The organism is Leptonema illini DSM 21528, from assembly GCF_000243335.1.
Taxonomy (GTDB): Bacteria; Spirochaetota; Leptospiria; order Leptospirales; family Leptonemataceae; genus Leptonema; species Leptonema illini.
In genome coordinates, this window is sequence record NZ_JH597773.1 from 249,708 (window position 1) to 412,167 (window position 162,460).

General features: G+C 54.4%; 149 protein-coding genes and 2 pseudogenes (1 of these 151 running past the window's edge). 74 read left to right on the forward strand and 77 right to left on the reverse strand.

Annotated features, from left to right (window positions below; all coding sequences use genetic code 11):
- On the reverse strand, nt 1–395 hold the beginning of the coding sequence (locus LEPIL_RS01120) for a flagellar basal body P-ring protein FlgI (RefSeq protein ID WP_002769108.1). 760 nt of this gene lie to the left of the window's left edge; the window shows 395 of its 1,155 coding nt (coding positions 1–395); it begins with the start codon at nt 393–395; its stop codon lies beyond the left edge, outside the window.
- On the reverse strand, nt 392–1,090 hold the full coding sequence (locus LEPIL_RS01125; RefSeq protein WP_002769110.1) for a flagellar basal body L-ring protein FlgH: 699 nt from the start codon (nt 1,088–1,090) through the stop codon (nt 392–394). Before LEPIL_RS01125 ends, LEPIL_RS01120 begins: the two co-directional genes overlap by 4 nt.
- Before the next feature lie 117 nt (nt 1,091–1,207).
- Between LEPIL_RS01125 and LEPIL_RS01130 the strand changes: the two genes are divergently transcribed.
- Nucleotides 1,208–1,654 (forward strand): DUF1564 family protein, encoded by a 447-nt coding sequence (locus LEPIL_RS01130; RefSeq protein ID WP_002769112.1) that lies wholly within the window; start codon nt 1,208–1,210, stop codon nt 1,652–1,654.
- Here LEPIL_RS01130 and LEPIL_RS22760 read toward each other — a convergent pair.
- The 3 genes and pseudogenes from LEPIL_RS22760 to LEPIL_RS01145 form a co-directional block, all read right to left on the reverse strand.
- Nucleotides 1,637–2,410: pseudogene (locus LEPIL_RS22760) on the reverse strand (IS5 family transposase). The gene LEPIL_RS01130 and the pseudogene LEPIL_RS22760 sit on opposite strands and share 18 nt — an antisense overlap.
- Nucleotides 2,411–2,573: 163 nt before the next feature.
- Nucleotides 2,574–3,371, reverse strand: coding sequence for a flagellar basal-body rod protein FlgG (flgG, locus tag LEPIL_RS01140; protein WP_002769113.1), 798 nt, complete (start codon nt 3,369–3,371; stop codon nt 2,574–2,576).
- 85 nt (nt 3,372–3,456) lie between these two features.
- A complete protein-coding gene (locus tag LEPIL_RS01145; protein ID WP_002769114.1) occupies nt 3,457–4,707 on the reverse strand; it encodes a class I SAM-dependent methyltransferase in 1,251 nt (416 codons plus the stop codon).
- 95 nt (nt 4,708–4,802) lie between these two features.
- Between LEPIL_RS01145 and LEPIL_RS01150 the strand changes: the two genes are divergently transcribed.
- Nucleotides 4,803–5,027, forward strand: a complete 225-nt coding sequence (locus tag LEPIL_RS01150) for a ferredoxin (protein WP_002769115.1) — start codon at nt 4,803–4,805, stop codon at nt 5,025–5,027.
- Nucleotides 5,028–5,079: 52 nt separating this feature from the next.
- Nucleotides 5,080–5,583 carry a hypothetical protein gene (locus LEPIL_RS01155; RefSeq protein WP_002769116.1) on the forward strand — a complete coding sequence of 168 codons (504 nt, stop codon included), beginning with the start codon at nt 5,080–5,082 and terminating at the stop codon, nt 5,581–5,583.
- Here LEPIL_RS01155 and LEPIL_RS01160 read toward each other — a convergent pair.
- Nucleotides 5,534–6,304: an MBL fold metallo-hydrolase gene (locus LEPIL_RS01160; RefSeq protein WP_002769117.1), complete on the reverse strand. Its 771-nt coding sequence runs from the start codon at nt 6,302–6,304 to the stop codon at nt 5,534–5,536. The two genes, LEPIL_RS01155 and LEPIL_RS01160, sit on opposite strands and share 50 nt — an antisense overlap.
- 141 nt (nt 6,305–6,445) lie before the next feature.
- On the opposite strand from LEPIL_RS01160, the gene LEPIL_RS01165 reads away from it, so the two are divergent.
- Genes LEPIL_RS01165 through LEPIL_RS01175 form a run of 3 tightly spaced genes read left to right on the forward strand, consistent with a single transcriptional unit; the run spans nt 6,446 to nt 9,375 of the window.
- On the forward strand, nt 6,446–7,474 hold the full coding sequence (locus LEPIL_RS01165) for a DUF2804 domain-containing protein (protein ID WP_002769119.1): 1,029 nt from the start codon (nt 6,446–6,448) through the stop codon (nt 7,472–7,474).
- Between the two features lie 6 nt (nt 7,475–7,480).
- Nucleotides 7,481–7,810: an antibiotic biosynthesis monooxygenase family protein gene (locus LEPIL_RS01170; protein WP_002769121.1), complete on the forward strand. Its 330-nt coding sequence runs from the start codon at nt 7,481–7,483 to the stop codon at nt 7,808–7,810.
- Nucleotides 7,807–9,375: a cobyric acid synthase gene (locus LEPIL_RS01175; RefSeq protein WP_002769123.1), complete on the forward strand. Its 1,569-nt coding sequence runs from the start codon at nt 7,807–7,809 to the stop codon at nt 9,373–9,375. Before LEPIL_RS01170 ends, LEPIL_RS01175 begins: the two co-directional genes overlap by 4 nt.
- Before the next feature lie 349 nt (nt 9,376–9,724).
- Here the strand turns inward: LEPIL_RS01175 and LEPIL_RS01180 are convergent, their stop codons facing one another.
- The 3 genes from LEPIL_RS01180 to LEPIL_RS01190 all read right to left on the reverse strand — a co-directional run bounded on the left by LEPIL_RS01180 (nt 9,725) and on the right by LEPIL_RS01190 (nt 12,939).
- Nucleotides 9,725–9,967 (reverse strand): hypothetical protein, encoded by a 243-nt coding sequence (locus LEPIL_RS01180; RefSeq protein WP_002769127.1) that lies wholly within the window; start codon nt 9,965–9,967, stop codon nt 9,725–9,727.
- Nucleotides 9,964–10,488, reverse strand: coding sequence for a hypothetical protein (locus LEPIL_RS01185; protein ID WP_143464630.1), 525 nt, complete (start codon nt 10,486–10,488; stop codon nt 9,964–9,966). Before LEPIL_RS01185 ends, LEPIL_RS01180 begins: the two co-directional genes overlap by 4 nt.
- 174 nt (nt 10,489–10,662) lie before the next feature.
- Nucleotides 10,663–12,939: a transglycosylase domain-containing protein gene (locus LEPIL_RS01190; protein ID WP_040918088.1), complete on the reverse strand. Its 2,277-nt coding sequence runs from the start codon at nt 12,937–12,939 to the stop codon at nt 10,663–10,665.
- On the opposite strand from LEPIL_RS01190, the gene LEPIL_RS01195 reads away from it, so the two are divergent.
- From LEPIL_RS01195 to LEPIL_RS01225, 7 genes are all read left to right on the forward strand, one after another.
- Nucleotides 12,938–18,181, forward strand: coding sequence for a trifunctional serine/threonine-protein kinase/ATP-binding protein/SpoIIE family protein phosphatase (locus tag LEPIL_RS01195; RefSeq protein WP_002769133.1), 5,244 nt, complete (start codon nt 12,938–12,940; stop codon nt 18,179–18,181). The two genes, LEPIL_RS01190 and LEPIL_RS01195, sit on opposite strands and share 2 nt — an antisense overlap.
- 19 nt (nt 18,182–18,200) lie before the next feature.
- Nucleotides 18,201–18,491, forward strand: coding sequence for a GIY-YIG nuclease family protein (locus LEPIL_RS01200; RefSeq protein ID WP_211208605.1), 291 nt, complete (start codon nt 18,201–18,203; stop codon nt 18,489–18,491).
- 30 nt (nt 18,492–18,521) lie between these two features.
- Nucleotides 18,522–20,111: a peptide chain release factor 3 gene (locus tag LEPIL_RS01205; protein ID WP_002769138.1), complete on the forward strand. Its 1,590-nt coding sequence runs from the start codon at nt 18,522–18,524 to the stop codon at nt 20,109–20,111.
- A 95-nt stretch (nt 20,112–20,206) separates the two neighbouring features.
- Complete coding sequence (locus LEPIL_RS01210; protein WP_157135006.1) at nt 20,207–20,809, forward strand: YqgE/AlgH family protein; 603 nt, start codon at nt 20,207–20,209, stop codon at nt 20,807–20,809.
- 299 nt (nt 20,810–21,108) lie between these two features.
- Nucleotides 21,109–22,917: a translation elongation factor 4 gene (lepA, locus tag LEPIL_RS01215; RefSeq protein WP_040919277.1), complete on the forward strand. Its 1,809-nt coding sequence runs from the start codon at nt 21,109–21,111 to the stop codon at nt 22,915–22,917.
- A 113-nt stretch (nt 22,918–23,030) separates the two neighbouring features.
- Complete coding sequence (locus LEPIL_RS01220) at nt 23,031–24,143, forward strand: sigma factor-like helix-turn-helix DNA-binding protein (RefSeq protein WP_002769144.1); 1,113 nt, start codon at nt 23,031–23,033, stop codon at nt 24,141–24,143.
- 86 nt (nt 24,144–24,229) lie between these two features.
- Nucleotides 24,230–25,018: a hypothetical protein gene (locus LEPIL_RS01225; RefSeq protein ID WP_143464629.1), complete on the forward strand. Its 789-nt coding sequence runs from the start codon at nt 24,230–24,232 to the stop codon at nt 25,016–25,018.
- A 36-nt stretch (nt 25,019–25,054) separates the two neighbouring features.
- On the opposite strand, the gene LEPIL_RS01230 is transcribed toward LEPIL_RS01225, so the two are convergent.
- Entirely contained in the window at nt 25,055–26,527 is a 1,473-nt protein-coding gene (locus tag LEPIL_RS01230; protein ID WP_157135007.1) for an APC family permease, read from the reverse strand.
- 347 nt (nt 26,528–26,874) lie between these two features.
- On the opposite strand from LEPIL_RS01230, the gene LEPIL_RS01235 reads away from it, so the two are divergent.
- Both LEPIL_RS01235 and LEPIL_RS01245 read left to right on the forward strand, forming a co-directional pair.
- Nucleotides 26,875–27,969 carry a hypothetical protein gene (locus LEPIL_RS01235; protein WP_143464627.1) on the forward strand — a complete coding sequence of 365 codons (1,095 nt, stop codon included), beginning with the start codon at nt 26,875–26,877 and terminating at the stop codon, nt 27,967–27,969.
- A 198-nt stretch (nt 27,970–28,167) separates the two neighbouring features.
- On the forward strand, nt 28,168–29,490 hold the full coding sequence (locus LEPIL_RS01245; RefSeq protein WP_002769156.1) for a delta-60 repeat domain-containing protein: 1,323 nt from the start codon (nt 28,168–28,170) through the stop codon (nt 29,488–29,490).
- A gap of 23 nt (nt 29,491–29,513) precedes the next feature.
- On the opposite strand, the gene lepB is transcribed toward LEPIL_RS01245, so the two are convergent.
- Together lepB and ilvN are read right to left on the reverse strand one after the other, a co-directional pair.
- Nucleotides 29,514–30,551: a signal peptidase I gene (gene lepB / locus LEPIL_RS01250; RefSeq protein WP_002769157.1), complete on the reverse strand. Its 1,038-nt coding sequence runs from the start codon at nt 30,549–30,551 to the stop codon at nt 29,514–29,516.
- Nucleotides 30,548–31,027 carry an acetolactate synthase small subunit gene (gene ilvN, locus LEPIL_RS01255; RefSeq protein WP_002769159.1) on the reverse strand — a complete coding sequence of 160 codons (480 nt, stop codon included), beginning with the start codon at nt 31,025–31,027 and terminating at the stop codon, nt 30,548–30,550. The genes lepB and ilvN overlap by 4 nt, the downstream gene beginning before the upstream one ends.
- A gap of 92 nt (nt 31,028–31,119) precedes the next feature.
- Between ilvN and LEPIL_RS01260 the strand changes: the two genes are divergently transcribed.
- Nucleotides 31,120–33,099 (forward strand): S49 family peptidase, encoded by a 1,980-nt coding sequence (locus LEPIL_RS01260; protein ID WP_002769161.1) that lies wholly within the window; start codon nt 31,120–31,122, stop codon nt 33,097–33,099.
- A complete protein-coding gene (locus tag LEPIL_RS01265; RefSeq protein WP_002769163.1) occupies nt 33,099–34,202 on the forward strand; it encodes an FAD:protein FMN transferase in 1,104 nt (367 codons plus the stop codon). Before LEPIL_RS01260 ends, LEPIL_RS01265 begins: the two co-directional genes overlap by 1 nt.
- Here the strand turns inward: LEPIL_RS01265 and LEPIL_RS01270 are convergent.
- Complete coding sequence (locus LEPIL_RS01270; protein WP_169314786.1) at nt 34,199–37,147, reverse strand: BamA/TamA family outer membrane protein; 2,949 nt, start codon at nt 37,145–37,147, stop codon at nt 34,199–34,201. The two genes, LEPIL_RS01265 and LEPIL_RS01270, sit on opposite strands and share 4 nt — an antisense overlap.
- A 55-nt stretch (nt 37,148–37,202) precedes the next feature.
- Here LEPIL_RS01270 and LEPIL_RS01275 point away from each other — a divergent pair, with 55 nt between their 5' ends.
- The 6 genes from LEPIL_RS01275 to LEPIL_RS01300 all read left to right on the forward strand — a co-directional run bounded on the left by LEPIL_RS01275 (nt 37,203) and on the right by LEPIL_RS01300 (nt 42,544).
- Nucleotides 37,203–39,359 carry an AsmA family protein gene (locus LEPIL_RS01275; protein WP_002769167.1) on the forward strand — a complete coding sequence of 719 codons (2,157 nt, stop codon included), beginning with the start codon at nt 37,203–37,205 and terminating at the stop codon, nt 39,357–39,359.
- On the forward strand, nt 39,356–39,718 hold the full coding sequence (locus tag LEPIL_RS01280; RefSeq protein WP_002769169.1) for a hypothetical protein: 363 nt from the start codon (nt 39,356–39,358) through the stop codon (nt 39,716–39,718). The genes LEPIL_RS01275 and LEPIL_RS01280 overlap by 4 nt, the downstream gene beginning before the upstream one ends.
- 148 nt (nt 39,719–39,866) lie before the next feature.
- Entirely contained in the window at nt 39,867–40,304 is a 438-nt protein-coding gene (locus tag LEPIL_RS01285; protein WP_002769170.1) for a helix-turn-helix domain-containing protein, read from the forward strand.
- 71 nt (nt 40,305–40,375) lie between these two features.
- Complete coding sequence (locus LEPIL_RS01290; protein ID WP_002769172.1) at nt 40,376–40,999, forward strand: NUDIX hydrolase; 624 nt, start codon at nt 40,376–40,378, stop codon at nt 40,997–40,999.
- A 34-nt stretch (nt 41,000–41,033) separates the two neighbouring features.
- A complete protein-coding gene (locus LEPIL_RS01295; RefSeq protein WP_143464625.1) occupies nt 41,034–41,516 on the forward strand; it encodes a hypothetical protein in 483 nt (160 codons plus the stop codon).
- Nucleotides 41,517–41,590: 74 nt separating this feature from the next.
- The gene (locus tag LEPIL_RS01300; protein WP_002769176.1) at nt 41,591–42,544 is read left to right on the forward strand and encodes a hypothetical protein; all 954 of its coding nucleotides are present in this window, start codon (nt 41,591–41,593) and stop codon (nt 42,542–42,544) included.
- A 263-nt stretch (nt 42,545–42,807) separates the two neighbouring features.
- On the opposite strand, the gene LEPIL_RS01305 is transcribed toward LEPIL_RS01300, so the two are convergent.
- The 8 genes from LEPIL_RS01305 to LEPIL_RS01340 form a co-directional block, all read right to left on the reverse strand.
- The gene (locus LEPIL_RS01305) at nt 42,808–43,206 is read right to left on the reverse strand and encodes a type II toxin-antitoxin system death-on-curing family toxin (protein ID WP_002769178.1); all 399 of its coding nucleotides are present in this window, start codon (nt 43,204–43,206) and stop codon (nt 42,808–42,810) included.
- A complete protein-coding gene (locus tag LEPIL_RS01310; protein ID WP_143464631.1) occupies nt 43,203–43,427 on the reverse strand; it encodes an AbrB/MazE/SpoVT family DNA-binding domain-containing protein in 225 nt (74 codons plus the stop codon). The genes LEPIL_RS01305 and LEPIL_RS01310 overlap by 4 nt, the downstream gene beginning before the upstream one ends.
- 387 nt (nt 43,428–43,814) lie before the next feature.
- Entirely contained in the window at nt 43,815–44,681 is an 867-nt protein-coding gene (locus tag LEPIL_RS01315) for a hypothetical protein (RefSeq protein ID WP_002769182.1), read from the reverse strand.
- Nucleotides 44,682–44,801: 120 nt separating this feature from the next.
- Nucleotides 44,802–45,146: a hypothetical protein gene (locus LEPIL_RS01320; RefSeq protein WP_002769184.1), complete on the reverse strand. Its 345-nt coding sequence runs from the start codon at nt 45,144–45,146 to the stop codon at nt 44,802–44,804.
- A gap of 120 nt (nt 45,147–45,266) precedes the next feature.
- A complete protein-coding gene (locus tag LEPIL_RS01325) occupies nt 45,267–46,004 on the reverse strand; it encodes a DUF7003 family protein (RefSeq protein WP_002769186.1) in 738 nt (245 codons plus the stop codon).
- Nucleotides 46,005–46,299: 295 nt separating this feature from the next.
- Nucleotides 46,300–47,421: an SH3 domain-containing protein gene (locus LEPIL_RS01330; RefSeq protein ID WP_002769188.1), complete on the reverse strand. Its 1,122-nt coding sequence runs from the start codon at nt 47,419–47,421 to the stop codon at nt 46,300–46,302.
- 93 nt (nt 47,422–47,514) lie between these two features.
- Nucleotides 47,515–48,750 (reverse strand): DUF1015 domain-containing protein, encoded by a 1,236-nt coding sequence (locus LEPIL_RS01335; RefSeq protein ID WP_002769190.1) that lies wholly within the window; start codon nt 48,748–48,750, stop codon nt 47,515–47,517.
- Nucleotides 48,751–48,762: 12 nt separating this feature from the next.
- Entirely contained in the window at nt 48,763–49,227 is a 465-nt protein-coding gene (locus LEPIL_RS01340) for a VOC family protein (RefSeq protein ID WP_002769192.1), read from the reverse strand.
- Between the two features lie 104 nt (nt 49,228–49,331).
- Here LEPIL_RS01340 and speE point away from each other — a divergent pair, with 104 nt between their 5' ends.
- From speE to LEPIL_RS01375, 8 genes are all read left to right on the forward strand, one after another.
- Complete coding sequence (speE, locus tag LEPIL_RS01345; RefSeq protein ID WP_002769194.1) at nt 49,332–50,189, forward strand: polyamine aminopropyltransferase; 858 nt, start codon at nt 49,332–49,334, stop codon at nt 50,187–50,189.
- 162 nt (nt 50,190–50,351) lie between these two features.
- Nucleotides 50,352–50,882: a hypothetical protein gene (locus LEPIL_RS01350; RefSeq protein WP_002769196.1), complete on the forward strand. Its 531-nt coding sequence runs from the start codon at nt 50,352–50,354 to the stop codon at nt 50,880–50,882.
- 60 nt (nt 50,883–50,942) lie between these two features.
- Nucleotides 50,943–51,644: a hypothetical protein gene (locus tag LEPIL_RS23265; protein WP_002769198.1), complete on the forward strand. Its 702-nt coding sequence runs from the start codon at nt 50,943–50,945 to the stop codon at nt 51,642–51,644.
- Nucleotides 51,581–51,727: a DUF6980 family protein gene (locus tag LEPIL_RS24155; protein ID WP_425435246.1), complete on the forward strand. Its 147-nt coding sequence runs from the start codon at nt 51,581–51,583 to the stop codon at nt 51,725–51,727. The genes LEPIL_RS23265 and LEPIL_RS24155 overlap by 64 nt, the downstream gene beginning before the upstream one ends.
- 168 nt (nt 51,728–51,895) lie before the next feature.
- Complete coding sequence (locus tag LEPIL_RS01360) at nt 51,896–52,555, forward strand: DUF4332 domain-containing protein (RefSeq protein ID WP_002769200.1); 660 nt, start codon at nt 51,896–51,898, stop codon at nt 52,553–52,555.
- Between the two features lie 69 nt (nt 52,556–52,624).
- Nucleotides 52,625–53,485 carry an ion transporter gene (locus LEPIL_RS01365; RefSeq protein WP_002769202.1) on the forward strand — a complete coding sequence of 287 codons (861 nt, stop codon included), beginning with the start codon at nt 52,625–52,627 and terminating at the stop codon, nt 53,483–53,485.
- A 349-nt stretch (nt 53,486–53,834) separates the two neighbouring features.
- Nucleotides 53,835–55,661: a glycoside hydrolase family 15 protein gene (locus tag LEPIL_RS01370; protein ID WP_002769204.1), complete on the forward strand. Its 1,827-nt coding sequence runs from the start codon at nt 53,835–53,837 to the stop codon at nt 55,659–55,661.
- Nucleotides 55,658–57,847, forward strand: a complete 2,190-nt coding sequence (locus tag LEPIL_RS01375; protein ID WP_002769205.1) for a bifunctional alpha,alpha-trehalose-phosphate synthase (UDP-forming)/trehalose-phosphatase — start codon at nt 55,658–55,660, stop codon at nt 57,845–57,847. Before LEPIL_RS01370 ends, LEPIL_RS01375 begins: the two co-directional genes overlap by 4 nt.
- Before the next feature lie 59 nt (nt 57,848–57,906).
- On the opposite strand, the gene pap is transcribed toward LEPIL_RS01375, so the two are convergent.
- Both pap and LEPIL_RS21425 read right to left on the reverse strand, forming a co-directional pair.
- Entirely contained in the window at nt 57,907–59,382 is a 1,476-nt protein-coding gene (gene pap / locus LEPIL_RS01380; protein ID WP_002769207.1) for a polyphosphate:AMP phosphotransferase, read from the reverse strand.
- A 68-nt stretch (nt 59,383–59,450) separates the two neighbouring features.
- Nucleotides 59,451–59,948 (reverse strand): hypothetical protein, encoded by a 498-nt coding sequence (locus tag LEPIL_RS21425; RefSeq protein WP_002769210.1) that lies wholly within the window; start codon nt 59,946–59,948, stop codon nt 59,451–59,453.
- A 504-nt stretch (nt 59,949–60,452) separates the two neighbouring features.
- Here LEPIL_RS21425 and LEPIL_RS01390 point away from each other — a divergent pair.
- A complete protein-coding gene (locus LEPIL_RS01390; protein WP_040918098.1) occupies nt 60,453–60,941 on the forward strand; it encodes a hypothetical protein in 489 nt (162 codons plus the stop codon).
- Here the strand turns inward: LEPIL_RS01390 and LEPIL_RS01395 are convergent, their stop codons facing one another.
- The 3 genes from LEPIL_RS01395 to LEPIL_RS01405 all read right to left on the reverse strand — a co-directional run bounded on the left by LEPIL_RS01395 (nt 60,942) and on the right by LEPIL_RS01405 (nt 65,685).
- Nucleotides 60,942–61,919 carry a hypothetical protein gene (locus tag LEPIL_RS01395; protein WP_002769216.1) on the reverse strand — a complete coding sequence of 326 codons (978 nt, stop codon included), beginning with the start codon at nt 61,917–61,919 and terminating at the stop codon, nt 60,942–60,944. It abuts the gene before it with no gap.
- A gap of 131 nt (nt 61,920–62,050) precedes the next feature.
- Nucleotides 62,051–63,937, reverse strand: coding sequence for a glutamine-hydrolyzing GMP synthase (guaA, locus tag LEPIL_RS01400; RefSeq protein ID WP_002769218.1), 1,887 nt, complete (start codon nt 63,935–63,937; stop codon nt 62,051–62,053).
- Nucleotides 63,938–63,984: 47 nt separating this feature from the next.
- Nucleotides 63,985–65,685 (reverse strand): sensor histidine kinase, encoded by a 1,701-nt coding sequence (locus tag LEPIL_RS01405; protein ID WP_002769220.1) that lies wholly within the window; start codon nt 65,683–65,685, stop codon nt 63,985–63,987.
- Nucleotides 65,686–65,726: 41 nt separating this feature from the next.
- Here LEPIL_RS01405 and rsgA point away from each other — a divergent pair, with 41 nt between their 5' ends.
- From rsgA to LEPIL_RS01425, 4 genes are read left to right on the forward strand one after another with little or no spacing between them, the layout of a single operon-like run.
- On the forward strand, nt 65,727–66,737 hold the full coding sequence (gene rsgA, locus LEPIL_RS01410) for a ribosome small subunit-dependent GTPase A (protein ID WP_002769222.1): 1,011 nt from the start codon (nt 65,727–65,729) through the stop codon (nt 66,735–66,737).
- The gene (locus tag LEPIL_RS01415) at nt 66,734–68,590 is read left to right on the forward strand and encodes a HAMP domain-containing sensor histidine kinase (protein WP_002769224.1); all 1,857 of its coding nucleotides are present in this window, start codon (nt 66,734–66,736) and stop codon (nt 68,588–68,590) included. Before rsgA ends, LEPIL_RS01415 begins: the two co-directional genes overlap by 4 nt.
- On the forward strand, nt 68,587–70,518 hold the full coding sequence (locus tag LEPIL_RS01420) for a hypothetical protein (RefSeq protein ID WP_002769226.1): 1,932 nt from the start codon (nt 68,587–68,589) through the stop codon (nt 70,516–70,518). The genes LEPIL_RS01415 and LEPIL_RS01420 overlap by 4 nt, the downstream gene beginning before the upstream one ends.
- Before the next feature lie 27 nt (nt 70,519–70,545).
- The gene (locus LEPIL_RS01425) at nt 70,546–71,838 is read left to right on the forward strand and encodes a citrate/2-methylcitrate synthase (RefSeq protein WP_002769228.1); all 1,293 of its coding nucleotides are present in this window, start codon (nt 70,546–70,548) and stop codon (nt 71,836–71,838) included.
- 71 nt (nt 71,839–71,909) lie between these two features.
- On the opposite strand, the gene LEPIL_RS01430 is transcribed toward LEPIL_RS01425, so the two are convergent.
- Nucleotides 71,910–72,215 carry a hypothetical protein gene (locus LEPIL_RS01430; protein WP_002769230.1) on the reverse strand — a complete coding sequence of 102 codons (306 nt, stop codon included), beginning with the start codon at nt 72,213–72,215 and terminating at the stop codon, nt 71,910–71,912.
- Nucleotides 72,212–72,811 carry a regulatory protein RecX gene (locus LEPIL_RS01435; protein WP_002769232.1) on the reverse strand — a complete coding sequence of 200 codons (600 nt, stop codon included), beginning with the start codon at nt 72,809–72,811 and terminating at the stop codon, nt 72,212–72,214. The genes LEPIL_RS01430 and LEPIL_RS01435 overlap by 4 nt, the downstream gene beginning before the upstream one ends.
- 245 nt (nt 72,812–73,056) lie before the next feature.
- On the opposite strand from LEPIL_RS01435, the gene LEPIL_RS01440 reads away from it, so the two are divergent.
- Together LEPIL_RS01440 and LEPIL_RS01445 are read left to right on the forward strand one after the other, a co-directional pair.
- Entirely contained in the window at nt 73,057–75,804 is a 2,748-nt protein-coding gene (locus LEPIL_RS01440; RefSeq protein ID WP_002769234.1) for an LA_3659 family protein, read from the forward strand.
- 42 nt (nt 75,805–75,846) lie between these two features.
- On the forward strand, nt 75,847–76,350 hold the full coding sequence (locus LEPIL_RS01445) for a hypothetical protein (protein ID WP_002769235.1): 504 nt from the start codon (nt 75,847–75,849) through the stop codon (nt 76,348–76,350).
- Here the strand turns inward: LEPIL_RS01445 and LEPIL_RS01450 are convergent.
- The 3 genes from LEPIL_RS01450 to LEPIL_RS01460 are packed head-to-tail and all read right to left on the reverse strand — an operon-like array spanning nt 76,321 to nt 77,801.
- Nucleotides 76,321–76,758, reverse strand: a complete 438-nt coding sequence (locus tag LEPIL_RS01450) for an RrF2 family transcriptional regulator (RefSeq protein ID WP_002769236.1) — start codon at nt 76,756–76,758, stop codon at nt 76,321–76,323. The genes LEPIL_RS01445 and LEPIL_RS01450 overlap by 30 nt on opposite strands.
- A 5-nt stretch (nt 76,759–76,763) precedes the next feature.
- Nucleotides 76,764–77,441 carry an SRPBCC family protein gene (locus LEPIL_RS01455; RefSeq protein WP_002769238.1) on the reverse strand — a complete coding sequence of 226 codons (678 nt, stop codon included), beginning with the start codon at nt 77,439–77,441 and terminating at the stop codon, nt 76,764–76,766.
- Between the two features lie 6 nt (nt 77,442–77,447).
- Nucleotides 77,448–77,801, reverse strand: coding sequence for a hypothetical protein (locus LEPIL_RS01460; RefSeq protein WP_002769240.1), 354 nt, complete (start codon nt 77,799–77,801; stop codon nt 77,448–77,450).
- Nucleotides 77,802–77,994: 193 nt separating this feature from the next.
- Here LEPIL_RS01460 and LEPIL_RS01465 point away from each other — a divergent pair, with 193 nt between their 5' ends.
- Nucleotides 77,995–78,207 (forward strand): DUF1858 domain-containing protein, encoded by a 213-nt coding sequence (locus LEPIL_RS01465; RefSeq protein WP_425435245.1) that lies wholly within the window; start codon nt 77,995–77,997, stop codon nt 78,205–78,207.
- A 71-nt stretch (nt 78,208–78,278) separates the two neighbouring features.
- Here the strand turns inward: LEPIL_RS01465 and LEPIL_RS21430 are convergent, their stop codons facing one another.
- Nucleotides 78,279–79,913 (reverse strand): leucyl aminopeptidase family protein, encoded by a 1,635-nt coding sequence (locus LEPIL_RS21430; RefSeq protein WP_002769244.1) that lies wholly within the window; start codon nt 79,911–79,913, stop codon nt 78,279–78,281.
- Nucleotides 79,914–79,946: 33 nt separating this feature from the next.
- Nucleotides 79,947–80,657 (reverse strand): peroxiredoxin, encoded by a 711-nt coding sequence (locus tag LEPIL_RS23865; protein WP_002769246.1) that lies wholly within the window; start codon nt 80,655–80,657, stop codon nt 79,947–79,949.
- Between the two features lie 158 nt (nt 80,658–80,815).
- Here LEPIL_RS23865 and trxB point away from each other — a divergent pair, with 158 nt between their 5' ends.
- Nucleotides 80,816–81,781 carry a thioredoxin-disulfide reductase gene (gene trxB, locus LEPIL_RS01480; RefSeq protein WP_002769248.1) on the forward strand — a complete coding sequence of 322 codons (966 nt, stop codon included), beginning with the start codon at nt 80,816–80,818 and terminating at the stop codon, nt 81,779–81,781.
- A gap of 113 nt (nt 81,782–81,894) precedes the next feature.
- On the opposite strand, the gene LEPIL_RS01485 is transcribed toward trxB, so the two are convergent.
- Both LEPIL_RS01485 and LEPIL_RS01490 read right to left on the reverse strand, forming a co-directional pair.
- A complete protein-coding gene (locus LEPIL_RS01485; protein WP_002769249.1) occupies nt 81,895–82,236 on the reverse strand; it encodes a type II toxin-antitoxin system PemK/MazF family toxin in 342 nt (113 codons plus the stop codon).
- Entirely contained in the window at nt 82,226–82,444 is a 219-nt protein-coding gene (locus LEPIL_RS01490; RefSeq protein WP_002769251.1) for a DUF2281 domain-containing protein, read from the reverse strand. Before LEPIL_RS01490 ends, LEPIL_RS01485 begins: the two co-directional genes overlap by 11 nt.
- 133 nt (nt 82,445–82,577) lie before the next feature.
- Between LEPIL_RS01490 and LEPIL_RS01495 the strand changes: the two genes are divergently transcribed.
- From LEPIL_RS01495 to rpsD, 4 genes are all read left to right on the forward strand, one after another.
- A complete protein-coding gene (locus tag LEPIL_RS01495) occupies nt 82,578–83,096 on the forward strand; it encodes a hypothetical protein (RefSeq protein WP_002769253.1) in 519 nt (172 codons plus the stop codon).
- Nucleotides 83,093–84,415, forward strand: a complete 1,323-nt coding sequence (locus LEPIL_RS01500; RefSeq protein ID WP_002769255.1) for a hypothetical protein — start codon at nt 83,093–83,095, stop codon at nt 84,413–84,415. Before LEPIL_RS01495 ends, LEPIL_RS01500 begins: the two co-directional genes overlap by 4 nt.
- 93 nt (nt 84,416–84,508) lie before the next feature.
- Entirely contained in the window at nt 84,509–85,000 is a 492-nt protein-coding gene (locus tag LEPIL_RS01505; RefSeq protein ID WP_002769257.1) for a hypothetical protein, read from the forward strand.
- A gap of 223 nt (nt 85,001–85,223) precedes the next feature.
- Nucleotides 85,224–85,844 carry a 30S ribosomal protein S4 gene (gene rpsD, locus LEPIL_RS01510; protein ID WP_002769259.1) on the forward strand — a complete coding sequence of 207 codons (621 nt, stop codon included), beginning with the start codon at nt 85,224–85,226 and terminating at the stop codon, nt 85,842–85,844.
- Between the two features lie 85 nt (nt 85,845–85,929).
- Here the strand turns inward: rpsD and LEPIL_RS01515 are convergent, their stop codons facing one another.
- From LEPIL_RS01515 to LEPIL_RS01535, 5 genes are all read right to left on the reverse strand, one after another.
- The gene (locus LEPIL_RS01515) at nt 85,930–86,286 is read right to left on the reverse strand and encodes a flagellar protein FlaG (RefSeq protein WP_002769261.1); all 357 of its coding nucleotides are present in this window, start codon (nt 86,284–86,286) and stop codon (nt 85,930–85,932) included.
- A gap of 170 nt (nt 86,287–86,456) precedes the next feature.
- A complete protein-coding gene (gene whiG / locus LEPIL_RS01520) occupies nt 86,457–87,254 on the reverse strand; it encodes an RNA polymerase sigma factor WhiG (protein WP_002769263.1) in 798 nt (265 codons plus the stop codon).
- A 44-nt stretch (nt 87,255–87,298) separates the two neighbouring features.
- Nucleotides 87,299–87,751, reverse strand: coding sequence for a hypothetical protein (locus LEPIL_RS01525; protein WP_002769265.1), 453 nt, complete (start codon nt 87,749–87,751; stop codon nt 87,299–87,301).
- Complete coding sequence (locus LEPIL_RS01530; RefSeq protein WP_040919290.1) at nt 87,751–88,653, reverse strand: MinD/ParA family protein; 903 nt, start codon at nt 88,651–88,653, stop codon at nt 87,751–87,753. Before LEPIL_RS01530 ends, LEPIL_RS01525 begins: the two co-directional genes overlap by 1 nt.
- Before the next feature lie 98 nt (nt 88,654–88,751).
- Nucleotides 88,752–90,275, reverse strand: a complete 1,524-nt coding sequence (locus LEPIL_RS01535) for a GTP-binding signal recognition particle SRP54 G- domain-containing protein (RefSeq protein WP_002769269.1) — start codon at nt 90,273–90,275, stop codon at nt 88,752–88,754.
- A 180-nt stretch (nt 90,276–90,455) separates the two neighbouring features.
- Between LEPIL_RS01535 and LEPIL_RS01540 the strand changes: the two genes are divergently transcribed.
- A complete protein-coding gene (locus LEPIL_RS01540) occupies nt 90,456–91,082 on the forward strand; it encodes a hypothetical protein (RefSeq protein WP_002769271.1) in 627 nt (208 codons plus the stop codon).
- Between the two features lie 167 nt (nt 91,083–91,249).
- Entirely contained in the window at nt 91,250–92,302 is a 1,053-nt protein-coding gene (locus LEPIL_RS01545; protein ID WP_002769273.1) for a class I fructose-bisphosphate aldolase, read from the forward strand.
- A 63-nt stretch (nt 92,303–92,365) separates the two neighbouring features.
- Here the strand turns inward: LEPIL_RS01545 and LEPIL_RS01550 are convergent, their stop codons facing one another.
- Complete coding sequence (locus tag LEPIL_RS01550) at nt 92,366–92,974, reverse strand: HAD family hydrolase (RefSeq protein ID WP_002769275.1); 609 nt, start codon at nt 92,972–92,974, stop codon at nt 92,366–92,368.
- A gap of 76 nt (nt 92,975–93,050) precedes the next feature.
- On the opposite strand from LEPIL_RS01550, the gene LEPIL_RS01555 reads away from it, so the two are divergent.
- On the forward strand, nt 93,051–94,286 hold the full coding sequence (locus LEPIL_RS01555; protein ID WP_002769277.1) for a 3-deoxy-D-manno-octulosonic acid transferase: 1,236 nt from the start codon (nt 93,051–93,053) through the stop codon (nt 94,284–94,286).
- Between the two features lie 45 nt (nt 94,287–94,331).
- Here the strand turns inward: LEPIL_RS01555 and LEPIL_RS01560 are convergent, their stop codons facing one another.
- The 4 genes from LEPIL_RS01560 to LEPIL_RS01575 all read right to left on the reverse strand — a co-directional run bounded on the left by LEPIL_RS01560 (nt 94,332) and on the right by LEPIL_RS01575 (nt 96,785).
- On the reverse strand, nt 94,332–94,868 hold the full coding sequence (locus LEPIL_RS01560) for a flagellar basal body-associated FliL family protein (RefSeq protein WP_002769279.1): 537 nt from the start codon (nt 94,866–94,868) through the stop codon (nt 94,332–94,334).
- Nucleotides 94,869–94,941: 73 nt separating this feature from the next.
- Complete coding sequence (locus LEPIL_RS01565; RefSeq protein WP_002769281.1) at nt 94,942–95,766, reverse strand: flagellar motor protein MotB; 825 nt, start codon at nt 95,764–95,766, stop codon at nt 94,942–94,944.
- A gap of 2 nt (nt 95,767–95,768) precedes the next feature.
- Nucleotides 95,769–96,557: a motility protein A gene (locus LEPIL_RS01570; RefSeq protein ID WP_002769283.1), complete on the reverse strand. Its 789-nt coding sequence runs from the start codon at nt 96,555–96,557 to the stop codon at nt 95,769–95,771.
- 6 nt (nt 96,558–96,563) lie between these two features.
- The gene (locus LEPIL_RS01575; protein ID WP_002769288.1) at nt 96,564–96,785 is read right to left on the reverse strand and encodes a flagellar FlbD family protein; all 222 of its coding nucleotides are present in this window, start codon (nt 96,783–96,785) and stop codon (nt 96,564–96,566) included.
- Between the two features lie 203 nt (nt 96,786–96,988).
- Between LEPIL_RS01575 and LEPIL_RS01580 the strand changes: the two genes are divergently transcribed.
- On the forward strand, nt 96,989–97,789 hold the full coding sequence (locus LEPIL_RS01580) for a type II CAAX endopeptidase family protein (RefSeq protein ID WP_002769290.1): 801 nt from the start codon (nt 96,989–96,991) through the stop codon (nt 97,787–97,789).
- 36 nt (nt 97,790–97,825) lie between these two features.
- Here the strand turns inward: LEPIL_RS01580 and LEPIL_RS01585 are convergent, their stop codons facing one another.
- The gene (locus LEPIL_RS01585) at nt 97,826–98,836 is read right to left on the reverse strand and encodes a zinc-dependent alcohol dehydrogenase family protein (RefSeq protein WP_002769292.1); all 1,011 of its coding nucleotides are present in this window, start codon (nt 98,834–98,836) and stop codon (nt 97,826–97,828) included.
- A 125-nt stretch (nt 98,837–98,961) separates the two neighbouring features.
- On the opposite strand from LEPIL_RS01585, the gene LEPIL_RS01590 reads away from it, so the two are divergent.
- Both LEPIL_RS01590 and LEPIL_RS01595 read left to right on the forward strand, forming a co-directional pair.
- Nucleotides 98,962–99,393: a ribonuclease HI family protein gene (locus LEPIL_RS01590; protein ID WP_002769294.1), complete on the forward strand. Its 432-nt coding sequence runs from the start codon at nt 98,962–98,964 to the stop codon at nt 99,391–99,393.
- Nucleotides 99,394–99,614: 221 nt separating this feature from the next.
- Complete coding sequence (locus tag LEPIL_RS01595) at nt 99,615–100,493, forward strand: porin OmpL1 (RefSeq protein WP_002769296.1); 879 nt, start codon at nt 99,615–99,617, stop codon at nt 100,491–100,493.
- A 54-nt stretch (nt 100,494–100,547) separates the two neighbouring features.
- Here the strand turns inward: LEPIL_RS01595 and LEPIL_RS01600 are convergent, their stop codons facing one another.
- On the reverse strand, nt 100,548–100,979 hold the full coding sequence (locus tag LEPIL_RS01600; protein ID WP_002769298.1) for an LIC_13246 family protein: 432 nt from the start codon (nt 100,977–100,979) through the stop codon (nt 100,548–100,550).
- On the opposite strand from LEPIL_RS01600, the gene LEPIL_RS01605 reads away from it, so the two are divergent.
- A complete protein-coding gene (locus LEPIL_RS01605) occupies nt 100,978–102,129 on the forward strand; it encodes a pseudouridine synthase (RefSeq protein WP_040918115.1) in 1,152 nt (383 codons plus the stop codon). The two genes, LEPIL_RS01600 and LEPIL_RS01605, sit on opposite strands and share 2 nt — an antisense overlap.
- A gap of 40 nt (nt 102,130–102,169) precedes the next feature.
- Here LEPIL_RS01605 and LEPIL_RS01610 read toward each other — a convergent pair whose 3' ends face one another.
- The 3 genes from LEPIL_RS01610 to LEPIL_RS01620 all read right to left on the reverse strand — a co-directional run bounded on the left by LEPIL_RS01610 (nt 102,170) and on the right by LEPIL_RS01620 (nt 105,548).
- A complete protein-coding gene (locus tag LEPIL_RS01610) occupies nt 102,170–102,925 on the reverse strand; it encodes a lysophospholipid acyltransferase family protein (protein WP_002769300.1) in 756 nt (251 codons plus the stop codon).
- A gap of 108 nt (nt 102,926–103,033) precedes the next feature.
- Nucleotides 103,034–103,705 carry a potassium channel family protein gene (locus tag LEPIL_RS01615; protein ID WP_002769301.1) on the reverse strand — a complete coding sequence of 224 codons (672 nt, stop codon included), beginning with the start codon at nt 103,703–103,705 and terminating at the stop codon, nt 103,034–103,036.
- 1 nt (nt 103,706) lies between these two features.
- A complete protein-coding gene (locus LEPIL_RS01620; RefSeq protein ID WP_002769302.1) occupies nt 103,707–105,548 on the reverse strand; it encodes a TrkH family potassium uptake protein in 1,842 nt (613 codons plus the stop codon).
- A gap of 91 nt (nt 105,549–105,639) precedes the next feature.
- Between LEPIL_RS01620 and LEPIL_RS01625 the strand changes: the two are divergent.
- Nucleotides 105,640–107,714: pseudogene (locus LEPIL_RS01625) on the forward strand (RelA/SpoT family protein).
- 2 nt (nt 107,715–107,716) lie between these two features.
- Here the strand turns inward: LEPIL_RS01625 and LEPIL_RS01630 are convergent.
- Both LEPIL_RS01630 and aroA read right to left on the reverse strand, forming a co-directional pair.
- Nucleotides 107,717–109,411 carry a flagellar assembly protein A gene (locus tag LEPIL_RS01630; protein ID WP_002769304.1) on the reverse strand — a complete coding sequence of 565 codons (1,695 nt, stop codon included), beginning with the start codon at nt 109,409–109,411 and terminating at the stop codon, nt 107,717–107,719.
- Nucleotides 109,390–110,712 carry a 3-phosphoshikimate 1-carboxyvinyltransferase gene (gene aroA, locus LEPIL_RS01635; protein ID WP_002769305.1) on the reverse strand — a complete coding sequence of 441 codons (1,323 nt, stop codon included), beginning with the start codon at nt 110,710–110,712 and terminating at the stop codon, nt 109,390–109,392. The genes LEPIL_RS01630 and aroA overlap by 22 nt, the downstream gene beginning before the upstream one ends.
- Nucleotides 110,713–110,768: 56 nt before the next feature.
- Here aroA and LEPIL_RS01640 point away from each other — a divergent pair, with 56 nt between their 5' ends.
- Complete coding sequence (locus tag LEPIL_RS01640) at nt 110,769–111,236, forward strand: phosphoribosyl-AMP cyclohydrolase (RefSeq protein WP_002769311.1); 468 nt, start codon at nt 110,769–110,771, stop codon at nt 111,234–111,236.
- 10 nt (nt 111,237–111,246) lie between these two features.
- Here the strand turns inward: LEPIL_RS01640 and LEPIL_RS01645 are convergent, their stop codons facing one another.
- The 3 genes from LEPIL_RS01645 to LEPIL_RS01655 all read right to left on the reverse strand — a co-directional run bounded on the left by LEPIL_RS01645 (nt 111,247) and on the right by LEPIL_RS01655 (nt 115,695).
- On the reverse strand, nt 111,247–111,627 hold the full coding sequence (locus LEPIL_RS01645; RefSeq protein WP_002769312.1) for a rhodanese-like domain-containing protein: 381 nt from the start codon (nt 111,625–111,627) through the stop codon (nt 111,247–111,249).
- 291 nt (nt 111,628–111,918) lie between these two features.
- Nucleotides 111,919–112,536 (reverse strand): gamma carbonic anhydrase family protein, encoded by a 618-nt coding sequence (locus tag LEPIL_RS01650; RefSeq protein WP_002769318.1) that lies wholly within the window; start codon nt 112,534–112,536, stop codon nt 111,919–111,921.
- 45 nt (nt 112,537–112,581) lie between these two features.
- On the reverse strand, nt 112,582–115,695 hold the full coding sequence (locus LEPIL_RS01655; protein WP_078123253.1) for an AAA family ATPase: 3,114 nt from the start codon (nt 115,693–115,695) through the stop codon (nt 112,582–112,584).
- Nucleotides 115,696–115,942: 247 nt separating this feature from the next.
- On the opposite strand from LEPIL_RS01655, the gene LEPIL_RS01660 reads away from it, so the two are divergent.
- Complete coding sequence (locus LEPIL_RS01660; protein ID WP_002769322.1) at nt 115,943–116,716, forward strand: SDR family NAD(P)-dependent oxidoreductase; 774 nt, start codon at nt 115,943–115,945, stop codon at nt 116,714–116,716.
- An 85-nt stretch (nt 116,717–116,801) separates the two neighbouring features.
- Here the strand turns inward: LEPIL_RS01660 and rpmF are convergent, their stop codons facing one another.
- Both rpmF and ltrA read right to left on the reverse strand, forming a co-directional pair.
- Nucleotides 116,802–116,996 (reverse strand): 50S ribosomal protein L32, encoded by a 195-nt coding sequence (gene rpmF, locus LEPIL_RS01665; RefSeq protein ID WP_002769324.1) that lies wholly within the window; start codon nt 116,994–116,996, stop codon nt 116,802–116,804.
- Nucleotides 116,997–117,221: 225 nt separating this feature from the next.
- Entirely contained in the window at nt 117,222–118,583 is a 1,362-nt protein-coding gene (gene ltrA, locus LEPIL_RS01670) for a group II intron reverse transcriptase/maturase (protein ID WP_002769328.1), read from the reverse strand.
- Between the two features lie 803 nt (nt 118,584–119,386).
- Here ltrA and pheS point away from each other — a divergent pair.
- Both pheS and pheT read left to right on the forward strand, forming a co-directional pair.
- Nucleotides 119,387–120,412 (forward strand): phenylalanine--tRNA ligase subunit alpha, encoded by a 1,026-nt coding sequence (gene pheS, locus LEPIL_RS01680; protein WP_040919302.1) that lies wholly within the window; start codon nt 119,387–119,389, stop codon nt 120,410–120,412.
- A 69-nt stretch (nt 120,413–120,481) separates the two neighbouring features.
- Nucleotides 120,482–123,052 carry a phenylalanine--tRNA ligase subunit beta gene (pheT, locus tag LEPIL_RS01685; protein ID WP_002769334.1) on the forward strand — a complete coding sequence of 857 codons (2,571 nt, stop codon included), beginning with the start codon at nt 120,482–120,484 and terminating at the stop codon, nt 123,050–123,052.
- 384 nt (nt 123,053–123,436) lie between these two features.
- Here pheT and LEPIL_RS01690 read toward each other — a convergent pair whose 3' ends face one another.
- From LEPIL_RS01690 to LEPIL_RS01710, 5 genes are all read right to left on the reverse strand, one after another.
- Nucleotides 123,437–124,114: a hypothetical protein gene (locus tag LEPIL_RS01690; protein WP_002769339.1), complete on the reverse strand. Its 678-nt coding sequence runs from the start codon at nt 124,112–124,114 to the stop codon at nt 123,437–123,439.
- 511 nt (nt 124,115–124,625) lie between these two features.
- A complete protein-coding gene (locus LEPIL_RS01695) occupies nt 124,626–125,309 on the reverse strand; it encodes a hypothetical protein (protein ID WP_002769341.1) in 684 nt (227 codons plus the stop codon).
- Nucleotides 125,306–125,587 carry a hypothetical protein gene (locus LEPIL_RS01700; protein ID WP_143464761.1) on the reverse strand — a complete coding sequence of 94 codons (282 nt, stop codon included), beginning with the start codon at nt 125,585–125,587 and terminating at the stop codon, nt 125,306–125,308. The genes LEPIL_RS01695 and LEPIL_RS01700 overlap by 4 nt, the downstream gene beginning before the upstream one ends.
- Entirely contained in the window at nt 125,559–126,251 is a 693-nt protein-coding gene (locus LEPIL_RS01705; RefSeq protein ID WP_002769344.1) for a hypothetical protein, read from the reverse strand. Before LEPIL_RS01705 ends, LEPIL_RS01700 begins: the two co-directional genes overlap by 29 nt.
- Nucleotides 126,248–127,729: an RHS repeat-associated core domain-containing protein gene (locus tag LEPIL_RS01710; RefSeq protein WP_002769346.1), complete on the reverse strand. Its 1,482-nt coding sequence runs from the start codon at nt 127,727–127,729 to the stop codon at nt 126,248–126,250. Before LEPIL_RS01710 ends, LEPIL_RS01705 begins: the two co-directional genes overlap by 4 nt.
- Nucleotides 127,730–128,397: 668 nt before the next feature.
- Between LEPIL_RS01710 and LEPIL_RS01720 the strand changes: the two genes are divergently transcribed.
- Nucleotides 128,398–129,633, forward strand: coding sequence for an IS256 family transposase (locus LEPIL_RS01720; RefSeq protein WP_002769350.1), 1,236 nt, complete (start codon nt 128,398–128,400; stop codon nt 129,631–129,633).
- 249 nt (nt 129,634–129,882) lie between these two features.
- Here LEPIL_RS01720 and LEPIL_RS21435 read toward each other — a convergent pair whose 3' ends face one another.
- On the reverse strand, nt 129,883–130,395 hold the full coding sequence (locus LEPIL_RS21435) for a phasin-related domain-containing protein (RefSeq protein ID WP_002769352.1): 513 nt from the start codon (nt 130,393–130,395) through the stop codon (nt 129,883–129,885).
- A gap of 251 nt (nt 130,396–130,646) precedes the next feature.
- Here LEPIL_RS21435 and LEPIL_RS01730 point away from each other — a divergent pair, with 251 nt between their 5' ends.
- The 3 genes from LEPIL_RS01730 (at nt 130,647) to mutS (ending at nt 135,770) form a co-directional block, all read left to right on the forward strand.
- Nucleotides 130,647–131,042 (forward strand): TraR/DksA family transcriptional regulator, encoded by a 396-nt coding sequence (locus LEPIL_RS01730; RefSeq protein ID WP_002769354.1) that lies wholly within the window; start codon nt 130,647–130,649, stop codon nt 131,040–131,042.
- Nucleotides 131,043–131,238: 196 nt separating this feature from the next.
- Nucleotides 131,239–133,173, forward strand: a complete 1,935-nt coding sequence (gyrB, locus tag LEPIL_RS01735; RefSeq protein WP_040918137.1) for a DNA topoisomerase (ATP-hydrolyzing) subunit B — start codon at nt 131,239–131,241, stop codon at nt 133,171–133,173.
- The gene (mutS, locus tag LEPIL_RS01740) at nt 133,170–135,770 is read left to right on the forward strand and encodes a DNA mismatch repair protein MutS (RefSeq protein ID WP_002769358.1); all 2,601 of its coding nucleotides are present in this window, start codon (nt 133,170–133,172) and stop codon (nt 135,768–135,770) included. Before gyrB ends, mutS begins: the two co-directional genes overlap by 4 nt.
- Before the next feature lie 42 nt (nt 135,771–135,812).
- On the opposite strand, the gene LEPIL_RS01745 is transcribed toward mutS, so the two are convergent.
- Genes LEPIL_RS01745 through LEPIL_RS01755 form a run of 3 tightly spaced genes read right to left on the reverse strand, consistent with a single transcriptional unit; the run spans nt 135,813 to nt 137,548 of the window.
- Nucleotides 135,813–136,379, reverse strand: a complete 567-nt coding sequence (locus tag LEPIL_RS01745; RefSeq protein ID WP_002769360.1) for a carboxypeptidase-like regulatory domain-containing protein — start codon at nt 136,377–136,379, stop codon at nt 135,813–135,815.
- Nucleotides 136,369–137,112, reverse strand: a complete 744-nt coding sequence (locus LEPIL_RS01750; protein ID WP_002769362.1) for a M10 family metallopeptidase domain-containing protein — start codon at nt 137,110–137,112, stop codon at nt 136,369–136,371. The genes LEPIL_RS01745 and LEPIL_RS01750 overlap by 11 nt, the downstream gene beginning before the upstream one ends.
- Nucleotides 137,093–137,548, reverse strand: a complete 456-nt coding sequence (locus LEPIL_RS01755; RefSeq protein ID WP_002769364.1) for a hypothetical protein — start codon at nt 137,546–137,548, stop codon at nt 137,093–137,095. Before LEPIL_RS01755 ends, LEPIL_RS01750 begins: the two co-directional genes overlap by 20 nt.
- 84 nt (nt 137,549–137,632) lie before the next feature.
- Between LEPIL_RS01755 and LEPIL_RS21440 the strand changes: the two genes are divergently transcribed.
- Nucleotides 137,633–139,330, forward strand: coding sequence for a DUF389 domain-containing protein (locus LEPIL_RS21440; protein ID WP_002769366.1), 1,698 nt, complete (start codon nt 137,633–137,635; stop codon nt 139,328–139,330).
- Nucleotides 139,331–139,409: 79 nt separating this feature from the next.
- Here LEPIL_RS21440 and LEPIL_RS01765 read toward each other — a convergent pair whose 3' ends face one another.
- Nucleotides 139,410–140,735 carry a thiolase family protein gene (locus tag LEPIL_RS01765; RefSeq protein WP_002769368.1) on the reverse strand — a complete coding sequence of 442 codons (1,326 nt, stop codon included), beginning with the start codon at nt 140,733–140,735 and terminating at the stop codon, nt 139,410–139,412.
- Between the two features lie 157 nt (nt 140,736–140,892).
- On the opposite strand from LEPIL_RS01765, the gene LEPIL_RS01770 reads away from it, so the two are divergent.
- From LEPIL_RS01770 to LEPIL_RS01790, 4 genes are all read left to right on the forward strand, one after another.
- On the forward strand, nt 140,893–141,690 hold the full coding sequence (locus LEPIL_RS01770) for an ATP-binding protein (protein ID WP_143464767.1): 798 nt from the start codon (nt 140,893–140,895) through the stop codon (nt 141,688–141,690).
- 189 nt (nt 141,691–141,879) lie between these two features.
- The gene (locus LEPIL_RS01775; RefSeq protein WP_002769372.1) at nt 141,880–143,049 is read left to right on the forward strand and encodes a trans-sulfuration enzyme family protein; all 1,170 of its coding nucleotides are present in this window, start codon (nt 141,880–141,882) and stop codon (nt 143,047–143,049) included.
- A 427-nt stretch (nt 143,050–143,476) separates the two neighbouring features.
- On the forward strand, nt 143,477–143,794 hold the full coding sequence (locus LEPIL_RS01785; protein WP_002769374.1) for a hypothetical protein: 318 nt from the start codon (nt 143,477–143,479) through the stop codon (nt 143,792–143,794).
- On the forward strand, nt 143,791–144,204 hold the full coding sequence (locus LEPIL_RS01790; protein WP_002769375.1) for a hypothetical protein: 414 nt from the start codon (nt 143,791–143,793) through the stop codon (nt 144,202–144,204). Before LEPIL_RS01785 ends, LEPIL_RS01790 begins: the two co-directional genes overlap by 4 nt.
- Before the next feature lie 138 nt (nt 144,205–144,342).
- Here LEPIL_RS01790 and LEPIL_RS01795 read toward each other — a convergent pair whose 3' ends face one another.
- A complete protein-coding gene (locus tag LEPIL_RS01795; RefSeq protein ID WP_002769376.1) occupies nt 144,343–145,794 on the reverse strand; it encodes an IS4 family transposase in 1,452 nt (483 codons plus the stop codon).
- A 153-nt stretch (nt 145,795–145,947) separates the two neighbouring features.
- On the opposite strand from LEPIL_RS01795, the gene LEPIL_RS01800 reads away from it, so the two are divergent.
- From LEPIL_RS01800 to LEPIL_RS01815, 4 genes are read left to right on the forward strand one after another with little or no spacing between them, the layout of a single operon-like run.
- Nucleotides 145,948–146,670: a C39 family peptidase gene (locus LEPIL_RS01800; protein WP_211208607.1), complete on the forward strand. Its 723-nt coding sequence runs from the start codon at nt 145,948–145,950 to the stop codon at nt 146,668–146,670.
- Nucleotides 146,667–148,118 carry a RimK family alpha-L-glutamate ligase gene (locus LEPIL_RS01805; RefSeq protein ID WP_002769378.1) on the forward strand — a complete coding sequence of 484 codons (1,452 nt, stop codon included), beginning with the start codon at nt 146,667–146,669 and terminating at the stop codon, nt 148,116–148,118. The genes LEPIL_RS01800 and LEPIL_RS01805 overlap by 4 nt, the downstream gene beginning before the upstream one ends.
- Nucleotides 148,118–149,398, forward strand: coding sequence for a carboxylate-amine ligase (locus tag LEPIL_RS01810; RefSeq protein ID WP_002769380.1), 1,281 nt, complete (start codon nt 148,118–148,120; stop codon nt 149,396–149,398). The genes LEPIL_RS01805 and LEPIL_RS01810 overlap by 1 nt, the downstream gene beginning before the upstream one ends.
- Nucleotides 149,395–150,147, forward strand: a complete 753-nt coding sequence (locus LEPIL_RS01815; protein WP_002769382.1) for an N-formylglutamate amidohydrolase — start codon at nt 149,395–149,397, stop codon at nt 150,145–150,147. Before LEPIL_RS01810 ends, LEPIL_RS01815 begins: the two co-directional genes overlap by 4 nt.
- Here LEPIL_RS01815 and LEPIL_RS01820 read toward each other — a convergent pair.
- From LEPIL_RS01820 to LEPIL_RS01830, 3 genes are all read right to left on the reverse strand, one after another.
- A complete protein-coding gene (locus LEPIL_RS01820; protein WP_002769384.1) occupies nt 150,127–150,498 on the reverse strand; it encodes a hypothetical protein in 372 nt (123 codons plus the stop codon). The genes LEPIL_RS01815 and LEPIL_RS01820 overlap by 21 nt on opposite strands.
- 63 nt (nt 150,499–150,561) lie before the next feature.
- On the reverse strand, nt 150,562–151,188 hold the full coding sequence (gene leuD / locus LEPIL_RS01825) for a 3-isopropylmalate dehydratase small subunit (protein ID WP_002769386.1): 627 nt from the start codon (nt 151,186–151,188) through the stop codon (nt 150,562–150,564).
- A 30-nt stretch (nt 151,189–151,218) separates the two neighbouring features.
- Nucleotides 151,219–152,103 carry an SDR family NAD(P)-dependent oxidoreductase gene (locus tag LEPIL_RS01830; protein WP_002769388.1) on the reverse strand — a complete coding sequence of 295 codons (885 nt, stop codon included), beginning with the start codon at nt 152,101–152,103 and terminating at the stop codon, nt 151,219–151,221.
- Nucleotides 152,104–152,183: 80 nt separating this feature from the next.
- On the opposite strand from LEPIL_RS01830, the gene LEPIL_RS21445 reads away from it, so the two are divergent.
- Complete coding sequence (locus tag LEPIL_RS21445) at nt 152,184–155,219, forward strand: bifunctional diguanylate cyclase/phosphodiesterase (protein WP_002769390.1); 3,036 nt, start codon at nt 152,184–152,186, stop codon at nt 155,217–155,219.
- 67 nt (nt 155,220–155,286) lie between these two features.
- On the opposite strand, the gene LEPIL_RS01840 is transcribed toward LEPIL_RS21445, so the two are convergent.
- The 4 genes from LEPIL_RS01840 to LEPIL_RS01855 all read right to left on the reverse strand — a co-directional run bounded on the left by LEPIL_RS01840 (nt 155,287) and on the right by LEPIL_RS01855 (nt 157,885).
- Nucleotides 155,287–155,766, reverse strand: a complete 480-nt coding sequence (locus tag LEPIL_RS01840; RefSeq protein ID WP_002769399.1) for a DUF1564 family protein — start codon at nt 155,764–155,766, stop codon at nt 155,287–155,289.
- Nucleotides 155,767–155,880: 114 nt separating this feature from the next.
- Nucleotides 155,881–156,348, reverse strand: a complete 468-nt coding sequence (locus LEPIL_RS01845) for a DUF2269 family protein (protein WP_002769400.1) — start codon at nt 156,346–156,348, stop codon at nt 155,881–155,883.
- A 14-nt stretch (nt 156,349–156,362) separates the two neighbouring features.
- On the reverse strand, nt 156,363–157,661 hold the full coding sequence (locus LEPIL_RS01850) for an SDR family oxidoreductase (protein WP_002769402.1): 1,299 nt from the start codon (nt 157,659–157,661) through the stop codon (nt 156,363–156,365).
- Nucleotides 157,658–157,885, reverse strand: a complete 228-nt coding sequence (locus LEPIL_RS01855; protein WP_002769404.1) for a DUF167 domain-containing protein — start codon at nt 157,883–157,885, stop codon at nt 157,658–157,660. The genes LEPIL_RS01850 and LEPIL_RS01855 overlap by 4 nt, the downstream gene beginning before the upstream one ends.
- Nucleotides 157,886–158,064: 179 nt before the next feature.
- On the opposite strand from LEPIL_RS01855, the gene LEPIL_RS01860 reads away from it, so the two are divergent.
- Nucleotides 158,065–159,054 carry a hypothetical protein gene (locus LEPIL_RS01860; protein WP_143464659.1) on the forward strand — a complete coding sequence of 330 codons (990 nt, stop codon included), beginning with the start codon at nt 158,065–158,067 and terminating at the stop codon, nt 159,052–159,054.
- Between the two features lie 25 nt (nt 159,055–159,079).
- Here the strand turns inward: LEPIL_RS01860 and LEPIL_RS01865 are convergent, their stop codons facing one another.
- A complete protein-coding gene (locus LEPIL_RS01865; RefSeq protein ID WP_002769406.1) occupies nt 159,080–159,325 on the reverse strand; it encodes an HD domain-containing protein in 246 nt (81 codons plus the stop codon).
- A 130-nt stretch (nt 159,326–159,455) separates the two neighbouring features.
- Here LEPIL_RS01865 and LEPIL_RS01870 point away from each other — a divergent pair, with 130 nt between their 5' ends.
- The 3 genes from LEPIL_RS01870 to LEPIL_RS21455 all read left to right on the forward strand — a co-directional run bounded on the left by LEPIL_RS01870 (nt 159,456) and on the right by LEPIL_RS21455 (nt 161,549).
- A complete protein-coding gene (locus LEPIL_RS01870; protein WP_002769407.1) occupies nt 159,456–160,421 on the forward strand; it encodes an Rpn family recombination-promoting nuclease/putative transposase in 966 nt (321 codons plus the stop codon).
- A 48-nt stretch (nt 160,422–160,469) separates the two neighbouring features.
- Nucleotides 160,470–160,724, forward strand: coding sequence for a hypothetical protein (locus LEPIL_RS21450; protein WP_143464829.1), 255 nt, complete (start codon nt 160,470–160,472; stop codon nt 160,722–160,724).
- 93 nt (nt 160,725–160,817) lie between these two features.
- On the forward strand, nt 160,818–161,549 hold the full coding sequence (locus LEPIL_RS21455; protein WP_052608107.1) for an integrase core domain-containing protein: 732 nt from the start codon (nt 160,818–160,820) through the stop codon (nt 161,547–161,549).
- A 64-nt stretch (nt 161,550–161,613) separates the two neighbouring features.
- On the opposite strand, the gene LEPIL_RS01885 is transcribed toward LEPIL_RS21455, so the two are convergent.
- Nucleotides 161,614–162,192 carry a hypothetical protein gene (locus tag LEPIL_RS01885; RefSeq protein ID WP_002769408.1) on the reverse strand — a complete coding sequence of 193 codons (579 nt, stop codon included), beginning with the start codon at nt 162,190–162,192 and terminating at the stop codon, nt 161,614–161,616.
- Nucleotides 162,193–162,460: the final 268 nt, after the last annotated feature.

Genomic DNA, 162,460 nt, shown 5'->3' on the forward strand with positions numbered 1-162,460 from the left:
CCTTTTTTCGCGAAAGGCGGAATCTCTGCCGTTACAAGGACGGCAGCGACGTTTTTCAGTTCGAGGTTAGACGAGGCATCCTGTCCGAGGTTGGCAAGCAGGTTCTGCATCGAACGCAGGGCGAGTTTCGATCGCTGATCGCCCGTTCCCTGAAGGCCGATGACGATGCCATATCCGAGCAGCTGATTCGAACGCACGCCGTCGATGCGTGCCAGATCCTTGATACGAATGCCTTTCTCTTCAGAGGGGGCCTCGGCCGTCTTATCGTCGACGGCCCGCCTTCCCGTCGGATTCGGTTGCACGGGTCCTGTTTGCGCCGAAAGCGACAGAGCGCTGAGTAGAAGCAGGCTTAAGACGGTTGAGCATTTGAATAAGTAGCGGATCGAGTATCTCATGGCTGCACCGTTCCCGTTTCGCCTAACAGACGATTGAGATAATCAAGAAGAAGACGCTGCTTCTCGGCGTCGGTCATGTCGGCCTTGATAACGGGTGGATCGCCGGGATTTACTCCGGGCTCCTGCTTCAGCGGCAGATTTTCGCGCTGCTCGTTCGGCCGGCCGACGATAACGACCTGCAAATCGGCGACGTTACGACTGAGCACGGTGCGATCGCGACCGATATCGCGCAGCGAAACGAAGCCTGTCGACTGCATCTGCTGTTCGAGGCGGCCCTGTTCATAGCCGAGGCGCCGTGTGCCCTGAAACTGGACGACACCGTTCTCGATGGCCGTTACGCGAACGCCGATATGCATGCGCAACCTGACGCGAGAACGGATTTTCGAACGGTTCTTATCGACGTACGAACGATCGTCATCGGCTCCGGGAAGAAACGAGAATACCTGACGATCGGGAGCGAGCTTGACGGTGCGATGATCGTCGCGGTCGGCTTCATAATCGTATTCGATGATGACGGGCTCATCGACGACAAGCTTGATGACGTCGCCGATGCGAATCTCTTCGACCTGCACGTAGGGATTGGCGCCGTTGTACAGATCCTCAGCGAAGAGCGAACGGGCGACGACGCCGATCAGCCCGAAGCCGAGCGTAATCAGGAAAAACCGAGCCACGGGAGAGAAAAATGCATCGCTCATCCCTTTTATTGTCGGACTTTTTTGCAAAAGCGAAAGTAACTACTCAGGCTCTGACATTTTTTCCGGCTCGCAGAAAAAATTTTCGTTAATTTGCGCGGCTTTGGACCTTCAGCTTTCATGAACGAACAGACTCTGACTGATGGAGAGCCATATTACCGCTCCCGCTCCACCTTGCTGGTGCCGGAATCTTACTTTAAGCGATTCTTCTGGCGAAGTCCTTACATCAAAATAGGCCACTGGGCCGTGGCATCGTATCTGGGGATACTCATGGATGATCCGCTGCTACATTACAAGATCAGCTTTCTTGAGAGGAGCTACAAGTGGAAAAAGCAGTATCAGGAGGAAGGCCAGCGGCTCGTGCGCGTGAATTTTTATCCGGATGATCGGGACTGGGGGCGTCTGTCTGCGATTTCCAATGCCACCGGTTTCTCCCGGTGCTATATTTTCGTCTACCTGTTGCTGATCGCTCTGGGGGTGATATCCCTCGACAATGGAGGAACTCAACCATCACGGGTGAAGGGGCACTGGAATCCAGTACAAGCCATCTCAAAAATGTCTGAGTAGGATAACGATACAGCCTAACCTGACAAATGAAAGATAATTTTCCCAATATCTTTCGAATCGATTGAGTATTCTACGAAAGTTCTGGAGCCAGGCAAAGAGTCTTTCGACCTTCCATCTGCGTTTGTATCGACGCAATTCCCGTCCATCCTGTGTACTCTCCTTTTTCCGGCCCCGTCTATGTGGGGCTATCATCTTGATTCTTCTCTTTCGAAGTTGTTTATCCAATTTATCGGAATCATAAGCTCGATCACCGATAATCCTTCGAGGAGCTTTTTCTTGTGAACTTATGATCAATAGTCTTCTCTACGAGAGTGACTTCATGTGGCGAAGCGCTTTCAATCCAGCAGGCGATAGGAAGACCGGAAGCGTCTGCCATTGCCATGATCTTGGTCCCTTTGCCACGCTTTGTTTTCCCGATTTTGAGCCCCCTTTTTTAGCCGAAACGAAAGTTCCGTCTATAAAGCTTTCTTCAATGTCAATTCCACCACGTTCTTCAAGGTCTCTCGCCAGAGCCAGGAGAATCTTTTCAATTGTGCCGTTACGAGTCCACTCCTGAAAGCGACGATGACAACTCTGATAGGAAGGATACCTATCCGGTAGATCCTGCCAGCGGGCTCCAGTTTTCAAAATCCACAAGATTCCATTTAGAATACTTCGCGGATCAATTCTCTCCCGCCCCCTCCCGTCTTCTCGTGGCTTTGGTTCTTTGATAAGAGGCTTTATGATCTTCCATTGGGCATCTGTGATATCCATGATAGAGCTCCTATAGGAGCTATCGTTGTACGAACCCCTCGGCAGTACAAGCAAAAAGTACTTGTCAGTAGTTTATATTTGAGATGGCTTCTAGTAATCTGCTACATTTCCGTTGACGCAATCACCAGAAAACTCAAAAGAACCTTACAGACATAGCCCAATCGCCTTATCGCTTCATCGAGATGGCCGTACCGAGCATCGAATCCGACGTCGTAATGGACTTCGAATTTGATTCGTAGGCGCGCTGGGCGACGATCATGCTGACCATCTCTTCGACGATTTTCACGTTAGACATCTCGAGAAATCCCTGGAGCAGTCCGCCGAATCCTTCGCGGCCCGGAGTGCCCTGGATCTCGGGGCCGGAGGCCATCGTCTCTTTGAAAAGGTTATTACCGATGGCCTGCAATCCGGCGGGGTTAACGAAGCGAAAGAGATCGATCTGGCCGATCTTTGTCGGGCGGATCTCGTCACCGACGCGAACCGTAACCTCGCCCTCTTCGCTTACCTGAAGCGTGTTATTGATCGCTCCCGGCGGCAGCGTAATCGGAGGCTCGAGCAGATAGCCGTTTGATGTGACGACCTGCTGACGCGCATCGATCTTGAACGAGCCGTCTCTTGTATAGGAGAAAGTTCCATCGGGCATCAGAATCTTGAAGAATCCGACCTCGGATGTAACGGCCAGGTCGAATTTATTGCCCGTAGCCTGAAGTGAGCCCATCTCGAAAAGCTTCTGCGTGGCGGCGACTCGCGTGCCCGCTCCGAAATAGACGCCGGTGGGGATTTCAGAGACGGCCGTTGCCGGAGTGCCCGCCAGAACCTGCTGCTGATAGACAAGGTCCTGAAAGTCGGCGCGGTTCTTTTTGAATCCGGTCGTGTTCACGTTCGATAGATTGTTCGCAATCGTATCCATCTGAAATTGCTGGGCGACCATACCCGTAGCGGCTGTCCAGAGCGAGCGTAGCATATATATCTCCTATCGACGGAATATTACAGATCTAAAGACACTATTTTCGGTGAAAGGCGTTGCCGAACCCTATCTGCATGCTCTCTCACGCCTCTTTGCGGATGACGAGACAGCGGTTCGTATTCGTTCCCTTCTCGTTGTTTTTCACATCCCAGCAGTTGGCCAGCTTCGTGAATTCCTGCGTGTGCAGAAAAAGCTCTTCTACGCGAAGCGTTCCTGTACGCAGACGCAGAGGAAAAAGCGAGGCCAGCAGCTCTTCGAGATAGAGTATGCGGCTGCCGTACTCCACCTCTCCTACTTCGATGACGGCGCGACCGCCGACTCGCAGCACACGTCCCATTTCAAGAATGGCGTCTTTCATAAAGGCCAGCCACTCTTCGGGGTCCGAGAAGACGGCCATGGATAACGAACGTACCTCTTCTTCGACGCCGATAAACCATGCGCGCATCCAGTTGTCTTTCGCGTAATCGACCTTGTCGAGGAAGGGCGGCGAGGTTACGATCAGATCGACGCTATTCGCTCTCACGCCCTTCAGCGTACGGGCGTCTCCGCGAAGATAACGATTGGAGCGACTCGCTGTATGAAAGGCGTCCGGAATCGGACGCGATAGATCCCGTCTCGCTTTTTTCAAGATGCGTTCGGCGACGTTACGATAGCCGGGCATCACGCCACGCTTCTCGTTATTGCGCCTCTGCGCCTCGGGTGGTATCGATATCTGCGGAAAGGAATAGGCCGAAAAGAAACCGTCGGAATGACCGTGCAGTCGCGTCAATGCCGTTAGCATGATGTAGTTCAGTTCGTCATCGTGCCGCTCATCCATCCAGATGTTGCGAAGGCCGATGAGCTCGCGAAAGGTCGTTTCGTGAAAGAAAGGCGAGAAGCGGTCCTTCTCTTCAGGCGTCCACGGTCGGCCGAGACGAGCAAGATCAAGGCATTCGAGTCGAGCCGCGATACGCTCGATCGGCGGAATGCTCTTTCGCGAAGAAGAGATGAAGACCGAGACGGGACTGATGTCGTTATGCACGGCCGCATGTCCGTTCAGATTCGCCTGAAGCGCCGTCGTGCCGCGTCCGCCAAACGGATCAAGCACGACCGACCTTCCGGTTAAATATCGCTGCATGAAAAAATCGGGCAGCTCGGGCTTGAACGACGCCCTGTAACTGACGCTGTAATGCACCGGATGCATCTGACGCTGACGGGCCGTCCAGAATTCACCACGATGCACGGGATATTCTGGATACCGGCGGACGGGCTGCGGACGCAGTAGCTGCGCGTGCGCGGCAAGGTCGATAACGGGAGATGGATCGAGGGTTTTCTTTCTCTGTGCTGCGATCATATTCGGGGTTCCGAATTAATGATCGGTACAACGGGCCGGGCTCCGGGCAATTTTCCTGGTCGCCGCGGCGGGCAGGAATATTTTTCTGGAACTGTATGACCGAACGTATCGTATCTGTAGAGAAAGACGATTGCACGTCGTGCAACGCCTGCGCCTCCAACCTGCCCCGTTATTTTCAGATGGATGAGGACGACCTCTCTGAATCTCACAACAACGGTCAAAATCTGAACAGAGCAATCATTCCCGAAGAGGACTGGGATGCCGTTCAGAACGAGATCGACGAGTGCCCGGGCGAGTGCATTCACTGGACGAAGAAATAGCGGCGCCGGCATGCGTCGGTTGACAGCACATGGCCGGCCGCCAGTCTGCGCCATGTTTCATCGCACTACAGTATTACTCGCTTCCCTGGCCGTTCTTTTTTCGTGCAGCCGCCCCTGGCAGACGACCAAACTTGAATGCGGCGCCTCCGTCGATTTTCCAGGCGAGCCCCGCATAGAGGCGAAACAGCAATCGCTTCTTTTCACCGTGCACTCCGCCACCTACGACATAGCCGACGAGAAAGAAACGTTATCCATGCGCTGCATCGTGCTGCCCGAGATCGCGACGGCTTCGATGCTTCAGAACTCGATTCGCGATTCGTTCGCAAGCATCGGTAAGCTTACGGAATCTAAAGCGACATTTCGCGATCTTGAAGCGCGTCAGTTCGACGTCGTCATGAAGGATGGAACGGGACGTATCACAACCTTTGAAAAAGACGGCATCGTCTATTTCCTTTTTGTTGGAGCGGCCGAACACGAAGACATGGAGCGCCATGAGTTCCGGAAGTTTATCGAATCGTTTCGCTTTCCCGAAAATCAATCAGCGTCCCGTCCGTAACCGGACGGCCGAAGCCCGGATGCTTCGCCTCAAATTCAAGGACCATCGCTGCAAGCTCGTCATAGATATGGCTGAAAAAAAGCCTTCGCGCTTTCAGCGACGATCTTTTTGCGATGACCTCGTCAAGGGCCAGATGCGACGTCCCGCCCTCCGGCTGCCTCTCAAGGCTGAGCTCGATCAGGCCGACGTCGACGCCGTCGTATAACCTTTCCAGATTGTCGCACCATCGCGTATCGCCGCTGAAGGCAAACGTCCGCCCATCCGATCCTGTGATACGATAGCCAAGGCTCTCGGGCTTATGAGAGACGGGAATGGATTCGATCGTGAAGCCGCCCGTTTTCTGTCGCTGATTCTCGCGCATCTCGATATAGCGCACCTCGAATGAGAGCTCGATCCCTGCATACATGGCGTCAAAAAGCCGCTGCACGGCGTCGCGAAGGCCCGGCGGCCCGAGCATCTCAAAGGGTTGCCTGCGCCGCGAAATATATTCATAATGAATGAGAAGAAACGGAATGCCCCCGATATGATCGCCGTGAAAGTGTGTGACGAGCAGCCGATCCAGCGAGTCTACATCGACGGCGAGCCGATGCATCTGCATGAGCGAGGTGGCGCCGCAATCAAGAAGCATCCTATCGGCCCTGCTCTCGAGCAAAAAGCAAGCCTGCGCGCGACCGCTTGAAGAGAAGGCGTTGCCCGAACCGATGACAAGAACGGAGTCCATAGATCTAAGAAAATCTCACCGCTGAATCGGGCAATGCCTTCGCGTCCGCTTTTGAAAGACAGAGTCGGTCGGCCCCGGCAAGATAATCCCTGAAAAAAACGCTGGATTGCCAGAAACGCGACGTCAGCGTGCTCCTGAATTATGAATATCGAGACAGAAATCAAGTTTCCGATTCAGCTCTGCAAGAAAAACGGCGACCTCAACCTCGACTCTATCGGCTGGTCCAGACAACCCATGCACCGCTGCAACCTTTCGCGCAAATGGCTGCGCAAGAAACGCTGGAACTACTGGGCCGTTTATGACGATGAATTCCTTGCATCGTTCACCATCTCAGACATCGACTATGCAGGCGTCATCTTCTGCTACTTCTGGGATCGCAAATCAAATACCTTTGACGAGGCCACTCTGATCACTCCGTTCGGCAGCGGATGCCGCATGGGACAGATGGTCGACAACGATGCCGTCTTTGAAAGCAAAAGCGGCAAGTCAGGACGCCTGCACTTCTCGCGCACCGAAGAAGGGTATCATCTTGAAGTGTTCTTTAACCGAAAGAACTCCGCTCCGATCCAGGCCTCGATTGACGTCGTCGTGCCCATGAACTGGGAAAGCCTGAACGTCGTTATCCCCTTCTCGCGCAGCCGCTTTCAGTTCACCGAAAAGCTTTTCGGCGTCACGGCCCGCGGCACCGTCCAGGCCGGCGACGTCCGCCATACCTTTCGCGAGAATCAATCCTTCGCGGTGCTCGACTTCGGTCGCGGCGCCTGGCCTTACAGCAGTAAATGGAACTGGGCAAACATGTCGGCTCGCGTCGGTAAAAAGAAAGAGATCGTAGGCGTCAATCTCGGCGCCGGATGGACCGACGGCACGGGTTATACAGAGAACGGCATCCTCGTCGACGGGCGGCTCTATAAGATTCCGACCGATATGGTCTTCGAATTCGACATCAAGAATCCGATGAGGCCCTGGAAGATCTTCTCAAAAGACAGCAAGGCCATCGAATTGACGCTTACTCCCGAATACCATCGCCATGCGGTCAGCAACCTCGGCATCATCGCCTCGGGCGTGCATCAGATGCTGGGTCGCTTTGACGGCATCATAAGAGTCGGTCGCAACGAATACGCAATCGAAGGCGCAAGCGGATGGGCCGAAGACCACGTCGCACGCTGGTAGAAGCATATGGCCATCGCTCGCACTCCTGAACCGCCCTACTACGCCGTAGTCTTTACTTCTATCCGTCGCCGGCCCGAGCCCGGCGACGGATACGAGCAGATGGCCGAACGTATGCTGGAACTGGCAAAAGATCAGCCCGGCTTCCTGGGCGTCGAAAGCGCCCGAAATGAGATCGGCATCACGGTTTCGTACTGGAGAAGTCTCGAAGATATCGCTCGCTGGAAAGAGCACGCCGAACACCGCGAGGCACAGCGTATGGGCTACGAGCGCTGGTACAGTGCCTATCATACGCGCATCTGTCTCGTAGAGAGGGATTATACATCTGAGAGCCGATGAAGCATAGACCGATCATGTTTGTCGGCACGGGCTCCGATGTCGGCAAGAGCATTCTGACGACGGCCTTCTGTCGCATTCTCAAACAGGACGGGTTCTCGCCCGCTCCGTTCAAGGCGCAGAACATGTCGCTGAACAGTTATCCGACGGCGGACGGACGCGAGATCGGACGAGCCCAGGCCGTGCAGGCCGAGGCGTCAGGAATCCCCTGCTCTTCTGACATGAATCCCGTTTTATTGAAGCCGTCGGGCGATACGACCGCGCAGGTGATACTGCACGGCCGTCCGATCGGCAATCGCTCGGCGAAAGAGTATTTCAACGGCCAGGACCGGGCATGGCTTTTCGACGAGGCGATGTCGGCCTTTGATCGACTGGCCTCCAGCTATGATCCGATCGTTATCGAAGGGGCGGGCAGCATCAGCGAGCTCAATCTGCGCGACCGCGATATCGTGAATATGAGCGTCGCCTTACGCACGGAGGCGTCGGTATTCTTGATCGCCGATATCGATCGCGGCGGTGTCTTCGGCAGCATCTATGGAACGCTTGAGTTGTTGCCGCCTGAGGAACGCAGGTTGATACGCGGCATCTTTATCAACAGATTTCGCGGCGATATGGATCTCTTTGCGGACGGCCGTCGTATTCTCGAACGCATTACCGGCCTGCCTGTGCTGGGCGTGATCCCGTATCTTCGCGAGATCGGTATCGACCAGGAGGATTCGTTAACCATTGAAAAAACGGCGCAAGACCGGACGGGCGCCCTGCGTATCGCCGTTCTTCTATTACCGCATATGTCGAACTTCACCGATTTCAACGTGCTGGAGCGCCATCCCGATATTCATCTTTACTATGCGGCAAAGCCCGACGATCTCGATGCAGCCGATATACTGATTCTGCCAGGCTCGAAGAACACGATTGCCGACCTGCTCTATCTTCGCCGAAGCGGCATGGCGTCCGCTCTGCTCGGGCGTCATGCCGAGGGGGCGTCGGTGTACGGCATCTGCGGCGGCTATCAGATGATGGGCCTGAGCGTGCATGACCCGCTTCATGTAGAAGGAGATATAAGCTCGATCCCCGGGCTCGCGCTGCTTCCGGTAACGACGGAGCTCACGACCGAGAAGAGAACCGAACAGGTGCAGTTTCGCTTTCGCGAAGGCGACGCTCTCTGCAAGGGCTACGAGATACACATGGGAGTCAGTGTTACGGAGCGTCCTTCGGCCTTATGCAGAATAGGCTATCCCGGGCAGGAAGGCCGGGATGACGGCTACTTTATATCGAGCAGGCTCTGGGGCACGTATATTCACGGTATCTTTGATAACGAGCCCGTCATAGACTGGCTGCTAAAAGAGCACTCGGCAAAACGCAGCGCTCCGGCAGACGATCCTGCTGCGTATCGCGAGAAGCAGTACGATCGCCTGGCCGATCACGTGCGCAAAAACACCGATATGGAGTTGTTTTACGGAAACGTAGATTTCGTCGGTAAGCCACCGGAACTTGGGGTCGGACCTCGAGGCGGCGACTTTCGCACAGGTTCTTCCAGCGGTAATGTCGACGGAAGCACGATCGATTGAGCGATTTCTGCGCGGTTAACAACGGCCGACCTTCCGTCCGGCATGAGGATTCGCATCTCTGCACCCTGTTCTTTTACATTCGCAAGAAAGAAGATTCGCCCATCCTTCATCCTGATGGATTGATACATCGTATAGAATCCCGCATCTGAAGCCTCTGCGTAGTCATGCACGAACTGCGCGGTAACTTTTTGTACGGCTTCTTTCTCTCGCTGCGGATCAGAAATCGTTTTCATCATCGCTATGCATCCAGGATCGATGCCGTAGTAGTCGAAATGATAGGAACGAATCAATCCCTTTCCATCAGTGAGCCTTATATAATACGTGACCGTCATCTCCTGTTCCGGCACCTTCATCGGTAGGATAAAAAGCGAAAGGCCAGAGAAAAACCGGCATCACGCATCGATCTGACGATTTCGACATCGACCTTATTAAAAGACGCGCTGCCCGACCTGGTAATCCTGTATGTCAGGTTCTCCGTTCTCCTTGAGGGTGCGGGAAGCTCTTCAAAAGCAGGATGGTAAAAGGTGGTATTACAGCTGACCTGAAAGACGAGAGCCTGGATAATGACGAGAGCCAGTACGGCGCGATTCATTTTTGAGCCCCCTGCACGTTAGAATTCGATAAAAAAACCAACCCGTTAAACTCCGGATAGCGATACATCAGACGCAGGCCGGCCTTTTCCATATCAAAATAGATGTCAGCCATATGAATATAGTTGTAGTAATAACCTGGCGAGTAGTCAGTACTGGCACTTGCGATAAAAGAGCCTACATAGGTCACGCGGCCTGCCTGCACACGAATCGGTTGATTCAATTGGGGCATTCTACGTCTCAGCTCTAAAGAGAATGGAATCTCCTTTGGAGCCCCCCCTGCGCTCAAAACGATCCCTTCGAGGCGATACTCGCCGGGTTCGACGGCCACGGGATAGACCGCCGCAGGCTCGTTTACAAATTTAAAAACGCAGCCTTCTGAGGAAAAACACTCTCCTCCGGTGACTTTCAAGCCCGCATACATCCGGTTGCCCGAAAAACCCTGAACAATGAATTCCCCGAATATATATCCCATCTCAGGATCAACGTCACGATTGCGTTCGTATGGAGGCATGAAATTCATGCATCCCGTCAATAAAAAGATCATCGCAGCGCATCTGTACATAAGATGACGGAACAGGACTCATACATGAAGTCAAGATATTTCCATAAGTCACGGCCCCAAAAAGCGTCTGAGTTTTCAATAACGAGTCGACGCCGCTTTGAACCAATGTTCTAACGACTTGCTGTCGGGGCTCTAATTCTCCGGTGTTGTCGGTTTAGGCGGAACGTCGGTGAAGTCCCCCGGACTGGCGGGTAACGTATTCTGACCGTTCTCACCGGTACCGGGATTCTCCGTTGAATCTGTGTCCGGCTCACCGTTACCATCTTCATTCGGATTCTCGCGCGGCGGATCAATCACGGGAGCCTCTTCGATAGCGGTATCGGGTTCGCCGTAATAATCCTTGATATCGGGGAAGTGCCCGTCCACCTTTTGATGGGCCTTTGAAACATAGTCGGCCCAGAGCAACCCGGCATTGGCATCGACGGGCACTCCGCGATCGTGACCGATCCAGGCGACCGTGACTTCGCCCGGAATCAGACCGGCGAACCAGCTATCGCGCACGCCTGGCATCTGGCGGTATTTCGCCCGCACCTCGTCAGGCGTCTGCGCCGTGCCCGATTTGCCGGCCACGTCATACGGCATATAAGATGCGTTCTTTTTTCGCAGGCGTCCGATCCAGCCCGCCGTTCCATCCTCTGAAGAATCGACGACGCCCTCTAAAAGCCACATCGTTCCGGCCGCCGCCTTCTCTGAGATGATGCGCGTCGACGAAGGGTTACCCGGCTCTTCCCATAGCGGCGTGCCGTCTTTATCTTCAACCCGCTTAACGAGATACGGTCGCACCGTGCTGCCTTTGTTTAAAATCAGGGCATAAAGGCGGGCGAGCTCAAGCGGCGTCAGATTGCCCGTTCCGAGCGCAAGGGACAGGCCGGCCTCGAACCGCTCATCGGCGTCATGAAGCGAGAGGTCGAGCGTGCGCGCAAGCTGGTTGCGAAAGTAATCCACTCCCATCTCATCAAGGGTTTTCACGGCCACCGTATTCACCGACCACGCCACGGCCCGACGCAGCGGCATCTTGCCGCGATACTCGCGATACCAGTTGCGCGGCGAATACCCGCGAATGTTGATCTTTTCGTCGACGACTTCGTCGTAAGGGTCATAGATGCGCTCTTCAAGTGCCAGGGCATACAGATAACCTTTAATGGCCGATCCCGGCTGACGACGCATGTTGTAGATGCGATGGATCTGCGATCCGCCTTCGGTAACCTGCGTTCCGCCTACAAGCGCCCTGATCTCTCCCTCGGGCACAGTCATCGAAATAATAACGGAGTTCACGCCGCGTTCGAGATTCTCGCCGGCATCATGTTTCGCGGCCAGCTTTGCCGTCTTCTTGCGCACTTCGTCGACGCGAGCCCGTGCCGTCTCAAGGGCGACGGCCTGCTGACGCAGATCGATCGTCGTCGTTACCCGAAGGCCTCCTTTGCGAATCAGCTCTTCGGGAAGGTTCTCGAACAGGAATTCCCGCACGGCTTCGTTAGCCGAAGGCGCTCTGTTAATACGAAAATCCCGACTTGCTCCGTAGGCGCCGACCAGACCCGGATCATCCTCTTCGACGCGATACTGTTTCTTGAAACGTGCGATCTCTGCGTCTATCTGCTCTTCTTTCAGATGTCCGTCGCGGACCATCGCCTGAAGGACGGCACGCTGCTTGAAAAGCGAGGCCTTGAGATTATTGAGCGGACTGTAGCGGGCCGGGCTTGGAAATAAGCCGACGATCATGGCGGATTCGGCGGCCGAGAGCTGGAACGGCGGCTTATTAAAATAAAACCACGACGCCTCTTCGGCGCCGATTCGACCCTCGCCCATATAGATGCGATTCAGATAAAGACAGAGGATCTCGTCTTTATCAAGAGCGGCCTCAAGATCGTAGGCAAGAAAGGTTTCAAGCAACTTTCTATTCAGACTGAAAGATCGATCGGTGAACAGGTTTCGCGCGACCTGTTGCGTGATGCTTCCTCCGCCTTCGCGAGCCGAAAGAGAAAGCACGTTGTTGACGACGGCTCGCATCACCCCCTTCCAGGAAACGCCGCCGTGATCATAGAAATAGCGGTCTTCTCCGCTGACGGCCGCTCGCTTCAGCCACGGCATCTCAGCCTTGCAGCGCGCAATGGGGATGCGGGAACCGCGCTCGGGCAGGTATTCGCCGATCGTTTCTCCGTTGCGGTCGAGTATAATAATAGAAGGAGGAGCGGCCCGATGCCCCGAATTATGCAGCCAGAGTTTCCATTCCTCGATCTTAGCCGCATATTCGTCTTTTTCGAGACGATAATCGATATAGGCATAGAAAAAGACGCCGCCCGCCCAGAGAAAACCCGCCACCATGAAAAAAAGGATTGAAAGAACGATCGGTTTGCGATGTCTTTTTAAAGCTTCCGTCAGATGATGGTAGAACCGTTTTATAAGATCCATGCCTTCCTTCTTTCAATACAATATCACGGACACGATCACGTCCGGGCGATTGACCTTTCAACGCGCCCTTTCAGGCGAGAAGCGAGTCCTTCTCTGCTCGCATCCTCGCGAAGGAGAAAGAGATGCCGGACAGCGAAGAGCTGTCAAGGAATATCGTCTGCTGCAATCTCTGAACGAGCCCGCTCTGTTAAAGCCGATCGAGTTGATTGAGGCCGAAACGACCGATGTGATCGTATTTGAAGATCCCGGCGGCCTGCCCGTCGAAAAACTCAAACTGCATCGATCGTTATCGCTTCTGGCCTGCATGCAGATCGCCGTGAAATTGGCCGAAATCGTTCAAAGGTTGCATGATCGAAAGATATTGCACCTGGGGCTTTCGCCATCCTGCATTTTCTATTCGGATCAGGACATCAGAATCGGCGATCTTTCCCGATCAAGTCGACTTGACCGGCTTGAATCCGAGCAGCAGGCGGTTTTGCCGGGCGACAGCTCCATCGTCTACCTGCCGCCCGAACAAACCGGACTCGTTCACAGGCCTATTGATCTGCGAAGCGATCTGTATTCGCTCGGCGCCGTGCTGTATTTTCTGTTTACCGGACGCCCGCCCTTTACCGAACGAGATCCGTCCATTCTCGTTCATCGCATCATTGCCACGCCGCCCGATCCCATCGACTCCGTCGATGTCAGGCTTCCGGCGATGCTTTCAGCCGTTCTGATCAAAGCGCTTGCAAAAGATCCCGACGACCGCTACCGCAGTGTCCGCGGCCTTATTGCCGATCTTCAGCGTTGCGTTGACGCCATGCGCGCAGGAGAGCCCGTTACCGGCTTTCAGCCCGGACAGGCCGATAAGGCCGAAGAGTTCAGACTTCCCTCGACCATATATGGACGCGAAGAGCAGCTGGCCCTGCTGCACACGCTCTACCAGCAGACCACGCACGGCAATAAGAACGTTCTTATACTTGAAGGCCAGCAGGGCATGGGTCGCACCTCTCTCGTCCTTGAAATGCAGCGTGACCTTTCGCTTCGCGGAGCTTTTTTCGCCCGAGGTCGTCCCTCCGATCAGGGAGCGGCGTCCATGCTCAGGGCTGCGATAGAGCCCTTACTGCGAAAGATTCTTGCCTTACCCGAGAACGAGCTGAGTGTCTGGAAAGACCGAATCCGCTCCGCAATCAACGAGAATCATGCCGCCCTGCTTTCTCTCTTCCCTTCTCTTGAGTGGATCACCGGACGCGCTACGCTGCCCGTAGAACCGGCCGTTATCCGACAGCAATGGATAACCGGATGCCGCGAGCTTCTTAAAGTTCTCTCGACTCCTGAAGCGCCGATGCTTCTTTTTCTCGATGACTGTCATCTTGCAGATCAGACAGGCATGGAAATTTTAAGCGCACTCATAGAAGAACCCGAGCCGCAGAGCATCTTAATCGTACTGTCGTTTCGCGCCGAAAACATACCACCTCTCACGCGATCGCTGATCGACGGTCTCGAAAGGTCCTGTCAGTACGTGCGCAGGATGTCGCTGCCGCCGATTTCGCTCCAGGCGACGGAACGTATGCTTGCCGATCTCTTCTCTGATTCCGTCGATGAAGAGCGTTCGCTTGCCGCGCTGATACACAGAAAAACCGGTGGGAATCCCTTCTATATCAGAGAGCTGCTTTTGCTCAGTCGCGAGCGCGGCTGGATCAGTTACGACCGGAGCAAGGCGACCTGGATCAGAGACCTCGAAAAGATCGAACAGAGCGACGTTTCGGCGAACGTCGTTAACCTGCTCTCACAACGCATCAGCGACCTCGATGAAGAAGAGAGGCAGCTATTACAATTCGCTTCGATAATCGGAGAGGTCTTCGATCTGTTCACCCTTTACTGGGTTTCAGGATGGACGCCCCGCCGCATTCTCTCCGTTCTACGGCACCTCTATGATCTCGAATTCATACGCCCGGAATCGGCCTCTTTCTCGGCTTTCGAGGGTTTAAGCGAAGAAGAAGCCGATGAAACCCTTTTCAGCGAATCACGCCTGAGCTTTCGCTTCGCGCATGAGCGAATCAGAAAAGCGGCCTATCAGAGCATGGAAGCGCCGATTCAGAAACGGTTGCATGCCTACGCCGGCATCCATCTGCTTGAATTCGGCTCTCGCGAACCGGGGTATTTCGAGCGTCATCTATTCAAACTCGTCGGGCATCTGAACTCCGGCCGCGAATACCTTGAAGAGCTTCATCGCAGCAGACTCGCCGCTCTTAATCTTCAGGCCGGCACTCAGGCCCTTGCAGGCGGCGATCCTGAAAGCGCTCTTTCTCTTTTTCGGGCCGGACTTCTGGACTCCCATCTGTGCGATACGCAAACGGAATTCGATCTGAAACTGCAAACGGCTCGAGCCGAAGCTCTGAGCGGAAGCCCCGCCGCTTCAGAGTCTCTGTTTCGCGATCTTTACGCAAGGACGAGCGACTCCGAACTGCGGCTCAGCGTCTATCGCACTCATATCCCGTTGCTGACGCTTTACAATCGATACGAGCAGGCCCTCGAAAGAGGAAGAAAAGCTCTGGAAGAATTCGGTCCGATCGAGGCTGCCGATGTCGCGTCGCTGCCTGAATCATTGATAGAAGGCGATATACTGCCGTTTCTGCGCTCGTGTACGGGTATCACTTCCATTATCGATTTTCGCAGGTATGCCTGTCTTCAGATTCTCGACCTCATGGCGTTTCCGGCCAGCGTCGCCGATGACGACCTGTTCAACGGAATCACGGTACAATCGTTAACCATCATCAGAGAAACGGGATTAACGCCGGGCGCGCCTGCAGTGCTTGCCCGTCTCGTGCGAGTCCTTCTGCCTGATTACGATCTCGCACAGGAGCTGGCTACGATCGCCGCCCGATGGCTGACCGAACATGAGGCACTGCGCACAACGGAAAATCTTTACTGGTTTTCGATTTTTGCCGCGCCGCTGACGGGGTTCGAAGACTGTATTTCCATTCTTGAAGAAGCGGTGCGAAGCGGATACGAGAACGGAGAAATCGACGGAGCGGCGCGCTCCATCGTATCGCTCTGCATGCATCAGTTCTTTACGGGACAGCCGTTGCAGACCATGCAGACGAATATTGCAAGGCATATCTCTATTCTTAAAAGACAGCGCCAGGAAGATCCTCTTCTTCAACTCAGTCTCTGGAACGAGGCCATAGCGACGATCATGGATCGCAGCTCCGATCCCGTTGCGTTAACAGGCGCCGATTTCTCGGAATCTGAGATTATCCCCATGTGGTCCGCGATGCAGAACCATAACGCTCTGATGCAGTTCTACTTTCTTACGTCGCTCACGCGCTACTTGAACGAAGAAATGGACGGCGCCACTTCGCACATCGATTCCGCCCTGAAACATCGGGCGGCCTGTCGTGGAACGATCCTTGAAGCGGCCTGCCTGTTCCTCGATACTCTTATACTGCACCGCAAAGGCGTCGGAGCGAATGAATTCCGTTTACGACGCAACGTCGCCGAGCTGCGTCTTTTCGCATACCATGCTCCGCGGTACTACGGTATCTGGTATGGAGTCGTCGAAGCTCTTGCCGGATTGCATGAAGGGCGTCGCGCCGAAGCCGTTTATGGCCTTGAAGAATCGTTATCTCTTGCCATCGAGCGAAACCGACTGCTTGATCGTGCCCTGATCGAAGATCTGCTATTTGATCTTTATCGCTTTGAGGGAAAGAAAAGCCAGGAGATCCTGTATTTCACCGACGCCCTCACAGCCTATCGACTGTGGGGAGGTCGCATTCGCCTCAAACGTCTCGTTGAAATTTCACGGGAAAACGCCAATATTCTGCTCACAAGGATCGAAGATCTACACGGTATTCTGCGCGATCCGGAATTCGAACCTTCCGTTTCGGCCGATTCGCGCACGCTGATCGAAGCGTCCGCCGCCATCGCATCAGAAATCACTCTGGAAGGAGTTATACGCACGATACTCGGACTCATCGTGCGACTTTCCGGATCGGAGTCGGCGCTGTTTCTGTACCGACGTCACGGACAGCTTCGCGTCGTCGCGAGCGCCGATGCCAGCGGTCAGGTTCGCTATGACGCTGCGGGTACCGATCCTTTCGCACAGGCGACGCCGATTCCATCCGGTATGCTTCTCTTTGCACTGCGTACGGGAAAAACGGTCATAGAACACAATGCCTTCGAATCGGGCGATTACAGAAACGACCCTTACGTACAGTCGCAACGCTTGCGATCGGTCCTCTGCATGCCGCTACAGAGGCAGGGCGAAGCGATCGGTATGCTCTATCTCGAGAATCGACTCACAGGCCACGTCTTTCATCCGGGACGCACGGAGCTTCTGCGGCAGCTGAGCGGTCAGATGGCCGTCAGTCTGGTTAACGCCGATCATTATGAATCTCTTGAAGAGCAGATCAGGAATCGTACGCGAAGCCTCGAAGAGTCACTGTCGCAGGTCGAGCGTCTGAAACAGCAGCAGGACGTGGACTACTATCTGATCTCGATCCTCCTGCGTCCGCTCTTACAGAACGAAACGCAGGCCGAAAGATTTGATATCTCTTTTCTTATTCGACAGAAGAAGCGCTTTCGCTTCAAACGATGGATGGTGGAGATCGGCGGCGACCTCTGCTTTGGCGCCGACCTCACGCTGCGCGGACGGCGCTATTCCATTCTTGTAAACGGCGACGGTATGGGAAAATCGCTCCAGGGTTCGGGCGGCGCCCTCGTTCTCGGATCGGTACTCAAGGCCCTCGTCGAACGCACGCGACTCAATTCCGTTCTGCAAGATGTAACGCCGGCCGACTGGCTGCTTCAGGCGATCCGCGAGATCCATCAGGTTTTCGCGACGTTCAACGGTCTTATGTTCGTCACCGTCATCCTTTCATTGCTCGATGAAGAATCGGGAACGTTGCATTTCGTGAATGGCGGGCATCCGAAGCCCGTGCTCTATCGCCGCGGTAAGGCCTCTTATTTCGGGGAAAAGATCATCGTTCACAAGCCCGGCATGAAATTCTTCCAGGCAAGCCCTGAGAACGTGGAGTTTATACGATTTGACCCGGGCGACGTCGTCTTCTTCGGATCAGACGGCAGGGATGATCTGATCGTCGACTATGACGCAGGACATCCCGTTATCAACGAAGACGAATCGGTATTTTTGCGCGTGGTCGAAGAGGCCGACGGAAAAACAAGCCGCATATACAAGAGGCTGCGCCGTATCGGAGAGTTATCCGACGATATTACGCTCATCCGCATCGCCGCACCCTGATATGTCGTGCTTCGTTTATATGATCGAGCTCGAAAACGGCTCTTATTACACGGGCTTCACGACCGACCTGCGCCGGCGCTTTCTCGCTCACGGCAACGGGAACGGCGCGAAAATCACGCGAAGCTTTCGCCCGGTACGCATGCTGGCCGCATGGAGCACGCCCGACCGATCCACGGCCCTCAGGCTCGAGGCGGCCATCAAGAAGTTAAGCCGGCAGGAGAAGACGGCGATACTCACCGATCGCGCCGTCGGACGACGCTTCGGACTGATCGGCGTACGCCGGATTAAGGTGCCGGCTTCATTGATTTGACGCAGCGCCGTTGAACCGTTTTCTGTCCCCGTGGATCTTTCGACCGAGATACAGAGGCGGCGTTCGTTCGCCATCATTGCCCACCCCGATGCCGGTAAGACGACGCTGACCGAGAAGCTGCTTCTCTACGGCGGCGCCATCCAGCTTGCCGGGCACGTACGTGCGAAGCGAGACCGCAAGAAAACTAAATCCGACTGGATGACGCTTGAACAGGAACGCGGCATCTCGATCTCGACGGCGGCGATGCAGTTCGAGGTGAACGGACACATCCTCAATCTGCTCGATACTCCCGGCCACGAAGACTTCTCTGAAGACACGTATCGCACGCTCATGGCCGTCGACTGTGCCGTGATGCTTCTTGACGCCGGTAAAGGCGTCGAGCCGCAGACGATCAAGCTCTTTCAGATCTGCCGCAGCCGCAACATCCCCATCGTAACTTTTATCAACAAGATGGATATGCCCGCCCGCGATCCCTTCGAGCTTCTCGACGAGGTGGAGCGTATTCTCGGCATCGCGGCCGTACCGATGCTCTGGCCGATCGGATCAGGCCGCGACTTTAAAGGCGTCTATCATATCGCCGACGATAGCGTTTATCTCTTTGAGAGAACGACGGGCGGCGCCTACAGAGCGCCGGTCGATGTGAAGGGCCTTGATGATCCCGAATTGAAAGAGATGATCGGCGACGAGCTCTATGCAAGCTTTCGCGAAGGGATTGATCTGGCTACGGGAGCCCTGCCCTCGTTTGACAAAAAGGAATTTCACGAGGGCAAGATCACGCCCGTTTACTTCGGATCGGCTCTTACCAACTTCGGCATCGAGCTATTCCTGAAAGAGTTCCTGGCGATCAGTCCGGCGCCCGAGGCGATCCGTCTGCGTGACGGCACGCAGCTGCCGACGTCCGAGCAGTTCACCGCCTTCGTTTTCAAGCTGCAGGCGAATATGAACCGGGCGCACCGTGACCGCGTCGCCTTTGTGCGCATCGCATCGGGCGTATTTGAGCGCGGAATGACGGTTTTTGTTAACGATAAAAAGAAGACGGCTAAACTCTCAAGCCCGGTTTCCTTTTTCGGACAGGATCGTTCAACGATCGACCAGGCATACCCCGGCGATATCATCGGCCTGATTAACCCCGGACTGTTTGCGATCGGCGACGTATTGTTTACGGGTAACGCTCCGGAGTTTCATCCGCTGCCGCGATTCGCTCCTGAGATGTTCGCCCGTCTGATTCCCGAAGATACGTCAAAGATGAAAGGCTTTAGAAAAGGCATCGAGGAGCTGGCCGAAGAAGGCGTCGTTCAGGTCTTCACCCGCGAGCACGACGCCTCGCCCGTTATCGGCGCCGTCGGCACTCTGCAGTTCGAGGTCTTTCGCTTTCGCATCCAGGATGAATATGGCGCTCCGTGTCGCCTGGAGGCGCTCGGCTTTGAATGCTCGCGCTGGATTCGTCCCGAAGATAAGAGCAAGTTCAGCAGCTATGATCTCGTGCTGAACGATGATCGCGGTAATCCTGTCGTGCTTTTCAAGAGCGAGTTCCGGATGAAAAGCTTTCAGCGAGAGCATCCCGATGTTCCCCTGTACGAAAGCCCGCATCTCGTAGAAGTGGCCGACGACAAAAAATAAAATCTATTCGCATGCCGGTTCGTCCAATAAAGCGATCCGGCAAGAGGGCCTGCTACAGGTAGGCCAGGACCCGATTTCGCAAAATGGAGGATGAGTTGAGCGAACCGACCAAACCCGAGAGCCTGAAGGGACGATTCCTGATCTCTGAGGCCAACATGGCCGATCCGAACTTTCGCCAGACCGTCGTGCTCATGATCGAGCATAACGAAGAAGGCGCCTTCGGACTCGTCGTCAATCGTCGCTCCTCCCTTACGCTGGCCGACATCTTGCCCGATTTTCAGACCGATCTCGGTCGCCGCACTCCGATCTATGTCGGAGGTCCGGTGCAGCAGGAGTTCCTTTTCGCCATGCACTCCACGCCGCATGATGCCGCTCCGTCGCAGACGGCGCTTTCGGTCGTTGACGACGTCTTCTTCGAGCCAGGCTTTCGCAACATCGATCGTTATTTTAAAGAGGACTACGTGAGCGGGCTTGCTCCCGACGACATGCCGCGCCTGCATCTCTTTCTCGGTTATTCGGGCTGGGGCCCGGGACAGCTGGAACGTGAAATGAAAGATGGCAGCTGGATCATTCACCCGGCTTCGTCACAGATCGTCTTTCATCCCGATCCCGAAGACGGATGGTATGCCGCCCTGCGAGAGAAAGGTGGTATCTACAGAGTCTTTGCAAACACAAATCCGGACCCCTCGCTGAACTGAGCGACACGACGCCTGTCCGTCATCCTGATGCTGCTTTTTCCACTTTCCGGATTCCCTGAATCACCGATTTCCCGATCGGCATTGGCCGCCTTTAATCCGCCCTTAATCCCAACAAAGCGCTTAACAGCTTTTTACAATTCATCTCAGTAAGGGCTCGGCCATCTGACACCGCTGCTTGCTCCCTCGATACGAAACGAGCCGTGGCTACTCCAAGCAGAAGTTTCTTTCAATATAAACTATTGAAAAAGCTTTTCCGCCTGGCCCACTCCAAAAATCTGGTCCTGAGTCGCGGGCTCTACATGAAAGATCTATCACTGATTCGCAATTTCAGCATTATTGCACATATCGACCACGGCAAGTCAACGCTTGCCGACAGGCTTCTCGAGATTGCTCGCGTCACCGACGCCCGCACAAAGAAGGACCAGATCCTCGATTCGATGGATATCGAACGGGAACGCGGCATCACGATTAAATCGAACTCGGCTACCTTCCGTTATACGGCCGCCCATGACGGGCAGAGCTATATTCTGAATCTCATCGACACTCCGGGCCACGTCGACTTCACCTATGAGGTCTCGCGTTCGCTAACGGCCTGCGAGGGCGTGCTGCTTGTCGTCGATGCGACGCAGGGCGTCGAAGCACAGACCCTGGCTAACCTCTATCTGGCGATGGAGCAGAACCTTGAAATCATCCCCATCATCAACAAGATCGACCTGCCCGCCGCCGACATCGATCGCTGCATGCAGCTCATCGATAAAACGCTCGGCCTCGATATCGATCGAGCCGTCGCCGTTTCGGCAAAAACGGGCCTTAACGTCGATCAGGTGCTCGAGGCCATCACTAAGTTTATTCCGGCGCCAAGCGGCGATCCAAATGCTCCTCTGCGAGCGCTGATCCACGACTCCTTCTATGATACGTATGCCGGCGCCATCATGAAGGTGCGCGTCTTTGACGGCGTCGTGCGCAAGCAGGATCGCATCCGTATGATGAGCACGGGAAAGGAGTTCGGCGTTACCGAGGTTGGGATTCAGACCATTCAGATGATTCCTACCGAAGATCTGCAGGCCGGCGAAGTCGGTTATATCATCGCCGGCGTGAAGTCGGTCGAAGATACGCGCGTCGGCGATACGGTTACCCTGGCAAACCGTCCGGCAACAGAGGCCCTTCCGGGATACCGCGACATCAAACCCATGGTTTTCTCGGGATTGTTCCCCATTCTCGGCGACGATTATGAGAACCTGAAAGACGCCATCGCCAAGCTGAAGCTGAACGATGCCGCCCTTTTCTTCGAGCCCGAAAGCTCGACGGCGCTCGGCTTCGGATTCCGTGTCGGCTACCTCGGCCTGTTGCACATGGAGATCGTGCAGGAGCGATTGGAACGCGAGTTCCATCTTGATCTGATCAACACCGCTCCCTCGGTAAAATACCGCGTAACGACGACCGATGGAGTCGTTCATGAGGTATCGAATCCTTCTTCCTGGCCTGATCCGACGCGTATCTTGAAGAAAGAAGAGCCTTATGTGCGCGTGAACATCATCACGCCGCAGGACTATCTCGGTAACATCCTCACGCTCGTTCAGGAAAAACGCGGTGAACAACAGAACCTGATCTATCTCGACGACGGCAAGGTGCAGGTCGTCTATCTCATTCCGCTCGCAGAACTTATCTTTGAATTCTATGATCGCCTTAAATCCATCTCAAGAGGCTATGCCTCGATGGATTATGAGCTTGTCGGCTATCAGGAATCCGATCTCGTAAAGATCGATATTCTCGTCAATGCCGAGCCCGTGGACGCCCTTGCCATGGTAACGCACCGCGCAACGGCAGACGCCCGCGGTCGCACGATGATCGAGCGCTTAAAAGATCTGATTCCTCGTCAGCAATTCCTGATTCCGCTACAGGCCGCCGTCGGATCAAAGGTGATCGCCCGTGAGAATATTTCCGCCCTGCGCAAGAACGTGACGGCGAAATGCTACGGCGGCGATATCTCTCGAAAAAGAAAGCTTCTCGAAAAGCAGAAAGAAGGAAAGAAGCGGATGAAGCAGGTCGGCTCCGTGGAGATACCGCAGGATGCCTTCCTGGCGCTGCTGAAAAGCGATGGCAAATGAGGGAGTCTTTTTTACAGAACAAAATTTCTTTGACATTTTCTCAAAAGAGACGTATATAGAGATATAAAGAAAGAGCGAAAGACGGGAGTGGAATTTCTCAAGTGAGGTCGGACATGAAAACAGTTTCGAAAAAAAGGCTTACGATCGGCGAAGTATTCTCAGAGCGCCGCTTTCTGCTTCTGCGGGAGTTCGCCCACAAGAAAGGACTCGTCTATCTGGACGAGTTGAAGCGTGAGATGCAGACGCTTAAGAATATTCGCGGCATCGGCGAAAAAAAATATGAGACCATCCTTGAAAAGCTGAAGAATCCGGCAGCTCCCTCGCATTACGAGAGCTATGGATCACGCCAGGGTCGCACAATCGATCCGAATATGGCAATCAGCCGCGCCTTCAAGGGGTCCTACAGAGTATTCATCGACTACGCTACGAAAAAAGGGTATAAGACGATTGCCGATCTGAAAGGTATCAGCCTGGACGAGATCCGTTCCGTGAACTGGCCGGGCAATGCGATCTATAAATCCTTCCTGAGAAAGCTGGAGCGCTACGGCGTTCGCCCTGTCGACTATCGCGGTAAACTCGACATCGACAGGCACGGCATGGGCATTCTCACCGACGACGTTAAGTTGAACAAGGCCTATCAGAACGCTAAAGTAGCGAATCTGCGTGAGTTCCTTCAGCTTGGTGAAGAAGGTCGCCTTGCGATCAAGAACTACGGTGAGATCAGCGAGAACCTGCTTCGCGATCTGCTGCTCGATCATGAGATCGATCCCGAGCAGTTCGAGAACACCCGCGGAAGCCGCTTTCCCGAGCGTGATATGAAGCTGAAGCCCGATGATATTCTGGGCCGCATGAAAACGCTGCTTTCTCAGCGAGAGTATATGATCCTCGTGCATCGCGGCATCAAGAAGCAAACGCTCGAAAGCGTCGGCTCTGAATTGAATCTGACTCGCGAACGTATTCGCCAGATCGAAAAAAAGGCCGTCCTGCGCACAAACATCTATCTGGGGCCGATCATCCAGCAGTTCGCCGATCGCATCCATGAGAAGGTGGCGAAGGCCGGCGGTCGCGATACGATCAAGAGCCTGTGCCGTCAGCTCAACGCAAAAGAAGATAGCATCAGCCTGATCGCCTATCTTGCCGGCTACCGAGATCTGCGTATCGACGGTCAGTATATCTACATCGACATGACAAGGTCGCGTAACTGGCGTAACGGCCGGTCCGCCTGATACTGCGCTTTCCGTAAAAGATGAAAGGCCCGCGAAAGCGGGTCTTTTTTTATTGTCAGAGCGCAAGCAGCCGGCAGCCTCTGACCGTGCGCACCCTGATGCTCTCGCTCTTCTTGCTCCTTTTACTCCTGGCCGTGCGCTGTTCGGCCGAACAGGCCTTCTTTCTTCGCAGCGAGTCGATGACCGACGGCCGCGTGCTGGTTCATAGCTTCAAGACCGACAGTATGAGCGGCGCCTATCTGATGGGTCGGTTTGACCGTGATCTTCCCGGTCTTTTTCCCTTAGAGCTGCGCATTCAGGCGCATAGGGATATCGTCATCCGCCCCGAGGCCATTCGCCTGCAAAAGAGCGGCGTCGCTGTGCCCGCCCTTCGTCCGAAGGAGATCTGGGCGTCGTACCGCATGAACTCGCTCGACGACTATCCTTTTGTATTCCGAATGATTCTCGACCGACCGGCCTTTGCGATCGCCCCCTCGCCTGCCTGGATTCACGAACAGAGCATGCTCGACACGGCCTCCCCGCAGCAGCGGCGCATCCGATACGAAAGCATGGCGACACGGGTGGATAACGCCTTCACGGCGACGCCCATCAAACGATTTGAGACGCGCGTGATCACGCTTCTTTTCCCTCTGCCTGTGCCCGATCCAAAAACCCCTTATAGCATTGTCGATGAATCGAAACAACTGCCTTCGGTCACGTTTTATTATGAAAGGCACGATACGGAGCCACTGTATGACGCGGCAAAAGCACAGGCCGTCGATACCTTCTTAAAAGAGCGACGCCGGCTTTACGAACGGGATCTGCGCGATCTATTCGACGAGCATGAGCAGCTGCACGATCACGAGACGCTGCGACCAAAAGAAAAGGGACGGTAATCCGCCCCTTTCTGCATTTCGACCTTGCTCAGATCTTCAGTTCTGCGAGGCGTCCGTTCCGTTTGTGCCGTTCGTACCAAACGGCCGGTTCAGAAGAGAGGCATGAAAATCCTTCTTCGAAAGGCCGCGGTGCACGACGCGCATCCACAAAAAGTAGACCGGCACACCGAGCAGGATCACAAGCAGCGCTACGCCCGCCTCGATGGGGCGACCGATGACGCTGGTGATGATCGTGATGACCGTAAAGAGGATGAAGATCACCGGAAAAAGCGGATACAGCGGCGTACGATACGGGCCTTTAATATCGGGACGTTTATGCCTGAGCAACATTAATCCGGCGATCGCCACAAGAGGAAAGATCGAAAGAGCGATACCCATGTAGGTCTGGATCTGCTCGTAGGTGCCCGAGGCGATATAGAGAATGGAAAGCATGCCCTGAATGACGAACGACATGACAGGCGTGTGAAACTTCGGATGCACCTCGGCGGCGATCTTGAAGAACAGACGGTCGCGAGCCATCGCAAAATAAACTCGCGGCCCGATCATGATCGTCGCCGAAACGGTTGAAAGCAGCATGAAGAAGAAAGCGACATTAAAGAAGGTCGTGATCTTAGAGCCAAAAAGGTGTGAGGCCGAAAGATGAGCGACGGCCTTCTCGCCGGCAAGCTCAGAAGCGGGAACGGCCAGGTAATACAGCACGTTCAATAGAATATAGAGCACCATCGTGATAATCGTTCCACCGATCAGCGCTATGGGTAGGTTGCGCTCGGGATTGCGAATCTCTTCGGCAAGATAGGTCGCACCGTTCCAGCCGCTGTAGGCAAACATCACAAAGAGAAGGCCGAGGCCGACGCCGCCCCATTGAATGCCCTTGCCTTCGAAGTGACCGGGCATCGGCAGTTCCGGAGCCGAAACGGCAACGTAGAAACCGGCCGCCATAAAGACAAGAACAAGGCCGACCTTTACCACGGTGAGGATGTTCTGCACCACTCCGCCTTTCTTCACATGCATGACGTGAATGGCGGTGAAAAGCACGATTAACAGGGAGGCTAAGACCTTGCGTCCTGTAGCCGAATCAAGCGTTGAAGCAAAGATCGTTCCAGGAAGCATGAGATCAACGGCAGGCTTCAGATAGTCGGCAGATAAGAGAGCGGCAGAGGCGGCCGGCGCGGAAAAGGCGACGGCGAAAGAAACCCATCCGGTCAGGAACGAAGGAAGAAGGCCGAAGATGTTTTTTAAATACACATACTCGCCGCCGGCATGCGGCATAAGCGTCGAGAGCTCGGCATAGCAGAGAGCGCCCGAAAGAGCGACGATACCGCCAAGAGCCCACAGTGCGATGACCATATACGGATCACCGACGGCCGACTGAATGATACCGGTGTTTCCAAAGATACCGGAACCGATCATGCTCGCCATCACGACGAACGTTGCCGTCCAGACGCCAAGCTGTCGTGTAAGCGTATGTTTTTCTTGCGAAGCGGATTCGCCGTGCCGGACTGTTTCCAAAGAAATGTTTTCCTGTGAGACGTTTTTCTGAGATGCTGAGCTCATAAGAGAGATAGAGGAACCTGTGAGATAGTATCGGCGCCATCGGTCGATGGCATTCGGCCAGAATCCCTCTGCTTCACGCACGAGCAATTTTTTATTGACCCCGGGGCTCTTTTTTTGATCCTCTTCCTGCCCCGGATCAGAGATCAAACCTACCAGCCGTCGGGCATAAAAGTAAAACCATGATGAATCAAAGATTTCGTAACACTCTTATTCTTACGCTTTTCGCACTCCTTCTGAGTGTGTGCAGCGGCGAGACAACATCCTCTCCGAAAACGCCCGCCTCTCCTGCCGGGAAGCATTTCGTGAACACCACCGAGATCGCATCCGATCCCGATCTCGATGCCATGGCCCGCATTATGGCCGGACTGGAGCCCGCATCGTCCGCTCCTGAGGCCTGGAAGACGATCGCCGCATCGGCCGCTTTTGCCGCTCATAAACAACAGCTGGGCGCCTCTTTTTCACGAGCCGAGAAAAGCCGTCTTTCCATCATGAAGCAGTGGAGCGCCGAAGAGCTGGCCGACGTATGCAAAGAGGCGAATGATCTTTTTTATCCGTTCAGCGGCCCCGATATCATGACGGCGCATGCGATCTTTCCCTGCGCTAAAGACTATATCATGATCGGCCTTGAGCCGGCCGGCATTCCGCCCGCTCTTGGCAATATGAACGAGGCCGTGCGTGCCCGTTATTTTGCCGCCGTGCGCAATTCGCTGGGAAGCATCTTAAACTATTCTTTTTTCAGAACGAACGACATGCGCGATGACTTTCGCGGAGTACTCGACGGACTGACTCCGATTCTTATGGTCTTCCTTGCTCGCGAAGGCAACGAGCTTGTTGCGGCCCGCGTTGCGACGATGCTACCCGATGGAACGATCAGCGAACGCGATCCGAAGAAGGCGCCTTCGGCCGAGGAACGCAAAGCCGAAGCGACGGGCGTTCCGGGCATCCGCTTCTACTTCAAAGATGTGAAAGACGGACGTCTGAAAACCGTTACCTACTTCTCGGTCGATATCTCTGATACGGGCCTTGCAAACAGAGCCTTCTTTCTCGAAACGATCGGCCGCACGGGCACCTATACGACTTACCTGAAATCTGCTTCTTATCTCATGCATCGCGATTCCTTCTCGAAGATCCGCAGCTTCATCCTGGATAACAGCGATCATGTCATCCAGGACGATTCGGGCATGCCGCTTGCTTTTTTTCCCGAGGCAAAATGGAACCGCTCGTTCTATGGCATGTACACGCAGCCCATTCCGCTTTTTGCAAGCCGCTATCAGCCCGATCTGCGCGCCATCTACAAAGATCCGGTAAAAAACGGCGTGAAGAAGCTTCCGTTTGGAACGGGTTATAACTTCAAAGAAGGCGACTCGCATCTGCTTGTGGCCCGCAAGAAGAAGTAACCGCTTCCTGCGCTATGCGAAAAGGCCGGCCCGTTGCCGGCCTTTTTTTATTTCAGGGAACCCGGCCGCCGACCCTACAACGAGTTCGGGCAGAGAAGTAAGGATAATGGCGTTAGCGTCAGAGCAGCCCCATTCCCCAAAAAATACTCCCTGACCGAAATTAATTGAAAATTTTGAACCAACTCCGGTCATAGTAATATGAAAGGCAGAGCCGCCCCTCTCCTGCTCTTTGCTCTTCTGCCGGCTGCCTGCCTGCGGGGCCCTCTTCACGCTCCCGATGACAGTATCTTTTCGCTCTTCAACCTGAATGCCTTTTTCTCCAGCGGATCAACGGGGCAGCTCGATACCAGCTTCGGCGGATCAGGGGCGGCGATTTTCGATAGCGGATTCACAGACAACTGTCTGGACATCGCTCTTTTAAGCGATGACAGCGTCGTCACGACCGGCGTCTCTTTTAACGGAGCAGTGAACGAGCTGATCGCCTCTCGCTACAGCGCCGGCGGCCTGCCCGTTCTTTCGTTTGGAACATCAGGCACCTTTCACTATAACACCGGAAGCAATACAGGCGGAATCAAAATCCGTCGTATCGCCGCAGATCAGCTGATCCTTGCCGGCTACACGACAAATGCCGGTACCGATACGCTGCTCTTAAAAATCGACGCCTCGGGTAACCTTGATCCGGGCTTTGGAACGGCCGGTGTCTCCGTTTTCGATCTACTCACTCCCGACGACTCGACAAGCGACCTTGTCATCGACCATGCCGGTCGTCCGGTACTTTCGCTTTCTACAGGCGATCAGTTCTTCATGGCCGCACGGTTCACGGCAAGCGGCGCCCTTGATACGGCCTTTAACGGAACCGGCATAGTACAAACGCCGCTGCCATCGGGACAGGCCGACGCCTATGCCATTGCCGTCGACGCCTCTAACCGCGTCATTGCAGGCGGATACGATTACGGAGGAGCAGGCACGTATCCGTCTACGGTGATCCGTTATACATCGGTGGGCGCGCTTGATACGGCGTTCGCCGGAACGGGAATCGTCCAGACCGACCTGAGCGCAACGGTGGGCGATGCGTTCTATTCGGTGATCGTTCAGCCTGACGGTAAGATCGTCGCCGCCGGTTACGCCAATGTCGCGGCAGGTAGCGACGCCCTCGCCGTTGTGCGTTATCTGAGCAACGGATCGCTTGATGCGAGCTTTGGAACGGGCGGGATCGTGCTTATTGATGTGACTGCAGGCCCCGACAGTCTACGATCCGTCATCCTGCAACCCGACGGCAAGAACGTCGCAGCGGGAACGGCCGATGCAGGAAGCGCCGGCTCCGATATGGTCGTCGTGCGTCTTCATCCGGGCGGCACCCTTGACACGACGTTCGGCGGAACGGGCGTCGTTCTTATCGATATCTACGGAGCCACGGACTATGGCTCCCGTGTTCTGCTGCAGAGCGACGGAGCGATTCTCGTGGCAGGTACTGCGAGTAACGGGGCGAATAACGACGCGGCTATCGTGAGGCTGAGGTAACGGAGCGCTGCTCGCATCGCCCTTCAATCAACGACGATGCCGATACGATCCCACCGAATCTTCATGCGCTTCCACTTTGCCAGCCCGGTAGTTGTGGCCGATCCCTGTCCTTGAGAATCCTGGAGATGAGCGCTATCGATCTTTCGCTTATGGCGCAGATCGTCCTGCCAATCTATAGAGAAATAATGGAACATGTATTCATGGGTTATCCTGTCCGCCGATACCGGACCGAGATACCGAGAGTCCTTTGAATCATCACGGTTATCTCCCATCAAGAAATACTGATCGGGCCCGAGAACGAAGGTATTCGCTACAAACTGACCAGCATCTTCAGCGCCTTCTTGAATCCAGTATTTCTTTTCACCAGAACCCTCCTGATATAGAGTAAAAGGCTCATCCACTCGTCGCACGACAGCGTGCGACGTTTTCTCATCGAGGATGCTCTGTCCGTTTACGAATACGTTCAAGACCGATCCGTTCTCTGTGTTTTTCTCTCGTAACACCACGGTATCGCCCGGAATGCCAATGATACGCTTAAGCCATTTGCGCTCAGGACCGTTTTCTTCAACATGTTGCCAGACGACGAGCTTTCCGCGCGCTTTCTGGTCCTCGTTCATTATTCGCCTGACGTAAATATAATCCCCCCCAAACAGAGTCGGTTCCATCGAAGAGCTGACAATATTATGGGCAGACGCTACATTCTTTTCGGTGAAGAGATCAAACGGATAACCTCCAGCAGCCTTTAGAATGAAGACAAGAGGAACGACCCATAAGGCATGCGGCAGACGAAAGAATCGATTGTCTGACGCCGGCCGGCCTCCAACAATCATCGTATCAAGCATTATTAAGGCGTATAAAGCGAATACGGTCAGAAAAAAAGTGGCTGCAGCACCTATCCCGCCCAGAAGCAGGTGAGACAGCATCAGTCCCCCTCTCAACAGCGACACCAAGAACAGGCTGACGAGAGCCATCAGGAAAAAGCGACGTGGCTGCTTCAGGTAGTAATATCCAAACGGAAACAGCAGCAGGTTCAGGGCTACCGCTATGATCTTGCGCTTCACTCCGCCGCCAGCGGAAGGGCAATCTGACCTGTGCGGGCGACCTCGATGATGCCGTATTGTTCGAGAATGGTCATGAGGCCGTTGATCTGACGCGGGTTGCCCTGCACGTCGATGAGAAGGCTGTCGGCCGTGATCTCCTGAACGCGACCGTGAAAGATCTCGACGATGCCGAAAAGCTCGGATCGGTTGCCGGCCGTGCATTTGACGCGCACAAGCACGACCTCGCGCACGATGGACTGATTCCAGGCAAGCAGGCGCACGTCGATAACGTCGGCCAGTTTGAGCATCTGCCCCTGAAGCTGTTTCGCGGTCTTCTCGTCGCCTTTGACGACAAGCGTGATGACCGAGACGTCGGGGTCCTGCGTCACACCGACGGCGATAGAATCAATGTTGAATCCCCTTCTCGTAAAAAGGCCCGAGACGTGACTCATGACGCCGGGTCGGTTGCGAACGTTGATGGACAGGATATGCTTCACGGGTGTTTCCTCGAAACCAGGTGACTTCTCAGGGGCGACCGGTCAATGGAATTTCACTTTCCTCTTATCGCCGTCGTCAATTCTCTGCTCACATGCTCCGACTCTTCTTCGCCCTGCTCTTTCTTCCGCTGCGCCTCATCGTTTTCGCCTTCTACAGGCTCACGCTCTTGAAAAGGCGCTCGATCCTGCATCTGCACGTTCCGGATCGCTTCACGCTCTTCGAGTCGTCAGGCTGGATGAGCCGCTTCGTCGGACAGGAGAAACAGGGCATCACCTACTTCCCTTTCCTCTTTCTTTTACGCCGCATTCGTAAATCGAAGGATCTACAGCAGCTGATCCTTGAGATTCCGCCGGGCTTCGAGTCGGCCCTGAACTGGAGCCAGATCTTCGACATCGCCGCCGAGCTCGACCGTATTCGGCAGGCGGGCATTCGTATCGTCGCCCACGCCTCAGGCGGAGGCCTGCAGACCCTGCTGCTTCTTTCGCGCGCCGATCTGCGCCTCATCGCGCCGGGCGTGATGTTTCTGACCGCCCTTCCGCATCGCGAGTCGTTCTATTATGCCGGCCTGCTCGATCAGATCGGATTGCAGATCGAGGTCTATCATGCGGGCAAGTTCAAGAGCGCCGGCGAATCCCTTTCGCGCACGGGCAGCTCGTCAGCGGCGCGGGAGAATATGACGACTCTGCTCGAACGTATGCGCGCTCTCATTCTCGAACGTTTTGAACAGACGCCGGCGCTTGACCCGGCATCCTATACTCGGTTCAAGAGACTGCTTCTTTCACAATCCATCTGCAACGCTGAAGATCTTCTTAACTCGTCTTTCGTTAATGCCGTAGTCGAAAGCCGACGCCTGCTCGCCTATATTGCGACGGGCCGAACGGAGCAGCCTCGTCTTGAGCATAGATTCATCGGCCCGGGAGATGAGAAGCCGGCGCCGTTAGTCGAAGACGATCATACCGCAGATCTGACGCTTTTTGAAAAACGCACGATGGATGCAGGATTGTTTCTGAAAAGAGAGCGTCGACGTCTCTATCGTCCCTTTCGCCTGAAAAGGCCGCCGTCTATCGCCATCACCACGCTGCACGGCACGATCGTGCAGGGACGCACGGGCGATTCCGCGCGGGCCGGCAGCGTCGTCGCACAGGCATGGAAAGAGCTCTTTCGCGAGCTTGAAGAAGGGCCGGATCGCGCCGTCATCCTCTACGTCGACAGTCCGGGCGGTCTGAGCGACGCCAGCGAACAGCTCTATCAACAGATTCGCGATCTTTCGCGTGTGAAGCCCGTCTTCGCCTACTTCGGAGGCGTGGCCGCATCGGGCGGCTACTATCTGGCCTGTGCGGCCAATCGAATCCATGCCTCGCCCGTATCGTTAACAGGCTCGATCGGCGTTATCCGCTTTCGGCCGCAGGCCTCGGCTCTTTTGAAGAAGCTACAGATCCGCTCGGAGCGGCTCCTGTTCGACGATACGACCGATCTACTTTCGCCGACGGCAAAACCCGGCCGAAAGTCGCGCAAGCTGCTTGAGGCGTCGACGGCTTCGGCCTACATGGATTTTATGAAGCGCGTCGCCGAGGGTCGCGGCCTTTCCGCTGAGAAGGTTCTGGCCGCCGCCGGAGGTCGCGTTTACGTCGCCGACGAGCTGAAAGGATCGGGACTGATCGATTCTACGACCGATCTCATCTCTCTGATCGAGTCGTTTCGTAAAGAGAGCGGCATGAAAGAAGAGCAGCCTCTGGACGTTCGGTTGCTTCCCGAGCTTCAGATCGATCTGAGGGCGATGATTCGCTCAGGACTTCCGTTAACCGAATCCCACATCGCCGGGTTAAGCGGTCTCTTGAACCTGGTGCCCGGAGCCGGGACGTTGCTGAAACAGCTCATCGCTTCACCCGGCGAGATCGTGCATGCGATGGTTTCGGGTTTGCCGATGATGCTGGCCCCCTCCGTTTCGACATGCATGCACGAAACGGACGCACCTCAGCTCACACAGCAGAGTGGTCCGCGACGTAGTAACCCGGTAGGCAGGGCCTTACATCTTTTTGCGCGCCTCTTTGAGCGGCGTTATCCGTTTTGATGCGCCGCCTTGCCTTATTACCTCTGCTGGCGGCCTGTATCGCCTGCCATAGCGCCCCCGACGCCGGGCCCGAAGCTACCGATCCTGCCCCGGTGCACGAATCTCCCGGCATTTCGCAGGGCCGCGCATGGGGCACATCATGGTTTCTCGTCATCGACGATACGGTCGAGAAACAGAGAGAGGCCGAAGCGGCGGTAACGAGACGCATTGCACTGTTCACGCAGGTTTTCTCTACCTACGAGACAGAGAGCGAGATCCAGCGCCTGAACCGCCTGGCGATCGGTGAAGCGGCCTCTGTATCAGGGCCCATGCAGGATGCACTACACCTTTCGCGCGATCTCTGCGAGAAAAGCCACGGAGCCTTCTGGCCGTCTCTCGGCGATCTGATGATACGAGAAGGCTTTGAGCCCGATGCTCTGTCTACGACACGGCAAAAGACCGAACTCGATCGGCTTGATAAACCCGGGCCGGCCTCCTCCGCTCACCTGACTCGTCGAGATTGCACGACGATCGACATAAGAGGCTCCACATTCCGGCGTCGCACCACAGGGCGACTGAATCTGAATGCCGTCGCCGAAGGCCTTCTTCTTGATGCCGTGTACGCGGATCTACAGAAGGCCGGAATATCACGCTTCCTCTTTGAATTCGGAGGTGAGATGATCGCCGGCGCAGGCCCGGTTTCCAGAACAAAGGTTAACCAGAAATGGAAGGCCGCCATCGAATTGCTGGAAAGCGAAGAAACGGACCGGACGGAGCAGGAAAACGGTATTGAATCAGGCGGCACAGGCGATTTGTATGTTTTCTATTTTGAAAAGGCCGCCCTCTCTTCGTCGGGCACCTATCGTAACCGAAGAAACGGAAGATCCCACCTCATCAATCGCAACAATCGGGGCATTCCCGAGCTCAAGGCGGCCTCGGTTCTATGCACGGGGGAGCGAGGCGGCGCCCTTGCCGACGGGCTGGCCACGACGGCCTCCCTGCTAACGCTTGCGGAGGCGAAGCAGATCCTCGCAGAGTATGCACAGTGCGCTCTCTATTATCAGGCCGAAACGACAGAGGGCATCATATCCTATCGCTCGCCGCACTGGCCCGAGCGCCATTAAAACTGTACGCCAACAGAGAAACGTCCCTGCCACTGTGAGAACGGCAACGTGCGACGACCATCATAAGGAGAGGCCCATTCGATCTTCATAAGGGCGCCGGGCATGAGAAACCACAAAAAGTTCGCCCAGTGCAGACCGACGCCGACCGAGGCGCGCAGGTCGCGGGTACGTCCGTTCTGCCATCCCTGAAAGGTATCGGGATCATCGAAGGCGGCGCCGGCATCCATAAAGATCGAACTGCGAATGAGGCCCGGCGACCAGCGTGTGGGCACGCCGAAGACGAGCTGCTCGATAAAGGTAAAGCGATACTCCAGGTTAACGACGCCCGCATAACGTCCTTCGAATTCCTGAAAGTCATAGCCGCGCACCGTGTAATAACCGCCGATACGATACGGATAATCCTTTGCGTCGGCTCCGGTGGCGGCCACGGCAAGGGCGCGAAAGGCGAAGATGGAGTCGTTCTCGAATAGATGATACAGGCGATATTCAAGCAGATGCTGATAGAGCTCACGCTCCCTGCCCGACGTTCGCAGCGGCGCCTCGGTCATGATCATAAAGGCCTGGCCGTCCAGAGGGCCATACAGAGAATATACCGTCGAATCATAGAGATAACGCAGTCGCACGCTCTGTCGATTTTTATAGACGTCCTGTCGCTGGTCCTCTTCGGGATACACAGACCTGTAAGTAAACTCATCGCGGCCCGTCTCGACGCTGAGCTGCACCGATCCGAAAGAATGCAGACGCGCTTCAAGCCATCCGATCATGCCCGTCGTCTGTAGCGTGCTCAGGCGATAAAACGGGTTATAGATGATGTTATTCAACGAGAAGTCCATCGGATTGAAGATGGCGAAGACGCCGCTGTAGCTGTAAACGCCGGCACCGGCCTCCACCCTGTAACGTCGGTAGTGATACCGCAGCTCTCCATTCATATACACGGGCTTTTCCTGATACGACAGGAAGGCCTCCAGTTCATGATCTCCCTTCAGATCCTGAAAGGCGGCATACCCGAGAAAGGCAACGGCCGAATTCCCCTCCCCGTCGCTTGCTCCCGTTACGAAAATAAACGGATAGCCCGTCATCTTCAACCACGGCTGGTACGGGCGGTTGTAATCGACGATCGAATACGGTGTGGCAAACGGCGATACGGGTAACGGCGGTGAATCGAGCTCGGTTGATACGAGGCCCGCTGTGCTGACGGCAGGCAGTCGCTTCTCTTCGGGATCGGCTCCGCCATAGCGACGATAGAAGGCCGCATCGACTGCCGGAGCGGCCATACGATAGATCTCGATCGCTCCTTCTTCGCGACGCGAAAAGACGACCGACTCGCCCCGCTGTGAAGAAACATCGATCTGTAAAAGGTCGATATTCGAAGCGGTTAACGCCTCAACGTTCTCGCTGCCCGTCTTACCGTCCCTCGTTGCCGTACCACGCAGTCTGTACAGATTGCGCACGCCCTGATGATCTGATATAAAAAGTACGCTGCCGTCGGTTCCGTGCGAGGGCATCTCCTGACGCCCAGGCATGGCAAGCAATCGTCGAATATTGCCCGATTGCAGATCGACGCGAAAAAGATCCATATCAGGCTCGATGGCATCTCCGTTACCGCATGAGGCGTAGTCGACGAACAGTCCATCGGGCGTGAAGGAGGGCGTGCTTTCGCGACACAGATCGTCTGTGAGCGAGCGTATCGAGCCGGAGTCTACGTCCATCACGAAAAGCTCGGTGCGTCCTCTGATCGAACCTACGAAAGCGATACGGCTGCCGTCGGGCGAATAGACCGGATCTGAGATGACATCGACAGGCGGAGTGTATAACCGCTCCAGAGATCCGTCACTTATGTCGACGACGGCCAGGGCCTGACTGCCGCGGTTTCGCGTACCAAAAAGCAATCTTGTACCGTCGGGATGAAACGAGAGCCGCGTCGTAAACGGCTGCCATTCTTCGTAGTCGGCCGACTTGAGAAAACGCAGCAGCAATCGTTTTTCGGATTGCTCATCCTCCGATATGCCCGGCCCCGGCAGCCTGCGAATCACGATGGCCGGGAAGATACTGCGATAGGTAAGGAAGGCGACGGTGCGCCCGTCCGGAGAAAGAGCCGGCTTATAATGAAATCCGTTTCGATCAAGATAACGAAAGCTCACCTTCTGATAACGCAGGGATGCTTCGTCATAGGCCTTCGCTTTCGCATATGTGCGCTCCAGATGCAGGCGGTATTCGACGCCGAACTCAAAGAAGTTCATGCCGAACGTAGAACGAAAGGCCTTATCGAGATGACGCAGAGCGGCCATCTCGCGTAACAGCATACCGATGCGCTCCGGCCCCCATCGGATCGCGATGAAATGCATGATGGACTGCCCGCCCGGATAATTCATGTAGCCGCCACCTGCAAACTGCAGATCAAACAGATCGGGCATGCGCGAATAAACCATGAGATCCCTTACAACGGAGTCCATGCCCTGCGTGCCGTTGCTCAGATACTCGGCCATGCCTTCCATCAGCCACAATGGATACGCTCCGTAGTTGCCGCCCAGCATATCGAATTGATAGGCGTGAACGATTTCGTGCGCAAGCACATGCCGCAGAGCTTCAAGATCTCCGTTGACGGGAAGAACGACACGTCTCTCAAAAAAATCCGTGAATCCGCCCGTGCCTTCGTCGATGGCATAAGGCAGTATGTTCGTTGCCTGGAAATCCTGAAATGACGGGTAAAGAAAAACGGGAACGCGACGGCTCAGGTTATGACGCAGAACGCCCTGCAGTCGATCGGCCGTCTTTTCAGAGATATCGGCGGCAATACGCGCAACATTTAAATAGCCTTCCGGATAATGGATGAAGAAACGATCGGTACGCAACGTCTTCCATTCGTAATGGCGGGATGGTACCTTGTGCTGAGCCAGAAGCGCGGCTGGAAAACAGAGAGGCAGGATCAGAATCAGCTTTCGCACGAATACGGCAAATGTGTTGACCTTGCAGGGCATGAGAGGACTGTTTTCCCGAACAATGAAAAAGAAATGGATTCCGGTCGTTCTCCTGTCAATCGCAGCAGCAAGTATCGCAGCATTTTTCGCGACGGCGAAGCTGATTGAAAACCGCATCGTCGATGCCGGAGTAATCAACACCGAGACCCGGCTGATAGAAGAGAAAGCCGGCCTCTCTTTGAAATACGGAAATGCCCATTACGATATCTTTCGCGGTCTCGTTCTTACAGGCGTTCATATCGCCGAACGCGCTGAAAAGGGAGAGAACGTCGTCTTCAGTTCAGGCCAGGCCATCTTTCAGTTCCCTCTGCTTGAGCTGCTTCGCGGCAACGTCACGCCCTCACGCCTGATTCTTATCGAAGGGCGTATGAATCTATCGGGCAAATCCGACCCGCGCAATAGAATAGAAAAGCTCATCGCCTTCCTCAAACACACCTCGCTCGATCTGGAATGGCGAGATGTGCAGATCGACGGCTTGAAAGACAGCGCCGATTTCGCGGCAAAAGACGTGCGGCTTGCCGGCACACTCATCGTCCGAGACATGGAAACGCCCGCGCTGCGCCTTGCCGTCGAATTCCGCGACGACGATGTTTTCAAGATTCAAGGAAGCTGGAAGTCCGCTCCCATGGAACGACTTTTTGTAAGAGTGGAAAGCATGCCGGTGCGTCTGCCCCATCTATGGATGGCGAGCTTTCCCTATCTTCCCGCCGACGCCGATCTGCGCTGGAAAGAAGGCGTCATCAACGCCGAAGGCTCCATCGACCTGACCGAAGAAGGCTATGCCTTTCATCTGCGCGGAGCCTTCAAGCATCTGCAGTTCTCGATTCCCGATACGGGATTCGAGGCGAGAGATCTCGACGGAAGCTTTGATCAGATGATCGTCGGTTCTTACGCCACAGGCATGCTCAATTCGCGACTCAACGTTCGCAATCCTCTGATCGAACATTCGGCCGAACTGGACAGAGATGCGAAAACGGGCGTCGACGAAGCTCGCTTTAAAGGCAAGCTCAATCTGCGCGAAAGCGAAAACCTCAAGCTTCCTCCGTTTGTGAAATCGGCCACGATCGAATACGCCGTCGGCCTACAGATCAGGCGACTTCGCGACCGAGAAGCGTTAGCCCCAGACGTGAAGATCACCATTCGCAATCTGAAAATGGATTTCGGCGATCAGTGGAAGTCGCTTGCTCCCATTCATGTGGATGAGGCGACGCTTGTCGGTTCGAGCCGCATCGCCGTAAATGTTCCTGGTCGTATCGGCACGGTGCCCTTTCAGTTCACGGCATCGATTCAGCCCGATCTGTTTAAAACATCTTCGGATGGCATCATCTTCAAGCATCAATCCGAATTCCAGCTCGATATCGACGAGATGTCGATTGAAGATGCAATCCATCGTACAGGCGTATTCGTTGACGACCTGCGCCGTTACGTAAGCGGCCCCGACGCCGTGAAATCCGAAGACTTCGGGCCCGTTTGGGAGAATAAGTTTATCCAGAATCCGCGCTTTCGCAAATACTTCGAACAGGCGATCATCAACGGACAGATACGCGTTCTGAAAATCAGCGACGCATCGCCCGATATGCCTTCCTCTCTACAGTTCCAATTCAGGCATCGCATCCCTTCGACCGAGCTCACGATGGTTCGTCCGGACGGCTTCAACATGAGCGCCCATTATCGCATCTTCTACGATGCGGCGCTGCCGTCGCATGACGCTCGCTTTGAGGTGAACTACAGCGGAGCCGGCTATCGCAGTCGCCTATTCACCGATCCGGGACTTGAAGTCGATCCTCTTGAATCCCTCGAATTCAAATACACCTTCCAGGCCGAAGGGTTATACCTGGCCGACCTTTATTATAAGAGCCTGACGGGGCTTTTTATCAAGGCAAAGCATGTTCCCGTTCAAAAGGACTATCGCCTTGATCTGCTTCTGCGTTTGATGGAGCTTGATCCCGGACGGCTGCGATACGTGGACTTCGACATCCAGCGTCACAGCTCGGGATCGCTTTTCAAACCGCTTATCGTTCGCATCGACGGCGATGAGGCGTCGCTGATCGGCAACGGCGAGTTCAACATCTACGAAGGCGGCCTGTTGCAATTCAACTACTTCATGAAATCAAACGGTCGACAGAATCGCTTCAGTATTCGCATTCGCCCCGACCAGGTATGGATACCCTCGTCATGAAAAAGATCATTTTCTTAACTTTAACGCTCATCCTTGTTAACGCCTGCAGTCGCCCTTCTGACGTCGACGACCGCTCTGAAGAGTTCGCACCGGGCAAGGAGCTGGCAGGAACGTATGCGCTTCAGCCAGCTTACGTTAACGAGAGCATCGACATCACCGCCGAAGGTAAGGTGCGGTACCGCAAGGCCGACGCAGCGACTCGCGAAGGTCTGGCTTATAGAAATCGATTTCGGTTGATTATTTTTCTTGATGACGAGACAGAACCCACCGGTATATTTATGCTGAATGACCGAAATCCCGAACGGTGGCCAGGCTTCTGGAAGGGAGAGGTGCGGTTCATTCAGTTGAAGGCGAACTGATTGCAAAAAGTGCAGTTTTTTTTATAAAGGATGCATAGGATTCAAATTCCGATGTTTTTTGTCTTCCGGGCCTATGTTGATAGGAATGCTCGGTTGCATAATATGCAAGTTCGCTGCCTTTGAAGCCATTCGTCGACGGGAGACCGATATGGAAACAGGCTACGATACAACGCTCGGGCGCATTGGGGAGCGAATCCGCACGTTTCGAAAAAGTCGGGGACTTCGCATGAAGGATCTGGCCGCCGACCTGCTGGAGCGCCAGGGAGTGCAGATCGGCGAAAGCATGATCTCACGCATCGAAAACGGTCAGACGGAGCTGCGACTCGGGAACCTGCATGCGATCGCCGCCGCTCTGAACGTCGACGTCTCTGAGCTGCTGCGGCTGCCCGCTCCTGACCACCATCCGCTGGGAGTACTCGACGATCCACGGCTGCTTTACAGGGTAAGACAGCTAAGGGCCCTGCTCACCGATGAGCAGATCCGCATCTCCCTCATTCAGTTCATCGATCTGCTTCTTTTAATGGAAGATGAGAGCACAAAGAAGAAGCCAAAGAAGGACTCGGACGACGAAGAAGACGAAGGCTGATTGCTTTTCGCCCGGAGTCATGCTATCTTGTTTCTTATCAGAGCTCTTATAGAGCGCTTCTGATTTGAAACATGAACGCCATACGTAACAGCCTCACCGAACGCCTGAAAGAGCCTCTTCCGGGGCCCGAGATCTGGAAGCACTGGACGTCGCGCACAGATCCGCATTTCACACCTCCCACAAACGCGAAACAGGCCGGAGTGCTCATCTGTCTCTATCAACGAAAAGGCGACATCTTTCTACCGGTGATGATGCGTCCGTCACGCAGCGGCCCGCATTCCGGTCAGATCAGCCTGCCCGGCGGCGCCTTCGAAGGGGATCGCGATACCAGCCTCATCGACACCGCCCTGCGCGAGGCCGAAGAAGAGATGGGGATTCGTGACGTCGCCATCATCGGAACGCTCAGCTCTCTATATATACCTGTGAGCGACTTTCTCGTGCAGCCTGTGATCGGAACGGTCGATGCCGCTCCGGAGTTCCGACCGGACCCGACCGAGGTTGAACGCATTATCGAGGTTCCCGTCGATGAGCTGCTCGATCGCCGCAATCACAGCACGCATACGTTTCAGTATAAAGAACGGACGATCCATGCTCCTGCCTTTCGTGTCGCAGGCGAGAATATCTGGGGAGCGACGGCGATGATACTTGCCGAGTTCCTTCACGTCTACGAGCAGAGCAACCTATCAAGAAACTGAAAAATTAATTTCGATGTTCTGTTTTATGATCAACATGAACACGGCAGAACTCGTAAAGATTTTTCGAACGGCCTATGATACGGCGTTGCCCAAACCTCTACATGACTTTATTGCCGACGAACAATTCAAAGGCATGGACGGAAAGTATATCACCATTGAGGGAAAGAAATACAGATTGAGATTTCTCAGTGATATGCTGGATCGAATGGGAGGCCTCGTCGACCAGGCAATCCGAGTCGCCATCAGCGACAGCACAGGCGGCGAACCGATCGGCTTCTTTGAGGCGATAGCAGGCGACGACGACTACTTCCATGAGATTGCCGTTGTTCCACGGCACAGCGAGAATCGACTCGATAAAAACGATCCACTTCCGGTTTACCTCATCTCTTTTAGAGGTTATCCTGTTGAGTTTGACGAAGACGAAGATGAAGATCTGGAAGAGGAAGAAGATACCTTTGAGTTTCATATTCGCAAAATCAGTGCAAGCTTTGAGCAGTTTCTAAAGCTCGTTCCATGACTCCTCAGCGGATGGGAGCTCTATAAAAAGCCATAAAGCTTGCCTTTCTGAGGCGATGAATGAGGCTGTTCTCTATGAGCAGAGCCCTTGCCATTTTCTTCACGCTATTAATTCTGAATTGCGCATCCGGAGCTTCGCTACAGGCTCATCCTCAAGCTATGAACGACGAACCACTGCGCATCTCGGACGGAAACGGCAATCTCTATGAGATCGGTCCGACGCTTCTGTTCTATAAACCTGTTACAGCGAAGCAGAGCTCGTCGGGCCTGTATTCCGGAGGCGAGCCTGCCGCGCTTGCACTGACAGGGGAGATGCACAGCGCACTGAGAGGGACGATTCATAAGGCCCTCGCCCATAAGTCGGATCACATCTCGAACCGCGAAAAAGGCTCCTATCAGATCGCCATAAGCAAGGAACGGATTATACTGAGGCATGGCAGTCCGTCGGCGGAGGCGCTGCGCACCACCCTTGAACGAATCAGAAAAAGCGCGATTCCTGTGCCGCTTCTTTATAACGTAGAGCGAGGCGAGAACCCATGGAGCGGCATGACTGACACGGCCGAACAGGAAGAACGCAACCGCACGATTTACGCACGTTCGAGCGATGTGCTCAAGGGCTATGAGCCGATCGATGCGCCTTATCTGAAGACGAAAGGCCGTCCCCTGCTCTTTCGTTCGATGCAGAAGAAAGAGGTCGTTGTTAGCGAGGCGGATTTCTCTATGCTCACCCGGCCCGATGTGACGCGCATCACATCGGGCGATGAGGTCGTTATCGGAAGGGCCTTAAAGGGCGAGTTACTTGCTCCTTCCTTTTTACTTCCGTTTTTACTGAAAGGCCAGATCCTTATCAGCTACTGGCATACGGACGCCGAGATCCGGTTAACGGGTGAATCGGCATCGAACGGACGCATCTGCTATGAATTCAAGGGCGAGCATCATTATTACACGAACGAGAAGAACACGGACCCGCTGAGCTTTGCCGTATGCGTTGAGGTGAAGAGCGGGCAGATCTCGGTTGTGGGGAGATAGACAGGCTAACCGTAGAGAGCGTGGGGCGCGAAGAAGAGTAAACCGCAGAGGGCGCTGAGGACACGGAGGGGGAAGGAGAGAGTTGTTGGGGGCGTTATACGTTCACTATTCTTCCAGTTGAGTTCCAGTCACCGCTACGGGAGTTTGTGGCTCGATCAAAGAGTTGTTGTCCACGAAAGACGCGAAACTCGAATACAGGGTTTTGCCGCTCCTTATAAAGCCCTGTATCGTGAACAAAAATACAATATCAGGGTAGCTTCTCGTTAGCCGGGGTTTTCTCTCGCATGTTCAGTAAGCCAGTTCGTCAGTTCTGATTCGTTGAGTTTTCCGGCCGCCAGTTGCAGCATCCTGGCTACGACATCCTCTTCTGTGGCGTCAAAATCGTATCCATTCAAACCGAGAAATACATACATCGCCATGAAAGCAATGCGCTTGTTGCCATCTACGAATGGATGGTTTCGGGCTATTCCATAGCCGTAAGCCGCAGCGAGCTGAAGCAAGTGGACTCTGTCGTCGTAATTGAGGAGATTCTGCGGACGGAAAAGAGCTGACTCCAGCAATCCTTGATCTCGTATGCCATGGATGCCGCCCGACTGATTGATTTGATCCTTGTGGATCGCAAGGATCATCCTTTCGGTCAGCCATCTGATCGATCGCTTCATTTCGCAAGTTCTTTAAGAGCGTTACGATATTTTCGCGCTCCTTTTTCGTACACCTGCATCGCCTGGTCGAAATCCGGATCATACGGAGAGAGCAGGATTCCCGAATCCGTCTCGATCAGGTGCACCCGATCTCCAGGCTGAAGGTGCAGGCGTTCGAGCATGGATTTCGGGATGGTCGCTCCTTGCGAGTTACCGATATTTCGGATTACCGTTTCTTTCACTGCCATGTTATAACAATCGTAATACTGCGACACTCGTCCATCATTTTTTGCGGCGACGGAGGCACTGTGGTCGCCGGACATCCCCTGTTGGATTCCCTCGCTGCCAGTTGAGTTCCAGTCACCGTTATGGGAGTGGCGGCAGGAAGAGGTGAACCGCAGAGGGCGCTGAGGACACGGAGGGAGGAAGGAGAGAGTTGTTGGGGGGCGTTATACGGCGTCAGTATTCTGCCAGTTGAGTGGACGTCGCTGCTACGGGAGTTTGCGGCTCCATCGAAGAGTTGTTGTCCACGAAAAGCATGAAAGACGCGAAACTCAAAAGCAGAGTCATTCGGTTTTCCAGAGCCTCATCCTGTGAATGTAGACCCAAAGAATCTGGATGGCTTCTCGTTAGCCGGGGGAATTCTTTCGTGCTCTTCGCGGAGCTGTTTCTGCATCGACATCCCCGCTTTTGCCCAAGGAGTTCCGATATGTCTTCCATTCTTCCAGGGTGAAGGAGCAATTTCCAGATTGAATCTGTATCATCGCCGGCGCAAAGGCCTCCACGCTCTCCATGGCTGCATGCCAGATTCGGTCCGTAAGACCTCTCCTCTCAAGGGAAACAGAGAACCCGGCCGTCGTCGCTCGACATACGTCAAACAGCAGACCCGGCTTCTTATCGCTCAGGTCGCCAGGATCTTGTAGAAACCAACCCTCGTAATTGACGGAGGGAACACTTGCCACGTCAACCGGTTGCCCACCCAGGACATGCCATGCGAGGTGAATTCCTCTTCGAGCGAACTCACCAACCCAGTGAGCCGGAGCTGGCAGTGGCCTCCGGCTCACAACCACAGTAAACTTCGCTTCGTTTGGCTCTGGCTTCACAAGTTCGACGAATTGGGGAAGCTCCACAACGTGCACGACGCTACATTTAAGCCTGACACTGGGAGGAATGTCTATCAGGAAGTCAATCCCTTCTGCCGCTAGCATCGTATCTAATCCGTTAATGCATCCATCAAAAGAGAACTCTTGCCACTCCGAGTCGAAGTAATATTCCGTGACTCCTTGCGCCAACAACCTGAATGCACGGTACACCATCTCGGAATTCGCCTCGTAAGTGCCCTTGATGGGATAGCCCAGCTCCACAGTTACCGCCGTCGGTACGGCATCTGACTCCAGCCCAGGTATCGGTGTCATGCTTATCACGCGGCCGTCCTGAAAATACGAATGCTCCTGGGCCCATCTTTCCAATTGGTCGTAATGCTCTATCTGCATCATACTTTCGCCTCCGACATCGCGCCTAACGTCATTGAGCCTACGAAGCAGGGAGCGCCCACGGGATTCAAGCGAAGCGGGCTGTCTTCGAGTTGTTTGCTGCTCACACCCAGCTCAGACAAATCAGTTTCCGCCTTCGTAGTAATCTACGTTTAGATTGTCTGCAATTTCGTATGCCCACTCTCGATTTTCCGAGTCCACGTCAAAGAAACAGAATTCCACGAACTGCGATCCTATGGTAACATAGAACGCCCCATCGTCGCCATTGTCCCATGCCAGGCTTCCATCATCAAGTTCTACGACACCTGGGTATGCAGAGCGAATTTCACTAACGAAGGTATCTGTCGGGAATTGCATCAGGTGTGGGGAGCTGGCACCGTTCAATACAGTCCTGCGGATCCTCTCAAGGGAACTATCATTCAGTTCTTTCCCCGGAACGAGATTCCAGAAAACAACTCGGAACGCCATGGCTTTTCCTCCTCAAAAAAAGCATACGGCAACACGATGCTGCCCGGAACATAGAGAGCACAGCCTCTAATCTGCTGTTAGACGCGCTAAGCCGATTCTTTACAATCTTGCATTGAACGCTCAAAGAGTACCGCCATCTGGCCAGTTTTTCCAATGCGTATTCGGCGGCAGTGAAGGCTTATAAACTTTTAAGTCTCCACTGACAAGGACTTCAGCAAGCTGCTGGAACGTTTCAGACACACCTGGCCGGTGACTATCATCCGCCACATCCGGATGATTCCATTCTTCAAGCTGCATGACATGTTCAAGATTCAGCGGTATATTGTAGCGACGCTCATCAGGCGTTGCCATAACAAGCTCTCTATAGTTGGCAGCGAGTAACCGGCACAGTTCAAACGTATAGATCTGATTGGGATCCGTCAAAGATACGTCGGCAACTGCGTAATCTGGACGCGAAGGTACTGGAATTCTATGGCCCCGTATCAAGATATCTCCACCATGATTATTGACAACCTCCCAGTCATCTGGTTGCATCCAGTGACCCTCTTCAATCGGAAAAACGAATCGAGTCTCATTGTTCGGATTGGCTTCAATATAATCTCTAAAAGCCGAATGGCTCACAAATTCGGATTCGCGTTGCCGATTGAACAAATTGCTGCCAAAGGTGGCAATCTGAGTATGAGGGATTCCAGAACGCGGTGAAAAACCAAATACTTCTACGACAATTGCCCAATCGCTTGCAGAACGATACAGCGAGAGCCGACTGGCAGCAAGATATACGTATCCATTGTCAAGCATGGGGAATGTGAAATTGTCACAGCAGCGATCCAGGACATTCAGAATTTCCTTGCTATTCATTGCTGTTGACCTTTGAAACCGCTGTCCTGGCAATCTATGGGCATACTGCGCCTAACTCCCATAGTATGCCCTCACTCAGCACACTGAGCAGCAGTCATACGCGCAATCCTCCCTTGTTCCAGAAATTCCGTCCATCATTTTTTGCCGCGTCACAGGCACTGTAGTTCGATCGCGGGAATGATTCGATTAAAATCAAGGGATACTTGATGCCAGAAGCTCTGCAGGCTTGCCCGGGCCTGCACTGCAAGCGAAGCCGAGGAGCGGAGCCTTTAGCCGTAAGTTATGCGCCGTTCTGTTACGGGCATGCTTCAGCAACAAAGCCCTCTCCATACAGTCCGCCGATTCTGAGTTTTTCGTCTGTAAAAGAATACGTGTACGGCTCGTTCATCTCTCGAAGGTAAATCTCATGGTATCGCTCACCATTCATGTTGATTTGTTCAGGGAAGACAAACATGGAATTGCCCGTTGTCGGCCTGGCATCCAGCCTGGAGGGCTGAAAGAGAAATGGAAGCTTGCATAGATTGAGAGTACCATCAGGACCGCGCCAGATGTGCCGGAGATGATCAGGAATACCTGTAACCGGGGCCTGTTTCTGGAATTCCCCTGTATCATCGCCGATCGACAGTTTGATTCGATCGAGACCCGAAGGTCGAATTTTGATTCTAATCGGAGGTCCTTCGTAGCACATGAATAACAACCCGTCCATTTCGTATTCACCGTTTTCAAATGAAACGTTTTCGAAGCCCTTAATTTCGGAGCGGGACAATTGAAAAGACCATTGATCGGAATAGCAAAGAAGCAGTAAGCGCCCTTCGGATAACCAAGCCCCTGAGAGTTGATTCAGAGCGCCGCATTCGTGATTTCCTGAAAAGCGCGGAAGAGTGCCGGAAATCAGCTGATCGTAGTATTCCTGTGTCCCGGCAGAGAAGGAGTAAATCCACCCTTCTGGGAAGCCCGGTGAACGAATACGAAGCCAATTGCCCTTTTTGTCCAATTCCTCGATCCTGATTCCCGCTGGAAGATCCACGAGGGCTGCCTTTGACTTCCACTCAGGTTGCGCGTACAGGGGAACTCTATCAAGCGTAATCCAGGATGGACGGGCTTTTTGAAAGTAGTCATCTACGGATTTCGCATAGCCGCCAAAAATCCAGCCCGATTGACGACGGGAATTCTGAATTTGATACCATTTCGCAGATATCCCGTCGATAGTATCCGCCGGACCGATCTGCTGAATGAGAACCTTTTCCCCTTTGCCGGCCAGTCCGACAACCGCACCAGTCAGACTCGGACGTTCCCGCATGCGGAGCATGGATGCTGTGACGATGAAGGGATTACCGACGGTGTCGTCTTGAACAGGCCGCGGACAATCACAAAAAGTCAACGAGAATAGGACCAATAGAGCAACTCTGGCGTACATTGTTTTCCCCGTAACAGAATGGTGTACAACGATAGAGTTTCCACGATAGCCAGCTTCGCTGGCACTATCCGAAGTTGACCAACTCGCCCCCCCTCACTCCAGTGAATTCACAAAGAACCCCGTGCGCAGCTTCGGCTCGAACCAGGTCGACTTCGGAGGCATAACCTCTCCGGCATCGGCGACAAGAAAGAGGGCATCGATGGGCGTGGCATGCATCGAGAAGGCGACGGCCCACTCGCCCGAGTCTACCTTGCGCGTTAACTCCGCCTCGCCGCGAATGCCGCCGACAAAGGCAATGCGCGACGATGTGCGCGGATCATCGATGCCAAGGATGGGCGCCAATACCTGATCCTGCAACACGGCAACATCAAGGCCTTTCAGCACATCGGCGGGTACCTGATTCGGCCGGAACTCATACCACTTCTTATCGATATATACGTCGATGCGATGAAGGTCAGACTTCGTAGCTGTGCGCTCCGTCAGCGAACCGAGCTTGCGCAGAGCAGCGAGAAAATCCGAAGGGGCCAGGCCGTTCAGGTCTTTGACGATGCGGTTATACGGCATGATATGCAGCTGCGCCGACGGAAAGGTAACGCTTAAAAAATACTGGAAGGGCGACAGCTCGGTGACGGGCTGCCCGGCAGACGCAGCCTGTTCGCGGCGCTGCAATCCGACGCGGACGGTCGATGCCGTGCGATGATGACCGTCGGCTATATAAACGGCGTCGAGCTTGCGATAGAGATCAAGCAGCTCGGTTTGAACGGCGCCCGGAGCGATGCGAAAGATCTCATGCCGCACGCCGTCATCGGTCGTGACGTCATAGTCGGCCGGACGCTTCGTCTGTTCGGTTAAAATCTCTTCGATGCGCGGAGCGGCCTCGGAGCGATAGGCGAAGAAGACGGGCTCTGTGTTGCAGCCCGTGCGGTCGATGTGACGCAGGCGATCCTCTTCTTTGTCGGGCCTCGTGAATTCATGGCGCTTGATCCGGCCTTCGACGTAGTCGTCGATATGCGAACGTCCGGCGATGCCCGTCTGACTGCGACCGAAGGCCGTTAACCGATAGAGATAGAGCGACTCGGCGTTATCACGAAAGAGCAGTCCGGCATCGATCCACTTCTTGAGATTTTCGGCGGCACGGTCGTAGATGACGTCGGCATGCGCATCCTGCTCGGGCGGGAACTCAATCTCTGATCTGATGATATGAAGGAACGAATCCGGCCCTGCCATCGCCCGGGCCTCTTCCGTATCCATGACGTCATACGGAGGACAGACGATGGCCGAAGCCTTCTCCTTATTCGGAAGATACGCTGCAAAGGGCTGGAATCGCATGCTATACCTCGTTTAACCCAGATCGCGGATGACGTCGGCCGGAGCCTGTACGAGCTCGATCAAGACGCCTTCGCCTGAGAGCGGGAACTGTTCGTTGCCCTTCGGATGCATGAAGGCTACCTTGTGGCCGGCTGCTCCGACGCGGATGCCGCCCGGCGCGAAACGCACGCCCTGCTGCTCAAGCCACGATACGGCCTTCTCGATGTCGTCCACCCACAGACCGATGTGATTGAGCGGCGGAATATGCACCTTCGGACTTTTCTCGGGATCAAGTGGTTGCATGATGTCGATCTCGACGGCATGAGAGCCTTTGCCGATACGCAGGATGTCTTCGTCGACGTTCTCTTTCTCGCTTTTGAAATCGCCGGTCTTTTCGAGACCGAAAAGCTCGACCCAGAGCTTAGAGAGACGGCCTTTATCGGGTCCGCCGATGGCGATCTGCTGAACGCCCAGTACACGAAAGGGTTTGGTTTGCATGACACCATGGTTTCCGTTTTGACCTCTGCTGTCGTTTATTTTTCGTGGTGATCCGCTTCCCTCAAGGGTGATGCGCCATTCCAGCTTCTAACGAGGAGAATGTCATGAGTCTCTGGTTTATCGAGAATCTCGAAATTGCCGACGATCTGAAGGCACAGGTTCAGATCAAAAATCGTCTTCATACGGAGCAGAGTCCGTTTCAGAAGATCGAGATCTTCGAAACGACCGGGCTCGGACGTATGCTCACGCTCGACGACGTCATCATGTGCACCGAGTACGACGAGATGGCGTATCATGAGATGATCGTTCACGTGCCCATGTTCGCCCATAAGAATCCCGAGAAGGTTCTTGTCATCGGCGGAGGCGACGGCGGCACGGTGCGCGAGGTGCTCAAGCATCCCGGTTTAAAGCACGTGGACATGTGCGAGATCGACGAGCGCGTCGTTCGCGTCAGCGAACAGTATCTGCCGTCGTTCGCATCGGAGCTCGGGCATCCGAAGGCCGCTCTGCATTTCAAAGACGGCATTCAGTGGGTGAAGGATCGCAAGAACGAATACGACGTTATCCTCGTCGACTCAAGCGACCCTGTCGGTCCGGCCGCCGTTCTTTTCACCGAAGAGTTCTTCGGCTACTGCCGCGACTCGCTGAAAGAAGACGGCATCCTCGTCAACCAGGCCGAGAACTTCTACATGCACCGTCCGATCATCAAGCGCATGCTCGGCTTCGGGGCCAATCTCTTCCCTATCAGCAGCTACTACTTCACCGTCATCCCGACGTATCCGGGCGGTCAGATCGGCTTCACCTTCTTCTCGAAGAAGTACACGCCGTTTGAAAATCTGGAGGCGCGCACATCGGGCGATCTCAGCGGCTTTAAGTTCCGCTACTGGACGCCTGAGATCCATCGCTCGGCCTTCCAGCTCCCTCGCTTTGTGCGCGATGACTTCGGGTTGAAGCAGTATTGATTCTGTTCTAGCGGGCGTTCGGTGAGACGGGCGCCCGGTGAAGCCGAAGAAAGGGGTTAACCGCGGAGGGCTCTGAGAGCTCGGAGGAGATCCGGATAGGGGTTGGCGGGAGTACGAAAATTGACTCGCTATAGTTTAAAGCCGGTTGACCACGGAGGGGGGATGAAGCGCATCTCATATATAGCGATCGCTGCTTTCATTTCGCCGCTGGCCGCTACTTTGCTGGCCGTATTGGATTTATCTCTACAAGAGTTTGTAAATCAATTCTGGTTCGATATTGACATCCTTGACAAAATAGCATGCGGCCTGCCCTGGTATCTGCCGTTCTATCTTTTCTTGATCAGCCCTGTCGTTTTCGTTGCAACAGTGCTTGCCCTGAACATCAGCCACCGCAGCAGCCATACGCATCGCATTCTGGCAGGAACGCTGTTTATTGCTCTCCTGATCGTCAGTCTCTTATTTGTATTCCAGGGACCGTGTACTCTCCTGTACAGGCTTGCTTCTGCGATCTTACTGTTTTCTGGAGTCTATCTATTGCGCCCGTTTCGATTCCTGTTTGGTGAAGAAGCCGGTTTCCCGAGTCGGCCGTTTTCAATACTCTTCATAATTCTGATTATAGTGGTTATATTACTCTTCTTAATTGCTCCCAATATCGAGCACTGTATTAAGGGAAAGTGCTTCGGTGCATTGTAGGCGCCCCTTACAAGAACACGTTTCCCAACACCCATCCTATGGAGGTCGAGGTCTGAGATCATGTCACACTGGAAAATCGTAGACGACTATTTCCGGAACAACAACGTGTCCGGTGCCATCTCATACCTTAATGGATTCCTTTCCGCAAACAATGCTCAGCAGTTTGGCAGTATTGTCGGCGCGTCGTTTACAAATCCGCCTTCCTCGGTTCTCGCAGAAATAAACCGTTTTATTGAGGCTAACGAAAAGCAATTTGACGTAAAAGCTGTTTATCTCGAAATAAACGGCTTCGATATCAACCATGAGCGCTGGTATTTCGATCTTTTTGCATACTCCAGCTACTCTGAAAACGTCGACGACACCGAGTGGCTTTGCAACTGGCAGTCAGATCAATGGCCTGAAATAGATCTGACAGGCATGACCTCCGCTCAGGAGGCTTTTGCATGGTATCACAACGAGCGCATCTGGAAATCACAGCCGGAACTCAAATCTGTCTATGAGGCATCCATGCTTCTGATCACGGCAAAGTTTGCTCAACTCATTGGCACAGCTTTAGAGGCCGGCCATCTTTTCAAGGCCATTCCTGTCCTTGCAACAGCCCATGGCTTTGAGTCGCTTGTTCGGTACGAGCCATGGCACATCACTGTTGTGAGCCCATGGCTTATTGGGCAAATTTCAAGTGTGCTGACCACTCCGATATCTTTTCATGTCCGGACAGCACCATCTTTTTTCAACCGGAGTCCAGACGATACGGACTTATAGTACACGATGGCGGCTCTTCTTTTATTGAAATTCAATTCTGTCCCTGGTGCGGTTCATCACTGCAACAGGTCCGTCAGGAATGAATCCTTGGAACCCGTGACCCAGACGTTTTTCTTAACCCTGCCTTCCCTCCGTGGTCACCCCTCCTCTCTCTATCAAAACGTCATTGACTGAACGGCTGCGTACCTCACCATCGTATCGCTGCCCTATACACGCCGCTTTCGGCGCGCGCCAAGTACCAGAGAAACGATATGAACTACCAAATAGACTGTCTTTCTTTTAATACGAAGCAGATCCTTGATCGCATCAAGAGGACAGATCTTGTTCCCAGCTTAGAGCCCATAAAAGAAAAAGCCGATGAGATCCTCACCAAATTCAAAGAAGCCGGGCTCACTAACCTGGAAGAAATCAGAAAGTCGCTTTCTTCGAAGAAGAAGTTAACAGACATCGCCCTGAGGCTTCAAATAGATGAGAATTTGCTGGTACTGTTCAAAAGGGAAATCGAGGGTTGGATTGCTAAAGACAGATCTATTGACGAATTCGATTGGATTCCGATAAAAAACAGGAAGCTCTTAAAGGAATCTGGAATCTCCTCCTCAAAAGAAGCCTTCGAAAAACTGAACAGCGCCACAGCACGCGAAGAAATCAGCAAGAGCCTGAAGATCGATGAAGAGACACTACGCGAGATTTACGGCATCTCCAACCTGATGCGAATACGATGGCTGAGTCCGACGTTCACGCGGATCTTCTATGACCTACACTACACAGTGGAAAAACTGCATCAAGCAAGAGCGGATCTGCTTGCAAAAGAAGTAGATGATTATAACAGGAAGGTTCACTACTACAAAGGCAAGATAGGCGAAAGAGATATGAACAGGATCATTCTCGAATCTCAGTATGTCGACCGGTAGAAGCGCCACAAATAGCTGACAGCGGAACTGCACCCTGCGAAAATGACGTTCCGGTAAGAGTCACACCCCATGGAAAAGCCCGTATTCAACAGGAAGCTGACGCCCGCACTCAAACCCTATCAGCGGCGTCTTTTTGAGATTGTCTTTGAGGCAGAGACCCCCGCGGGCAGGCGCTTCGATGAGGTGTTGCTGCTGCTGATCGTCACCAGTCTGCTGGTGATCATGCTTGAGACGGTGCAGGGCTTTGCTGCGCTGGTCTATCAGATCTTCTATGGAATCGAGATCATGATGACTCTGATCTTTACGGCAGAGTATATCGTGCGCATTCTGATTGTAAGAGAGAAAAGAAAGTATATCTTCAGCGTGCTCGGGATAATCGATCTGATTTCCATTCTGCCGACCTACCTTGAGCTGCTCTTCCCCGGTATGCACTACCTGATGGTTTTTCGCACACTGCGGATGCTGCGCATTTTCAGAGTGCTGAAACTGACAAAGTTTACGAGCGAGGCAGAGGTGTTGCTTCGTGGTCTGAAGTCGAGTCGATACAAGATTACCGTGTTTATTGCTTCAATCTTCGTTTATGTTGTGATATTCGGAACCGTGCTCTATGTGGTGGAAGGCCCGGAACACGGGTTTACCAGTATTCCCTTGAGCATTTACTGGGCGATCGTAACGATGACTACGGTCGGCTATGGAGATATCGTGCCGGTGACGGCGGCAGGAAAATTCATCTCTGCCATCGTCATGATTCTCGGTTACTCCATTATAGCCGTACCGACCGGCATTATCTCGGTGGAGATTGCACGTGCTGTTCGCGAAGGAGCATCCGAATTAAACACCCGCAGCTGCCCGAGTTGCACGAAAGAAGGACACGATCCTGATGCCAGCTATTGCAAATTCTGCGGTAACCAGCTCACGGTGTCAGAGTAGCCGGTCGGGCAGATCTATATGAGAGTGAAAAGGCACTTGCACCAATGCTGACAGTCGTTTCTGTCTGGGCGCTACTTGGAATTTATACGGTGGTGGCTACAGACGAAGTATCAGATTATTCTAAAGAAAGCGAATATGGCTTCGATACGGCGCATGATAGAGTTCATCTGGCAGCCCTACATCGTTAACCACCCGCATCACTCCGATACCACCCCTTCTCTCCCTCCCCTTTTTTCCTTGACCTATCACGCATCCTCTACTATACTGTAATGCGTTCCGGCACGGGCCTGTAGCCTCCGTGCCGCTCCACGCAAGGGCCTGATGCCACAGACCTTTACGCGGAGGAATCATGCTACCCCATCATTTTGAATTCGATCCAGAAGACCCGCCAGAGTATCTGCCTCTGCGCGCCTGTTCGTTGATCGGCGATAATCGCACGGCGGCTCTTGTCGGCGCCGATGGCAATATCGTCTGGGCATGCTTTCCGAATTTTGACAGCCCATCAGTTTTTGCCGCCCTGCTTGATCCGGCGGCAGGTACGTTTCGTATTCGTCCGGCACGGCGCTACCTGGCCCATCAGCGTTATGAGGCCGAGACGAACATTCTCGTCACCGAGATGTCGACGTCGGCGGGCGTTATCCGAATCCGTGATTTCATGTCGGTCGCTCCGGGGCGTAAGCTACCGACCGCCGAGCTGCATCGCGTCGTCGAAGGCGTGACGGGAGAGGTGGAGATGGAGCTCTGCTTCGCGCCTGCCTTTGATTATGGCCAGTCCAAAAGCGAGTTTCGGATCACGCAGAACGGTGTGCTTGCACGCTTCGACGGCAAGCGTGCTTCGCTTTCGACTCGCGTTCCTCTTTCTGTCGAGAACGAGCAGGTCATCGCTCGCTTCCTTCTCTGTGCCGGGCAGGACGAGGTCTTTGTCTTCGACTGGAATGCGCCCGGCGTGCTGCCTGTTGAGGGGTATCGCTCGGTGCGTCGTCTGCACGAGGCGCGACATTACTGGATTCGCTGGGTGGAACGCTTTCAGTATTCCGGACGCTATCGCGAATCGGCCGTGCGTTCTCTGCTTGCATTAAAGCTGCTCTGCTACGAGCCTACAGGAGCCATCGTCGCCGCTCCGACGGCGTCGTTACCCGAATGGATCGGAGGCTCGCGTAACTGGGACTATCGTTATTCATGGGTGCGCGATTCGTCGTTTATCCTCTGCGCCCTCTTTCGCTCGGGCTTCGTCGAAGAGGGCTCGGCCTACATCGACTGGCTGCTTTCGCAGATCCTCGATTCAGGTACCGGCCACCTGCGCATCCTCTACGGCATTCGCGGCGAAGATCCGCCTGAAACGGAGCTGCCGCTTCGCGGATACCGCGATTCACGCCCCGTTCGCGTCGGCAACGGAGCGGCCGATCAGTTCCAGCTTGATATCTACGGTTCGCTGATCGACGCCGCCTATCAGTATGATCTTTACGGCGGAAGTTTAACCGCCGCCGAATGGGCCATGCTGCGCGAGATTATCGAGACGGTGCGCGATCGCTGGCGATTACCCGATCAGGGCATCTGGGAGGCGCGCAACGAGCCGAAGCATTATACGTATTCGAAACTCTGGGCCTGGACGGCGCTCGATCGCGGAGTACGTCTTGCGCGCCGTCTTCGCGTGCCCGCTCCGATCGAACGCTGGCAGGAAGAGGCGATCAGCATCAGAGCCGAGGTGCTCGAACGTTCGTGGAATGCCGAGCTGGGCGCCTTTACGGCGACCTATGATTCGGCAGATCTCGATGCTGCCGTTCTTGTGATGCCGGTGATCGGATTCCTGCCGCCCGATGATCCGCGCTTCGAGTCGACGACGGCGGCCGTTCTGCATCATCTGAAAGCGGGCCCCTATCCGCTTGTATACCGATATCTGGCCGAAGATGGCATCAACGAGAAGGAGGGGGCCTTTCTTCTGCCTTCGTTCTGGATCGCGCAGAACCATGCCCTGGCCGGCAATATACCGAAGGCGCGAGAAACGCTCGAAGCGCTGATGCGCATCGCAAGCCCGACGGGGTTATTCGGCGAAGAGCACGACGCCGAGACGGGCGATATTCTCGGGAATTATCCGCAGGGCTTCAGTCACCTCGGACTCTTACAGGCCGCTCTCGAAATCGAGAAGGCGACTTTGAAACAGCAGGAGGAACTATGAAACGCTGGCTAATGATAAGCAACCGATTACCCGTATCTAAGGATGCATCGACGGGAGAGATCAAACTGAGCTCCGGAGGCCTTGTCTCGGCGCTGGGCGGAATACGCAACGGTATACCGAAGCTGTGGATCGGGCTTGAGCCGCGCGAGGCGGGCGATCCATCGCCTGCGCTTACCGGTAAAGAAGGCGAGATCGAATACCGCGGAGTTCCCGTAGATGTAGGGTTATACGACCGCTATTATAACGGCATCTCAAACGACGTACTCTGGCCGCTCTTTCACTACGAAGGCGGGCTCGTGCATTTTAACGGCGAAGACTGGGATGCCTATGTGCGCGTGAACGAGCTGCTCGCCGATGCGATCGCCGCAGAGGCCCGCGACGATGAATCGGTCTGGATCCATGACTTTCATCTGTTTCTTCTGCCGGCGATGCTTCGCAAGCGCAAGCCCTCGCTGCATATCGGATTCTTCTTGCACATCCCATTCCCCAGCTCCGAGATCTTTCGCCAGCTTCCCGTGCGCGAAGAGATCTTGCAGGGTATCATGGGCGCCGATCTGATCGGATTTCACGACTACTCGTATCTGCGCCACTTCTGTAACGCCCTGCACGCGGTACTCGGCGTCGGATCAGACATGCTATCGGCCGAATACGAAGGTCGTCGCATCACGCTTGGCGCCTTTCCCGTCTCGATCGATACGAAGTCGTTTCATAACCGATCACGCGAACCCGCCGTCGAAAAGATTCTACGTCGTTACCGACAGTCCTTTCGCGGTCTCAAGCTCATCCTTGGCATCGACCGCCTCGACTACATTAAAGGGCTCAGGCTCAAACTGCAGTCTTTTCGCGAGCTGCTTGCGCGTAACCCGGAGCTTGTCGGCGAGGTGCAGCTTCTTCAGATCGCCGTGCCTACGCGGCAGGATGTTCCCGTCTATATTCAATTGAAAGAAGAGGTCGAGCGGCTGGTCGGCGAGATCAACGGCCGTTTCGGACGAGCCGACTACGCTCCCGTCCTTTACATCTACAACTCCATCCCCTTCGAAGAGCTGCTTGCTCTGTATAGACTGGCAGACTGCCTTCTTGTTTCGAGTCGCCGCGATGGCATGAATCTTGTCGCTCTTGAGTTCATAGCGGCGCAGAGTCCGACAAAGCCGGGCGTCGTCGTTCTCAGCGAATTCACGGGTGCGTCGGCGACGCTCAGCCATGCGCTTACGATCAACCCCTGGGATGTGGAAAAGACGTCTGAAGTTTTGAAAAAGGCGCTGTCCCTCTCCGATGCGGAGCGACGTGAGATGCATCAACCCATGCTGAAATATCTGATGCAGTATGATGCCACAGACTGGGCGGCGTCGTTTATGAAATCTCTCGAAAAAACGCGAACTGTGCCCATTCCTGAACGACTGATGCGCCTTAAACCCTCACAACACGACGACTCGATCAGAGCGGCCGTTAAGCCTGTGAAACTTCTCGTCTGCGACTATGACGGCACCCTCGTGCCCATTCAGCCACGCCCCGAAGACGCCTATCTGCGCGACGACGAACGCCGGTTTTTGCAGAAGATTCTTGATTCCGGTTACGAAATACTTGTTATCAGCGGACGATCGGCTAACTTTCTCGAAGAACAGTTCGGGAATATGCCGGTCACGCTTGCCGCCGAACACGGGGCGACGATGCGACCGAAACATTCCACAAAATGGAAGCAGCTTGTAACGACGCAGATTCAGAGGTGGTATCCGGTCGCCGAAACTTTAATGAAGGACTATTCGCGTCGCGTACCGGGCAGCGTCGTCGAGAAAAAGAAATATGCCATCGTCTGGCATTATCGACAATCTCCTGCTTCTTTCGCTTCGTACATGGCTCTGAAGCTCGGCGAAGAACTCGCCTACGGCCTGGCAAACCAGCCTGTGGAAATCCTGCCCGGCAACAAGATCGTCGAGGCTCGCGCCGTAGAGGCGAATAAGGGAACGTTCCTGCGCCGCTTCTTAAAAGAGAATCCTCAGTTTCGTGAGCAGCTGCTTGTGGCCGGCGACGATCGCACCGATGAAGACCTCTTTCGCGCCGTCGACCAAGAACAGGCCGTAACGATCAAGGTCGGGCCAGGGGCTTCTTCGGCCCGTTACCGTGTCGACAGTCCCGCCGATCTGCGCGCGATCCTGACAGAGCTGCTTCTGCAAGAGCAGGTCGGATAACAAGGAATGCCTGCGAGGCCGACGAGGCTGCATCGTGTAGCCTGTAGAAGCCATTGCCTCTACTTCAGTCGATCTTCAAGCGCCTTTGCTACGGCCTTCATCACCGAGATGCGAGCGAAGTTCTTATCGTTAGCCGGAATCGGTATCCAGGGTAAGGCATCGCTGCCGGTCTTCTCGATCATCTCACAGGCGGCGGCCTCATAGGCGTTCCATTTATCGCGGTTACGCCAGTCTTCTTCGGTGATCTTGTACTGTTTATAAGGCGTCGTCTGACGATCACGAAAGCGCTCGATCTGCTCTTCAGGGGTCGTCTGTAGCCAGAACTTGAGAACGATGATACCCGACTCCGCAAGCTGCTCTTCAAAGGCGTTGATCTCACCGTAGGCCCGCTGCCAGTCCTCCGGAGAACAGAAGCCTTCGATACGCTCGACCAGCACGCGACCATACCACGATCGATCAAAGATCGTGATCTTGCCGCGGCGGGGCAGATGTCGCCAGAAGCGCCATAAATACGGATGCGCCTTCTCCTCATCGGTGGGCGCCGCTACCGAGACGACGCGATACTGCCGCGCATCAAGGGCGGATAACACCCGTCGGATCGCTCCGCCTTTACCTGCTGCATCCGGTCCTTCGAATACAAGGGCCATCGAAAGTCCTTTTTCTCTCAGCTTTCGCGCAAGAAAGCCGATGCGCGAGCGGTATTTCGTCAGCTGCGCTTCGTATTCTTCTTCGGTGAGCGTCTGCGTCTGATCGAGGTTTTCAAGGACGTTAAACTTCTTCGGCTTCGGCATATCGGGGCGCCGCTCTTCAGCCGGCCTGTTTTTCAAGGCCTCAAGCGCCGATTGCATGGCATTGCGTATGGTGCGTGTGACGACGATCGTGCGGTACTGCACGTCTTCGGCCTCGACCAGATGCCAGGGCGCAAAGGCCGTATTCGTGCGCCGTATGGCCCGTTCCGATATACGATGGAATTTCTTGTATTTCTTCACGAACTTCCAGTCGGATTTACTGACGCGCCAGGATTCATCGGGATGTTTTTCAAGCTTCTTCAGTCGCTTGATCTGCGAATCCTGCGAAAGATGCAGCCAGAACTTCAACACGAGTACATTTTCATCGGCAAGCATCCGCTCGAATTCGACGATACGGTCAAGCGCACGGTCCAGGTCGGCGTCATCGCTTCGGTTAAATACGCGATCGATAATCGGAGCCGTGTACCATGAGCCGAAAAAGATTCCCAGTCTGCCCGTCGGCGGTAGCACACGCCAGAAGCGCCACATAAACGGACGTTCGCGCTCTTCATCGGTTTCATCCCAGAAGGCCTGGACATCGATACCGCGAGCGTCCATCCAGGAGAGTAGCAGGTTGACGAGCTCGCCCTTTCCCGCTCCTTCGGCGCCGCCGACGATGACGATGACGGAAAGCGGGCTGACGGCCAGTTCTTTCTGCACCTCAAGTAAATCATGCCGCATGTGCGGCTCGATGCGTTTGAACGCAGCCTTGCTAAGACGATTCCCGACCTCTACCGATTCAAACATAAGGCTCTCCGTATTGTGATACGAAGAGCCTGTCATGGTTCAGGTTTGATGTCGATCCTTTTTCTGGATCAATCCTTTACACAGCGCACGCGAAACGATACGGTTGTCGTCGCCGGATTCGGAGTCGATCCATGAGCGCCATCCAGAGGACAGTTCAGAACTTCCAGATCATAGATACCATCGTTCTGATGCAGTATGGCCGTGCAATTCAGCGAGGGACCGTAAACGCCGGTTGGAACGTCGATATCGAGCACCCATCCGTTAGGTCCGAGAAGAATGCCCGAGGATTTCGTAAAATCGATATTGTGGATGTTCAGGGTCGGTGTATTCTGAGCACCGCTTCGATCCATGATGATGCCCTGCGCACCATCCGTACAGTTATAGACCTGATCTATCGTGTAGGTCGTCCCACCAAGAATCATCGTCGCCGTATTATCGGCCGGCTGTTCTATAGAACCGATCAAGCTCTGATTGCCTGCAAGCAAAAGCAGAGCTGCGGAATTGCCGTCGTCGCCCGTATCACAGGGGCCTAACACAAGCAAGAGAGTTATCAGGTATCTATTCATCGTATCTCCTTTCAGTGATTCACCTGAAACTGCAAACGCCTGAAGAGGCAGAAACTTGCATAATTTTCAACAAATACCCGATAAATTTCCTGCATTGAAAATATGCGACTAACCAGGAGTCGTTTTCAGACAAAAACGCATGAGTGGCGAATTTTTTCTTCTGGCAATCTGACTGATTGCTGACCATGAAGGACTATGAGAACAATCCACTTACTGATAATGATGATGAGTCTTTTTGCCGGTGCCTGTACAACCGCCAGTCGCCACAGGACGACCGATGAAAAACAGACTGTGCAATGCCCAGGCTCAACCATCGATTCCGAATGCCTGAAGATGGCCAGGAGCAAATGCCCTAACCTGGGCATCATCTCGTTCGACGGAGATCCGAGGCAACCGTCAACGGACAGTTCCGGCCGGGCCTATGTTATGGTGCAGTGCATGTGACGGCGGTAAAAAACCAGGAAAGTACTCGACATCCTGCGAATGATTTTAATTCTCAGGAGTATGGAATCCTTCCCGCTCTCTGCGCTGCTGCGCATGGTTCATATCGCCGCCATCGTCCACTGGATTGGCGGCGTCGCCTTTGTAACGACGGTGCTTCTGCCCGCCGTTGCTAAGCGCGTCTCTGCTGAAGACAGGGTGCATTTTTTTGAAGAAGTCGAATCGCGCTTCGCCACGCAGGCACGCCTCAGCACGGCCCTGGCCGGCATCAGCGGCTTTGCACTGCTCTGGCAGATGAACGCCTGGAGCCGACTGCTGTCCCCCCACTACTGGTGGCTGCACGGCATGATTGCCGTCTGGCTGCTCTTCACGTTGATGCTTTTCGTATTAGAGCCTCTCTTTCTACATCGCTGGTTCCTTGAACGGGCGCGACGCGATCCGGCGGGGACGTTTCGGCTGGTGCAGCGTATGCACTGGATACTGCTCGGCATAAGCACCGTCGTCACCCTCGGTGCGGCTGCCGGAGCTCACGGCTGGCTCTGGTTTCGTTAGTCAACGATCACCCAATCCAATACGATAGCTGAATCCGAAGTTTATGAACTGTAACGATTCTTTATAGCTCCTCTGCCTTATGTGAGACAGGGTATACTCGTTCAGTAACATCTCCTCTGTAGCCGTGCTATCCAAACGGTATGTATTGACGTCGCGCATGCGGATCTTCGAAGACTCCCACTGCCCCTGTAGCGTGAGTATCCAGCTCTCCCCGATATCATAATTGATACCAAAGACCACTGAACTGCCGGCCCCGGTGGACGATGCGCTCTCAGATAGAAAATTATAATACCCGTTCGTTGTGAAAAGCCGCTGCCCCTGGGTCCAGGTACCACGAAGTCGGTAGATCATTCCGCGCAGCTGCCATTCAAGATTACGAGAGGTTCTCAGACGATAGTCTAACCCTGCAATACCGCCTTGCAGATATAGTTCCTGCCTGCCGTAGGGAGAAAAGCCGTCATAGGCCTCGCCGTTCCCTGATCGGATTCCATAGATATGATTGTAGTCGACACGATAATAGAAATTCTTGATGCCGACAAGAGCAGAGATCTGCGATGGGGATCTTGAGTCGGTCAGGCGATAGCCACCTGTAATGATTCCACCGGACCTTCCGATGTCACGTGCATGCAGATAATGCAGCTCGGACTGCTCTGATGCGGTATTGCGCATCCGACTGGCAGTCATCTGTCTATCTTCGTGCCCCGTTCCGCCAAGCTCGAGCTCGGCCCGCCATCGATCGAAGTCGAACTGAAGACCGAAGGCGACACCGCTCGCGTCTTTTTTCCAGCCTGTGGACGTTGCCCCACCGTCTCGACCGGTCGCACGAAGTATCTCGCTTTGATGATTGAGATAAGGAAAGAATCTTGTGTAGGTTCCGAAGCCGACCATCATACGCAGGCGGAACTCCCTGTCCGACGGATCCGCGGCGATTCCCGTAACCCAGAAGAAAAGAATACATGAAGCCAGAACTCGAATCATAGATCAGACATGGCCTTCTGGTGTGAAGAGTCAAGAATTTCCCCTGTTCGCTCCCCCGTGATCCGTGCCCGGCGAAACCAGCGTCGATTCAGGTTTCATCAGACATGGAGCGAGCTTGGGGCACGAACCGATCACTCCCACTCAATCGTGCCGGGCGGCTTGCTCGTCAGATCGTAATACACCGAATCAAAAAGATCCGTGGCCAGCAGCCTTGCGGTTAACTCAGAAAGCAGGGCTGCGTTCATTTCATAAGCTGAAGCCGTCATGGCGTCCGTCGAACAGATCGGTCGCAAAACCACGCCTTCACGCCCGCTTTCGCTATCGGAGCTCAGAGGCACAAGCACGACGGGCATCTGCCATATCTCAGAATAGATCTTCTTCTCATGCAGGAATTCGTCGACGATGGCGTCGGCTCTCTGCAGTTTTGCAATTCGCTCCTCTGTTAAGAAACGGCCTGCAAGCAGATGATTGACGTTACCAGCCTGTGCATGACGCCCCGTACGCAGCAGAACGCGATTCACATGAGCGAACTTACCGGGAATGCGAGCGGCAAGTTCAAGCAGATCGGCCCATGCCCCGGGCCTTGCAAGTAGATCGCTCAGCGCCGCCGTATCAAAAAGCGCCGGATGCGCATAGCTGCGTTGATCGCCCTGCACGCCCACCGATCGCAGCGGCAACACAGAAACGGCAAGTTGCATCGCCTGAACTCGCGAAAAGAGCTCCGTCTCGCCGGCCAGTTCGCTAAAATCGGTCGATACGCCCGATTCATCGGCAGCCGTGCACAGACAACGCACGGCTAACCCCGGTCCTGGAAACGGATGTCGGTCGACGAGCACATCGGGAAGGCCGATGATGCGACCGAGCGATCGCACCTCATCTTTATAAAGATCACGCAAAGGCTCGATGACAAGGCCGCGGGCGATCAGCTCCTGAATGCGATTCACACGGTTATGATGCGTTTTGATCGTATGCGAGGACTTTGTCGCCCCCGATTCGATCGTATCAGGATAGATCGTTCCCTGACCGAGAAGCCACTCTTCTTCGTTCAGGCCCATCTCGCGGCTGACCTGCTGTTGGACGTCGACGAAAAGCTCGCCTATGATCCTGCGTTTTTTCTCGGGCTCCGATACGCCGGCAAGGGCCTTATAGAAATCCGCTTTCGCGTCGCGAACGCGCAGATCGACGCCGATGGCCGAGAGTGAGGCTCTGACTTTTTCGGCTTCGTTCTCGCGAAGAAATCCCGTATCGACAAGCATGCCGACAAGGTGCGATCGATCCATCTCTTTTCCGAGCAAAGCGAAGGCGACCGTCGAATCGACTCCGCCCGAGACCAGAAAAAAGACCTTCTTGTCTTTGAGAGACCGGCGAATCTTGCGTCGCTCGAACTCGACGTAATCCTCGATCTTCCAGGTATCCGTTAAGCCGCAAACGGCGATGAAGTTACGCAGCATCTGCTCGCCATACGTCGAATGGGTAACCTCCGGATGAAACTGAATGCCGTAAATATTGCGATCAGCATCAAAGACGGCGGTATTCTCGCACGAATCGGTGCTTCCGATGCGCGTGAATCCGACGGGAAGGCGGATAACCTCATCGCCGTGGCTCATCCATACCATCGACTGATCGGGAACGGCTTGAAAGATCGCCCCGCCCGATAGAAGATGCAATCGTGCCGGTCCGTACTCGCGAACCTGCCCGCGGGCAACCTCGCCGCCCAGCTGCTGCATGATCAGCTGGTGGCCGTAGCAGATGCCAAGTACGGGAAGGCCCAGAGCAAGCAGGGCCTTGGAAGCAGTAGGAGCGCCTGCATCGTAAACGGAGGATGGGCCGCCGGAATAGATGATACCTTTGAAAAAAGGGTCGAGACTGTCGCCGATCTCGTCGGGTTGTAGAATCTCGCTGTAAGCGCCCAGCCGGCGCAGTCGCGAAGCGATCAGATGAGCATACTGCCCGCCAAAATCAAGGACGGCGATGCCTCCTTCTTTTACAAGGGAATGGATCTCTTCGTGGCCGTGCATGGGGTTCTCCTGCGTGCAGTTTTTTCAGCCGACACAGGCGAGCAAGTTCATCTCCAGTCATAGCGCCCCGGTCCAGGCGCATTGCGCGCGACCTGAGTGCGATTTTTTCCCTCAAGCGGAAGCTCGACGACGAACTCCGTTCCGCTACCGTCGGTAGTGAAGCGGATCGTGCCTCCATGTTCTTCGACGATGCGCCGGACGATAGAAAGGCCGAGCCCCGTTCCCTCGCCCTGCTCTTTCGTCGTGAAAAAAGGATCCCAGACCTTTTCGCGAATGCCCTCGGGAATTCCGGGTCCGTTGTCGCGTATCCGCACGCACACACGATCGCCGACCGCTTCGGTTGAAAGCACGATAGTCGGATCGCTCCGACCGCGCACAGCATGATAGGCGTTCACCAACAGGTTACTCCAGACCTGGTTTAACCGGTCGGGATCGCATTCAATCGACGGTATGCTCGCGTAATGACGATCAAGATGCACCTGATTCTTCCAGATACTGCCCATGATTTCAAGCGTCGTATCGAGCAGCTCCTCAAGATTGGCCTTCACGAAGTCGCCGGCGCCGGAGCGCGAATAGATGCGCAGGGCCTTCACAAGACGGGCGATGCTTGCGGCCGATGCCGTGATGTTTTTCACATTACGGTAAATGCCTGCAATATCCCGCAGATACCCGATAAAACGACTGCGCGCGCTTTCGCCGATCTCTCCGTAAAGGATAACGATCTGCGCGAAAAGGCTTTCTGTCTTGATTCGCTCGCTTACCTGCTCGACTCCCGCCGCTTCAATATCTGTCATAAAGCCGTGGTCGATAAAAAATGAGGCCAGTTCATCCCCTCCCTGTATAGAAAGCTCTTCGAAGGTTAGCTTCAGACGGCGGCGTAGCTGAAAGGCCGACGACGGCAGCGACGGATTGCCCGTCAGCATATGGTAATTGAAGAAACGGATGATTTCAATGAAACGGTCGATGCGATCCGTATCGGGAAGCCATTCATGGATAGCCATACGATCAAGAAAGGAATCGAGCGTTTCAAAGAGGTTTTCGGATGCATTGAGGATAACGCCCGACGGTGTGTTGAGTTCATGGGCGACACCGGCCACCATAACTCCAAGAGTCGCCATCTTCTCGGACTGAATCATCTGATTCGTCGCCTCTTCGAGCTGCTGCGTGCGCTCGCGCACCTTATCTTCGAGAGAGACGAGAAGCGATTCCACACGCGTATAGATGATCGAGTTCGACAGAGCAAGTACGGCATACGTACGAAAATCTTCGATTAAGGCAATGTCGGGAGCCGGACATGATCCGACAAAAAGGACGGCGAGCACGGTTTCATTGAGAATCAGCGGCAGAATGAGCGAGGCCTGCGTCTCTTTACAGAAGCGCAGCAACACCTCGCGGTCATGTGCATCTCTTAAAAAGGCCAGCTCTTTCAGCGTGATGACTCGATCGTACTCCGTGATCGTCACAAAAAAGGGATCATAAACGTTCCAGGCCGAGCGAAGGCCAGGCACCATACAGCGGCTGACAAACTGCCCGCGATCTTCGTCCCAGATCAAGATGCCGACATGCGAGGTTTGAAAGAGCTCTGACGAAAACGACAGAATCTCGGTCAGGCCGTCATCGACGTTACGAAGCCGCATAATCGAGCGGCGGAACTCCTCCAGCCGGTGCTCCCTGCGCTGCTCCTGCTGCGGCGGCAGACTGTGAACGAATGCAATGAGCGTATCCAGCACCGGCAGGAGCCATTTCATGGTTGCACACTGAGGCGGCAGCACAGTATGGAAACCAAAAAATGAAATGGATCGTACGAGAAATCCACGGGGCCTTCTATTCGCTCCTGTCCGAGGATCTGCAGAGGGAGCGACTGGGCGTTCTACGCGGAAAACACCGCATCGACCGCGAAACCCACCCTTCCGGTATCCCTTTTCGCAATCCCATCTGCGTCGGTGACAGGGTGCAGGCAAGCGAAGACGATCCGGCCGCCATCGAATCGGTGGAGCCTCGTCGCAACGTCATCTTTCGCTCCTCCCCACATGAAATTCACAAGCTGGGTTCAAACGTCGATCGCGCCCTGCTGGTCATCAGCCTGAAGACGCCTCCGCTGCGCACCGGCTTCATTGATCGCTTTTTGCTGAGTGCTCGCGCCGGCGATGTTCCCGTCTGGATTATTTTTACAAAGCCCGACCTGCTGCAGCTGAACGAAGAAGAGGACCGGCAGATCGTCGAATACGTGCACCTCTATGAATCGCTCGGCATCCGTTGCTTTTGCGATAATCTCACCGAGCCGGGAAGCCGGCCGGCAGAGATCACGCTTCCGGGGCTTGCCGATCTGCTTCAGAGTCTCGACGGCACGACCTTGCTCTGCGGGCCTTCCGGCGCGGGCAAATCGACGCTGACCAACCTGATCCTGATGCGTTCGGTGCAGAAGACGTCGCACACCAGCGGTTCGACGGGAAAGGGCCGCCACACGACGACATCGTCGCAGCTTTTTCCGCTTGAAGGTGGAGGCTTCCTTATCGATACTCCAGGTATCAAGGAATGGGGCGTCGCTCATCTGAGCCGCAAGGACATCCTTGAGCTGACGCAGGAGCTTGCACCCGGTGTAGAGAACTGCCAGTTTCGAAACTGCGAGCACATGCCCGGAACGGATGGCTGTGGCGTGATTGAATTGCTGGAAAAAGGAGTACTTGCTCCATCGCGCAGAAAGAGCCTTGATCTGATTCTTGAAGAGCGGCATCTGCGCATACGACCGGGGGACTATAAAAAGGCAACGGGCCGCTTGCGCCCGAAGGGTGTTTCATGACGGCTTTACGACTGGGACTCATCGTTTTATTTTTCGCCTGGGCGCCTTCGCTTCAGGCCGGTCAGTGTCGCTTTACGTTGAATAACCAATCCACTCTCAAGATGGAAGGCGCCTTTCTCTACGCGCGCGGACAGGTTGCCAGCGCACGCGACCCGGCCTTTGCCGACGAGTCGTGGGCGACGATGAAGGTTCCGTTTCGCTGGCAGGATACGATGGGCGCCTATCGCGGCGAGATCTGGTTGCGCTGTCATATCACGCTTTTCGGCCAGCGCCCCGAGGCCGCCGGATTGCGACTGCGCGACCTCTCTGACGCCGACGAGGTCTATTTTAACGGCATTCGCATCGGCCAGACGGGTTCGTTCGCTCCGCTCAAGCCGGTTTTCTCTGAAGAGCGGCTGTATATGATTCCGGCGACGGCCTGGCAGGAGGATAATGTCATCGCCATCCGACTGTATGGGTCATCGGCGTTATCCGGAATCAAATCCGCTCCGGTTCTGATACGGGACGCTACGGCGACGGGAGGGCGTTTTCAGTTTGAGGGTATGGCTCTCGCCTTCTCGACGCTCTATATTTTTTTCGCGCTTTTCTTCGCCGTCCGCGGAGTCGTGACGCTTCGTCCGCGCGAGAATCTGATATTTGCAGCCTTCTGCGGAATGCTCGGCCTGTATCAGATGATCCGTAACGGCTATCGCTACGATTTCTTCGAAGAGTTCACGACATCGTTTGCCGCCGAGCTTCTGCTTTTGATTCCGCTTCCTTTTGTCTTTTATGAATTCCTGATCGCCTGGACCGAACACAATCGACCGCGCTATGTACTCTATCTTGAAGGTGTCGCCGGATTGCTCTGGATTTGCACGGCGCTCATGCCTTTCTTGCCGGCACAGAGAGTCACCACCCTTTTACAGGCTTCCATGTACATCAATCTGCTCATCCTTGCAGGCGGAGCAGTGGCAGGCGTTCTCCTTATTAGAAGGATCTATCGTGAGCAGAAGCAACGCCTCCAGTACCCGGCCATCGGTTTTCTGATTATTCTGCCTTTTGTGATTCACGACATGCTTGTGTCGGCCGGGCTTTTGAAAACACCCGCTCTTTTCGTATTCGCCTTTCCCGTCTTTCTTGCCACCTTCGCCGTGCAGCTTGCGCGAAACGAACTCGATCTCGAACAGATGTCGCGTCACCGCAGCACTGAAAAGAAGCAGGCCGAACGCAGAAAGACCGAGGCCATCTACAACGTATCGCGAGAATTCCAGCATCATTTTGACGGAGTGCGCTCCGCTCTGAACAAGCCGAAGCAGAGCGAGAAGCAATTGAAGCAACATGCGACAGCACTTCGACAGCTGCTTGGCGACGCAAAGCTGCTCTCCGCTCTTGAAGAAGGAAGCTATGAACTGCGACAGGCGCGCTTCAGCATTCGCGAGCAGGTGCGCCTTCTCGTTAACGAGGTGCAGATCGCAACCGGCGAAAAGCCCTCGCGCTTTCAGCTCGAGCTGCCGCCCGATCAGGAACGCTTCTGGTCCGATCTCGGCTTATTCCATGCCTGCCTGTATCATCTCGTTGAGAACGCCGTGCTGCATTCGACGGGCAAGATTCAGATTCGCGCCGGAGTCGTCGACGGTACTCTTCGTCTGAGCGTGCGCGACGAAGGGCCCGGGATCGGCGTCGATGCGCAGGATCGCATCTTTGATAAGTTCTATCGCGGAAGCGGACTGAAAGCTCCGGGAAGCGGCATCGGGTTAACCATCGTCGACCTTGCCGTGCAGCTTCTGAACGGTCGACTGCATCTTGAATCAGGACCGGGCTTCTTTACGGTCTTTGATATCGAGCTTCCTGAGATGCAGGAGGTGAATATATGAACCGCATATTATTCGCGCTTTTTGCATTCTCGATCATACTGGCGCCGACACTGCTTCAGGCCGAGATCCTCTCTGAAGATCTCGCCTCGTCGTGGCGCATTACGCTTGTCGATTCACCGGCTGCAGCGCAGCCCGATACCGACGACGGCCGCTGGAGTCAGGTCGATTTTCCCGATGATGTCGGCGCTCAGGTAAACACAAAAGGCGAGTGGATCTGGGTGCGTCGTTCGATCAGCGTCGATCCGCAGGCCGGGGTTTATTCGGTTCGCTTTGAAAGGCTGTTCGGCAAGGCCGAGGTCTTTCTCGACGGCCGTCCGGCACGATTGCTGCGCAGAACTCCTGACGCCGGCGCCCTCTATCTTCTGCCTTCCGTCGATACTGCCGGTCAGCATACGCTTGCCCTGCGGCTTGCGGTGCGACGCGGCATGCCCGTCGGCGCCGACGGTGCGATCATGCTTGCCGACGTGCGCAAAGGTTATACAGACTATTATTACGAAGAGATCGTCACGACGTCGCTGGCGCTCTTTTATGCAGGGGCCGGCATCTTTCTTCTGGCGCTCTCCCGTCAGTTGAAGAAGTCCGTGTATGCAAGAGCCTCGTATTTTTATCTGTTGCTCGGCCTGATCGGGATCGGTAAAAGCCCCTTTGTTCTCGGCTGGCTGCCCGAGGCGGCGAGCAATCTGACTCTTTACATGCTTCAGAGTCTTACCATACTGCTTCCTGTTCCGCTGCTGTTCTTTGCGCGAGACAGCATCGAAAGGGTTGAAGATCGCATCCAGCGAACGGTGTTGCGCCTTGCGTTACCGATCTGCGCACTGCTCGTCGCCGTTCACTTTTTACTGCATGCCGTCCAGCTGAATGCGGCGGCGCTCTGGCTGCATCATGCATGGTTTCTTGCTCTTCTTCCGCTGTGGATCGGGCTGGCGCTGCTTGTGCTGCGCGAAACGGCTCGCGACATGAACGTATCGGGCTTCATGATGCTGGCCGGACTTGTGTATTTCCTGTATGCCGGAATCACATCGTTAATCGCCGGCTCGTTCTTTCGGCAGTATTTCGCGGCGACGACGCTTTTCTATGCTCCGGCTGCATTGATGCCTTTTGCGATGCTGCTCACTTCAATGCTGCTCGCCGAACGACGCATCCAGCGACAGAATCGGCAGCTTGCCTTCTTGAACTCCGAGATGAGTCAATCACGCCTGTTCGGCTATATCGCAGACGCCCTTGATGCTCCGATGCGAGCGACGATCGATCTGCTGTCTCCATCCATTACAAACGAACAGAAGAAGGGCGTGCTCGGCCAGCTTGAGCGTTATGAAAGCCGCCTTGATGATCTGCTCGAACTCGGCCGTCTCGAACTGCTTGAAGAGGCCGAGGCTACGGTTACGATTCCGGCCGCCGATTTTCTACAGACGATCCTGCCCGGCACCGGCATATCGCATACGGTGCATGTCGAGCCCGACCTTCTCATCGACACGTCGCTCGAACTGGTGAACTCCGCCCTGATCCGGTTGATCCGCTTCCCGGGATTCGCCACCTTCGACCATATCGATTTAATCGTCACCGAAGACCTGAACGAACGCCTGCATTTTCGCTTCCTCATGCATCACCGCGACCGCAAGCAGCTGCGACATATCCAGGATATCATCAGCGAACGCCTGCCCGATGCCGAAGGCCTCTGGATCGAATGGAATATTATTCGAGAGACGATTCGGCTTCTGCACGGACGGCTTTCGGCAAGAACGCTTTCGGGCAAGTACCTCAGCCTTGATCTCAGTCTGCCGGCCGTGCATCAGAAGAAGGAGAAGGCGGCCGGACCGGCTCCGCTCACGCTTACTTTTCTTCATAGCGACGATACGGCGCCCGCTCCGCAAAAACGCACGAATTGGAAGGAACGAATCCGCAAACTGCTGCAAAAAGAGATTGCTTGAAAAAATTTAATAAAAAACAACGTCTGTATGTCGGAATTCATCCCCTACAACTACAACGGTCGCGATCTCTCTCTGCCACTTATTGAATCGACGGACGGCTCGAAAGCCGTCTCTGTTCAGCATCTTACCGAAGATACCGGGCTTTATACGTTTGATCCGGCCCTGAACAACACGGCCATCGCAAAAAGCGCCATCTCGTACATCGACGCGAAGCATGACCGCCTGTTCTATCGCGGTTATAATATCGAAGAGCTTGTCGAACGATCGACCTTCGTCGAGACTGCCTTTCTTCTCATATACGGTAAACTGCCGAGCGCCGAAGAGCTGGCCCAATTCTCAAACGGATTGAGCAAGCATTCGATGATCCATGAATCGATGCGCAACTTCTTCGATTCCTTTCCTGGCAAAAGCGTCCATCCGCTTGCCATTCTTGCCACGATGGTGACGGGGCTTTCGGGCTATTACCCCGATTCATTCGAGGAGCATATCAGCAAAGGCGTCGATATTCGCATCCGCCTGCTTGCGAAGGTTCGCACGCTCGCCGCCTGGTCCTACAAGAAATCGGTCGGCCAGCCCATCGTATATCCGCGCGACGAACTTCCCTATTGTACGAACTTCCTGAACATGATGTTCGCCATTCCTGCCGAGGCTCATGTAGTAACGCCGGCCGACGATCGTATTCTCAATCAGATGCTCATTCTATACGCCGATCATGAGATGAACGCCACGACAACGACGGTTCGCGTCGTCGCCTCGGCCCGAGCCAATCTTTTCGCCTGCATCAACGCCGGCATCTGCTCGCTCTGGGGATCGCGCGAATCCGACGCAACGATGCCGCCGGCGCTCATGCTTCTTCGCATGATCGATAACAATCTGACTCCCGATCAATACTTCGAGAAATTCTTACAGGGCCGCGAACAGCTCAAGCTGAACGGCTTCGGTCATGCCGCTTATGAAGGCGAAGATCCGCGAGCGAAGATCAGCCGCCGCATCTTCCACGACTATCTGAAATCGCATCCCGAAGCGAAGTATGATCCGCTCATTCAAAAAGGCCTCGACGTCGAGCACTTCGCCATGAACCATACGGTCTTCAAGCAACTGAAGATGTACCCGAATGTGGAGTTCTACTCAGCGCTGATCTTCAAGATGCTCGGTATTCCGCCCGAGATGAATAACGTGATCCGCACCATCGGTAAACTTGCCGGCTGGCTGGGCCACTGGTCCGAAGCTCGGCAGGATACCGAACGCCGCGTCTACAGACCGAGACAGATGTATTCAGGCGATCTCAACCGATCCTACGTTCCCATCGAGCAGAGATAAGGCCCGATGCCGCTCTCACTCTCATCGGGGGCACGCTTTTCGGTGAGGGTGGAGGCGCTGCGGGATTTCGATCAGTCTTTCTTTTGTTTTTTGCGCCCCAGCATGCGGGATAGAAACGGGATGCGAATACCCAGGCGTTCGAGGGCGTAGGTGAGCAGCAGCACAGCGGTGCCTTCGTCAAGCCATCCTACGATGGGGAATGCATCGGTGGGTTCGGGAATCACAACATAAACCGCTGAGAGAACGGCGACGGCGATCCAGAACCATTTCAGCCATCCGGTCGGCTTAACAGGGCCTTCTTCGGCGGCGACCGGGACGGCATCTTTTACGGGAGCCTCGGTATTTGACGGTGCTTCGTTCATGCGATCCTGATTCATACGTTCTCCTGCCTCTGCTTGAGAAATGACTGAATACGCGACGACGAGAATCCCCGTCTCGCAAGGGCCTGTTTTAACGCCGGCCCTTCTTTGCTGCGAATGCTCGACGATTGCATGGCAATGTCAAGCGCCTCGTGCCATTCGTCTTCTGAGACGGCCTGCAATGCCTGCGAGATGACGGCGTCATCAAAGCCGGCCGCCTTCAGCTCCATCTGCAGACGCTGCTCGCCCTGTCCCTTTTTCAGGCGACGCCCCACCTCACGCGTGGCCACCCACAGCGTATCATAGGAGTCGCTGCGCACAATATGACGAAAGATTCGCTCGGCTTTCTCACCGGAAAATCCAAGAGAGGCGATCTTTGTCTTGAGGCGACCGGGCGTCCACGTTCCTGAGAGCGAAGATTCAAGACGTCGGATGGCCGTTTGTTCTTCAAGGCTGAAATCCTCTGATAAAAGATCCGTTGCCTGCTCTGCATCTTGATCACCTGTGGCGCCCGCCTGCGCGTGATGCGATGAAGCCGGATTTCTATTGTCGGGACTGCCCCACATGTAAGTAACATTGCCTACGGTTACGTGTTTCTGCGCTTTCTCTTTCATGTTATACCCGCCATAGCCCCAGATTGTAGACCCTCACCCGGACATGGGCTCAGGCCGACAGAAAGCCAGCATCAGATGAGAATTCAAAAAAGTGCGCCCCCACCGTGCCTGAAAGGATTTTTCTTGCAAAATCGCTGTACAGGAAGAAAAAGGAGCGTTAAGTGACATAATAAGGGCCCCGCTGCGAGCGATTTCTCAAGCAGGCTCTACGCAATTTTACCGCCACGGCGGATTGTGAGGATACCATGATCTACACCCTGATCCTTCTGAGCTTCCTCGGCTCCGTTGCCGTCGCCTTTGTCGTACGGTATATGGATCGCAGCGAGATCCGCCAGATTCGCCGTCAGAGCGAGTTACAGCACCTTCAGCTTGAGAAGGTGGCCGACGAAAGGATCAGAGCGATCGACGATGCGACGATCGATTTCGAGATGAAGGTCCGTCAGGCTCGCTCTGCACGGGAAGAGATGACGGCCCTGCTTGACGAGAATCGCGAGCAGATCGAGATCCTCAAAGAAGACAGCCGCATCATCGACCGCGTTCAATCCGAGATCCGCCGTATCGCTGAAGAGGCCTCTGAGGTGAATAAACAGGTTCATCTTCTGGAAGCAGGCCTTGAGCGCGTCGGCCGCACACGCACGGTCATCGAGAATCTGGAGAAACGCACGGCCGACCTCTCTGAAAACCTGCATCTGCGCGGAGAAGAGGTGCGCGAGCGGCTTGAAGAGATCCTCAATCAGATCATCGCCGAGGCGCGCGATAAAACAAGGGAATTCGTCGAAAAAGAAAACCAGATTCTTCGCGACCTGCATGGACGTCAGGAGACGATCTCGCGCGGCCTTGATGAAGAGATGCATCAGGTCGATCTCGTTCATGAGCGTGTCGCCGGCCTTCAGGATCAGCTTGAAGAGCGCGTCTCTCTTGAGAACGTAAGACTTGAAGAGCGCTTTAATGATCTGGAGCGCCGTTTTCAGGAACGCATCCACGGCATGGAGTCCGGACTGGGACAGGTGCGCGAAACGGCTGTGAAGTCGATGAAAGAAGAGATCGCCCGCATCCGCAACGAGCTCGACAACTTCAGCCTGGAAACGATCGCTTCGCGCGACGAGATCATCAACGACACGCGGCGTATGGCGACCGGACTCGTCGATCAGATCGAGGGCTTTCAGGCAAAATTCCTGAACGCCGAGAACCGCCTCACGAAATTGATCGACGACGGAAAATCCGGCCTGAACGAAAAATTCGAAGAGCTTGCGAATAACTACGACATGACATTCAAGGCTCGCAGCGAAGAGATGCGTTCCTCGCTTGATGAGATGAACGATGAGATCGAGCGCCTGCGCAAAGAGAAAAGCGCTCAGATCGAAGCGCAGCTGCAATCCGACTACGAGAACATCATCGGCGGCATCGCCACGGCCGGCGAACGTCTGCGCGATAGCCTGAGTACGCATGTTGAAAATCTGCGAAGCGAGATCCAGGCGAAGATGACCGGCGATCATGAAGATCTTCTGAAAACTCGCGAGAGCTTTATTCGCATCAAAGAAGAGCTCGAAGATCGCATCGATAGCCTCGAAGATCAGATTCGCGAGGTGGGCCGGGCCCGTCAGAAGATCGAAGAATTTTCAGAGAAGGCAAAAACCGAGATCACCGAGAAGCAATCCGATCTCGTCGAAGAGCTCGAACGTCGCGCCTCTAAATTCATGGAAGAGCAGGATCAGAAGCTCGGTCGCCTTAATACGACGATCGACGAGAAGATCTCAAGACAGCTGACCATGCTTGTCGATCGCGGACAGATCCAGGTCGAAGAGCTGGAACGCCGTACCTCCGACACGATCCGTCGATCGATCGAACACATGGAGCGTGAACTCTCTAAAGCAAGGGACGAGTTCGCCGGCATCCGCGCCGAGGTGATCAACGAGACCGAAAAGGGCCGCGATCTACGTGACGCTATTCTTAAAGAGATTCACGAAGACCAGGGACGCATGCGCAAGTTTGAAGAAAAGCTCGCGCTCGTCGATACGGCCGAAACGCTGGCGCTGCGCCTCGACGAGGCCGTGACGGCGCTCACGGCTCGCATGAACGAGGCGCGATCCGAACGATCCGAGATGGACGCCTTCTTCAGCAAGCTCGAAAGCCTGAAAGAGATCAGACAGAAGCTCGAGAAAGAGGTCGGATACCTGACCGAACGACGCATTCTGCTCGACGGAGCCGAAGATCGCTTCGCCTCGTTAACAGGACAGATCCAGGAGCTGGAAGCCCGTTTCGCTACAGTTGAAGGGGCCGACCGCGTTCTTGAACGAATCGAAGAACGCATGCTCAAATTCGACGAATATCGCAAGAGCTTTGAATCGTTCTTCCGTGATCTGGCTGATCGTCGCAAGTATTTCGAAACGACGCTGAACGCCGTCGAGAAATCGAAGAAAGAGGCCGCCGATTCGGCGACAATGGCTAAAGGATTCCTCGATCAGCTCGAAAGGATCGACCTGCGCAGAGATTCGGCTAAAAAAGAGGTAGAGGCGCTTGAAAAACGCGTCGCCGGCCTGCAGCATATGGACCGCGAATTCCAGAAGGTCGAGGCGCGCTTCGAACAGATGGAAACCCTGTTAACCGACCTCGAACAGAAACAGGATCAGATCGCCACGATGTCGAAGAAGATAGGCGAGATCGCCAAACAGAGCGACTACATGCGCGGCGAACTCGAATCCCTGCTCTCAGAGGCGGGCGAAAAGATGGATCGCCTCTCGGCCTTCTACGAGACCGTCGACCAGATGCTGCATGATGCCGATAGAGCGTCGGCAACGACAGAATCCAGAACAGAGCCGAAACCTGCCGATCGCAAAAAGGCCGCCGGACTTGAGGAATGGAAGAAAGAAGGCATCCTCTCCCTCTATGTGAATCATAAGTGGGAGCCCGAACTGATCGCCGAACGCATGAAAATCGACGTTGCTACCGTACGCAGCGTAATCGGAACCTACAGGCAGGCCCATCCGGTATAACCAACTCTGTGAACGACGAGTTTTAACCGTAAGGAAAAAAGAATGAAACCCACGACTATCACCATACTGCTTCTCGCAATGAGCACGGGGCTTCTGGCAGCTCCAGAAAAACGAAAAACAGAAAAGGCAGAAAAACCCGCCGAAACGACGATAAAAGGCAAGAAGCCCGAGCAGATGGTGGCGATCTTCTTTGATCTTTTTCGTAGCCGCGGGCCGGCGCAGGCCGTCGACTATATCTTCTCGAACAACCCTAATATTTACGAAAGACAGGACTCTGTGGGCGCCCTGAAAGAAAAAGTGGGAAAGCTTGAAGAGATGCTTGGCAAGGAGCACGGGCAGGTTCTGATTCAGGACCGACAGTTTGCCGATACCATCAGGGTCATTTCGTATCTTGTGAAGTACGATCGCCAGCCTTTGCGCTTTACCTTCGTTTTCTACAAGGCTGAAAACCGCTGGGTGACCTATCAGTTCAACTTCGATGATCCGATGGACGAGGCGACGACGAGAGAAACGCGATCACTTAGCTTCGAGCCGGTCGTACAGTAGCTTGGCTGCCTGGCGCACCGTCATGCGAGCCATGTCGCGGCGGATGCCGTCTTTAAATCGCACCCAGCCATGATGCAGCGGACACGGTTTGTCGTCGCTGCATCCGGGCCACTCCATCACACATCGATCAAGATGGCGATCGTATCCGGTGAATGCGATGACGTCGTTCACCGTAAGATCCATATTTTCTTCTGGAATATAAAAACCGCCGGTGGGACCGGTGCTCGATCGCAGAATCTTGTTTTTCACAAGTGACTGGATAATCCTCGCCAGGTAGCTGCGAGAAACGCCCAGCGCCTCTGACATCTCCTTCACCTTGTAGTAGCGGTTCTCTTCATAGTGCCGGGCCAGGAAAAGCACGGCCTTGAGAGTAAGAATCGTCTGGCGGTCGAAGAGGATTGTTTCCATCAATGTCAGATTTTTCTCTCTACCGCACAGCTTCCATTCATTTCAGATGGCGTGGCCCGAAATTCTGCTGTAGGATTAGTCAGGAAACGACGCAGATGCGTAACGATGCCGGGGGCCTCCTTCCTCATGCCGTATTGAATTAGAGACTCAGGAACAAGTGGCAGGCCCGGATCAAAGAAAACCCTGTAATAAAGCAGTGTGCTTTTTCCATCCTCTGACTGGTAGAGAGTCCAACTTCCGGAATTTCCCGTTAAGGTTCCGTCTACCCGTTCCCAGGAGAGCGTGCACGTGGAGGGCGACTTCACGGCTCGATGCAATGACCAGCGGTCATCAAACGGCCAGGGAAAATCAAAAACGGCCCTTTGTACTTCAGATCCGTCCGATCCGACACGTTCGACGGCACTGCTTATAACGGAAGGATAGATCGCCTTTTGAAACGACGTATCAGCAAGCGCCTTCCACACCTGTGCCGGAGGGGCCTCAATCCAACCGATTACCGTTATGGTTCCCCCCTTTTCGTGCCTCTGTAGATGGGTCAGGACGTCTCCCTGGTTCAGACTTCGCCGCTGAATCGTCGTTAGCGGAAGAGCCGAAAGACCCATAACGGGCCCCCAGAGAACAGCCAGCCCGAAAAGCAAGGTCGCCTTCCGGGCAAGCGAGCCGGTATTACGAAAAAGAGGCATCACTGTTCAATATACCTCGCCGTACACCGATGTCGTTACAGGAGTGATAAAAAAACTGATCGGAGGAAGGATGGCCCACCAGTAGGTTTCATCGGTTTGCACAATGACGACCTTCCGTCCGCGATTCTGTCGGGCCTTTTTCGTGAATTCGTCCATCGTGGCATCGAGCCCCGCATCGAAGTAAACGGGATACACACTGACGAACAGATAAACGCCGATACGCGAGGTCTTTTGCATACCGATGGGAACGGCTTCCTGCTGTCCCTGCACTCCGTTATAACGTCGGGAAAGCGTCGTTGTGCTGCACGAGGCAAACAGGAGAATCCCTATTAGAATACACGGAAATAAGAGTCGGTTCATTCTGAAACTCCGAAAGAGATGATAAGGCCTGCCCAGAGAAACCCGGTCAGGCCGGATTCGACCACCCTGCGCGATAAGCCCCTGTCAGGCAACGACGAAATCCCGCATCCGGTGCGCTTCGTAGTTGACCGCCCCCCGCTTTCTCGCTATACTGGACGGAGTATTCTGTACGGAGACCAAGACAATGTCTGAAATGACCCAGGAAAAACGCCAGTTTAGCGCCGACATGAGCGTAGGCGAGGCGATGCAAACGCATCCAGAAGCAGGGCTGGTTTTCTCCAGTTATCATCTTGGCGGCTGTTCACACTGCTCCATCAACGAGCTGGAGACCATCGAGCAGGTATGCATGGGTTACGGTGTTCCCGTTGACCAGCTGCTCGACAGTCTGAACAACCTTCTGGATTGATTTCAGGGCTCCGGCCCGTCAGCCGCCCGGTCTTCGGGCGGCCGCTTCTCTTCGCTTTGCCTTTGCCCCGATCAGGGACGCTCGTCCATCCGCTCGAAGAAATTCCGCATAAACCGCAATCCCCAACCCGAAGGCCCGCGGGCATACTCAGGCCCCGAGCTTTTATAGGCCGTACCCGCAATGTCCAGATGCGCCCAGGGAATGTTCGCATCGACAAAACGGGAAAGGAATCGCATCGCCGTAACCGTTCCTGCGGCTCGACCGGCAATATTACGAACGTCGGCCACATCTGATTTAAGACCCTCGTCGTAGATAGACCAGTGCGGCAGACGCCAGCCCCGCTCAAGACTGCGTCGGCAGGCGGCGTCGACCTCTGATGCCAGCCCCTCTGAACCGGTCATGAAGGCCGTCGCATCGTTACCGAGGGCGATGACGCAGGCCCCTGTTAACGTGGCAAAATCAAGAAGCACCGCCGGATGATACTGCTTGCAGGCCATGGCCAGCAGGTCGCCGAGCACGAGGCGGCCTTCGGCATCGGTATTCTGGACCTCTACCGTTAAACCGTTATACGCCGTGTACACGTCGCCCGGCTTGATGGCGCGGCCGTCGGGCATATTCTCGGCCAGACCTATCAGAGCGGTTACGGAGGTTTTGAGCTTCTTCTTCGCGGCCAGAGCGACGGCATGAAGAACAAGGGCCGATCCGCTCATGTCGTATTTCATCTCATGCATGTCGGCGGGCGGCTTGAGCGAGATGCCGCCCGTATCAAAGGTGATCCCCTTGCCCACCAGAACGATCGGATGACTTCGGCGACTTCCCGTATACTCGACGACAAGCACGCGAGGCGGGATCTCAGATCCTTTACCGACGGCGATAACGCCTCCGAATCCCTGTTTCTCGAGGTCGCTTCCTTTGATGACCTTGAGTTTCAGTCCATACTGCTTAACGAAGCCACGGGCAAACTGTTCGTATTGCTCGGGATTGAGAAAATTCCCGGGAAGCGCCGCTATATGGCGCGAAGAGGCGGCCAGCTCGCCGACAAGCGCCCCTTCGTGTGCGGCCTTTTTCAAGTCCGTGGAGTTAACCCCTTCGGCAGACAGTATGATGCGTACGCGCTTTCCTTTTTTGCTGCCGTTTGATCCGTTTGTGGCGTCGCTGTCCCGCTCCGTCTTCAAGATGGCCGTCGTGCTTCCGCCCAGGAACACGGCATAGACGGCCTGAAAGATCACGTCGCTTTCGGTGAAGGGTTGTAGATAGTCGGGAACCTTGCGCTCCCTGCCTTTTACATGCGGTTGACGAAACGGGTCAGGCGCATTCTCAGCGAGTGCTCCGTATTCCTTTGCAACCGAGAACAGTGTGGCCGGCAGCTGAATTCCAACGACGGCCGGTCGGATGGACAGAAGCTGTGCGCCCAGAGCGCGAAAGGCTGCCACAAGGGTATCCGGATGAAATCGGGCCCGTTCGCCCAGACCGAGAAGGATGGTAGCTCCCGACGGCAGAAGTTCGCCGGGTCGGCCTTTAAAGAACTCGGTCTTCTTGACGCCGCCGACCAGCTTCTTCCATTCTTCATCTGAATAATCAGAGAACACGGGAAGCACGGAAGGAACGGCCTCACCGTCAAAGTGAAGGTCAAAGGGAGGAGGCGTAAATGTCGGATCAACGGCCTTGCGCTGCTTTTTTTTCAAAGGAGAGGTACTTGAATTCATCGTTTACTCGCTGATAGTTTTGTCGCAAACTCGTTATACAGAGCGTATCGCCTGTTCGACTTCGCCTGCATGACCGGCAACACGAACCGGAGAGAACACCTTTCGAATACGCAGCTCCCGATCAAGGATAAAGGTAGATCGGATGACTCCCATGAAGCTGCGTCCGTACAGCTGCTTCTCACCCCAGACTCCGAAATCGCCACACAGGCTGTGATCTGCATCGCTGATCAGCGGAAAATTTAACGACTGCTTCATGGCAAACTTTTGATGCGAGTCGGAGGAGTCGGGCGATACGCCGACTACGGAATATCCCAGTCCGCTCAGTCCTGCCTGAGCATCGCGAAAGTCGCAGGCCTCCTGTGTGCATCCCGGCGTCGCATCTTTAGGATAAAAATACAGAACGAGCCCCTTCTCGCCCACAAGCGAACTCAGCGAAACCATCCCGTCACGCACAAGAACGAGTCGATCAGCGATGACCGTACCTTCTTTTACAACGATCGTCGACGGAGCTTTCGCGGTTTTCGGCGCTGTGCCTTTCGTTCCATTCGCAGCCGCCTTCTTTACGGATTTCTTAATAGCCTTTTTGCTTGCCTTCTTCGCCACTTTCGTTGTGGATTTCTTTACGGCCTTGCGGGCGGCCTTTTTTGCGGATTTCTTTGCAGCTTTCTTCACTGATTTCTTTGCAGTCTTCTTTGCAGCTTTTTTCGAAGCCTTCTTTGAAGCCTTCTTCTTTGATGTTGCCATAGCTACGTTCCCGATCGCTCGCATCGCCTGTCGAGCAAATTAAACGTAGAGACGGGTGAGCATTCGCTTCGTCGCTTGAGCTCAGTCGGCGCAAAATCACATGGACCTCCGTGATTTCTACATAGACGCCAGAGGGGGGATGTGATTATACTGCACTCATGTCTAAAGTTGAGAACGTTATCATCATCGGCAGCGGACCGGCCGGTCATACCGCTGCCATCTATGCCGCTCGTGCTGACCTTGCTCCCATCATGTTCGAAGGGTTTATGGCTGGCGGAGTGGCCGCCGGCGGACAGCTAACGACGACGACGGAAGTCGAGAACTTCCCCGGTTTTCCCGAAGGCATCTCGGGTCCGGAGCTCATGATCAAAATGCGCGAGCAATCCGAGAGATTCGGCACCATCATCCACACCGAAACCATTTCTAAAGTAGATTTCAGCCAGCGACCATTCCGCGTCTGGCGCGACGGAGCCGAAGATGCCGAACCTCTTCTCGCACGTTCCATCATCATCGCCACGGGAGCGACGGCAAAACGTATGCAACTGCCTGGCGAGGAGACCTACTGGCAGAAGGGTATCTCGGCCTGCGCCGTCTGCGACGGAGCCCTGCCGCTCTTCCGCAACAATCCGCTCGTCGTCATCGGTGGCGGCGACTCCGCCTGCGAAGAGGCCACGTATTTAACGAAGTATGCGTCGAAGGTCTATCTCGTTCATCGCCGCGATAAACTGCGCGCCTCTCGTATCATGGCCGAGCGCACGGTGAACCATCCGAAGATCGAGATGGTGTGGAACCACATTCCCGTCGAAACGAAGGGCGACGGCAATCTGTTGAAATCGGTCGTTATCAAAGACGTCGTATCGGGCGAGGTGAAAGAACTACCGGCAAACGGCCTCTTCTATGCCATCGGCCATAAACCGAATACGGATCCGTTCGTCGGGCAGCTCGATCTCGACGAACAGGGTTATATTAAGACGGTTCCCGGTACGACGCGCACCAGCGTCGAGGGCGTCTTTGCCGCCGGCGACGTGCAGGACAAGGTCTACAGACAGGCCATCAGCGCCGCCGGCACGGGATGTATGGCCGCCCTTGAAGCGGAACGCTGGCTCGAATCGCAACCGCACTGAATTTTGACGGGCCAGCAACTGTCGTTCTCGAGTCGGGGCGGCTGAAAACGGCGATACTCAGGATTTCACCAACTTATCGAGTTGATTGAATGGCTTTTCATTGAACAGTACATCTACGAAAGCCATTTAATTAACTTAGACTGAACTCGCTCATAGCGGTTATCTGAGATTCTGCCGATCCTTCCAATCAAGCGGCTTGCTTCGACTACTGCAAGCCTCCCTGTTCTAATTATGCTCTCTGAATGTAAGCCGGATTCTTCGAAATCGCCATCGGTTGGAGAGATGCTTTCGTCCAATTCAGGTTCGAATTGACGCAACTGTGTTGATATCATGCATACCAGCCAGTCATCGTAAATGCCGGGTAGTCTTTTCAATACGAGCGCAGGTCGCAGTTTCCCTTTACCCGCATCCGTGTGAGGAAACTTGATCAGTACGACCTGGGCCTCACCGATCATGAAACGCCTCCCGGATATCAGCCATGGAATAATCAGAATCCTCGCCTTCCATGCCCCTCATAGCCGATTCGAGGGAAAGATTCGACCACGCGATCCGTTCCTCTTGAATCGTCCTTGTCTTCAGATACTCAGAATAATCAAGAACCTGCTTTTGCAGCTCCTCTGGCAAATCCTGGATGGAATTTAACAGTTGCTCTGCGATCGTCATAACTCAGAAGGATATAAGAACCCCGCCGTCTGTCGAGTATTTTAAAAAATGACTCGATACAGGCCACCATTTAGTAACCTTCCCACCAGCCACTTCGTTGATTGATCTTGACACAGAAGGGGCATTCCGTTCCATGGTTGTTTATCCCTTTTCACAGGACGTGGACATGGCCCGCGAATCCGGCGAATTCCAGATCTCCGAATTACTGAAAATCACCGCTCAGAACAAATATGCCGCTGCCGTTGCTGCCTTCGAGGTAGTCGACAACGCTCATATGCTTGATCTTCCTCCAAAATGGGGAACTCGCAAGGCTGCCGTACAGGCCATGATGGCGCTGTCACGGGACGTAGTCCAGTTTGACTTCATCTCTGATGAACAGCGCGAAAAACTCGAAGCCGAGCTACAGATCAACACGCATCGCGACTCGGCCGAGGCGCTTTTTCGGGGCTCTCCGGCATCGGCTCCGGTCCTTGCAGACTCCGAAGACGATCTCGACGAGATCGGCGAGATCATTGATGAGCGTATGGAAGGCGGTGCCGACGAGGTTGCCGAAGACGCCTCTGAGTCAGATTCCGAGTCCGATTCGGATTCCGGCGATGATGATGCAGCCGACGAAGACGAAGATCTCGACGACGGAGACGACGACGATTGATCCTGCCCGAGCTCGACGAACCGGTGCGGCTTGAGCCGCCCGTCGGGCTTCCTGCGAATCTCTGGATTCGAGACAGACCTCTTCATTCTCTGAAAGGAAGCGAGAAAGAGTTTGAACGCTTCCTTTCCACCCTGAAGGCCATCCCCGTAAACGCCCGTATTCTGCTGATCGGTGCCGGTGCGCTCTTCGACAGACTCGCCGCTTTTCCCGTAACGCTTTACGAACCGCTGCTACAGCTACGACGACTCTATACGGAACGCACCACGCTTTCTACTGTCGGTTCCGATATCGACCTCACACAGTATGATGCCGTTATCGTGCATCCGGCCTATCGCCGCATGTTCCCGGAGCTGAACCGTTTTCACCGAGAATATGGCATAAAGCCAGAAAGCGCACAGAGACGACCGGGCGTTGATGACCGCACGACCGCTCATTTCTTGCGCCAGTGGCTGCGTAATTACAGCATCCGATTGAATCAGAGAGAGCTCCATTTCTTTGAAGGCTTTTCACCGGCACCGTCGACCTTTCTTTTCTGCGGCGCCGGCCCCTCTCTTCTCGAAGACCTGAACCGCTACAGAGAGCAGTTTGCCGCATCGCAGGAACAACCGATCGTGCTTGCTGCCGATACGGCGGCCGCTGCCGTCCTGCATGCCGGATGGCCTGTCGATCTTGTGCTCAGCGTCGATAGCGGGTCGGGCACTTCGTATCACTTTGCGCTCTTACGAGAAACGGCAAGACTTCGCGGCATCCCCCTGCCCCCGGTCTTATCCTGGATGGCCGGATCTGCCTTTGCTGAGCAGGCCGGATTCCCGGTTTATTTTGTGCCTACTCTCTTTCCGCCCGATCAGATCCTTACCGCTCATCTTGCTCTCGGCACGCCCTTTGCCAATCCTTACAGAAACGTGCTCGGCTATGCCGTCGCCCTCACCGCCCGCCATGCTGGATCACGTCTGCTCATGGCCGGCGTGGGATTCAAACCCCGCCAGAATCAGTTTTACGTTCGTGGAACGGGATACGACCTCTTTCATAGCATGCGCCAGAACCGGCTTGATACGGCAGAGCAATACCATGTTCAACTGACCGACAGACAGCGCCATGCGAACCGATCGGCGCTGGCACGTTTACAGGAGGCCGAGCAACTGGCAGGGGCCGCAGCTCTTCAGAGTGTGGCCGGTCCGTTTCAACTACGCTCGACAACGTACTCGGGCGCAACACTGAGCAAGACGCTTCTGGCCGCGCATGCCGGGACACTGCTCCGTCAGGAGTTCGGCGAACCCTTTCACTCTCTGACCCGCAGGCATCTGGCTTTTTGCGATTGACGAGTATCGAATGGCCTGCTTCTTTTTATGAAAAGATAGAGTAAAGACCGAGCCTGACCTGAAACACCGAATCCCGCCGTGCCGGCGGGTCCAATGAAACCAATGAACGAATCACGACAGCGGAAAGAACCCGAACGAAAAAAGGTAACGGTACGGCTGAGCAAGCCGATCCGCTATCTGTATCGCCCCGAGCTGGGTCGCCTGATTCCCGTTTCAGAGGCCTCGGCCGACGAGTATTCCGTTACCGTAGAGATGATTTTGCCTTCCGTCGATCTACACACGGAATCATTTGTGCAAAATCTCATGCGTCAGTTCAAGCCCGACACCATCGCCGACCGCATGCAGAATCTCATGGAACAGAACGTCGAACGCGATTTTCACAGAGCGCTTGATCGCGCCGAGTACGACGTCGTGCGGCTTTCGGCAGCCCGCGTCATTGCCAGCGATGACGAACCGGGCAGGGTTTACAAGTTCCTGGGCGACGTGCTTAAGATCGCCTCTCGCCGTATGGAGACCGACAGCCGGGGCTTCGTAAACGAACTCACAATCGCATTACAGAACCGCGGCCTCATGCAAGAAGAGTAGTGAGATTAACCGTCCGATCCTCAGCGGTTGAACTCTTGCCTTTTTCTTCACCGACCGTGTGGCTGTCGGTCAGACCACGAAGAGCGGCTCGGGAACGACCCGATACCCGACTGTCCCTTTTTTTGCTTTTCACACGAAAAAGCTCGAAAAATCTGGAGTTGCGGGCCGGATTAACCGGCTGAAATACCGTAATTCCAAAATTCAGACGGCCGCGGAGTAAACATTGGCTACGATTCGTAAACCACGTCACAAGATCTGTCGTTCTGCAGGCTACTGCCTCTATAACGACCCGAAATGCCCTTCGATCAAGCGTCCCTTCCCTCCGGGACATCGCCCCGACTCACGTCGTAAGAAGAAGTCTCCGTATGGCGAGCAGCTGCTCGAAAAGCAGAAACTGCGTCTTACCTACGGCATGATGGAAAAGCAGTTCTATCGTACTTTTGAAAAAGCATCGCGCATGCACGGCAACAAATCCGACAACTTCCTGATGCTGCTTGAAACCCGCCTGATGACGCTCGTCTATCGTCTGGGCCTTGCCCGTTCCGTATTTGACGCCCGTCAGCTGATCACGCACGGCCATGTTACCATCGACGGACGTCGTATGGACATTCCGTCCTATCAGGTGAAGGCCGGCCAGGTAATCGGTGTTGCACCGGAATCGAAGGCGCTTGATCGCATCAAGCTGGCAATGGAAGGTCGTCAGAATGCGACGAATCCTGTTCCGTATCTGGAAGTGCAGGAAGATGGCATCTCGGGCAAATACCTGGGCATGACACATGCCGGCGATATTCCGACCGCCGATCGTATCAACATTGCAAGGATCATTGAATTCTACTCGAAATAATTCGAGCGAAACGATTCTACGGAAAGGCTCCTTCGGGGGCCTTTTCTTTTTTCAGGCGGGAAAAGAAAAAGCGAGCATGCCGCTTTCAGGCATGCTCTTCAAGCAACAATCCCGACAGTTCCTGTATACGGGCTGCATAATCGAGCAGCTTGTTTGAAGGAATCTTCTGCATCACCTCACCGGTCAGATAGTTGTAGAGTTCTACCTGAATGCTGCCGGTATCGGAATGCACCGAATAACGAAATCTCGTATTCGGATGGTTCGGGTTGAAGATATCCAGCGCTCGAATCGCCCGATCGATACGATGTCGGTTCTCGGGCGTATCGGGCACGTTCGAATACTGTCTGTCGGCCGATTCATGATGCTCCGAATGTGACCGGTTTTCAGGTCGAACAGCCGTTACCGCATCATGCAGCTCCTTAATCCTGGTGTTGATTTCCATACAGATCCTCTTGCTCAGAGTATCGGAGAAAGAGGGGATCTGCATTAGGGTCGACAGAGCGGTGCACGGACAGGGCAATGCCTCCCTTCCTCAGAAAAAAGGTCGCGTTGCCGTTCGTTGAGCCTCCCACAACAGGCGAATCATCGGCTGAAAGAGCGGTTCTGGGAGCCTTACTTCTTGAGAGCGTTTTTCATGCGGATGAGCTTGCCCCGCAGGCGCATGATGGCCTTCGTGTGCAGCTGCGAGATACGGCTTTCGGTTACTTCGAGCACCTCGCCGATCTCTTTCAGGGTCAGATCTTCATAATAATAGAGTACAATGACCTTTTTCTCTTTGTCGGGAAGCTGTTTGATGGCCTCGACGATGACGCTTTTGATCTCTTCTCGCTCGATCAGGTTGTCGGGATTGAGATTCTCGGGGCTTTCAATGGTATCAATGAACGATACCTGATCGTTATCGTCGCCCATGAACCATACGTCGTTCAGCGAAACGATGCTGGTGCCCGAGATCTGCGTCAGCAGCGTCTGCAGTTCGTCGGTGGAGATGCCCATTTCCCGGGCAATATCCTCGTCTTCGACCGTATGGCCGAGGCGGTTTTCGAGAACTGAGATGACCTCTTCGATCTGTCGTGCCTTCTGCCGAATCGATCTCGGAATCCAGTCGATGCTTCGCAGCTCATCAAATATGGCGCCACGAATTCGAGTCATAGCATAGGTTTTGAACTTGATGTCCCGATTCGGATCAAATTTTTCTATTGCGTCAAGCAGGCCAAAAGAGCCATAGCTGACCAGATCGTCGAATTCGACGTTATGGGGCATGCCAATGGCCACCTTGCCGGCCACGTATTTGACAAGGGGGGCGTATTTGATCGTGAAATACTCCCGGATCTCCTGATCCTTCCCTTTCAGGTACTTCCGCCAGAGCTTCAGCTCATCTTCATCTTTATATTTTTCAAAAACTCTCGACATGTGCCGGCGGCCTCTGATCATATTATGGGAAGCTCCCATTTTGATCAATCATCTTTTGCAAGCAGGGTGCGAATGGCCTGAGCCATCAGGCGGGGCTCGTTTTTAATCTTGACTTTATCGACAAGAATATGGTCGCCGAAGTGTTTCGAATTGCCGTCCGCCGCGGCGGCAAGGGCATCGGCCGCCTGTCTGTCTGCCTCAGAATCCGTTTCGGCCGCATAGTCGTTCAGCTCATCCTCTGAGAAATCAGACGCAGAACTTCGAGAACCGCTCAATGAAAAACCGGCCATTCCCTCGAATATTTCAAAGAATTCAGGGACTTTTGCCTTGAGCACCGCATACACTACGGCGCCAAGAACGCCCGAAAGCAGGGTACAGAACAGCACGACAGAGAGGTTATGCTCCCATCGGTTTCCCGACAGAAGGGCAAAGACGGCCGAAACAAGCAGGCCGGGAAAGGCAAATGCGATCGCAAATTTTGCCGGCAGGGGAATCATCAGCCCGAAGTCTCTTTCTTCGTTTCACCGCCGAAAAAGTGAGCCAGCTTCGTGAAGAAGTTGCCGATGCCTGCATTCTCAGCATCGTCGGTATCGACGTTGAGAAGACGCATTGCGATGTGCTGCACGCAGGCCGAGCTTTTTGAGCCCGGATAAACGACGACGTAAGGCCTTTGATTACGAATGCTCTTTTGAACGATCTCTTCTTCAAAGATAAATCCAAGGCTCTCTACTTCGGCCTTCAGGAATTGCGAAGAGATGCTGATCAATCGGTCGGCCACTCGTTTCGCTTCAACGGCCGAATCCACCCGATTCACAAGAAGCTTGATACGTTTATCCTGCCGGTTCACGACGATGCTTTTGATCATGCCGTAGGCGTCGGTAATGGATGTCGGCTCGGGCGTCGTGACGATGAGCACCTCGTCGGCCGGCTTGACAAGGCCGACGACGTTAGCGCCCACTCCGGCACCTGTATCAATGATCAGGATGTCATAGCCTTTCAGCTCTTCAAGGCCGCGCAGAAAATTCTCGCGCTGCTCATCGTTGAGGTTTGCGAGCTGGGTGATGCCGCTTGCTCCGGCCAGCAGATCAATGCCGTAGTTTGTGCGCAGGATGACGTCCTGAATGCGCTTTTTACCTTTAATGACTTCGTAGATATTGTGCTCGGGAATGATACCCAGGAGAACGTTGACATTGGCGAGGCCGAGATCCCCGTCCATGAGCAAAACCTTTTTGCCCATACGCGCCATGCTGATGGCAAGGTTGACCGAAACCGTCGTCTTGCCCACCCCGCCCTTTCCCGACGTGATGGCGATGACGCGAGTTTCGTCTCTGGGAGCTGCCTGGATTTCGCGGCCTGTTGTTGTTTCGGTGCTTTCGGAAAGATCCATCGTTTGTTCCATGAGAAGGGAACTACTCTGTAAAAGACGACCGGCATTCGCAAGACGTAATCCCGCTGCCTGTTCCAGATAGTACATAAGCCCCTCTCAGCTAAAATAATTCAACTGTTCAATCCGAGCACCATCCTCGCCAGATCTTCCGGCCCCGCATTCATGAGCGGGCTTGAAACCTCCGGACTGTTATTCAGAAACGAGAAAGGTCTCTTCCATTTATCGGCAACTTCAATGAAATTAGCGAGAAAATCCGCTTCGTCGAGTCGTGTGAGAAGGATTTTTTCGAATCCCGTGGGCTCAAAGAATTCCAGATATTTTTCGGTCAGCGACGGCGAGATGGACACGGGAAGCACAAGATGCACTTCAACGGAGTCCTTCACACATTCGATAAAGCGCACAAGCTCATCCCGCCGATCGGCATTACGAAGGCCCATGCCCGACGTATCGACAAAGATGAGCTGCGAGCCATCGCGATCCAGATACTCTCGAAAATCCGACTCGAAAAGCGGCGAAAAGAACGGAACTTGCAGAACGGCGGCGTAGGTTTTCAGCTGCTCGGTGGCGGCCACACGATGCAGGTCAAGGCTGTACAGACTGATAGCGGGCGCTTCTTCGAGCTGGTAGCGATAGGCAAGCTTGGCAAGGCTCGTCGTCTTGCCCGAGCCGTTCGGACCGACAAAAAAGACGATCTTTCGCTCGCCATGCTCCCGCTCGATGACGGGCGTCACGCGGATCATATCTTTCATCTTCTCGATGGATCGGCTGCGCACACGGTTTGGATGCAGTCGGTCTTCCTCTGAAAGGGAACGCTCCAGGCGCTGTAAAAACCGATCCACAAAGGCAACGGAGCCCTGATTCTCGATCAGGCGATCCCGAATGCGCGCCAGCGGATTGCGGTCCTGATGCCGCTCCCCGCCGGTCGGGCGTACAGCAATCGGCTCAGGTTCCTCTTCTGCATCGACGCGAAACAACGCCTCAAGCTCTTCTCTGGTAGGCGCTTCCATCACGTCATTCAGGGGAGCTCGAGCCGGACGCACCGGCGAAGTCAGGATCGGCGAAACAGTATCGGCAGGGGCGACAGGAGTCTCCTTTACAGGCTCTTGATACGGATCTCTGGAAGGCCTGGTTTCAACGGTACGCGTCTTCAGCGCCTTTAAGGAATCAATCAGCGCATCGAGGTCATTCAGATTCGTCTCCATTGTCGAACCAGACGTCGAACCAGACGTCGAACCAGTCCCTGATGCAGATGAGGATAAAATGTCCCGACGCGCCTCTCGACTCTTTGTCGCCTCGGGCTCACTCCGTGCCGCAGCCACAACAGTACTCGGCCTGACGGCACCTGCCTGAACGCCCGATCCCCCCTCGCCTCGTCGCTCGGACAATGTCGGCAAGGAGCGCTCAAGGACGGTGCGGCCTGCCGGGCGTTGCGGCTTTGCTTTGCCATACGGAGCATCGCCCTCGCTCACCATGTATTCGATTTCATACTGTTTTTTCGCCAGCAGGTCTGATCCGAACAGGCCGCCCTGTTTGATCTCACGAGTCTGGATAATGTAGACCGATTGACCGTACTGGCTGCGTAGCTGCATCATCATCTCGGCGATGCTGCTTCCTCTGATTTTATCGTATTTCATAAGTATATGCCGTAATGCGAAATTGTGCAGATTATGTCACATAGTGCCCTTTCCCTGGCAATCGTTTTTCTGAATCAGCACATTTTTATGGAAAATAGAGGAGGCTTCTGTACCGGAGCGGAAGCATCGAAACGCTAAATTTTTGCTTGCATACTCAGGCGACATAATAAGTCTAATCGCATGATACGCATGACCCGCTTTACTACTTACCTGCTGAGCCTCACTACCGCCTTCCTGCTCCTTGCCTGCAAGTCTGAAGGCAAGGGACCTGTCGAACGTATCGCCCTGAAAGAGCTTCCCTTTGAAGCCGATAGAGTCACGACTGAATCCTTTTTCCAGAAAAGCGGATGGCAGAAGCTCGAACAGTCCGATGATCGGATCGTCTTCTTTTTCCCGGCCGCCGTTCCCGAAGAGCTGCGTAAACTGCCGGTGATGGGAGAAGAAGGCCCGGCTCCGGAACCTTACACTCTCCAGGTTTTTTTTAATCCCGAAGGCAAAGCTGCCATCATGATCCTGCACCGCTTCGATACTTCGGATCGGATGGAATCGTTTTTCAAGGCCATCAGCGAGGACTACGGATTGAGCGGACTCAAGTTTTCTGAGGTAAGCGAAACAAGCGGCCTGGGGAATCAACTTATCGAGTCGCGAGGCGTACTCGATACGGGCGATACACTCTTTCTCGTTCTGCGCTCAAAGGTTCTGCCAGTCGAAGAAAAGCTGAAAAACGGCATGAACGACGAAATCGAGATTCGCATCTTCCCGAAGAAGCTCAACGAAGGTATTACGGCCGACGCCCTGCTCGATTGATCTCGATTTTTGCTTTACGAACGGCCTTTTCTCTGATAGAATTCAGCCCTGTTGCTCATCTCGCCGATGAGCCGCCTGGCGTTTTTGCGCCTCTTCAAAGCGCGGGGACGTCACAGAAGCCCATGCATGAGTATCGAACTGCATAACTGAAATACAAGGAGAATTCCATGGATACATCAAAGATCAGAGAACTGCTTGGCTCCGATGCCGACGACCTTCTGAACCATAAAGCTAAAGTGAATAAGGAGATGCTGCATCTTCCTTCGCCCGATTTTCTGGATCGGGTATGGGCCTATTCAGATCGCAATCCGCAAACGCTGCGCTCGCTGGCCGCCATTCACAACAACGGACGCCTGGCCGGCACCGGGTACGTCTCTATTCTGCCCGTTGACCAGGGTATCGAACATTCCGGCGGCGCTTCTTTCGCTCCGAACCCGATCTATTTCGATCCCGAGAACATCGTAAAGCTCGCCATCGAAGGCGGATGTAACGCCGTGGCCTCAACGTTCGGCGTTCTTGGCAGTGTAGCTCGCAAATACGCGCATAAGATTCCCTTTATCGTCAAGATCAATCACAACAACTTCATCACCTATCCGAGTAAATATGACCAGATTCTTTTTGCTCAGGTAGAAGAGTCCTGGAATCTCGGCGCCGTCGCCGTCGGTGCAACCATCTACTTCGGTTCCGAAGAGGCCGACCGTCAGATTCAGGAAATCAGCGAGGCCTTCGCAAGGGCCCACGAGCTCGGCATGGCGACGATCCTCTGGTGCTATCTGCGCAACAACGCCTTCAAGGCCGATAAAGACTATCACACAAGCGCCGACCTGACAGGACAGGCGAATCATCTTGGCGTAACGATCGAGGCCGACATCATCAAACAGAAGCTACCGACGAATAACGGCGGATACAAGGCCATCAAGTTCGGTAAGACGCATGATAAGGTTTATACAGACCTTTCAAGCGATCATCCGATCGACCTCTGCCGCTATCAGGTGCTGAATAACTATGCCGGTCGCGCCGGACTCATCAATTCAGGGGGCGAATCGAAAGGAGCCGGCGACCTTGCCGAGGCCGTCCGCACCGCCGTAATCAACAAACGTGCCGGCGGTATGGGTCTGATCTCGGGCCGTAAGGCCTTCCAGCGTCCGATGAATGAAGGCGCAGCACTGCTTCAGGCCATTCAGGACGTGTATCTGAATAAAGACATCACGATTGCCTGATTCAAGCCTCATAGATCGATTTCTGCGAAATCGATCTATGAGAAGCCGCTATTGAGACGGCTTTCAAAGCAAGCCGTGTTCGCGCAGAGCCTCTTCGATGATCTGTGCGGCACGGTCCTTCTTTATTAGAACCGTATGCCAGCCAAGTGTCGCCGGTTCGATTAAGTTTTCTTCTCTATCATCAAAGAAGATGATCTCGCTCTGATGGTTTACTCGCCGCTCTATCAGGGCTTCGTGCGCCGTCTGAAAGAAGGCCAATTCGGGCTTGCGGTGGCCGATCTCACACGAAAAGAAAAAATAATCAAAGAACTGCGGTAAATCTCGACGCTTCTGGAAGATATCACGATACCAGAGCGAATAATTCGAGGCCAGCCCCATCGGTTGCCGGATGCGACGCAACAACTCGGGAATACCAGGCAGCCAGCTCACCTCTTTCATCATCTCTTTTTTCAGCCTCTGCGGAGTCGGTAGCCCCGCTATGTCGGCATCGGGCTGAAAGAATTCGCGATAATAGCGGGCCTCACCGATCAATCCTGCCTCGAAATCGAGAAAGGCCTGTGCATTGCGCAGACGGGCCCATCTACGCAGCTGAGCATCGTCCATCAGCCTGTGCACGGCGCGAAAAAAGGGATCATCGAGCAGCGTGTCCATCATGTCAAAGAGTAGAAGCACAGGTCTGTGTAGTAGACGTGGAGCTGCAGGCAATCGATTTGCTTTTCATGCTGCGCTCGCAAAAAAAAACGGAACGATGCGCCTGCTCTACTCCCTTCTGCTCATATTCCTTCTGCCCGCATACGGTCTTGCTCGCATCTTTTCGAAGCAGGCCCGTCTGTTTGCAAAGACAAGGAGCGAGGGAAAGCATGTCATCCGTAAAGCGCTTCTTTATGACGGGCCGCTTTTCTGGCTGCATGGCTCTTCTGCCGGAGAGCTCGATCAGGCGCTTGCTATCGCCCGCGAGATACGGCGGCGCAAGATGGAAGGGAAGATTCTGATTACGGTATTCAGCCTGAGCGTTAAACGCCTGCCTGCCGCCGACGCCGATTTTACCGCCTATCTGCCGATCGACTTTCCCTGGGCGTGGCGAATGATCCAGACCCGAAAGAATGCGCTGACGTTTATTACGTTTACGTGGGATGTTTATCCGAACCTGTTACGCAGGATTCGCAAAGCCGGAGGTTCGGCTTATCTGTGCTCGGCGGCGCTGCCTGCAAATTCCTGGCGAATCAAGCACAGCCGCTGGCTGCGTCCGGTTTATGCCGATTTTAACGGCATCGGTGCCGTTGACGAAGCGAATCGAACCCGATTCTTACAACTGCTTCCCGACGAGAGCCGCGTGGCCGTTACCGGAGATACGCGTTACGATACGATCTTTTACAAGCTCGAACATGCGCCTCTTGCTCCGGACGATGCGTCAAGGTTAACATCGGCGCAGCCGCTTCTCATTCTGGCATCCACATATGAGGCATGCGACGAACGGCTGCTACCGCATACGAAGCAGTGGCTTGACAATCACCCCGACCTCGACCTGTGGCTCTTCCCTCATCATGTAGACGAGCATCGCCTTGCTGAATGCGAACGCTCGCTAAAGCGACTGCAGATCGACTTCAAGAGATATAGCGAAGGACCGGCGCGCGTCGTTCTTGTCGACCGACTCGGTCTGCTTGCCAGGGCGTATGAGAAAGCCCGCTATTGTTACGTCGGAGGAGCCTTTCATCATCGCGTGCATAACACGGCCGAGCCTGCCGCCCTGGGTGTTCCCGTGCTCACCGGTCCGCAGATCGAAACGAGTCCGATCGCCCTGCAACTCGAATCTGAGGGAACACTCTTTCGCCGCGACTCTGGAGCCGAAATATTCGCGACACTCGACGATCTTGAAAAAGACGAAAAACGGCGGCTTCTGCTTTCACAGAAGAGCCGCCGTTATATGCTCTCGCAGAGAGGAGCGTCCGAAGTTTTCCTCGACGCCTTTCGCGTTGGTCAATGATTCAACGCATACTCCGAAGTCCGATGAAGACTCGAAGCCATGAGATCAGTTCACGATGAACTCGCTGAAATAGACCTCTTCCACCTTGCCCTCTGAAAGCACATGGTTGATCGAGGCCTTGATCTCTTCGCGCAACTCCAGCTGTCCCTGAATCGTCGTAAGCTCGTCGCGCGACTTGCCCGCCAGGATCAGGTTGATGATGTTCCGAAGCTGAGGCATGCGCTGCGCCAGCTCCGCAGAGAGCGCTTTATTTCCCATCTCAAAGCCAAGCGACAGCTTCAACTTGATGAAGTGCGATTCGCCGCGGTCATTTGTATTCACGCGAAAGTCTTCTGAGAAGTTGAAGCTTTCCAGCGGCGGAGGCGGCTTGACGACGGCAATCGACGCCACCTCTTTATACTGCTGCGCCGAGGCGAACCGCGCAACATAATAGGCGATCACCGACATGACGATCACCCCCACGGCGCCCAGGGCGACATAGATCAGGATTTTTACGACGCGATTCAGGCCTGTGGCCGCCGAAGGTTGGTACCCCCCGCCGTCTTCCTGCCCTTCGTCCAGATCATCATCTGCTACTGCCATCTCTTACTCCCACAGATCCGGCTTCGTGCCGGACTCACATCTTTCTCGATGAGGCTTGAAGCCCGATACTCTATCATCGATCAGGTATTAAATATTCTGCACCAGGAATTCTTGTGCCCGGCAGGCCCTCTGAAGCCTCCGATCGGCTGCGATCGGGCTCTTTTTCGGGCAGGATCACGATATCGATGCGGCGGTTATGCGCCTTCGCTTCGGGCGTGCCATCCTCTCCCTCGTTTCTAAGGGGACGGTACGAGCCATACGACATGCCCTGAAGCAGATGCGGCTTCACGCCCTTTGCCTGCATGAACACGATACTGTTGATCGCCCTTGCTCCGGCAAGATCCCAGACGTTTGCGTAGTCGCGCTCCTCGTCGCTGGCGGCGCGCAGTCGTGCTTCATCAGCCGACGCATGCCCTTCGACGCGGGCGTAACGATTGAGCGAATCAATCAGCCCCGCCGCCTTCGCCAGGGCGTCTTCCATGGCCGGAGTCGGCAGGGCGCTACCCGGCTCGAAATAATCGGCCCCGACCAGTGATATGATAATACCGCGTTCATCTTCGTCAATGCGCACCTTACGTGCCTCGATCTCGGGCTTGAAGATGCTTTTCGCCTGCGCCTTCGCGCTGGAAAGCGAACGACCGGCAGTCTGCGAAGGCAGGCTTTCAAGATTCATACCCATCTCTTCAAGACGACCCTTCGACAGAGTCTGGCCTCCTTCAAACATGCCGAGGCTGTTTGAAAAGGCCGAGAGAATCAGCTGAATCTCCTGCGGTGTAGCCTTACCGATACTGAAAAGCATCACAAAGAAGGTAAGAAGCAGGGTAACCATGTCGCCGTAGGTGGTAAGCCAGACCGGTACCTCTTCGCATGTCGGACATTCCTGTTTTTTTGAGGCCATTCTCAGCCTCCGCCAACGGCTTCATCAAGAGCTGCTCGGTCGGACGGCGGTAAGAACGAGGCAAGCTTGTCTTTTACGATACGGGGGTTGTCGCCCGACTGAATACTTAAGATGCCCTCGATCATAACGGCCTTCTCAAGCATCTCATCCTGGTCCCGGCGCAGCAGCTTATCTTTGATCGGCATGGCGATCAGGTTCGATCCGAACGAACCATAGAGCGTAGTAATAAGGGCGGCGGCCATACCGGCACCAATCGCCGACGTATCGCCTGTTCCGAGGTTTTTAAGCATCTGAATCAGACCGATCAGAGTCCCGAGCATTCCGAAGGCGGGCAGATAGACGCCCATCAATCCGAAGAACTTCGCGTTCGCTTCGTGGCGGGCGTGAATATTCGACATATCGGTTTCAAGGATATTGCGAACAAGCTCGGGGTCCGTGCCGTCAACGACAAGCTGAAGACCCTTTTTTAGAAAGGGCTCGTCTACGTTTGCAAGATCATCTTCAAGAGAAAGAAGGCCTTCGCGGCGAGCCCGTTCCGAATAGTTTACAAGGCGGGTGATCATCTGTGCGATATTCGCTTTTTTCTCGAAGATGGCAAAGCGTGCGTATTTGGGGATTGTCGTGAGTAAATAGAGCGGGTTACCCATCACCGTGGCAGAAAGTCCACCGCCGAAAGTAATGAGAACGGACGGAATGTCGATGAGGTCTCCGGCAGAAAGACCGGCCACCAGAGATCCGAAGATAACGAGCCCTACGCCGAGCAAAAAGCCCAATATTGTTGCGATATCCATACCGGTTTACCCTTCTGTCTTCTCTTCGGCTGAACGGCGCAGAAGATCTCGAAAAATTTTGCTCTCAAAATCGATGATCTTCTGCGAGATTTCGTTCGGTTTTTCCAGAACGATATAGCGGCGATCGTTATGAAGCGTGATCACCGTATCGGGATTCGCCTCCACAACCTCAATCTGTCTGTGATTCAGGAAAAAGGCCTGGCCGTTCAATCGGTGTAACTCGATCATCAGTGTCTTTATCGTCGATCGATGGCCTGGAGCCCTGAATCATTTTTTCGGATGCATCAAGAAACCCAGACTATTCATTCCCTCTCTCTGGCCTTTCTCCGCGCCCTCGGCGCCCTCTGAGGTTCATTTTCCTGATATAGAACACAAAGCGGGGCGTTTTCCGGATTCCTTGACAGCAGATGCCGCATTCTGGAAATCCTATCGTGGGCCTTTTCATGCTATTTTTTCTGAGCCTGGTCTTCATCCTGGCGATCGTCGGTTCTGGCATCGTGCAGACCGTCGTACTCTCGCTGAACATCCTGCCCGTCAGCAAGTTCGATATTCTGAAGCTCACGATGGCTCCGGGCTTCATGGCAGCGGCTTTCCTCTGTGCCCTGCTCTCGCTTCGGTATCTGCCCGGAAAAGGTCGACTGAATGGACCCGCTTATCTGGCCATCGGCCTGCTTCCCCTGCTTTTGCAGATCGTCGCCACTCCGCTTTACAACCTCTCGTTAATGCTCTTCCCGCCGGGTGAGCTCTTCTTCTCGCTCATGGAAACATTGAAGCCGACCGGACATCCTCTCGATACGTTTGGAGCTTTTTTCTCGATCGTGCTCGTCGGGCCGATCTGTGAGGAGTTCGTCTTTCGCGGGGTGATGATGGAGCGCGCCCTTCGCGAAAGGCGTAACGTTCATATGATCGTACTGCTTCAGGCGCTTCTTTTTGGAATCGCCCACATGAATCCCTGGCAGTTCTTCTATGCCGTAGCCTTCGGAGCCTTGTTCGGTTATCTACGCGTATGGAGCGGTGGAATCTCTTTGACCGTTCTGCTTCACATTTTCGTTAACGGATGGTCTGTGCTTAGCATGTACGTATCTCTGCCCCTATTTCAGGAGGCCGACGACGGGCGGCCCGTTCCGATCGAATGGTGGCTCGTTCTGCTCGCACTGGCAATCGGCGCAGGCCTGGTTTTTGCGTTATACAGAAGACGGCAGCTGCCTGTAGAGGAGTCCGCCGTTAGCTGAGGCCTCATATCGAAGAAGGCCTCAGCCCATCCCTTTTCAGTCGACTCGAATACAGACCTTACCGAAATGTGAACCGGAACGCAGATAGTCGAATGCCGCCTGTGCCTCGCCAAACGAGAAAACTCGATCAACAACGGGGCGCATGCCGTGAAGCTCTATCGCTCGGTTCATCTCGTTAAAGGCGCGACGATGCCCCACAACAACGCCCTGAATGCGAATGTTCTGCATCAACACCGGCGTCAGATCGACCGGAGCCGAACGGCCGGCCAGGACTCCGATCAGATAGATCGAGCCTCCCGGACGCACGCTTTTCACCGAACGCTCGAGCGTGCCCATTCCGCCTACCTCGATCACATGGTCGACGCCGCGCAGCCTGGTGATGCGGGCTACCTCCTTCTCCCAGTTCGGCTGCGTCTTATAGTTGATGCAGTGACGGGCGCCCAGCTCTTTCGCTCTGGCGAGCTTATCATCCGAGCCCGACGTAATCACGACCTCGGCGCCAAACATCACCCCGAACTGAAGGGCAAAGACCGACACCCCACCTGTTCCAAGGGCCAGAATCTGCTCGCCGGCCTTTACCGGTCCCTTTTCCACAAGGGCCGACCATGCCGTTAGTCCCGCACAGGGTAACGTCGCCGCCTCTTCATCAGTCAGATGCTCGGGCGCCTTCACGGCATCGACTGCCTTGAGGCGCATATACTGTTGCAACGTTCCATCGGCCGGTCCACCGATCGCTCCACGCAGATGTGTCCGTTCCGGATCGCCGTCATACCAGCCTGGAGCAAAAACGGGCATGGCGCGTTCGCCGATCTTCCAGTCTTTCACGTTAGAACCGACGGCGCTGACGACTCCTACGCCATCGGAACAGGGAACGACGGGCAGCTTCATGCGCGGATTGTAATTCCCCTCCACCATCAGCAGATCACGAAAATTCAGCGAAACCGCCTTCATCTTCAAAACGATCTCGTCGGAAGCGGGCTCGGGAACGGGACGCTCCACCATCTTCAGCTTTTCTCTACCGAACTTCTCGAAAATATATGCCTGCATAGGGCAAAGGTTTCTTGAACGCAGTATCTGAAAAACCTTTTTCCTGACAATACGGACGGCTCCAGAACCTTGTCTGCGTCACGGAGTAGACTCGACGTTCGTCGCTGTCTGAGAATCGTGGATTCGTGGAATTCTATCTTTTCTGTGACGGCGCTTCGCGCGGAAACCCGGGCCCCGCTGCCTGTGCCGCTATTATCTATAAAAATTCGCCCGATTCTGACGCCCTGCTCCGGCTTGGAAAGGTACTGGGGACGGCCACCAACAACGTAGCCGAGTACCAGGGCCTGATCCTTGGCCTTGAGGGCCTCCTGGATCATCTCGCGAAAGACGGAGTGGCCCCTGCCTCTGTGTCCTTGCACATTCGCATGGATTCCGAGCTGATCATAAGGCAGCTGACGGGTCAGTATAAGGTTAAGCATGAGGCGATGAAGCCGCTTTTCGCGAGAGCGAAGGGCATGCTCTCACAGTTTGCCGCAGTCCGGCCCGAGCATGTGCGGCGCGAATTCAATAAAGAAGCCGACCAGCTCGCAAACAGGCACCTTGACGGCCTGGCCTGAATCCGCCTTAAAATAGATTGCCAGTGCTGCCGGTCTTTTTCGGGCAATTGGTTGCCACATCCACCATCTATGGTGCAGAGCAAAACAATCTGTCAAAAATTCTTAAACAGAATTAAATCACGTTCATTTTTCGCTTGACCCGCGATCCCGGAGGACGAAGCTCCAAGCAAGCCTGTTAAAGGCAAAAACAGATTCTTTTACGGATATCTGGAGGGTAACAAATGAGAAATGCCAGAAAGCTCCTCGCGCTGGCCGTCGTCTCTTTAGCGGCGACGAGTGTTCATGCTGAGGGTTCTTACCTCGGTCTTGGCCTTGGTCTTCAGTTCGACCTTGGCGACCTTGGTGGAACGATTACAAAAGACGGCCTGGATTCAAACACACCGGGCAGGCAGATGATCGTCGCCGAAAACAAACTCGATGTGCTTTCAAAATCAAGCATCATGCGAGTTGAACAGAACAGCGCCATGACCGGCGGTATTCTGTCAATTTTCTGGGAGAAAGAAGGCCAGAACTCCTTCTGGAGAGTTGGTGTTGATCATACTCGCAAGATCATGGGCGGACATACTGAAGCAACCTTCATCGGCCACAAGATGATCGATATGACCTGGTCCTATCAGGCCACTCATATTCCTTTCTACTGGGGAATGAAGGCAGGTGTAGGCGAGTCGGCTTCGGTCTATGGCGGTCTCGGTCTGCACTACTACCGTGGCGGCTGGGGCATCGACGGCGATTCTAACGGGCAGCTTCTGTATGAACTGAGCGGTGGTGCTATCTCTGTCGGTCCGCACTCCAACCAGTATATCCTGACCCAGGGTCAGACACATGCTGGTGGCGCTGGTAACAACTTCCCGGTAATCGGCGAACAGGTACGATTCGACGTCAACGGCATCGGTTTCAACTTCCTTGTTGGTATCGAGCGCAAGCTGCAGTCGGGTAACAAAACCTACTTCGAGATCGAGCACGTAATCGGTGGCAAGATGGACAACGCTCCGGTGCGTACCTATGGTACGGTCAGTTCGCTGGCTTCTACTGGTAGCCTCTCGTATCCGATCAACCTGAGCGGTACTCGCTTCAAGTTCGGCTACAAGATCGCGATGTAATTCCGATCGATCTGTAACTTACAGAAAGGCAGCTTCGCAAGAGGCTGCCTTTTTTTATTGCGTTTGCGGTATTTGCCCGCCCGATTCGAGCCGAAAGAAATCGGCCTCGCTGATCGGCACGGCACGGGCATAGAGGTCCGTTAAACAGAGCATCTGATGCACCGGATGCTCGGCGTCGTCGGCGACCTCTTCGCGCTCCCTGTAGATATCGTCTTCGTGCAGCCAGGAGGTCCGCAGCTGGCCTCCCTTTGTGTCAAGGCGAACACAGACATAGAAAAGACCGTCTTCGAGTCGGCCGAGAAGCACCGTTACAGCGGAGGGCTGTGCGACCGATACGGCGCGGCGCATGAAGTGTGAATGATCGAGACCGGCAAGATTCGTCCGTTCATCAAAGCGAAGCAGCAGGCCGAGTATCTGCTGGAACGGTTCGACATCGAGCAAATGCCGCAAATCGCAGGCAGAGGATGGATTGACTTCATATTTCATGGCAACTTCCTTTCATAAAGAGTTGTTCGCCCTTCGGCCTCTCGTCAGTATCGTGTTCACAGGCCCGGGCGTTTTCAGCTGGCATAACAGCCAGCCTGTTATCCTTCTGGTTCAGGAAATGGGCGATCCGAACGAAAAAAAATCCGACTCCGGCGTAGAAGAGGCGGAATTTCGACACGTTGAGCTTGTCGTTGATCGCTTCCAGGCCGGGCGCCGCATGGATCTTCTTTTGACCGCACGGTATCCGGCTCTGTCGCGCTCGTCCTGGCAGCAGAGAATCAACGACGGCGAGGTGACCCTGAATGAAAAACCGACCCGCCCTTCAAGGGTTGTTCATGAAGGAGAGGTGATTCGATTCTCTTATAGAATGCGCCCGGAGCCCGATGTGGATCGCAACATCGGCATCATCTATGAAGACGACGATCTGCTCGTCATCGACAAGCCCGGCGACCTGCCCATCCATGCCTCGGGCGGTTATCGAAAGAATACGTTGAACGAGGTTCTCATCGAACTATTTCGCAGTCGTGGACAGGAGGACTTCGTCTGCCGGCCGGCGCACCGGCTGGATCGTGAAACCTCGGGCCTGATCGTGTATACGAAATCGACGCAGATGGCTCGCAAGGTGACGAAGGCCTTTCTCTCAGGCGAGGTTGATAAGTACTATACGGTCTTTGTGTTCGGCAGCTTTGCTGAAATCCGCAGCTGTGAAGGATGGATCGGGCCCGATGGCGGTTCGACCGTTCGGCGCAAACAGCGTTACCATGAAGGCGAACCGGGCCCCGATGATGTCCGCTGCCGCACAGATTTTGAACGCATCCAGGAGGTCACGATCGATGGTCGTCTTATCACGGCGCTGAAGGCCCGCCTTTTCACGGGGCGTATGCATCAGATTCGCGCCACGCTCTGCAGCCTCGGTTATCCTGTCGTCGGGGATCGCCTGTACGGACCGGACGAAACGATCTACCTCAGACGGTTAGAAGACGCCGAAACCGAAGCCGATGCCAGAACACTTCTTCTTAAAAGAACGGCGCTACACTGCACGCGCCTCGAATTCCGGCATCCTCGCACCGGGCAGCGGCTTCTTCTTGAAAGCCCCCTGCCCGATTCTCTTGTAACATTGCTGACTCCGGACGCCTCACAGGATAGCTGAGGCAGATGAGCTCAGACCGCTTGCGCTGGACCGGCGCCTTTCAAGAAGGCATCGGTCCTGTAAGCTGGGCCCGCATCTTCTGCAGTTCGGTCTGGATGATCTCTCGGGACAGCTCGATCAGCTCATCGACCGAAAGCGCCTTCACCTTCTCAATCGGGATCGGATCAAGCACATGAATACGAATGCGATGCAGGCCTTTCAGGATGAAGCTGCCCACCGGAAGCGCCTTTGAAGAACCGTCAAGCACGACAGGCAGGATGGGAATCTCAAGCTTCTTTGCCAGCTCGAAGGCTCCTCTCTTAAAAGAACCCAGCTCGCCGCTTCGCGATCTCGTTCCTTCGGGAAAGATGAAAACCGAGCTGCCTTCTTTGAGAGTGGCCTCGGCCTTGCGCATCATGCTGACGCTTCCCCGTGTTGTGCCGCGATCGATTTCGATATAGCGGTTCAGGCGCATATTCCAGCCGATAAACGGGAATTTGAAGTTTTCGGACTTACTCACCCACTTGAAGTGAAAGAACGTGCGAAACAGAGCGAAGATATCGACCATCGATTGATGATTCGAGATCATCATATACGGCTTCCGGGGATCGATCCTCGTCTTTTTTACAAGAGTCACCCTCCAGAACGGATTCAACCATGTATAAAGAGAGGCCCAGAACGATGTGAAGCGATGAAGAAGCACCAGTCGTCGGTCAAACAGACCCGTAATAGCACGGATCAGGACGGCGACAGGAAAAAACAGTATGCAGGTCACTGCGAAAAACATCCAGAAAAGGATGGATGCTACGGTATTCATCTATTGATCCTCTTAAGTTCAATATGCTGTAGCTTCTAAGACAGACAGAGAGCCGGATGGTTGCAAAATTTTGTTTTTTTTCAGGCATTCGAGCATCCCGAAAACCCGTCAACCATGATCATTCAAAAATTTCTCGATATCATCAAGCGTTCCAAAGAGAACGAGGATATCGCCTTCATGAATGATCGTATCACCGTCCGGGATTCCGAGGATGGTCTCTTTGCCTTTTTCCTGACGCTTGATCGTCACAATATTCAGGTTGTATTCTTTCTTGATATTGGTGCGAAGAAGCGGCTGCGCCTCATACACGCGAGGAGCGACAGCCTCCACAAGTTTGTATTCATCTGACAGAATCATACTTCTTCGTATAGACTGATGACTGAGCTGCTCGGCCATGTTCTCGGCGGCCGCTTTCTCAGGATTAAAAAGGTTCTTCACGCCGATCATCGTAAGCACTTTGCGCTGCATTCCCGTTCTGTAGCGAACGATAATATCGCCCCGACAGTGTCGTTTCAATATATCGGTCGTGACGACAAGGGTTTCAAAACTCTCGGCCGATGCGAGGATAACGACATCCATCTCGTCGATGCTCTGCGCGACAAGGGCCTTCTCGTCGGTGGAATCGAGGCAGACGGCATGCGTGCATTCGTCTTTGATCTCTTCGATCGTGTCGAGGTCCTTATCGATGGCGGTAACCTCATGTCCCTCTTCGTAAAGACGGCTGACGACCGCTCTGCCGAAATCGCCGATACCTATAACGCATATCTTTTTTCTAAGCATACTAACCTACCACAACATACTCGGACGGATACCTGTAACGCTCCTCTTTCGCCGCAGGAACGATCGAAATCAAGAACGTCAGAACGCCGACTCGGCCGATTAACATAATCAAACTGAGAGTGATCTTCGACGGTACTGTCAGGTCCGCCGTAATGCCGCGCGAGAGGCCGACTGTTCCATAAGCCGATACCACCTCAAAGGCAATGTCGAGAAATTCCTTTCTCTCGAAAATGGACATGGCGAAAATACCAGCGAAAATTACCATGAGAGAAAGTAACACGGTCGAGTACGCTCGGATGATCGTCGTTTCGCTGATCGACCGCTTGAATATCTCGATACGGGTCTTTCCGCGCAGAAGATTGAAGATGTGAATCACGGCTACGGCCATCGTCGTCGTCTTGATGCCACCGGCCGTCGACACGGGAGATGCGCCGATCCACATGAGAAGCAACGTAAAAAAGGTAAGTGGAATGCCGAATTCCGATACTGCAATCGTATTGAAACCGGCGGTTCGCGGCGTAACCGTATAAAAAAGCGAATGAAGCCAGTACTGCTCCGTGGAAAGGCCGGCCAGCACTCCGTCATCTTCGAGTATGATGAAACCGAAAAAGCCGACGACGAGCAAGATGCCTGTCGTAATCAACACGATGCGCGAAGTAAACTCGAGTCGGCGAGGCATGACGCCGCGCCGTCTGGGTCGCAACACCGATACGATATCACGAAGCACGGGGAAGCCCAGGCCGCCGAACAGAATCAGCAGCATAACCGTATAAATCGAATACGAGGAATGCAGAGAAAGGTTATACAGGCTATCAGGGAACAGGCTGAACCCGGCGTTACAGAATGCGCTGATACTGGTAAAGATGGCGATAAAAAGGCGGTCGCCCGAATCAGGAACAAGCGTGGAAGGAATCGAGAAGAAAAGATTGATCGCACCGAAGGCCTCAATTGAAAAAGTCATGAGTGCGATACTGCGAATGATCTTTTTCGCTTCAGCAACGGAATCCTCGCTGAGCAGCTCCTTCATAAAGACCTGCTGCGTAAGGCTGGCCCGACCGGCCAGGTAGAAAGAGAAGAATGAGGTCAGCGTCATGAGGCCCAGACCTCCGACCTGGATCAGACCGAGCAGAATGACCTGACCCGTTCTTGTCAGTCCTGTCGTAATATCAAAGGTTGCCAGGCCCGTCACACAGGTTGCCGAAACGGCGGTAAAAAGCAGATCGATAAGCGGTATCTCAGGTAAAGAGGCCTTCGGCATGCGCAGAAGAGCCGTCCCGATTATAATGATTATGGTGAAGCTCTGCATGAAAACGACAGACGGGTGGATTTTCATGCTCTGCAAAAAGCCCGCCTTGCGAGAGGCATGGATGACCTGATTCAGAAAAAAAAGCAGCTGCGAACCGGCGAGAAAGAGTAACGCCGCTCTCTCTCCTCCTTCTTTAGAATCCCTTTCAAAAAAGAAATCTACGAAAACGTCGCGAAAGATCAATTGAACGGCGACGATAACCGCCAGTATCAGCTCAACCCTGTGCTGGCGCAGATGCTCCCGGAACGTTCCGTCGGTAAAAAGCCAGCCGAGAAACTCGTAGAGCACAAAGATGAAAAGCACGATCTGAACTGTAAGAAAAACGAGGATCTCATACTTCTTTGGATACTCGAAACCGAAATCGAGAATCAATACCGCTCCGGAAATCAGGCCAGAAAGGGCGAAAAGAATACGAAAGTAGGGTAACAGATGATTGCGGTATTTCTGACCGATCCTGTACAGCAGCAGGTGAAAAGAATCGATCCCTGACGGCTTCCAACCCGTCGGCGAGCCTGAATCCTTCGGCTCCGAAGTCATACCCGATCAGAGGGATCGGGGAGCCGCTGTAAAGCGGAATCACAAACCGAACTTTACTTGTCAGATTTTTTTTTTATGAAATGCTGTATCTATGCTTCTTGAAAAGCCACAGGGATTCCGGGTTTTACAGTCCTACAGAGCTCTGCTGCAGTTGATCCGCGAGAAAAATCCCTCCGTCGATCTACGCACTATTCGGCGGGCTTTTCTCTTCGCTCACCGCGCCCATAAAGATCAGCGCCGGCTTTCGGGTGAGCCCTACATCATCCACCCCGTAGCCTGGCCGAGATGGGGCTTGATACGGCGACCATCGCCGCCGCCCTGTTGCATGACGTCGTCGAAGATACGTCGTTCGGCGAAGACAGCATCAGACGCGAATTCGGCGAAGAAGTCAATATGCTCGTGCGAGCCGTAACGAAAATATCGCTCGTTAAAAAAGACAGCATGAAGGATCAGAAGCCTTCGTCCGAGCTGAAGGCCCGCGAGGCGGCCGAGAACATCCGCCTCATGCTTCTTGCCACGACTCGCGACGTGCGCGTCATTCTTATCAAGCTTGCAGATAAGCTGCATAACATGCAGACGCTTGGATTCCAGAAGCCTCATAAAGTCGAGCGCATCGCCCGCGAGGTCATCGACATCTATGCGCCCATTGCCGGTCGTCTCGGCATGTTCCGCATGAAGTCCGAGCTGGAAGATCTGGCATTCGGCGCTTTACAGCCCGAGGAATTTGAAACCCTACAGAGCGAACTGAAACACAGTCGCGGCGATCTTGAGGTCTTTTTAAAAAAGATCACGAGCATACTAAAACAGCGTCTTGCCGACATTCAGTTAACGGCGCGCATCGACGGTCGTGCAAAGCATCTTTACTCCGTCTACAGTAAGATGCAGAAGTACGGCAAGGGCATCCATGAGATCTACGATCTGCGCGGCGTGCGTATCATCGTCGACGAGATCCGCGACTGCTACGGGGCGCTCGGTATCGTGCATACGCTCTGGCCGCCTCTGCCGGGGCGCTTTAAAGACTATATCGCCATGCCGAAATCGAACGGCTATCAGTCTCTGCATACGACGGTCGTCGGTCCGGACGGACGACCTCTTGAGGTGCAGATCCGCACACAGGAGATGGATGAACGGGCCGAACACGGCATCGCCGCACACTGGTTATACAAGAACGATATGCGCGCCGAGCGCGGAGATCAGGGCAAACTTGAATGGCTGCGCACGCTTTCTCGCATCACGCAGGAATTCCAGGGAGACTCGAAGGATTTCATTGAAGATCTTCGCGACGAACTGAACCCGAAAGACGTCTATGTCTTCACTCCGAAAGGCGACATCATCAATCTGCCTCAGGGATCGACCGTTCTTGACTTCGCCTTTCGCATTCATACCGACATCGGCCTGCGCTGCAAGTCGGCCAAAGTAAACGATCGCATCGTGCCGCTTCGCACCGAGTTGCGCAGCGGTGACCGTATCGAGATCGTTACGCACGGCGAGCCAAGACCGTCGCCGGTCTGGCTGCGTTACCTGAAATCCCAGGGGGCGAGGCAGAAAGTACGCGGATTCTTTCGTCGCATCGAAGACGAAACTCCCCTTCCCGGTGACAGTCGCACCGAGGTGCCCGATCGACCGGCGAAAACGCGCGATCTGAAAGAGCTGCGCGAGATTCGCATTCGCCGCAAAACGTCGACGAATCCAAAAGACGTTCCGATCGAGGTCGCGGGCAATACCGACATCCCCGTGCGTTATGCAGGATGCTGCTCTCCCGTTCCGGGGGACCGCATCGTCGGCTTCATCACGCGCGGACGCGGTGTGACGATTCATCGCGCCGACTGCAAACATCTGCCCGCCGAAAAAGGAGATCAGGATCGCTTTATACAGGTGCGCTGGGAAGGCCTCACGGAAACCTATCCGGTCGGCATCGAGATCAGCGCACGCGACCGTCAGGGGCTTTATCTTGATCTGGTGCAGGCCATCTCGCGCACGCAAACGAACATCCTCAAGGCCGAAGCCGATATTCCCAAACATCAGAACGGCACGATGAAGGCGCGCTTCCTCGTCGAAGTGGAGCACGTCGATCACCTGAACGAGATCATCGAAAGCATGTCGCAGGTTTCGGGCGTCGTCGATGTGAAGCGTCAGGCCGAACGCAGGGAAGAAAAGAAGGCCTGAGTCTACTCAAAGCTGTGCAGGATCTTATTCTCGACGGGATCAAGGGCAAAGCGTCCGGGTAACGCTACGGGGCGACGATCGATGCGGTATTTGCGAATACCGTACCCGAACGAGACCTCGACGTTCGGATACACCGTATCGCGATAAAGGATCTCGGCCTGACGATCGGGCGTGATGGCCGCCTGTATCGTCTCGCGCTGCCGGTCGAGGTTGGCGATGATTTCGAGAAACTTATTCTCAAGCGAAACAAGCTTGTCGTAGGTCGAATCCTGCTGGCTTGTAGACGGTCCGCGACGGCGCGCCTCGTCGATATGCCGGCGGTGCTGCTGGATCTTCTGTAACGTCGTGCGATTCCGATCGATCTCCTGCTCCAGTTCGCGAAGCCGCCGGAAGGTCTCGGGATCGATGCCGAGCGTCAGCCGCGTTTCGGGTTCGGCCTTCGAGCCGATACGATTGGCCACAAGCAGCTTGCCCGAAAGAGTCGATCCTCCGATCAGATCGCCCCGACCGCCATCAAGCAGGATCTCCACGCCGGCCATGAGTCGCGAATGCATGGCCGCCTCTTCGATATAGATGCCATGCCCGGCCGATACGGTCGTCTCCTGCACGAACTTAGCATAGACGTCATGCCCCGCTTCGATAAAGCCCGCTCCGCGACCGACCGCTCCGCCCATAAGCACGATATCGCCTTCGGCCTGTAAAAAGGCGCTCGAAACCGTGCGCTCGACGATGATATCGCCGCGGGCTCTCACCTGAAACCCGTCGGCGACCGTATCATGAACGACGACCGTGCCTGGAAAATCCACATGCCCCGTTCCGTAGTCGATGCGCTCCACATCGAGCACCTCGACGACCTCGATCTTCGCGTAGTTCTTCTCTTCGTCGTATCGGATGATCACCTGCCCCGTCGACTGCGAGTATAACTTCTTCTCTTTCAGAACGGCGTTGCGACCGGCCTCAAGGCGTGCTGTTGCAGGCTTTTCACCGTATACGGGGTTGCCCGAAACGTCGAGTCCGGGCCTCCCTTCGACCGGATCCAGCAGCTCGGCAAGCAGCTGGTCCTTCTCGCAAGTCTGTATAATACCGAGCTTCTTAAAATCCACGCGGGCGTTGGGCGAATCACCGAGCAGAGCGGGTCGCGCCCGGGGATGTGGATCATAATAAAACTTAATGCTGCCGTTTGTGGGGGGGATGGGATCGACCGATCGTGCAATCGTATAACTCTTTCGAAACGGACCCTTCTCTTTCAGCTCGTCGAGCGATCGCGAGGCGATGGCTTCGAGAAGACCATCATCGACGCCCGCTCGAATACCCGCAGAAAGAATGGCCGCATCAAGTTCGCCGCGGTCAAGCCAGCGTCCGCGAAAGATCGGGCCCTCTACGGTTAACGTGGCGCTTTTTTTATCGGCGGCGAGCTCAAGCGAGAAGCGAGCATCCTGCGACTCGGGCTCTTTCCAGGTTCCGAGCTCGTGCCAGTTGCCGTCTGGCACAAGAAGCAGCTCTTCCAGACCTTTCAGATCATAGTCTTCGATTCCAAAAAGCTTGAGCCGGGCAAGCACGTCGGCCTTGCGCACGGGCGCTCCTCCCGGACCGGGCGCGTGGATGCAGATCCACGCTCTGTCGTTCCGGTTCTCGATGAGGAAGTGACCGTCGTCCTTCCTTTCAATGCTGCGAATCAGATCGTCGACGGATGACATATCCTCTCGAAATCCTCGAAGTATCGCGGATACGTTTTGTTCACACAGGCCGGATCAAGAATCACCAGATCGGTGCGAATGGCGGCCAGCGAGAAGGCCATCGCCATGCGATGATCACGATAGGTCTCGACCTCCGCGCCATGCACGATCTGCGGCGGATGCACGCGCAACCCGTCCTGAAACTCGTCTACGGCGGCGCCGAACTTTTCCAGCTCGGTGCGTAATCCGCGAATGCGTTCGGATTCTTTGACGCGCAGGTTTTCCACGTTCCGTATCTCAACAGGTTTATCGGCAAAAAGGCCCGTAACCGCAAGCGTCATCGCCGCATCGGGCATATCGTTCATGTCGACGGTGATACCGCGCACCGGGCCCTGATGCTGCGTTTCGATCCAGTTTTTTCCCGTTTTCACGCGCCCGCCCTGAGCCCGTATGATATCAAGATAGCGGATGTCTCCCTGAATGGAGCTTTCATCAAGACCGTGGATGCGCACCGGTCCGGACAGCATGCCTGCCGTCATAAAATACGTCGCCGCCGTTGCATCGCCTTCGATGTAATAGGTGCCAGGACTCTCGTAGCATTGCTTCTCGGGCACGATAAACTGTGTATAACCCTCACGTTCCGTGCGCACGCCGAACTGTTCCATCATGCGCAGCGTCATGTCGATATAGGGGCGGCTGACGGGCTCGCCGGGCAGAGTTATCGTCACGCGGCGCCTCGATAGCGGTGCGGCCAGAAGCAGGGCCGAGATAAACTGCGACGACGTCTTGCCCGAAATCGTGAAGTCGGCGCTTTTCCAGCCATCCGTGCGCATCGTAACGGGCGGCGTACCCTCTGCCGAACATTCGATCGCCACACCGGCCGTGCGGACGGCGGCGACAAGATCGGCAACAGGCCGACGGCGCATCTGCTCGTTCCCGTCGATGGTGTAAGATCCCTGTCCGGCTGAGAGAACGGCGACAAGCGGCCTCAATGCCGTACCGGCATTCTCCACATCAAAAAGCCCTTCTTTAATAGAGAACGGGCCGCCGGCGCCGACGACCCGGTAGCTGCCCTCGATCTCGTTCATAAGACGATAGCAGTCCACGCCCAGAGCCGGCATCTGCTTCAGCATGACGCTCACATCGTCGGAGTCGGGAACGTTCTGTAAGATGGTCTCGCCTCTCGCCAGAGCTGCAAGCAGCAGCGCCCTGTTTCCGATCGATTTTGATCCGGGCAGGCGCACCTCGCCGAAAAAGGTGCCGATGCGGGGGATCTCAAGCCGCTCTATGCCGGCTGCCGACGTGCGTTTGAAAAGAGACATGCAGCTCTACAAAAAACTTGTAGCGTATTGCCACAACCATTTCCCTGATTCTCAGAATGAGCGAATCTCAAAATCCCGATAACCGTGAGACGTCGACCGCCGTGTCATCTCACGAAGTCTCTCACGAAATTATCGAAGAAGGCGCCGAGCTACATCTTGATTTTGACAAGCTTCTGGCCGTATCAAAGGGCGGCGAGCCTGTGCTTCCCGTCGTAGTGCAGCATGCGCGCACGCTTGAGGTGCTCATCCTCGCCTACGTCAACCGCCCTGCCCTCGCTCGCAGCATCGAACTCGGTCAGGCCGTCTTCTATTCAACAAGCCGGCGCGAGCTCTGGCATAAAGGGGCGACGTCGGGCGATTATCTGAAGCTCGAAGAGATCCGCGTCAACTGCGAGCAGAACTCCCTGCTCTTTCTTGTCGTTCCTGAAAAGGGCGGCGTCTGCCACACTAAGGACGCCGCCGGAGACACCCGTCGCAGCTGCTATTATCGCTCGGTGAAAGACGGCAAGCTCAAGTTCTTGTAGACAAACCCACTCAGCATTTTCCGGTCGGGCAAGGCATCGACGACTGGTTGATGCCGTTAAAGGCCTTGGTGTAACCGGCGCGGCGCACCTGATCAAGCGCTATGCCCGAACGGCGACCGGAACGACAGTAGAGCACGATCGGGCGGTTCGTATCGGCGCCAAGTTCGTTCATACGGCGATCGATCTCATCAAGCGGGATGTTCACTGCTCCAGGATAGTGTCCCGATGCAAACTCTGCCGGAGTACGCACATCGACAATGAGCGCCCCGTCTTTAATCGCCTGCTCGATGGCAGAAGGTCCGGACGGGGACGCCCCGGAAGGGTTCGAAGAATTCGAAGGGCTGCACGAAGCAAGAGAAACGGCCATAACAGCAAGAACAAGGAAACGCATACACACCTCTTTCGGGATATACCCCCGATGGGTATAAAGAACAGAAGGCATCGCCGCCCGTAAAGCATTTTTTCAGGCCTGAAGTTACGGCCGCTCAAGGCAGGAGTCGGAGCATCAGGCGATTGATTACCGGATACAGAGTCACCGCACCAGACGGAAGCTGTGGAAACGGTTTCATCAGATCTGCTCCTGTTACCTCTACAGGTAGAAAAGCAGTCAGATGTACAAAAATTATTTTGCCGTCATGTACGCCGGTAAGACCGGTGTCTCATCACCCTGACGGGCCCCGACCTACTTAAAATCGCGATCAAACATCTCTTTGAGAATACGACGTGCCTCGACCTCAGAAGCGTTGTGCTCCTCGGACGACACGGGCCCGAATTCGCCTTTTTCGTAGCGGCGGGCCAGCCTGATATATTCAAGGGATCCCATTACGGTTAACAGCGTACGGGCCTTATTCTCGTAAACCTTCACATCGCCGTCTTTCGCCACGACAAGGGCAAAGGGCGGGATTTTCATGCCGCCGCGAATCAGACATCCGGCGGTGATCATCGCCCCGTCGCCGATCTGTGCGCCGTCGAGTACGATCGTACCGATACCGACAAGACAGGCTCGCCCGATCGAACATCCGTGCAGCATCACCTTATGCCCGACTAACGTATAATCGCCGATGGTCAGACGGCCGCCTGAATCCGTATGCAGGATGCTGCCGTCCTGTATGTTCACACCACGACCGATCTCGATTGCTCCGAGGTCGGCACGCAGCACCGTCGACGGCCAGATCGAGCAATGCTCGCCCAGCGTCACGTTCCCTATTACGCTCGAAGACGGATGCAGAAAGACGCTGTCGGGTTGCGCATTCACACAGCGATGATTCGGCGAATCTTCAAGCGAGAAGCCTTTGCTCATGTTATTTATCCTTAATTCTCCGTTAAACAATGCAGCGATGCGCTATCAGATCTCATGATATCGATGTATCAATGAAGAGATCTCCTGAGCAAGCATCGATGGAAGCGACGTGTAGTTCACATCGGTGATCGACAGATGATGACGGAACAGCGCCTGCGAGAGGTTGCGCGGACCAAGGCCCACTCCAAGCATAATAATGCCCCGAGATTCGAGTCTATCGATCTGCTCTTTCAGCTCACGCGTATCGCGCGACGAAAGATCCTTCTCGACGGTGACGCGGGCCCTCGCCCCTCTGAAATCCGAGCTCATCACGAGAATGCGCGTCTTTGCGTCGGCCGAGAACATCGTCGACAGCTCGTCGAGGATCTGGAACTCCGACACCGTATCGCCGTGCCAGTCGGCGGCTAACCCATGAAAAAGCTCGCTCTGGCGATCGGGGCCCCAGATGTCGTCGATCAGCTTATGCCATTGCAGATCGATGTCGATCTTCTGATTGGTCAGATCGGAGTAGCCGATCGCGCCGAAGGCGATGCGATGTGTGTCGAGGATTTCGGCCGCGCTCATGATGGCGACAAGCACGGCGACGGAGTATTCAAAGTTAAAGATGCGGCGGCCTTTATTCAGGGCGAACAGCACCTCCACTCCGCGCAGGCGATCCTCGTCTATGCGAATCGTCGTTTTATCAAAGATGCGATCATCGCCTTTGCCCGATAGATACGACAGATACTTGCGCGCATCTACGCGGGAGCCTTCGGCTCGATGACGTCGACGGATCTGCACGTCCGGATCGAGAAGATGTTCGAGATCAAGGCTGACGCGCTCGAGTTCAGGAGCGAAGATCTCGATGAACTCTTCAAGCGAAACGCCGAGATTGTAGCTCCACAGCGGACGGCGCTTTTTCAGGAACTCTTTGTAAAGCTCTTCGGTACGGTAGCCCCATGCGCCGCCGCCCTGACCCGGTTCGCCTACGCCTTTATTGCCCTTAGTGTCGGCACCATACCAGGCATCTTCGCCCTCTTTCGTCGAGCCGCCCGTTTCGGGAGTGTTGAGGTTGATGCCTTTTTTCAGCTTCTGCGGTTCTCTGTTCCAGGAGGCCTTGCCGGTCGTCGCATCACGCCAGTGTTCCTCCTGATTCCAGTTCACCTTCCCTTTAACGGGCGGCTTCAGGTTGAGGCTTTTTTTTTTCGATACCGATTCAAACTCCCGAAGCAGGGTGTTCAGATCGGTACCGTCAAGCATCTTCTCAAGAGCCTGAAGCATCATCTGCCGCTCCGGCGGATCGCCGATCTCATTGATGTAGGCGATCGACGCCCCTTCGCTGATCGCCTCTCGCAGCTTCTCGGCGGTGAGGTTCTCGGGTTCGGCGGCGGCCCATCCGACAAGGTCGACGAAACGCAGAAGGTTTGTCAGGCCGTAGCGATACGGCTGCATGCGCGTCGCGCCGATCTCACGTTTCTCGGCCTTCGTGCGTGCAAAGACATGATACTGTAGAATGAGCGTCGTAAGAGAAGATCCCTCGCCTTCTTCAAGCGACAGTGCATGTTCGATGATGCCGCGCAGGCTTTCTGCGTCGACGACGGGCGGAACGACAAAGGCCGAGAAGCGATTTCGAAAGGCCCGCGAAACGGTCGGCGTCGTCTTCTGTAAACGAAAGTATTTCACGCCGAACACATGGGCGCCGTCTTTCAGCTTTAAAGGTTCCGATTCTCCGCTTTCTGCCGGAAGCGACATCGCACGCGCATCGTCCATGAGCATGTTCATCTTCTCGACAAGCTCCGGACCGGCGGCCTCAAGGCCCTGGATCAGGAGCACTCCGCCGCTGCGCAGGCCGTCGGTTAACGGTCCGTCCACCCATTCGACCTGATCTTTGCCGGCCGGCTTGAGACCGCCGAGAACGTCAGAGGTGTGCATGCCGCGCGAAAGCGAGATGGCGTGCACGGGCAGACCGGCGAGGTCGGCGAAGAAACGGGCGTAGGCGTCGGGCTCTACGTCGGCGTCGGATTCAAGCAGCACGTTCTCTTTAAACTGTAACGAACGGGCTACTGCCTCGGCCACATCAAGGCGGGCCGGCACAAGGGCGAAATTACCCAACGCTCGCTCCACGCGCTCCTGACGATCCGATCCGAGAAGCGGCAGACGCGCTCGCCCGATGTCGATACGTCCGCCTTCGATATCGACGTGGATCTCGATCCTGCGTTTTGCCTTCGAGATGTAAGAACCGAATCCGTCTTCTTTCAGAACGTCTTCGATCGTTTCACGAAGAAGCGCACGATCCTCTTCGGTGCGAAACGGCCTGATAAAGATATCGTTCAGTTCAAGCATCAGATGCTCGGGCTGTCCTTCGAGTCGGGCGGCCAGGCGTTTCAGATTGCGCAGATTAAAATGAAAACGCTCGAGGTCGCGCGTGCCCACCTTCTTACGCACGACAAGCTCTTCAACGGAGCGACAGATGCGCACAATCGTTCGCAGCACATCTTCGGGGATGGCGTTATACAATCCGGCGAGGATAGAGACGAGCTCTTCGTCGGGATACGGATCAAGGTAGACGGTTGTGAAATACTTCTGAATCTCACGCGGAAGCGGCTTTCGTCCCTCAAAACCCTCGGACGGGTTCTGCGTCGCCACAAACGAGAATCCCCGGTGCGGCTCGATGACGGAGCCATCGCCTTCGAGGATCTGCAAACGACGCTCTGTGAACACCGACTGAAAGCGCTTGAGGACTTCAGGCGAGGCGAGGTTCATCTCATCGGCCACAAAGGTAGCTCCCTGACGCAGGGCAGCTGACAGGGCGCCATCCGACCAGACAAAACCGCCGGGCTGAATACGGTAGGAACCGACCAGGTCTTCGGGAAGCGTATCTTCGTTAAAGCTGTAGCGAATCGTCGGATGCTTGCGCAAGGCGTTGATATAATAGATAAGAGCGTTTTTACCGACGCCTGCGTCGCCCACAAGCAGCAGGTTATGGCCTCGCAGAAGCGGCGGCAGGATCTTGCGCAGGTTGGCACGCGTGGCCGGCGTCAGAACGATGTCGGTCTGAGGAATCCATCCCGGATCACCCTGAAATACAGGCAGGCGAAGGCCTTCCAGCTCGATAAAATCTACGGAATCACTCATTCCAAGCTCCTTCTGCTCGCCGCGAGGCGAATCCAGCAATCTCATCTTTGACTTTTCAGTCAATCCGCTTTGCCCGGAAAAAGAGGACGCCTGAGAGCAGGAGTTCTGTCCTTGCGGGCAGTACCAGCTAAATTCTTATAGACCGTTCGGTCCACTTTTTTGTGAGACTCTGGAGGTCTGTCGGTGGGTTTTTCTACCTGGGTTTTCTAAGCGGATTTTTCTGATTCGGTTTTTATACGTGGTTTTTCTGTGTGGGCTTTGACTTCTGCCACCATCTTCCGTTGTTTGACGCATGACTCTTTATACTCTGATCACCGGAGCCTCAAGCGGCATCGGGCTTGAGCTGGCAAAAATCTTTGCCGAAAACGGACATCCTCTGATCCTCACCGCACGCAGCACTGACCGTCTGGAGGCGATAGCGAAAGAGCTGCGCAGCCGGTTTGATATCGAGATCCATGTGATCCCCGCCGATCTGAGCCAGCCGCAGGCACCGAAGAAGCTCTATGATACGATTAAGAGGAAGAAGCTGGCCGTCGAAAACCTTGTGAATAACGCAGGCATTGCCACGCACGGGCCTTTTATCGATACTCCCTGGGAGCAGGAACGGGGCATGCTTCAGCTGAATATCGTCAGCCTGATCGAACTGACGCATCTCTTCCTACCGCAGATGAAAGAGCGTCGTAGCGGGTCGATCCTGAACGTCGCCTCGACGGCGGGCTTTCAGCCGGGGCCGTATATGACGAACTATTACGCCTCAAAATCGCATGTGCTTTTCTTTTCAGAGGGCCTTGCCGTTGAACTCAAGCCCCATCGCATCAGTGTGACGGTGCTCTGCCCCGGACCGACTGAAACGCCTTTCTTCGATGCTGCCGGCATGCGCGATACGCAGCTTGTGAACAGTCCGCTTGTGATGTCGGCCGAAAAGGTGGCACGGATCGGCTATGACGCCTGGCTGCGCAAGAAGCTGATCGTCATTCCGGGCTTTGTGAACTGGTTCATGGCGACTACGGTCGGACTCATGCCCCGTTTCGCCGTGCGCGCCCTTGTTGGATACCTGAATCGATAGCAGGATTTTTGCGATACTTTCGATAGAAACGCAGAAAGAGCAGACCAGCTGCTCTTTCTCGCTTCTCGGATGCTGAAAATGAAAATCAGCCGCGTTCTACGGTCTTGCTGAAGACGTGATGCACACGGTCTTTGTAGAAGCCACAGGTCGGACATACGCGATGCGGTTTAATGAAAGAACCGCAGTTTTTGCAGGCGACCAGATTCGGCTTGCCCAGAGCATGATGCGCTCTACGCGAACGGGTTTTCTGTTTCGATATTTTACGTTTGGGCAGTGCCATGGTCTCAATCCGATTTGGAGTTTCGGACCAGTTCAACGACGGCAGGCATCAGAGCAACCTTTTTTTCACCCGATTGCCGCCCGCTGGCCCGTTAAAGCCGACAGCAGAAGGAAACCAGTAGAGTAGAGAGGGTGCCGGAAGCCCGGCAGCCCTCCCCCTCGTCAAACCGGACGTGCAGATTTCCCGCATCCGGCTTTCCCGAAAACAGACCATCCCAGAGCGTATTCATTTGAGATAGAGCAGTCCCATTTTGCTTATCTGGGAGTAGAAGCTCACACCATTCGGCGGGCGAAAACCACGCTGACTTCTTCTCTTTAAATGCACTGTTAAGCGATGAACTGTATAGGAGTTGACTTTTCTAAAGGAAGCCGCTGGATAACCGAAGCGAAAATAATTTGACCAGCCGACAAGGGTTCTGTTGATACCGCCTATCATCTCATCAATAGGTTGATAGCACATCTTCTTGCCCGTCATGATCTTAAGCCTATCCCGCATCCGCTGCACGGCTTTCTTAGAGGGTAACACATTCAAATAGTCTCGATTTCTGCCCTTGAGATCGCGATCAAACCGAAAGGTAAACCCGAGAAAATCCAGACTCGCTTTCTTCTCCTTCAAGTTGACTGTCTTCGTCTTGTCACGATTGATCTTAAGACCCATGCGGGCTTCAATGAATCCCTCAACAAAATCGGTGAGGCGATCCGATTGATACCGGGCCAACACGACAAAGTCATCCGCATAACGAACAAGTTTTGCGTTGGCCCACACAGCGGGTCCGTTACGACCATGAAACACCTTATCGAAGTAATGTAGAAACAGGTTCGCGAGCAGCGGGGAGATCACTCCCCCCTGAGGCGTTCCCTGTTTCGATCTTGCGATGCGTGGTGGACTCCCTTTATCGTCGGGGGGTTCAACCACAGGCGTCTTCAACCACATCCGGATCAGTCGCAAGACCGACCTGTCACTGATTCTCTGCTCAACGCAGAGAATCAGTTTGTCATGTGGGATGGAATCGAAGTATCCTTTGAGATCAGCATCATATACAGCCTGAAAACCCGACAGAATATGACTTCTGATTTCTGCGAGCGCTGTATGTGCAGATCTTTTCGGTCTGAACCCGTAGGAACAGTCGAGAAAATCAGCCTCATAGATAGGCTCGATAATCAGGAGAGTCGCCATTTGCACGACTCGGTCTTTAATCGTCGGAATGCCAAGAGGACGGCGTCTTCCATCCGGCTTCGCAATATACTTCCTGCGGACCGGGCTTGGTCTGTACGTCTTCTCTTTCAGTTCCTTCTGTATCGATTCAAGAAATGCTTTCGCACCTCCTTTGCTGTTCTCAATTTGTTTGAAGGTTATCCCGTCAACGCCGGGAGAACCGCGATTCGCTTTCACTCGTGAATACGCCGCCTCCAGAACGTCCATCCTGAAGATACGATCATAAAGCACGTAAAATTTGAAGCGTGGTTCGTTCCTCGCCTTGTGATAGAGTTTCGATCTCAAAAGAGCGAGCTTCTCGGAAAGTCCCTTCTGGTTAAGCGGTATCGCTGCCTCAGTTCCCTTTCCTTCTTCCGTAGAGGATGTTTCCATCAAGCGGTCTTACTCCTTTTCTTATCCAAACTTGTTTTCGGCAGAGTCCCTTCGCTCCACCGGAATTACCCGACTTCCTCGCTACTATGGACTCCTCCGACTCCCGATGAGGATGAGTCACAGTTATGGATTCCTGTCACTCGTTGCCGAATCCCTCACCGGGCCTCCCAGGTTCCTCATGTCTTCCTTCTGCAAGTGCTATCCGCTCTGACCCCGAGCAGCCAGTCGGGTGCTAACCATTGCTTCCCCGACCGTGTCAGGCTTCACCAACTCCGAGAGGCTGGCCGCTGCTAATGGTGTAACGAGGCTCATGTCGGTTCACTTTTGTTACGGCCCTTACATTTGATCCGCGTGGCTTCACCCAAATGGATTACTCCAGCAGATGCACGCTTCACTACCCGCCGAATGGCTAATTGCGGGGTGGGTACCTTTCAACCCACGGGAGAACACAGGCTTATCCTGGCGCACCGGAGGCACGGAGGAGAACCGTGGCGTAGTGGAAGAAGAAATGAACCACGGAGGCACGGAGGAAATCCAGAAGGAAAGTCGGGAGCAGGGGTAGGATGGTCGGTATCGGTGCCGTTGGATTCTTTGATCTTTTCTTTGTTCGCGCTTTTCGAGTATTTCGTGGACTGAGGAACTCTTTCTCCTCCCTGCCTTCCTCCTCCGTGCCTCCGTGGTTAAATCCCTTCAATTTACGGCTACCGATCTTATCGAAAAGACTTTACACGTTAATGCTCTCTTCGAGCTTGAAAAAGAAGTCTTCCTCTCTTACTTCAACCATCCGCAACTCTGAGGGCGCCATGTCGTTAAAACAGGATATTGAACTCATCCATTCTTCTGCACTGCAGACGCTGGAAACTACCGATCTTGCCGGTCTGCGCGATCTGCATCAGGAGATCCTCGGCAAGAAAGGTCGCCTCACCGAAACCCTGAAATCCCTCAAAGATCTATCGGTCGATGAGAAGCGCGAGATCGGATCGCTGGCCAACCGCTATCGCGAAGAGCTTGAGACGCGCTTTCGGGAACGACAGTCCGAGCTTGAAAGAAAGGCAGAGGCGGATCGTCTTTCCACCGAGCATTTTGATGCGCTTCGTCCCGTCGCTCGCTCGCACGGGCATATGCATCCGATGTCGCGCATCCAGTACGAGGTCGAAGATCTTTTTCTTCAGATGGGATTCCGTCTGATGGATGGCCCCGAGGTCGAAACCGATGAGAATAACTTCGGCAACCTGAACTTCTCGGACGATCATCCCGCCCGCGATATGCAGGATACGTTCTGGACCGAAGAGGGCTTCCTTCTGCGCACGCATACGTCGTCGGTGCAGGTGCGCGCCATGCAGTCGCTCAAGCCGCCGTTTCGCATCGTGGCGCCCGGCCGCGTCTATCGCTATGAAGAGACCGACGCATCGCATGAGAATACGTTCTATCAATGCGAAGGCATGATGGTCGATCGTAACATCTCAACGGCGCATCTCATTCACGTGATGAAGACCTTTCTTTCGGCCTTCTTTGAGCGCGAGGTGACGGTGCGTCTGCGACCGGGCTACTTCCCTTTCGTCGAGCCCGGCTTCGAGCTCGATATTCGCTGCCTGATCTGCGGCGGCGACGGCTGCCCCGTATGCAAGCACTCGGGCTGGGTGGAGCTGCTTCCCTGCGGCCTTGTGCATCCGAACGTGCTTCGTGCCGGCGGTATCGATCCCGAAGAGTGGAGCGGATTCGCCTTCGGTATGGGACTTTCGCGTCTCGTCATGATGCGTCATGAGATCGAAGACATCCGACATTTTCTTTCGGGTAACCTTCGCTTTTTACAGCAGTTCTCAGGGTAACGACTCTGAAACTCGGCCCCCATTCAAATTGATAACTCATTCCCGAAAAGGCATTACGGATAACGCTCTATGAAACTCTCTCTTTCCTGGATTTCGGATTACGTCGACATTAAAGGCATCAAGATCGAAGACCTCGTACACCGGCTGACGATGTCTACGTGCGAGGTCGAAGAATACTTTGACACCCTGCCCTTCTTCAAGCAGCTGATCGTCGCCGAGGTGCGACAGTGCGAGAAACATCCGGATTCCGACCATCTTTCGAAATGCGTCGTCTTCGACGGCACCGAGGAACGGTCGGTCATCTGCGGAGCGACAAACGTGCGAGCCGGCATCTTCGTCGCCTTTGCTCCAGTCGGCGCCGTGCTGCCCATGGCAGACGGCGAGCTGCGCATTGAGAAGCGCAAGATTCGCGGCGCGCTTTCTGAGGGCATGATCTGCTCGGCAAAAGAACTGAAGATCGATTCGGTGCTCGGCGACAACGGCGGCATCATCATACTGAACGAGCTTGATCCGGCGTATTTCGGAGCCTCGCCGGCCGCGACGAAAGCGAAGAAGGTCGAGCTGAAGGCCGGTCTGCCGCTCGACGAAATCTTTCCGTATAACGATACGGTCATCGACATCGACAACAAGTCGATCACGCATCGCGCCGACCTTTGGTGTCATTTCGGATTCGCCCGCGAGATTGCCGCCATCTTCAAGAAGAAACTGAAACACGATCCCGTCGCCGAGGCGCTTGCCCAGGCGAAAGAGATCAAGGCCGTCGCCTCTTTGCCGAAGAAAAACATCGAGATCGTCGGTGATGCGGCGTTAACCTATCAGGGCATGCACTGTGACGGCGTTCAGGTAACGTCGGCGCCGGTATGGATGAAGCTGCGGCTCTCTGCGATCGGCCAGAAGAGCATCAATAACGTCGTCGACGCCTCGAACTATGTCATGTTTGAGATCGGGCAGCCGAATCACTGCTTCGATGCCGCCAATCTGAAAAGCGATACGATTCTCTGCTCGGCGGCAAAGGCAAAGACATCGTTTGTCGCTCTTGACGAGCAGACCTACGAGTTGCCTGCCGGTTCTATTTTCGTTTACGATGGAAAGGCTGAGGCTCAGTCTGCCGTCGCCCTTGCCGGCGTGATCGGCGGACAGACATCGTCCATTCAGCCGACGACGCAGAGCATCTTCATCGAATCGGCGACGTTTCCGCGCGATCGCATCAGACGGGCGCTCTCTGCCGGAGCGCCTCGCACGGAATCGGCCCGTCGATTCGAGAAAGGCCAGGACCCGGTGAAGGCGCCGGCGGCGATCTATCGTATCGTATCGCTGCTGACAGCGACAAGCCCCGATCTGCGTTGCGGAGCGTTAACCCAGGCGTGGACCGTCGACAAGAAGCCCCGTCAGAATCACATTCCGATCACGCTTGAGTTTTTACACAACCGCCTCGGCTTCGCTCTGAAGCCCGAACAGTTCGCCGACATCCTTCACCGACTGCATTTCGAGGTGAAAGAGAAAGGGACGAAGTTCGACGTTATCGTTCCGTCTTTTCGTTCGTATTTCGACGTGCAGATTCCCGAAGACCTTGTTGAAGAGATCGGTCGTATCTATGGCTACGACAATATCACGCCCGTTCCGGCGCCCGTTGCCGTTGAACAACCCACGCCCAATCGTCGCCGTGTTTTCGAGCGCCTGCTGAAAGAGCGCATGATCCGTCAGAGCGGCTACGACGAGACGATGAACTACAGCTTCGCCTCTTCAGAGGATAACGCCCTCTTCGGCGGACGCGGCATCACGCTGCGCAATCCGGTCCAGAGCGATCGCAGCGAGATGCGTCGGTCACAGCTTCCCGGGCTTCTTGCTCAGGCCGTCATCAATCAGGACCGTTTCGCCTCCGTATCGCTCTTTGAGCTGGGTCGCATCTTTATTCCATCGGGAAAAAAAGGCGTGCTTCCCGAAGAGCCCGTGAAGCTTTCGCTTGTGCATCTTGAAGACGGCGCTGACGCTCGCGACACACGCGTTACGGGCACAGAGCGTACATCGGATAACGCCCTCGCCGTCTTTCTGGAACATCGCCGGCGTATGGAAGAGGTGCTGCAATCGTTGAACATTCCCTTCTCGATGCATCTAACGGGGGATGATGCGCGCACATCCGGAGCTTCCGTCGAGCCCGCGTTTTATCTTCATCCGAAATGTCAGGTTGCCTTTGTTTCGGGGAATCAAACGCTGGGCAGCATCGGTCTGTGTCATCCCGACTTCAGTCGTCGGGCCGGCATCAAACGCCCCATCTGCGTGATCGGCGACTTCGACTTCGAAGCCCTCTTTCAACTGTGGAATACGAACCGCACGCATAATACGTATCGGCCGCCTTCCGTGCATCCGGCATCGGAGTTTGATCTTACGCTGATGCTTGCAGAGAACGCGTCCACGGCAGCGCCGGTCGCCGTGATCGAATCGCTGAAGATTCCCGAACTGCGATCGATCGAGCTTCTGACGATCTACTCCGGCGATCCCATTCCCGCCGGAAGCATGGCCGTCAGCTACCGAGCTCGACTGCAATCCGATGCAGGCGGTATCTCGGGCGAACGACAGCATGAGATCCTGATGTCGGCCGTTGCAGCGCTGGAGAAGGCCGGTTATCCGCTAAGGAAATAAGGCGAACCCGCCCCGCACCCTCGACCCGGCGGGTGGTGAATCACGCCTGCACCGCACTCCTCACCCCGCGGGTGGCACTTTGTTATCTGGTTGAGTGCCAGGCGGGGATTCGGGTGGGTGCAGGCTTGATGGCCTTTGCGGCTAACGTTTACGGGCGCATCGGTTATCAGATGTTCTCTGCGCATATACGAATGCCTCCAACCGTCGGGCTCTTGCGTCGAGCGACTCCCCGCTGTCGGCAAAGGCGATTGGAAGGGCTGGCAGGTTAAGCAGCGGGTCCCCTCTTCGCCGCGGCGATCCCTTGCGCGGGCTTTACGGGAGCATATTGAATTTGCCTGAAGATGCATACCGATCGGAAATGATGTGATTCAACGAGGGAAGTAATTACCGCGGAACCTTCCATATGTGGTTTTTTTCTTCAACAGAGCCAGTCGAACGTATTTGCAGGTACTTTGCTGCGACGTTTTGGATTCGTCGATCAACGGGATCTGGCTTTGCGCAAGCCCCTTGGCGCTCGTAGCAGACCAGCAGATCAACGTTCTTCCTAACTGCATCTTGTATTGCCTCACGCGTGACCACAACTAAAGGAAGACGGGCTGAGCCAGTCTCACCGCCCGATATCCTATCTGACTGACTTTCTACGGTTATGATACTGCCGTCAGGATCAATTATCTTGAAGCTGATAGTCGCGGTACTTTGTGCTTCAGCCATAACGACAGCAACATATGCCGAATATTGAAAATCAACGATAGCGACATTGAGTCGTTTTTCATTTCCCAGACAATTCCCGGCATTTATTCTACGGACTTCGTAAAAAGCTGATAACTCGCCGACTACAATATCTTCTAAGAATAGTCCAGGCTGAATGAATAATCCGAAATTCCCGTTTAAAGGATATTTATCATTCGTACCATCAATGGCAAGACAGAGGTGCTTCTGTCGCATCGGCTGATTGGCTTTCTGTACTGGTAATCTTCCCAGCGTCATCGTCGTCGAACATGAGGTCAAAAGCAAGCTCAGTATTGCGATAGTTGAGCTAAGTCGAATTTGATCGAGATTCATAAACGCCTCTCATACATGCGGTAAATACCTTCAAACAAGTCTCCCGCCCCGTTCCAAACGAAATATGGGACACCGAGGATTCCTATCGCATCACTCTGTGTTGGCATGTCCATCTACAGGATTCGCTGACTCAAAAAGCATTCAAGAAGCCTTTTTCAAGCGAAAAAGGCTCCTATTCTGGTCGGATCTTCCGTAATTCCTCTCTAGTTTCGCGTCCAGAACGCCATTGCCCGAGGGATTCCATTGTATTTCAGCCCGAAACATTGCTTTTGATATGTGACAATTCCATTCACCAAATATCGAGCTTACGACCGGGTGGGCCAACGTGTTCATTCGTATGATTTCCAGGCTCCGAACATATCTCCATGATCCATCCCACCCGAAAGATTATCCTTGTATCGGCGGAACACCCGGAATTGTTCTCCATTTCGCGTCCCGATCACCATTCCCCGAGAGGTTCCTGTGCATTTCAGCGCGAAACACTCCTGATGAGACAGGACAACAGCAATACCTACTGAGAATTGCGCGGAACAGTCCATAAGTATCGCTGAACAACGGGTTCATCGCGGCGCTGAAGTTCGCCGTACTCTTTTGCGATTTCCAGACTATCAACCTCGTTTTTCGTTATACTTCCTTCCGGACATATAGCCAGGCCATCCATGCATGCAACTTTTTGTGCATGTTTAGTGGCTGCATCTATTATTGCCCATCGAGCGACAATAATCAAGGGCGGTTCAGAGCGGACCAGATAGTCTCCATGAAATATGGCCGACTGTGTCTCCATTTTCACGAGACTTCCGTTCTTTCCTGTAATATCAGATGACACAGCAGCCCTGGCCTGCACCGAATACACTGGAACGAGCGAGCCTATGGACCACGTATGGAACGATACCTCTCGCAACACAATGACAATACTTCGAACCGAGTTGTTGCATTCTTCTGATTCAAACACTGAATAGTATTTCGACAGTTGCTGCTTTATTACTTCCTTGAAGAAGGGGAAAGGAAACAAAAAAACACCAATACTTCGATCAGCTGGGTAGACAGTATGATCGTTGGAAAAATCGATACACAATGCCTCTGATGACTGTCCTGAAGGGTAAGGAGCTCCCAGCGTCCCAAGCGATTTAACGGTCGAACATGATGAGACAATGACTGCGAATGCAGTGAACACAACGGTCCTATTCAGTTTCATAATTTCCTCTCATATTCGCTGTAAACTTTTTCGAGCACCAAGCCTAATCCCTTCCAGACGAAGAAAGCAACGCCCAGCAATTCAAAAATATCATCAAGGCCGAGCTGAGCCATTGAATAAAGATGGCTAACGGTATTGCCGGCTATAACATCGTAGACCATGCCAGCGTGTCCCAAGCAAATAAACCCCAGCTTCAGGCCCAGCCAGAATGGCTTATATTTCAACAAGATAAGACCGGACAACCGTTCTTCAAAACCACGAACTAAAGGAATACCCAAAGATCGAATACTCAACCTTTGGCTCCCCGGCCATTTTGATCTTATTGTACTCGGCGATAGCCCCCTTTATTGTTTGCTGCTCATCTTTTTGATTACTACATTCAGTTAGTCCTTTGCTGCACGCCAGTTGTTGAACACTTTTTTTTGCAGCATCACGAATCGCTGCTCTGGCGACTACTATCATTACAATCCTGGAACTTGCCAATTCATGAATTGTGTAAGTAGCTGATGTTGCTGTTACCTTGCGCCGAGAATGATCAGGTGCAATCATATTCAACTCAATGGTTGCATAGCTTTCAGCTTCGGAAACGGGGAATGGGCCAGCCGATCCACCCATTCCCTGGAAGTGAAGATTCTGTAATGAGGCAGATACAATAGTATCGTCAACGGCACAATCTGTCCCTGTATTTACTCGGAAGTACGAGCGTAATTCTGTATTCAGAGTTGCTTCAAAAAACTCTGAAGGATCAAAATAAAAACCGAGACCCTTTCCTTCCTCATACCGCCTCTCTTTGTCAATAATGTCGAGACAAATCGATTCATGAGCAGGCAGTTCCTTCGGCGTAAATTCAACCGGTGCCCCCAGCGTCACCGTTACTCGACAACCAGAACCCAATAAGACGGCTGCAACCAGAAGCGGTATCAAACAATTGGACTTATTCATAAGCGTCGTTCATACTCATCATAAATTCTATCAAGAGCAAAGGCAAGTGCCTTCCAGCCGAACAATGGAACACCCAGGAGGGATAATTTTTCGGAAAATGCCAACTGTAGCATAGTATAGACATGGCCGTCCATGCTCAGCGACGCCACGTCATAAACCATCAAAGCGTATTTAAGGTATGTTAAACCAGTCTGTAGATAACCCCATGCAGTAGGACATGCTGCCGAAGCCCACTCCACAAATTCCAATCCCCCTGCATATCCAGAAAGAATTGCTATCGCTAATACCTGTATTGCTCCACCGAGAAAAGCTCCCGCCCTTGCGCTACTCTCATTCCAGTGAATGTTGTTAAAGCTCGATGTGCCGAGTCCGCCGAGGCCATATCCTACCGTACACCCGAGGCAGAGCATGAGTGCAAGGGATTGTACGGTGAGGGCAGCGGCTGCCGCTGTGACGACTGTGGCAGAGACAAGAAACGCTGCTGTCATCACCGTTCCCAGAGCGCCGGCAGCACCGAGAGCTACACCGGCTGAGGCCATAGAAGCGGCAAATGCTCCGGCTCCCAGAGCTGCCCCGGCCACTGCAAGGCCGGTGGCGCCGGTGATGGCCAGGGCTGCTGTTCCAAGACCGGCGGCGCCCGCGCCTGCGAGAGCTATTCCGGCCGAGGCCATAGAGGCACCAAATGCTCCGGCACCGAGAGCAGCTCCCGTTACGGCAAGGCCGGTGGCGCCGATTACGCCCATGGCCGCCGAGCCAATGCCTGCGGCACCTAATGCACCTGCACCGGCAAGTGCTACGCCAGCCGATGCCGTAGATGCAGCAAAGGCTCCTGCGCCGAGGGCTCCTCCCCCTACGGCAAGGCCGGTGGCGGCGATGGGGAATGCGGCCATGACGCCTAAGGCTGTGCCGAGTCCGCGACCGAAACTTGCCCAGCGTTTACTGCTGACAAAGGTCATCCGCTGAGCCCAGTTGCCTTTAAACCGGCTGCTGAGCCAGCTTTCTCCCGTTGGATCTGTAAAGTTGACGGGGTTGTTATTGGCATACTGGTATCTATCCCAGTTATCAAAGCCGGCACGTTCTGTATGCACGGGATCAGGCTGCAAGAAACGTCCCGTTTCTGGATCATAGAGTCGTGCTTTGTAGTTATACAGGCCGGTCTCGCGTTCCAACTCCTGTCCGGTAAACATGAACGTCTCGCCATAGTGAATGCCGTTTCTATCGGGATCGAGATCGGTGAGGTCCGAGTTCACCCTGCCAAAGGGCTCGTAGACGAATCGTGCCACGGCTACTCCGTCACTGTTTGTAACGATATCTGTAGATCCGTTATGGGTTGAGATAAAATAGAAGGCTCCGAGTACCGACATGATATTGCTCTCGCCGCCTTCTGAGCTTCCCTTGAAGAGGCCGTTGGCGAACCCGCCCCGCATCCTCGACCCGGCGGGATCAGTGTGACGGAAGAGGATGATACGGGAAAACATACCAAATGCTTCGCTCCTGGTAACACAAACCAGACGGCTATATGCGTTTGTCGGATAAGCCATGTATCAACACAATCTTCGGTATGAGCGGTATATTGATTTCGTTCTCACATTTGCTCTTTCTATTCAGGTATTCAAGGCAGGACAGCATCGCAGCCTTTTCTGCGGCGGCGCACGTACCTGGCGCTATCGTCCCGGCGAGTTCTCTCTGCAAACAGACTTCGTAAGAGCTACCCGAAAGTCCCAATATGCAGATTCTCTCCCAACCACTGGGATCTCTATACTGTTCACAGGACGCCCTTGGAGAGATGCACCCATTCATCACGCACACCAGTATAACCACACCGACCATTAATAGGGGATGAATGTTAAACCTCTCCATCTATTCCCTCCATTCTTTCGGAATATTCTCTACAGGCAAATCTGACACAGTAGCATCCGTGTCGGTTTGCAAAGGTTCTCTTGAAGTTGAGCTTCAAAAGTCTTACGTCAAAGTCGATTTTGTAGAAATCGCCCTGGGAGGCTACATCCGGTAGCCTTAAACAAGCATCCTTACAAAACAGAACGGACCCGAAGCGATTATGTCCCGAATTTAGTTAGAGTTTGAAAAGGCGGAACCCTGGCCCAAAATGGGCCGAACAACCACATTCCCTTACGGAGGGTTCCAAGTGAAGAAGAACGAACGGGCAGAAAACAGTCAAACACAAAGCCTGGCGGCCGATGAGTTTCGGGATTATATTCGAACCAGCCTCGATTCCCGTGTGCGCGAATTTGCACTCGGCTACGTAGGAGCTTTGATTCTCGAAGAAATCGAAACGTTATGCGGCAAGACAGGGGAGCATAAGAGAGGCCGTGGATTTGCTCATCGAGGCGGCAGCCAGCGAGGTTCCATTGTGCTCGATGGAGAAAGGGTGGCCATCCAGAAGCCCAGAGCTCGACGTAACGGCAAGGAGGTGAAGCTGGAGCGATATGAGATCCTTCAGGATCGCTCTGATCTTCGCGAGCATGTTGAGCGCCTGATGCTGGCGGGCATCAGCACCCGGAACTATGAAAAGACGCTGAGAAAGACAGAAGCCTCTCTCGGCCTTTCGCGGAGTGCGGTTTCGCGGGAGTTTGTGAAGTCCAGCCGTGAGTCGCTCAATCATTTGAATTCACGCAGGTTTCCTGATCAGACATTCTGGTGTATTGTTCTTGATGGCATCGTATTCGGCGGCTCTGTCGTAATCGTTGCTCTCGGGGTCGATACGGCCGGAAACAAGCATTTTCTGGGCATTTCTGAGGGGTCTACAGAGAATGCTGATAGCGCACTCAGTGTCCTTCAATCAATCGAGAGCCGTGATATCCGCTTCACAGATCGTGTGCTTGTCGTCATGGATGGATCAAAGGCTCTTGAAAAAGCGGCCAGAGAGTTCTTCGGAAAGAAGGCAGAGATCCAACTCTGCTACCTTCATAAACAGAGAAATGTTCTTGCCAAGCTCCCACGGAAGTATCATGCAGAATTCTGCAAGAGATACAAGCAGGCATTCAGCGCTAACAGTTACGAAGATGTCGCAAGCGAGATGCGGTCCGTTCTATCATGGCTCGAATCCATCAGCTACAGTGCCTCTCAGAGTCTTCAGGAGGGTTTAGAGGCACTGTTAACGCTGCATCGCATCAATATGCCGCCGAAATTGAGAACATCCTTTTACACAACCAATCTGATCGATTCGGCATTCTCGAATCCCAGATCTCAGCTTAACCGGGTTAAACGGTCAAGGCCTCAGACAGACCAGGTGCTCCGATGGGTCGGCAGTCTCCTGCTATCACAGGAGGAACAATTCCGTAAGGTGCGGTCATACACTCATATCCATGAGTTCTTAAACAGCTTCCTGGATAAAAAGATTGACGAGCGGATCTCGGCATAGGATGCATTCAGTGGGTCCCGCCTCAAAGTCTAACTATCACTGGGACATAGTCCCCGAAGCCACGAACACTGATGGAATCCACCGGGGGTTCCATAAACCCGATGCCGGCGTAAGCATACCTTTCCCCAGCCTGCTCGCTCCCCCTGCGTAGCGAAGCAGGAGTGCGAAGCGACGGCGCCTGGCGCAGCCTGGGCCCTGCGGGTCGATCGCGCCACGCGCCGGACGCAGGGGGAGCGAGCGGGCCTTGCCTTACTTCTTATGCTCGGGTTCTTCGGATTCAGAGAAAACGATGGAGACCATGCGCTCTTCGTCGGAGTGCGCCGGTTGGAAGGGATCGGTGCCGCCTTCTGTTCCGGCGATGAGCTTCTCGATGCTGTGACGGAATCGGTCGGGCGCCTGCTCTTTCAGCGATTGAGCGAGTGTCTGCATGCGATCACGCACTCCGCCCATCTCCTTTTCTCCCTGCTTCTTAATGGTATCAATCTGCCCTTCAAGGCCCGAAAGCAGCTGTTCATAGTTGCGTCCGGCCTCCTGAACGAGGCCCTGGAGCCGGGTCTCAGCCTTTGATGATACCTGACGCAGGCTTGCGATGGTTTGATCGAGGGTCTGGCGCAGGCGCTCGGCCGTTTCGGATTGATCAGCCTCTCCCTGTCGTTTCAGATTGTCATAGGAGGATTGCAGATGCTGCAGGGCCTGCCGCAGTCCCTTTTCTCCTTCTTTATAAAGGCCGATTCCGGCGTTCAGGATATCATGAATGGGCATGGTCGATCCTCGCTGAGTCCAGGTTCAGGGCTGTGAGTTTCCCGATATCGGGAGAGCTCAGGCAGCATTCTACCTCCCAGGGAATCCTGGTGCAGCGCAAAAAGCAACCATTTTCGTCGCCAGAACGCCAAAATCAGAGCTGATAGTTGAAAAACGGTTTACATCCGACTGAAAACGGCGTTGTTGACACTTTTCTGACTGGCCGGATGGGTACAGATTGATTATCTGTTCAGCCAGACTGAGAGGTGGAAATGTCCAAGAAAGAGAATCCCGCTATGCCGAAAAAGAAAGTGGATGAGTTCCGTACCATCCTGCTCAAGGAGCGGGCAGCCCTGCTTCATGATCTTGAGCTCGAACAGGATAGCTTCATTTACAACGATCAGGGAGATCTTGTCGATATCGCCGATAGCGTCATCCTGAACGACCTGATCAATCGCCTCTCTGATATGGATGCCGATAAGCTGAAACAGATCGACAGGGCGCTTGAGAAGATCGAAGACGGTAGCTACGGTATCTGCGAGGGAACGGGCAAGCCGATTCCCGAGGCGCGCCTGAAGGCCGTTCCGTGGACTCCCTACTCCATCGAATACGCCGAGTCGCTTGAAAAGACAAAGAACCGCAAGTATCCTCGCGCACCTATCGATTGACGCCTCGCTTGCATTGCCGATGTTCCGGGATCTCTTTGCGAAGGGATTCCGGATCAGCATGCGCTCCTTTTCATAGTCCATTCATTACTCAGGATTGCCTGTGCTCTGGCCCGTTGACTGTAACGGGACTCACGCTTCCATTTTATGTTCCATTTTTTGCATGACGCCAGGAGCCCGTGACAAATTCTGTGGGGTCATGAGTAAAAAGATCGGTGAATATACAGGCGAGAAGATCCAGGTTCTGGAAGGCCTTGAGGCCGTCCGAAAGCGCCCGGGCATGTATATCGGTACGCAGGATGCGACCGGTCTTCATAAGATGGTCTATGAGGTCGTCGATAACTCCGTCGACGAATTCATGGCCGGCTTTGCATCTGAGATTACGATCTCGATTCTTGAAGGCAATATTATAGAGGTTCAGGATAACGGCCGCGGCATTCCCGTCGATATCCATCCAAAAGCGAAGAAGCCCACCCTTGAGGTGGTGATGACCGTTTTGCATGCAGGCGGTAAATTCGGCGACGACGCCTATGACGTCACAGGCGGTCTGCACGGCGTCGGTGTTTCTGTGGTGAACGCCCTTTCGGAATACCTTGAGGCCGAGGTTCACATAGGCGGCCAGATCCACTTTCAGCGGTATGAACGCGGAGTTCCGACGGCTCCCGTAAAAATCAAAGGCAAAACGAAGCACCACGGAACGATCGTACGCTTCAAGCCCGACGCCAGCATCTTTACGACCGTTGAGTTCAAGTATATGGCCCTCAGACAGCGCCTTGAAGAGATGGCCTTCCTGAATAAGGGGTTAACGATTCATTTAAAAGACGAGCGCAAAGGCCACGTAAAGACCGAGACCTTCCGTTACGACGGCGGTATTCTACAGTTCGTCGAGAAGCTCATTTCGAAAAAGGATCGCCTTCATAAAAAGCTCATCTACTTCGAGGGAAAGAACGAGACCGTGCGCGGCGAGTTCTGTCTGGCCTATACCGACGGACAGGCCGAGACGATCTACAGCTTCACAAACGGCATTAACAACATGCTCGGCGGAACGCACCTTGAAGGCTTCCGCACGGCGCTGACCCGCACGCTGAACGAATATCTGAAGAAGGATGAGGCGTTAAAGAAGAAGTTCGGCGCCACGCTGAGCGGCGACGACGTGCGCGAAGGCCTGGTGGCCGTCATCAGCGTGAAGATTCCCGAGCCGCAGTTCAACTCCCAGACGAAAGAGAAGCTTGTAAATGCCGAGGTGAAGGGCCTGGTACAGCAGCTTGTCGCCGACAAGCTCGCCCTTTTCTTTGAAGAGAATCCGGCCGAGGTGAAGCCCATCCTCGAAAAGTGTATTCTTTCAAGCAAGGCACGTGAGGCGGCCCGTAAGGCCCGCGAGATGGTGACGAAGCGCAAGGGCATTCTCGAAGGCGGCGGACTGCCCGGCAAACTGGCCGACTGTGCCGAGAAGGATGCGTCGGTTTCTGAGCTCTTTCTTGTGGAAGGGGATTCGGCCGGCGGTTCGGCCAAGCAGGGACGCAACCGTAACTTTCAGGCCATTCTGCCGCTTAAAGGTAAGATCCTGAACGTCTTTCGCGTGAAGGATCATAAGATCCTCGAAAACGAAGAGATCAAAACGCTTGTGACGGCCATCGGCGCCGGCTTCGGCAACGACGCCATCGACCTGGACCGCATGCGGTATCATAAGATCATCATCATGACCGATGCCGACGTCGACGGATCTCACATTCGCACGCTGATCCTGACGTTCTTCTATACGAAGATGCGTCCGATCGTCGATGCGGGTTATCTGTATATCGCTCAGCCGCCGCTCTATCTGATCCGCAGCGGTAAAGAGGCCGTCTACGCCTACACCGACGCTGAAAAAGACAAGGTAGTCAAACAGTTCAACTCAGATAAGACCGTCGTGCAGCGTTACAAAGGTCTCGGTGAGATGAACCCCGAGCAGCTCTGGGAGACGACGATGGACCCGGAGCGCCGCGTGATGCTACGAGTGAAGCCGCTTGACGAGTCGAACGTCGAGCTTTCCCGAATCGAAGAAACGTTCTCGGTCCTGATGGGCGATGAGGTGGCTCCGCGCCGCAAGTTCATCGAAGACAACGCCCGTCAGGTCGTGCATCTCGACCTGTGAGCCGTGCCGGCGATCCCTTGCAGACGCCGTTCATGCGGCAGTACCTCGAGATCAAGTCGGGTTATCCCGACGCGATCCTCTTCTTTCGCATGGGGGATTTTTACGAGCTCTTTCTCGAAGACGCGAAAATCGCCGCCCCTCTGATGGATGTCGCTCTGACCAAACGTCAGGGCGATATTCCGATGTGCGGCGTTCCCTATCACTCCGCCGATATCTATATTCAGCGTCTTCTTGGCGCCGGTAAAAAGATCGCCGTCGCCGAACAGACCGTCGATCCGGCTAACCCCAAACTGATGAGCCGCCGCGTCGTGCGCGTCATCTCGGCGGGCACCCTGATCGAAGACGATCTTCTCTCGCCCGGCAAGGCAAGTTATCTGATGGCCGTCGCCGGCGATCTCAGGCGACCGGGCGTCGCTCTGGCCGATATATCGACAGGCGAGTTCTTCGCCCTTGAAGCGGCGGCCGTCGATTCCGATGTGGAAAGCGATCTGACGCTTTCGCTGCGCGACATTTACTACTCACGGCGTCCCGGCGAGATCCTCGCCGCCGGACCGATGATCGAGCATCTGAAGAAATTGTTAGCCGAAACGGGCGTTCAGATCACTCCGCTTGAGGCCTACCGAGCTTCGGTCTCTGAGGGATGGCGCCGCATCGAGGCCAGCTTCGCCGTGAAGCCGAAGGCGCTGGGATTCGAAGAGGACCATGCGGCGCTGGGCGCCGTGTCGCTGATCCTGCATTATCTCGATCAGGCCTTTCCCGAGAAACGCCCGCAGCTTGAGGCTCCGTCTTTTCGCGAATCGACGGCGCAGCATCTCATGCTCGACGAGAGAACCATCCGCAATCTGAATCTTTTCGAGCCGGCCGAGACCTCTGTGCTGTCGCTCTTCTCCTGCCGAACGGCGCCCGGACGTCGCGCCCTGCGTGACTGCATACTGCGTCCGCTGATTGAGGACGCGCAGATCAACGATCGCCTTGATGCCGTCGAACATCTGATTCAGAAGGCCGATACGTCGCGAGCGTTATACGACGCACTCGGCACCGTATTTGATCTTGAACGCATCCTTTCGCGCGTCGACGGAGGCCGCTGTCGGCCGGGTGATTTTCGCTCCGTGATCAGCACGGTGAGAGCGGCCGTCGATATCGCTTCGATTCTACGTGAGGCCGTGCCTTTTGCTTTTTTCAAAGTGGATTCTTCGCTCATCGCCTTCGCCGACGATCTTGATACAGAGATCGTCGAAGAGCCGGCCGCTTTGCCGGGCGCCTCTCCTTTTCTGAGAGACGGCCGAAATGCCGCGCTGGATGACGCACGCAAGGCTCGCACCGAAGGGGCACGATGGATTCTCGATCTTGAAGAGAAAGAGCGAAACGCCACGGGCATATCGACGTTGAAGATACGGTTTAATCGCGTAACCGGTTATTATATCGAGATCTCGAAAGGACAGACGCAGAACGCACCCGATCATTACGAGCGCAAGCAGACGCTCGTAACGGGGGAGCGTTATACGACGCCCGAGCTGAAAGAGATCGAGCGTAAGATCCTCTCGGCCGACGCCGTCATAGAAGAGGCCGAGCAGGCTGCCTTCGACAGGCTCGTCGTCGAGTTGCAGAAACATCGCACGCCTCTGCGCCGCATGATGCAGTCTATCGCCTCGGTAGACGTGCTGCTTGCCTTCTCGCATATCGCCCGGCAGGCGCGCTGGGTCAGGCCCGAGATCGTGCAGACGGGCGAGATTACGCTCGAAGAATCGCGACATCCCGTCGTCGAGAAGTTCTTGCCGACGGGCGTTCGCTTTACGGCTAACGACGTGCGCCTGAACCGAACCGACCGCAGCTTTGCCCTGCTGACCGGCCCGAATATGGCGGGAAAGTCCACCTACATCAGGCAGGTCGCTCTGATTCAGCTGCTGGCCCAGGTCGGATCGTTTGTTCCGGCACGACGTGCGCGTATAACGCCCGTCGACCGTATATTCACGCGTATCGGCGCACAGGACGATCTCGCTCGCGGCGAATCGACCTTCTTTGTCGAGATGCTTGAGACTTCGGCCATTCTGCGCCGCTTCACGCCTCGCTCTCTCATCATCATGGACGAGGTCGGACGCGGCACGTCGACCTACGACGGGTTGAGCATCGCCTGGGCCATCGCCGAATTTCTAACGGAAGGTGCGATGCGACCGGCCGTGCTCTTTGCCACGCACTATCATGAGCTGACGGCGCTTGAAGAACGCACGGGTTTTGTGAACCTGACGATGGACGTGCGTGAATCGGATGGCCGGGTCATCTTTCTTCACAGAGTGAAAGAAGGCGTCGCCGATCGATCCTATGGAATCCACGTCGCCCGTCTTGCCGGCCTGCCGGGCCCGGTCGTCGATAGAGCTTCTGAGCTGTTACAGGCCTTTGAAGAACGCAGCCTGCGCGAAAGCGAGGCCCTTGAACTGCGCGGAACACCGGGGCTCGACTGGAGTCCCGGGGCAATCAAGGCAAAGACAGCCGAAGCACCGAATGAGCAGACGGCAAATCCGAATGCCCGAGAAGAAGGGCGCAATCCGACGAAAAAACAGAGGTTACGCGAAGACGACGTGCAGGGATCGCTGTTCTAAAAACTATCCCGTATAGCGGTGATCCGCGCTGGCGAACTGCCGCTATTCCGGAATACGAATGACGCCCAGATCTGAAACGTCTCCGGCCGAAGGCGATAAGAAGGGCGTGCCGATGATCGGTTCCGTGGTCGCTCCCGGACCGTTATACCACCCCGCCGTGAAGCTGTCGGGCGTCTGATAACAGTCGATAAAGGTATCGATGCGTCCGGTAAAATCGTTGCCGATGGGCTCGACGGCAAGGCTGTAAGAGGCACCGGGGTTAACCCCAGAAAGATAGAACGAGCCGTCGCCGCCCAGGCCTGTGAACGTTGCAACATAGTCAGTCGGACTGCTCACGGCTACGATGTTCGCCGCGATTACAGATGCTCCGCTCTGCGTAACGACCCTTCCCGTAAGGACTGAAAATCCGGAATTATCGTCGTACCCGGATTGTGTCGTCGCGCCGGCGACAGGTTTCGATACGTTAAAACAGGGTCCGGCCGATTGTGATAAAAGAAGCGATGCAAACAATAGAGTAGTATCATCTTCTTTCTTTGTAAAAAGGCTCTGTATCGAACAGCCGGCGAACGACAACACGGCTATCGTGATGATCGTGATTTTACGGCCCATACAGAACCTTTTTAGCGGCCGCGTCGTCGGCGTGAAGCGACGCTCCCACAGCGGGCATTACAGCCGGAGCAAACGGATACATCGTCGGCACAGACGCTGAAGTGAAGACGCCGACCGATAAGCCGCTGCTGGTATTGTCGCCGGCAATGCTATGAGCCAGGCCGAGTACATGGCCGAGTTCATGCTGTAACGTGAAATAGAGGTAGCGATCTTTAAAGCCACCGTAGCTTTCGATCAGGGCCTTGTTCAAAAGCACCATGCCCGAACAGATGTCCTGAGGCCGGCTGCTGTTTGTGTTGAAGCCGAGGCCGATACCGAGGACAGAACTGGTCGGAATCCCAAAGAACGAAAAAATGGAGCCGTCGGAATCCCAGACGACTCGAATCGTATTGGCGGGCGGCGAGCGCATATAGCTGTTCACGGAACTGATCGTAGAGTTAGACGCCGAATAATTCGGGCTTTGAAAAAGGGAAGTGATCAGACCTGAATTCCACGATGCGTGAACTCCGGGAATCACACTGTCTTTCATCCATGAAACGTTCATCGCCGCATCGTAGATAACGGCTATCGGACGGCTTCCCGAGTTACACGAGCTGTTCCAGACCCACTTCGACGGTTGACCGTTTGAGGCGATAAACGGAAACCAAGCGAAGGCCGACGACGGCAAAAAAGACACGACTGCGATGCCGGCAAGAACGGGGAGCAGGCGCAATCTATTTCGCGATAAGCGCACGCAGCTCCTCCAGCTTCACACGCCCCACAAGCGTCGGATAACCCGTAACAGGTCGCTGCAGCACTCGCCCCTCATCGGTAATGGCCACGGCATTCCAACCCATGCCAGGCGAAACAAGCCTGTAGGCGGCGCCCGCCGGCGACAGATACAGAAGCAGTTCGCTGCCTTCATATAACGGAAAGCCTGCCGTAAACTGTTTTGCGCCCGTAAAAAGACGCACGGTAAATATGGCCGGAACATTGCCCCGAAAGACGTCAAGTGCCTGCATCTCTACATATAAAACATACGGGTTTTCTGCATCGCTTCTCCAGCTATCAAGGCGAGCATGAACGATTACGGGCGTCTTCGCCGTCATCTGCGCCGTGGTTCGAAATGGCTCAAGGGCGCTCAGAGGCATGGCCGCAAGCAGCAGTACAGCGGCAAGAAGGCGTCGCATACAACAAGAAGGCAATTGCCGGAGGCCGTGTCAAGCGCGGTAAAAAACGCTCGCAGGCAAAGCGGATTCATAAAGAATCCGCCCATGGCCACACGCAAGAAAGCATCCCTGCCGCCCTCACACACCGAAGACGATCTGCGCACGGGCCTTGAAAAGGCAGGCGGATTCCTGCATGAGATCTTTGCACGGCTTCCGGCCATTCTAAAAGTAGAGCGATCTGACGTTCTTCTGATGCACGATGAGATCGACCAGGGAGCGCGCATCCAGTCCCTGCCCTACTGGCTCTTTCTCTTTGCCTCGTGCGGTATCGCCACGATGGGACTGATTACAAACAGTCCGGCCGTTATTATAGGCGCCATGCTCATCTCGCCGCTCATGGCGCCGATCATCGGGCTGGGCATGGGCGTGGCGCTCAGCGATCTCTATCTCGGAACCAAATCTCTGTTCAACCTGTTTGCCAGCGTCACCGTCGCTATCGTCACGGCCGCTCTCATTACACTCCTTGTTCCGTTGCATGACGATACGACGGAGATCCTTGCGCGAACGAGTCCGACCGTTCTCGATCTTTTTATTGCCGTACTCTGCGGTCTTGTCGCGGCCTTGAGCTCGGTTCGCTCCAGCGGAGAGAACGTTCTCGGTAACGTCGCTCCAGGAGCGGCCATCGGCGTCGCTCTGATGCCGCCGCTCTGCGTCGTCGGTTATGGCCTCGGTTCGGGTTTTCGCGGCGAGATGATGTGGGGGGCGTTTCTGCTCTTTCTTACGAACCTGTTCAGCATCGTGCTCGTCAGCTCGGCCTTTTATTATTTCATCTACGAAGGATATAACATCAATCGCCTCGTATCGCTTCTTGTCGGCCGGCGCCAGAAGAAAGAGCCCTTTTTTAATCTTCTCTCGCGCATTCCTCTGTGGCAGCGCATCGATGAAAGCCTGAGCTCACGCAAACGTTTTCTCTTTCCATTGATTCTGATGCTGCTCATCAGTTATCCGCTGATGAGCTCGCTCGTCTTACTCAAGAAAAAAACCGATCTGCGCAACTTCCTGAGCGGAGAGCTGCGCTCCGTTTCAGGATTACAGGTGATCCGCGGCCCCGAGCAGTTGAACTATTCAGGCGACTCTATCACGGGATCCATCCTCTATTCCAGTGATCAGGATAACGACTCACTTGAAGAGCAAATCCATACCAAGCTGAAGCAGCGCTTTGCTGATGTGGAGCCGAAGTTTCGCCTGATTCGCATCGTCGGGGAGGCCGACCTTGAAACATTGCAAAAAGCGGGGATTCCCGATCCAGCCGTCGAGGCCTCAAACCGCCTCGAACAGGCCCTGCTTTTAACCGATCACATTCATAAGGCGATGATGAGGCGCTTTCCGCCCGAAGCGGGACTCATTCTGCGCACACAGCTGATCACGTCGGCACGCGGAATCGATTCCGTGCAGATACGATATGCGGGCGAGGCGTTAGACAGAGGCTCTCTCAACCTCGTCGGCGCTACGCTGCGTCAGGAGCTTGAAGCGCAGGGCTATGCCGCCGGCGAAGTACAGATCATCCACTCGGGCAGTATCGAGCGAACGGGCGGATGTAAAGAGCGGGCCGATCTGAAATCAGAACTTCTACCGCTACTCGATCCGCTGCGTGCGAATCGTGAGATCGGCGTCATCCTGCTTCTGCGGCCCGGAACGTCGATCGACGCCGACTTTCTCAAATCGTTCGGCGAACGCTTGACCGTACGCTACAACGACGATGCGAAATGCCAGTTCCGGTTAACCTACACCAGACTACCGTAAAAAAAGGGCCTCCGTTTCCGGAAGCCCTTTCTTCGCTTTGAATCGCCGCTCCGGGGCCGGCTCTTATTAACCGAATCGCTTACGGATTGCGCTCGATGATCATCGAACCGGCGATACCGCCGTGGGCACAGGCCGTAATCAGCACCTTGTTGATGCCGGCATCGTCGCGCATATCCATAACGGCGTTATGAATCAGGCGGATGCCTGTTGCACCGAACGGGTGACCGATGGCGATCGATCCGCCAAAACGGTTAATACGCTTCTCGTCGAAACGCTTCTGCCAGTCGTAGCCCGTCTTGAGTCGGATCTCTTCGAGAGCGCCGACGGCCGTCGCCGCGAAGGCTTCGTGGATCTCGATGGCGTCGAGGTCTTCGAACTTCATGCCCATCTCTTCGAGAAGAGCGATCGAAGCCGAGGCCTGTGCCAGGCCCATCTGATTCGGATGCACGCCGCGCATCTTCCAGCCGCTCAGGTAAGCGACGATCTCAAGGCCGAGCTCTTTAGCCTTCTCAGGAGTCGTTACGATAATGCCCGAGGCTCCGTCGGAACGCGGCGATGCGTTGAAAATCGATACGGTCGGAGCATGGCTCTTCTCAAGATCTTTCGCGTACTTCGCCTTGAACTGGTCGAACTTCATGCCCGGATTGTCGAACAGAAGCATGGCGCGCCCCATACGGCTCGGGTTCTCCACAAGGCCTTTGCGAAGCAGAACGGCCTCGTCGGCGGTCATCGGATTGCCCTCATCGTCGTCGACGGGGATCAGGAACGGAGCATACTTGCCGGCTTCGGTCGCCTCAAGCGAACGCTTGAAGGACTCGTATGCCAGCTTATCCTGCAATTCGCGGGACAGAGCGTAGTTCTGCGCTACGATCTCGGCCGTCACCTGCATGCCATAAGAGGTTTCACCGTCGCCCAGGCCGTCTTCCAGCGTATCGCGGATCTCAACGCCTTCAGGAAGAGCGTCTTCTTTGATAGCCTTGAGCAGCTTATCGGGCGAACCTGTTTTCTTGTCCAGACGGGCGTTCTTGACGACGAACGGCATGGAGGACTGAGACTCCTCGCCGATTGCCAGAAAAAGTTTTCCTTCTCCGAGCAGGATCCGACGGGCCGCTTCGGCCACCGCTTCCATACCAGAAACGCAGTTCTGGTTCACGGTAACGGCAACGGTTTCGTCGGGAAGTCCGATCAGGTTCGCAATGACCCGGGCGGAGTTCGGTGCAAAAGGAAAGCCTTCGCCGGCAATGATACCGTCGATCTGCTTCTTATCCAGACCACTCTGTTTGAGAATATCCTCTGCGACGATGCGTCCCAGATGCTGACCTGGGAAGCGCGCAAGGGCCTTGCCGATCTGAGCAAACGGCGTTCGTCTCGGTACGCAGAGAGCGATTTTTTTCTCGAGTTTCATACAAATAATAAATAAATGAATCCGTTTCAGGTCAATACCTTATCCCCAGGCCGGGGCTCCAGGCCGTCCGTAAAGACAGACGCAACCGTGCTTTCCGCAACGGGCATTCGAAAAAAAGGTAGACACGGCACAGAATCCCGGCCCGATCAGAAGCTCGATGTCGAGAATGATCCTCATCCGAACGTATTCACCAAAGACGGCGGCGATGATGAAAGAGAGCCTGCACCAGGCCTTTTCAGGACTCTGGCTGGAGTCCCATGTCGAAGATATCTTTCATATCTGCGACGAACTTGTGAAAAACGGAGTGAAATCCAACTACAAGACGATCCTCTACTGGATGGAGGCCCGCAAACGCTTTCAGGCGAAGAATCCCGACGTCGCCCTCGACGAGATCGACGAATGGCTTTATGAGGTTTTCTATTCTGGAGAGAACGAGCTCATCGAGCTACAGTTTAACAAGGTCGAACGCGAAAAGATCCTGAACGATCTGCTGGGCGTCCTTGAGATGGAGGCCATGTACATCGACCATCGCATGGGCCGACGCCGTCTTGCGCATGCCGGGCTTCTGCGAGAGCTGATCCGCATCAAACGTTTTTGCAAGAAGCACCGCATCGGCGTACAGGTGCGCATCGAATCGGCCGGCGACCAGCTTCATATCACCGTTTCCAATGACGCCCCGATTCTCGAAGAGGACCTTGTACGCATCCAATCCGTGCGCTCGACGTTCCGGGATTTTCAGCGCAGGGGCAACGAAGAGCAGTTCTTTCTCGAACATATTAACACGTCAGGCGGAGGGCACGGGCTCGGATATCCGCTGATGGACTCTATTCTGACTACGATGCATCTTGATCCCGACACGTCGCTTTTCTTGATCTCGGCGACGCGCACGATGATCCTGCTCAGCCTGCCCATAGTACAGCCCGAGAGCCATGCTTTACTTCCAGCGCCGCGATAGAAATCCGGTGTGGGGCCTCCGGACAATTCCGGGTAATCAGATAGGAATAATGCTTGCAGACATCCGACATTTGATATCTTTGAGTCAGAATTGGCTTCAGGACTCATGAGAGGTTTCAGGACCGATTCGAAGAAAAACACCCCCCGCAAGAAAACAGTATCAGCCAGACCATACAGGTAGATGTAGCAGATGACCTCAATCACGAAATCACAGAATCAGATTCGTCTCACCGCCGACCCGCATAAGCCGCTCAGTCCGGCCATTTACCCGACGTCGGTCTTTTTATTCGAAAATACGGCCGAGCTCATCGACTTCGTTGAGGCGAAATCGCCGGATCGCTTTGAGTATGCGCGATACGGCAATCCGACGCGGCGGGCGATGGAGTATGTTCTGGCCGAGCTTGAAGGGGCCGAAGACGCCGTGCTCTGCGCATCGGGCATGGCTGCCTGCACGATGCCCGTGCTTGCCCTGCTACAGAACGGAGATCATCTTATCTTCACATCGGATAGCTATCTTAAAACGAGAACGTTCATCGAAAAGACACTGCCCGCCTTCGGAATCGCGACTACGATCGTCGAGCCCGACATCCAGGCCGTCGAGGCCGCCATCCGCCCCGAAACGAAGCTCGTCTTCACCGAGATGCCCACCAATCCACTCTATCGCGTCATCGATCTCGAAGGGTTAACCTCGCTCTGTCGCAAACGCGGACTGATCTCGATGATCGACTCGACGCTGGCCTCGCCGGTTAACCTGAATCCGATCCGTCATGGAGCCGATCTCGTCGTGCATTCGATGACGAAGTACTTCGCCGGTCAGAACGACCTCATCGCCGGCGGAGTGGCCGGCCGCAAAGATCTCGTATCGCAGGTGCGCGACCGTATCGGCGAACTCGGCGCCATTCTGCCCGCCCAGGAATGCTACCGTCTTTATATGTCGACGAAAACGATGCAGCTTCGCGTCGAACGTCAGAACGCGACCACGCTTGCCCTTGCCGAATACCTTGAGGGTCATGCCCGTATTCGCAAGGTGTATCATCCGATGCTGGCTTCGAACGTCGACGCCGAACAGGCTCGCCGGTATCTGCGCGGAGGCGGATGCCTGTTTACCATCGACATCGACGGAGGCTTCGATCAGATGCGAGCCTTCTGTGATGCGACGAAGGTCTTTCGCATCGGCCCAAGCTTCGGAAGCCCCGAGTCGCTGCTTGATCCGCCCGTCATCATGAGCCACTGGAACGTCGCCCCCGAACAGCGCGCCGCCATGGGCATCACCGATTCGATGGTACGCATCTCAGTCGGCCTTGAAGATGTGAATGAACTTAAAGCCGATTTAGATCAGGCGTTACAGAAGGCGTTTTGAGAAAGGCGACGGTCATCTTTGCTTTCGGTCTCTGTGTTCTGGCAGGATGTGCTTCACCACGTAACGATTGCGAAGCCAGCTTGAATGAAGATACGTGCCTGATCTTGGCGGCGCTTCAATCCGACTGCCGGGGCATGATGCAAGCCGGCGTGGCAACACCGACAGAATGCAATGCCTTCGATAAGGTGGCCCTATCTGCCTGCCTCCTATCGATGGAAGAAAAAAACAAATGCAACCGAAAGTCCGACCTGCCTCTGATTCCAAAGATCGTAATCAAAAGCATCGCCCCTAATGCGGAGCGCTCCACAGAATCAGGGGAAGCATTAGCGGGTAGATTTGCGCTCACAGAATGCCGTTCTCTCGCCTCATCGTATCATCTGTAAAAAACACTTGCGTCCAGAGTTATCCCGTAAAATGCTTTTACGATATGCGTCTCCGTACCACCAGTAATTCCTTGAATGCTCTGCTGCTGCTTACGCTTCTTTCTTTATTCACGGGCTGCTTCAGCCATAAATATGTCGTTCTCGAAAGCGACAAACCGCGTCAGCCCGAGATCATTGAGTTGAAGATTTTCACGTTGCTCTGGTTCGTGCCGATCGAAACCGAGATCAGTCCGGAGCGGCTCTGCCCGGGCAGTCGCATTCGTATGATCAATATGTACGATAGCGCCATGGATGGGTTAGTCTGCGGCGCCACGTTAGGCCTGGTTTGCCCGCACATGGTGGGCGTGGAGTGTGAAGAATGAAAGCGCTACGATACCTGCCGTTTGCCATCTTTCTCGGCAGCTGCTCAATCTTCGACGTAAGACTGGCGACGCCGCAAGATGAAAGCCGCATCGAGAAGGTTTCCGTTCCACGCAAGATGCGCGCATCGGGTTTTGCAGACGAAGAAGACCTCACTCCTCTGTGCAACGGCGGTCGCATCGTAAGGGTCCGCTTTATGATGAACACTCCGACCGAGATCTGGTGCGAACCGGCAACGCCTGTAGAAAACAAACAAACCGTATCGACGACAAACGAAAGCGGAGCAGGACTGCGGAGCGGCGGCGCCTGGCGCAACCGGCTCCCTACCCGAACGGGGCGCGCCCACCCGAACCCCGCCTGGTGCTCAACACAGACAGCAAAGCACCACCCGCTGCGGCCTGCTCCCGTCTAACCATTCCAGCCCGCCCGATCCCCCTGCATAGCGGAGCAGGAGTGCGGAGCGGCCCCCTATCCGAACGGGGCGCGCCCACCCGAACCCGGCCTGGTGCTCAACACAGACAGCAAAGCACCACCCGCGGGGTGCATATCCTTACCCAGAAGTAGTCTCTGGGCGGAGGATTTTGTAGACGGCGGCCATATCGTAGAGGACGTGCATCCCCTGGAATATGGTGATCGGCCCCGGGAATCCATCGCTCTTTCTTGCAAGGAAACCACCGAGCCTCGCAATCTGAATCATGACGGTATAGAGAGAAGGAACCGTGTTTGGGAGTTCGGATGTATTGTTGATCCGACAGTGCAGGCTCTGCCATTCGTGTGGTTCAAAAACAATTTCTGCGGAGAGGTCTGGAAGTTCCCTGCCTATGAATGTCAGGAAAAGGATTCTCCATGCGATGATGCTATCGACTGTGATGCATGACATCAGTCGAGCTCCGGTCTTCATCTGTCGGTTTTCAATCTTGCATCCAGATTTGAGGACCTTGAAGAAAGTCTCAATGATCCAGCGATCGGTGTACCATTCCACCTTCTCAACGGCTTCTTCGAAAGTGAGAACCGGCATTGTGGTGAGCAGCATCCATGAAATCCCCTCTTCCTTTTGCGGTGGATTTTTTTCGCATGTATATACTGCATAGAGATCGAAAGATGGATTCTCTTTCACAGGATATCGGTGAAAAGGCCGTCGCATTGTTATCTTTGAGAAGCGTATTTGCAGCGTTGCTTCTCTTGCTTTCTTACCCACCTTTCTTTGAACCTGAATATCATACTCACCGAATACATCTATGGACTCCATGAAATCCCACAAAAAGCCCGAATCCCCGGCCAATTTGCGGTCTTTTGCAGCTCGAACAAGCAAATCAGGCGGATTTTCTGTAGATAGTTTATGATGTTCAAGGAAGAGATCATACATATCTCCTTCGCGATCGCAGACGTTTACGAAGTGAACTTTATCATTCATCTCCTTTTGAATCTCACAGACCTTGCGGTAGCTGTTTATCCATTTCATGCTCTCTTTGTCTTCGAGAGGAGTATTTCTTCTTTCCTCACGTGTGAGTTCAGAAGACCATGTGTTGTCAGGTCTATTCCAGATTTGTAGATCCAGTATTCCGAGCGGTGTGCCTTCGGGAGTAACGGCAAGAGTGGGATGAAGCATAAGTCCTCTTGTAAGGCGATTGCCGGCCGGTCCAATATCGTCGGTAGCGTCACGAGTGCTATAGTCAATCGTCGATGTATCCTGAATCGCAAGAACAAGCTCTCGACCCTCGATCCTTTGCTTCGTAGACTCTGTATGCGGACTTAAAATATTCTGTGAGTTCACCTTGCCGTTGTCAAAGAACCGATACACTCCTTTCGCACCCGCCCAGCTTGCCGACGCCTTTGGAACAGACGCACCCGGCTTCTGCATGAAAGCCTCAGCGACAGCAATGAGTCTGGCGTTCAAACGCGCATCACCGATATTTGCACTGGCGAATTCCTGCGCCCCCCAATTGGCTACTTCGCTATCCAGCTCCTGTGGTTCCTGAGCACTCTGCTGTCGTTTCTTCATGCGACATATTGCGCGGGCTCAAAAACAGTACAAGGAGAAATACTTCTGGGTAAGGATATGCGCGGGGTGAGGGATGCGGTGCGCCCCGTTCTTATTGCGCTGGACTTTCTGGCACAGTGGAGAAAGTCATACTTAAGACGCTATGAGGACATTGTGAAGCGGAAGCAGTCCGAAGACCCCCTGGATGTGCGCATCTCGACGCAGCCAGACGATACAACATGCGGCATTACCTGCCTGCACGCCGTATATTCTTTCTACGAAAAATCCCCTCCGCCCATTGGCGACCTTGCTCGGGAAGTCCTTTTCCTGAAAGAAGGCGGAACCCTTGCCGTCATGCTGGCCAATCACGCGCTTTCTCGCGGCTACCGGGCCACGATCTTCACCTACAACCTGAAGATCTTTGATCCGACGTGGTTTCAGAAAGGGGTCGATATTGCGGCGAAGCTCCAGGCTCAGGCAAAAGTAAAACGTTCACATTCTAAGATTCAACAGGCGACGCCTCAATACCTGAAATTTCTGGAAGCCGGAGGACGTCTGCGTTTTCAGAACCTGTCGGCCTCATTGCTGCGCTCGATTTTCAAACGCCGGCTGCCGATCATCACCGGTCTTTCGGCGACCTATCTGAACGGATCGATGCGCGAAAGGGCCGACGATGCCGATACGGTCGTCGACGACGATATCGGCGGAGATCCATCCGGCCACTTCGTCGTGCTGAGCGGATATGATCGCAACGGTCGTATCGTAGTGAAAGATCCCTATCCTCTTCATCCCGGTATGAAGGATAACACCTACACGGTGGGCGCCGGTCGTTTGATCAACGCCATCATGCTTGGCATCGTCACGTTTGACGCGAACCTGCTCATCCTGGAAAAATGAAAACCATTATCGTAGTCGATAAAAAGGGAGACCTGCCCGATGCGCCCTTTGAAACCGTAACGGCGCGTTCTTATCTGACGAATCCGGATTATCTGGACGACCGTAAAACCTACGTGCTTAACCTGAGCCGTCATTATCGCTATCAGTCGCTGGGTTATTATGTGAGTCTGCTTGCCGCGGCACGCGGTCATCGCGTGCTTCCCGAGGTAATGAAGATTCAGGACTTTCGTTCGATGAAGGTTCTGAAACAGATCACGCAGCGGCTACACGATACGATACAGAAAGGCCTGGCCGAGATCCACTCCGATTCTTTCGAGCTTTCGGTGTACTTCGGGCAGAACGTCGCCCGTCGGCATGAGAAGCTTGCCCGCGAGCTTTTCGGTATTCTGAAGATGCCTCTTTTTCGCGTGCGTTTCGAGAATCGTAAGTCCTGGATCATTACGGGTATTTCCATTCTCAGCGTGAACGAGGTTCCCGACGACCATAAGCCCTTTATCGCCCAGTTCGCCGGCGAGTATATGTCGCAGAAGAAGCGTTATACGAAGCCTTCGGCGCATACGCATTACGATCTTGCCATTCTGATCAATCCCGACGAACGTTCGAGTCCGTCTGATCAAAAGGCGCTCGATCGTTTTGTTCGCGCCGGAGAAAAGATCGGCTTCAAGATGGAGATCATCTTTCCCGACGATATGAATCGTCTCGCCGAATTCGACGCCCTTTTCATTCGCGAGACGACGGCGGTGAATCACCATACCTATCGCTTCGCCCGTCTTGCCGAGACGATGGGTCTTGTCGTAATCGATGATCCTGAATCGATCCTGAAATGCACGAATAAGGTCTTTCTTGCCGAGCTTCTGCAGCGCGAGAAGATCCCCACGCCGCAAACGATTATCATTCACAAAGATAACTACAGACAGCTCTGCGATTCGCTGCGCTTCCCGACCGTTATCAAGCTGCCCGATTCTTCGTTCTCGGTCGGCGTCGTGAAGGTACATGATGCCGGCGAATGGGAAGAGCGCCTGCCTCCGATGTTTGAAAAGAGCGACCTGCTGCTTGCGCAGGAATTTTTACCGACCGACTACGACTGGCGCGTCGGCATTCTCGATCGACAGCCGCTTTTTGCCTGCCGGTATTTCATGGCTCGCGGTCACTGGCAGATCTATGACTGGAATCAGACGGGACGCAACTGGGGAAAGACCGAAACCCTGCCGCTCTATCGCGTACCCGATTTCGTACTCAAGACGGCGCTTGAGGCGAGCAATCTGATCGGCGACGGCTTCTATGGCGTCGATTTAAAAGAGGTGAACGGAAAGGCCTATGTTATCGAGATCAACGATAATCCGAGCGTTGAGGCCGGTGTCGAAGACGATCATCTGAAAGAAGAGCTTTATCTGACGATCATGCGGTCGTTTTTACGCCGCATAGAACATCGCAAGAAGGCGCACTGATGCTGCATCTTTTCGAGGCCTGTGGAATCGAACTGGAATACATGATCGTCCGCAAAGACGATCTTGTGGCCGCTCCTATCGCCGACGAGCTGCTCAAGGCCGCTTCGGATAACGATGAAGAGTGGCCTGACGAGATCACCGTAGCCTCGACGGGATGGTCGAACGAGCTGGTGCTGCATGTGCTTGAGATGAAAACGGCCGAGCCGACGGCCGACCTTGCGGCCGCCGAAGCCGACATCGTGCGCTCGATCGATAAGGCCAGCGCGATTCTCAGTGAAAGAGATCCGCCGTGCATGCTGCTCGGCACCTCGGCCCATCCATTTTTTAATCCCGAAAAAGAGATGCGTCTGTGGCCTCATGGCGCCGGCGAGATCTATGCGACCTACGACCGGGTTTTCGGATGCACCGGCCATGGCTGGTCGAATCTGCAGAGCATGCATCTCAATCTGCCCTTCGCAAACGATGAGGAATTCGGCCGGCTGCATGCCGCCATTCGTCTTCTGTTGCCTGTGCTTTCGGCTCTGTGCGCCTCTTCGCCCTTTCTTGAATCGCGTCGCACTCCCTTTCTCGATACACGACTTGAATACTATAGAACAAATCAGAGTCGCATCCCGTCCATTACCGGTGACGTCATCCCAGAGCCCGTCTTTACGATGCAGGAATATCACGATCTGATTCTCGAAAAGATGTATAACGACATCGCTCCGTATGATCCCGACGGCATTCTGCGCGGAGAATGGCTGAATTCGCGCGGAGCCATCGCCCGCTTCGATCGTATGGCCATCGAGATCCGCACGATGGACATACAGGAATGCCCCGGAATGGATATTGCGACGGCTGCCTTCGTTTTTCTTATGGCAAAGGCGATCTGCGAAGAGCGCTTCGCTGCTCTGCCTGCCGTAAAGCGTATTCGCACGCAGGCGCTTGCCGATCTGCTGAACGACGTTATGCGAACCGGACGCCACGCCGTTATCACCAACGAAGAGATCCTTGCCGGATTCGGCCTGACCGAGGCCGTTTCTGTGCGTGCTCTGCTTCAGCGCATGCTTGATACGCTCTTGCCGGAATTCTCATCGCTTTGCGGCGGCGAAGCCTTTAATGAGGGTGGTTTCGCAGAACGTATACAGTTTCTTCTCGATCATGGCTCGCCGGCCGAACGCATGATTCAGTACATGCAGAGCGATACATATGAGCTCGACCCTTCGCGGCTGCGCGTTCTCTACGGATATCTGGCCCGTTGTCTTACCGAGAATCGTCCGCTTCCGCCGCACCATCCATGAAATGCGAGATTCTCATCAGCTGCGAGCATGCCGTCGCCGACATTCCTCCCGATTTTCTCGACTGCTTCCGCTCGTCACAGGCAGAGCGCGCCCTAAACAGCCACCGCGGCTTTGACGAAGGAGTTCTCGATTTAGCGCTCTTCTTGAGAGAAAGGTTATCCATAAAGCGCCGGGATTGCTTTCATGCAGGAACGGCAAGCCGTCTTCTCATCGATCTCAATCGCTCTGAAACACACAGGGCTCTCTTCTCGGATTTCACGCGAAACCTACCTTCGGATAAGAAATCGCGTCTCATCGCAGAGTACCACCGTCCCTACCGCACAGGCATCATTGAGGCATTAAAGAGCCGCATCGCTGCCGGGAAAACCGTGGTGCATCTGTCCGTGCATTCGTTTACGCCTGTTCTGAACGGAAAGGTCAGACGTCCCGATATTGCCCTGCTTTATGATCCGCGCCGTAAAACCGAGAGAACCTTTGCTGACCTATGGATCGATACGCTAAAACAGGAGTCGACGGAGCGGGCGCTACCCATTCAGACCGGACGGAACGACCCTTACCGCGGCACGGCCGACGGCTGCACGACGGCGATGCGACGCCTCTTTTCAGCGGATCGCTATATCGGATTTGAAATCGAGATCAATCAACGTCTTCTGACGCAGATACAGGGAACTGGAGAAGGATTCAGGGTATTCCCGGATGAGATCAAAAACCTCGTAGAGCGCAGCCTTTTATTTGCCATGCGGCGTTGATGGCGGACGATAGACTGCGATCATGCGACAGTAACGTCCGCGATCGAGGAACTCGGCCTCGTTCATCTCAAACCGATCTTTTATGCGAGCGTACTGCGGTCGGTCGAGCTCGGCCACAAGCATGAGCCGTGCCGCCTCTCTTGACGTCGTCTGCATCATCGCCGTGCTGTCTTTTTCGATGGAGTTAGCCGATGCCATGGCCGTGGCTACCAGCCGGATCGTTCCGTCAGGTGCGTCCAGCCTCTGCACGCCCGTCGGAATGCGTTCGCTGTAGCCACTCACGCAAGACACAAGAGTCGAAACCATCGAAAGCGTGATCGAAAGAACAAGAAGGTTCGTCAACAGTCGCACAGATCACCTCCGGCCGGGAGCAGCGGCAATGAGCATCCGCTCGGGCTCGCATCGCTCGCGCTTTTATTTTGAGACGAGCTGAAACGGATACTGTTCGGCGTATTTCTTCTCGAACGAGCTGATCGCCCCTTCGTTACGCAGCGTCAGACCGATGTCATCCCATCCGTTCAGCAGACATTCGCGACGGAAGGGCTCCACTTCGAAACGATAGGCCTTCGGAACGTTGACGACGCGAAGCTCCTGCTTTTCGAGATCGGCCTCAAGCTCAGCGCCTTCGTTCGCTTCGATGAACTCGAAAAGCTCCTGGATCTGAGCGGTGGGCAGAACGATCGGAAGCATGCCGTTCTTAAAGCAGTTATTAAAGAAGATGTCGGCGTATGACGGAGCGACGATGATACGAAAGCCATAATCCAGAAGCGCCCAGGGAGCGTGCTCACGGCTGGAGCCGCATCCGAAGTTCTCGCGGGTGACGAGAATGGTCGCATTCCGATAGCGCTTCTGGTTGAGAGCGAAGTCGGGATTCTCTTTCTCGCCTGCGTCGTCGAGAAAACGCCAGTCGTGAAACAGATGCTTTCCAAATCCCGTGCGCTCGATCTTTTTCAGAAATTGCTTGGGGATGATCTGGTCGGTATCGACGTTGGCTCGGTCAAGAAGGGCGGCCAGGCCCCTGTGAATACGCAGGCTTTCCATATCTTCAAAAAATTCAAGGTCGGAGCAGTGTCAAGTGGTTGGCAGCAGGCGCTCCGTCGCCTCTTCGAGTTTGTCCTGAAAGGCCTGGTCAAGCGCAAGAGCTGCCGGACGCGAAAGACGATCCCGATCAAGGTAGCTGCCTGATGCGATTTCAGGCTTCAAAGCCGCTTCCACAATAAAGCGGGCTCCCTTCTCAGGGTCCGAAATAAAGACATTCCAGAGAAAGCGCAGAGGAGCGGCCAGACGGCGGGTGATGCCCGTCGCGTACACGCCTGGGTGCTGGCTGATGAGCGTAGCCCTGCCTCCCATTCGGCGTGCAAGACCGCAGGTCCAGGCCGTCAGCGCCAGCTTGGAATTCGCATACTCTGCGGCTCCGGAATAGGTGATGCTGTCCTGCGACTCCGTCTGACTGGCAAAGCGCTCGAGATCGATGCTTCCGCGACGATGCAGACGTGACGTAAGATTGAGCACACGCGGACGAGAGGAACGCAGAAGCAGATCCCACAGTCCAAGAGTCAGCCGCCTCGGGGCGAAGTAATTGACCATCATTTGCTTCTCTATACCGATGGAATTGCTTTCGCGCCGATCCATAAAAAGGCCGGCATTATTTATAAGAACGTCCACGCGCGGCAGGTCGCTCAGGCGGCCGATCAAAAGATCGATGGACTGCGGCTCGGCAAGATCCACGGCTTCCAGTCGAACATACGAAGCGATGCCCTGCTCTTCAAGAGAGGCGGCCAGATCTTGCAGAGACGAATTTCGCACAACGGCCACGATAAGTCTGACCTGATCGGAGCGGGCGAGCATTTCGAGCGCTTCGCGTCCGAGTCCGGAGGCCGCTCCGGTTATGACGACGATTTTTTGCCCTTGCTCTTCCTTTCGTTCTCTCGTGTGTTTTTGCTTCTCTATATTCATGATCCGTACCTGTACGACAATGCAGATGCGAATGCAAATCGTGCTATCCTTTTTTCGATACGCGTCGTAAAGTGTCAGCGATGGCCAGTTTGCTCAGGGAAGTCCGCCTTCTGCTTTCCATTCCGTCGCTCTTTCTCTTTGTAGCGACTCTTGTTACGGGAGCAGGATTGCTCACGCTACAGCCAGACCGTCCGTTTTTCTGGATTCCCGCCGGCCTGGCCTTCAGCTTCCTTTTTCGATACGGGCTTTCCATGAGCTTTGCCGTTGTTCTGGGCGAGCTTTCCGCCTTCTTGATCACCGGCCACAGTACACTGCACGGCCTTGCCTCGGGTCTGGCATCGATCGTTTCGGTTCTTCCTCTTGTGTACCGCCATAACCATCTGAAGATCAGCCGCGAAGACCACATGTGGCGTCGCTTCATGCTTGCCTTTCTGATCGCACTGCCCGTCGGCACGACGCTGCGCTTTCTTACGAATGATGTCGGATGGATCGAATGGTATATGCGCGTCTTTACCGGCGTCCTCTTTCCGGGACTGCCGCTTCTTCTATGGAGTCGATCAAGTCGGTTCTCGGGCGACGCAGGCCTCTGGGAACGTGTAGCCGTCACGACGGTATTTGTGCTTTCGTTACCCGTCGTCTTCTTCGATAATATCGTTCCGTTTCTACCGCTACCGTACGCCTACCTGCCCGCCATGCTTGTGATCTGGATCGCATTACGTATGGGAGATTTCTCGGGAGCGGCGGCCATGTTACTTCTGGGCCTCGCCGCCTTCCCCGGCACGGCGTTGAATGAAGGCCCCTTTGCAAACCAACCCGCCTCGCTTCGTATCTATCTTGCATTCCTTGCAATCATCACCTTCTTTCTCACATCTCTTATTGAACGACAGACGCTTCTGCTCAAGCAACAGATCGAACAGGATACGTTATTCCGGCTCTTTCTCGAACGCACGCGAGACATCATCTACAGAGCTCGCAGGGGCTCGAACGCCGGGCTTGAATTCATGAGCCCTTCCGTCACTGAATTTCTCGGTTATACTCCTTCGGATTTTACGTCGAACCCTGCATTGTTGATCGAGCTCATCCATCCCGAAGATCATGAAATCATCGCTCGCATCCGCTCCTCCTCTGAAAAAGTGCAGGAGGCTGAGTTTCGCATCTTCGATCGCAAAGGGCATCTTCACTGGGCGGAATTGCGTCAGGTCACTCTCAAAGACGAACAGGGGAATACCGTCGCCGTCGAGGGAGTTGTGCGAGATATCACGGATCGCAAACAGGCAAGCAATCGCATTCTACACCTGAACGGACTTCTACACTCCATACGGCAGATCAATCAGCTGATCACGCGAGAGCGGGATCGTGAGATCATTCTCAAAGAATCGTGTAACATCCTTGTGCAGAACCGCGGTTACAGGGTAATCTGGATTGGTCTGCCCGACAGGGAAGCCAAACACATCGAGGTCGCCGCCGTCGCCGGTGAAGGGTCCGGTTATACAGACGGTTTAACCATTACGATCGACGGAAGCGTTACAGGCCTCGGCCCATCGGGAAGGGCGTGGGCGACGGGAAAGACCGTTCTGACTTCGAATGTGACGTCCGATCCCGCATTCGCGCCGTGGAAGGATCGCGCCGCACGCTTCGGCATTCACAGTTCGCTTGCAATCCCCCTCGTGCACGCCGATGTCAAATATGGATTGATGAACGTTTATACCGACGACTCGCTTCAATTCAACGAAGAAGAGATCGGTCTTCTCGGCGAGGTTGCCGGCGATATCGCTTACAGTCTCTACAACATCGAAAGAGAGGCCGAGATAGAGAAGCTTGCTTACTACGATCCGTTAACAGACCTCGCAAACCGACGTCTTCTGCTCGACCATCTCGAGCATGAGATGGCCTTTCTGCGACGACGCAATCGTTTCGGTGCCCTGCTCTATCTCGACCTCGATAACTTCAAGCACGTCAACGACTCGTACGGACACGATACAGGAGACGAAATACTTCGCGAGGTGGCCCGTCGTCTACGCGCACGTTTACGCGAAGAAGATACCGTCGCCCGTCTGGGCGGCGATGAATTCGTTATTCTGCTCTTCGATCTGGCCGATTCTCCCGACGAAGCGGCAAAGCAGGCGCAATCGGTCGCCGAGCAGGTGCAGTTAACGCTACAACCGCCGTGCATCGTCGGCCAGAATACGTTCAATCTCACCCCGTCTATCGGTGTCACCGTGCTTCCGCGATACGATCAATCCCCGCAAGATGTGATCCGTGAGGCCGACACGGCCATGTATCGCACGAAGATGGAGGGCAGAAACGGATATCGTTTCTTTCATCCTGAGATGCAGCGCATGGCGGAGTTTCGTCTGTCCATGGAGCAGGAGTTGCACAGGGCCATTCAGGGACAGGAATTCACTCTGCACTATCAGCCGCAGGTCGATACAGAAGGCCGCACCGTCGGGCTGGAGGCCCTGTTGCGCTGGCAACATCCGACTATGGGCACGCTTGGACCCGATAAATATATTGGCATCGCAGAGGAAACGGGGTTAATCGTTCCGCTCGGACGACAGATTCTGAGAATGGCATGCGGGCAGCTGCAAATATGGAAGGCGCAGGGGTTTCAGGGAACAATGGCCGTGAATATCAGCGCACGTCAGTTTCGCGATCCTTACTTTGTAAAGGATGTGCAGGATGCGCTTGCTGAAACAGGTGTCGATCCGGGCAGCCTGCTTCTCGAAATCACCGAAAGCGTCTTTCTTGATAACCTTGAAGAGAGCATTGAGAAGATGGAGGATCTGTGCGCTACCGGCATCCGCTTCTCGGTCGACGACTTCGGCACAGGCTATTCCTCTCTGACCTATCTGAAGAGGCTGCCTCTCTATGAAATTAAGATTGATCGCTCTTTTACGCGCGATGCCGTCAGTAACGATTTCAGCCGGGCCATCATCCGCACCATCGTTACAATTGCCGAGCATCTACAGATGACCGTGATTGCCGAAGGAGTGGAAACCGACGATCAACAGAAAACGCTGATTGAACTCGGTTGCCGGCGATTTCAGGGCTATTATACGGGGAGGCCTGTACCGGCCGATCAGATTTTTGCAGAGCAGAAGAAGTCGGACCAATGATCGGTCACCAGCAACTGGTGTGCCGGTAAAATGTTGCGGTTGCTCGAGTGTTCGGGAGGGTCGGGTGCTATGTTTGCAGGAGTCTCGTGAGTTTTCTGGTGACAGCATCGACGTTAATGGAGGAAATTACTACAGGATTCCAGTGCCCCCTCACCCAAACTGGTTGAGTTCCTCCATTCTCAAGGGTAATCACCCCCATAGCGATCAGCATCAGATAAACAAAGATATAGCAGCGGGAAAAACCCGTAGCATTCGAAATCGCCGAAAGCCTCCCCCAATCCCGATCATCAGGATAAAAGTTCACGCGGACCAGGCTCTGTCCCTCGTCCTGATACTGTTTTTTCCATTTGCCCGTTTCCAGAAAATTTAACTTATACTCGAGCCCGGGATCATTCATCAGACTGCCGAGATAGGATGAAAGAGCCCAGTGACTCACTTTAATGTAAGGGCTGCGCCAGAAGAACCGTTTGAAATACGCTTCGGGAATCAACAAAGTGGAGCGGGAACGGTAATAGGGCTCCCGATCAATGCGTGTCTGTTCGTTCATACTGATCCCGGTCGGGAAAAGGCTGAATTGACAGAAAAATCCAGTCAGACAGGAAAAAATATGATCGATTCGGCAGCAATCGTCCGCAACCAAAAACCAGCAAGAAACAACGATTCAGAGCGGCGGCCGAAATACCATCAGATAGAAGATGCCCAGCATCGAGAAGAATGCCGGAATACCGAGACTCGCCCAGATAAAGAAATGCCGGCCGTACTCTCTGCTGGCACTCAGCCCATGCGCAAGAGCGTGCGTCACAGCGGCCAGCATGCGGTACTGAAGCATGGCGGCCGGAATCCAGCAGGCCATGGCGACGACGAAGAGGATTAACGAGACGAAGACCCATCCGCTTAAAATCGGATAACGCACAAGCCAGACCATGATAAGCCCTGTTGCAAGCTGAACAACACCAGCCAGAGCCGTGAAGATCCAATCGGCGTGAATGATCTGTTTCAGGGTTGTTTGAATAACGTTGAGATCACCGGTTCGATGGGCTCTCATCAGCGCGTAGGCCGATCCTGCACCGGCCCCGAATAAGAACGTGGCGCTCAAAATATGAACCAGCTTTACTATCAGGAAGATCATCGCTCTCGCTCTCGTTATCGCTCTGGCCTTAGCCTGTCTGAAGAATCATCGCCGTCGAAAAGCCATCCGACGGCAGTCAAGACAAGCAGAGGGATGTTCTTTGAGATTGGACCGAGCGGATGCAGAAGAAGCTCCGGAATTCGAAACGCTATCACCAGCGTATAAAACGCCACAGCGGCCAGCTGAAAACCGTAAGATATGCGACGATATCGGCTAAAGAGCATCAGACCGAGTACAAGGTCAAACAGACAGGAGCCATACAGAAACAGAACAAGCAAACCGTCAGGCACGCCGGACTGTTTCAACCACGACATACTGATAGCGGGCTCGTACAGAAACGCAGTCACGATGGCCGTCCAGATCCACACGAACGCGATACTGTAGCGCAGCATGGGCCTGATGACGGATAACGCTGCCTCATACAACGTTCCGGCCGGCAAAGCAAGAGCAGATCTCATCGTAAGGCCTGTGAGCCTTTCAAACGGCCGCGCATCGCCCGTATTGCCGCGCTCAAGCATTTGTAACGTCTCTTCGTTCACGATGCCTGTTCCCCATCGTGCAACGGCCCGCATCCATGACATAGGAATGCCTATCAGATAAGCCGCGGCAAATCCGGCATTCCGTCGAAAAGACTGAAGCATCTGCGCCATCGTCACGACCTCGGGACCGGCAACGTCGACGGTGACTCCGCGCGAAGGCCACTTTGCGATGAGCGACGACACACCGGCCGCAAGATCCTCAATACGCAACGGCTGCAGCAAGAAGCGGCCGCCGCCGGGCAACGGCAGAAGCGGTAACGTCGCAAGCAGAGCAAGAAGCTTCGTGCTCTTGCCGCCCGGACCGATCACAAGAGAGGGGCGCAGGATCACGGCAGAGGGGATGAGCTTGCGCAACGCCTCATCGGCCTTGCGCTTCGACAGATGATATTTCGTTTCGGCATGCTCGTCGGCTCCGAGCGCAGAGATCTGAATCAGACGTCGGATCTTCAGAGATCGCGCCGCACGAAACAGGGCGAGCGGGCCTTCATAATGAAGACGCTCAAACGTAGCATCCTTGCTTTCCCTGATAATTCCGACGGCATTGATGACCGCATCGCATCCGGCCAGCTGATCACGCCAGGCGCTCTCATTGGCTTCGTCAGTGATTTGAATATTAAAATCGCCCTTCACATATTCGACTCCGGCAAGCGCCGGCTGTCTGGCGGGATCACGTACGCACAGGCGCAACGTATAACCATCGGCCAGCAGGCGTTCGGCGATAGCACGTCCGATGAAGCCGGTGCCGCCGATCAGGAAGATGCGCATCGGCTTCATACGTCGCTCACCTCGATAATTTTATGGCGCGCCGTCTCGCCGCTGACGATCGATACATGTCGTCGTTTCACGCCAAGGTGACGGGCAAGCGTTTCGATCAGCTCGGCGTTTGCCTTACCATCTTCGGGAGGCGAATGCACCCTGACCTCGAGCGTGCCGTCTTCAAGGACGTGAACGCCCTGCTTCGACGACTTTGGTTTCACATGAACGGAGTAGCGGCGCACATCTACTGGTTGCGTTTGCCGCTCATTCTGGAAAGCGAAATCCGATACGGTTCCGGTTCATCCCCTCCTCCGCAAGACACAGGGCCGGATTGTTGATTTTAAGACTCAGAATCGCCCACGCTCTGGCAGCACCTCAGATGGAGTGGACGCAGAACCTTTTCCTGACATTCTCGCCAATTATGACACAGAGATTTCGTTTTCTGTTTTTCGTAGCCCTGCCGCTGATCTCCGGATGCTACATTGCAGAACTCTACCAGCGACGGGCCATTCATCCCGATGGTCTGCGCACCATCCAGCCCGGCATGACGGCTCCGCAACAGGTCAGCCGCGGCGGATCTCTTCTTACAGGCTACGGCCTCTGTACGCCGGTCTTTCAGTTTATTCCCACAGCCTACTGTGATACATCGGCCACCGCTTATTCTTTCAGCGGCGAGACGCTTGCCATCGCGAACTACTCCGCCTATCATGTTTCGCTACAGCTCTTTGACTCGGCATCAAAGAGGCCACTGTGGAGTCGCAGCGAATTCAACACGGCCATCTCTGCCATCGCCTTCTCGAAGGATGACCGGACGGTTCATGTCACCTCGGGTTATGCGCTTTACATCCTCTCTCGCGAAAACGGAAGCATTCAGGCGACGCATGCGATCCGCACCGGGCACAGCCTTGCCGTCAGTGAAAAGGCGATCTTCGTCGGTCATAACGGCAGCATCACGATGATCAAAGCCGACGGAACACGTACAGAACAGAGCTGCGTTCCGGACCGCGAGATACTCACATCGGGCATAAGAAGCACGCCCGCGGAAATCGTCGATATCGCCGTCTCTGAAGATGAGCAGAGCATGGCCGCCATCGATATCCGCGGATTTGTATGCGAGTTTGATCTGAGCGACGGTATGCGACTCAAGGCGGCCTATTATCCGAATCGGCCGACGTTCACCGGACAGGTTGCCTACAGAAACGGACTGTATATCGCTCGTGAACAGCAGCTGTCTCAGGTGAAAGAGACGGAGCAGGTCTATGAATGCATTCAGTCACTCGAAGAAATGTATGCAACACCGCAGGCCTTCTATGGCCTTGTTCGCAGCTTCGAGCGCGGCGGAGGGTATCCGATCGTTGACATGGATTCGTTTATCGAGAGGCGCTGTAAGGCGGTGGCTGGAGGGGGATAGAAAAGCAAGAGCCACGCATCATCTGTCAGTCATTCATCTGAGACTTCAGCAGACCAAGCGCCTTATGATACTTCTGGAAGCGCTCAAAGTCTTTCAGGGATATGTCGCCATCTTCAACCGTATCGTGTAAAAGAGCCACTATCATCTCTTCGTCGGACCGACAACGATGCATCAACCGTAACGGATGCAGTATGTAAGGCCGTCCGCCTCGGTCCACCTGTCCTGCATGAACACGAACGGCTATGGCCAGGGCCTGATCAATCATATTCATGGGTATCTCCGGATTATGCTTCTACGAAGCTTGAGAAACTCAGAGCGCGATCAACTTAAAAATTACCGGCCGATCGTGACGGCTCTTTCATTTCTCTTGACTTCGCTTGCTGTCAGTCCAAGCTCCTTTCGTGGACCCGACGCCCGACAGAATCATTCGTGATACGTTCTCTGATAGAGAAGATGCCGTTCCTTTCTTCCGATCCACTCTGCCGCCCGGGCTGCTCGCTGTCCTTAATCTTGATACCCTAGAAGTAGAACAGGGAACCTTCATCGATGAGTCTATGAAGGAATACCGTACGGACGTCCTCTTCCGTATTCAAACCGCCAGTGGATCGCCAGCGAAGATCTATCTGCTATTCGAGCATAAATCGCAAAGAGATCCGCGCATCTTCACACAGCTGCTTTCCTACCTCGCACGTATCTATGAACGACAGGATAAGCCCGTTCCCGTCATTCCCTTCGTCTTCTATCACGGAAAGAAGGCATGGGATCTCGGCACCGATTTCACGGCCCACTTCAAGCTCACGGATAGGGAGCGACAGATCTTTGCGCCCTATCTACCCGATTTCCGATTTGAGCTGTTTGACCTCGGTGATCAGGATGTTGAGACGCTAACTATTACACTCTACGTCAAAATGCTTCTACAGATCATCCGCTCCATTGATACGGATCGTCTTGATGACAATCTCAGAGACATTTTCGAGCTCTCTGAGATCTTTTTCTCAGAGCAAAAAAAGCTTGAGAAACTCAGAAAATTGATCTTTTATGTCCTCACAAGAGGCGAGGTGCCGCACGAGAAAGTTGCGAGCATCCTTTCCTCGGTCTCGAAACGACTGGAGAAGGAAGCTATGACCGCTGCCCAAAAACTCAGAGAAGAAGGATTTGCACAGGGTATGCAGCAGGGCATGCAACAGGGGCTCCTTGAAGGAGAGCAGAAGCTACTTATCAAACAGATGGAGTGGAGATTCGGCAGTCTCTCGAAACAGGAGAATGATACCATCCGCGCCTGCTCAAACAGAGATCTCATCGAAGCAGCAAGCCGGGCTATTCTCGAAGGAAAGAGCAAGGATGAAGTGCTGGCACCGCTACGCTGATCCACACAAGACGACTGAAAGTATACTTAGTTTTTTGATATCTCCGTAATGCCAGCCGATAAAAACAGTATATCTGTGTGCGCCCTATTGCTTTTTCTACAGCTCTTCATCTCCCGTCATCTCGTAGCCGAAAATCTCATGCTGCGACATCAGCTTCTTGCCTATAAACGGTCGATCCAGAAACCCCGCATCAGACAGATTGATCGAATCCTCTGGGTCATTCTGGCCGGTCTTCTGCCGACTGCCTTCTGGAAGAATGCTCTTGCCTTCGTCAAACCTGCTACTGTGATCCAATGGCATTGAGAGGCCTATCGATCTTTCTGGACGTGGATCTCGCGAAGAAAGAAGTCCGGTAGACCGGCCATACGTTCTCTGCTCAGAGACGAGATCATCCGTATGGCAGTAGAGAATCCCACCTGGGGACCGGAACGCATCCTCGGCGAGCTACAGACTGCTGGCTATCGACTGCATATCAATACCTTACGTAAATATATGCCGAAACGTGCGAAAACTCCCGGAGGGAACTGGAAGAACTTTCTCGACCTTCATTCATCGCAGATCGAGGCCATGGATTTCTTCGTAGTACCGATGTGGAACTTCACGCCGCTCTATGTCTTCTTTATCATCCACCATGCAACGAGAGAGATTCTACACGTTAACGTCACGGCACATCCAAATATGCAGTGGCTGCGACAGAACCTGAAAGAAGCATTCTCTGACGGAAGCATCATCCCGAGATACCTTGTTCACGACAATGACCCGGTCTTTGTCTACTCCAGACGATTCATGGAAAACGTGCTTTCCATCACTCCCCTCAGAACGGCGCCTCACAGCCCATGGCAGAACGCTTACGCTGAGAGATTTGTCGGAACCATTCGAAGAGAGCTCACCGATCACATCATCCCTCTCTCAGAAGCTCATCTGAGAAGTCTCGTCAGAGAATACATGCGTCATTATAATGAAGATCGTACGCATTCCTCGATCGGAAGAGATTCACCCCACGGCCGACCCCGGGCAGAAATGCCTCCCGATCAACCCCAGATCTCCGTTCCGCGAGTCCGTGGACTCCATACTTTCCGCTGGAGAAGGCCGCATGAGATGCATTTTTGTAGGCGACCCCCGATTTAGCGCGAACCCTCATGGTCAGCTCTACGGTCCATCTTCCAATGGAGATTTCGCAATTGTGCAGGGTCTATTCCCCTTCTTCAATAATCAAATCACGGCAGTATTTGTCGAAGTCCTCTTGATCGTCTCGATCCAGTTTAGCCCCCAGCGATACGACCTCGTAAATTAACCGTTCACAGGCAAGTCCGCTTGAAGATCCAAACTTCAACTCACGGGCATCATAGTTTCGCCACGGACCATCAATAGCCTTGCCCTGCTCATCACGGGCACTATGGGCAACGATATAGAACTGAAGAACGTCTTTGTAAAAGTATCCGGCCACAAAGCGCAGCTCCTTCCAGCCATGAAGCATCGTACCACCACCGAGGTCTCTCGGTTCATAGGCAATGGTTTGCCCATATGACAGAGACTTGTCAATTTTATATCTCTTTCCCTCCCAAGTCAGCCAGAAAGGCTTCTGATAAGTCCACTTACTTGATCTAACGCCGTCGAAAATGTCATCAAGCTCTTGAGGCGTCGTTACACCTGGTCGTATCGATTGAATACGCTCCAGCGTTATCAGGGCATCCTTAAAAGTGTTATCGTGATCACCCGTGGATAACTTGTGGTAAATCGTTTTACAATTGAACAGACTCAAGAATCCCATCGTTATTACTCCCATTAATAATAGTCTCATCGAAATTCGATTATGTCCCGAATTTAGTTAGAGTTTGAAAAGGCGGAACCCTGGCCCAAAATGGGCCGAACAACCACATTCCCTTACGGAGGGTTCCAAGTGAAGAAGAACGAACGGGCAGAAAACAGTCAAACACAAAGCCTGGCGGCCGATGAGTTTCGGGATTATATTCGAACCAGCCTCGATTCCCGTGTGCGCGAATTTGCACTCGGCTACGTAGGAGCTTTGATTCTCGAAG

Excerpts from the sequence above, each read along its gene's own strand:
- LEPIL_RS01125 (WP_002769110.1), bottom strand. The coding sequence starts at position 1,090 with ATGAGCGATGCATTTTTCTCTCCCGTGGCTCGGTTTTTCCTGATTACG.
- LEPIL_RS01130 (WP_002769112.1), top strand. The coding sequence starts at position 1,208 with ATGAACGAACAGACTCTGACTGATGGAGAGCCATATTACCGCTCCCGC.
- flgG (WP_002769113.1), bottom strand. The coding sequence starts at position 3,371 with ATGCTACGCTCGCTCTGGACAGCCGCTACGGGTATGGTCGCCCAGCAA.
- LEPIL_RS01145 (WP_002769114.1), bottom strand. The coding sequence starts at position 4,707 with ATGATCGCAGCACAGAGAAAGAAAACCCTCGATCCATCTCCCGTTATC.
- LEPIL_RS01150 (WP_002769115.1), top strand. The coding sequence starts at position 4,803 with ATGACCGAACGTATCGTATCTGTAGAGAAAGACGATTGCACGTCGTGC.
- LEPIL_RS01155 (WP_002769116.1), top strand. The coding sequence starts at position 5,080 with ATGTTTCATCGCACTACAGTATTACTCGCTTCCCTGGCCGTTCTTTTT.
- LEPIL_RS01160 (WP_002769117.1), bottom strand. The coding sequence starts at position 6,304 with ATGGACTCCGTTCTTGTCATCGGTTCGGGCAACGCCTTCTCTTCAAGC.
- LEPIL_RS01165 (WP_002769119.1), top strand. The coding sequence starts at position 6,446 with ATGAATATCGAGACAGAAATCAAGTTTCCGATTCAGCTCTGCAAGAAA.
- LEPIL_RS01170 (WP_002769121.1), top strand. The coding sequence starts at position 7,481 with ATGGCCATCGCTCGCACTCCTGAACCGCCCTACTACGCCGTAGTCTTT.
- LEPIL_RS01175 (WP_002769123.1), top strand. The coding sequence starts at position 7,807 with ATGAAGCATAGACCGATCATGTTTGTCGGCACGGGCTCCGATGTCGGC.
- LEPIL_RS01180 (WP_002769127.1), bottom strand. The coding sequence starts at position 9,967 with ATGAATCGCGCCGTACTGGCTCTCGTCATTATCCAGGCTCTCGTCTTT.
- LEPIL_RS01185 (WP_143464630.1), bottom strand. The coding sequence starts at position 10,488 with ATGAATTTCATGCCTCCATACGAACGCAATCGTGACGTTGATCCTGAG.
- LEPIL_RS01195 (WP_002769133.1), top strand. The coding sequence starts at position 12,938 with ATGCCTTCCTTCTTTCAATACAATATCACGGACACGATCACGTCCGGG.
- LEPIL_RS01190 (WP_040918088.1), bottom strand. The coding sequence starts at position 12,939 with ATGGATCTTATAAAACGGTTCTACCATCATCTGACGGAAGCTTTAAAA.
- LEPIL_RS01200 (WP_211208605.1), top strand. The coding sequence starts at position 18,201 with ATGATCGAGCTCGAAAACGGCTCTTATTACACGGGCTTCACGACCGAC.
- lepA (WP_040919277.1), top strand. The coding sequence starts at position 21,109 with ATGAAAGATCTATCACTGATTCGCAATTTCAGCATTATTGCACATATC.
- LEPIL_RS01220 (WP_002769144.1), top strand. The coding sequence starts at position 23,031 with ATGAAAACAGTTTCGAAAAAAAGGCTTACGATCGGCGAAGTATTCTCA.
- LEPIL_RS01245 (WP_002769156.1), top strand. The coding sequence starts at position 28,168 with ATGAAAGGCAGAGCCGCCCCTCTCCTGCTCTTTGCTCTTCTGCCGGCT.
- LEPIL_RS01260 (WP_002769161.1), top strand. The coding sequence starts at position 31,120 with ATGCTCCGACTCTTCTTCGCCCTGCTCTTTCTTCCGCTGCGCCTCATC.
- LEPIL_RS01265 (WP_002769163.1), top strand. The coding sequence starts at position 33,099 with ATGCGCCGCCTTGCCTTATTACCTCTGCTGGCGGCCTGTATCGCCTGC.
- LEPIL_RS01275 (WP_002769167.1), top strand. The coding sequence starts at position 37,203 with ATGAAAAAGAAATGGATTCCGGTCGTTCTCCTGTCAATCGCAGCAGCA.
- LEPIL_RS01280 (WP_002769169.1), top strand. The coding sequence starts at position 39,356 with ATGAAAAAGATCATTTTCTTAACTTTAACGCTCATCCTTGTTAACGCC.
- LEPIL_RS01285 (WP_002769170.1), top strand. The coding sequence starts at position 39,867 with ATGGAAACAGGCTACGATACAACGCTCGGGCGCATTGGGGAGCGAATC.
- LEPIL_RS01290 (WP_002769172.1), top strand. The coding sequence starts at position 40,376 with ATGAACGCCATACGTAACAGCCTCACCGAACGCCTGAAAGAGCCTCTT.
- LEPIL_RS01295 (WP_143464625.1), top strand. The coding sequence starts at position 41,034 with ATGAACACGGCAGAACTCGTAAAGATTTTTCGAACGGCCTATGATACG.
- LEPIL_RS01300 (WP_002769176.1), top strand. The coding sequence starts at position 41,591 with ATGAGCAGAGCCCTTGCCATTTTCTTCACGCTATTAATTCTGAATTGC.
- LEPIL_RS01305 (WP_002769178.1), bottom strand. The coding sequence starts at position 43,206 with ATGAAGCGATCGATCAGATGGCTGACCGAAAGGATGATCCTTGCGATC.
- LEPIL_RS01315 (WP_002769182.1), bottom strand. The coding sequence starts at position 44,681 with ATGATGCAGATAGAGCATTACGACCAATTGGAAAGATGGGCCCAGGAG.
- LEPIL_RS01320 (WP_002769184.1), bottom strand. The coding sequence starts at position 45,146 with ATGGCGTTCCGAGTTGTTTTCTGGAATCTCGTTCCGGGGAAAGAACTG.
- LEPIL_RS01325 (WP_002769186.1), bottom strand. The coding sequence starts at position 46,004 with ATGAATAGCAAGGAAATTCTGAATGTCCTGGATCGCTGCTGTGACAAT.
- LEPIL_RS01330 (WP_002769188.1), bottom strand. The coding sequence starts at position 47,421 with ATGTACGCCAGAGTTGCTCTATTGGTCCTATTCTCGTTGACTTTTTGT.
- LEPIL_RS01335 (WP_002769190.1), bottom strand. The coding sequence starts at position 48,750 with ATGCGATTCCAGCCCTTTGCAGCGTATCTTCCGAATAAGGAGAAGGCT.
- LEPIL_RS01340 (WP_002769192.1), bottom strand. The coding sequence starts at position 49,227 with ATGCAAACCAAACCCTTTCGTGTACTGGGCGTTCAGCAGATCGCCATC.
- speE (WP_002769194.1), top strand. The coding sequence starts at position 49,332 with ATGAGTCTCTGGTTTATCGAGAATCTCGAAATTGCCGACGATCTGAAG.
- LEPIL_RS01350 (WP_002769196.1), top strand. The coding sequence starts at position 50,352 with ATGAAGCGCATCTCATATATAGCGATCGCTGCTTTCATTTCGCCGCTG.
- LEPIL_RS23265 (WP_002769198.1), top strand. The coding sequence starts at position 50,943 with ATGTCACACTGGAAAATCGTAGACGACTATTTCCGGAACAACAACGTG.
- LEPIL_RS01360 (WP_002769200.1), top strand. The coding sequence starts at position 51,896 with ATGAACTACCAAATAGACTGTCTTTCTTTTAATACGAAGCAGATCCTT.
- LEPIL_RS01365 (WP_002769202.1), top strand. The coding sequence starts at position 52,625 with ATGGAAAAGCCCGTATTCAACAGGAAGCTGACGCCCGCACTCAAACCC.
- LEPIL_RS01370 (WP_002769204.1), top strand. The coding sequence starts at position 53,835 with ATGCTACCCCATCATTTTGAATTCGATCCAGAAGACCCGCCAGAGTAT.
- LEPIL_RS01375 (WP_002769205.1), top strand. The coding sequence starts at position 55,658 with ATGAAACGCTGGCTAATGATAAGCAACCGATTACCCGTATCTAAGGAT.
- pap (WP_002769207.1), bottom strand. The coding sequence starts at position 59,382 with ATGTTTGAATCGGTAGAGGTCGGGAATCGTCTTAGCAAGGCTGCGTTC.
- LEPIL_RS21425 (WP_002769210.1), bottom strand. The coding sequence starts at position 59,948 with ATGAATAGATACCTGATAACTCTCTTGCTTGTGTTAGGCCCCTGTGAT.
- LEPIL_RS01390 (WP_040918098.1), top strand. The coding sequence starts at position 60,453 with ATGGAATCCTTCCCGCTCTCTGCGCTGCTGCGCATGGTTCATATCGCC.
- LEPIL_RS01395 (WP_002769216.1), bottom strand. The coding sequence starts at position 61,919 with ATGATTCGAGTTCTGGCTTCATGTATTCTTTTCTTCTGGGTTACGGGA.
- guaA (WP_002769218.1), bottom strand. The coding sequence starts at position 63,937 with ATGCACGGCCACGAAGAGATCCATTCCCTTGTAAAAGAAGGAGGCATC.
- LEPIL_RS01405 (WP_002769220.1), bottom strand. The coding sequence starts at position 65,685 with ATGAAATGGCTCCTGCCGGTGCTGGATACGCTCATTGCATTCGTTCAC.
- rsgA (WP_002769222.1), top strand. The coding sequence starts at position 65,727 with ATGAAATGGATCGTACGAGAAATCCACGGGGCCTTCTATTCGCTCCTG.
- LEPIL_RS01415 (WP_002769224.1), top strand. The coding sequence starts at position 66,734 with ATGACGGCTTTACGACTGGGACTCATCGTTTTATTTTTCGCCTGGGCG.
- LEPIL_RS01420 (WP_002769226.1), top strand. The coding sequence starts at position 68,587 with ATGAACCGCATATTATTCGCGCTTTTTGCATTCTCGATCATACTGGCG.
- LEPIL_RS01425 (WP_002769228.1), top strand. The coding sequence starts at position 70,546 with ATGTCGGAATTCATCCCCTACAACTACAACGGTCGCGATCTCTCTCTG.
- LEPIL_RS01430 (WP_002769230.1), bottom strand. The coding sequence starts at position 72,215 with ATGAATCAGGATCGCATGAACGAAGCACCGTCAAATACCGAGGCTCCC.
- LEPIL_RS01435 (WP_002769232.1), bottom strand. The coding sequence starts at position 72,811 with ATGAAAGAGAAAGCGCAGAAACACGTAACCGTAGGCAATGTTACTTAC.
- LEPIL_RS01440 (WP_002769234.1), top strand. The coding sequence starts at position 73,057 with ATGATCTACACCCTGATCCTTCTGAGCTTCCTCGGCTCCGTTGCCGTC.
- LEPIL_RS01445 (WP_002769235.1), top strand. The coding sequence starts at position 75,847 with ATGAAACCCACGACTATCACCATACTGCTTCTCGCAATGAGCACGGGG.
- LEPIL_RS01450 (WP_002769236.1), bottom strand. The coding sequence starts at position 76,758 with ATGGAAACAATCCTCTTCGACCGCCAGACGATTCTTACTCTCAAGGCC.
- LEPIL_RS01455 (WP_002769238.1), bottom strand. The coding sequence starts at position 77,441 with ATGCCTCTTTTTCGTAATACCGGCTCGCTTGCCCGGAAGGCGACCTTG.
- LEPIL_RS01460 (WP_002769240.1), bottom strand. The coding sequence starts at position 77,801 with ATGAACCGACTCTTATTTCCGTGTATTCTAATAGGGATTCTCCTGTTT.
- LEPIL_RS01465 (WP_425435245.1), top strand. The coding sequence starts at position 77,995 with ATGACCCAGGAAAAACGCCAGTTTAGCGCCGACATGAGCGTAGGCGAG.
- LEPIL_RS21430 (WP_002769244.1), bottom strand. The coding sequence starts at position 79,913 with ATGAATTCAAGTACCTCTCCTTTGAAAAAAAAGCAGCGCAAGGCCGTT.
- LEPIL_RS23865 (WP_002769246.1), bottom strand. The coding sequence starts at position 80,657 with ATGGCAACATCAAAGAAGAAGGCTTCAAAGAAGGCTTCGAAAAAAGCT.
- trxB (WP_002769248.1), top strand. The coding sequence starts at position 80,816 with ATGTCTAAAGTTGAGAACGTTATCATCATCGGCAGCGGACCGGCCGGT.
- LEPIL_RS01485 (WP_002769249.1), bottom strand. The coding sequence starts at position 82,236 with ATGATCGGTGAGGCCCAGGTCGTACTGATCAAGTTTCCTCACACGGAT.
- LEPIL_RS01490 (WP_002769251.1), bottom strand. The coding sequence starts at position 82,444 with ATGACGATCGCAGAGCAACTGTTAAATTCCATCCAGGATTTGCCAGAG.
- LEPIL_RS01495 (WP_002769253.1), top strand. The coding sequence starts at position 82,578 with ATGGTTGTTTATCCCTTTTCACAGGACGTGGACATGGCCCGCGAATCC.
- LEPIL_RS01505 (WP_002769257.1), top strand. The coding sequence starts at position 84,509 with ATGAAACCAATGAACGAATCACGACAGCGGAAAGAACCCGAACGAAAA.
- LEPIL_RS01515 (WP_002769261.1), bottom strand. The coding sequence starts at position 86,286 with ATGGAAATCAACACCAGGATTAAGGAGCTGCATGATGCGGTAACGGCT.
- whiG (WP_002769263.1), bottom strand. The coding sequence starts at position 87,254 with ATGTCGAGAGTTTTTGAAAAATATAAAGATGAAGATGAGCTGAAGCTC.
- LEPIL_RS01525 (WP_002769265.1), bottom strand. The coding sequence starts at position 87,751 with ATGATTCCCCTGCCGGCAAAATTTGCGATCGCATTTGCCTTTCCCGGC.
- LEPIL_RS01530 (WP_040919290.1), bottom strand. The coding sequence starts at position 88,653 with ATGGAACAAACGATGGATCTTTCCGAAAGCACCGAAACAACAACAGGC.
- LEPIL_RS01535 (WP_002769269.1), bottom strand. The coding sequence starts at position 90,275 with ATGAAATACGATAAAATCAGAGGAAGCAGCATCGCCGAGATGATGATG.
- LEPIL_RS01540 (WP_002769271.1), top strand. The coding sequence starts at position 90,456 with ATGATACGCATGACCCGCTTTACTACTTACCTGCTGAGCCTCACTACC.
- LEPIL_RS01545 (WP_002769273.1), top strand. The coding sequence starts at position 91,250 with ATGGATACATCAAAGATCAGAGAACTGCTTGGCTCCGATGCCGACGAC.
- LEPIL_RS01555 (WP_002769277.1), top strand. The coding sequence starts at position 93,051 with ATGCGCCTGCTCTACTCCCTTCTGCTCATATTCCTTCTGCCCGCATAC.
- LEPIL_RS01560 (WP_002769279.1), bottom strand. The coding sequence starts at position 94,868 with ATGGCAGTAGCAGATGATGATCTGGACGAAGGGCAGGAAGACGGCGGG.
- LEPIL_RS01565 (WP_002769281.1), bottom strand. The coding sequence starts at position 95,766 with ATGGCCTCAAAAAAACAGGAATGTCCGACATGCGAAGAGGTACCGGTC.
- LEPIL_RS01570 (WP_002769283.1), bottom strand. The coding sequence starts at position 96,557 with ATGGATATCGCAACAATATTGGGCTTTTTGCTCGGCGTAGGGCTCGTT.
- LEPIL_RS01575 (WP_002769288.1), bottom strand. The coding sequence starts at position 96,785 with ATGATCGAGTTACACCGATTGAACGGCCAGGCCTTTTTCCTGAATCAC.
- LEPIL_RS01585 (WP_002769292.1), bottom strand. The coding sequence starts at position 98,836 with ATGCAGGCATATATTTTCGAGAAGTTCGGTAGAGAAAAGCTGAAGATG.
- LEPIL_RS01595 (WP_002769296.1), top strand. The coding sequence starts at position 99,615 with ATGAGAAATGCCAGAAAGCTCCTCGCGCTGGCCGTCGTCTCTTTAGCG.
- LEPIL_RS01605 (WP_040918115.1), top strand. The coding sequence starts at position 100,978 with ATGGCAACTTCCTTTCATAAAGAGTTGTTCGCCCTTCGGCCTCTCGTC.
- LEPIL_RS01600 (WP_002769298.1), bottom strand. The coding sequence starts at position 100,979 with ATGAAATATGAAGTCAATCCATCCTCTGCCTGCGATTTGCGGCATTTG.
- LEPIL_RS01610 (WP_002769300.1), bottom strand. The coding sequence starts at position 102,925 with ATGAATACCGTAGCATCCATCCTTTTCTGGATGTTTTTCGCAGTGACC.
- LEPIL_RS01615 (WP_002769301.1), bottom strand. The coding sequence starts at position 103,705 with ATGCTTAGAAAAAAGATATGCGTTATAGGTATCGGCGATTTCGGCAGA.
- LEPIL_RS01620 (WP_002769302.1), bottom strand. The coding sequence starts at position 105,548 with ATGACTTCGGAGCCGAAGGATTCAGGCTCGCCGACGGGTTGGAAGCCG.
- LEPIL_RS01630 (WP_002769304.1), bottom strand. The coding sequence starts at position 109,411 with ATGTCATCCGTCGACGATCTGATTCGCAGCATTGAAAGGAAGGACGAC.
- aroA (WP_002769305.1), bottom strand. The coding sequence starts at position 110,712 with ATGTCTCTTTTCAAACGCACGTCGGCAGCCGGCATAGAGCGGCTTGAG.
- LEPIL_RS01640 (WP_002769311.1), top strand. The coding sequence starts at position 110,769 with ATGAGCGAATCTCAAAATCCCGATAACCGTGAGACGTCGACCGCCGTG.
- LEPIL_RS01645 (WP_002769312.1), bottom strand. The coding sequence starts at position 111,627 with ATGCGTTTCCTTGTTCTTGCTGTTATGGCCGTTTCTCTTGCTTCGTGC.
- LEPIL_RS01650 (WP_002769318.1), bottom strand. The coding sequence starts at position 112,536 with ATGAGCAAAGGCTTCTCGCTTGAAGATTCGCCGAATCATCGCTGTGTG.
- LEPIL_RS01655 (WP_078123253.1), bottom strand. The coding sequence starts at position 115,695 with ATGAGATTGCTGGATTCGCCTCGCGGCGAGCAGAAGGAGCTTGGAATG.
- LEPIL_RS01660 (WP_002769322.1), top strand. The coding sequence starts at position 115,943 with ATGACTCTTTATACTCTGATCACCGGAGCCTCAAGCGGCATCGGGCTT.
- rpmF (WP_002769324.1), bottom strand. The coding sequence starts at position 116,996 with ATGGCACTGCCCAAACGTAAAATATCGAAACAGAAAACCCGTTCGCGT.
- ltrA (WP_002769328.1), bottom strand. The coding sequence starts at position 118,583 with ATGGAAACATCCTCTACGGAAGAAGGAAAGGGAACTGAGGCAGCGATA.
- pheS (WP_040919302.1), top strand. The coding sequence starts at position 119,387 with ATGTCGTTAAAACAGGATATTGAACTCATCCATTCTTCTGCACTGCAG.
- pheT (WP_002769334.1), top strand. The coding sequence starts at position 120,482 with ATGAAACTCTCTCTTTCCTGGATTTCGGATTACGTCGACATTAAAGGC.
- LEPIL_RS01690 (WP_002769339.1), bottom strand. The coding sequence starts at position 124,114 with ATGAATCTCGATCAAATTCGACTTAGCTCAACTATCGCAATACTGAGC.
- LEPIL_RS01695 (WP_002769341.1), bottom strand. The coding sequence starts at position 125,309 with ATGAAACTGAATAGGACCGTTGTGTTCACTGCATTCGCAGTCATTGTC.
- LEPIL_RS01705 (WP_002769344.1), bottom strand. The coding sequence starts at position 126,251 with ATGAATAAGTCCAATTGTTTGATACCGCTTCTGGTTGCAGCCGTCTTA.
- LEPIL_RS01710 (WP_002769346.1), bottom strand. The coding sequence starts at position 127,729 with ATGTTTTCCCGTATCATCCTCTTCCGTCACACTGATCCCGCCGGGTCG.
- LEPIL_RS21435 (WP_002769352.1), bottom strand. The coding sequence starts at position 130,395 with ATGCCCATTCATGATATCCTGAACGCCGGAATCGGCCTTTATAAAGAA.
- LEPIL_RS01730 (WP_002769354.1), top strand. The coding sequence starts at position 130,647 with ATGTCCAAGAAAGAGAATCCCGCTATGCCGAAAAAGAAAGTGGATGAG.
- gyrB (WP_040918137.1), top strand. The coding sequence starts at position 131,239 with ATGAGTAAAAAGATCGGTGAATATACAGGCGAGAAGATCCAGGTTCTG.
- LEPIL_RS01745 (WP_002769360.1), bottom strand. The coding sequence starts at position 136,379 with ATGGGCCGTAAAATCACGATCATCACGATAGCCGTGTTGTCGTTCGCC.
- LEPIL_RS01755 (WP_002769364.1), bottom strand. The coding sequence starts at position 137,548 with ATGCGACGCCTTCTTGCCGCTGTACTGCTGCTTGCGGCCATGCCTCTG.
- LEPIL_RS21440 (WP_002769366.1), top strand. The coding sequence starts at position 137,633 with ATGGCCACACGCAAGAAAGCATCCCTGCCGCCCTCACACACCGAAGAC.
- LEPIL_RS01765 (WP_002769368.1), bottom strand. The coding sequence starts at position 140,735 with ATGAAACTCGAGAAAAAAATCGCTCTCTGCGTACCGAGACGAACGCCG.
- LEPIL_RS01770 (WP_143464767.1), top strand. The coding sequence starts at position 140,893 with ATGTCGAGAATGATCCTCATCCGAACGTATTCACCAAAGACGGCGGCG.
- LEPIL_RS01775 (WP_002769372.1), top strand. The coding sequence starts at position 141,880 with ATGACCTCAATCACGAAATCACAGAATCAGATTCGTCTCACCGCCGAC.
- LEPIL_RS01785 (WP_002769374.1), top strand. The coding sequence starts at position 143,477 with ATGCGTCTCCGTACCACCAGTAATTCCTTGAATGCTCTGCTGCTGCTT.
- LEPIL_RS01790 (WP_002769375.1), top strand. The coding sequence starts at position 143,791 with ATGAAAGCGCTACGATACCTGCCGTTTGCCATCTTTCTCGGCAGCTGC.
- LEPIL_RS01795 (WP_002769376.1), bottom strand. The coding sequence starts at position 145,794 with ATGAAGAAACGACAGCAGAGTGCTCAGGAACCACAGGAGCTGGATAGC.
- LEPIL_RS01805 (WP_002769378.1), top strand. The coding sequence starts at position 146,667 with ATGAAAACCATTATCGTAGTCGATAAAAAGGGAGACCTGCCCGATGCG.
- LEPIL_RS01810 (WP_002769380.1), top strand. The coding sequence starts at position 148,118 with ATGCTGCATCTTTTCGAGGCCTGTGGAATCGAACTGGAATACATGATC.
- LEPIL_RS01815 (WP_002769382.1), top strand. The coding sequence starts at position 149,395 with ATGAAATGCGAGATTCTCATCAGCTGCGAGCATGCCGTCGCCGACATT.
- leuD (WP_002769386.1), bottom strand. The coding sequence starts at position 151,188 with ATGGAAAGCCTGCGTATTCACAGGGGCCTGGCCGCCCTTCTTGACCGA.
- LEPIL_RS01830 (WP_002769388.1), bottom strand. The coding sequence starts at position 152,103 with ATGAATATAGAGAAGCAAAAACACACGAGAGAACGAAAGGAAGAGCAA.
- LEPIL_RS21445 (WP_002769390.1), top strand. The coding sequence starts at position 152,184 with ATGGCCAGTTTGCTCAGGGAAGTCCGCCTTCTGCTTTCCATTCCGTCG.
- LEPIL_RS01840 (WP_002769399.1), bottom strand. The coding sequence starts at position 155,766 with ATGAACGAACAGACACGCATTGATCGGGAGCCCTATTACCGTTCCCGC.
- LEPIL_RS01845 (WP_002769400.1), bottom strand. The coding sequence starts at position 156,348 with ATGATCTTCCTGATAGTAAAGCTGGTTCATATTTTGAGCGCCACGTTC.
- LEPIL_RS01850 (WP_002769402.1), bottom strand. The coding sequence starts at position 157,661 with ATGAAGCCGATGCGCATCTTCCTGATCGGCGGCACCGGCTTCATCGGA.
- LEPIL_RS01860 (WP_143464659.1), top strand. The coding sequence starts at position 158,065 with ATGACACAGAGATTTCGTTTTCTGTTTTTCGTAGCCCTGCCGCTGATC.
- LEPIL_RS01865 (WP_002769406.1), bottom strand. The coding sequence starts at position 159,325 with ATGAATATGATTGATCAGGCCCTGGCCATAGCCGTTCGTGTTCATGCA.
- LEPIL_RS21450 (WP_143464829.1), top strand. The coding sequence starts at position 160,470 with ATGCCAGCCGATAAAAACAGTATATCTGTGTGCGCCCTATTGCTTTTT.
- LEPIL_RS21455 (WP_052608107.1), top strand. The coding sequence starts at position 160,818 with ATGGCAGTAGAGAATCCCACCTGGGGACCGGAACGCATCCTCGGCGAG.
- LEPIL_RS01885 (WP_002769408.1), bottom strand. The coding sequence starts at position 162,192 with ATGGGATTCTTGAGTCTGTTCAATTGTAAAACGATTTACCACAAGTTA.